Annotated in this window: 205 protein-coding genes, 4 tRNA genes and 3 pseudogenes (2 of these 212 only partly in view); 68 read left to right on the top strand and 144 right to left on the bottom strand. The window is 71.2% G+C overall.

What is annotated here, in order from left to right:
- The 5 genes from BJY18_RS03730 to BJY18_RS03710 all read left to right on the top strand — a co-directional run.
- On the top strand, nt 1-709 hold the 3' portion of the coding sequence (locus BJY18_RS03730) for a SigB/SigF/SigG family RNA polymerase sigma factor (RefSeq protein ID WP_184777670.1). It extends 77 nt beyond the left edge of the window; only the last 709 of its 786 coding nucleotides appear in the window; its start codon lies beyond the left edge, outside the window; the stop codon is at nt 707-709.
- Nucleotides 710-854: 145 nt separating this feature from the next.
- On the top strand, nt 855-1,271 hold the full coding sequence (locus tag BJY18_RS03725; protein WP_184777669.1) for a VOC family protein: 417 nt from the start codon (nt 855-857) through the stop codon (nt 1,269-1,271).
- Between the two features lie 27 nt (nt 1,272-1,298).
- Nucleotides 1,299-2,594, top strand: coding sequence for an NAD(P)/FAD-dependent oxidoreductase (locus BJY18_RS03720; protein WP_184777667.1), 1,296 nt, complete (start codon nt 1,299-1,301; stop codon nt 2,592-2,594).
- A 32-nt stretch (nt 2,595-2,626) separates the two neighbouring features.
- Nucleotides 2,627-3,175 (top strand): hypothetical protein, encoded by a 549-nt coding sequence (locus BJY18_RS03715; protein ID WP_184777665.1) that lies wholly within the window; start codon nt 2,627-2,629, stop codon nt 3,173-3,175.
- Nucleotides 3,176-3,226: 51 nt separating this feature from the next.
- Entirely contained in the window at nt 3,227-4,312 is a 1,086-nt protein-coding gene (locus BJY18_RS03710; RefSeq protein ID WP_184777663.1) for an Rv2629 family ribosome hibernation factor, read from the top strand.
- A gap of 201 nt (nt 4,313-4,513) precedes the next feature.
- Here BJY18_RS03710 and BJY18_RS03705 read toward each other — a convergent pair whose 3' ends face one another.
- The 7 genes from BJY18_RS03705 to BJY18_RS03675 all read right to left on the bottom strand — a co-directional run bounded on the left by BJY18_RS03705 (nt 4,514) and on the right by BJY18_RS03675 (nt 10,515).
- Entirely contained in the window at nt 4,514-5,209 is a 696-nt protein-coding gene (locus tag BJY18_RS03705; RefSeq protein ID WP_246458761.1) for a L,D-transpeptidase, read from the bottom strand.
- 243 nt (nt 5,210-5,452) lie between these two features.
- Nucleotides 5,453-6,187 (bottom strand): SDR family NAD(P)-dependent oxidoreductase, encoded by a 735-nt coding sequence (locus BJY18_RS03700; RefSeq protein ID WP_184777661.1) that lies wholly within the window; start codon nt 6,185-6,187, stop codon nt 5,453-5,455.
- Between the two features lie 3 nt (nt 6,188-6,190).
- Nucleotides 6,191-7,114, bottom strand: coding sequence for a 3,5-dioxohexanoate:acetyl-CoA acetone transferase (gene kce / locus BJY18_RS03695; RefSeq protein ID WP_184777659.1), 924 nt, complete (start codon nt 7,112-7,114; stop codon nt 6,191-6,193).
- Nucleotides 7,114-7,965 carry an LLM class flavin-dependent oxidoreductase gene (locus BJY18_RS03690; protein WP_184777657.1) on the bottom strand — a complete coding sequence of 284 codons (852 nt, stop codon included), beginning with the start codon at nt 7,963-7,965 and terminating at the stop codon, nt 7,114-7,116. The genes kce and BJY18_RS03690 overlap by 1 nt, the downstream gene beginning before the upstream one ends.
- Entirely contained in the window at nt 7,962-8,738 is a 777-nt protein-coding gene (locus tag BJY18_RS03685) for an HpcH/HpaI aldolase family protein (protein ID WP_184777655.1), read from the bottom strand. Before BJY18_RS03685 ends, BJY18_RS03690 begins: the two co-directional genes overlap by 4 nt.
- Nucleotides 8,735-9,607 (bottom strand): cupin domain-containing protein, encoded by an 873-nt coding sequence (locus BJY18_RS03680; RefSeq protein ID WP_184777653.1) that lies wholly within the window; start codon nt 9,605-9,607, stop codon nt 8,735-8,737. Before BJY18_RS03680 ends, BJY18_RS03685 begins: the two co-directional genes overlap by 4 nt.
- Before the next feature lie 17 nt (nt 9,608-9,624).
- The gene (locus BJY18_RS03675) at nt 9,625-10,515 is read right to left on the bottom strand and encodes a DUF6282 family protein (protein WP_184777651.1); all 891 of its coding nucleotides are present in this window, start codon (nt 10,513-10,515) and stop codon (nt 9,625-9,627) included.
- Nucleotides 10,516-10,712: 197 nt separating this feature from the next.
- On the opposite strand from BJY18_RS03675, the gene BJY18_RS03670 reads away from it, so the two are divergent.
- Both BJY18_RS03670 and BJY18_RS03665 read left to right on the top strand, forming a co-directional pair.
- Entirely contained in the window at nt 10,713-12,086 is a 1,374-nt protein-coding gene (locus tag BJY18_RS03670; protein ID WP_184777649.1) for an MFS transporter, read from the top strand.
- Nucleotides 12,087-13,118 (top strand): dihydroorotate dehydrogenase, encoded by a 1,032-nt coding sequence (locus BJY18_RS03665; RefSeq protein WP_184777647.1) that lies wholly within the window; start codon nt 12,087-12,089, stop codon nt 13,116-13,118. It abuts the gene before it with no gap.
- Here the strand turns inward: BJY18_RS03665 and BJY18_RS03660 are convergent.
- Nucleotides 13,094-13,873 (bottom strand): IclR family transcriptional regulator, encoded by a 780-nt coding sequence (locus BJY18_RS03660; RefSeq protein ID WP_184777645.1) that lies wholly within the window; start codon nt 13,871-13,873, stop codon nt 13,094-13,096. The two genes, BJY18_RS03665 and BJY18_RS03660, sit on opposite strands and share 25 nt — an antisense overlap.
- 344 nt (nt 13,874-14,217) lie before the next feature.
- Complete coding sequence (locus tag BJY18_RS03655; RefSeq protein WP_184777643.1) at nt 14,218-14,706, bottom strand: MarR family winged helix-turn-helix transcriptional regulator; 489 nt, start codon at nt 14,704-14,706, stop codon at nt 14,218-14,220.
- A gap of 97 nt (nt 14,707-14,803) precedes the next feature.
- On the opposite strand from BJY18_RS03655, the gene BJY18_RS03650 reads away from it, so the two are divergent.
- Nucleotides 14,804-15,256: a DUF6069 family protein gene (locus BJY18_RS03650; protein ID WP_221457541.1), complete on the top strand. Its 453-nt coding sequence runs from the start codon at nt 14,804-14,806 to the stop codon at nt 15,254-15,256.
- A 14-nt stretch (nt 15,257-15,270) separates the two neighbouring features.
- Here the strand turns inward: BJY18_RS03650 and BJY18_RS03645 are convergent, their stop codons facing one another.
- The 4 genes from BJY18_RS03645 to BJY18_RS03630 form a co-directional block, all read right to left on the bottom strand.
- The gene (locus BJY18_RS03645; protein WP_312873720.1) at nt 15,271-15,747 is read right to left on the bottom strand and encodes a (2Fe-2S)-binding protein; all 477 of its coding nucleotides are present in this window, start codon (nt 15,745-15,747) and stop codon (nt 15,271-15,273) included.
- Nucleotides 15,748-15,755: 8 nt separating this feature from the next.
- The gene (locus tag BJY18_RS03640) at nt 15,756-18,083 is read right to left on the bottom strand and encodes a molybdopterin cofactor-binding domain-containing protein (protein ID WP_184777641.1); all 2,328 of its coding nucleotides are present in this window, start codon (nt 18,081-18,083) and stop codon (nt 15,756-15,758) included.
- A 211-nt stretch (nt 18,084-18,294) separates the two neighbouring features.
- Entirely contained in the window at nt 18,295-19,548 is a 1,254-nt protein-coding gene (locus BJY18_RS03635) for a PucR family transcriptional regulator (protein ID WP_184777639.1), read from the bottom strand.
- An 82-nt stretch (nt 19,549-19,630) separates the two neighbouring features.
- Nucleotides 19,631-21,181, bottom strand: coding sequence for a S53 family peptidase (locus BJY18_RS03630; RefSeq protein ID WP_184777637.1), 1,551 nt, complete (start codon nt 21,179-21,181; stop codon nt 19,631-19,633).
- Nucleotides 21,182-21,344: 163 nt separating this feature from the next.
- Between BJY18_RS03630 and BJY18_RS03625 the strand changes: the two genes are divergently transcribed.
- Nucleotides 21,345-22,547, top strand: coding sequence for an SGNH/GDSL hydrolase family protein (locus tag BJY18_RS03625; RefSeq protein ID WP_184777636.1), 1,203 nt, complete (start codon nt 21,345-21,347; stop codon nt 22,545-22,547).
- Here BJY18_RS03625 and BJY18_RS03620 read toward each other — a convergent pair.
- The 3 genes from BJY18_RS03620 to ligD all read right to left on the bottom strand — a co-directional run bounded on the left by BJY18_RS03620 (nt 22,534) and on the right by ligD (nt 29,881).
- On the bottom strand, nt 22,534-23,841 hold the full coding sequence (locus tag BJY18_RS03620; protein WP_184777634.1) for an MFS transporter: 1,308 nt from the start codon (nt 23,839-23,841) through the stop codon (nt 22,534-22,536). The genes BJY18_RS03625 and BJY18_RS03620 overlap by 14 nt on opposite strands.
- Before the next feature lie 91 nt (nt 23,842-23,932).
- Complete coding sequence (locus tag BJY18_RS03615) at nt 23,933-28,753, bottom strand: RHS repeat-associated core domain-containing protein (protein ID WP_184777632.1); 4,821 nt, start codon at nt 28,751-28,753, stop codon at nt 23,933-23,935.
- A 120-nt stretch (nt 28,754-28,873) separates the two neighbouring features.
- Nucleotides 28,874-29,881 (bottom strand): non-homologous end-joining DNA ligase, encoded by a 1,008-nt coding sequence (ligD, locus tag BJY18_RS03610; protein ID WP_184777630.1) that lies wholly within the window; start codon nt 29,879-29,881, stop codon nt 28,874-28,876.
- Nucleotides 29,882-29,992: 111 nt separating this feature from the next.
- Here ligD and BJY18_RS03605 point away from each other — a divergent pair, with 111 nt between their 5' ends.
- Together BJY18_RS03605 and BJY18_RS03600 are read left to right on the top strand one after the other, a co-directional pair.
- Nucleotides 29,993-31,276 (top strand): ABC transporter substrate-binding protein, encoded by a 1,284-nt coding sequence (locus BJY18_RS03605; protein ID WP_246458760.1) that lies wholly within the window; start codon nt 29,993-29,995, stop codon nt 31,274-31,276.
- A gap of 21 nt (nt 31,277-31,297) precedes the next feature.
- Nucleotides 31,298-31,645, top strand: coding sequence for an MmcQ/YjbR family DNA-binding protein (locus tag BJY18_RS03600; protein ID WP_184777628.1), 348 nt, complete (start codon nt 31,298-31,300; stop codon nt 31,643-31,645).
- A 584-nt stretch (nt 31,646-32,229) separates the two neighbouring features.
- On the opposite strand, the gene BJY18_RS03595 is transcribed toward BJY18_RS03600, so the two are convergent.
- The 6 genes from BJY18_RS03595 to BJY18_RS03570 form a co-directional block, all read right to left on the bottom strand.
- Nucleotides 32,230-32,805, bottom strand: a complete 576-nt coding sequence (locus tag BJY18_RS03595; protein ID WP_184777626.1) for a YbaB/EbfC family nucleoid-associated protein — start codon at nt 32,803-32,805, stop codon at nt 32,230-32,232.
- 49 nt (nt 32,806-32,854) lie between these two features.
- Nucleotides 32,855-33,223: a type VII secretion target gene (locus tag BJY18_RS03590; RefSeq protein ID WP_184777624.1), complete on the bottom strand. Its 369-nt coding sequence runs from the start codon at nt 33,221-33,223 to the stop codon at nt 32,855-32,857.
- A gap of 7 nt (nt 33,224-33,230) precedes the next feature.
- Complete coding sequence (locus BJY18_RS03585) at nt 33,231-35,228, bottom strand: hypothetical protein (protein WP_184777623.1); 1,998 nt, start codon at nt 35,226-35,228, stop codon at nt 33,231-33,233.
- A 13-nt stretch (nt 35,229-35,241) separates the two neighbouring features.
- Nucleotides 35,242-35,709, bottom strand: coding sequence for a hypothetical protein (locus tag BJY18_RS03580; protein WP_246458758.1), 468 nt, complete (start codon nt 35,707-35,709; stop codon nt 35,242-35,244).
- Between the two features lie 39 nt (nt 35,710-35,748).
- Nucleotides 35,749-36,600 (bottom strand): ESX secretion-associated protein EspG, encoded by an 852-nt coding sequence (locus BJY18_RS03575; protein ID WP_184777621.1) that lies wholly within the window; start codon nt 36,598-36,600, stop codon nt 35,749-35,751.
- A 176-nt stretch (nt 36,601-36,776) separates the two neighbouring features.
- Nucleotides 36,777-37,706, bottom strand: a complete 930-nt coding sequence (locus BJY18_RS03570; RefSeq protein WP_184777620.1) for a ketopantoate reductase family protein — start codon at nt 37,704-37,706, stop codon at nt 36,777-36,779.
- Between the two features lie 165 nt (nt 37,707-37,871).
- Here BJY18_RS03570 and BJY18_RS03565 point away from each other — a divergent pair, with 165 nt between their 5' ends.
- Nucleotides 37,872-38,798: a serine hydrolase gene (locus tag BJY18_RS03565; RefSeq protein ID WP_184777618.1), complete on the top strand. Its 927-nt coding sequence runs from the start codon at nt 37,872-37,874 to the stop codon at nt 38,796-38,798.
- 111 nt (nt 38,799-38,909) lie between these two features.
- On the opposite strand, the gene BJY18_RS03560 is transcribed toward BJY18_RS03565, so the two are convergent.
- The 9 genes from BJY18_RS03560 to BJY18_RS03520 all read right to left on the bottom strand — a co-directional run bounded on the left by BJY18_RS03560 (nt 38,910) and on the right by BJY18_RS03520 (nt 48,454).
- Nucleotides 38,910-39,617: a flavin reductase family protein gene (locus BJY18_RS03560; RefSeq protein ID WP_184777616.1), complete on the bottom strand. Its 708-nt coding sequence runs from the start codon at nt 39,615-39,617 to the stop codon at nt 38,910-38,912.
- A gap of 123 nt (nt 39,618-39,740) precedes the next feature.
- Complete coding sequence (locus BJY18_RS03555) at nt 39,741-40,556, bottom strand: FAD binding domain-containing protein (protein WP_184777614.1); 816 nt, start codon at nt 40,554-40,556, stop codon at nt 39,741-39,743.
- Nucleotides 40,553-41,029 carry a (2Fe-2S)-binding protein gene (locus BJY18_RS03550; protein ID WP_184777612.1) on the bottom strand — a complete coding sequence of 159 codons (477 nt, stop codon included), beginning with the start codon at nt 41,027-41,029 and terminating at the stop codon, nt 40,553-40,555. The genes BJY18_RS03555 and BJY18_RS03550 overlap by 4 nt, the downstream gene beginning before the upstream one ends.
- A gap of 1 nt (nt 41,030) precedes the next feature.
- Nucleotides 41,031-43,289 carry a xanthine dehydrogenase family protein molybdopterin-binding subunit gene (locus BJY18_RS03545; RefSeq protein WP_184777610.1) on the bottom strand — a complete coding sequence of 753 codons (2,259 nt, stop codon included), beginning with the start codon at nt 43,287-43,289 and terminating at the stop codon, nt 41,031-41,033.
- 52 nt (nt 43,290-43,341) lie between these two features.
- Nucleotides 43,342-44,106, bottom strand: a complete 765-nt coding sequence (locus tag BJY18_RS03540) for a sulfite exporter TauE/SafE family protein (RefSeq protein ID WP_184784394.1) — start codon at nt 44,104-44,106, stop codon at nt 43,342-43,344.
- Between the two features lie 139 nt (nt 44,107-44,245).
- Nucleotides 44,246-44,902, bottom strand: coding sequence for a GTP cyclohydrolase II (locus tag BJY18_RS03535; protein ID WP_184777608.1), 657 nt, complete (start codon nt 44,900-44,902; stop codon nt 44,246-44,248).
- A gap of 106 nt (nt 44,903-45,008) precedes the next feature.
- Complete coding sequence (locus tag BJY18_RS03530) at nt 45,009-45,758, bottom strand: FHA domain-containing protein (RefSeq protein ID WP_184777606.1); 750 nt, start codon at nt 45,756-45,758, stop codon at nt 45,009-45,011.
- 54 nt (nt 45,759-45,812) lie between these two features.
- A complete protein-coding gene (locus tag BJY18_RS03525; protein ID WP_184777604.1) occupies nt 45,813-46,643 on the bottom strand; it encodes an FHA domain-containing protein in 831 nt (276 codons plus the stop codon).
- Nucleotides 46,643-48,454, bottom strand: coding sequence for a serine/threonine-protein kinase (locus BJY18_RS03520; RefSeq protein ID WP_184777603.1), 1,812 nt, complete (start codon nt 48,452-48,454; stop codon nt 46,643-46,645). Before BJY18_RS03520 ends, BJY18_RS03525 begins: the two co-directional genes overlap by 1 nt.
- A gap of 337 nt (nt 48,455-48,791) precedes the next feature.
- On the opposite strand from BJY18_RS03520, the gene BJY18_RS03515 reads away from it, so the two are divergent.
- The 3 genes from BJY18_RS03515 to ahcY all read left to right on the top strand — a co-directional run bounded on the left by BJY18_RS03515 (nt 48,792) and on the right by ahcY (nt 51,888).
- Nucleotides 48,792-49,061 carry a DUF3040 domain-containing protein gene (locus tag BJY18_RS03515; protein ID WP_184777601.1) on the top strand — a complete coding sequence of 90 codons (270 nt, stop codon included), beginning with the start codon at nt 48,792-48,794 and terminating at the stop codon, nt 49,059-49,061.
- 99 nt (nt 49,062-49,160) lie between these two features.
- Complete coding sequence (locus tag BJY18_RS03510; protein ID WP_184777599.1) at nt 49,161-50,195, top strand: DNA polymerase IV; 1,035 nt, start codon at nt 49,161-49,163, stop codon at nt 50,193-50,195.
- 232 nt (nt 50,196-50,427) lie between these two features.
- Entirely contained in the window at nt 50,428-51,888 is a 1,461-nt protein-coding gene (gene ahcY, locus BJY18_RS03505; protein ID WP_184777597.1) for an adenosylhomocysteinase, read from the top strand.
- Between the two features lie 375 nt (nt 51,889-52,263).
- Here the strand turns inward: ahcY and BJY18_RS03500 are convergent, their stop codons facing one another.
- The gene (locus BJY18_RS03500; protein ID WP_184784393.1) at nt 52,264-52,476 is read right to left on the bottom strand and encodes a hypothetical protein; all 213 of its coding nucleotides are present in this window, start codon (nt 52,474-52,476) and stop codon (nt 52,264-52,266) included.
- Between the two features lie 254 nt (nt 52,477-52,730).
- Nucleotides 52,731-53,687: a non-homologous end joining protein Ku gene (gene ku / locus BJY18_RS03495; RefSeq protein ID WP_184777594.1), complete on the bottom strand. Its 957-nt coding sequence runs from the start codon at nt 53,685-53,687 to the stop codon at nt 52,731-52,733.
- A 211-nt stretch (nt 53,688-53,898) separates the two neighbouring features.
- On the opposite strand from ku, the gene BJY18_RS03490 reads away from it, so the two are divergent.
- The 3 genes from BJY18_RS03490 (at nt 53,899) to BJY18_RS03480 (ending at nt 58,326) form a co-directional block, all read left to right on the top strand.
- Nucleotides 53,899-54,537 (top strand): TetR/AcrR family transcriptional regulator, encoded by a 639-nt coding sequence (locus tag BJY18_RS03490; protein ID WP_184777593.1) that lies wholly within the window; start codon nt 53,899-53,901, stop codon nt 54,535-54,537.
- Nucleotides 54,538-54,583: 46 nt separating this feature from the next.
- The gene (locus tag BJY18_RS03485; protein WP_184777591.1) at nt 54,584-56,317 is read left to right on the top strand and encodes an ABC transporter ATP-binding protein; all 1,734 of its coding nucleotides are present in this window, start codon (nt 54,584-54,586) and stop codon (nt 56,315-56,317) included.
- Between the two features lie 119 nt (nt 56,318-56,436).
- Nucleotides 56,437-58,326 carry an ABC transporter ATP-binding protein gene (locus tag BJY18_RS03480; RefSeq protein WP_184784392.1) on the top strand — a complete coding sequence of 630 codons (1,890 nt, stop codon included), beginning with the start codon at nt 56,437-56,439 and terminating at the stop codon, nt 58,324-58,326.
- Between the two features lie 83 nt (nt 58,327-58,409).
- On the opposite strand, the gene BJY18_RS03475 is transcribed toward BJY18_RS03480, so the two are convergent.
- The gene (locus tag BJY18_RS03475) at nt 58,410-60,158 is read right to left on the bottom strand and encodes a pyruvate dehydrogenase (RefSeq protein ID WP_184777589.1); all 1,749 of its coding nucleotides are present in this window, start codon (nt 60,156-60,158) and stop codon (nt 58,410-58,412) included.
- A 98-nt stretch (nt 60,159-60,256) separates the two neighbouring features.
- Between BJY18_RS03475 and BJY18_RS03470 the strand changes: the two genes are divergently transcribed.
- Nucleotides 60,257-61,006, top strand: coding sequence for an SRPBCC family protein (locus BJY18_RS03470; protein WP_184777587.1), 750 nt, complete (start codon nt 60,257-60,259; stop codon nt 61,004-61,006).
- 4 nt (nt 61,007-61,010) lie between these two features.
- Here BJY18_RS03470 and BJY18_RS03465 read toward each other — a convergent pair whose 3' ends face one another.
- The 3 genes from BJY18_RS03465 to BJY18_RS03455 all read right to left on the bottom strand — a co-directional run bounded on the left by BJY18_RS03465 (nt 61,011) and on the right by BJY18_RS03455 (nt 62,908).
- On the bottom strand, nt 61,011-61,376 hold the full coding sequence (locus tag BJY18_RS03465) for an SPW repeat domain-containing protein (RefSeq protein ID WP_184777585.1): 366 nt from the start codon (nt 61,374-61,376) through the stop codon (nt 61,011-61,013).
- Between the two features lie 333 nt (nt 61,377-61,709).
- The gene (locus tag BJY18_RS03460; RefSeq protein WP_184777583.1) at nt 61,710-62,063 is read right to left on the bottom strand and encodes an STAS domain-containing protein; all 354 of its coding nucleotides are present in this window, start codon (nt 62,061-62,063) and stop codon (nt 61,710-61,712) included.
- A 146-nt stretch (nt 62,064-62,209) separates the two neighbouring features.
- Complete coding sequence (locus BJY18_RS03455) at nt 62,210-62,908, bottom strand: DJ-1/PfpI family protein (RefSeq protein ID WP_184777581.1); 699 nt, start codon at nt 62,906-62,908, stop codon at nt 62,210-62,212.
- A gap of 98 nt (nt 62,909-63,006) precedes the next feature.
- On the opposite strand from BJY18_RS03455, the gene BJY18_RS03450 reads away from it, so the two are divergent.
- From BJY18_RS03450 to BJY18_RS03440, 3 genes are all read left to right on the top strand, one after another.
- Complete coding sequence (locus tag BJY18_RS03450) at nt 63,007-63,984, top strand: GlxA family transcriptional regulator (RefSeq protein ID WP_184777579.1); 978 nt, start codon at nt 63,007-63,009, stop codon at nt 63,982-63,984.
- Nucleotides 63,985-64,940: 956 nt separating this feature from the next.
- Nucleotides 64,941-66,215 carry a YibE/F family protein gene (locus BJY18_RS03445; RefSeq protein ID WP_312874088.1) on the top strand — a complete coding sequence of 425 codons (1,275 nt, stop codon included), beginning with the start codon at nt 64,941-64,943 and terminating at the stop codon, nt 66,213-66,215.
- Nucleotides 66,216-66,291: 76 nt separating this feature from the next.
- Entirely contained in the window at nt 66,292-66,576 is a 285-nt protein-coding gene (locus BJY18_RS03440) for a hypothetical protein (protein WP_184777577.1), read from the top strand.
- A 36-nt stretch (nt 66,577-66,612) separates the two neighbouring features.
- Here BJY18_RS03440 and BJY18_RS03435 read toward each other — a convergent pair whose 3' ends face one another.
- Nucleotides 66,613-67,254 carry a hypothetical protein gene (locus tag BJY18_RS03435; protein ID WP_184777575.1) on the bottom strand — a complete coding sequence of 214 codons (642 nt, stop codon included), beginning with the start codon at nt 67,252-67,254 and terminating at the stop codon, nt 66,613-66,615.
- A complete protein-coding gene (locus BJY18_RS03430) occupies nt 67,251-67,835 on the bottom strand; it encodes an MBL fold metallo-hydrolase (protein ID WP_184777573.1) in 585 nt (194 codons plus the stop codon). Before BJY18_RS03430 ends, BJY18_RS03435 begins: the two co-directional genes overlap by 4 nt.
- Nucleotides 67,836-67,970: 135 nt before the next feature.
- Here BJY18_RS03430 and BJY18_RS03425 point away from each other — a divergent pair, with 135 nt between their 5' ends.
- Together BJY18_RS03425 and BJY18_RS36615 are read left to right on the top strand one after the other, a co-directional pair.
- Nucleotides 67,971-68,849, top strand: a complete 879-nt coding sequence (locus BJY18_RS03425) for a peptidylprolyl isomerase (RefSeq protein ID WP_184777571.1) — start codon at nt 67,971-67,973, stop codon at nt 68,847-68,849.
- Nucleotides 68,850-68,869: 20 nt separating this feature from the next.
- On the top strand, nt 68,870-69,031 hold the full coding sequence (locus BJY18_RS36615; protein WP_184785065.1) for a hypothetical protein: 162 nt from the start codon (nt 68,870-68,872) through the stop codon (nt 69,029-69,031).
- On the opposite strand, the pseudogene BJY18_RS03415 reads toward BJY18_RS36615, so the two are convergent.
- From BJY18_RS03415 to ruvC, 10 genes and pseudogenes are all read right to left on the bottom strand, one after another.
- Nucleotides 68,968-69,141: pseudogene (locus BJY18_RS03415) on the bottom strand (helix-turn-helix domain-containing protein); the annotation flags it as partial. The gene BJY18_RS36615 and the pseudogene BJY18_RS03415 overlap by 64 nt on opposite strands.
- A gap of 104 nt (nt 69,142-69,245) precedes the next feature.
- Nucleotides 69,246-70,022: an enoyl-CoA hydratase/isomerase family protein gene (locus tag BJY18_RS03410; RefSeq protein ID WP_184777569.1), complete on the bottom strand. Its 777-nt coding sequence runs from the start codon at nt 70,020-70,022 to the stop codon at nt 69,246-69,248.
- A 40-nt stretch (nt 70,023-70,062) separates the two neighbouring features.
- Nucleotides 70,063-72,390: a RelA/SpoT family protein gene (locus tag BJY18_RS03405; RefSeq protein WP_184777567.1), complete on the bottom strand. Its 2,328-nt coding sequence runs from the start codon at nt 72,388-72,390 to the stop codon at nt 70,063-70,065.
- 180 nt (nt 72,391-72,570) lie between these two features.
- A complete protein-coding gene (locus tag BJY18_RS03400) occupies nt 72,571-73,089 on the bottom strand; it encodes an adenine phosphoribosyltransferase (protein ID WP_184777565.1) in 519 nt (172 codons plus the stop codon).
- A gap of 4 nt (nt 73,090-73,093) precedes the next feature.
- Entirely contained in the window at nt 73,094-74,245 is a 1,152-nt protein-coding gene (gene secF / locus BJY18_RS03395) for a protein translocase subunit SecF (protein ID WP_221458458.1), read from the bottom strand.
- A gap of 136 nt (nt 74,246-74,381) precedes the next feature.
- Complete coding sequence (gene secD, locus BJY18_RS03390) at nt 74,382-76,067, bottom strand: protein translocase subunit SecD (protein ID WP_184777563.1); 1,686 nt, start codon at nt 76,065-76,067, stop codon at nt 74,382-74,384.
- A gap of 205 nt (nt 76,068-76,272) precedes the next feature.
- A complete protein-coding gene (gene yajC, locus BJY18_RS03385) occupies nt 76,273-76,698 on the bottom strand; it encodes a preprotein translocase subunit YajC (RefSeq protein ID WP_184777562.1) in 426 nt (141 codons plus the stop codon).
- 120 nt (nt 76,699-76,818) lie between these two features.
- Nucleotides 76,819-77,907, bottom strand: coding sequence for a Holliday junction branch migration DNA helicase RuvB (gene ruvB, locus BJY18_RS03380; RefSeq protein WP_184777560.1), 1,089 nt, complete (start codon nt 77,905-77,907; stop codon nt 76,819-76,821).
- Between the two features lie 3 nt (nt 77,908-77,910).
- Nucleotides 77,911-78,507 carry a Holliday junction branch migration protein RuvA gene (gene ruvA, locus BJY18_RS03375; RefSeq protein WP_184777558.1) on the bottom strand — a complete coding sequence of 199 codons (597 nt, stop codon included), beginning with the start codon at nt 78,505-78,507 and terminating at the stop codon, nt 77,911-77,913.
- Nucleotides 78,504-79,169 carry a crossover junction endodeoxyribonuclease RuvC gene (gene ruvC / locus BJY18_RS03370; protein ID WP_184777556.1) on the bottom strand — a complete coding sequence of 222 codons (666 nt, stop codon included), beginning with the start codon at nt 79,167-79,169 and terminating at the stop codon, nt 78,504-78,506. The genes ruvA and ruvC overlap by 4 nt, the downstream gene beginning before the upstream one ends.
- Before the next feature lie 100 nt (nt 79,170-79,269).
- Here ruvC and BJY18_RS03365 point away from each other — a divergent pair, with 100 nt between their 5' ends.
- The gene (locus BJY18_RS03365) at nt 79,270-79,728 is read left to right on the top strand and encodes a cupin domain-containing protein (RefSeq protein ID WP_184777554.1); all 459 of its coding nucleotides are present in this window, start codon (nt 79,270-79,272) and stop codon (nt 79,726-79,728) included.
- Here the strand turns inward: BJY18_RS03365 and BJY18_RS03360 are convergent, their stop codons facing one another.
- From BJY18_RS03360 to pdxT, 3 genes are all read right to left on the bottom strand, one after another.
- Nucleotides 79,729-80,250, bottom strand: coding sequence for a DUF4262 domain-containing protein (locus BJY18_RS03360; protein ID WP_184777552.1), 522 nt, complete (start codon nt 80,248-80,250; stop codon nt 79,729-79,731).
- 162 nt (nt 80,251-80,412) lie between these two features.
- Complete coding sequence (locus tag BJY18_RS03355) at nt 80,413-81,162, bottom strand: YebC/PmpR family DNA-binding transcriptional regulator (protein ID WP_184777550.1); 750 nt, start codon at nt 81,160-81,162, stop codon at nt 80,413-80,415.
- A 62-nt stretch (nt 81,163-81,224) separates the two neighbouring features.
- Nucleotides 81,225-81,869, bottom strand: a complete 645-nt coding sequence (pdxT, locus tag BJY18_RS03350; protein ID WP_312873719.1) for a pyridoxal 5'-phosphate synthase glutaminase subunit PdxT — start codon at nt 81,867-81,869, stop codon at nt 81,225-81,227.
- Between the two features lie 397 nt (nt 81,870-82,266).
- Here pdxT and pdxS point away from each other — a divergent pair, with 397 nt between their 5' ends.
- The gene (gene pdxS, locus BJY18_RS03345) at nt 82,267-83,178 is read left to right on the top strand and encodes a pyridoxal 5'-phosphate synthase lyase subunit PdxS (protein ID WP_184777547.1); all 912 of its coding nucleotides are present in this window, start codon (nt 82,267-82,269) and stop codon (nt 83,176-83,178) included.
- 243 nt (nt 83,179-83,421) lie between these two features.
- On the opposite strand, the gene BJY18_RS03340 is transcribed toward pdxS, so the two are convergent.
- Nucleotides 83,422-83,985 (bottom strand): helix-turn-helix domain-containing protein, encoded by a 564-nt coding sequence (locus tag BJY18_RS03340; protein ID WP_184777545.1) that lies wholly within the window; start codon nt 83,983-83,985, stop codon nt 83,422-83,424.
- 70 nt (nt 83,986-84,055) lie between these two features.
- On the opposite strand from BJY18_RS03340, the gene BJY18_RS03335 reads away from it, so the two are divergent.
- From BJY18_RS03335 to BJY18_RS03325, 3 genes are all read left to right on the top strand, one after another.
- Nucleotides 84,056-84,751, top strand: coding sequence for an AzlC family ABC transporter permease (locus BJY18_RS03335; protein WP_184777543.1), 696 nt, complete (start codon nt 84,056-84,058; stop codon nt 84,749-84,751).
- Nucleotides 84,751-85,071, top strand: a complete 321-nt coding sequence (locus BJY18_RS03330; protein WP_184777542.1) for a branched-chain amino acid transport AzlD family protein — start codon at nt 84,751-84,753, stop codon at nt 85,069-85,071. The genes BJY18_RS03335 and BJY18_RS03330 overlap by 1 nt, the downstream gene beginning before the upstream one ends.
- Nucleotides 85,072-85,278: 207 nt before the next feature.
- Nucleotides 85,279-87,390 (top strand): elongation factor G-like protein EF-G2, encoded by a 2,112-nt coding sequence (locus BJY18_RS03325; protein ID WP_184777540.1) that lies wholly within the window; start codon nt 85,279-85,281, stop codon nt 87,388-87,390.
- A gap of 44 nt (nt 87,391-87,434) precedes the next feature.
- Here BJY18_RS03325 and BJY18_RS03320 read toward each other — a convergent pair whose 3' ends face one another.
- The 11 genes from BJY18_RS03320 to BJY18_RS03270 all read right to left on the bottom strand — a co-directional run bounded on the left by BJY18_RS03320 (nt 87,435) and on the right by BJY18_RS03270 (nt 97,769).
- The gene (locus BJY18_RS03320) at nt 87,435-87,947 is read right to left on the bottom strand and encodes an XdhC family protein (RefSeq protein WP_184777538.1); all 513 of its coding nucleotides are present in this window, start codon (nt 87,945-87,947) and stop codon (nt 87,435-87,437) included.
- Nucleotides 87,948-87,961: 14 nt separating this feature from the next.
- Entirely contained in the window at nt 87,962-88,444 is a 483-nt protein-coding gene (locus tag BJY18_RS03315) for an NUDIX hydrolase (RefSeq protein ID WP_184777536.1), read from the bottom strand.
- The gene (locus tag BJY18_RS03310) at nt 88,441-89,598 is read right to left on the bottom strand and encodes a glycosyltransferase family 4 protein (protein WP_184777534.1); all 1,158 of its coding nucleotides are present in this window, start codon (nt 89,596-89,598) and stop codon (nt 88,441-88,443) included. Before BJY18_RS03310 ends, BJY18_RS03315 begins: the two co-directional genes overlap by 4 nt.
- A gap of 3 nt (nt 89,599-89,601) precedes the next feature.
- On the bottom strand, nt 89,602-90,507 hold the full coding sequence (locus BJY18_RS03305; protein WP_184777532.1) for a phosphatidylinositol mannoside acyltransferase: 906 nt from the start codon (nt 90,505-90,507) through the stop codon (nt 89,602-89,604).
- Complete coding sequence (pgsA, locus tag BJY18_RS03300; protein ID WP_184777530.1) at nt 90,504-91,148, bottom strand: phosphatidylinositol phosphate synthase; 645 nt, start codon at nt 91,146-91,148, stop codon at nt 90,504-90,506. The genes BJY18_RS03305 and pgsA overlap by 4 nt, the downstream gene beginning before the upstream one ends.
- Nucleotides 91,149-91,247: 99 nt before the next feature.
- On the bottom strand, nt 91,248-91,826 hold the full coding sequence (locus tag BJY18_RS03295; RefSeq protein ID WP_184777528.1) for a MarR family winged helix-turn-helix transcriptional regulator: 579 nt from the start codon (nt 91,824-91,826) through the stop codon (nt 91,248-91,250).
- Between the two features lie 26 nt (nt 91,827-91,852).
- Nucleotides 91,853-92,425: an HIT family protein gene (locus BJY18_RS03290; protein ID WP_184777526.1), complete on the bottom strand. Its 573-nt coding sequence runs from the start codon at nt 92,423-92,425 to the stop codon at nt 91,853-91,855.
- The gene (gene thrS / locus BJY18_RS03285; RefSeq protein WP_184777524.1) at nt 92,422-94,449 is read right to left on the bottom strand and encodes a threonine--tRNA ligase; all 2,028 of its coding nucleotides are present in this window, start codon (nt 94,447-94,449) and stop codon (nt 92,422-92,424) included. The genes BJY18_RS03290 and thrS overlap by 4 nt, the downstream gene beginning before the upstream one ends.
- Nucleotides 94,450-94,618: 169 nt before the next feature.
- Nucleotides 94,619-95,233 carry a malonic semialdehyde reductase gene (locus BJY18_RS03280; RefSeq protein ID WP_184777523.1) on the bottom strand — a complete coding sequence of 205 codons (615 nt, stop codon included), beginning with the start codon at nt 95,231-95,233 and terminating at the stop codon, nt 94,619-94,621.
- A 162-nt stretch (nt 95,234-95,395) separates the two neighbouring features.
- On the bottom strand, nt 95,396-95,632 hold the full coding sequence (locus tag BJY18_RS03275) for a hypothetical protein (RefSeq protein WP_184777521.1): 237 nt from the start codon (nt 95,630-95,632) through the stop codon (nt 95,396-95,398).
- 2,065 nt (nt 95,633-97,697) lie between these two features.
- Nucleotides 97,698-97,769, bottom strand: a tRNA-Val gene (locus tag BJY18_RS03270).
- Nucleotides 97,770-98,153: 384 nt separating this feature from the next.
- Here BJY18_RS03270 and BJY18_RS03265 point away from each other — a divergent pair.
- From BJY18_RS03265 to BJY18_RS03250, 4 genes are all read left to right on the top strand, one after another.
- The gene (locus tag BJY18_RS03265; protein ID WP_184777519.1) at nt 98,154-98,579 is read left to right on the top strand and encodes an SsgA family sporulation/cell division regulator; all 426 of its coding nucleotides are present in this window, start codon (nt 98,154-98,156) and stop codon (nt 98,577-98,579) included.
- Nucleotides 98,580-98,719: 140 nt separating this feature from the next.
- Nucleotides 98,720-98,792: transfer RNA gene (locus BJY18_RS03260), tRNA-Gly, on the top strand.
- A gap of 23 nt (nt 98,793-98,815) precedes the next feature.
- A tRNA-Cys gene (locus tag BJY18_RS03255) sits at nt 98,816-98,886 on the top strand.
- Between the two features lies 1 nt (nt 98,887).
- Nucleotides 98,888-98,962 (top strand) — tRNA-Val (locus BJY18_RS03250).
- A gap of 799 nt (nt 98,963-99,761) precedes the next feature.
- Here the strand turns inward: BJY18_RS03250 and BJY18_RS03245 are convergent.
- The 4 genes and pseudogenes from BJY18_RS03245 to BJY18_RS36610 all read right to left on the bottom strand — a co-directional run bounded on the left by BJY18_RS03245 (nt 99,762) and on the right by BJY18_RS36610 (nt 102,289).
- Nucleotides 99,762-100,247, bottom strand: coding sequence for an MFS transporter (locus BJY18_RS03245; protein WP_184777517.1), 486 nt, complete (start codon nt 100,245-100,247; stop codon nt 99,762-99,764).
- 191 nt (nt 100,248-100,438) lie between these two features.
- A pseudogene (locus tag BJY18_RS37945) lies at nt 100,439-100,753 on the bottom strand (VOC family protein); the annotation flags it as partial.
- 428 nt (nt 100,754-101,181) lie between these two features.
- Nucleotides 101,182-101,742: a Chromate resistance protein ChrB gene (locus tag BJY18_RS03235; RefSeq protein WP_221457535.1), complete on the bottom strand. Its 561-nt coding sequence runs from the start codon at nt 101,740-101,742 to the stop codon at nt 101,182-101,184.
- 256 nt (nt 101,743-101,998) lie between these two features.
- Complete coding sequence (locus BJY18_RS36610) at nt 101,999-102,289, bottom strand: hypothetical protein (RefSeq protein WP_246458755.1); 291 nt, start codon at nt 102,287-102,289, stop codon at nt 101,999-102,001.
- A gap of 110 nt (nt 102,290-102,399) precedes the next feature.
- On the opposite strand from BJY18_RS36610, the gene BJY18_RS36605 reads away from it, so the two are divergent.
- A complete protein-coding gene (locus BJY18_RS36605; RefSeq protein ID WP_246458753.1) occupies nt 102,400-102,918 on the top strand; it encodes a sodium:calcium antiporter in 519 nt (172 codons plus the stop codon).
- Here the strand turns inward: BJY18_RS36605 and BJY18_RS03225 are convergent.
- The 15 genes from BJY18_RS03225 to BJY18_RS03155 form a co-directional block, all read right to left on the bottom strand.
- Nucleotides 102,875-104,131 carry an MFS transporter gene (locus tag BJY18_RS03225; RefSeq protein ID WP_221457533.1) on the bottom strand — a complete coding sequence of 419 codons (1,257 nt, stop codon included), beginning with the start codon at nt 104,129-104,131 and terminating at the stop codon, nt 102,875-102,877. The two genes, BJY18_RS36605 and BJY18_RS03225, sit on opposite strands and share 44 nt — an antisense overlap.
- Nucleotides 104,132-104,237: 106 nt before the next feature.
- Entirely contained in the window at nt 104,238-105,458 is a 1,221-nt protein-coding gene (locus BJY18_RS03220) for an acyl-CoA dehydrogenase family protein (RefSeq protein WP_221457532.1), read from the bottom strand.
- A gap of 30 nt (nt 105,459-105,488) precedes the next feature.
- Nucleotides 105,489-106,979, bottom strand: coding sequence for a type I 3-dehydroquinate dehydratase (locus BJY18_RS03215; RefSeq protein WP_184777513.1), 1,491 nt, complete (start codon nt 106,977-106,979; stop codon nt 105,489-105,491).
- Nucleotides 106,980-107,165: 186 nt separating this feature from the next.
- Nucleotides 107,166-108,425 (bottom strand): IS701 family transposase, encoded by a 1,260-nt coding sequence (locus tag BJY18_RS03210; RefSeq protein WP_446680338.1) that lies wholly within the window; start codon nt 108,423-108,425, stop codon nt 107,166-107,168.
- 41 nt (nt 108,426-108,466) lie between these two features.
- Nucleotides 108,467-109,906 (bottom strand): PepSY-associated TM helix domain-containing protein, encoded by a 1,440-nt coding sequence (locus tag BJY18_RS03205; protein WP_184777511.1) that lies wholly within the window; start codon nt 109,904-109,906, stop codon nt 108,467-108,469.
- Nucleotides 109,907-110,263: 357 nt separating this feature from the next.
- Entirely contained in the window at nt 110,264-111,166 is a 903-nt protein-coding gene (locus BJY18_RS03200; RefSeq protein ID WP_184777510.1) for a carbohydrate kinase family protein, read from the bottom strand.
- A 32-nt stretch (nt 111,167-111,198) separates the two neighbouring features.
- A complete protein-coding gene (locus BJY18_RS03195) occupies nt 111,199-111,936 on the bottom strand; it encodes a GntR family transcriptional regulator (RefSeq protein WP_184777508.1) in 738 nt (245 codons plus the stop codon).
- 71 nt (nt 111,937-112,007) lie between these two features.
- Entirely contained in the window at nt 112,008-113,315 is a 1,308-nt protein-coding gene (locus tag BJY18_RS03190) for an MFS transporter (RefSeq protein WP_184777507.1), read from the bottom strand.
- A gap of 63 nt (nt 113,316-113,378) precedes the next feature.
- On the bottom strand, nt 113,379-113,669 hold the full coding sequence (locus BJY18_RS03185; RefSeq protein WP_184777505.1) for a hypothetical protein: 291 nt from the start codon (nt 113,667-113,669) through the stop codon (nt 113,379-113,381).
- Nucleotides 113,669-114,325, bottom strand: coding sequence for a hypothetical protein (locus BJY18_RS03180; RefSeq protein ID WP_184777503.1), 657 nt, complete (start codon nt 114,323-114,325; stop codon nt 113,669-113,671). The genes BJY18_RS03185 and BJY18_RS03180 overlap by 1 nt, the downstream gene beginning before the upstream one ends.
- A gap of 68 nt (nt 114,326-114,393) precedes the next feature.
- Nucleotides 114,394-115,248: a BtpA/SgcQ family protein gene (locus BJY18_RS03175; protein WP_184777501.1), complete on the bottom strand. Its 855-nt coding sequence runs from the start codon at nt 115,246-115,248 to the stop codon at nt 114,394-114,396.
- Nucleotides 115,249-115,396: 148 nt separating this feature from the next.
- Complete coding sequence (locus tag BJY18_RS03170) at nt 115,397-115,648, bottom strand: hypothetical protein (protein ID WP_184777499.1); 252 nt, start codon at nt 115,646-115,648, stop codon at nt 115,397-115,399.
- A 197-nt stretch (nt 115,649-115,845) separates the two neighbouring features.
- Nucleotides 115,846-116,724, bottom strand: a complete 879-nt coding sequence (locus BJY18_RS03165) for an alpha/beta fold hydrolase (RefSeq protein WP_184777497.1) — start codon at nt 116,722-116,724, stop codon at nt 115,846-115,848.
- Nucleotides 116,725-116,795: 71 nt separating this feature from the next.
- Nucleotides 116,796-117,575, bottom strand: a complete 780-nt coding sequence (locus BJY18_RS03160) for an SDR family NAD(P)-dependent oxidoreductase (RefSeq protein ID WP_221457530.1) — start codon at nt 117,573-117,575, stop codon at nt 116,796-116,798.
- Entirely contained in the window at nt 117,572-118,510 is a 939-nt protein-coding gene (locus BJY18_RS03155) for an NADP-dependent oxidoreductase (protein WP_184777495.1), read from the bottom strand. Before BJY18_RS03155 ends, BJY18_RS03160 begins: the two co-directional genes overlap by 4 nt.
- A 124-nt stretch (nt 118,511-118,634) precedes the next feature.
- Here BJY18_RS03155 and BJY18_RS03150 point away from each other — a divergent pair, with 124 nt between their 5' ends.
- A complete protein-coding gene (locus tag BJY18_RS03150) occupies nt 118,635-119,303 on the top strand; it encodes a TetR/AcrR family transcriptional regulator (protein ID WP_184777493.1) in 669 nt (222 codons plus the stop codon).
- Nucleotides 119,304-119,339: 36 nt separating this feature from the next.
- Here BJY18_RS03150 and BJY18_RS03145 read toward each other — a convergent pair whose 3' ends face one another.
- The 5 genes from BJY18_RS03145 to BJY18_RS03125 all read right to left on the bottom strand — a co-directional run bounded on the left by BJY18_RS03145 (nt 119,340) and on the right by BJY18_RS03125 (nt 123,973).
- Entirely contained in the window at nt 119,340-119,999 is a 660-nt protein-coding gene (locus tag BJY18_RS03145) for a TetR/AcrR family transcriptional regulator (RefSeq protein ID WP_246459261.1), read from the bottom strand.
- A 50-nt stretch (nt 120,000-120,049) separates the two neighbouring features.
- Nucleotides 120,050-120,820, bottom strand: coding sequence for an ABC transporter ATP-binding protein (locus BJY18_RS03140; protein WP_184777489.1), 771 nt, complete (start codon nt 120,818-120,820; stop codon nt 120,050-120,052).
- On the bottom strand, nt 120,817-121,890 hold the full coding sequence (locus BJY18_RS03135; protein ID WP_184777487.1) for a FecCD family ABC transporter permease: 1,074 nt from the start codon (nt 121,888-121,890) through the stop codon (nt 120,817-120,819). Before BJY18_RS03135 ends, BJY18_RS03140 begins: the two co-directional genes overlap by 4 nt.
- Nucleotides 121,887-122,858 carry an ABC transporter substrate-binding protein gene (locus tag BJY18_RS03130; RefSeq protein WP_312873718.1) on the bottom strand — a complete coding sequence of 324 codons (972 nt, stop codon included), beginning with the start codon at nt 122,856-122,858 and terminating at the stop codon, nt 121,887-121,889. The genes BJY18_RS03135 and BJY18_RS03130 overlap by 4 nt, the downstream gene beginning before the upstream one ends.
- A 170-nt stretch (nt 122,859-123,028) precedes the next feature.
- Nucleotides 123,029-123,973 (bottom strand): fumarylacetoacetate hydrolase family protein, encoded by a 945-nt coding sequence (locus BJY18_RS03125; protein ID WP_184777485.1) that lies wholly within the window; start codon nt 123,971-123,973, stop codon nt 123,029-123,031.
- 133 nt (nt 123,974-124,106) lie between these two features.
- Here BJY18_RS03125 and BJY18_RS03120 point away from each other — a divergent pair, with 133 nt between their 5' ends.
- The 10 genes from BJY18_RS03120 (at nt 124,107) to BJY18_RS03075 (ending at nt 140,349) form a co-directional block, all read left to right on the top strand.
- The gene (locus BJY18_RS03120) at nt 124,107-125,012 is read left to right on the top strand and encodes a LysR family transcriptional regulator (protein WP_184777484.1); all 906 of its coding nucleotides are present in this window, start codon (nt 124,107-124,109) and stop codon (nt 125,010-125,012) included.
- 73 nt (nt 125,013-125,085) lie between these two features.
- Nucleotides 125,086-126,042, top strand: coding sequence for a fumarylacetoacetate hydrolase family protein (locus BJY18_RS03115; protein WP_184777482.1), 957 nt, complete (start codon nt 125,086-125,088; stop codon nt 126,040-126,042).
- Nucleotides 126,039-126,947 (top strand): MBL fold metallo-hydrolase, encoded by a 909-nt coding sequence (locus BJY18_RS03110; protein ID WP_312873717.1) that lies wholly within the window; start codon nt 126,039-126,041, stop codon nt 126,945-126,947. Before BJY18_RS03115 ends, BJY18_RS03110 begins: the two co-directional genes overlap by 4 nt.
- 35 nt (nt 126,948-126,982) lie before the next feature.
- Nucleotides 126,983-128,020, top strand: a complete 1,038-nt coding sequence (locus BJY18_RS03105) for a VOC family protein (protein ID WP_184777479.1) — start codon at nt 126,983-126,985, stop codon at nt 128,018-128,020.
- Nucleotides 128,017-129,144, top strand: coding sequence for an FAD-dependent monooxygenase (locus BJY18_RS03100; protein ID WP_184777478.1), 1,128 nt, complete (start codon nt 128,017-128,019; stop codon nt 129,142-129,144). The genes BJY18_RS03105 and BJY18_RS03100 overlap by 4 nt, the downstream gene beginning before the upstream one ends.
- A gap of 44 nt (nt 129,145-129,188) precedes the next feature.
- On the top strand, nt 129,189-130,175 hold the full coding sequence (locus BJY18_RS03095; protein WP_184777477.1) for an amidohydrolase family protein: 987 nt from the start codon (nt 129,189-129,191) through the stop codon (nt 130,173-130,175).
- Between the two features lie 415 nt (nt 130,176-130,590).
- Nucleotides 130,591-131,664 (top strand): LacI family DNA-binding transcriptional regulator, encoded by a 1,074-nt coding sequence (locus BJY18_RS03090; protein WP_184777476.1) that lies wholly within the window; start codon nt 130,591-130,593, stop codon nt 131,662-131,664.
- A 171-nt stretch (nt 131,665-131,835) separates the two neighbouring features.
- Nucleotides 131,836-135,630, top strand: a complete 3,795-nt coding sequence (locus BJY18_RS03085; protein ID WP_312873716.1) for a GH92 family glycosyl hydrolase — start codon at nt 131,836-131,838, stop codon at nt 135,628-135,630.
- 20 nt (nt 135,631-135,650) lie between these two features.
- Complete coding sequence (locus tag BJY18_RS03080) at nt 135,651-136,751, top strand: DUF5005 domain-containing protein (protein WP_184777475.1); 1,101 nt, start codon at nt 135,651-135,653, stop codon at nt 136,749-136,751.
- Between the two features lie 19 nt (nt 136,752-136,770).
- Entirely contained in the window at nt 136,771-140,349 is a 3,579-nt protein-coding gene (locus BJY18_RS03075; protein WP_221457526.1) for a discoidin domain-containing protein, read from the top strand.
- Nucleotides 140,350-140,362: 13 nt separating this feature from the next.
- Here the strand turns inward: BJY18_RS03075 and BJY18_RS03070 are convergent, their stop codons facing one another.
- From BJY18_RS03070 to BJY18_RS03040, 7 genes are all read right to left on the bottom strand, one after another.
- Nucleotides 140,363-141,532, bottom strand: coding sequence for a 4-hydroxybenzoate 3-monooxygenase (locus tag BJY18_RS03070; RefSeq protein WP_184777474.1), 1,170 nt, complete (start codon nt 141,530-141,532; stop codon nt 140,363-140,365).
- Between the two features lie 38 nt (nt 141,533-141,570).
- The gene (locus BJY18_RS03065; RefSeq protein ID WP_184777472.1) at nt 141,571-142,428 is read right to left on the bottom strand and encodes an amidohydrolase family protein; all 858 of its coding nucleotides are present in this window, start codon (nt 142,426-142,428) and stop codon (nt 141,571-141,573) included.
- A complete protein-coding gene (locus BJY18_RS03060; RefSeq protein ID WP_246458751.1) occupies nt 142,425-142,853 on the bottom strand; it encodes a MarR family winged helix-turn-helix transcriptional regulator in 429 nt (142 codons plus the stop codon). The genes BJY18_RS03065 and BJY18_RS03060 overlap by 4 nt, the downstream gene beginning before the upstream one ends.
- Before the next feature lie 20 nt (nt 142,854-142,873).
- Nucleotides 142,874-144,343, bottom strand: coding sequence for an acyl-CoA synthetase (locus tag BJY18_RS03055; RefSeq protein ID WP_184777468.1), 1,470 nt, complete (start codon nt 144,341-144,343; stop codon nt 142,874-142,876).
- Entirely contained in the window at nt 144,336-145,193 is an 858-nt protein-coding gene (locus BJY18_RS03050) for a p-hydroxycinnamoyl CoA hydratase/lyase (RefSeq protein WP_184777466.1), read from the bottom strand. The genes BJY18_RS03055 and BJY18_RS03050 overlap by 8 nt, the downstream gene beginning before the upstream one ends.
- A 12-nt stretch (nt 145,194-145,205) precedes the next feature.
- Nucleotides 145,206-146,660 (bottom strand): benzaldehyde dehydrogenase, encoded by a 1,455-nt coding sequence (locus BJY18_RS03045; RefSeq protein ID WP_184777465.1) that lies wholly within the window; start codon nt 146,658-146,660, stop codon nt 145,206-145,208.
- Nucleotides 146,661-146,785: 125 nt separating this feature from the next.
- Nucleotides 146,786-147,757, bottom strand: a complete 972-nt coding sequence (locus BJY18_RS03040; protein WP_184777463.1) for a PaaX family transcriptional regulator — start codon at nt 147,755-147,757, stop codon at nt 146,786-146,788.
- 288 nt (nt 147,758-148,045) lie between these two features.
- Between BJY18_RS03040 and BJY18_RS03035 the strand changes: the two genes are divergently transcribed.
- Genes BJY18_RS03035 through BJY18_RS03000 form a run of 8 tightly spaced genes read left to right on the top strand, consistent with a single transcriptional unit; the run spans nt 148,046 to nt 157,042 of the window.
- Nucleotides 148,046-148,921, top strand: coding sequence for a transporter substrate-binding domain-containing protein (locus tag BJY18_RS03035; RefSeq protein ID WP_246458749.1), 876 nt, complete (start codon nt 148,046-148,048; stop codon nt 148,919-148,921).
- Nucleotides 148,918-149,811, top strand: coding sequence for an amino acid ABC transporter permease (locus tag BJY18_RS03030; RefSeq protein WP_184777461.1), 894 nt, complete (start codon nt 148,918-148,920; stop codon nt 149,809-149,811). Before BJY18_RS03035 ends, BJY18_RS03030 begins: the two co-directional genes overlap by 4 nt.
- A complete protein-coding gene (locus tag BJY18_RS03025) occupies nt 149,808-150,581 on the top strand; it encodes an amino acid ABC transporter ATP-binding protein (RefSeq protein ID WP_376774638.1) in 774 nt (257 codons plus the stop codon). The genes BJY18_RS03030 and BJY18_RS03025 overlap by 4 nt, the downstream gene beginning before the upstream one ends.
- Nucleotides 150,578-151,723, top strand: coding sequence for a CapA family protein (locus tag BJY18_RS03020; protein ID WP_184777459.1), 1,146 nt, complete (start codon nt 150,578-150,580; stop codon nt 151,721-151,723). The genes BJY18_RS03025 and BJY18_RS03020 overlap by 4 nt, the downstream gene beginning before the upstream one ends.
- Nucleotides 151,720-152,958 carry a CaiB/BaiF CoA transferase family protein gene (locus tag BJY18_RS03015; RefSeq protein WP_184777457.1) on the top strand — a complete coding sequence of 413 codons (1,239 nt, stop codon included), beginning with the start codon at nt 151,720-151,722 and terminating at the stop codon, nt 152,956-152,958. The genes BJY18_RS03020 and BJY18_RS03015 overlap by 4 nt, the downstream gene beginning before the upstream one ends.
- Nucleotides 152,959-152,973: 15 nt before the next feature.
- Nucleotides 152,974-154,026 carry a 2-hydroxyacyl-CoA dehydratase family protein gene (locus BJY18_RS03010; RefSeq protein ID WP_184777455.1) on the top strand — a complete coding sequence of 351 codons (1,053 nt, stop codon included), beginning with the start codon at nt 152,974-152,976 and terminating at the stop codon, nt 154,024-154,026.
- Complete coding sequence (locus BJY18_RS03005; RefSeq protein ID WP_184777454.1) at nt 154,023-155,264, top strand: 2-hydroxyacyl-CoA dehydratase family protein; 1,242 nt, start codon at nt 154,023-154,025, stop codon at nt 155,262-155,264. Before BJY18_RS03010 ends, BJY18_RS03005 begins: the two co-directional genes overlap by 4 nt.
- A gap of 47 nt (nt 155,265-155,311) precedes the next feature.
- Entirely contained in the window at nt 155,312-157,042 is a 1,731-nt protein-coding gene (locus tag BJY18_RS03000) for a CocE/NonD family hydrolase (protein WP_184777453.1), read from the top strand.
- Between the two features lie 99 nt (nt 157,043-157,141).
- Here BJY18_RS03000 and BJY18_RS02995 read toward each other — a convergent pair whose 3' ends face one another.
- The 5 genes from BJY18_RS02995 to BJY18_RS02975 are packed head-to-tail and all read right to left on the bottom strand — an operon-like array spanning nt 157,142 to nt 162,702.
- Nucleotides 157,142-158,221 carry an acyl-CoA dehydrogenase family protein gene (locus BJY18_RS02995; protein WP_246458748.1) on the bottom strand — a complete coding sequence of 360 codons (1,080 nt, stop codon included), beginning with the start codon at nt 158,219-158,221 and terminating at the stop codon, nt 157,142-157,144.
- A complete protein-coding gene (locus BJY18_RS02990) occupies nt 158,218-159,192 on the bottom strand; it encodes an acyl-CoA dehydrogenase family protein (RefSeq protein ID WP_184777452.1) in 975 nt (324 codons plus the stop codon). The genes BJY18_RS02995 and BJY18_RS02990 overlap by 4 nt, the downstream gene beginning before the upstream one ends.
- On the bottom strand, nt 159,189-160,325 hold the full coding sequence (locus tag BJY18_RS02985) for an acyl-CoA dehydrogenase family protein (RefSeq protein WP_184777451.1): 1,137 nt from the start codon (nt 160,323-160,325) through the stop codon (nt 159,189-159,191). The genes BJY18_RS02990 and BJY18_RS02985 overlap by 4 nt, the downstream gene beginning before the upstream one ends.
- Nucleotides 160,325-161,170: an enoyl-CoA hydratase gene (locus BJY18_RS02980; RefSeq protein ID WP_184777450.1), complete on the bottom strand. Its 846-nt coding sequence runs from the start codon at nt 161,168-161,170 to the stop codon at nt 160,325-160,327. The genes BJY18_RS02985 and BJY18_RS02980 overlap by 1 nt, the downstream gene beginning before the upstream one ends.
- Nucleotides 161,167-162,702, bottom strand: a complete 1,536-nt coding sequence (locus BJY18_RS02975; RefSeq protein ID WP_184777449.1) for a FadD3 family acyl-CoA ligase — start codon at nt 162,700-162,702, stop codon at nt 161,167-161,169. The genes BJY18_RS02980 and BJY18_RS02975 overlap by 4 nt, the downstream gene beginning before the upstream one ends.
- Nucleotides 162,703-162,744: 42 nt before the next feature.
- Between BJY18_RS02975 and BJY18_RS02970 the strand changes: the two genes are divergently transcribed.
- Genes BJY18_RS02970 through BJY18_RS02960 form a run of 3 tightly spaced genes read left to right on the top strand, consistent with a single transcriptional unit; the run spans nt 162,745 to nt 165,859 of the window.
- Complete coding sequence (locus BJY18_RS02970) at nt 162,745-163,932, top strand: acyl-CoA dehydrogenase family protein (RefSeq protein WP_184777448.1); 1,188 nt, start codon at nt 162,745-162,747, stop codon at nt 163,930-163,932.
- Nucleotides 163,929-164,699, top strand: coding sequence for an SDR family oxidoreductase (locus tag BJY18_RS02965; RefSeq protein WP_184777447.1), 771 nt, complete (start codon nt 163,929-163,931; stop codon nt 164,697-164,699). Before BJY18_RS02970 ends, BJY18_RS02965 begins: the two co-directional genes overlap by 4 nt.
- Nucleotides 164,700-164,707: 8 nt before the next feature.
- Complete coding sequence (locus BJY18_RS02960; RefSeq protein WP_184777446.1) at nt 164,708-165,859, top strand: acetyl-CoA C-acetyltransferase; 1,152 nt, start codon at nt 164,708-164,710, stop codon at nt 165,857-165,859.
- A gap of 59 nt (nt 165,860-165,918) precedes the next feature.
- Here BJY18_RS02960 and fgd read toward each other — a convergent pair whose 3' ends face one another.
- From fgd to BJY18_RS02900, 12 genes are all read right to left on the bottom strand, one after another.
- A complete protein-coding gene (gene fgd / locus BJY18_RS02955) occupies nt 165,919-166,923 on the bottom strand; it encodes a glucose-6-phosphate dehydrogenase (coenzyme-F420) (protein ID WP_184777445.1) in 1,005 nt (334 codons plus the stop codon).
- Nucleotides 166,914-167,981 carry an NAD(P)H-dependent flavin oxidoreductase gene (locus BJY18_RS02950; RefSeq protein WP_184784379.1) on the bottom strand — a complete coding sequence of 356 codons (1,068 nt, stop codon included), beginning with the start codon at nt 167,979-167,981 and terminating at the stop codon, nt 166,914-166,916. Before BJY18_RS02950 ends, fgd begins: the two co-directional genes overlap by 10 nt.
- A 2-nt stretch (nt 167,982-167,983) precedes the next feature.
- Complete coding sequence (locus BJY18_RS02945; RefSeq protein ID WP_184777444.1) at nt 167,984-168,706, bottom strand: CoA-transferase subunit beta; 723 nt, start codon at nt 168,704-168,706, stop codon at nt 167,984-167,986.
- Entirely contained in the window at nt 168,703-169,563 is an 861-nt protein-coding gene (locus BJY18_RS02940) for a CoA transferase subunit A (protein WP_184777442.1), read from the bottom strand. Before BJY18_RS02940 ends, BJY18_RS02945 begins: the two co-directional genes overlap by 4 nt.
- The gene (locus tag BJY18_RS02935; protein WP_184777440.1) at nt 169,553-170,293 is read right to left on the bottom strand and encodes an enoyl-CoA hydratase family protein; all 741 of its coding nucleotides are present in this window, start codon (nt 170,291-170,293) and stop codon (nt 169,553-169,555) included. The genes BJY18_RS02940 and BJY18_RS02935 overlap by 11 nt, the downstream gene beginning before the upstream one ends.
- Entirely contained in the window at nt 170,293-171,201 is a 909-nt protein-coding gene (locus tag BJY18_RS02930; protein WP_184777439.1) for an SDR family oxidoreductase, read from the bottom strand. The genes BJY18_RS02935 and BJY18_RS02930 overlap by 1 nt, the downstream gene beginning before the upstream one ends.
- On the bottom strand, nt 171,198-171,971 hold the full coding sequence (locus BJY18_RS02925; RefSeq protein WP_184777437.1) for an SDR family oxidoreductase: 774 nt from the start codon (nt 171,969-171,971) through the stop codon (nt 171,198-171,200). The genes BJY18_RS02930 and BJY18_RS02925 overlap by 4 nt, the downstream gene beginning before the upstream one ends.
- A gap of 90 nt (nt 171,972-172,061) precedes the next feature.
- On the bottom strand, nt 172,062-172,733 hold the full coding sequence (locus tag BJY18_RS02920; protein WP_184777435.1) for a TetR/AcrR family transcriptional regulator: 672 nt from the start codon (nt 172,731-172,733) through the stop codon (nt 172,062-172,064).
- A gap of 10 nt (nt 172,734-172,743) precedes the next feature.
- Complete coding sequence (locus BJY18_RS02915; protein ID WP_184777434.1) at nt 172,744-174,297, bottom strand: outer membrane protein assembly factor BamB family protein; 1,554 nt, start codon at nt 174,295-174,297, stop codon at nt 172,744-172,746.
- A complete protein-coding gene (locus BJY18_RS02910) occupies nt 174,294-176,072 on the bottom strand; it encodes a flavin-containing monooxygenase (RefSeq protein WP_184777432.1) in 1,779 nt (592 codons plus the stop codon). Before BJY18_RS02910 ends, BJY18_RS02915 begins: the two co-directional genes overlap by 4 nt.
- Nucleotides 176,073-176,267: 195 nt before the next feature.
- On the bottom strand, nt 176,268-176,549 hold the full coding sequence (locus BJY18_RS02905; protein ID WP_184777430.1) for a hypothetical protein: 282 nt from the start codon (nt 176,547-176,549) through the stop codon (nt 176,268-176,270).
- A 48-nt stretch (nt 176,550-176,597) separates the two neighbouring features.
- On the bottom strand, nt 176,598-176,993 hold the full coding sequence (locus BJY18_RS02900; RefSeq protein ID WP_184777429.1) for a hypothetical protein: 396 nt from the start codon (nt 176,991-176,993) through the stop codon (nt 176,598-176,600).
- 627 nt (nt 176,994-177,620) lie between these two features.
- Here BJY18_RS02900 and BJY18_RS02895 point away from each other — a divergent pair.
- The 3 genes from BJY18_RS02895 (at nt 177,621) to BJY18_RS02885 (ending at nt 180,953) form a co-directional block, all read left to right on the top strand.
- Nucleotides 177,621-178,424, top strand: coding sequence for a siderophore-interacting protein (locus BJY18_RS02895; protein WP_184777427.1), 804 nt, complete (start codon nt 177,621-177,623; stop codon nt 178,422-178,424).
- 317 nt (nt 178,425-178,741) lie between these two features.
- Nucleotides 178,742-179,017, top strand: coding sequence for a hypothetical protein (locus BJY18_RS02890; protein ID WP_184777425.1), 276 nt, complete (start codon nt 178,742-178,744; stop codon nt 179,015-179,017).
- Between the two features lie 703 nt (nt 179,018-179,720).
- A complete protein-coding gene (locus tag BJY18_RS02885) occupies nt 179,721-180,953 on the top strand; it encodes an alpha/beta fold hydrolase (RefSeq protein ID WP_184777424.1) in 1,233 nt (410 codons plus the stop codon).
- A 48-nt stretch (nt 180,954-181,001) separates the two neighbouring features.
- Here the strand turns inward: BJY18_RS02885 and crcB are convergent, their stop codons facing one another.
- From crcB to BJY18_RS02850, 7 genes are all read right to left on the bottom strand, one after another.
- On the bottom strand, nt 181,002-181,370 hold the full coding sequence (crcB, locus tag BJY18_RS02880; RefSeq protein ID WP_184777423.1) for a fluoride efflux transporter CrcB: 369 nt from the start codon (nt 181,368-181,370) through the stop codon (nt 181,002-181,004).
- Complete coding sequence (locus tag BJY18_RS02875; RefSeq protein WP_312873714.1) at nt 181,367-181,903, bottom strand: fluoride efflux transporter FluC; 537 nt, start codon at nt 181,901-181,903, stop codon at nt 181,367-181,369. The genes crcB and BJY18_RS02875 overlap by 4 nt, the downstream gene beginning before the upstream one ends.
- A 170-nt stretch (nt 181,904-182,073) precedes the next feature.
- The gene (locus BJY18_RS02870) at nt 182,074-182,736 is read right to left on the bottom strand and encodes an enoyl-CoA hydratase-related protein (protein ID WP_184777421.1); all 663 of its coding nucleotides are present in this window, start codon (nt 182,734-182,736) and stop codon (nt 182,074-182,076) included.
- A gap of 2 nt (nt 182,737-182,738) precedes the next feature.
- The gene (locus tag BJY18_RS02865) at nt 182,739-183,380 is read right to left on the bottom strand and encodes a TetR/AcrR family transcriptional regulator (RefSeq protein ID WP_184777420.1); all 642 of its coding nucleotides are present in this window, start codon (nt 183,378-183,380) and stop codon (nt 182,739-182,741) included.
- A gap of 244 nt (nt 183,381-183,624) precedes the next feature.
- Nucleotides 183,625-183,918, bottom strand: coding sequence for an isoamylase early set domain-containing protein (locus tag BJY18_RS02860; protein WP_221457525.1), 294 nt, complete (start codon nt 183,916-183,918; stop codon nt 183,625-183,627).
- Nucleotides 183,919-184,032: 114 nt separating this feature from the next.
- On the bottom strand, nt 184,033-184,875 hold the full coding sequence (locus BJY18_RS02855) for a fumarylacetoacetate hydrolase family protein (RefSeq protein WP_184777417.1): 843 nt from the start codon (nt 184,873-184,875) through the stop codon (nt 184,033-184,035).
- Nucleotides 184,875-186,596 carry an IlvD/Edd family dehydratase gene (locus BJY18_RS02850; protein WP_184777416.1) on the bottom strand — a complete coding sequence of 574 codons (1,722 nt, stop codon included), beginning with the start codon at nt 186,594-186,596 and terminating at the stop codon, nt 184,875-184,877. Before BJY18_RS02850 ends, BJY18_RS02855 begins: the two co-directional genes overlap by 1 nt.
- A gap of 186 nt (nt 186,597-186,782) precedes the next feature.
- Here BJY18_RS02850 and BJY18_RS02845 point away from each other — a divergent pair, with 186 nt between their 5' ends.
- Nucleotides 186,783-187,058, top strand: coding sequence for a YggT family protein (locus BJY18_RS02845; RefSeq protein ID WP_184777414.1), 276 nt, complete (start codon nt 186,783-186,785; stop codon nt 187,056-187,058).
- A gap of 691 nt (nt 187,059-187,749) precedes the next feature.
- Nucleotides 187,750-188,622, top strand: a complete 873-nt coding sequence (locus BJY18_RS02840; RefSeq protein ID WP_184777412.1) for a prolyl oligopeptidase family serine peptidase — start codon at nt 187,750-187,752, stop codon at nt 188,620-188,622.
- A gap of 600 nt (nt 188,623-189,222) precedes the next feature.
- Here BJY18_RS02840 and BJY18_RS02835 read toward each other — a convergent pair.
- Nucleotides 189,223-189,783, bottom strand: coding sequence for a cysteine hydrolase family protein (locus BJY18_RS02835; RefSeq protein WP_184777411.1), 561 nt, complete (start codon nt 189,781-189,783; stop codon nt 189,223-189,225).
- Between the two features lie 61 nt (nt 189,784-189,844).
- Entirely contained in the window at nt 189,845-190,228 is a 384-nt protein-coding gene (locus tag BJY18_RS02830; RefSeq protein ID WP_184777410.1) for a MerR family transcriptional regulator, read from the bottom strand.
- A gap of 93 nt (nt 190,229-190,321) precedes the next feature.
- Here BJY18_RS02830 and BJY18_RS02825 point away from each other — a divergent pair, with 93 nt between their 5' ends.
- Nucleotides 190,322-191,320 (top strand): aldo/keto reductase, encoded by a 999-nt coding sequence (locus tag BJY18_RS02825; protein WP_184777408.1) that lies wholly within the window; start codon nt 190,322-190,324, stop codon nt 191,318-191,320.
- Here BJY18_RS02825 and BJY18_RS02820 read toward each other — a convergent pair whose 3' ends face one another.
- The 16 genes and pseudogenes from BJY18_RS02820 to BJY18_RS02745 all read right to left on the bottom strand — a co-directional run bounded on the left by BJY18_RS02820 (nt 191,321) and on the right by BJY18_RS02745 (nt 219,857).
- Nucleotides 191,321-192,436 (bottom strand): chitinase, encoded by a 1,116-nt coding sequence (locus BJY18_RS02820; RefSeq protein ID WP_184777406.1) that lies wholly within the window; start codon nt 192,434-192,436, stop codon nt 191,321-191,323.
- A gap of 217 nt (nt 192,437-192,653) precedes the next feature.
- On the bottom strand, nt 192,654-194,288 hold the full coding sequence (locus tag BJY18_RS02815) for a S1C family serine protease (RefSeq protein WP_221457524.1): 1,635 nt from the start codon (nt 194,286-194,288) through the stop codon (nt 192,654-192,656).
- A gap of 144 nt (nt 194,289-194,432) precedes the next feature.
- Nucleotides 194,433-196,157 carry an ABC transporter ATP-binding protein gene (locus tag BJY18_RS02810; protein WP_184777405.1) on the bottom strand — a complete coding sequence of 575 codons (1,725 nt, stop codon included), beginning with the start codon at nt 196,155-196,157 and terminating at the stop codon, nt 194,433-194,435.
- Entirely contained in the window at nt 196,154-197,866 is a 1,713-nt protein-coding gene (locus BJY18_RS02805; protein WP_221457523.1) for an ABC transporter ATP-binding protein, read from the bottom strand. The genes BJY18_RS02810 and BJY18_RS02805 overlap by 4 nt, the downstream gene beginning before the upstream one ends.
- Before the next feature lie 8 nt (nt 197,867-197,874).
- Nucleotides 197,875-198,864 (bottom strand): ABC transporter substrate-binding protein, encoded by a 990-nt coding sequence (locus BJY18_RS02800; protein ID WP_184777401.1) that lies wholly within the window; start codon nt 198,862-198,864, stop codon nt 197,875-197,877.
- Between the two features lie 249 nt (nt 198,865-199,113).
- Nucleotides 199,114-199,935, bottom strand: a pseudogene (locus BJY18_RS02795) (glycoside hydrolase family 16 protein); the annotation flags it as partial.
- A 127-nt stretch (nt 199,936-200,062) separates the two neighbouring features.
- Nucleotides 200,063-202,357 carry a 1,4-alpha-glucan branching protein GlgB gene (gene glgB, locus BJY18_RS02790; protein ID WP_221457522.1) on the bottom strand — a complete coding sequence of 765 codons (2,295 nt, stop codon included), beginning with the start codon at nt 202,355-202,357 and terminating at the stop codon, nt 200,063-200,065.
- Nucleotides 202,344-203,720: a maltokinase N-terminal cap-like domain-containing protein gene (locus tag BJY18_RS02785; RefSeq protein ID WP_376774637.1), complete on the bottom strand. Its 1,377-nt coding sequence runs from the start codon at nt 203,718-203,720 to the stop codon at nt 202,344-202,346. The genes glgB and BJY18_RS02785 overlap by 14 nt, the downstream gene beginning before the upstream one ends.
- A 10-nt stretch (nt 203,721-203,730) precedes the next feature.
- A complete protein-coding gene (gene treS, locus BJY18_RS02780) occupies nt 203,731-205,524 on the bottom strand; it encodes a maltose alpha-D-glucosyltransferase (protein WP_184777395.1) in 1,794 nt (597 codons plus the stop codon).
- A gap of 88 nt (nt 205,525-205,612) precedes the next feature.
- Nucleotides 205,613-207,592, bottom strand: a complete 1,980-nt coding sequence (locus BJY18_RS02775) for an alpha-1,4-glucan--maltose-1-phosphate maltosyltransferase (protein ID WP_184777394.1) — start codon at nt 207,590-207,592, stop codon at nt 205,613-205,615.
- Between the two features lie 204 nt (nt 207,593-207,796).
- The gene (gene glgX, locus BJY18_RS02770; RefSeq protein ID WP_184777392.1) at nt 207,797-209,953 is read right to left on the bottom strand and encodes a glycogen debranching protein GlgX; all 2,157 of its coding nucleotides are present in this window, start codon (nt 209,951-209,953) and stop codon (nt 207,797-207,799) included.
- An 83-nt stretch (nt 209,954-210,036) separates the two neighbouring features.
- The gene (gene treZ, locus BJY18_RS02765) at nt 210,037-211,755 is read right to left on the bottom strand and encodes a malto-oligosyltrehalose trehalohydrolase (RefSeq protein WP_184784376.1); all 1,719 of its coding nucleotides are present in this window, start codon (nt 211,753-211,755) and stop codon (nt 210,037-210,039) included.
- Complete coding sequence (gene treY / locus BJY18_RS02760) at nt 211,752-214,040, bottom strand: malto-oligosyltrehalose synthase (protein ID WP_184777390.1); 2,289 nt, start codon at nt 214,038-214,040, stop codon at nt 211,752-211,754. The genes treZ and treY overlap by 4 nt, the downstream gene beginning before the upstream one ends.
- Nucleotides 214,041-214,090: 50 nt before the next feature.
- Nucleotides 214,091-216,220, bottom strand: coding sequence for a glycogen debranching protein GlgX (gene glgX, locus BJY18_RS02755; RefSeq protein WP_184777388.1), 2,130 nt, complete (start codon nt 216,218-216,220; stop codon nt 214,091-214,093).
- A gap of 30 nt (nt 216,221-216,250) precedes the next feature.
- Entirely contained in the window at nt 216,251-218,191 is a 1,941-nt protein-coding gene (gene malQ, locus BJY18_RS02750) for a 4-alpha-glucanotransferase (protein WP_184784375.1), read from the bottom strand.
- 808 nt (nt 218,192-218,999) lie between these two features.
- A complete protein-coding gene (locus tag BJY18_RS02745; protein ID WP_184777386.1) occupies nt 219,000-219,857 on the bottom strand; it encodes an LLM class F420-dependent oxidoreductase in 858 nt (285 codons plus the stop codon).
- A gap of 152 nt (nt 219,858-220,009) precedes the next feature.
- Between BJY18_RS02745 and BJY18_RS02740 the strand changes: the two genes are divergently transcribed.
- A complete protein-coding gene (locus tag BJY18_RS02740) occupies nt 220,010-220,312 on the top strand; it encodes a DUF3040 domain-containing protein (RefSeq protein WP_184777384.1) in 303 nt (100 codons plus the stop codon).
- Between the two features lie 3 nt (nt 220,313-220,315).
- Here BJY18_RS02740 and BJY18_RS02735 read toward each other — a convergent pair whose 3' ends face one another.
- A complete protein-coding gene (locus BJY18_RS02735; protein WP_184777383.1) occupies nt 220,316-220,795 on the bottom strand; it encodes an Lrp/AsnC family transcriptional regulator in 480 nt (159 codons plus the stop codon).
- Nucleotides 220,796-220,970: 175 nt separating this feature from the next.
- On the opposite strand from BJY18_RS02735, the gene BJY18_RS02730 reads away from it, so the two are divergent.
- Together BJY18_RS02730 and BJY18_RS02725 are read left to right on the top strand one after the other, a co-directional pair.
- Nucleotides 220,971-223,244, top strand: coding sequence for a transketolase-like TK C-terminal-containing protein (locus BJY18_RS02730; protein WP_446680358.1), 2,274 nt, complete (start codon nt 220,971-220,973; stop codon nt 223,242-223,244).
- Nucleotides 223,245-223,378: 134 nt separating this feature from the next.
- On the top strand, nt 223,379-223,810 hold the full coding sequence (locus tag BJY18_RS02725) for a hypothetical protein (RefSeq protein ID WP_184777381.1): 432 nt from the start codon (nt 223,379-223,381) through the stop codon (nt 223,808-223,810).
- Between the two features lie 187 nt (nt 223,811-223,997).
- On the opposite strand, the gene BJY18_RS02720 is transcribed toward BJY18_RS02725, so the two are convergent.
- The 3 genes from BJY18_RS02720 to BJY18_RS02710 form a co-directional block, all read right to left on the bottom strand.
- The gene (locus BJY18_RS02720; RefSeq protein ID WP_184777380.1) at nt 223,998-224,831 is read right to left on the bottom strand and encodes a hypothetical protein; all 834 of its coding nucleotides are present in this window, start codon (nt 224,829-224,831) and stop codon (nt 223,998-224,000) included.
- Between the two features lie 91 nt (nt 224,832-224,922).
- Entirely contained in the window at nt 224,923-226,437 is a 1,515-nt protein-coding gene (locus BJY18_RS02715) for a CehA/McbA family metallohydrolase (protein WP_184777379.1), read from the bottom strand.
- A gap of 102 nt (nt 226,438-226,539) precedes the next feature.
- On the bottom strand, nt 226,540-226,701 hold the full coding sequence (locus BJY18_RS02710) for a hypothetical protein (RefSeq protein WP_184785064.1): 162 nt from the start codon (nt 226,699-226,701) through the stop codon (nt 226,540-226,542).
- Between the two features lie 194 nt (nt 226,702-226,895).
- Between BJY18_RS02710 and BJY18_RS02705 the strand changes: the two genes are divergently transcribed.
- Nucleotides 226,896-227,417, top strand: a complete 522-nt coding sequence (locus BJY18_RS02705; RefSeq protein WP_312873712.1) for a 2'-5' RNA ligase family protein — start codon at nt 226,896-226,898, stop codon at nt 227,415-227,417.
- On the opposite strand, the gene BJY18_RS02700 is transcribed toward BJY18_RS02705, so the two are convergent.
- Genes BJY18_RS02700 through BJY18_RS02690 form a run of 3 tightly spaced genes read right to left on the bottom strand, consistent with a single transcriptional unit; the run spans nt 227,359 to nt 229,487 of the window.
- Nucleotides 227,359-228,435, bottom strand: a complete 1,077-nt coding sequence (locus BJY18_RS02700; RefSeq protein ID WP_184777377.1) for a hypothetical protein — start codon at nt 228,433-228,435, stop codon at nt 227,359-227,361. The genes BJY18_RS02705 and BJY18_RS02700 overlap by 59 nt on opposite strands.
- Nucleotides 228,436-228,438: 3 nt before the next feature.
- Nucleotides 228,439-229,047, bottom strand: a complete 609-nt coding sequence (locus tag BJY18_RS02695; RefSeq protein ID WP_312873711.1) for a hypothetical protein — start codon at nt 229,045-229,047, stop codon at nt 228,439-228,441.
- The gene (locus BJY18_RS02690; protein WP_184777376.1) at nt 229,044-229,487 is read right to left on the bottom strand and encodes a helix-turn-helix transcriptional regulator; all 444 of its coding nucleotides are present in this window, start codon (nt 229,485-229,487) and stop codon (nt 229,044-229,046) included. The genes BJY18_RS02695 and BJY18_RS02690 overlap by 4 nt, the downstream gene beginning before the upstream one ends.
- 249 nt (nt 229,488-229,736) lie before the next feature.
- On the opposite strand from BJY18_RS02690, the gene BJY18_RS02685 reads away from it, so the two are divergent.
- Together BJY18_RS02685 and BJY18_RS02680 are read left to right on the top strand one after the other, a co-directional pair.
- Nucleotides 229,737-230,678 (top strand): NAD-dependent epimerase/dehydratase family protein, encoded by a 942-nt coding sequence (locus BJY18_RS02685; protein ID WP_184777375.1) that lies wholly within the window; start codon nt 229,737-229,739, stop codon nt 230,676-230,678.
- On the top strand, nt 230,675-230,686 hold the start of the coding sequence (locus BJY18_RS02680) for a glycosyltransferase (protein WP_184777374.1). It continues 2,163 nt past the right edge of the window; 12 of the gene's 2,175 nt are visible here — the first part of the coding sequence; its start codon is at nt 230,675-230,677; its stop codon lies off the right edge, out of view. Before BJY18_RS02685 ends, BJY18_RS02680 begins: the two co-directional genes overlap by 4 nt.

Below are 230,686 nucleotides of genomic sequence, written 5' to 3'. Positions count from 1 at the left end.
GGACGAGGACGACCCCGGCCGGGGTGGCCTGCGCGACCGGCTGGTGACGGAGTTCCTGCCGGTGGCCGAGCACATCGCCACCCGGTTCACCGGGCGCGGGGAACCCCGCGAGGACCTGGTGCAGGTGGCGCGGATCGGCCTGATCAACGCGATCGACCGGTTCACCCCGGATCGCGGGCCGGACTTCCTGTCGTTCGCGGTCCCGACCATCATGGGGGAGATCCGCCGCTACTTCCGGGACACCGGCTGGTCGGTGCGGGTGCCCCGCCGGCTCAAGGAGCTGCACCTGTCACTCAGCCAGGGCTCCGGCACGCTGTCGCAGTCCCTCGGCCGCGCGCCGACGCCCAGCGAACTGGCCGAGCACCTCGGACTGGCGCTGGCCGAGGTCCACGAAGGACTGATCGCGGGCAACGCCTACCAGACGCTGTCGGTGGACAAGCCGGTGCACGACGACGCGGAACCGCTTTCCCTGGCCGACACCCTCGGCGAGGAGGACACCGAACTCGAGCACATCGAGGCGCACGAGGCCCTGCAGCCGCTGCTTCGGGAACTGCCGCGGCGCGAGCGCGCGATCCTGGTGATGCGCTTTTTCGGCGGACTCACCCAGACCCAGATCGCCGACCGCGTCGGCATCTCGCAGATGCACGTTTCCCGGCTGTTGTCGCAGACCCTGGACCAGCTGCGCGGGAAACTCACCGACGAAAGCTGATCCACCGGGCGCGGTTACCGCCGCCGGCACCGGGTACCCGAATCGGAAAAGAGGTCCCCGCGGTCGCCGGAACGCCCGCGAATTCGTTGTCGCACCCCGGTTGATCTGCGAGGATTCGGACCTGTCCCGAACCGAGGAGGGCCCGATGACGGCGAAACTCAACCCCTACGTCAGCTTCCGCGACAACGCCCGTGAGGCGCTGGAGTTCTACCACGGCGTCTTCGGCGGGGACCTCTCGCTGAACACCTTCGGCGAGTCCGGAGCACCGGCCGGCAGCGATCTCGCGGACAAGATCATGCACGGATTCCTGGTGACCGGGCAGGGATTCATCTTGATGGCCGCGGACACCCCGCCGGGAATGGAACACCGGCCCGGCACGAACGTTTCGATCAGTCTCAGCGGCGACGAGGCGGAACTGCTGCGTGGTTACTGGGCGAAACTCGCCGAGGGCGGCACAGTCGGAGTGCCGCTGGAAAAGCAGATGTGGGGTGACGAGTTCGGTGCCTGCACCGACCGGTTCGGCATTTCCTGGATGGTGAACATCGGGCAGCCAGAAGGCTGAACCCGGCTACGCGGAAGGAGGATCCGGATGCGGGTCGTGATCGTCGGCGGCGGGTTCGCCGGCTACCACGCGGCGAAGGAACTGCTGCGCACCGTGCGCGGCGAGACCGAGGTGGTGGTGGTCAACCCCACCGACTACTTCCTGTACCTGCCGCTGCTGCCCGAGGTCGCGGCCGGCATCCTCGATCCGCGGAGCATCACCGTGTCCATTCCGGACACCCTGCCCGGCGTGCGGCTGGCGCTCGGCACGGTGACCTCGGTGGACCTCGAAGGCCGGGTCGTGCGCTACACCGACCCGGAGGACGGCGAACAGGAGCTGTCCTACGACCGGCTCGTGCTCGCCGCGGGCAGTGTGAACAAGCTGCTGCCGATTCCCGGCGTCGCCGAATGCGCGCACGGTTTCCGCGGCGTGCCCGAGGCGCTGTACCTGCGTGACCACATCACCCGGCAGATCGAGCTCGCCGCGGCGGCCACCGATCCGGCCGAGCGCGCGGCCCGCTGCACCTTCGTCGTGGTCGGCGCCGGGTACACCGGCACCGAGGTCGCCGCGCAGGGGCCCGGGTTCACCGCGGCGCTGGCCGCCCGGCACCCGGAGCTGGCCGGGCAGCCGATCCGGTGGCTGCTGCTGGACGTCAAGAAGCGGGTGCTGCCCGAACTCGACGCCCGGCTGGGCCGCACCGCCGACCGGGTGCTGCGCGAACGCGGCGTCGAGGTGCTCATGGGCGACTCGGTCGAGGAGGCCGGCGCCGAGAGCGTCAAGCTCACCTCCGGGGACCACGTGCCGACCCGCACGCTGGTGTGGTGCGTCGGCGTCCGGCCCGATCCGCTCGTCTCGGACGTGGGGCTGGAGACCGACCACGGCCGCATCGTGGTGACCGCGCAGTTGGGTGTGCCGGGCAGGCCGGAGGTGTTCGCCTGCGGCGACGCGGCCGCGGTGCCCGATCTGACCAACCCCGGCTCGCCCACCGCGATGACCGCGCAACACGCGCAGCGGCAGGGGAAACTCGCCGGCCGCAACGTGGCCGCGTCGCTCGGCCACGGCACCCCGGGCACCTACCGTCACCACGATCTCGGCTTCGTGGTGGACCTCGGGGGCCGCCGGGCCGCGGCGAACCCCCTGCACATCCCGCTGTCCGGTCTCCCGGCGAAGGCGGTCACCCGCGCGTACCACCTGCTGGCCATGCCCGGCAACCGGATGCGTACCGCGGCGGGATGGCTGCTGGCGCTGGTGACCCGGCGTCCGACCGTCCAACTGGGACTCGTCCGCGGGCCGTCGGTGCCGCTCGACACCGGCAGCCCGGAACTCCCGCACCTGCGTCACTGACGGAAGAATCCCGTCCGGAGAGGAGAAGTCCGGTGTCCGATCCGACCGATCCGCGCCGCGCCGAAGGGCCCACGGTGGTCACCGCGGGCGAGGGCGGCCCACAGCTGATCGTGCTCGACCCGGCCGGCCTGAGCAAACACGGTGAGCTGCCGGCGACCTGGCGTCCACTGGCCGAGGACCACCGCATCGTGTGGTGCAGGGAGCCAAGCGAGGGTGCGCTGAGCCAGGCCGACGACCTGCTGGGTGACGCCGATCCCGGCGCACCACCGATCAGCGTGGTCGCGAGCGGCCCGCTGGCCGGCGACGCGCTCGCGCTCGCCGAACGCCATCCGGGTGCCGCCCGGCGGGTCCTGCTCGTCGACCCGGCCGCCGAAGGCTTCCTCGAAGCGGACGACGCCACCGACGCGGACGCGGACTGGATGGCCGAGCACCGCGACCGGGTGACCGCACTGCGCGAGGCCGGCACCGAGGTCCGGGTCATCGCGCACAGCAGGGACGACGAACGCGACCGGGTGCCCGCCCCGCTGCCGCTCGGCCATCCCGACGTGGCGGCCGCGGTGGCCGCCGCAGTCCGCGATTGAGCCGCGCCGACACAGGGTATCCGCCGCGGCAACGGGAAGGAGAAGTCCACTATGGACGCACGAGCGTTCGGGGAACTGGTCTCCGCGCAGGGGCCGTTCGTTTCGGTCCACTTCGACGATTCACACCGCACCGAGGACGCCGGCAAGCAGCTCCGGTTGCGGGTGAAGGACATCACCACCGCGCTGGAGGAGCAGAAGGCGGACGCGGAGACCGTCGACGCGGTCGTGCGGGCGATCGAGGACGCGCCGCCGCCAGTCGGCGAAAGCGGCCGCAGCCTGATCGCGGCCGGCGGCGAAGTACTGGTCGACCACCGGCTGGCCGGGCCACCGCCCGCGCTGGAAGCGCGCCACTCCGCGCTGCCGTACCTGGTTCCTCTCGCCAGTCACGAAGCGCAGCGTCCACCGCACGTGGTCGTCGTCGCCGACGCTGTCGGCGCGGACATCACGCGGTACGGCCGCGACGGCGCCCACTCCGAGACCGTGACCGGCCAGAACCACCCGGTGCACACCGTGCGCGGCGGCGGCACCGCGCACAAGGATCTGCAGAATCGCTCGGAAGAGACGGTCAAACAGAACCTCGAGGAAGTCGCCGGCGCGGTGGCACGTGCCGCCGACCACGTCGGCGCAGAGGTCGTCGTGCTCGCGGGTGAGGTGCAGGCGCGGTCGGCGCTGCACGAGCTGTTGCCGGAGTCGGTCCGCCGCATCACCGAGACGGTGGAAGGCGCGAGCCGTGCGGAGCCTTCCGGCGAGCTGGACGGCCAGGTCGCCGAACTGCTGCTCAACCGCCGGGCCACCGAGCTGGACGACCTCGCCGAACGCTTCCGCGCGGAAACCGGACGGGAATCGGGGCTCGCGGTGTCCGGTCTCGCCGGCGTCACCGCGGCGTTGTCGGAGGCGAGCGTGGAAACCCTGCTCGTCGGCGATCCCGGGGACGCCATGGTGTTCACCGGCCCGGAGCCGGCGCAAGTGGGCGCCGACGGCACCCGGCTGGACGCACTCGGGGTACCCGAGCCCAGCCGAAACCGGGCAGACGAAGCACTCCCCTACGCCGCAGTCGCAACCGGCGCGAACATCGTGGCAATGGACGAGCGGCTCCCTCTCCAGGACGGCTTCGGCGCACTGCTACGACATTCCTGACCACCGCGGCAGCTCCCGGGGCTGCGCTCCCGCCCCGGTTGCCGCGTCGGGCTTCGGCGCGCTGATGCAAGGATCCTGACCGACGCGGCGGCGCACAGCTGCACCTTCTACCGCAGCCGCCCCGCGCAACTTCGCCGCCCTGCCGCGGCAACGCCCCGACCGCCGCCGCGACGCACACGCACGCCTCTACCGCCGCGAGGCTCAGGCGCGCACTTCCACCTGAGCGCCGACCGGGAGAGCGTCGAAGAACGCCGTGGCGTCCTTCGGGGCCAGGTGGATGCAGCCGTGGGACGGATGGTTCAGCGGGCCGGCGTGGAAGGCGATGCCGCCGGGGGCGAAGAAGACCGCGTCGGGCATGTCGTCGCCGTACTCGCTGCTGCGGTGGACTTTGTCCTTCCACACCACCCGGAAACCACCGACCGGGGTCGGCTGGCCGGCGTCACCGGGTTCCATCTCGACCGGTCCGCGCACGACCGCACCACCGCGGACGAGCCACGCCAGCCGCAACGACAGGCTCGCGCACGCCCCGGTGACCACCGTGCACGGCGGTTCGGGCCGCAGCGGCACGACCGGGGCGGTGATCATCGGCGCCGGTGGCCGGCCGGATGCGCCGCCCATCCCCGGCCGGCCGCCCCGCCCTGACATCCGTGGATCGCCGGCCCACCCTGACATTTCCGGTTCACCGCCCCGCCCTGGCGCTCCTGGTTCACCGGCCTGCCCTGCCACGGTCGGTGAGTCGGCCTGCCCTGCCATGGTCGGCGAACCGGCCCGCCCTGGCACGGCCGGCAGCCCGGATTTCCCGGCCACCGGCACCGGAGCGCCCTCCGGCGCCGGCGCGGCACACGCCGTCGCCACCGTCCCGGCCACGGCCAGCACGGCGCAGAACCTCGCGCGCATTGGTGCTCCCTCCTCGGGTCCCATCCTGCTCGACGAGCGGGGCTCCGGAAAGGTTGTCCGCGATCGGGATTTCCCGGTGACCGGATGGGCTGCTACCCAGCGTTCAAGACATACCCCGCTTCGGGACCGCCGGAACCTCCGGCCGCGCACCTGCTGACGACGCTTGAACGTCGTGAAGGCCTCGCCCGGGGAATCCAGTTCCCCCGAAAGAGGCCTTCACGACGTCGCGGGCGGAATGCCGGGTTAGGCGAGGAAGCCCCCGTCCACCGGGAGGATCACTCCGCTGAGGTGGCTGGCGTGGTCGCTGAGCAGGAACGACGCGGTCGCGCCCACTTCGGCGCCGGTGCCCGCCTTGCGCAGTGGTGTCGCCGCGATGCGGGCCTCCACGCCGCCCGGGATCGCGCGGCGGGTCTCCTCCAGCATCGGCGTCTCGGTGGGGCCGGGCGCGACCGCGTTCACCCGGATCCCGGATGGTCCCGCGTCGTGCGCCGCGGTCCGGGTCAGGCCGATCACGGCGTGCTTCGTCGCCTGGTACGCGCCCATCCCGGAGCTGCCGCGAAGACCGCCGATGCTGCTGACGTTCACAATGGACCCGCCCCCGCCCAGCACCCGGATCTCCTCGCGCAGGCACAGCCACGTGCCTTTCACGTTGACCGCCATGATCCGGTCGAAGTCCTCTTCGGACACTTCGGCCAGCGGCCCGCCCTGGGTCATCGCGGCGTTGTTGAACGCGCCGTCCAGCCGGCCGAACCGAGCCACGGTCGCGTCGATGAACGACCGCACCGAGGCCGCGTCGGACACGTCTCCGGTGACGTACGCGGCGTCCAGCTCCTTCGCCACCGCGGCGAGCGGCTCCTCGTGGCGGGCCACGAGCATCAGCGAGGCACCGTCGCCGGCGAACACCCTGGCGGCATCCGCGCCGATCCCGGTGCTCGCCCCGACCACGACAATCACCTTGCCGGACAACGGCAATGCCATGCTTCAGCCCTCCTCGTTCCCGCGCAGCGCGAGGATCGCGCGCGCGTCGGCCGGGGTCGCGATCGGCTTCCCCAGGTCTTCCACCACGGCGCGGATCTTCCGCACCTGCTGGGCGTTGCTCTCCGCGAGCCGGCCCTTGCCCAGCCACAGGCTGTCCTCGAGCCCGACGCGTACGTGCCCGCCGAGCCACGCGCTGTGCGTCCCGAACGCCATCTGGTCGCGGCCGGCGGCGAACGCGGAGAACGAGTAGTCGTCGCCGAACAGCTTGTCGGCGATGCGCACCATGTGTTCCAGGTTCGCGTGGTCCGCCCCGATCCCGCCGAGGACACCGAACACGCCCTGGATCAGCAGCGGCGGCTTGGCGAGCCCTTGGCGCACGAAGTACGCCAGCGAGTACAGGTGCCCGATGTCGTAGCACTCGTACTCGAACCGGGTGCCGTGCGCGCCGAGCGTGCGCAGGGTGTGCTCGATGGAGTCGAAGGTGTTGACGAACGGATGCGAATAGGTGTTGAGCACGTACGGCTTTTCCCAGTCGTGCTTCCACTCGGTCACCTTGTCGGCGATGCCCGAGTAGACGAAGTTCATCGTGCCCATGTTCATCGAGGCCAGTTCCGGCCGCAGGGCCACCGCCGCCGCGAGCCGCTGCTCCATCGTCATCGACGACGCGCCGCCGGTGGTGATGTTGATGACCGCGTCCGTCTGCGCGGTGATCCGCCCGACGATGTCCTCGAACACCTCCGGTTCGTAGGTGGGCCGCCCGTCGGGCTGCCGGGCGTGCAGATGCACCACGGCCGAGCCCGCCTCGATCGCTTCCAGAGCGGCGTCGGCGACCTCGCCCGCCGACAGCGGCAGGTAGGGGCTCTGCGAGGGGATGTTGACCGATCCGGTGATCGCGGTGGTGATGACGACTCTCTCCGCTGTCCGCATCACTGCTCCTGTTCACCCAGCGCCCGGTAGGCGTCCAGTTTGGTTTCGTCGAGGGGCCCGGGCAGGGTCAGCGCCACCTGGGTGGCCCCCGCGTCGTACTGCTGCCGCACCTGTTCGCGTACCTCGTCCGCGGTGCCGGTGGCGACGAGCGCGTCGACCAGCCGGTCCGAACCGGGTGGCGCGAGGTCGGCTTCGGTGAACCCGAGCCGGGTCAGCTTCGCGATCTGGTGCGGCAGCCGGAGGTAGTAGGCCAGCCGCTCCCGGGCCACTTCCCGCGCCTGTGACCGGGAGCGGCCCACGACCGCCCACTGGACCACCGAAAGGAACAGCTCCGGCCCGACCGTCTCGCGGGCCCACCGCGTGTGCTCCGGCGTGACGAGGAAGGTGATGAGCCCGTCGGCGCGACCGGCGGCGAGCCGCGTGATCCCTTCCGAATAGGCCCCGAGCACTCGGGGCACCCGGACCGGACCCCGCCGTGCCACGGTCTCGTCCACCCCGTCGAGGTACTCGCGCAGGAACGGCAGCGGCCCGGTTCCCCGCTTCCGCACCGCGCCGCTGACGCCCAGCCCGAGCACGTACCGTCCGGGGTGCCCGGCCGCCAGGTCGTAAGCCGCCGACCCCGCGGACTTCGGCACCCGTTCCAGCGCACGGGCCACGCCGTTGCCGACGATCAGCCGTCCGGTCGCTCCGAGCACCAGCGCCGCCGTGGTGAAGGCCTCCCGGCCGAGGACCTCCGGGAGCCACACCATCCGGTGCCCGGACTCCTCGAGCATGCGCACGAAGCGCACCGCACCGTCGTGGTCGAGCTCGTCCAGCTCGGCGATCGACAGCGCGGTGCGCGGCAGCTTCACTGGGCCGCGGCCCGGAACTGGCGGACCAGGTCCCGCGCTGCCTCGGCCAGCATCGTCGTGTCGTTGCTGAGCAACAGGAAGTCGCACCCCTCCCGCACCGCCTGCGCGGCCCGGTCCGGTACACCGCCGAACGCCAGCCCGCACTTCTTGCCGGCAGCGTGCGCCGCCGCGATCGCCGAGGCGATCAGCTCCGCCACCTCCGGGTCGGCCGGCGTGGTGCCCATCGACATCGACAGGTCCGCCGCCCCGACGAACACCGCGTCCACTGTGTCCAGTGCGAGCATGTCCGGCGCGGCCTTGATCGCCTCGACGCTTTCCAGCTGCGGGATGCACAGCACCTCGTCGTTGCCTGCGGCCAGGTAGTCCGCGGTGGCCCGCAGTCCCCACGCACCGGCACGGCTGGTACCGCCCGCGCCGCGGACGCCATGCGGCGGAAAGCGGCACGCCGCGCCCACCGCCTCGGCCTGTTCGAGCGTGTCCACGTGCGGGACCAGAATGCCGGCCGCACCCGCGTCGAGGATCTTCTGGATCGTCGACGGCGTCTTGTCCGGCACCCGCACCAGCGGTGCCATGCCGAGCGCGGCCGCGGAGCTGATCAGCCGGTACGCGGTCTGCAGGTCCAGCGGTGCATGTTCCAGGTCGACGACGACGAAGTCGAAGCCGGCGTAGGCCATGATCTCGACCGGTTCGCCCGAGGCGATCTTCAGCCAGGTGCCGATCGGCGTGGTCGTGCGGCCGGCGGCGAAGAGCCCGTTGCCCGTGCGCGCGCTCACGGCATCGGGTAATCGTCGGCGTTGAGGACCCACCCCGGTTTTTCCGAGAAGTCCGTCCGCGGCGGGCTGAAGATGTCGATCAGCTGGTTCACACCCGGATCGCTCGCCTCGGACGTGTGCACCGTCGGCGGCGGGATGACGGTGACCGACGGGCTGCCGATCCGCACGTGCTCGTCCTCGCGCCAGACCGCGCTGTCGTTCAGCCACGGCGTGCGGATGTGGTGCACGTACTCCCCTTGCACGGCGAGGGAAAGCTGTTCGAAGTCGTCGTGCGAATGCGGGGAGAGCTTGTGCGGGTCGCGCGGACCGTCCTGTTCGGGCAGGAAGTTCACCATGAACGAGCGGGTGCGGAAGATCCGTCCGAACCGCTTCGGGTCCTGCGGCACCTTCGAGAGCGGGTAGAAGCGCACGCCCGGCTCCCCCGCCGGCTGCGGCCACCGCTCCAGCAGTGCGACGCGCGGGTGGTCTTCGGCGTAGGCAGCGGCGTTGGCGGGGCGGTCCCGCCACGCCGGTTCGGTGGCTTCGACGAGCCGAACCAACGGCCCGTCGCCCTCGACGCTGATCCGTGAGGGGCCGGGTGGCACGACGACCAGCCCGGGCTCGGCCACCCGGAGGGCTTCGCCGCCGGTGCGCACGGTGAACGCGGGCGAAGCGCCGGTCACGATGACGGCCAGCTCGCCTTCGAGCGTGCCGTTGTCGAGCTCGTCGCCCGCGCGTGCCTCGGTGTGCACCAGGATCACGTTCTGGGCTCGCACGACACCGGCCGTACGCAGATCGAGGTACTGGGCCGCGGCGATCGCGGCGCCACTGTCGGGCCGGGGCGCGGTCGCCGTGGCCAGCGCTGACCGTGGATCGTCCTTTTCGTACACAGCAGGTCCTTCCGGGCTCAGGCGTCGAGGTTGAGCAGGAACGCCGGGTTGTCGCGGACCATGCGGCGCAGGTCCTTCTCCGGCAGGCCGAGATCGAGCAGTGCCTCGCTCACCCGCAACCACGCGTCGACCGGCTTCGGGTTCGCCTTCTGCCCGAAGTCCGACGCGAGCACGGTGTGCTCCGGCCCCAGCTCCTCGATCCAGGTCAGCAGCTTCTTCGGGTCCCATTTCTGGGTGCCCTCGGGGTCGTACATGCCGACCTCGTGTTCCACGAACGCGCCGAGTCCGGTCAGTTCGCGGCAGAGCGCCGGATCCGCCCCGATGACGAAGTCCGGGTGGCTGACCACCATCCGCTTCATCCCGCGTTCCCGTGCCGATTCGAACAGCGTGCGGATGTACTCCGGGTACATGTGGCCGCCGTTGACCACGGCCTCCTGTTCCTTGATCTCGTCGAGGATCTCGCCTGCCTCGGGCTTGAGCACGCCCGCCTCGTCGACGATGTCGATGCGGTCAAGGGTGAGCGGCACCGTCGTGGTGGGGAACGCTCCGTCCTCGGGATGGCATTCGATGTGCCGGCCCGAGGAGATGGTCGGGAACCACACCACCTTGCCGCCCATGCGCAGGCACATCCGCACCGCGTGCGGGTTGAGGCCGCCGACGGTGCTGTTGAGCGCGATCCCGCCGAAGGCCTGCGCCTTGACGTTCGCCAGGCGCCCCTTCATCGCGAGGATGTCCATTTGGGTGTTGTGGTGGTGAGACTTCGCGACCATCGCGCGCAGTCCGATGCGCGCGCCGTCCTCGGCGGCCTCGACGTGGTCGAACCGGCGGGGGAACGGGCTCGGTCCGGAGTGGACGTGCATGTCGACGAGGCCGTCGAGGACGTCGGCGATGGCGGGCCGCTGGCTCATGGAGATCGCCCTTCGTTCGTATTGTGAATTCTCAGTTCACTATAGGACCGGTTGTCAACCCATACTCGCCCCTTGTGGCGAGCTGCGTCCAGGATTACGGTGTATCTCGTTCACTTCGTGAACACGCGGTTCAATTTGCACTGGCAGTCGCGGTGCACGAGCCGTGGGTAGCCGGTAGCCGACCCCGGAGGACGACGATGTCCGCACCGCATCCCGCCGCAGAGACCGGAAAAGTGGCTTCCGGCCGCCCCGGATCCGCGCACGGCCCGGACCGCGCGAAGGTGCGCGCGGCCGTGCGCGGCGGAACTCTGGCCTACTTCGTCGACCAGTTCGACATCTACCTGCCGATCGTGGTCCTCGCGCCCGCGACGGCGTACTTCCAGGCCGCGAACCTGAGCGCATCGACCACCGCGTTGCTCTCTTCGCTGGTCTTCGCCTCGACGCTCATCGGCCGCCCGCTCGGCGCGGTCATCTTCGGCCACTTCGCCGACACAGTCGGGCGCAAGCGGACAACGCTGGTCGCAGTCGGCGGCTTCGGCGTGCTCACGCTCGCCACTGCCTGCCTACCGGGGCACGAGACGATCGGGATGTGGTCGGTCGGCCTGTTGATCGCCCTGCGGTTCGTGGACGGCATCTTCCTCGGTGGCGAGTACACCACCGCGGTGCCGCTGGCGATGGAGTGGAGTCCGAAGCACAAACGCGGCTTGTACGCGTCGGTGATCACCTCGACCTCGCCGGCCGCCTACGCGGTGATCGCCGCGGTCACGCTGCTGATGCTGGAACTCATGCCGTCGGCGGGACTGCACAGCGCCTACGTGCAGTGGGGCTGGCGCGTGCCGTTCCTCATCGGCGCGCTGCTCGCGGCCGTGCTGTTCCGCTACTACCTCAAGCAGGTGCACGAACCGCCGACCGAGCTGACCGGCGAGAAGCACAAGCTGCCGCTGGTCCAGCTGCTGGTGAAGTACCCGCGGGTGCTGGCGCAGGTGTTCGTGCTGATGACCGGCACCTGGCTGGCGACCAACATGGAGGCCGCTGTCACGCCCGCGCAGCTGAAGGAGCACCTGCTGCTGTCCAGCAAGCAGGTCACGCTCACCATGCTCGTGATCAACGCGGCCGCCGCGCTGTCGTACCCGCTGTTCGGCCTGCTGTCCCAGCGGATCGGGCGACGGCCGTTCTACATCGGCTACGGGATCTCGGTCATCGTCCTCGGCGCGGGCTCGTACACGCTGCTGATGGTTTCGCACGGCGGATTCGGCGCGGCACTGGGCTGGGGCGTGCTGATCGGCGTGTTCACCGTGGGCACGTTCGGCCCGATCGCGGCGTACCTCACCGAACGGTTCCCGGCGAGCATCCGCTCCACGGCCTACGGGGTGGGCTACAGCCTCGCGCTGATCGCCCCGGCGTTCTACCAGTTCTACCTGCAGCGGCTGGACGGCGTGCTGCCTTCACACCTCGCGCCTGCGGTGCTGATCGTGCTCGCGGGTGCGCTGATCTCCGTCGGCGGGCTCCTCGGCCCGGAGACCAAGGACGTGGACATGGCCGACGACAGCACCATCCCGAAGCTGTCCTGAATGGACTGGACGACCGGCGGCCTGGTCACCGCCAACCCGGTGTGGGTGGGCTCCTCGGAGCTGACCATGACGCCCGGCGGGCTGCGTGCCTGCGTCGACGCGGGTGCCGGGGCGGTGGTGGCCAAGTCGGTGAACGAGAGCGCGGCCGCCCGGCGGCAGCTGGACATCGCGGACTACGCCTTCGTCTCCCCCGATCGCGAGGTGCGGCAGCCCGGCGTCGCGCACCGCGAAGACGGCCTGCTCAACCGCTCGGGTCTCGCGCAGGTGGCGCTGGACGAGTGGCTGGGCATCCTCGCCGAAGCGGTTTCCCACGGCGCCGGCCGCGGCTGTCCGGTCCTCGGCAGCATCACCCTCGGCGACCCGCCCGCGGCCGCGCGGATCGGGCGCGCGATGGCGAAGGTCGTGCCCGGCGTCGAACTCAACATCGGCGCTCCACACGGCCGTGAAGCAACGGCCGTCCGGCAGCTGACCGAAGTGGACGCAGTCGCCGAGGCAGTGCGCGCGGTCCGGGCCACTGTGGACGTTCCACTGTTCGTGAAGCTGCCCGGCCAGGCCTCCGACGTCGTCGCGTTGGCGCGCGCCGCCCGGTCGGCCGGCGCGGACGGGATCGGTCTCGTCGGCCGCTACCCGGGTTTCCTGCCGGACCTCGACGGGGGTGCGGTGCTCGGCTCGTGGGGCGCCTGGGGCTCACCGGCCTGCCTGCCGATGAGCTTGTACTGGGTCAGCAAAACCCGCCTGGCACTCGGCCCGGACGTACCGCTGGTCGGCACGAACGGCGCGCGCACCACCGCGGACGTGCTGCGGTTCCTCGCCTCCGGCGCCGGCGCGGTGGAAATCGTCACGGCACTGTGGACGGACGGGCCACCCGTGCTCGCCGAACTGGCCGAGGGCGTGCAGTCCTTTCTGGAGGCTCGGGACCTGACCCCGGCCGCCTTCGTCGGCAGTGCGCTGGAGGGGGCCCGCGATTACGCGGACGTGGCGCCGGTGCGGCCGCCCGCCTGGCTGCGCTACGCCGGGCCGTCCGGGCGGTAGTGCCCGCCCAGCTCCTTCGTCAGCTCTCGCGCGGTGCTCACCACGGCCCGCAGCTCGGGCGCGTCGTCCGACATGGACAGCGTGTTGTCCGGGCCGACGATCGCGATCGTGGCGCAGATCCCGTACTCGTCGAACACCGGCGCGGCCACGGCGACCACCCCCGGCGTGCTCATCGCGGAACAGTGCCCGACCCCGTGCACCCGCTCCACCTCCGCGCGCAGCTCTTCCAGCGCGGGGCCGGACAGCGTGGCCATCAGCCGGTCCATCGACAGCTGGTCGAAGTGGTAGGCCAGGAAGACCTTGCTCTGCGCGGTGTCGAGCGGCAGGTGGCTGCCGACGCGCACGGACACCACGACGATGGTGCCCGGGTTCTCCTCCACCCTGGACACCACCGGCCCGGTCAGGCCCCACAGGCTCAGCACCGCGCTGGCCTGCGTGTCCCGCGACAACGCCTGCATGTGCCGCGGCGCCAGGTTCATCACGCGCCGGTGCCCGATCGCGAACGCGCCCAGCTGCAGCAGCAGACCGCCCGGCACGTAGCCACCCTCGGCGTGGCGCTCCAGCAGCCCCGCGGCCACCAGCGACGTGCAGTAGCGGTACGCCGTGGTCCGGTTGAGCCCGAGCCGCTCGGCGACCTGCGCGGCGGTGACCTCCGGGGTGGCGGGGTCGAACAGCGACAGGATCTGGCTGACCCGGCTGACCGCCTGGATGTCGGCCTGATCCCCGCGGTCCGCCACCCGCTTCGAAGTGGTCACGGAAGCCTCCGGCAGGCAGTGGTCGGGACACGGCGGGCATGTTCACGAAGTGAACATCGTGACCAGCCTACCCGACCCGGCCCGGCCCCGCCGACCTCCCTTGTGCCACAACGGCTTTTCGGCCGCCCGCCCGCGCAAGGGCAGCGGAGCAACGCAACGGCTGCACGAGGATGGGCGAGGACGGCAGTGCGACGATGCGCGAGGGGCCTGCACGAGGGCACGAGGACTAGCAAGGACGTGCCACGGCAGCGCAGGGATGCGCGAGGACAGGCGAGGCGGTGCAACGGCAGCGCAGTGAAGTCCGAGAGGCTGAAGCTGCGGGGCAGGCAAGGACGTGCGAGGCGCTAGGACTGCGGGGTGACGTGCGCCGTCGACACCCCCAGCGCCTCCACCACGCGCTCGATCGCGGTGCCGACCGCGAGGAAGTCCTCCCCCAGCGGCTCGACGACCAGCCGCCGCACGGTCTTCACGTGGTCCGGCGCGGCCGCTTCCAGGTGGTGACGGCCCCGGTCGGTCAGCGTCGCGACGGTGAACCGCCGCCCCTGCCCGGTGCGCACGGTGCGGGTGACCCAGCCGCGGTCCTCGAGCCGCTTGACCGCGTGCGAGATCCGCGGCAGCGATCCGTTGGCCATCGCGGCGATCTCACTCATCCGCAGCGTCCGCTCCGGCACCACGGACAGCCGCGCGAGGATCATGTAGCCGAGCAGCGTGAGATCGGCGTCCTTGAGCAACTGGCTCTCCAACGCCCCCGGCAGCGTGAGCAGCACCTTGACCAGGTTGATCCACGCACCGTGCTCGGCGTCGTCCGGCCACTCGGGCCCTCTCCCGGCCACTGTCTCAGCCCCTTCTCAGTCGTCAGTTGACTTTAACACGCAACCCAACTTACTTTCTGGGTTGCGTGTTAAACCCACGAGGATCGAGGAGCTTCCGATGAGCATCCCTTCCAGCACGGGCACCACGACGACCACCGGCGTCCCAGACGATCGCGACCTCACCGCCACCCAGCACAGCCCGGCCGTCCGCGGTACCACCGCGCTCCGCCTGGGCGTGGCCGCTCTGGTCGTGCTCGGGGTCAACACCGTGCTCGGGCTCGTCGCCGGCGCGCTGGATCACGGGGGAACCGGGACCGGCCTCTCCCCCACGATGTTCCTGCCGGCCACGCTTGTGGGGTTGCTGGCCGGCGCCGGCGGCTGGACGTTGCTCGCGCGGTGGGTTCCGCGTGCGCTGCGCGTCGTGGTGCCGGTGGTGCTCGTGCTGACGTGGATCCCCGACCTGCTTCTGTTCACCACGGGGGCGACGGCGGTCAACGTGGCCGGGCTGATGCTGATGCACCTGGCCGTCGCCGCGACGGTCGTGCTCGCGATGCGCACGCCGCGCGGCTGACGGCCGGGCCCGGCTCACATGTTCTTCGCACCCACCACGATCGCCTCGCGGATGCGGGCGTAGGTACCGCAGCGGCAGATGTTGCGGATCTCGTCCAGGTCGGCGTCGGTCACGTCGTGGCCGGCCGCGCGAGCCTGGCGAACCTTCGCCACCGCGGCCATGATCTGCCCCGGCTGGCAGTAGCCGCACTGCGCGACGTCGAGGTCCAGCCAGGCCTCCTGCATCGGGTGCAGGTCCTTGCCGACGGTGGCCGGAAGACCCTCGATCGTGGTGACCTCGTCGTCGGCCTCGATCTTCGAGACCGGCACCGAGCACGGGTTGAACGCCTTGCCGTTGATGTGGCTCGTGCAGGCCTTGCACACGTCGAGGCCGCAGCCGTACTTCGGGCCGGTCACGCCGAGGCGGTCGCGCAGCACCCACAGCAGTCGTTCCTCGTCCTCCGCCTCGACCGTGACGCGGGTGCCGTTGAGCATGAAGGTGTGTTGTGGCACGAGGACTCCTAGTACGCGTAGTCGAGGCCGTCGGTGGGCGAGGCCGGAGTGGAAGGCTCCAGCGGCAGCGGCTCGAAGCTGAGCGTGCCGTGGTTGATCGGGAAACTCGTCGGCATCGAACCGGTGGCACGGGCGTACGCGCAGGCGACCGCGGCGAAAGCGGGGGCCACCGCGAGCTCCCCGGCACCGCACGGGGTGTCCGAGCTGTTCGGCAGGATGACGACCTTCGTCTCGAGCGGAGTGTTCCACTCCCGCGTGTAGAAGTAGTTGTCCCAGCTGCCTTCCAGCGGGATGCCGTCCTTCATGTGCAGGCTGGAGGTCAGGCACATGGCGATCCCGTCGTTGAGGCCGCCGATCATCTGTGCCTCGAGACCACGCGGGTTGATCGCGAAGCCCGGATCGACCACCACCGTCGCCTTCGTGACGCGGGGACCGGTCACCGCCTCGCGGATCTTGCGGTTCACCGTCTCCGGACGGCAGTCGATCTCGGCCAGCACCGCCACCGCGCCGCGGTATTCCGAATGCAGCGCGATGCCCTGGGCGACGCCGTCCGGCAGCTCCCGGCCCCAATTGCCGGCCTCGGCCGCCTTGTCCAGCACAGCACGCAGCTTCGCGTCGCGCAGGAACTCCCGGCGGAAGGTCAGCGGGTCCTTGCCCATCTCCTTCGCCAGCTGGTCGACCACCAGTTCCTCGGCGGTGACCACGTTCGGCGAGTAGATGTTGCGCATGCTGCCCGTGCTGAACTGCAGCGGGATCTCGTTGAGCAGCTGGGTCGTCACGCCGAAGTTGTACGGCGAGGACTGGGTCAGCTCGAAGATGGTCTCGGCGAAGCTCAGGTTCCCGGCGACCGGCAGCTTCGCCGCGAAGTTCGTGATCATCTCGCCGAGCCCGTGGCTGAACTCGGTCTGCACACTCGTGTGCCGCTGTTCGAAGCTCACCACGTTGCCGAGCGTGTGGGTGGCGCGGACCCGGGTGACGCACATCGGGTGCGTGCGGCCTGCCCGGAAGTCGTCGGTACGCGACCACATCAGCTTGACCGGCTTGCCCATGTTCTTCGACGCCTCGGCCGCTTCGAGCGCCGCGTCGTGGAACAGGTGCCGGCCGAACGAGCCGCCACCCTGGGTCACGTGCACGGTCACCGCGTTCACCGGCAGGCCGATCGCCTTGGCGATGTCGCCCTGCGCGACGATCGGCACCTTCAGGCACGACCAGATCTCCGCGCGGCCGTCCCGCACGTCGGCGATCGCGGAGCCGGTCTCCAGCGGACTGTTGCTGGCGAAGGCGAAGGTGAACTCCGCGTCCACCGACTTCGTCAGCGCACCCGGTACCGCGAGCGGCAGCTGCGCCGCCTTGAGCTTCTTCAGGACCGTCTCGTCGGACTCGCCGGCGACCGGGCCCGGTGCCCAGGTGACCTTGAGCGCGCGGATCGCGTCGATGCACAGGCTGAAGGTCTCCGCGCGCACCGCGACGCCGTGCGAGATCGCGGCCACGTCGGTGACGCCCGGCATCGCCAGCACCTCCGCCGCGTTGTCCACCGAACGCGGGGTGCCGCCGATCGTGGGCGGCCGCGCGACCATGGTGGGCAGTGCGCCGGGCACCTTCAGGTCGAGGGTGTACTCCTTGCGCCCGGTCACCGCGGCCAGCGCGTCGATCCGGTTCTGCGGAGTGCCGAGGACCTTGAAGTCCGCACGCTTCTTCAGCTCGGTGGTCACGCTGAGCGTCTTGGCCGACGCCGCGGCCTTCGCGAGTTCGCCGTAGCCCGCGGTCTTCCCACTGCGGTGGCGGACCACGCCGCCGGAGGTGCTGAGGTCGGACGCGGACACTCCCCACTTCGCGGCCGCGGCGGCCATCAGCCGGGAGCGCGCGACCGCGGAGGCCGTGCGCACCGGAAGATAGATGCTGCGCATCGAGTTGGATCCGCCGGTGAGCTGGTTCATCAGCAGCTCCGGCCGGGCGTCCGCAAGCGTGACGTCCACTTGGGACAGTGGCAGGTCCAGTTCTTCCGCGATCATCATCGCGACCGCGGTGGTCATGCCCTGGCCGACCTCGCAGCGCGGCACCGCGAAGGTGGCGCGCCCGTCCTCGCCGATTCCCACGGCGACCAGCCCGGCCGTGGGAGCGGCGGCCAGGTTCTGCAGGTCGCCGAGGTCGAAGATCTCCTCGGGCAGGGGCAGGGTCGGAATCGCCGCGGACGCCTCCTGCGGGGCGAACACGGCGTCACCGAGCTGGGCGGCGACCGCGAGAGTCGGGGCGGCGAGCACGAAACCGAGGAAGCGGCGGCGGTCCATGGACCGCGGCGCCTCGTCCGGGCGCGAAGCGTGGTGGGGCTGTGCCATCGACGGCAGGTCCTCTCGAACGACGGTGTCAGAGAAGCACGGAGGTGCGGCAGTTCGGGGTGGCTCTGGCGAACCGGTACGGAAAGTGCGGAAACGGGGACAACGGGTGAGCCGCGCCGCAGTGTTACACAGCTCGTCCCGGTGCCACCATGCCCCGGTTGCCTACGTTTGGCCTAACGCGGCTGTGCACCGCGCACAACCGTTCACACGATCAGGGGACACGGCGGGGCGGCAGGAACGGCAGCGCACGCACGACGAGGGCCAGCTCCAGCGGGATGTCCCCACCCGCGACCGGATGCCCGGTGAGGGTTTCGATCCGGCGCATCCGGTTGAGCACCGTGTTGCGGTGGCAGTGCAGCTGCCGGGCCGAGCGGGTCGCGGATCCCCCGGTCCCGACCCAGACCGCGAGCGTTTCGAGCAGCAGCCTGCGCTCGTCGGCGGGCAGTTCGAGCAGGATGCCCAGCCACTTGGCGACGAGGGAACCGGTCAGCTCGGGCGAACTCAGCAGCAGCGCCTCGGGCAGCCGGTCGGCGAGCCGGACGACGGCGGACTCGCCGTCCGGCACGGTGCGCATGGCGAGCACCGACTGCCGGTGCGCGGTGTGCACCTCGGCGAGCCCGTCGACGACCAGCGACACGCCGACCGGCCCGGGAATCAGCGCGGCCACCGCGTCGGCCAGCCCGGCGAGATCGCGTGAGGGTACCGAAACCAGCCCCGCGAGCACGTCGGCGCGCACCTGCCAGGCCGAGGCGAAGCCGAGCGGGTCGAGCCGGTTCCCGAGTGCTTCGGTGAGATCTCCGGTGAACACGTGGCCGGCCGCCGCGACCGCCACGTACGGGCCGTCGACCGGCAGCCGGATCGTCCGGCTCGCCTCGTAGGCGAACGCCGCGTCGCTGCCGCGGCCCTGCAGCAGGCCTTCCCACAACGCGGCCCGGCGCTGCTCGTCCGCACGCACCAGCGCCCGTTCCGCCGCGTGGTAGGCGGCGGCGACCTGCGCCGAACTGGCGTCCACGACCTCCCAGACGCGGGTCGCGACGTCGAGCAGGTCCCCGGTGGCGGCCGCGCCCTCCGCGCGCGCCTGGTCGATCAGTGCCTGCCACACCAGCCGTCCGCCGAGCCGGAACGACCGCAGCACATCGTCCAGCGGCAGCCGCTGCCGGGCGCGACGCTCCCCCGTCGCCCGCGCCGCGTCGTAGTACCGCGCGACCTTCTCCGGTTCGAGCCCGCCGCCGTGGCCGACCAGCTGGAGCACGCGTTCGATGTTGTCGTGGCAGGAGGTGCGCAGATCCTGGCCGGGCACCACGTTCAGCAGCCGGTAGCCGGGATTCTGCTCGTTGATGACCGCGACCAGAGTGTCGGCCAGCTCGTCGACGCGGGTGAGCAGGCCGCGGGCCAGTGCCTCGGCGGGGGCCGCGTCGTGCCCGCTCCCGCCCCGCCCGGCGCCACCACCGCCCAACTCCACCACCGCCTCGCCTCCGCCGGCGTCCCGGTGCGCCGCTGGACCGCAGCGAGTATCCCTCCCGGCACGGCGTCCACTTCGGACGGGGTCAGTCCTGCCCGCCGCCGAGGATCCGGCTCAGCGCGGCGCCGTCGGGCACGCCCAGCCCGGTGCAGGCGTCCCAGCCGGCGGCCGCCGAGTAGGCGCCGTTGCCGCCTTCGGTGATGTCGCGCAGACCCGGCTGCGGCTTGCCCGCGCCCGCCCCGGTGTAGAGCTTGGTGTGCACGAGGCCGAACCCGTGCCCCGCCTGCTGCGCGAACCGGCTGAGCAGCGCCGCCCACAGCGGCGCGACCGCGCTCGTGCCACCGACCACGGTCTGCTGCCCGGCCACGAGGACCTGGTAGCCGGTCGCCGGATCGGCGTTGCCGGCCACGTCGGGCACCCCGCGGCCGGCGGCGCCGCCCCCGGCGCGGGCCGGTACGCCGGCTGCCTTCTGGAAGTCCGGCAGGCCGAACGCGTCGCTCACCCCGCCGCCGGTCGACCCGCCGCCGGAGGTGTTCCACACCGTTTCGGCGGTGACCGTCGAGGGCGGGGTCCCCTCCAGCCGGGTGCCGCCGCAGGCGAGCGCGTGCGGGCTCGACGCCGGGAAGTCCACGTGCTGGGCGCCGTCGTTCTGCCCGTCGGTGCTGCCGTTGTCACCGGAGGCGGTGCACACCGTCACGCCGAGCGCGACCGCGTCGGCGAAGGCCTGGTCCATCGCGGTGCGGGCCTGCTCGGTCCACTGGTCCTCGGACTGGCCCCAGCTGATGCTCACCGCGACCGGCGCCGGGCTGGCGTGCACCGCCGTGCTCACCGCGTCGAGAAAGCCCTGGTCGGTGTTCGGCGCGAAGTAGACGATCTGGGCGGCGCCGGGGGCGAGCGCGCCGACCACCTCGATGTCGAGCGCCACTTCCCCGTCCGCGGAGTTCGGGTCGCCGGTCGGCGCGTTCTTGGCGCCGTCGACCTCGGCCGCGGTCACCTTCGGCTCCGGGATCTTCAACCCGGCGAAGTAGTTCTTCAGGTCCTCCGGCCGGTAGCCGCCGCCGAGCTCGATGATCGCTACGGTCTGGCCGCTGCCGTCCGTACCGGCCGGGAACCCGTACAGCGCACCGACTTCGTCGGGCCGGTAGCCCTTCGCGTCGGCTTCGGCGTGGAGCCGGAACTGCGCCCGCGTCTGCGGACGTTCGTCGAGTCCGAGCACCGCGACCACGACGTCGGAGAGTTCACCGGGCACCTGCAGTTCGCCGGTCCGCGCGGCGAACTCCCCGGACTGCTCGCCCCGCACCCGGTTCAGCTCGGTGCCGAAGATCGCGGCCATCGCACGGGACGGCCCGCGCACCGATACCCGCCGGGAACCGGCGTGCGTGCCGGTGACGGTGAGCCCGGCGTCGGTCAGCACGGTGCGCACGAGGTCGAGGTCGTCGGTGCTCGCACCGTACTGGTCCGCGAAGTCCCCGGCGCTCAGCGGAGCTTCGAGCGAAGTCACGTCGAGCTCCGCTCGCCGCCGCAGGACGAGGGTCGCGGTGATCGTGGCGTCCGGATCGACCGGGCCGAGCACTTCGACCCCGGAAAGTTCCGGACGGTGGCTGCCGGAGAGGGAAAAGCGCTGCGGTTCGGTCATACCTGGTCAAGTACCCCCGGCGGGCACCGGCGACACCGGCCGTCCGGGCGACTCGCCGATCACCCGGACGCCGCGCTCCGGCACCGGCTGTCCAGCGTTTTGTCCGCCACGCTCACCTGGACAGCGGTCACCGTGCGGCATCGGGTGGACGCACAGTGTCGGGATGAGACGGATACTGGCCCTCGGGGCGGCGGTCGTGGCCACCCTCGGCGCGCTCACCACGGCGAGCACCGCGCAGGTGCCGCGCACCCCGGACGGCTGGGTCGGCACCTGGGCGGCGGCCCCGGCGACCGGCGTCGCGGACACCCCGCAGGGCTATCCGAACTACTCGATCCGCAACGTCGTGCACACCAGTACCGCCGGCGCCAAGGCACGAATCCGGTTGTCGAACGCCTTCGGCACCACGCCGCTGGTCTTCGGGCACGTGACGATCGCGCTGGCGGCCGGTCCCGGCACCCCGCGGGCAGCGGCCGGGACGATGCGCCCGCTGACCTTCGGCGGGCAGCCGTCGGTGGTCGTGCCCGCCGGCGCCGAGGTGCAGAGCGATCCGGCTCAGCTGCGCGTGCCCGCGGACGCGGACCTGCTCGTCACCACCTTCGTGCCCAGCCCGTCCGGGCCGGTGACCTACCACCCGTCGGCGGCGCAGACGTCGTTCTTCACCCGCAACGGCGATTTCGCCGCCGAGGAGTCCGGGACGTCGTTCACCGAGCAGACCACCTCCTGGCACTACCTGACCGAGGTCGACGTCGAGGGCACCGCGCCGGGCGCCATCGTCGCGTTCGGCGACTCCATCACCGACGGCACCGGCTCCACCCTCGGCGCGAACCACCGCTGGCCCGACCTGCTCAGCGACCGGCTGCACGGCACGTACGGGGTGCTCAACGCCGGCATCGGCGGCAACCGGCTGCTGCTCGACGTGCCCGGTTCTCCCTACGGCCGCAACGCGCTGGCCCGGTTCGCCGACGACGTGCTGAGCGTCGGCGGGGTGCGCACCCTGATCGTGTTCGAGGGCATCAACGACATCCAGCAGGATCCGCACCAGACCGATCCGGCGTTGCTGATCTCCGCGCAGCGCCAACTCATCGCCCAGGCCAAGGCGCACGGGATCCGCGTGCTGGGCGGCACCGTCACGCCCTTCAAGGGCTGGCGGGCCTACACCGAACCGCTCGAACAGACCCGGCAGGCGCTGAACCAGTTCATCCGCACCGGCGGTGCCTACGACGGCGTGATCGACTTCGACGCGGCGATCCGCGATCCCGCCGACCCGCACGCCATGCTCCCCGCCTACGACTCGGGCGACCACTTGCACCCGAACGACGCCGGCTACCAGAAGATGGCCGCGGCGGTGGACCTCAGCCGGCTGTGACGTCGCTTGCCACGCCGGCCTGAGGCCGGCGTGGCAGCGCCAGCACGGCCAGCAGGCTGAGCACGCCCACGCCGACCATGTAGAGCGACACCGACATCGAAGTCCCGGTGGCGCCCTGCAGCGCGGTTGCGATCAGCGGCGCGAAACCACCGCCCAGCACCGCGCCGATGGCGTAGGCGAAGGACGCGCCGCTGTAGCGGAACCGCGGTTCGAACAGCTCCGCGAACAACGCCGACTGCGGTCCGTAGGTCGCACCGAGGCCGAGGTTCAGCACCACCACCGCGACCAGCAGCAGCCACGCCTGTTTCGTGTCCACCAGCAGGAAGAACGGAATGGACCAGACCACCAGCAGCACGGATCCGGCGAGGTAGACGGGTTTGCGCCCGGCCGCGTCGGACCAGATCGCCGAGCCGACGATGCTCGCCAGCCACACCACACTGCCCACGATCACCACGACGAGCATGGTGGTGCTGGACAGCTTGAGCACCGACGTGCCGTAGGAAAGCAGGTAGGCGAAGAAGATATAGCCCATCGCGGTGTTCGCGATGAAGCTGACCGAGGCGATCACCACCTGCCACGGCCGCGACCGCAGCACCTCGACGATCGGCAGCCTGCTGCGCGTGTCCTGGCTCCGCAGCTGTGCGAACACCGGGCTTTCCTCGACCCGCAGCCGGATCACCAGCCCGACCACGACGAGCACCAGGCTGACCAGGAACGGCACCCGCCAGCCCCAGGACCGGAACTCCTCCGGCGTGAGCGCGGAGTTCACCGCGAAGAACACCAGCTGCGCCAGGATCAGCCCGGCCGGCACGCCGATCTGCGAGAACGAACCGAACCGGCCGCGACGGCCGGGCGGCGCGTGTTCGACCGCCATCAGCGCCGCCCCGCCCCATTCGCCGCCGGCGGAAACCCCTTGCAACACACGGAGAACGACGAGCAGCACCGGAGCGGTGACCCCGGCCTGCGCGTAGGTCGGCAGCACGCCGACCCCCGCGGTCGCGATGCCCATCAGCAGCAACGAGGCGACCAGCATCGCCTTGCGCCCGACCCGGTCGCCGAAATGCCCCCAGACGATCCCGCCGAGCGGCCGCGCGACGAACCCGACCCCGAGCGTCGCGAACGCCGCGAGCGTGCCCGAGGCCGGGGAAAGGTCGGGGAAGAACGCCTTGTTGAACACCAACGCGGTGGCCGTGCTGAACGCGAAGTAGTCGTACCACTCGATGGTCGTGCCGACCGCGCTCGCCAGCGCCACCCGCCGGACCCGGCCCCTGGTGTCCTGCTCCTGGTCGAGCACGCCTGCCTCCCCCACGTCCGCGAACCGGCGGTCGATGATGGCACGCCGGCCCGCCGCCGTCGAGAGCCGGACGGCGGGCTCGGCGGCGGCGTCAGCTCGGCCGGTCGTTCGGCCGGTTCAGCAGGGCCAGCTCGTTGTCCGGATTGTCGCCGGTGGTGCGGTAGGTATTGCTCTTGGTTCCCCAGTTCTTCGCCAGTCCCTCCCGGTCCGTGCCGACCGTGACGTCCCGGTCGTGCAGGAGATCCTGACCCACGGACTTGCCGTAATGGTTGGAACGGCCGCCTTCGGCGACGGTCGCGGCGAGCGTCTTCATGGCGCCCACCTCGCCCTTGCTGCTCTCCATCATGGTGCTCACCGCACCACTGAGGTCCTTGGGATGGATCTTCATGTTCGGCAGGTCCTTGTAGGTCAGCGTTTCGTCCGGATGGAACGGTTTCGACACCGCGCCCGGCGCGACCTGGCTCGGGTTCACCTCGGCCACGTGGTGGATCTCGTCCGGGGTACCGTCGCTGCCCTTCTTGACATAGCCCACGATATAGCCGTTGGCCTTGTCCACGACCAGCTTCAGATCGTCCTTTTCCCCGTAGGCCAGCTTGCCCACCCCGACCGTGGTCCAGCTCTCGTTCAGGTTGCCGCCCAGCTGATGCGGACTGTTTTCCTTGGTCCAGCCCAGTGCGGCCCGGTAGTCCCCGACCGCCTCGGCGTAGGCCTTGGCGTCGCACAGGGCCAGTCCGAGCGGGTCGGTCCACGCGGTGGGGTTGGGCACGTAGTTCCGGGAGTTCGGCCCGGGCACCAGGCCCAGCCGGTCGTGCGTCGCGTAGCGACCGGTCGCCGGGTCGTAGTACCGGTGGAAGTTCTGGTACAGCCCGGTTTCCGGATCGTGGTACTGCCCGGGGAAGCGCAGCGGGGTGGACGTCTCGCCCGCACTCGCCGGCGTGGTGCCCCACAGCGTCGAGCGGACCTGGTGGCCGAGCACGCCGTCGGCGTCCACGAGTTCGGCCGGCGCGCCGACCAGATCGGTCACGATCGCGTGGAACCGCTGGTCCACCCACCCCGGTGAGCCGGGCGCGGCGGTGCGCTCGGTCTGCCCGAGCACCCGCATCCCGTCCGGCGACCAGTCCCACACGAGCGCGTGCCACCGATCGCTGATCTGCTCGACGAGATCGGTCCCGTCCCAGCAGAACCACACCTCCTCGACGACCCGGTCGTTCCCCCCGAGCCGCTGCTTGGCCACCCGGCGGCCGAGGCCGTCGTGCAGGTAGCGCCAGGACGCGCCGTCCGGGGTCAGCACGCCGGTCAGCCGGTCCTCGGCATCCCAGGTGTAAGCCCACACGTCGAACACCCCCGGCGCCCGTTCCACCCTCCGCCGCACGATCCGGCCCTCGCCGTCGTGCCGGTACCGCACGTTCCCGGCCCGCTCCAGCAGCGTGCCGGAGTACTCGCGAGTGCCCTGCGACTGCTGCGTGGCCCAGGTTTCCGCGTTCGTCGCGAGGACCCGCGGCCAGAAGGCCTGCAGGAGATCCCCGGTCGGCGCGTAGGCGTACTGCTCGGACCAGCCGGGTCCGCGCACCGCGGTGACCCGCCCGGTGACGTCCAGGTCGAACTGCCGGGGCCCGTTCAGCCGGTCCTGTACACCGGTGAGGAACCCGTCCTCGCGGTATTCGTAGCCGCGCTGCTGCAGCACCCGGCCCGGGCCGGCCTCGAGAGTCTGCCCGCGCAGCTGGTGCGTCTCGTCCCAGACCTGGGTCAGCCGGACCGACTGCCCCAGCTGGCGCTGGACTTCGCGGCCCGCGGCGTCGTAGCCGAACCGGAGCAACCCGCTGCCGGTGCGCAGGGAAAGCGGCCGCCCGCGCTGGTCGTACTGCCAGGTGCTTTCCGCACCGGACGGGGTACGCCGCCAGATCCGGTTGCCCGCCGCGTCATAGCGCGAGGCGAGTACCCGGCCGTTCACCGATTCCGACAGCACCCGGCCGGCCGCGTCGTAGCCGATCCGGAGATCGGTGTGCGGGGTGACCGCGCGGACGACGCGGCCCGCCCGGTCGTACTCATAGCCGGTGCGCACCCCGTCGCTGTCCCGCTCCACGATCCGGCCGAGCACGTCCCGCACCAGCCGGACGGTCTGGCCCGCGCCGTTGGTGTAGCCGGCCAGGTCGCCGGCGGCGTCGTAGCGGAAAGTGGTGGTCCGGCCGTCGTAGTCGGTCTCCTCAGCCAGTCTGCCCGCCGGGTCGAAGACGTAGCGCCAGACCCGTCCCTGCTCGTTGGTCACGGAGGTGAGCCGCAGTTCGGTGTCGTAGCCGAAAGTGAGCGTGGCACCGTCCGGCCCGGTGCGCGACACCGGCAGGTCGAAGTGCGCGATCTCGGTACGAGTCGTCGCCTCCCCGTCCTCGGCCCGGCGGAGGTTGCCCTCGCCGTCGTACGAGCGAAGCTGCCTGCTGCCGTCCGGCAGCACCCGCTCGACCAGCGTGCCCTCGACGCTCCAGGCCAGCTGCGTGTGCCCACCGAGCGGATCGATGATCTCCTCAGGGCGGCCGAGCGGGTCGTAGCGGTAGCGGGTCACCGCGCCGAGCGGATCGGTCACCGCGACCGGCAGCCCGGCCGCGTCGTGCTCGAACCGGGTGGTGCGGCCGAGCGCATCGGTCACCGAGGTGGTGCGGCCCCGCTCGTCCCGCGCGTAGCCGGTGCGCGATCCGGCCGGGTCGATCTCCGCGGTGCGCACGCCGGCGGGCGAGTACTCCCACCGCCACACACCGCCGTCGTAATCCACCCTGGTGACGGGAGCGCCGAAGTCGTTGTACTCGGTGACCGACCGGTTTCCGTCCGGCCGGACCGTCTCGACGAGCCGGCCCGCCTCGTCGTAGGTGTGCCGGGTGGTCCGCCCGAGCGGGTCGGTGCGGGAGAGCAGCAGGCCGGTCTCATCCCAGCTGGACCGGACCGTGTTGCCGAGCGGATCGGTGTGCCGGAGCACCCGAAAGTCCTCCCCCAGCTCGAAAATGCTGACGTGGCCGAGGGAATCGGTGACCCGGGTGACGAGGTTCTCCCGGTCGTAGTCGAAGTGGTAGCTGAGGTAACCGCCCGCGCCCTCGGTCTGCACGCACCGGCCCTCGGCGTCGTAGCGGTAGCGGTAGGACATGCCGTTGCGATCTTCCCAGCCGAGGAGGTACCCGTCGGCGTCGTAGCGGAACCGCTGCGCCAGGCCCGAGGAGTTGACCACCTCGGTGAGCCGGCGCCGCCCGTCGTAGCCGAAGGTCACCAGCGGCGGCTCGACCTCACCGGTGCGCAGGCGGAACTGCCGGATCAGGCCGTCCTCGGTGTCGATCGCCAGCTGGTAGCCGGCCGAGTGCACGATGCCCACCGGGGTGCCGTCCTCGGCACGCTGGAAATCGATCTGGTGCCCGTCGCCGTCGGTCACGCCGCTGATCGGCAGCCGGCCGGAACCGTCGTCCACGAAGTGCAGCATCCGGCCGGAGTCGCTCCGGCTGATCGCGAAGCCCCGGTCGGTCCGCCGCAGCGGCCACCGCGGCCCGGACACCGGCTGCACCGCGGCTCCCGCTTCCGGCAGCACCGGATAACGGAGCAGGATGCCGTCCTCACCGGCGAAGTGCACCCCGTCCGGCGCGATCTCGATCCGCTGGTCCACGGTGCACGCCCAGCCGGTGCCGAACGACCGGCCGAGCCGATAGGTGGACAGGTGGGTGCGGGAGAGCACCAGCGGGAGCACACCGGCCAGCTCGACGTCGACCTGGCCGAGGATCATCTGCCCGGTGGCGATGTCGATCGGATCGCCGCAGCCGTCCCGCTCGACCGCCTCCTTGTCGTCGGCGCGCGGGCGGTCGTTCTCGGTGTCGATCGAGCGATCCTGGTCCGCCGGGTCCTTCCCGGCACCGGCGCCCCCGCCCTCCCGCTCCGGAGGCGGCGATCCGGCCGGCTTGTCCGCGGGAGGATCGGACTTGCCGGACGGATCGGCCGGCTCGTCCTTCGGCTTCTCCTTCGGCGGCCCGTCGGCGCCCGCGGTGCCGGTCGAGTCGTCCTTGTCTTTGTCCTTCGGCGGCTCTCCCTTGTCCTTCGGCGGCGAGCCGCCGTCCCCGGACGGCTTGGTGGAGTCCCCGCCCGGCTTGCCCTTCGGCGTCTCGACCTCGGGCTTGGGTGACGGCTTCGCCTTGCCGCCCTTGATGCCCTTCAACGCCTTCCCGGCGTCCTCGAACAGCCCGCCGACCTTCTTCAGCAGCGGCATCAACGCCTTGAGCGCCTTGACCAGCTTCGTGGTGACCTGGGTGATCTTCGACGCGGTCTTGGCCACCGCCGACACCACCTGCGGCACCACCCACGTCATCCCGATCCCCAGCGTGAACACCACCTGCAACGCCCAGGAAATCAAGTGCCCGACCAAGTCGGCGATCGTGTCCCGCACCAGCGACCGCACCGCGGCCACGATCTCACCGGCGGTCTGCACGCCACTGGCCGCGCCTTCGGAACCCTTCTGGGCGCTGGCGATCAGCTTCCCGGTGTCATCGGCCTGCTTGCGATACGCGTCGGCGGCATCGCCTTTCCAGTCCTGCAGATCCTTCTTGACCAACTCGGTCAACTCGGCCGAAACACTCTCCAGCTCCTTCGCGACGTTGGTCCAGGTCTCCGCCTGCGCCTGGATCTCGTCCGCGTTGCCGGTCAGTGCGTCGAGTGCTTCCTTGAGCGGACCGACATGCTCCATCAACCAGCCGACCCCGGCCGCGAAAATCGCGCCGAACGGATCCATCACCGCCGTCAGCACATCCAGCGCGGTACCCACCGCGCCGATCGCGACCGCCGCCCAGTTCTTGCTCTCGATCGCGTCCTTCAGCCCCGTCGCATCCTCCAGCAACGGAACCCCGGCCACCGCTGAGGTCTCCTTCGGCTGGGCAATCAACGGATTGGACATTCGGCGAACTGCTCCCCACACCTACCACCCGGACCGGACACCGGAAAGCTAGCAGCCGCCGCCGGACCGCGGGCCCGAGCGCGGAAACGGTGCGCACCAGAGCCATCAGGCCTGCCTGATTCACCAGGACGGAGCAAGCACCTCGGCCGGACGGCGATCCGGGCGCAGGCCGCGCCAGGCGGTGTGCCGGAGCCGCCCGTCGCCCGGGGTCAGGCGGCGGTAGACGACCTCGCCGACGGTCTCCGGGGACAGCCAGTGGGCGTCGCGGGCCCGGTCGCGCGGGACCTCGCCGGCGAACGGGCTTGTGCGCTGTTCCAGCGGGGCCAGCTGGGTGCGCAGATCGTGCAGCACCGCGTCGGTGAAGCCGGTGCCGACGTCACCGAGGTAGCGCAGGTCGCCGGTCTCCCGGTCGTACGCGCCGAGCAGCAGGGCGCCGATGGTGCCCTGCCGGCGGCCGCGGCCCGGGCGCCAGCCGCCGACGATCACCTCGGTGGTCTGGATCAACGGATGTTTCAGCCACTCCGGACTGCGCCGGCCGGGGTGGTACTTCGAGGTGCGGGCCTTCACCACCAGGCCTTCCAGCATCATCTTCCGGGCCACGTCGAGCAGCCCGGCCGGGGTCAGGTCCTGCTCGGCGAGGTCGGCGTGGCGGTAGGACGGGGTGATCGCCACCAGCCGCGGGTCCGGCGGCTCGATCTCCGCGAGGATGTCCCGGCGTTCGTCGAAGCCGGCGCCGAGCAGGTTCCGGCGGCCGAGCTTCAGCACGTCGAACGCGAAGTACGCGATCGCGCGCCGGTGGCGTCCGACGTTCTGCAGCAGGCCGAAGTCCGGGCGGCCGTGCTCGTCGAGGGCGACGATCTCGCCGTCCAACACCGCCGCGCGCCCGCCGAGCGCGTCGCCGAGCGCGCCGGACAGCTCCGGGAACCTGGCGGTGAAGTCGTTGGCGTTCCGGCTGGTCAGCACCGTTTCGCCGGAGGGCGCGATCCGCATGATCGCGCGATAGCCGTCCCATTTGAACTCGTAGGCGTAAGACGGGTCGTCGCGCAGCGTGCCCCCGTCCGGGCTCGCGAGCATCGGCTCGATCGCGGCCGGCACCCCGGACCGGCCGCCACGCGCTTCTCCGGGCATCGGCCACCTCCGGGGCCCACGGTAGGCCGTGCGGGCGCGTTCCGCTCCGGACGCTTGACGATGGCGGCACCGAGGGCGACCATGTGCGCCACCCGGCCCGCGGGAGGAACGATGAAGACACGGTCGCTGCTCCCCGCCCTCGTTCTCGCCGCGGCGGCGCTGACCGGCTGCTCCGCGCAGCAGGGCACCACGATCAACCTGTACATCTCCCCGGAGGATCACCTCCAGACGGTGGTGGACCGCTGCACCGAGCAGGCCCACGGGCGTTACCGGATCGTGTACCACAAGCTGCCGCGCGGCGCGGACGGCCAACGCGAGCAGATGGCGCGCCGGCTCGCCGCCGGCGACGGCGCGATGGACGTGCTCGGACTCGATGTGACGTGGGTGCCCGAGTTCGCCGAGGCGGGCTGGATCGAACCGTGGACCGGCGCGGACGAGGCCGCCGCGACCAGGGATGTGCTTCCCGCGCCGTTGGCGACCGCCCGCTGGCAGGGGAAGCTCTACGGCGCCACGAAGAACACCAACGTCCAGCTGCTCTGGTACGACGACCGCGTGACGCCCCGGCCACCGCGGTCGTTCGACGAGATGATGGACCGGGCCCGGCAGCTGAAGGCGGGCGGCGAACCGTACGAGATCGTCTTCACCGGGGCGCAGTACGAGGGACTGGTGGTCTTCTACAACACCCTGGTCGCCTCGGCCGGCGGGCACATCCTGTCCGACGACGGGAAATCCGTCGTCCTGGACGACGGCGCGGTCCGGGCGCTGGCGCTGCTGAAGACGCTGACCTCGTCCGGGATCACCGATCCTTCCCTGACGAACCAGAAAGAGGACGAGGTGAGCCGGGCGTTCCAGCGCGGGCAGGCGGCGTTCGAGCTGAACTGGCCGTTCGTCTACGCCGCCTACGCGCAGGAGCGCCCGCGGGATCTGGCGCATCTGCGGTGGGCGCCGTATCCGTCGGTGGTGCCCGGACGCCCGAGCCGGGTCACCATCGGCGGGTACCACCTGGCGGTCAGCAGCTATTCCCCGCATCGGCGGGAGGCCTTCGAGGCCGCGCTGTGCCTGCGTTCCCCGGCGAGCCAGAAGTACCAGGCACTCGTGGACGGTCTCCCGCCGAGCCTCGCGCCGGTGTACCGCGACCCGGCACCGCTCGACCCGGCGCGCCCGGCGGATCCGGCCGGGAATCCCACCATGGCTCAGCGCTATCCGATGCGGGACGACATCCTGGCCGCGCTGCGCGACGCCGCGGTCCGGCCGCTCACCCCGGCCTACCAGAATCTGTCCACTGTGGTCTCGAAGGTGCTTTCGCCGCCCGATGGGATCGATCCCGCGGCCACCGCCGCCGAACTGCGCGAACGGCTCACCGACGCGCTGAACTCGCGGGGCGTCATCCCCTGAGCGCCGCCGTAGGATGGGCGGGTGCCGAGCACGAGCACCGATTTCGAACGGATCATCACCGCACTGCGCGAGGTCGAGCGCGGCAGCGGCCGGGACTACACCTCGTTCAGCGTGCGGGGCAAGCGGTTCGGCTACCACTGGCCGCGCACCGACACGGTCGGGCTGAAGCAGACGATCACCGAACAGCAGGCGCTGGTGGCCGAGCGCCCGGAGGTGTTCGAGGAACAGTTCACCGCGGGCGGTTTCGGCTGGGTGGTGGTCCACCTGCCCGGCGTCGACGCGGACGAACTGGCCGAACTGGTCTACGAGGCCTGGCGGCTGTCGGCGCCCGAGGACCTGGCGACCGAGGTTTCGCTGCCACGGCTGTGATACCGGCCGAGTCCACTGTGGACCGGCAGGTTCTCGCCGGTTGAAAGGTCTTCTTCGCGGAGCCTGACCCGCGCGGGCGGCTTCCCCAGCGCACCCGGGTCAGCGCGGACGCCGGTGCACTTCCCGGCTGGGCCGAGGTGCACCGGCTGGCCGAAGCGAGCCGCTGGGCCCGGGTGGGCCAGCCAGGGCCACAGCGCACCCACCCGGCCCAGTCGCACACGGTTGGGCCGAGGTGGGCGGGCCAGGGCCGAGGTACACCGGCTGCGCCGTGGTGGGCCCACTGGGCCAAGGCACACCGTTGAGCCAAAGCACACCCGACGGGCCGGAGCACACCCGCTGGGCCCGAGGTGGGCCAGCCAGGGCCACAGCGCACCCACCCGGCCGAGGCACACATGGCTGGTCCGCGGTGAGCCCGCTGGGCCGCAGCGCACACCGCTAGGCCAAGGCACACCAGTTGAGCCGAAGCGCACTCGACGGGCCGCGGTGCGCCCGCCGGACCGAGGTGGACCAGCCAGCGCCAGCGCGCACCAGCCGGACCGAGGCGGACCGGCCAGTGCCGCAGTGCGTCCGGCTGGTACCGACGGTCACCAGGGGTTGTTGTCCTGCTCCTCCGGGTCGACGCCACCGGGCCGTCGCGGCGGGGGGCCGCCGGCGGGCGGCGGGCTCGGCGGTGGGGTCGCCGCGGCGCCACCCGAGAGGGGCGGGGTCGGGGCGGGTGGTTCCGGCGAGGTGTCGTCGTCCTCGTCCTGCGGCTCTTCCGGATCGGGGAAGCGGCCGCGCAGCGAGTCGAGCAGGACGGTGCGGGTCTCCTCGTCCTCGTCGCCCAGTTGCTCGCTCATCACCTCGGCGACCTGCTCGGTGATGCCCGCCTGGGCCCGGCGCATCGTGGCGAGCACCATCCGGGCCAGCTCCTCGGGCGGGATCGTCCGGGTCCGGGAGCTGAAGACCAGGTCCGACACCACCCCGTCGGCCCCGACGGTGACCGACACCGTGCCGTCCGGGCTGGACGCGGTGAGCCGCAGCCGTTCGGTCTCCTCCTGGGCCGCCGCGTACCGCTCCGCCTTGCGCGCGAACCCGGCCGCCCACTCGTCCATCCGCCGGATCGCCTCGTCGGGGTCGCTCATCAGGTCACCCAGGCCGCCGCCGCCCGCTCCGGTCATGCTTGTCGTTCTCCTCGATTGCTCCTGACTCCCGTGCCGGAGCCGGGGGTCATGCGTTTTCCTGCTGCGCCCGGCCGGCCTTCTGGAAGCCTTCCAGCGGGCCGTCCGAGGCGAGCACCTTCTGGAAGGGCTGGGCCTGCGCGTCGTCACCGTCCTGATAGGACTTCGCCGCGGTACGCACGTTGTCCGCCGTCGACTGCACGCCCTCGGCCGCCGAGTCGATGGCCTCCTTCGCCTTCTCGCCGGTCGGGTTGATGATCGGCGGAAGGAACGCGCACAACAACCCGTACGCGTCGTCGGACATCGCGTAGTCGGCCGCCTGCTGCGCGTTGTGCAGGCGATCGACCAGCGCCTCGACGTGACTCGCGTGGGCCGTCAGCTCGTCCGCATGGACCTCGAACTGTCCCTGTCCGGCCATAGTCCACTCACTTCCAGTCCGTGTTCTTCCAGTCGCCGATCACCGGCGGTGCGACGACCTCGTCCGCGGAGAAGAACGACGGATCGTCCGACTCGACGTAATCGGCGATCTTGTGCTCCTTGTCCTCCGGCCCCTTGCCGCCCTTGTTGCCGGCGCCCATACCGCCCATGCCCGGGCTGCCGGCCGCGCCCTTGGCGCCCGCGCCAGCGCCGGCACCGCGGCCACCCAGCTGCTCCTCGGGAGTGCCCTGCCCGCCGGCACCGGTCGCCGGACCGCCGCCGAGCGAACCGCCCTTGCCGCCACCGAGACCGCCGCCACCGCCGAGGGAACCCCCGCCGGCGCCGCCGAGACCGCCACTGCCTCCGCCGCCGAGCCGGCTGCCGATGCTTTCGCCGTTGATCCCGCCACCCTTGCCGATGGTCGGGGTCTTGCCATTCGGGCCGCCGAGCGAGTCACCGGGCGGGAGCTTGATCGGCGGGATCTTCGGCGGGTTGCTGCTGTAGGGGTTCTTGATCGAGGGGTTGCCGCCCGGGTTGGTGCCGATCGGGCTGCCCGGCGGGAGGTTGATGTTGCCGGGGTTGTACGGCTGGCCGCTGGGGCCGTTACTGCCGGGCCCCGGAGGCAGGTTGACGTTGCCCGGGTTGTACGGCTGGCCCGTGCCCGGGATGTCCGGGATCGGTGGCGGTGTGTAGCCCGAGGTCTTGGTCGTGCCCGGGTCGCTGCCCGGAGGCAGGTTGATGTTGCCGGGGTTGTACGGCTGGCCGCCACCGCCCGGACCGCCACCGCTACTGCCCGGGGGCAGGTCGATGCCGCCCGGGTTGTACGGCTGGCCGCCGCCACCCGGACCGCCACCGCTGCCCGGGGGCAGGTCCAGCCCCTCCGGGTTGACGGCCTGGCCGTCACCGGGACCACCGGTGCTGCCCGGCGGCAGGTCCGACCCACCCGGGCCACCACCCGTGCCGCCGGGGCCGCCACCCGGGACGCTGCCGTCCGGCGAGCCGCCGGAGCCCGGACTCCCCTGCGAGAACGGGGTCAAGCCGGTCGGGTCCATGCCCTTGTGCGCCTTGGTGAGCACATCGCCGCGCCCCCCGGTGGCGCCGCCGCCGGACGCGCCGCCACCGGACTGGCTGGCCAGCTTCGGCGGGGCCGCGAACCGCGGGGTCTGCACCGCGGACCCGACCGTATCGTCGTAGCGCGACATGATCTGGGCCGCCTGGCCCTGCGCGGCCTGCTGCTCCCGGTAGCTGCTGATCGCCTGCGTCGCCTGCTTGGCGTACTCGATCGGGTCGGTGATCGTCTGCAGGTGGGCGTTCGCCTGCTGCACGGAGAAGTTCACCGGCGGGTTCGCCGCCATGGCCTTCTGCGTCTCGTTCAGGGACTGGGAGTGGATCTCCTGCTGACGGCCGGACAGGGTCGCGCCCTGGGCGGTGGTGCCGAGCCACTTGCCGACGTTCGCGAGGTGCTCACGGGCCGCGTCGCCGCCGCCGCCCTTCCAGTTGGCACTGCTGGCGTTGATCGCGTCGGCGAGGTTCTGCTGGTGCCCGGCCAGCTCGTTGCCGACCTTCACCCACTCCTCGGACGATTCGGCGACCGTGGCCGGGTCCGCGTCCTCGGTGATGACCTTGACCATCTGCTCGTGCGTGGCGTTGTCCCACTGGGTCTTCGGCGCGGTACCCGGGTCCCGCATGTCCAGGCCGTCCTGCAGGCCGTCCTTGGACTCCTCGAGCTTGCGCTCGTACATCTTCTGGCCGAGGGCCTCCTTCACCGAAGGCGGGAGGTTGACCCCGAACCAGCCGAGCATGAGCGACTGGATGTCGACCGTCTGGTTCGCCTGTTCGCGGATGTCGTCGCCGGAGAGCACGTCGTCCGACGTGATCGGGCCGACGTAGTACTTCGACGACGAGTCCGCCGTCATCTCGTAGTACGGGCTCTGCGGGTCGTAGTCCGGCGAGGACGGGTCGGACACGTCCTCCGTCGACGGCTTCTTGTCGGTGTCTGCAGCCACGGAAAGCCCTTCCTCAGTGCGCTTCAGGGGCGTCCGGCAGGCGGCGGAACGTGTCCTGCGCGTCCTGCTCCCGCTCGTGGTAGTTCTTCTTGGCGAGCTTGATCGCCTCGACGTAGGTCGGGAACTCGTCCCGCGCCGCCTGCAGCTGGGTGAGCAGCCCGTGCGAATCGCTCGCGGTGGCCAGCATGTGCCCGCCCACCCAGCGCCCGGCCGCGGACTGCGACATCGCCGGCAGGGTGCCGAGCTTCTGCAGCGCGTCCCAGCGCGCCTGCAGCGAGTCGACCACGCCCTCGAGCGCGGCGATCATCTTGTCGCCGGTGGAGTCGTCCACCGCGAAGGAGCCCGTCTTGGCCATGTCCCTGAGCTTCGTGCCCGACAGCATCGGCTGCAGCCGCTGCTTCACCGCCTCCGCCGGGTGCTCCTCGGTCACCACCGGCTCGCGGGGCTCGGTCACCCGCTTCGCCGGCACCTCGTCCGTCATCGGACCTTTCCTCCTCGTGCGTCCGCAACCCTCGGTAGATCAGTAAACGGCGGAAACCGCTTGTTGCACAGCCTTGGCGACGTCGGATCGCCCGGCGGGCAGGTAATCTGCACTGAGTTCCCCGGAATCGGCGCCGGTCGTCTTGACCAGGTACCGGCCGTCCGCGGTGTCGAGCCAGCTCAGCGGGTCCGCGGCGAGCCGCTCGTCGCGGCGTCCCCATCCGGTGACGATGAGATGACCGCCGCCGAGCCGGGGCTGCGCGAGCACGCGCTCGAGCACCTCGACCCCGCCCCGCTCGCGGCGGGCGGCGCGCGGGGTGGGCTGGCTGGGCCGCACCCGGCCGCTCACCTCGATCGTGCCGAACGCGTCGGTCTCCTCCTCGTCCTCGGCGGCCTCCGCGAGCCGCCGGGCGGTCATCGCCGACATCGCCCGCGAGGCCTCCTGGTGCACGGTGTGCGCGCCGGTGGTGGCCGCGCGGGCCGGCGGCAGCACCCCGGTGACGACTTCCACCAGGTCCTCGTCGTCGAAGAGAGAGAAGAGCAGGTCGTCGGTGCGGGCGTCCTGAGTGATCCCGAGCGCCTGCCTGCCGTCGGTGAGCGCCAGCACCGCGATGTCCGCGCCGAGGCCGTCCACCCCGCTCACCGCGACCGAGACCCGGGGCTTCGCCAGCAGCTCGAAGGCCGTGCGCACACCGGGATGCAGCTCACCGTGCACGGACAGCCGCCGGTCCTCCACCTCGCGGTAGACCTGGGCGGCGACCCGGACGTAGCGCACCGGGTCCGAGGGCACCGTGCCGATGCGCAACGGGTACTGGCGGATGTTTCCGCCGGTAGCCTGGCCGATGACCAGGGATTCGACCACGTCGAGAACGAACTCGAACCTGTCCGCCATACCCGAAAGTATCCCTTCCCCGCGGAGGGTCTTGCACGGCCGCAGCCGCGTACGGGACACGCTCATTCGCGGCGTGCCCCGGCGTGATCGAGACTAGCAGTCCTGGTGCAGCCACGTTTTACGACACCGGCGCCTGCCCGAAAATGCGTCCTTCCGTGGTTCGCCGGGGCACCGGGTCAGCGCAGCCGCGCCTGGTGCACACGCAGGTTCAGCCGGACCAGCTCCAGCAGCGGCACCGCGACCCCCAGCCGGCGCCCGCGATCGACCAGGTCACCGAAGATCTGCTCGTCCTCCACCCCGAGCCCGGCGATCAGATCGCGGTAGAGCGAGGTCGCGCGCGGGGTACCGGGTTCGCTCGCGTCCGCGCGGATGCTCTCGAGCCGCTGTCGCGGCACCGGATGCCCGGCCGCCGCCGCGACCGCCGCGCATTCGGCCACCACCGCTTCGGCGAACGCGATCCCGCCAGGCTGGTCGGCCACCTCGCCGATCGTCCCGCGCATGAGCACGGTCACCGCACCCAGTGCGGCGATGAACACCCATTTCGCCCACATCTCACCGGCGATGTCCGGGGACAGCGCGGTGTCGAATCCCGCGCCGGACAACGCTTCGTGCACTGCCGGGAGACCGTCCGGTTCCGGGCCGGACCGCGCGCCGTAGGTGAGCGACTGGAGATCGGCCAGGCGTCGGATGTCGCCTTCGCTGTCCACAGTGGTCATCACGAACGCCACCCCGCCGAGCACCCGCCGCTCGCCGAACCGCGCCACGAGCGTGTCGAGGTGGCGCATCCCGTTGAGCACCGGCAGCACCAGCGTCCGCGGGCCGACTGCGGGTGCCAGGTCCTCGATCGCCGCGTCGAGACCGGCCGCCTTGACCGTGCACAGCACCAGGTCGTAGGGATCACTCAGGTCCCCGGCCCGCACCAGCTGCGGGGTGAGCACGGTCTGCTCGCCGAGGCCGGTGATCCGCAGTCCCCGTTCGGCCAGTACCCGGGCGCGCCCCGGCCGGACCAGAAAGGTCACGTCCCGGCCGGCGCTGGCCAGGCGCCCGCCGAAGAACCCGCCGGTCGCGCCGGCACCCACCACGAGAATCCGCGTTCCACTCGTCACGCCGCCGACCGTAGGCTGCTGGCTTGCATTCGGCAAGTCAGTAGTCGCGCGCGTCCACAGTGGAGTACCCGCCGCACCGCCGTGCACAGGAGGAACACAGCGACTCACAGGGAACCGACAGGTCTATCCGGGTGCTGCCGGACGGCCGGCGGACGTTCTGTGGACATGGCAGCCGGACTGAGACGGACCCTGGCCGCCGCCGGCCTGACGGCGGCGGTCCTCACCGCGGGCACGACGATCGCCGCGAGCGCGCGGCACGGCACCACGGTCGCGGCGTCCAGGTCGGCCGGCGTGGCTGTGCCGATGTCCCGTTCACCGGAGTCTTCCCCGGCCACGAGCAGTCCGGCGGCAGTGCCGGACGCCGCCGAGGTCGCGGACGCGGTCGCCGCGGCGGTCACCGCGCAGTCGCCGGGCACACGGGTCGGCCTGACCGTCTTCGACCGGACGAGCGGCCGCACGGTGACCTCGGCGGACGCGGACTCGCCGTACTACACCGCGTCGGTGGTGAAACTGCTCATCGCGCTGGATTCCCTCTACGACGACGGTTCGTGGTCCGTGCCCGAGGGGGACGACGCGGACGCGCTCACCGACCTGCTCGCCGGCAGCGACGACGCGGTGGCATCCCGGCTGTGGGAAGCGGACGGTGGCAGCGAGATCGTGCGGCGGATGACCGACCTGCTCGGGCTCGTCGCCACCGCGTCACCGGCGGATCCCGGGCAGTGGGGAATGACCGAGATGAGCCCGGACGACGTCGTCACGACCTACCGCTACCTCGAGGACACCGTTCCGGAAGCGACCGCCGCGCCGCTGCTGAGCGCGCTCGCCGGCGCGCGCGATCCCGCCGACGACGGCTACCCGCAATACTTCGGCATCCCGGACGGACTTCCCGGTTCGGCGTGGCAGATCAAGCAAGGCTGGATGGTGCTGCGCTCGGCGCTCGTGCTCAACACCACCGGTGTCGTGGACTCGCGCTACGTCGTGGTGCTCTGCACGCGGCAGCCGGCGGGCACCCCGGCGGTGACCGGACGTGCCGCGGTCACCGCCGGGATCCGCGCACTCGCGCCCGCGCTCGCCGCGTGGACCGCCTCCTGAGGCGGTGATCCACCCGCGCCGGAAACGGGAAAGCCCGGCCGAGGACGGTGCGGCACTGTCCGAAGACACGGTGCAGCGCACTACCGAGCGCTGATTTCCGGGCGGGCGCGGTCAGCGCATCTTCCGTGCGTGCCCGGCGGCCGCCGCGGCCCGCTCCACGTCCGGCGAGCGGTAGAGCCGTTCCGGAATCGTGGCCAGCGCCGATTCGTGCACCTGCGGGCCGAGGCCGTAGAACTTCTGGAAGCTCATGATCAGCGGCCGCCAGGCGTCCGGGTCGATCCGGTCGGTGCTGCCCGGCAGCCGGATGTCGTCGTGCACGAACACCCGCTGCACGCGGACCTCCAGTCCGAGCACGCTCCCGCGCTGCGCCTCGTCGTCACCGGCGAACGGGTGCACCGCCGCCAGCACCGCCTCCATGGCGACCGGGCATTCGGCGACCCGCGGCGGCGCCACGGTTTCCGAAGGCACCGGGGTCAGCCCGGCGCGGGCGAACTTGCCGGCCACGTGGAAGTAGCCGCGCTCCCGCTTGCGCGGCGGCACCGGATCGGAGCCGGTGGTCAGCGCCAGCCGGTCCACCGCGCCGGCGAGCGCCGCCGAGGGCAGGTTCAGCACGCATTCGCGCGTGCGCCGTAGGTTCGCCGCGGTCTTCGAGCGGGCGCCCAGGCCGAGCATCGCCCGCCAGCCGAGCCAGAAAGCCGAGGACATCGGCGCCAGATTCGCCGAACCGTCCTCATTGGACGTGGAGAGCAGCACCACCGGGGTGCCGAAGTACAGGATGCCCGGCTCGATCGCCGTATGGGCGGGAAACGTCGGATTCACGGCGCCGAGTCTGTCCGGCTCGCCGCGGCCTAGCTGGCGGGAATCGGCACCGGCAATCCCGCATTCCCCTGCCGCGCCGTGAGGACTCCCTCAAGGAATCCTCACGGACGGGCAAGCGGCGAGTCAGGCGACCCCGGCACGCAGCAGCGCGCGGCCGGTCAGCACACGCGCGAGGTGACGGCGGTAGTCGGCACTCGCGTGCGGTTCCTCGGGAGGCGAGGTGCCCTCGTCGGCCAGCCGGGCCGCGTCGGCGGCGGTGGCGCCCTCGGCAAGAGCACGTTCGGTGGCGCCCGCGCGCAGTGGAGTGCCGCCCATGTTGACCAGGCCGACCGCGTGCCCGGTGACCGCGACGCCGACGATCGCCCAGTCCATGGCCCGACGGGTGAACTTCTCGAACGCCCAGCCCAGGCCCGCCTGGCTGGGCAGCCGGATCTCGGTCAGCAGCTCGTCCGGTTCCAGCGGGGTGGTGAACGGGCCGAGGAAGAACTCCGCCGCCGGGATGCGCCGCTGTCCGGACGGGCCGCGGGCCACCAGCGTCCCGCCTGCGGCCAGCACCACCGCGGGCAGGTCCGCGGCGGCGTCGGCGTGTGCCAGCGAACCGCCGATGGTGCCGCGGTGGCGGACCTGCGGATCGCCGACCGTGCCGGCGGCGTGCGCCAGCAGCGGCGCGTGCTCGGCCAGCACGGGATCCTGCTGCAGGTCGTGGTGCCGCGACAGCGCCCCGATCACCACCTCGTCGCCCTCCAGCCGGACGAACTTCAGCTCGGTGAGCGCGGCGATGTCCACCACCACCTCGGGGGCGGCGAAGCGCAGCTTCATCAGCGGCAACAGCGAATGCCCGCCGGCGATCAGCTTGGCCTCGTCGCCGTGCTCGGCCAGCACCGCGAGTGCTTCGTCCACAGTGGCCGCGCGGCGATAGGCGAACTCGGCCGGAATCACCGCGCCACCTCCTGCCCGGACGCGTCCATCACGGCGTTCACGATGTTGTGGTAGCCGGTGCACCGGCAGAGGTTGCCCTCCAGCGCGGTGCGCACCTCGTCCCGGCTCGGCTTCGGGTTCTCCCGCAGCAGCGAGACCGTGGCCAGCATCATGCCCGGCGTGCAGAATCCGCACTGCAGCCCGTGCTGCTCGCGGAACGCCCGCTGCACCGGATGCAGCCTGTCGTCCGCGGAACCGCCGGCCAGACCCTCCACAGTGGTCACTTCGTGGCCGTCCGCCTGCGCGGCCAGCACCGTGCACGATTTCACCGACTCGCCGTCGAGCAGCACCGTGCACGCCCCGCACGACGTCGTATCGCAGCCGATGTTCGTGCCGGTCAGCCCCGCGGTGTCCCGCAGGTAGTGCACCAGCAGCGTGCGATCCGGCACTTCACCGGCCACGGCCGTGCCGTTCACCTCGATCGAGACCCGCACGTCAGTCCGCCTTCCTCGCCTCGTTCAGCGCCGACCAGACCCGCATCGGCGTGGCCGGCATGTCCAGGTGCGTCACTCCGAGGTGCGCGAGCGCGTCGACCACCGCGTTGTGCACCGCCGGGGTCGAGCCGATCGTCGCCGCCTCACCGATCCCCTTGACCCCCAGCAGGTTCCGGGTGGTCGGGGTGGCCATGTCCACGAGCTCGAAGTCGGGCAGCTCGGCCGCGGACACGAAGGAGTAGTCCGCGAGCGTGGCAGTGGTCGGGTTGCCGTCCGGGTCGTAGCTCATGACCTCCAGCAGCGCCTGCGCGATGCCCTGGCCGAGCCCGCCGTGCCGCTGCCCGTCGAAGGCCAGCGGGTTCACCACCGGACCGGCGTCGTCGACCGCGACGATCCGGCGCACCACGACCTTGCCGGTCTCGGTGTCCACCTCGACCACGGCCAGGTGCGCACCGAAGGGAAAGGTCGGCTTGCAGTCGTCGAACCAGACGTCGGCCGACAGCACGCCGCCCTCAGCCTCGGACGCGAGCCGGCCCCAGTCGAGCGTGGTGCTCCCCGGCGCGCCACGTACCTGCCAGACCCCGCTGCCGGTGTCCAGCTCCAGGTCCTCGGGTGCCGCTTCGAGCAGTTCGGCCGCCAGTTCGCGGGCACGAGCCACCACCTCGTCGGCGGCCTGCCGCACGGCCGAACCACCGAGCTGCAGGGAGCGCGAACCGAAAGTGCCCACCGCGCGCGGGATTTCGTCGGTGTCGCCGTGCCGCACGGTGATCCGCTCCAGCGGGACGCCGAGCTGATCGGACAGCAGCATCGCGAACGTGGTCGCCAGCCCCTGCCCGTGCGGGGAACTGCCGGTGTAGGCGGTGACCGAACCGTCCGGATGCACGTCCACCCGGCCGCTCTCGCCGTTGGCGTCGCCGCCGGTGATCTCGACGTAGGCCGCGATGCCCAGCCCGAGCGCGACCGGATCGCCCGCGGCCCGCCGCTGTGCCTGCTCCCGGCGCAGCTCGGCATAGCCGGCGGCGTCGAGCGCCTTGTCGAGCGCGGCCGCGTACTCGCCGGTGTCGTAGTCGCCCCCGGTGGGCGTGGTGTGCGGGAACTGATCGGGGCGGATGAAGTTGACCCGCCGGACCTCGGCCGGGTCCATCCCGATCTTCGCGGAGAACAGGTCCATCGCCCGCTCCACCGCGGCGGTCGCCTCCGGCCGTCCGGCACCGCGGTAGGCCGCGATCGGCGTCGTCGTGGTGACCACGCCGCGGCTGACCGTCTGCACCACCGGGAACCGGTAGACGCCCGGCGCCATCATCTCGGTGAGGGTGGGCAGGAACAACGTCCGCGGGTAGGCACCGGCGTCCTGCACGACTTCCAGCCGGTAGGCGAGCACGGTGCCGTCCCGCTTCCCGCCGATGGTGACGGTGTTCTGCTGCGCCCGCCCGTGCGTCATCGCGGTGAGGTTCTCACTGCGGGATTCGGTCCACCGCACCGGCCTGCCCACCCGGCGGGCCGCCCAGCCGAGCACGATCGCCTCCGCGGGGGCGCCGATCTTCGCGCCGAATCCGCCGCCGACGTCCGGCGCGATCACCCGCACGCGCTCCTCGTCCAGGCCCAGTCCCCCGGCGATGGCGCTGCGCGCCAGCTGGGCGTTCTGGCTGGACAGCCACACCGTGACCCGGCCGTCCTCGCCCCAGGCAACCGACGCTCCCCGGCCCTCGAGCGGCGCGGGGGCCACGCGCTGGTTCAGGATCTGCTCGGTGACCACGACCTCGCACTCGTCGAACACCGAGTCGTCGAAGTCCTCGTCGCCGTGCACCTGCATCACGTTGCTGCCGTGTTCGGGGAACAGCAGGGTGTCCCCGGACAGCGCGGCGTCCACACTGGCCACTGCGTCGAGCGGGTCGTAGTCCACATCGACCAGTTCGGCCGCGTCGGCCAGCTGGTAGCGCTGCTCGGTGACCACCAGCGCGACCGGTTCGCCGACGTACCGCACGACTTCCCCGGCGAGGTAGGGCTCCCGGACCGGGCCGGCCGCGGCCGGCTCGAGGTCCAGATCGGCCGCGGTGAACACGGCCACCACACCAGGCGCGTTTCGCGCTTCCTCGACGTCGATGCCCGCGATCCGCGCATGTGCGACCGGACTGCGCACGAAGACCGCGTGCGCGGCGCCGGTGAGCGCTTCGTCGCGGAGATCGTCGACGTAGGTGCCGCCGCGGGTGATCAGTTTCTCGTCCTCGACGCGCACCACTCGGGTGCCGACAATGCTCATCTGGCCTCCAGCTCGGCTACCCCGCAGACTATGCCCGCGTTTCCGCTCCGCGTCACGTCGCATACGCCTGCCATCCCAGCACCGCCGCCAGACCGAGCCCGCCGAGCCCGATGGCGATCCGCAGCGGTGTCGCGGGAAGGTACCGCACGAGCACCGAACCCAGCCACGAGCCGGCCACCGAACCGAGACCCACCGCGATCGCCGCCGGCCAGAACACCGTGCCGGTGCAGGCGAAGACCACCGCGGCGACGAGGTTCGCGGCACCGGTGGCGATGTTCTTCGCGGCGTTCGTGCGGGCCAGCGGCTGGCTCCACACCGTGGTCAGCAGCGCGAGCATGAGCACACCGGCGGCCGCACCGAAGTACCCGCCGTAGGCCCCGGCCAGGAACGCCGCGATCCCGGTCAGCGGGCCGATCCCCCGGTGCTCGCGGTGCTCGGCCATCCGGCGCAGCCGCGGCCCGGCCATCAGCACCACCGACGCGCCGGCGATCAGCCACGGCACCACCACGGTGAACGCGTTCGCAGGGCTGAGCAGCAGCACGAGCCCGCCACAGCCACCACCGACGGTGGTGATCGCGCACAACGGCAGGAGCCGGCGACCCTGCCCGGCGAGTTCGGGACGCGCCCCGCCTGCGGCACCCGCCGTCGTGCCCATCATCGCGACGGTGTTGGTCATGTTCGCGACCACCGGCGGGAGGCCCGCGGCCAGCAGCGCCGGATACGACACCAGCGACGCGAGCCCGGCGGTCGCCCCGACCAGCCCTGCGCCCGTCCCCGCCAGGAGGAGCAAGGCGAACCGGCCCACGTCGATGATCACCACGAAATCAGAGCACGAACGCGCGATCGTATAGGCCGTTATACAGGTGGGTGGCCGGTTCTTCGAGATCGCCGGGAGCGAGGTTCGCCCGTGCACGCTGCCGCAGCGGGCAGCCCCGCTGAGTACGGATCGTCCGAGTTCAGCCGGCCAGGCCCGCGGTGCCGAGATCGCCGGGCAGCGTCAGGTTGTGCCCGGTGTGCTCCACCTTCGCCCGCAGATAGCGGACGTTCGTCTCGGTGGCGAAAACGCCGGTGGGAACGCGCTCGCGTACCTCGAGCCCGTGCCCGGTGAGCTGCGCGGCCTTGTCCGGGTTGTTCGACAGCAGATCGAGCCGGCGCACGCCCAGCGCGGTGAGCATCTCCGCCGCGGCGGTGTAGTCGCGGGCGTCTTCGGGCAGCCCGAGCGCCTGGTTGGCCGCGTAGGTGTCGAGGCCGCCGTCCTGCAGGGCGTACGCGTCGAGTTTGTTGTACAGCCCGATTCCCCGCCCCTCCTGACGCAGGTACACGAGGTAGCCGCCGGCCGCGGAGATCCGGTCGACCGCTTCCCTCAGCTGGGGGCCGCAGTCGCAGCGCGCGGAGCCGAACACGTCCCCGGTCAGGCATTCCGAATGCAGCCGTACCAACGGAACCGGGCCCGGATCACCGAGGACGAAGACGAGGTGTTCGAGCCCGTCGGACAGCCCGGTGAAGGTGACCGCCTCCGCCTGCGCCACGCCTGTCCCGGCAGCCTCCCCGCCGAACCGCAGCGGAATCCGCACCCGGGTGCGCACCTGCGCCGCGGCCGGACCTGTGCTCATCGATCGCTCCCTTCCCCCCGGATGATCTCGACCCTACCCGCGCGGCCCGGGACCGTTCGCATGCTGCACCACACCGAACCGCAGACCGCCGCGGTCGAGCTCGCCGTCAGCTGCCCCACGTCGGCGGCATCCACTCCACCTCGTTCGGTTCCCGCGCCGGTGGAGACGCCAGCAGTGCCAGGTCCGGCGGCACCAGCGCGCCCGCGGAGATCAGGGCGGACAGCAGTTCCCCGTCCGTGCCGCCGGGGTGGTGGCGAGCGCGGACCGCGTCCAGCACGGTGTTCACCGCGTCCGGGGTCCAGCCACCCCCCGGGTCCAGTGCCCCGATGCGCGGGGCGGCGAGCGTGGACGGCATCGGCCGCGGGCATTCCTCCCAGCGCAGGAATCCCTGGCCCACCACGGCCAGCACCAGCCGTTCGCGGCCGGCGAGCACCGGCACCCGTCCGGTGGCCGGCGCACCGTCGGCGATCCGGACCTCCAGTACGTGGTCCCGCCCGCCGGAACCGCGCACGAACACCGGCAGGTACCCGGCCGGCACCGGAACCGGTTCGGCGCCGGTGAACAGCAACCGGGACCGGGGCAGCCGCAGCGGGACCTTGCCGGTGGCGCGCACCCACCACCGGCCGCCGTGGTGTTCCAGGACGCCGTGGCGCCGGCTCACCCGCCGGTCGTCCTCGCCCAGCGGCACGGTCACCTCGGCGCTGTTGCGCCCGAACGTCACCGGTTCCCGGGTGGCCGGCGGGACCAGGACTCCCCCTGCGAGCCCGAGCACCCCCAGCGTCCCGGCAGGCGACCCGAATCCGTGCGCCAGGCTCGGGTGCCCGGCGGGCAGCAGCCCGATCGCCTCGCCTGCCACCGGCGCACCCCCCGCCCCCGTCCGCGCGGGCCCGGTGCGCCGCGCGGTCCCGAGTCAATCAGGGGGTGCCGGGACCCCTCCCGGATCGTCGCGGCCGGCGGGTTCGAGCAACGCCAGGTCCGGCGGCACCAACGAGGTGGACAGCAGCAGTTCCCGGATCAGGTTGTCGTTGAGCGCGTTGCCCACCGGCTCCCCGACCTCCTCGCGGGTCAGCCCGGCGACCCCGGCCCTGGCGAGCCGGTTGCGGACCGCGGAGACGAGGTGCTCGACCCGTTTGGCACTCCACGGCCGGTCCGGCCGCAACTCGGTCAGCTGCTGCGCCACCTGCCGCCAGGCCAGCGGCTGCGGATACGGGTCCTGCAGGAGATACCGCTGCGCGAGTGAGACGAGCACGAGCCGTTCGTCCGGGGTGAGCCGCCACATCCGGGGCGGTTCGGTGAGGTCCTGCGGCCGCGAATCCGGGCGCCGCCCGTCCGCGCCGGCCACGTACAGCTCCAGCAGATGCTCCCGGCCGGCCGTCCCGCGCACGAACGCCGCGGTGTAGCCCTCCCCGAGCGGTACCGGCTCCTCGTCCGGGAACAGCAGCCGCGAACCCGGCAGCCGGATCGGCAGCCGCCCGGTGTTGCGCATCCACCACAGGTCCGCGCGCCGCACCAGAATCCCCTGCTGCCGGCTGACCTTCCGGTCGTCCTCACCCACGCAGACGTGCACGTCGTCCCGGTTGCGTCCGAAAAGGACTTCCCGGCCGTCGCGCGGGGGCATCCGCACACCACCGGTCACGGCGAGCGCGAAGATGGTGCCCGGCACCGAGGGCGGCACGCCGTGCGCGAGGCTGCCGTATCCGGGGCCCAGCGGCTCGGGCGGATCGCCGGCGCGGGAGGCCATCACGTCGTGGGCAGTTTCGCGACGACGTCACCGGCCAGCGTCGTGACCGGGGCGCAGAGCCCGTCCGAGGGCGGATCACCGTGGACGACGACCTTGATCTGTTCCACCGCGGTCTCCCCGTGCGCGTCGGTGTAGTCGCGGAACACCAGTACCGCCTGGCAGGTGTCGTCCGCGAACTCGTCGGTCTTGAGGTAGGCGTCGTGCCCGCCCACCCGCACCAGCTGGCCGGTCCGCCCGTCCGGCGGCTGGTCGCGGTCGAACAGCACGGTGACCGCGCGGCCGGACACCGCACTGTCCCAGTCGCACCCCCAGTCCCCGAAACCGGGCTGGATCTTCACCGGTTCGGCGACCCCGCCCGCCCCGCTCACCGACGCGGGAGCCAGCAGCGAACAGGCGTCGAGCCGGCCGAGCGAGCCCTCCGGCAGCGGTGTGCTGCGTGCCGGAACACCGGCAATGGCAAGCACTTTCACCGCGGATCCGACCGCGGTGTCGGCCACCCGGCAGGGATCGAGGGAGTAGCCCTCGTCGGAATCGACCGACACCCGCACGAGATACCGGTCCTGCAGCTGGATCAGCCGGACGCAGCCGCCGTCCTGTTCCGGCTCACCGAACACCGCGAACGGCCCGGACCGCGTCCGCGTGCCCTCCGGTGCCGCACCACCCGCCGGCGGGTCCTCGAGTTCGACCTTGACGTCGGCCTGCAGATCGCCGCCCTGTTGATCCCCACCCTGCTGATCCCCGTGCAGGATCACGTCGCAGCGGTCGAAATTGCCGTAGTCCGCGTCGACCTCGGGACTGCCGAACGGGCGCAGCGGACCGGCGTCCACCAGCCGGCACGGGTCGGCCGCACGCGGGTCGACGCCGATACCGAGCACCGGCGCCGGTGCACCGTCCCCGCTGCCGGGCCGGACCACCAGGAAGGCCGCGCCGAACACCACCACCGCCGCGACCACCACCGCGGCCACGACCAGCCGGCGACGGCGACCGCGACGCGGGGCGGGCACCGGCACGGGCATCGTGCCGATCCCCTCGGCCAGCAGCTCACCGGCGACCGCCGCGGTCGGCCGCTGCGCCGGATCCCGGCTCATCAGCCGGTCCAGCACCGGCGCGAGCGCGTCGGCGTGCGGTGCCGGCGGGACGACCCCTTCCGCGGCCCGGCGGATGGTGGCGAACTCGTTGCCGCCCGCGAACGGCGGCGCCCCCTCCACCGCGGCGAACAGCGTGGCACCGAGGGAGAAGACGTCGGAGGCCGAGGACGGCGGATGGCCCTGCGCGACCTCCGGGGCGAGGTAGTCCGGCGTACCGCCGATCAGCGGGGAGTCGGTGACCGTCTGGTCCCCGCGCACCGACCGGGAGATGCCGAAGTCGGTGAGTTTCGCCTGCCCGGACGGGGTGATCAGCACGTTGCCCGGCTTCACGTCGCGGTGCTCGACGCCGTGCGCGTGCACCGCGGCCAGCCCCGCCGCGATCTGCACGCCGATCTCCGCGACCGTGCGGACCGGCTGCCGTCCCTCGGCGGAGAGGACGTCGGCGAGGCTGCGCGAGGCTACGTACTCCATCACCAGCCACAGTTCGTCACCCTCGGCCGCGACGTCGAAGAAGGTCACCACGTTCGGGTGCAGCACACTGGCCGCCAGCTGGGCTTCGCGGCGCAGCTTCCGGCCGCTCACCGCGTCGGACAGCCGAGCCTGTTTCAGCGCGACCTCGCGGCCGAGCCGCTCGTCCCGCGCCCGCCAGACCACGCCCATCCCGCCGCTGCCCACCCGCTCGAGCAGCCGGTAACGGCCCGCGATCCGCTGGTCCCCGTGCACCGACGCTCCCCTCGGCGTGACCCGACCTCTGTGAGGTGACTCGCAGTAACGATACTGCATCACGCCGTGTGGCAGTATTCGCCCTGGCAGCCTTAGGCCACGCGGAACCGGCGCCCGCCACAGTGGACTGCCTGGGACTGTCTGCTGTGGACGGTACGGGTAAGCCGCACTCCGGGAACCCGGCCGAGCGTCGACACCTGGGCACCCAGCGTCACCGGAAGTTCCCCCGGCCGCGCCGGACTGGGGCAGCCGGGTGAATCCCGAATGGAACGATTGGCGCAACCCGGGCAGGGGTATTTCTCCGGCGACGGCGGGCCGGCCGCCGAAGGAGACTTCCATGCTCAGTCACCACGAACGCGCCGAGCTGGACAAGATCGAGCACTGGTTCGAGACCAGCGATCCCGACCTGGCCGCCGCCCTGCAACGGGGCGTGCCCGCGCGTTCGGCCGGCCTGCTCCTCGTGCTCACCGTGCTGCTCGACATCACCGCCGCCGGGCTGCTGGTGACCGGCCTGCTGACTGCGAGCCCGGCGCTGACGCTATGTGCCCTGCTGGCAGCGGCCGGCGGCGTCGCCGCGCACGTCGCCCGCTGCCACGACCACCGCTGAACTCCCGCCGTGCGGAGGCTTCCGGCGGCGCACGATCGCACCCGGCCGCCGCGAAGTTCCGGGGTGCGGACACCACCGCAGGCGCCGCACACTGGTGGGGTGTCCGCCTGGATCCTGCACGTCGATCTCGATCAGTTCATCGCGGCGGTCGAAGTGGCCCGGCATCCGCGGCTGCGGGGACTGCCGGTGATCGTCGGCGGCAACGGGGATCCGGCCGAACGCGCAGTCGTGGCGACCGCGTCCTACGAGGCACGCGCGTTCGGCGTCGACTCCGGGATGCCGTTGCGGCTGGCCGTGAAGCGGTGTCCGGAGGCGGTGCTGCTCCCGGTCGACGCGCCCGCCTACCAAGAGGTTTCAGACCGGGTGATGACGCGGGTGCGGGAATTCCCGGTCGTGGTCGAGGTCCTCGGCTGGGACGAGGCGTTCCTCGGCGCCGACACCGCTGATCCGGAGGCGCTGGCCGACCAGGTCCGGCGCGGGATCGCCGAGGAGACCGGCCTGTCCGCGTCGGTCGGGATCGGGGACAACAAGCTGCGCGCCAAGCTCGCCACCGGATTCGCCAAACCCGCCGGGGTCTTCCGGCTGACCCGCGAGAACTGGTGGGACGTGATGGCCGCGCGGACCCCGGACGCGTTGCAGGGCATCGGCCGCAAGACCGCGAAGAAGCTGCGCGAAGCCGGCTGTCCCACCGTCCTCGACCTCGCCGCGGCCGATCCGGAGGCGCTCGCCGCGCGGTTCGGGCCGCGGCTGGGCCCGTGGTACCGGCTGCTCGCCGGCGGCATCGGCGACACCGAGGTGAGCGCGACACCGTACGTCGCGCGATCTCGCGGCCGGGAGACGACCTATCAGCAGGACCTCACCGAGCCGGATCGGATCGCGGCCGAGATCGGCGTGCTCGCCGCCCGGGTCGCCCAGGACGTCGCCGAGGAGGCGCGCCCGGTGGCGCGGGTGGCGGTGAAGGTCCGGTTCGCCCCGTTCTTCACCCAGACGCACAGCGTCACGCTGTCCGAACCGTCCTCGGATCCGGCGGTACTCGAGCGTGCCGCGCGAGACCTGCTCGGCCGCTTCCCGCTCGGCAGACCGGTGCGGCTGCTCGGGGTGCGGGCCGAGTTCCGCCGCGACCCGGACGCTTGACAGCTCCGCCCGCCGGTTGCCAAGGTGACTCGACGCGTCCGATGCGGCGCGACCGCGAGCCGAGAGGCGCTGCGACGGGACGCGTTCCCGCCACGCTCGGCCCGCGGGCTTCCGAGCCAAGGGCGCCTCCTGCCAAGGAGGCGCTTTTCTTGTGCCGCTCGTGGTTTTCCGCGATTCCACCTGGCCTCCTGCCCTCCTGTGCACCCTGATGGAACCGGAAAGGACCACTTCGATGAGCCCGAAACCGCAGACCGCAGGCGAGCTCGAATTCGCCGTCGCCGATCTGTCGCTGGCCGCGGCCGGACGCACCCAGCTGCGCCTGGCCGAACACGAGATGCCCGGACTGATGGCGATCCGCCGGGAATTCGCCGAGGCGAAACCGTTGCGCGGCGCCCGGATCGCCGGCTCCCTGCACATGACGGTGCAGACCGCCGTGCTGATCGAAACGCTGGTGGCCCTCGGCGCCGAGGTGCGCTGGGTGTCCTGCAACATCTTCTCCACCCAGGACGAGGCGGCGGCCGCGGTGGTGGCCGGCCCGGACGGGACCGCCGCGCACCCGGCCGGTTCCGCCGTCTTCGCCTGGAAAGGCGAAACACTGGACGACTACTGGTGGTGCACCGATCACCTGTTCCGCTTCCCCGGCGGCCGGGGGCCGAACATGATCCTCGACGACGGCGGCGACGCCACTCTGCTCGTCCACAAAGGAGCGGAGTACGAGGCGGCGGGAGCGGTTCCGCAGCCGGGAGAAGACGATCCGGAGGAGCACCGGATCCTCCTGCGTACGCTCGCGGCGAGCCTGGCCGAAGATCCGCAGCGGTTCACCCGCATCGCCGAAGAGATCCGGGGGGTCACCGAGGAAACCACCAACGGCGGCAAACGGCTCTACCAGCTCGCCCGGCAGGGTGCGTTGCGCTTCCCCGCGATGAACGTGAACGACTCGGTCACGAAGTCCAAATTCGACAACCGCTACGGCATCCGGCATTCCATGGTGGACGGGATCAACCGCGCCACGGACGTGATGATCGGCGGCAAACTCGCGGTCGTGTGCGGCTACGGCGACGTCGGGAAGGGCGCGGTGGCGGCACTGCGCGGACAGGGCGCGCGCGTGGTGGTCACCGAGATCGATCCGATCTGCGCGCTGCAGGCCGCGATGGACGGGCTCGACGTGGTGGAACTCGACGACGTCGTCGACCGCGGCGACCTGTTCCTCACCACGACCGGCGGTTTCGGCATCGTGTCGGCCGCACAGATGGCCCGCATGAAGCACAACGCGATCGTCGCCAACGTCGGGCACTTCGACAACGAGATCGACATGGCAGGGCTCGCGAAGGTGCCCGGCGTGCGGAAGTCAACGATCAAACCGCAGGTGCACGAATGGCTCTTCCCGGACGGGCACGCGGTCATCGTGCTGTCCGAGGGAAGGCTGATGAACCTCGGCAACGCCACCGGACATCCGTCGTTCGTGATGTCCGCTTCGTTCGCCAACCAGGTGCTGGCGCAGATCGAGCTGTTCACCAAACCCGGACAGTACCCGGTCGACGTGCACCGACTGCCCAAGCACCTGGACGAGAAGGTCGCGCGGCTGCACCTGGCCGCGGTCGGCGCCCGGCTGACCCGGCTGAGCAAGCCGCAGGCGGAGTACCTGGGGGTGGACGTGGACGGCCCGTACAAACTGGACCACTACCGCTACTGAACCACCCCGGTCATGGTCGCGCCGGGGCGGCTTTGCCGGCGTGACACGTAAAGGGTCCTCCGGCTCCGAGGGGGAGGGAGAGCCGAAGGACCCCGTTAGTGTTAGCACATTGCCAAGGCCGTTGTACACGGCGGCACACACGATCGGGTAAGGATCACGGACTCGCGGGGCGGCTTCGCCACGGAACCCGTAACCGGGGCCGCCTCGCGGTCACGAAGCCGGCCGCGGCGGCGGCTTGGGCCAGGAGGTCCGCGGCACGAGCCTCGCCGCGACAACGCCTCTCGTCAAGAGGCTTGCCACGCAGCGCCTCTCGTCACGAGCCCCGCCGCTGCAGCGCCTCTCGTCACGAAGCCGGTCACGACAGCACCCTGGCCGTCACGAGGCCTGCCGCAGCACCGCCTCGGTCACCACGGCCGCCCCGCAGGCGCACGCCGGGTCCACGGTCTGGCAGTCGATGATCAGGCCGTGGCGGACGCGGGCGAGATCCGCGCAGTCCGGATCGGTGCATTCGGCGAACCCGCCGTCCGGGTGGACGACCAGGGTTCCGTGACAGTGGTCGATGCCGTCGGTGCAGAACGCGCATTCCATGCTCAAGCCGCCTTCCGCGTTCGGGCGTTGCCCGGTGCGCCACCAGGCACGCCCGGGCCGGACCGCTCCTTGGTACCACCGCCACCCGGCGAAGCAAGGCCCGGCCCCGGCGTGTCGGACCTGTCCCGGAAACGTGCAGGCCAGGCCCTCACCCCGCCGAGTGATGGACCTCGCGGGCGACTGTCGGTGACGGTCTCCTCCACGGATCCACTGCCGTGGTTCACGGACCAGACGGTGCGGCGAGAAGCTGTGCGTCAGGCGCTCTTCGCGCGCCGGGTCCGAGCAGACGGCTTCTTCGCGGCCGGTTCGCCCTCGTCGTCGTTCTCCCCCGAACGGCCGGACGTCTTTCCCGCACGGTCGGAGGTGTTCCCTCCGCGGCCGGAGGTCTTTCCCCCACGGCCGGTGGCCGAAGTGCCACCCTTGGCCGGCGTACGGGACTTCTGCGCCGCCGACACGCTGGCCTCCAGGGCTGCCATCAGATCGACCACCTCAGCCTTCTCCCCCTGCCGCGGCGGCTGGGCCGTTTCGCCACCACCCGCCTTGGCCTCGATCATCGCCTCCAGAGCCTCGCGGTAGCTGTCGGAGTACTTCTCCGGCTCGAAGACCGGCTCGGACAACGAGTCGATCAGCGAGCCGGCCATGGTCAGCTCCTGGGGGCGCACCTGCGGCGGATCCTCGCGCAGGAAAGCGAAATCGGGCGTGCGCACCTCGTCCGGCCACAGCATGGTGGTCATCACCAGGACGTCGTCCACCACCCGCAGCAGCGCCAGGCTCTCCCGCTGACGCACAGCCACCTTCGCGATCGCCACGTGACTCGCCTTCTGCAACGCGTCGCGCAGCACCACGTACGGCTTCAACGCGTTCTTCTGCGGCTCCAGGTAGTACGTGCGGTCGAAGCGGATCGGATCGAGGGAGTCCAGCGGCACGAACTCGAGCACGTCGATGGTGTGCTGGGTGGGCAGCGGCAGCTCGGCGAGGTCGGCGTCGGTGAGCACGACCATCTCGCCGTCGGGCAGCTCGTAGCCCTTGGCGATCTCGGAGTAGGCCACCTCCTCGCCGTCGACCGAGCAGAACCGCTTGTACTGGATCCGCCCGCCGTCCTCGGCGTGCACCTGGCGCAGGGAAACGTTCTTGTTCTCGGTGGCCGCGTACAGCTGGATCGGAATGCTGACCAGCCCGAACGAGACCGAGCCCTTCCACATCGACCGCATGCCGCGCACCTCCGCCGGTCGCCGGTACTTACGCTCGGTGACAACCGTAGCCCGGATCGTCCGAGTACGACAGTCCGCGCGGGACCCGACCCAGCACGGACCCCCGGAGAACTGCCCGTTCGGTGACCTACGGTAGCTTCAGGCGGATACAAACTTTCGCGGAGCGCATATTTCTTCGCGCCCCGCACTTTTTCTTGCTACCCTCGCCGCCGTGACCGATCCATCCCCCGGCCTGCGCGAGCGCAAGAAGCAGGCAGCCCGCCTCGCGCTCGCCCAGGCGGCGCTGCGGCTCGCCCTCGAGCGCGGCGCCGACCAGCTGCGTGTGGAGGACATCGCCAACGAGGTCGGCGTGTCCCCGCGCACCTTCAACAACTACTTCTCGAGCAAGGAGGAAGCAGTCTGCTCGTTCATCGTCGAGCAGCAGCAGCGCGTGCGGGAGGCGCTGCTCGCCCGGCCGGCGCGGGAACCGCTGTGGGAGGCGGTGATCAACGCGTCAGTGGAACGGCAGGAGACCGAAGGCGCCCCCCGGCGCGAGGACGTGTGGCGGCTGCGCGAGATGATGCACCACGCCGGGCTCTTCGGCGAGATGCTGCGCTCGCACGCGAAAGTAGAGCTCGTGCTCGCCGAGGCGATCGCCGAACGCGCCGGAGAGGGCGCAAATCCGTTGCACGCGCGGATGATGGCGGGCATCGTGCAGACTGCGTCCCGCATCGCGTTCCACACCTGGCTGACCTCGGACTCCGACCGGGGGTACCTGACGGCGTTCGTGGAGCTCCTGCGGGAGGCGCGGGCCGGCATGCCGGCGCTCACCGCCGCGGCAGCGGACGCCACCCCGGCCGAGGCGTCCTGAGCACCACCCGGACCGAACCACCACCACTTTGGGGGAGAAAACGACCGTGCTGGTCAGATTGCTGCGCAGTCATCTGCGCCCTTATCGCGCCACTCTGTGGCTCGTCGTCGCACTGCAGCTGGTACAGACCATTGCCGCGCTGTACCTGCCGACGCTCAACGCCGACATCGTCGACAACGGCCTGGTCAAGGGCGACACCGGGTACATCGTGCGGATCGGCGGCGTGATGCTGCTGGTCACCCTCGTGCAGATCGCCGGGTCGATCGGCGCGGTGTACTTCGGTGCCCGCACCGCGATGGCGCTCGGACGCGACGTGCGTGCCTCGGTGTTCCACCGCGTGCAGGACTTCTCCGCAAGGGAGATCGGCCAGTTCGGCACGCCGTCGCTGATCACCCGCACCACCAACGATGTCCAGCAGATCCAGATGCTGGTGCTGATGACCCTGACACTGATGGTGTCCGCGCCGATCATGTGCGTCGGCGGCATCATCCTGGCGATCGACCAGGACGGCCCGCTGTCGCTGCTGCTGCTGGTCATCGTGCCGGTACTGGCGGTCGCGGTGGGCTTCATCGTGGCCCGGATGCGTCCGGCGTTCCGGCTCATGCAGACCCGCATCGACAAGATCAACCAGGTCATGCGCGAGCAGATCATGGGCATCCGGGTGATCCGCGCGTTCGTGCGCGACCGGCACGAGCGTGAGCGGTTCGGCCGGGCCAACGACGACCTGCTCCGGGTGTCGCTGCGGGTCGGCAGGCTGATGGCGCTGATGTTCCCCACCGTGATGCTGGTGATGAACGTGTCCAGCGTGGCGGTGCTGTGGTTCGGCGGGCACCGGATCGACAGCGGTCACATGCAGATCGGGGCGCTCACCGCGTTCCTGGCCTACCTGCTGCAGATCCTGATGTCGGTCATGATGGCCACGTTCATGTTCATGATGGTGCCGCGCGCGGAGGTGAGCGCGGAGCGGATCAGCGAGGTGCTCGACACCGAGCCGAGCGTGGTCCCGCCGGCCGAACCGGTCTCGCCGGGGACCGTGCACGGGCACTTGGAGCTGACCGGGGTCGAGTTCCGCTACCCCGGTGCGGAGAAACCGGTCCTGCAGGACGTGTCGCTGCTCGCCCGTCCCGGCGAGACCACGGCGGTGATCGGCAGCACCGGCAGCGGGAAGACCACGCTGCTCAACCTCATCCCGCGGCTGATGGACGCGACCGCGGGCGCGGTACGGGTGGACGGCGTGGACGTGCGCGGGCTCGACCCCGCGGTGCTCTCCTCGACGGTGGGCATGGTGCCGCAGAAGCCGTACCTGTTCGCCGGCACGATCGCCAGCAACCTGCGCTACGGCAATCCGGACGCCACCGACGAGCAGCTGTGGCACGCACTGGACGTCGCGCAGGGCAAGGACTTCGTGACGAAGATGGCCGACGGCCTCGAATCCCGGATCGCGCAGGGCGGCACGAACGTCTCCGGCGGCCAGCGCCAGCGGCTCGCGATCGCGCGGATGCTGGTGCACCGCCCGGAGATCTACCTGTTCGACGACTCGTTCAGCGCACTGGACTACGCCACCGACGCGGCCCTGCGCCGCGCGCTCGCGGACGAGACCCGCGAGGCGACGGTCGTCATCGTGGCGCAGCGGGTCAGCACGATCCGCGGCGCCGACCGGATCATCGTGCTCGACGACGGCCGCGTCGTCGGCACCGGCACCCATCACGAACTCATGGACGGCAACGAAACCTACCGGGAGATCGTGCTGTCCCAGCTGACCGAGCAGGAGGCTGCGTGAGCGACGAGAACGCCTCCGGGGCGACCGTGGCGACCGAGACCGGCGAGCGGTCCACCGCGGAGCGCAACGAGCACCGCGAGGCCGCGGGTGGCGGTCCCGGCAGGTTCATGTCGGGCGGGATGCCGCCGGAGAAGGCACTCGACTTCCGCAATTCCCTGGCACGGCTGCTGCGCCTGCTGAAGCCCCAGTGCACCGAGCTGATCGGGGTCCTCGTGCTGGGTGCGGCCAGCGTCGCGCTGACCGTGCTCGGACCGAAGGTCCTCGCGCAGGCCACCGACCTGATCTTCGCCGGGGTCCTCGGGCGGTCGCTGCCACTGGGCGCCTCGAAGGAGCAGGTGGTGGCCGGGCTGCGCGAGCGCGGCGACGACACGCTGGCCGACATCGTCGGCCGGGTCGACCTCACACCCGGGCTCGGCATCGACTTCACCGCGGTGGGCCGGGTGCTGATGCTCGTGCTGGCGCTGTACGTGATCGCCTCGTTCTTCGGACTCATCCAGGCCCGGCTGACCACGAGCCTGGTGCAGGGCGCGGTGTACCGGCTGCGACGCGACGTGGAGGAGAAGTTCGCGCGGCTGCCGTTGCGGTACTTCGACCGGCAGCCGCGCGGCGAGGTGCTGAGCCGGGTCACCAACGACATCGACAACCTGGCGCAGTCGCTCCAGCAGACGCTGTCGCAGATCGTCACGTCGCTGTTCACCGTGGTCGGCGTGCTGGTGATGATGCTGCTCATCTCCCCGCTGCTCGCGCTGATCGCGATCCTGACGGTGCCGGCCTCGGTGTTCGTGGCGGCCAAGATCGGCAAACGGGCGCAGCCGCAGTTCATCCGGCAGTGGTCCACCACCGGCAGGCTCAACGCGCACATCGAGGAGATGTACACCGGCCACTCGCTGGTCAAGATCTTCGGCAGGCGCGCGGAGTCCGAGGAGACGTTCGCCGAGCAGAACGAGACCCTCTACGGCGCCAGCTTCCGTGCGCAGTTCATCTCCGGCACGATCCAGCCGGCGATGATGTTCATCGGCAACCTGAACTACGCGCTGGTCGCGGTGATCGGTGCGCTGCGGGTCGCCTCGGGCAGCCTGTCGCTGGGTGACGTGCAGGCGTTCATCCAGTACTCGCGCCAGTTCAGTCAGCCGGTCACGCAGATCGCCAGCATGGCGAACCTGCTGCAGTCCGGCGTCGCGTCGGCCGAGCGGGTGTTCGCGCTGCTCGACGCGCAGGAGCAGGAACCCGAGCCGGCCCGGCCGGTGCGGCCGGAGGTGGTGCGCGGCCGGGTCGAGTTCGAGCAGGTGTCGTTCCGCTATCTGGCGGACACGCCGCTGATCGAGGACCTGTCGCTCACCGTGGAACCGGGCCAGACGGTCGCCATCGTCGGGCCGACCGGCGCCGGCAAGACCACGCTGGTCAACCTGCTCATGCGGTTCTACGAGATCGACGGCGGCCGGATCACCCTCGACGGCGTGGACATCGCCGGAATGGACCGCGAGGAGCTGCGCGACAAGACCGGCATGGTGCTGCAGGACGCGTGGCTGTTCGGCGGCACCATCGCGGAGAACATCGCCTACGGCGCCGACGAGGTGACCCGCGAGCAGGTGGTCGAGGCGGCCACCGCGACGTACGTGGACCGGTTCGTGCGCATGCTGCCGGACGGCTACGACACGGTGCTCGACGACGAGGGCGACACGGTCAGCGCCGGCGAGAAGCAGCTGATCACGGTCGCGCGGGCGTTCCTGGCCAAGCCGGTGATCCTGATCCTCGACGAGGCGACCAGCTCGGTGGACACCCGCACCGAGGTGCTCATCCAGCAGGCGATGAACTCGCTGCGCAGCGGACGCACGAGCTTCGTCATCGCGCACCGGCTGTCCACGATCCGCGACGCGGACGTGATCCTGGTGATGGAGGACGGCCACATCGTGGAGCAGGGCGACCACGAAACCCTGCTGCACTCGGACGGCGCCTACTCCCGCCTGTACGCGGCCCAGTTCGCCGAGGCCATGGCCGAGACCGACTGACCCCGACCCCCTCGTGAGTGGCGAGGCCGGTTCTCACCGGCCTCGCCACTCACGACGGTTCAGGGGCGGGTTCAGGGGCGGGTTCAGGGGCGCGGAAGGTTGCGCAGGTTGGACTTCGCCAGGTTCAGCATCTTTCCCACGCCGCCGCCGAGGACCGTTTTGCTCGCTGCCAGCGCGAACCCGCGGACCTGGGCGGCGGTGATGTTCGGCGGGATGGACAGCGCGCTCGGGTCGGTGACCACGTCGAGCAGCGCCGGACCGTCGTGGGCGAGGATCTCGCGGATCCCGTCCCGTACCTCGGCCGGCTGCTCCACCCGGCGGGCGTGCAGGCCGGCCGCGCGGGCGAGCGCGGCGAAGTCCACCTGGTCGTGGTCGGTGCCGAACTCCGGCAGCCCGTCCACCAGCATCTCCAGCTTCACCATGCCGAGCGAGGAGTTGTTGAACACCACCGCTTTCACCGGCAGCGCATGGGTTTTCAGGGTGAGCAGCTCACCCAGCAACATGGCGAGGCCGCCGTCCCCACACATCGCCACCACCTGACGGCCGGGTGCGGCCGACTGCGCGCCGATCGCGTGCGGCAGCGCGTTGGCCATGCTGCCGTGCACGAACGAACCGAGGATCCGGCGGTGCCCGTTCGGGGTGACGTAGCGGGCCGCCCAGACGTTGCACATCCCGGTGTCCACAGTGAACACCGCATCCTCGGCGGCCTCCTCGTCGAGGACGTCGGCGACGTACTCGGGATGCAGGGGAACGCGCTGCGAGACCTCTTCGGTGTAGGCGTCCACGACCCGCTGCAGGCCACGCTCGTGCTTGCGCAGCATGTCGTGCAGGAAGGAGCGATCCGCACGCCGCCGCAGTTCCGGCAGCACCGCGCGGATCGTGGCGCCGACGTCGCCCTGCACGCCGAACTCCAGCACCGAGCGGCGACCGATCCGCGCCGGGTCGAGGTCGACCTGCACGGTGTTGCGCTGCGGCAGGAACGTGTCGTACGGGAAGTCGGTGCCCAGCAGCAGCACCAGATCGGCCTCGTGCATCGCCTGGTAGCAGGCGCCGTACCCGAGCAGGCCGCTCATCCCCACGTCGAACGGATTGTCGTACTGCACGAACTCCTTGCCCCGCAACGAATGCCCGACCGGAGCACCGACCAGGTCGGCGAGCGCGAGCACGTCGGCGTGCGCGTCCCGGCAGCCCGCGCCCGCCATGATCATCACCTTTTCCGCACGGTTGATCCGCTCGGCGAGGCGCACGAGGTCGTCCTCGGCGGGCAGCACCGCGGGCGGACCGCCGAGCGACGCGGACTCGCCGGTGGCGTGCACGGCGGGTTCGTGGGAAAGATCGCCCGGCAGCACGAGTACCGCCGCGCCCCGGCGGCCCACCGCGTTCTGCACCGCGATCCGCGCCAGCCGCGGCATCTGCTCCGGCGTGCTGACCAGCTCGCAGTAGTGCGAACATTCGGCGAACAGGTGCTGCGGGCGGGTCTCCTGGAAGAAGCCGGTGCCGATCTGTGCGGCCGGGATGTGCGAGGCGATCGCAAGCACCGGCGCACCCGAGCGGTGCGCGTCGTAGACCCCCTGCAGCAGGTGCAGATTGCCCGGGCCGCAGCTGCCGGCGCACACCGCGAGCCGGCCGGTGAGCTGCGCCTCGGCCGCCGCGGCGAACGCACCGGCCTCCTCGTTGCGCACGTGCATCCAGTCGATCCCGCCGCGGGCCGAGCCACCGGAGCGCCGCACCGCGTCCACCACCGGGTTGAGGCTGTCGCCCACGACGCCGTAGATCCGGCGCACGCCGCACTGCACGAGAACGTCGACCAGCTGATCGGCCACCGTCGCCATACCGGCTCCTTGTCTCGGGAATCCTCGCAGTCTGGCACCGATCCCGCGGACGCGCCGTACCATTGACAACTATTATTGTCAATGGCACTGTGCAGGGTATGGGACACGAGTTCGAGATCGCCAAAGAGGTTCGGCTGCCCGCCGGGCCGGAGGCGGTGTGGGAAGCGGTGGCGACCGGACCGGGCATCGACTCGTGGTTCATGGGCCGGCACGAGGTCGACGCCGCGGCGAGGCGGATCCGGTTCCGGCTCGGCGAGATGCGCAGCGACGCCGAGATCACCGGATGGCAGCCGCCGCGCCGGTTGAGTTACCGAAGTGAGCCCGACGAGAGTGGTTCGTTCGAAGCGTTCGAATACCTCGTCGAGGCCGCCGGGGACGGCACGTCGGTGCTGCGGTTCGTGCACCGTGGATTCACCTCCGACGACTGGAACGACGAGTACCATGAGGCGTTCTCCCTCGGCTGGGACATGTACCTGCACACGCTCGGAGAGCTGCTGCGGCACTTCCCGGGACGCTTCGCGACCTACGTGACGGCGGACGGTCCGCCGTCCTCCGCCGTTCCCGAAGCGTGGCCGAAGCTGCTGGCTGCACTCGGGTTGCCGGAGGAACCCGTTGCCGGGCAAGAGGTTCGGATTCCCCGGGAAGGTCAGGCGCCGATCGAGGGCGTGCTCGACTACTCGACCCGGCACTACGCGGGCGTCCGCACGCCGGAGGCGCTGTACCGGTTCCACGAACGTTCCGGGCTGGGCCTGCCGATCGCGGCCGGCCACCATCTGTTCGCGCCGGACGTCGACGCCACCGTGGAGACCGCGGCGTGGCAGGAGTGGCTCGCCGGCGCGCTGTCCTGACCGGTCAGCGGCGGCGGACCAGCAAGGTGACCCCGGCGGCGACCACCACGATCCCGGCGATCAGGTTGCCCGTCACCGCGGCATCCGAGGGCGCTGTTTCGTCGCCGTAGCGCAGAATCAGCGGCGAGACCGCCGCCCAGGCCCCGAGCACCGGCACCACCCAGGTCAGTGCGGGCAACCGCAGCGCGGCGAAGACCACGATGGCCAGCCCGGCCACGGTGTTGCTCACGGCCAGTTCCGCCGCGCCGCCGTACCGGGCCAGCCACGGGCCGACGATCAGATACAGCCCGGCCAGCACCGCGAGCCCGGCCGCACCGCCGGTGAGCGGGCCGACCGCGGCCCGGGGTGCGGTGTCATGTCCGCTGGACATCTCACATCACCTCAGCAGAATTGCCTTCCTCCCGAGGAGTACCCGCGTCAGCACCGGCTCACGCCCGGGCGGCCGCTCACGCCCCGAGGCTCCACTCATGCGTACGTCGAACCGCTGCACACACTCACGCTCGAACCGGCGCGCACGCATACACCCGAGCCGCCGCACACACTGACCGAACCGCTGCACCCGCGTACGCCCAGCCGTCGCCCACACTCACGCCCGAGCCGCCGCTGATGCATGTACCCGAGCGGCCGCACTCTCCTACGGCCGAGCGCAACGCACACTCACGCCCCGAGCCCGCCACTCCCGGCCGAGCCGCCGGGCGCTGGCTCACGCCCGAGCGGCAGCGCACGCCTCTCGCAGCCGCGGGCGCACCGGGACGGCCGCGCCGACTCCGGACACCGCGAACGCGCGCAGCACGACCGAGCCGGTCGCGACCACCGACAGCGCCGGACGGGCCCGGCTCGTCTCTTCCAGCGCGCGCAGCCCGGCACAGCTGAGGTAGCCGACCCTGGTCAGGTCGACGACCAGCTTCTCCCCCGCCCCGCAGGCGTTCGAGAGCACCGCGCGGAAATCCCCCACCGACGCCACGTCGATCTCCCCGGCGGCGGTCACCAGCACGAGATCACCGTCACGGACGGTGGTGAGGAGGGTGAGGCCGTTGCGCCCCCGGCGTGGAGCCATCCATCCGACGGTACGCGCCCGGCCAGGCCGGTCAAGGTCTTCGGTGGGGCAGGTCACCGAGATGGCGGCGTGACGTGACCCGCACGTGATCACCTCGCACGTGCAGCTGCAATTTCGCCGCGCCGCTCCCGCGGCCCGGCCGGGCCTCAGGCGTGCGCGAGCAGCTTCTCCCGGAGCTCCGGCGCGTCGGCCAGACCGTCACGCAGCGCCCGTTCCCGGATCGACCGGAGATCGTCGGCGGGCGCCGCGTCCCAGTCCAGCGGGCCGTGCGGTGGTTGCGGATCGTATTCGATGCCGAACTGCACACGCCGCGCCACGTCCGGCCCGGCCAGCCGGTCGACGACGTGCAGGGCGAGGTCGATCCCCGCGGACACTCCGGCGGCGGTGATGACCGGACCGTCCTCGACCCACCGCCGCGCCACCGGCGTCGCGCCGAAGGCACGCAGCAGATCGCGGAACATCCAGTGCGTGGTGGCGTCCCGCCCATCGAGCAAGCCGGCCTCGCCGAGCAGCAGCGATCCCGTGCACACCGACATCATCAGCTCGGCACCGGCGGCGGCGTGGCGGAGGTAGCCGATGAGAGTGGCATCCGACAGCGCGCGCAGCGTCGGCCCGCCTCCGCCGGGCACGAGCACCCAGTCCGGCCCCGGGATCTCGGCGAAGGTGTGGCTCGGCGCGATCCGCAGCGGGGAATCCGTCCCGACCGTGTCCCGGTTCTCCCCCACCACCGCGATCCGCACCGCCGGATCGGCCTGCGCGTAGGCGTTCAGCACCTGCAACGGCCCGACCAGGTCCAGCGCGGTGAGCCCGGGGTACACGACGAAAGCGAACGTCTTCTCGGTCATCGGCCCAGCCTCCCGGACGGCGGCGACGCCCGGGCCAGCGATGTCCGGAATCCTGCGAACCCTGTCTTCCGGCCTGGCCGGCTGCTACCGTGCCGTACATGCCGGGAGCCCCGCGCCGCGTCGTGATCCTCGGGTACGCCGATGCCGAGCTGCTGGACATCGCCTGCGTCTCGGACGTGCTCGACGCGGCCAACCGCCTCGGCGCCCGCCGGCCGTACGAAGTACGGCTGGCCACTGTGGACGGACAGCCGTTCGCCTGCCAGTCCGGGCTCACGCTCACCCCGCACGGACGGCTCGACCAGCTCCGCGGCGAACTCGACACGGTCGTCGTCGCGGGCGGGATCGGGCACCGCGCGGCGTCGGCCGACCAGCGGCTGCTCGAGCACGTGCGGCGGCTTTCGCAGCTGAGCCGGCGTACCGCGTCGGTCTGCACCGGGTCCAGCGTGCTCGCCGCGGCCGGTCTGCTGAGCGGCCGCCGCGCGACCACGCACTGGTCCTACGCCTCCCGGCTGGCCGAGCAGTACCCCTCGGTGTCGGTCGACCCGGTCCCGCTGTTCGTGCGGCACGGCGACGTCTACACCTCGGCGGGCGTCACCAGCGGACTCGACCTCACGCTCGCCTTCGTCGAGGACGACCACGGCGCGGCGCTGGCCAGGGAGGCCGCCCGCACCCTGGTGACCTACCTGCAACGGCCGGGAAACCAGGCCCAGGTGAGCATGTTCCTGTCCGGACCGCCGCCGGAGCACCGGCAGGTCCGCGACCTCACCGCCTACGTCGCCGGGCACCTCGCCGAGGACCTCGGCACCCCGGTGCTCGCCCGGCAGGTCGGCGTCAGCGCCCGGCAGCTGACCCGGCTGTTCGACGCGCATCTCGGGACCACGCCGGGAAAGTACGTCCGGACCGTGCGCGCCGAGCACGCGGCCCGCCTGCTCTCGGGCAGCGACCTGCCGCTGACCGCCATCGCCCGCCGCTGCGGCTTCGGCTCCACCGAAACCCTGCGGCAGGCGTTCCTGGACCACTTCGACACGCCGCCGTCGGCCTACCGGCGAGTGCATCTGCGCACCACGCACGCCTGAACGAAACGCCGGATACGCCCGTCTGCTCCCCCACCCGGTACGGGCGAACCCCGCGCCGGGAGGGCAGGATGTGCGCCGTGGCACCGCGCGACTACCCCGACGACCACCCCGGCCGCCCGCGCCGGGACCCCGGCGAACCGTCGACGCCACCCCCGTCCCGCGGCGACCGCCCGGTGCCCCCGTCCGACCCGCGCCGGATCCGCCGTCCCCGCCCGGACGGCACCGGCGCACCGCACCGGCCCGAGGCCGCCGAGCAGCCCGGTACGCCACGACGGCGCGGGCCCGCCGACCTGCCCGGTACACCGCAGCGGCGCGGATCCGCCGATCAGCCCAGTACATCGCAGCAGCGCGGACCCGCTGACCAATCCGGGGCACCGCAGCCGTCACGGGCCGCGGGCCAGCCCGCCGCGCCACGCTCCGGGGCCGCAGACCAGCCCGGAACCCCGCCGTGGCCCGGAGAGGAGCCACCGCCGCGCCGCGCCCGGCCCACGGAGTCCCCGCGATGGTCCCGGTCCGCCGAGCAGTCCGGTGCGCCGCGGCGGCCGCGGTCCTCGGAGCAGGCCGGTGTGCCGCGACGAGCACGGCCCGCCGACGACTCCGGTGCCGCACCCCACCAGCATCCGGCCGACCCCTCCGCGAATCCCGGCCACCCGCCGCGAACCCGCCGTCCCCGCGCCGCCGGGCCGCGCGAGGATCCCGGATCATCCGAAGGCGTGCCGCGGCGGGCACCCCGCCGCACCGGCGACACTCCTCCCCCGGCCGGGCGCCGCCGGTCCACCGGCGAAACCCCGGTGCCCGGCCGTCGCCGTGTCCCGGATGACCCGTCCCGGCAACCCACCGGCGGGATCTCCACACCCGGGAGCCACCCGAACGCACCGGAGCACACCACCCGGCCCGAAGCGGACACGCCACCGGAATCACTGGTGCGCAAGGGTTTCCGCCGCGCATTCGCCGGCGTGAACCGGCATCGTGACCACGGCGGTGACCACGGCGACGGGCACGGGCACGGGCACGGGCACGGCCCGGCGGCCCCCGCGTCGAAACGGGTCCGCACTCTGCTCGTCTGGCTGCTCGCGCCGCTGGCGGTGGCGACGGTGGCCGCGATGATCGTGCTCTACCCGTGGGGCAAGGCCCTACCCGACAGCGCCGTCCCGCAGGGCACGCCGGTGCAGGCGTCGATCACCACCGCCACGTCCGGGCCGTGCCTGCAGCCGGGTCAGGTCCAGGTGGGCACGCAACCGGGGCCGGACGACAAACCGTGCCTCACCGTGGACCTGCGGATGACCGACGGACCGGCGGCCGGGAAGCCGCTACGGCTGACCGTGCCCATCGAACCGGGTACGCCACGGTTCTCCGCCGGCGACGACGTCGTGCTCACCTACAACGGGGGCGACGCGCTGGACCCGCAGTCGTTCCAGCTCGTCGACTTCCAGCGCGGGACGCCGCTGGTGCTGCTGGCCGCGCTGTTCGCCGCGGCGGTGCTCGTGCTGGGCCGCTGGCAGGGGCTGGCCGCGCTGGTCGCGCTGGCGCTGAGCTTCGTGGTCATCGTGCTGTTCGTGCTGCCCGCGATCCTCGCCGGGGAGAGTCCGCTGCTGGTCGCGATCGCCGGGGCGGGCGCGATCATGTTCCTGGCCCTGTACCTGACGCACGGGTTGTCCGCGAGAACATCGGTCGCGGTGCTGGGCACGCTGGTCAGCCTCGCCCTCATCGGCGTCCTGTCGGCGATCTTCTCCGCGGCCGCGTCGCTCACCGGGCTCGGCGACAGCACCACCACGCTGATCGGCTCGCTCGGCCACGGCATCGACGCGCGCGGCCTGCTGCTGGCCGGCGTGGTGATCGGCGCGCTGGGGGTGCTCGACGACGTGACCGTCACGCAGACGAGCGCGGTGTGGGAACTGCGGCGCGCCAACCCGTCGCTCGGCTGGCGCGAACTGTACGGCTCGGGCCTGCGCATCGGCCGCGACCACGTCGGCTCGGCGGTCAACACCCTGGTGATGGCCTACGCCGGCGCCGCACTGCCGGTGATGCTGTACTCCGCGATCTCCGGCGTCGGGCTCGGCGCGCTGCTGGGCAGCGAGGACATCGCGTCGGAGATCATCCGCACGCTGGCGGGCTCGGTGGGCATCGTCGCCGCGGTCCCGGTGACGACGGTCCTGGCCGCGCTGATCGCCTCCCGCGAGCCCGTCGACCACCTCGTCAGTACCACGAATCCCCCTGAGTCACACCAGTAACACACCCCGGCCCCGGTCCCGCCGCAGGCCCGCGGATGCGGTACGAAGTCCGCGACGCCGCACTCGAGGAGGGGCCGTGTTCGCAGCCGTCCTGGCCGGACCCCGGGTCACCGTGCACCTCGTCCGCCGCCTGTTCGCGGCAGGGCTGGAGGCAGCCGAGTCGGTGCCCCGGATCGCCACCACCCTCGACGAGGTCCGCGCCACGCTGCGACATTTGGAGCGGCTGCTCACCTACGTCGCCCAGGAGCTTCCGGAACTGTCCGACCAGCTGGACCGCATCCGCGCCCGCGTGGACGGCCTGGACGAGCACGCCCGCACCGCCACCCCGCGACGCGCGGTGGAGCAACCCGCGCAGCGGTGAAGCCAGGTGTGGCGGATCAAGCCGGACCGGTCCGGGTCAGTCCAAGGTGGCCACGAACCGGCTCACTGCCTCCATCGCGAAGCGTTGCAGGTACCGGCCGGCCGGGGCCGCGGACGCGAGGCGGTACAGGGGACGTTCCGCGACCGCGTCGCCGCGGGCTTCCGCGCGGAGTTCGGCCACCAGCAGTTCCGAGAACACCAGCCCGTTGGCTTCGGTGTTGTTCAGCAGGGCGTCCGCCAGGCGGCGGAGCTCCAGGGGGCCGAGTTCGCGCCCGCCGGTGCCGGCGAAGGCGGCCAGGTCCAGTTTCACCGCCCGGCGGCGCTGGCCGGCGTTCACCAGCAGGCCGACCGTACGGGTGCCGCGCACGTCGGTGATCACCACGTCCAGCCGTGGCGCGGTGACCAGATCCACCCGCCGCACTCCCCAGGTCCGGACCACCAGCTCGGTGCCTTCCAGCCAGATCCGGCGGCGGAAGGCGAACAGCACCACGTACAGCAGCGGCAGCCCCACCACCGCGGCCGTCACGAGCCCGGGCAGCTGGCCGCCGATCAGGCCGGCGATCCCGCCGAAGGCCGCGGCGACGATGGCCACCCCGATGATCCCCGACCACAACCGGCGCCGACGTGGTTTCGGATCCTCCGCGAACAGCGGCGTGCGCTCGCCCTCCACGCCGCTCACCGCACCGCGCCGGGCAGGTGCGGGTTGCCGGCGCGTTCGCGCTCGATCGTGGTGGCCGGGCCGTGGCCGGGAAGCACGACGGTGTCCCCGGCCAGGGTGAGCAAAGTGCGCAACGATCTCTCCAGGTCGGCGCCGGAGCCGCGGGCACGCCCGATCGACCCGGCGAACAGCGTGTCCCCCGTGAGCACCAGCCTGCCACCCTCGCCCGTTTCGACGGTGAAGGCCACCGACCCCGGGGTGTGTCCTGGCAGCGGCAGCACCCCGACGGTCAGGCCGGCCACCGTCAGCGGCCCCTCGGCAAGCGGTTCCCACGGTCCCGCGTAGCCCTCGGCGTCCGCCGGGTGCAGCCGCAGCGGCACGCCGTACCGGCGCGTCGCCTCCGCCGCGCCTCCGACGTGATCCGGGTGCCCGTGCGTGGCCAGCAGCGCGGCCGGCGTCAGCTCGTGCTCGGCCAGCGCGGCGGCGAGCGGCTCCGCGGCCCCCTCCCCCGGGTCCACGACCAGGCAGGGCCCGCCCGACACGCGCGCCAGCAGATAACAGTTCGAACGCAGCGGACCGGCGGCGAATCCGGCGACGAGCACGAAAAATCCTCCCGCGGAGCGGTCTCGATCACGATCAGCAGGAGACTAGCCGCCCCTGTACAGAGTTCTCACAGGCCGTGCCCATACACTGCCGCTACCTCAGACGTGTGACTCCGAGCCGAAACTGGAGGGCGGGTGGCGACCAACCAGCAGCGCCGCGAAGCCGCGAAGCGCAAACTCGAGCGGCAGCTCGTGCGCCGGGCCGAGCAGGCGAAGCGACGCAAGATCGTGGGCGCTGGAGTGGTCGGCGGTGTGGTGCTCATCGTCGCCGGTCTGGTGGTGTGGATCGTGAACAGCGGGGGCGGTGACGACCAGGCCACGGCGGCCCCGCCGTCGAGCTCGACCCCGCCGGCGCCGACGGCCTCGAACATCCCGACCGAGCGCACCGCGCTGCCGAAGCGGACGAAGGCCCTGCCGAACCCGACCACGTGCTCGTATCCGGAGGACAAGACGAGCGAGCCGCCGGCGAAGAAGCCGGCCGTGCCGGACGGCAAGAACGTGTCCTCGAGCGGCACCGTGCACATCACGATGAAGTCCACCCAGGGTGACATCCCGATCACGCTCGACCGTTCGCTCGCGCCGTGCACCGTGCAGAGCTTCGAGAGCCTCGCCAAGAGCGGCTTCTACACCGACACCATCTGCCACCGGCTCGGCGTGACCGAGCTGCAGATGCTGCAGTGCGGTGACCCGAACGCGAAGGGCGACGTCACCGCCGACGGCCGCGGCGGCCCCGGCTACGCGGTCCCGGACGAGTTCATCGACGGCATGAAGTACGGCCGTGGCCTCCTCGCGATGGCCAACACCGGCCAGCCGAACACCGGCGGCAGCCAGTTCTTCATGGTCTACGGCAAGGCGGAGCTGCAGCCGCAGTACACGATCTTCGGCAGCATCTCCGACGAGGGGCTCAAGGTCCTGGACAAGATCGCGAAGACCGGCATCGGCGCGGTCGGCCAGGACGGTGTCACCGGCGAGCCCAAGGAGCCGGTGAAGTTCACCGCGGTCACCGTCGCCTGACCGGCGGCGTGCGGTAGGAGATGCAGTACGAGATCAACGGTGCCCCGGCCGGCCCGGACGACCTCGTCGCGGCGATGACCGGCTACGGTCACTTCACCGCGATGCAGGTGTCCGGCGGCCGGGTGCGCAAACGTGCTTCCCCTTCAGCTGCACAGCGGTCGATCCAGGTCTTCACACACTGACGGGACACCCCCATCGCGGCGGCGATGTGGGCCTGTTCCCAGCCGGCCTCATAGCGCTGAACGATCAGTCGACGACCATGAACGGTCAGCCGGGCGCTACCGTGGCGCACGAGAACCTCCGGGTTGGAGTGGGCCTTGGACAAGCCACATCCCAACCGCAGGTTCTCGCCCGTTCAACCAGACTCGCCGCTACCAACACCCTGACCGGGTACAGCTAGTCGGTGAACTGCGGTGCCCGGCGGGTGAGGAACGCATCCACGCCCTCCGCGTAGTCCGCGCCGTGCAGGACGGCCAGCCGGATGTCCTCCACCTCCTGATCGGCCTCCTCCTGGCCGGCGACGATCTTCTCGATCATCCGGTTCATCCCGCGGATCGAGGCCTGCGAACGCGAGCACAGCGTCTCGACGAACCGGCTCGTCGCGGCCGCCAGCTCGGCGGCCGGGAAGACGTCGTGAACGAGGCCGATCTCGCGGGCCCGCGGCGCGGCCAGCAGTTCGCCGGACAGCAGCAGGTACTTCGCGTGCGCCGGGCCGACCAGCGAAACCAGCGCACGGGTGGACGGGTACTGGTAGACGATGCCCAGCCGGGCCGGGGTGATGCCGAACCGGGCGTCGTCGGCGGCGAAGCGGAAGTCGCAGGCCACCGAGAGCTGGCAGCCGCCGCCGATGCAGTTGCCCTGGATCATCGCGACCGACGGCTTCCGCATCCCGGTCAGAGCCGCCACCGCGGCGTCCACTGCCTTGTCGTAGGCGGCGGCCCCTTCGGCCGTGGCGCGCAGCGTCCGGAACTCACCGATGTCCGCGCCTGCCGAGAAATGCGGCCCGGCACCGGTCAGCACCAGCACCTTCAGCTCCGGGTCCGCTTCCACCCGATCGGCCACGTCCGGGATCGCCGACCACATTTCGTGGTTGATCGCGTTCATCTTCTCCGGGCGGGTGAAGGTGAGCCGGGCGACGGCACCGTCGCGGGTGAAGGAGAATCCGTCGGTCATGCTCGTGAGTGTCTACGCCGGTGAGAACCGGCGGCAACACTCACGAGGCGGAAGTGACCCGGTACACGTCGTAGACTCCTTCCACGCCGCGCACCACCTTCAGCACGTGCCCGAGGTGCTTCGGATCGCCCATCTCGAAGGAGAACCGGCTCACCGCGACCCGGTCGCGCGAGGTGGTGACCGACGCGGACAGGATGTTGACCTTCTCGTCCGCGAGCACCTTCGTGACGTCCGAGAGCAGCCGGTGCCGGTCCAGCGCCTCCACCTGGATGGCGACCAGGAACACCGAGGACGACGACGGCGCCCACTCCACCTCGACCAGCCGCTCCGGCTGGGCCCGCAGATCGTCGGCGTTGGTGCAGTCGGTGCGGTGCACGCTCACCCCGCCGCCGCGCGTGACGAAGCCGAGGATCTCGTCGCCCGGAACCGGCGTACAGCACCGCGCGAGCTTCGCCCACACGTCACCGGCGCCCTTGACGATCACGCCCACGTCGTTCGAACCGCGGCGGCGCGTGACGGTGGACGGCGTGGCCCGCTCGGCCAGCTCCTCCTCGGCCTCGTCCACGCCGCCGATCAGCGCGACCAGCCGCTGCACCACGTGCTTGGCGCTGGTGTGGCCCTCGCCGACGGCCGCGTACAGCGAGGAGATGTCGCCGTGGCGCAGCTCCTTGGCGACCGACCCCATCGACTCGGCCGACACGAGCCGCTGGATCGGCAGGCCGACCTTGCGGATCTCCTTGGTGATCGCCTCCTTGCCGGATTCGATCGCCTCGTCGCGGCGTTCCTTCGCGAACCACTGGCGGATCTTCGCCCGCGCCTTCGGCGAACCGGCGAACTGCAGCCAGTCGCGGCTCGGTCCGGCGTTGTCGGCCTTGGAGGTGAAGATCTCCACGACCTCGCCGTTCTCCAGCTTCCGCTCGAGCGCGACGAGCCTGCCGTTCACCCGGGCCCCGATGCAGCGGTGCCCGACCTCGGTGTGCACGGCGTAGGCGAAGTCGACCGGCGTGGAGTCCGCGGGCAGCGTGATCACGTCGCCCTTGGGAGTGAACACGAAGATCTCGCGCGCGCCGAGCTCGTAGCGCAGCGATTCGAGGAAGTCACCCGGATCGGCGGCCTCCCGCTGCCAGTCGAGCAGCTGGCGCATCCACGCGATCTCGTCCAGCTCCATGCCGTTGGCGCTGCCGTTGTGCGTGCCCTTGGTTTCCTTGTACCGCCAGTGCGCGGCGATGCCGTACTCCGCGGTGCGGTGCATGTCGTAGGTCCGGATCTGCACCTCGAGCGGCTTGCCGTCCGGGCCGATCACGGTGGTGTGCAACGACTGGTACACCCCGAAACGCGGCTGCGCGATGTAGTCCTTGAACCGGCCGGGCACCGGCTGCCACAGCGCGTGCACGACCCCCATCGCGGCATAGCAGTCCCGCACGTCCTCGACCAGGATCCGCACGCCGACCAGGTCGTGGATGTCGTCCAGATCGCGGCCGCGGACGATCATCTTCTGGTGGATCGAGTAGTAGTGCTTGGGCCGTCCCTCGACCTTCGCGGTGACCCGGGAGGACACCAGGTTCGCGGTGAGGTCCGCGATCACCTTGCGCAGGTAGGTGTCCCGCGACGGCGCGCGGTCGGCGACCAGGCGCACGATCTCGTCGTACTTCTTCGGCTGCAGGATCGCGAACGCGAGGTCCTCCAGCTCCCACTTCACCGTGGCCATGCCGAGCCGGTGCGCGAGCGGGGCCAGCACCTCCAGCGTCTCGCGGGCCTTGCGGGCCTGCTTCTCCGGCGGGAGGAACCGCATGGTGCGCATGTTGTGCAGCCGGTCGGAGAGCTTGATGACGAGCACCCGCGGGTCCTTCGCCATCGCGATCACCATCTTGCGGATGGTCTCCGCTTCGGCCGAGGTGCCGAGCTTGACCTTGTCCAGCTTGGTGACGCCGTCGACCAGCTCGCCGACCTTGTCGCCGAAATCGGCCTTCAGCTCCGCCAGCGAGTAGCCGGTGTCCTCCACGGTGTCGTGCAGCAGCGCGGCCACCAGCGTGGTGGTGTCCATGCCCAGCTCGGCGAGGATGGTGGCCACCGCGAGTGGATGCGTGATGTACGGGTCGCCGGATTTGCGCCGCTGGTCGCGGTGCAGCTCCTCGGCCACGTCGTAGGCGCGCTGCAGCAACCCGAGGTCGGCGTTGGGGTGCAGCTCGCGGTGGATCACCGCCAGCGGCTCGAGCACCTGCTTGACCGGGGCGGCACGCTGCGCGGTGATGCGCCGCGCCAGCCGCGCGCGCACCCGCCGGGTGGCCGACGGGTTCGGCGCCGCGCCGTTCGCCCTCGACAACCCGCCGTCCTTCGCGGGCACGTCGGCGTCGAGCTCCTGGCTCACCCGCACCTCCTGCTGCTCGTGCGGCTTCTGAACCCCCAGGGTAACCGCTGGGCCGCCGGGACTCCCCGGCAGCGCCCGCTCCCGGGCGAGTCCGCCGCGCTCACGGGCGCCTCGAGCCGTCCGCACGGGCGCGACGGCCGGGACACCGCGATGAGCACGGCACGACGGCGGGCAGGCCGGTCAGACCGACCGCAGTGCGTGCACGGTCCGGCCGCCGAGGACGGCGCGGCCACCGAGGGCGGCGAGCTCGAGGACGACCGACACGCCGGTCACCACGGCTCCGGCGTCCTCGAGGAGCTTTCCGGTGGCCGCGACGGTGCCGCCGGTGGCGAGCACGTCGTCGAACACCGCGATCCGCCGGCCGGCGCGCACCACCCCGGCCGGCAGCTCGACGCTCGCGGTGCCGTACTCCAGCGCGTAGTCCACCCGCCCGGCGACCGACGGCAGTTTGCCGGGCTTGCGCACGAGCACCACGCCGAGGCCACGCGAGTAGCCCACCGCGGCGGCGAGCAGGAACCCGCGGGCCTCCACACCGGCGACCAGTTCGGCTTCCGGCGTCAGCGTGGCGGCCAGGCCGTCGACGACCGCGGCGAACCCCGGCCCGTCCGCGAACAGCGAGCTGAGGTCCCGGAACAGCACCCCCGGCTCGGGGAAGTCCGGCACCTCGGCGATCAGGTCGAGGGCCTCGTCGAGCCGCATCCCCTCAGCGCTTCTTCTTCGCCGACGGGCGCGGCTTGGCCGACGGACGCGGCCTGGCCTTCGGCGTGCGGGCCGGCACCCCGGCCGCCGCCGCGTACGCCTTTTCCTTGCGCAGCTCGGCGGCCAGCTGGTCGTCGTCGTTGGCGTCGAAGTCGCCGCCGGTCTCCCGGGAGGCGGCCTTCGCGCGGCGGGCTCGCACGCGCTCGGCCTGCTGCCGGTACTTCGGATCACGCATCTTGAAGTCGACCAGCAGCGGGGTGGCCAGCGCGACCGAGGACAGCACGCCGACCAGGGTGCCGATGAGCTGCACCAGCGCCAGGTCCTGCAGGGTGCCCGAGCCGAGCAGGATGGACCCGACGATGAGCAGGCCGAGGATCGGCAGCAGCGCGATGAACGCGGTGTTGAACGACCGCATCAGCGTCTGGTTCAGCGCCAGGTTCGCCGCCTCGCCGTAGGTGCGGCGGCTCAGGCCGAGCAGGCCGCGGGTGTTCTCCCGGACCTTGTCGAACACCACCACCGTGTCGTACAGCGAGAAGCCGAGAATGGTCAGCAGGCCGATCACCGTCGCCGGCGTGACCTCGAAACCGACCAGCGAGTACAGGCCCGCGGTCACCAGGATGTCGTGCAGCAGCGAGATGAGTGCCGCCGCGGCCATCCGGGTGTCGAAGTAGATCGCCAGGAAGATCACCACGGCGACCAGGAACACCCCGAGCGCGATCAGCGCCTGCCGGGAGATCTCGCCGCCCCAGGACGCGCTCACCGCGCTGTCACTGATCGCCCGTTCGCTCGGCTGTCCGTTGCTGCCGATCGGGGCGAGGTCGGTGAACAGCTGCTTCTTGACCTTCTCCACCGACGCCGCGTCGAGGGCCTCCGACCGCAGCTGGAAGGTCGCGGACGCACCGGCACCGACCTGCTGGGTCTCGGCCGGCTGCTCGCCCAGCGCCTTCTGGAAGGAGCCGATCACCTGCGACTGGGTGATCTCACCCTGCGCGCCGCGGGCGGGCAGCTGGATCTGCGTACCGCCCTCGAACTCGATGCCGAGGTGGAAGCCGCGGAAGATCATCGACCCGAGGCACACCAGCACCAGCAGCGCGAAGGCGAGGTACCAGCGTTTGCGGACGCCGATGATGTCCAGCGCACCGGTGCCCACGTACAGCCGGTGGAAGAAGCTCTCCTTCTTCCCGGTGGCCGCGCTCGCGCCGCCGGCGTCCGGTTCCGCGGACCCGCCTTCCTTCTTGCTGGTCACGCCTGCCGGGGTGCCGGCGTCCGGGGTTTCGTCTTCGGCAGCCACGTCAGGCCTCCTTCACGTTCGTGCGACGGGCCGCCGAGCGGGCGGCCTTCCGCTGCGCGCCCATCCGCTGGACGGAACCGAGGCCGAGGTTCCGCGGATTCGACAGGAACTTGGACCTCGCGGTGGACACCATCGCCACCAGCGGATGCGTGACCAGGTAGACCACCACGAGGTCGAGCAGCGTCGACATGCCCAGGGTGAACGCGAAGCCCTGCACGTCGCCGACCGCGATGATGTAGAGGATCGCCGCGGCCAGGAAGCTCACCGCGTCCGAGGCGAGGATCGTGCGCCGGGCACGGGTCCAGCCTCGCGGCACCGCGGACCGGAACGTGCGGCCCTCGCGGATCTCGTCCTTGAGCCGTTCGAAGTAGATGACGAACGAGTCCGCGGTGATGCCGATCGCGATGATCAGGCCGGCCACGCCGGCGAGGTCCAGCGTGTAGCCGATCCACCGTCCCAGCAGCACCAGCACCGCGTACACGAGCAGCTCGGCCATGGCCAGTGACCAGATGGTGAGGATGCCCAGCAGCCGGTAGTAGAACAGGCAGTAGATGAACACCACGATCAGGCCGACCGCGCCGGCGATGAGGCCGGCTTCCAGCGAGGCGAGCCCGAGCGTCGCGGACACCGTGGTGGCGTCCGAGGAGTCGAACGACAGCGGCAGCGAACCGTACTTGAGGATGTCCGCCAGGTTCTTCGCGTCGCCCTGGGTGAACTGCCCGGTGATCTGGGTGTTGCCGCCGAGGATCGCGCCCTGGATGGTCGGCGCCGAGACCACGTCGGTGTCCAGCACGAACGCGGCCTGCTTGCCCACGTGCGACGAGGTGAAGTCGCCCCAGGTCTTGCCGCCGGCGCCCTTGAAGGTCAGGTCGACGACCCACTGGCCGCGCTGCTGGTCGTAGCCGGAGTTGGCGTCGGAGATCTCCGTGCCGGGCAGGAACTCCGGTCCGAGCACGTACTTGGTCGCGTCCTTGTCGCCGCAGGTGACCAGCGGCTGGTTGGGCAGATCGTTGCCCTCGAGCGGGTCGGCGGCGTTCGGCGCACAGGTGAGCGCGGCCAGCGCGGCCTGCTGCGCGGCCTGGGCCTTGGCCTGGTCGCTGCCGGTCAGGTCGGGGTTCTGCCGCACCTTCCTGGCCTGCTCGACCGGGGTCTGCCCGTCGCCGGCCGAGGACGAGGGCGGCGCGCTGCCCGGGGGCTGCTGCGCCGGGGCGCCTTCGGCACCTCCGCCGCCGCCCGGCTGTCCCGTCGCGGGCGGCGCGGACGGCGAGGGCGAGGTGCCCGGCTGGCCCTGCGGTCCCGCCGGGGTGTTCGGCTGCGAGGTGATCACCTCGCGGAAGCCGAGTTTCGCGGTCCGGCCGAGGTTCTTCGCCTGGTCGCCCTGCTCGCCCGGCACCGTGATGACGACGTTGTTGCCGTCGAGCACCACGTTCGTGCCGCCCACGCCGATGCCGTTGACCCGGGTCTCGATGATCTGCCGGGCCTGGTTCAGCTGGTCGCGGGTGGGCTGGCCGCCGTCCGGGGTGCGCGCGGTGAGCGTGACCCGGGTGCCGCCCTGCAGGTCGATGCCGAGCTTGGGCGTGGGCTTGCCGTCGCCGGTGAAGAACACCAGCGCGTACAGCGCGACCACGAGCAGGGCGAAGAAGGCGAGATAGCGTCCCGGGCGGAGATGCCCGGCCGATGGTGCCACGGTGCTTCGGTCTCCTCGGACTGGGTGGACCCCAACAGGTTCGGTGAGCGAGCCGGGAAGGGGGTCCTCCCGGACGCTGCTGGGCATGACCGGGGCGGCGGACACGCACGCAGCACCGAGACACTACTCGGTGCTGCGTGAGCCCGGCGCTCGCCCGTACCGCGCGTCCGGCGGCGGGCTGATCAGTACCCCGGGAAGCGGGAAGTCACTTCTTCCCGTGCTCCAGCGGCGGCGCGATCTCCGCAGTCGGCTTCTCGCCCTCCGGCTCGGAGATGGTCTCCTGCGCCGGGGCGTCCGAGGGGGTCGACGCGACGCCGGACACGGTCTCGTCCGCGTCGGACAGCTCCGCGGTCTCCTCGGTCTCGGTGACCGGCTCGACCTTCTCGCGCACCGCCAGGCGCAGCCAGGTGGTGACGACACCCGGGGCGATCTCGAGGTCGATCGTGGTGTCACCGGACGTGTCGGCCACCGTGGCGTAGAGGCCCGAGGTGGTCATCACGCGGTCGCCGGGGTTCAGGTTGTCCTGCAGGTCCTTCTGGGCCGCCTGCTGCTTCTTCTGCTTGCGGGTGCCCATGATGAGCGGCACGGCCACCACGAGCAGCAGCAGCAACGGCAGCAGTAACTGATTCATGACTCTCCATTCGACGGACGCCGCCGGCCGACGCCCGCGTCCGGTTGTGACGGATGTGCTGTGTTCGAGTGTGCCAGGTGCCCGCGCAAACGCCAGCACCCACCGTCGGTTCGCACCCCGTCAGCCCTGGTCGAACAGCGTCGGACCGCCCGGACCGGACCGCCCCGGCTCGGGCGGCGGCACCAGGCCGAGGTGCTCCCACGCCGCCGGAGTGGCGACCCGGCCCCGGGGAGTGCGCGCGAGCATACCCGCGCGCACCAGGTAGGGTTCGCACACCTCTTCCACGGTCGTCGTTTCCTCGCCCACGGCCACCGCGAGCGTGGAGATGCCGACCGGTCCCCCGCCGAACGAGCGGGTCAGCGCGCCGAGCACCGCCCGGTCCAGCCGGTCCAGGCCCAGTTCGTCCACGTCGTAGACCTTCAGCGCGGCCCGCGCGACCTCGCAGGTGATCCGGCCGTCCGCGCGGACCTCGGCGTAGTCGCGGACCCGGCGCAGCAGCCGGTTGGCGATCCGGGGTGTTCCGCGCGAGCGGCCGGCGATCTCCGCGCAGCCGTCCCGGTCGATCTCGATGCCGAGGATCGTCGCCGCCCGGCGCACCACCAGCTCCAGCTCGGAATCGGAGTAGAACTCCAGCTGGCCGGTGAAGCCGAACCGGTCCCGCAGCGGGCCGGTCAGCGATCCGGACCGGGTGGTGGCCCCGACCAGGGTGAACGGCGCGATCTCCAGCGGGATGCTGGTGGCTCCGGGGCCCTTGCCGACGACCACGTCGACCCGGAAGTCCTCCATCGCGAGGTAGAGCATCTCCTCGGCGGGCCGGGCGATGCGGTGGATCTCGTCGATGAACAGCACGTCACCGGCCGCCAGGTTGGACAGCATCGCGGCCAGGTCGCCCGCGCGTTCGAGGGCGGGCCCGGAGGTGATCCGGATGGCCGCGCCCAGTTCGGCGGCCACGATCATGGCCATGCTCGTCTTGCCGAGCCCGGGCGGGCCGGACAGCAGCACGTGGTCCGGCGGCACCCCCCGCCTGCGCGCGCTTTCCAGCACCAGCTCCAGCTGCTCGCGCACGCGCGGCTGGCCGACGAACTCGTCCAGCTTGCGCGGGCGGAGAGTGGTCTCCAGATCGCCCTCACCGGTCTGCGCGAGCGCGGACAGCGTTTCCTCGCCGGCCTCGTCCCCGCCGGTCCCGAACTCGGTCACCTCGTGGTTCATCGGCTACTGCTTGCGGCCGAGGGTCGCGAGCGCGGAGCGCAGCACCGACGAGGTGGTGTGCCCCTCGCCCTCGCCGAGCACGCGGTCCACCGCCTGTTCGGCCTGTTTGGCCGGGAAGCCGAGACCGGCCAGCGCCTCCACGACCTCACCGCGCAGCGCACCGGGCGCCGCCACCGCCGGCGCTTCACCGGCGCCGCCGAGCGCGGTGACCTTGTCGCGCAACTCGAGGCTGAGCCGCTCGGCGCCCTTGCGGCCGATGCCGGGCACCTGGGTGAGCACGGTGAGGTTGCCTTCGACCAGCGCGGCGCGCAGCTTGTCCGGCTCCAGCACGGCCAGGGTGGCCAGCGCGAGCCGCGGTCCGATGCCGGACACGGTCTGCAGCAGGCCGAACAGCTCGCGCGCGTCCTCGCCGGCGAATCCGAAGAGGGTCAGCGAATCCTCACGCACGACCAGCGCGGTGTGCAGCCGGGTCTGCTCGCCGCGGCGCAGCGTGGCCAGCGTCGCCGGGGTGGCCTGCACGGCGAGGCCGACTCCGCCGACCTCGACCACCACGTGGTCGAGGCCGACGGAGAGCACTTCACCGCGTACCGAGGAGATCATCGTCGTGCTCCTGATTCGTCCTGCGTTTTCGTGGGCCCGGCCTGCTCTCTCGCAAGCCCGGCCGGTGTTTTCGAAGGCCCCGCCGGGGTCTTCGGCGGCCCGGCCTGTTTCGCCGCGGCGGCGAGCCGGGCTCGGTGCGATCGCGCCAGCTCGGCGGCCCGGGCCTCGGCCTCGGCGAGCCGGACCCGCATCGGCTCCCGCCAGAGGTGGCAGATGGCCAGCGCCAGCGCGTCCGCCGCGTCGGCGGGCTTCGGCCGTTCCTCGAGGCCGAGCAGGCGCATCACCATACCGGTGACCTGAGCCTTGTCCGCGCGGCCGGAGCCGGTGACGGCGGCCTTCACCTCGCTGGGGGTGTGGAACACGACCGGCAGCCCGCGCCGGGCCGCGGCCAGCGCCACCACCCCACCGGCCTGCGCGGTGCCCATCGCGGTGCGCACGTTGTGCTGGGCGAACACCCGCTCCACCGCGACCGCCTCCGGCCGGTACCGGTCGAGCCAACGCTCCACCTCGTCGGCGACCGACAGCAGCCGCTGCGCCAGGTCCGTGTCCGCCGGTGTCCGCACCACCCCGACCGCGACCGGGCGCACGGACCGGCCCTTGCCGCCGTCGACGACACCGAGGCCGCACCTGGTCAGACCGGGATCGACCCCGAGCACCCGCACCCGTTCTCCTCCGCCCGCGCGAACATCCGTTCGACATGCAGGCTAGCGGTCGCCCCGGCGGGTCCTGCGGACGGACACGCCCGGCGGGCACCATGGGGGGATGCCCGTCCCGGAGGATCCCGCACCGTTCATCACGCACCTGGGCCTGACGCCGCTGCCGGGTGAAGGCGGGCAGTACGCGGAGAGCTGGCGTGGCGAGGAGGGCTCGTCGATCTACTACCTGCTGCGGGCACCGGAGTTCTCCGCGCCGCACCGGCTGGACCGGGTCGAGGTGTTCGTGCACCACGCCGGCGCGCCGGCCCGGATGCTGCTGCTGCATCCCGGCGGGGAGGTGACCCGGCCGGTGCTCGGCGGCGACGTGGCCGCGGGCGAGCGCCCGCAGGTCGTGGTGCCGGCCGGGGTCTGGCAGGCGACGGTCACGCTGGGCGCGTGGAGCCTGCTCGGCACCGTGGTGGTGCCGCCCTACACCGGCGACTGCGTGGAGTTCACGGAACCGGCCGCGCTCGCCGCGCGGTTCCCCGCCGCGGCGGCGGAGCTGGCGGCACTGCCGCAGCGGTGATCAGGGCCCGTCGACGCCCGGCGTCCAGCTTTCCGGCTGCCCGCTTTCGGTGAGCACCAGCTGCCACTGCGCGAACCCGTCGGGCGCAGTGTCCTGCCACGGGAAATGCCCGTCCGGTGTGGCGACGATCAGTTGCAGGGCCGGGAAATCGCCGTCCGGGTACACCAGGAACGCGGACCCGAAGTACTCCGGGTAGTGGCCTTTCGCCACGCGTTCGAACACCACCGGCGCGCCGTCGAAGAAATCGTCGTACCGCTTGCCGACCTCGAAGATCTCACCGTTGGCCGCACGGTCCACGTAGGCGTCCAGCAGCACCGGGCCCATCTGCGCGGGCAGCCCGAGCACGACCGCTTCGGGCACGTTGTGCAGCGCCCACGCGCACGCGGTGAAACAGTAGCCCGCTCCCTGGTCGTCCTGGGCCACCGAGATCACCGCATTGCCCCGATCCCTGGCCTGGGACTCGATCCACGCGATGAGGCGCTGTTCTTCGGCGTTGAGGGCTGGGCTCGTCACGGCGGCCATTCTGCCGTACCGGGGCCGCCGAACCCAGACCCCGTGCCGGAGATTTTCGGTCCGGAGCAAGGATTTCCGCGATTTCCGTTGCCACACAGGGAAAATCGACCGAAAAAAACGGCCGCGGCCCCCCAGGCGTTCCGGGGGCCGCGGCCGTCGCTGCGTGGTGACTCAGTCCACCGCCGCCATGACTTCGTCCGAGACGTCGAAGTTCGCGTAGACGTTCTGCACGTCGTCGCAGTCCTCGAGGGCGTCGATCAGCTTGAAAATCTTCTTCGCCCCGTCCACGTCGAGCGGCACGCTCACCGACGGCAGGAAGGTCAGGTCGGCCGATTCGTACTCGAACCCGGCCTCCTGCAGGGCCTTGCGCACCGGGACCAGGTCGCCGCCCTCGGAGACGATCTCGAAGCTCTCGTCGAGGTCGTTGACCTCCTCGGCGCCCGCGTCGAGAACAGCCAGGAGCACGTCGTCCTCGGTCGCCTCCGCCTTGGGCATGATCACCACGCCCTTGCGGTTGAACATGTAGGCGACCGAGCCCGGGTCGGCGAGCGAACCGTTGTTGCGGGTGAGCGCGGTGCGCACCTCCATCGCGGCCCGGTTCTTGTTGTCGGTGAGGCATTCGATGAGCACCGCGACCCCGTTGGGCCCGTACCCCTCGTAGGTGATGTTCTGCCAGTCGGCGCCGCCGGCCTCTTCCCCGGCGCCGCGCTTGCGCGCGCGCTCGATGTTGTCCTGCGGGACCGAGTTGCGTTTGGCCTTCTGGATGGCGTCGTACAGCGTGGGGTTGCCGTCCGGGTCACCCCCGCCGGTCCGGGCGGCCACCTCGATGTTCTTGATCAGCCGCGCGAAGAGCTTGCCCCGCTTGGCGTCGAGGTTGGCCTTCTTGTGCTTCGTCGTGGCCCACTTGGAGTGGCCGCTCATCTCTCCTCCATTTGTTCCGCGCCCGGCGCGCCTCGCGGCCGGCCGGACGCCGCAATCCCTGCTCAGGCTTCCCGTACGACCTCGACGAACAGCCGGTGGCACCGTTCGTCCCCGGTGATCTCCGGGTGGAACGCCGTGGCCAGCACCGCCCCCTGCCGGACGGCGACGATCCTATCCACCCGCGGCCCGTCCGGCTCGCCGTCCGGATCGGCCGGGCCCGCCACGGTGGCCAGCACCGCGACCCCGTCCGCCGCCTTCTCCACCCACGGCGCCCGGATGAACACCGCGTGCACCGGCCCGCCGGACACGCCCGCGAAGGGCAGGTCGGCCTCGAACGAATCGACCTGCCTTCCGAACGCGTTGCGCCGCACGACCACGTCGAGCCCGCCGAGCTGACGCTGGTCCGGGCGCCCGTCGAGCACCTGGCGGGCCAGCAGGATCATCCCGGCGCAGGAGCCGAACGCCGGCAGCCCGCCCGCGATCCGTTCCCGCAGCGGCTCGAGCAGCCCGAAGTTCTCCAGCAGCCGCGACATCGTGGTGGACTCGCCACCCGGCAGCACCAGGCCGTCCACTTCGGACAGCTCGGCCGGACGGCGCACCGGGACCGCCCGGGCACCCGCGCGCTCCAGCATCGCGACGTGCTCGCGCACGGCACCCTGCAGGGCGAGCACACCGACCACCGGCCGTGCTCGGAAAGCTGTCGCCACCCGACCTCCCGAAAGACGTTCGCCCCAGCTTAGGGGGGCCGTCCGCGGGCCAACCCGGCAGGTCAGCGGGCACCTGCGCGGGCCGCCCACCCGGCCGCGTCCCGCCGCCGACGTGAAGTGGACTGCTGAAACCATTCGAAAGTGGATACCCGAAAGGTGATCTCCGCCGCGCATTCCCGCCGTCGGCGAGCCGGGCCACTTCCGCAGTCCCCAGCGTACTCGTCCTCGATTCCGCAGGTCAGAAACCTGCCGATGAGCTGCACCACCGTGAGCCGTCGCGGCACCGGCGTGAAAGTGGCCTTCCGAGATACCCCAGTACTGGCCTGCCTTACCGGTCCACCCTGCACCTACGCTGAGGAGTGACCAGCAGCGTCCCCCTCCGAGAAAGGTCCGCAAGGTGTCGCAGCAGCAGAGCGCCGAACCCCAGTCCGTCACCGGTACCGCCAAGGTCAAACGCGGGATGGCGGAGATGCTCAAGGGTGGCGTGATCATGGACGTGGTCACCGCCGAGCAGGCCAAGATCGCCGAGGACGCCGGCGCGGTCGCGGTGATGGCGCTCGAACGCGTGCCCGCCGACATCCGCGCGCAGGGCGGCGTGGCGCGGATGAGCGACCCGGACCTGATCGACGGCATCATCGGGAAGGTGTCGATCCCGGTCATGGCTAAGGCCCGGATCGGCCATTTCGTCGAGGCCCAGGTGCTGCAGTCGCTCGGCGTCGACTACGTCGACGAGTCCGAGGTGCTCACCCCCGCCGACTACGCCAACCACATCGACAAGTGGGCGTTCACCGTGCCGTTCGTGTGCGGGGCGACCAACCTCGGCGAGGCGCTGCGCCGGATCACCGAGGGCGCGGCGATGATCCGCTCGAAGGGCGAGGCCGGCACCGGCGACGTCTCCAACGCGACCACGCACATGCGCAAGATCCGCGGGGAGATCCGCAGGCTGCAGTCGCTGCCCGAGGACGAGCTGTACGTCGCCGCCAAGGAGCTGCAGGCGCCGTACGAGCTGGTGCGCGAGGTGGCCGAGGCGGGCAAGCTGCCGGTGGTGCTGTTCACCGCGGGCGGCATCGCCACCCCGGCCGACGCGGCGATGATGATGCAGCTGGGCGCGGAAGGCGTGTTCGTCGGCTCGGGCATCTTCAAGTCGGGCAACCCCGCGCAGCGCGCCGAGGCGATCGTCAAGGCCACCACCTTCCACGACGACCCGGACATGCTGGCCAAGGTCTCCCGCGGCCTGGGCGAGGCGATGGTCGGCATCAACGTGGACGACCTGCCCGAGCCACACCGCCTCGCCGAACGCGGCTGGTGACAAGCTCGGCGTCCGCCCGGCGGCCACGGCATGCACAGCCCCCCGGCGCTGGGCGGCACGTCACACGCTGTGCGGGTCCCCGACCAGTCACTGGACGGGCATCAGCGGCGAGCGGCGGAAAAGGGCCGCGGATCCTGAACGCGGCACACGGATCGCCCGCCGGGATCCGCGGGCACTCCTGCACCGACCCGGAAGCCCGCGTCCGGACGTTGCGCAGCCACACCGGCGAATGACCCGGCCGGCTCACGTGTATTCCGAGATCTCCACTCCGAATGTGCCCGGTTCGAGTGCTTCGAACACGTGCCGGACGTCGCCGGGGTAGGCGATGTAGTCGCCGGGGAGGAGTTCGGCCGGGTCGTCGGCCACGCCGATGCGGGCGCGGCCTGCGCAGAGCACGATGTGCTCGACCACGCCGTTCATGTGCGGGTCCGAGCGGCGCGGCGTGCCCGGCTCGCCGCGGACCAGGTACATGTCCCGCCGCGCCGCGCTCGGGCACGCGGACAGCAGGGTGCACGCGTAGTCGGCGTGTTCGGCGAACACCGTCGGCCCGCTGCCCGCGCGGATCACCCGGACCTGGGGGCGGTCCGGTTCGACCAGCCGGGAGAACGGCACGTCGAGCGCCACGCCGAGCGCCCACAGCGTCTCCACGCTCGGGTTGCCGGAACCCGATTCCAGCTGCGACAGGGTGGATTTCGCGAGGCCGGCGCGGCGGGCCACTTCGGTCAGCGACAGCCCGGCGCGGGCCCGCTCCCGGCGCAGCGACGTCGCGATGATGTCCAGCGGCGCGGCCGTGGTGTCCTGGGACATGTGTGTTCGCTCCATCAGTCTTCGCGTTCGCCTTGACGAACTGGTCGTGCAGTGTTCAGCATAGGGCACTATGCGTTCGATCTGGCGAACACTCGATCGCGGCCTCGCCCGCGACATCGGCCTCGTCTGCCTGGCCGACACCCTCGTCGGCGTCTCCTACGGCGCCATCTCGGTGGGTTCCGGCTTCCCGCTGTGGGCGCCGATGCTGTTGTCGCTGCTGGTTTTCGCCGGCGCTTCGCAGTTCATGTTCGTCGGCATCGTGGCCTCCGGCGGCAATCCGCTCGCCGCCGTCGCGGCCGGGTTGCTGGTCAACGCGCGCCACGTGCCGTTCGGGTTCGCGATCGGCGACGTGTTCGGCCGCGGCCGGCTCGGCCGGTTACTGGGCAGTCACCTGATGATCGACGAGTCAGTGGCGTTCGCGCTGGCCCAGCGGGACGCCGACCGCAGGCGGGCGGCGTACTGGGCGTGCGGGATCGGCCTGTTCGCCTGCTGGAACGTCGGCGTCGTGCTCGGCGCCTTCGCCGGCACCGCGATCGGGGACACCGACGCGTTCGGCCTGGACGCGGCGTTCCCGGCCGTACTGCTGGCGCTCGTGCTGCCGTCGCTGAAGGACAAAACCTCCCGGTTGCCGGTGCTGATCGGCGTGGTGATCGCCCTCGCCGCGACGCCGGTGCTCCCCGCGGGCCTGCCGGTGCTGCTCGCGCTGGCCGGCGTGGTCGCGGGGGCCGCGGCCAAGGAACCGGAACAGCTGGAGAAGACCCGCTGATGGACACTGCCGAATTGCTGATCGCCACCGCGGTGCTGGGTGCGGGCACGTTCGCGTTCCGCTTCGCCGGACCGGTCCTGCGCGACCGGGTCAAGCTGTCCCCCCGCGCCGAGCGGCTGATGACGCTCGCCGCGGTCGTGCTGCTGGCCGCACTGGTGGCCACGAGCGCACTCACCGAGGGGCACGGCTTCGCCGGCGTCGCCCGTCCGGCCGGAGTGCTCGTCGGCGGCGTGCTCGCCTGGCGGAAGGCGCCGTTCGTGGTGGTGGTGATCGCGGCCGCGGCGACCGCGGCACTGCTGCGCCTCGCCGGAGTGCCCTGACCCTCCGACAGTCCACAGTAGACGATCGAGCACGGACGGTCAGTCGCCCGCCGTGAGGAGCTCGCCGCCCGCCCTGAGTCCGGGATCCGGCCACAGCCCGTCGGGTGGCACGCGGCGGTCAGATCCCTCCCGCGCCTTGCCTCACCAGGACAACAGGTGTGTGATCGAGGACACAGGTGTTCGCCGTCGTCCGCTGAGGAGGCCGCCATGGCCGACAAGCAGAACAGGAGTACCGGCACCGGGGCCGCCGTCGCTGTGTCCGACCCCGCCAAGGTGCGCAACGTCGTCCTCGTCGGGCCTTCGGGGTCCGGCAAGACCACCCTCACCGAGGCGCTGCTCGCCGCGTCCGGGACGGTGCCTCGTGCCGGTTCGGTCGTGGAGGGCACCACGGTGTGCGACCACGATCCGGCGGCGGTCCGGCAGCAGCGCTCGGTCGGGCTTTCCGTGGCTCCGGTCCTGCACGCCGGGCACAAGATCAACCTCATCGACACCCCGGGGTACGCCGATTTCGTCGGTGAACTGCGGGCCGGGCTGCGGGCCGCGGACGCCGCGCTGTTCGTGGTCTGCGCGGCCGAGGGCGTGGACGCCGCGACGGTGGCGGTCTGGGAAGAGTGCGCGGCCGTCGGGATGCCGCGTGCGGTCGTCGTCTCCCGTCTCGACCACCACCGCGCCGATCCGCTCGCGGAGATCTCCGCCTGCCAGGCCGCGTTCGGCGCCGGTGTGCTGCCGCTCTACCTGCCCGCCGGCGACGGGCTGACCGGCCTGGTGACCCGGCGCCGCTACGACTACTCCGGCGGGTACCCGCCCCACGTGGGGGAACCCGATCCGGGGGCGTTGGACGGGCTGGCCGAGGCCCGGGACGCGCTGATCGAGGGCATCATCGCCGAGAGCGAGGACGAGACGCTGATGGACCGCTACCTCACCGGCGAGGAGATCTCCGAGGAGGTGCTGATCTCCGATCTGGAGACCGCGGTCGCGCGCGGTGCGTTCCACCCGGTCATTCCGGTGTGCGCGACGAGCGGCGTCGGGCTGGCGGAGGTCCTGGACGGGATCGTGCGCGCCTTCCCGTCGCCGTTGGAACACCGGCTGCCCGGCGTGACCAGCCCGGACGGCGCCCCGCACGAGGCACTGGCCGCCGATCCGGACGGTCCGCTCGCCGCGGAGGTGGTGCGCACCGCGGTCGACTCCTACGTCGGCCGCGTCTCGCTGGTGCGGGTGTTCTCCGGGACGCTGCGGCCGGAGCATCCGGTGCACGTGTCCGGGCACGGGCTCGCCGAACGCGGGCACGCGGACCACGACGCCGACGAACGCGTGGCCCACCTGTACTCACCGCTCGGCTCGAACCTGCGAGAGGTGCCCTACTGCGTGGCCGGCGATCTGTGCGCGCTCACGAAAGTCGGCACCGCGGAGACCGGCGACACCGTGTCGTCCCCGGACGATCCACTCGTGATGAAGCCGTGGCGGATGCCCGAACCGCTGCTGCCGGTCGCCGTGGTGGCCAAGACCCGCAGCGACGAGGACACGTTGTCCCGCAACCTTTCCCGGCTCGTCGCGGGCGATCCGACGCTGCGTCTGGAGCGCAATGCCGAGACCGGCCAGCTCGTGCTGTGGTGCATGGGCGAGGCGCATGCCGACGTGGTGCTTTCGCGGCTGCGCGCGGGCGGTGCGGAGGTGGACACCGAACCGGTGCGGATCAGCCTGCGTGCCACGTTCGCGAAACCGGCGCGCGGGCACGGCAGGCACGTCAAGCAGTCCGGCGGGCACGGGCAGTTCGCCGTGTGCGACGTCGAGGTGCAGCCGCTGCCGCGCGGTGGCGGGTTCGAGTTCGTGGACAAGGTGGTGGGCGGCGCGGTGCCGCACCAGTTCATCCCGAGTGTGGAGAAGGGCGTCCGCGCGCAGCTGGCCCGCGGACTCCAGGACGGCCACCCGGTGGTCGACGTGCGGGTGAGCCTGGTCGACGGCAAGGCGCACAGCGTCGACTCGTCCGACGCGGCGTTCCAGACCGCCGGGGCGCTCGCGCTGCGCGAGGCGGCCGCGGCCGGCCGGGTCACCCTGCTGGAACCGCTGGACGAGGTCGAAGTGACCCTGCCCGACGAACACCTGGGCACCGTGCTCGGCGACCTGTCGTCCCGCCGGGGCCGGGTCCTGGGCACCGAGTCCGGCGAAGGCGGCCACACGCTGGTCCACGCCGAGGTCCCGGCTGCGGAACTGCTTCGCTACGCGGTCGACCTGCGCTCGCTGACCTCCGGCACCGCGACGTTCACCCGCCGGCACGCCCGCTTCGAACCGATGCCGGAAGGAGCCGCAGTCCCCTCGTGAGTGGCTACGCCGGTCAGAAACCGGACTGGACCACTCATGAGGGTTCAGAACGCGAAGCCGCCCGGGCGGCCGTTGCGGTCGGCCAGCAGGCCCGCCAGCGTCGCGACGGCGATTTCCGGCGGTGTGCGTGAGCCGATGTTCAGCCCGACCGGACGGTGCACGCGGGCGATGTCGGGCTCGGGCACGTCCAGCGCTCGCAGCGCCTCGACGTGCGGGCCGGGATGGCGCGGGTTGCCCAGCACGCCGATCCACCGGGCTTCGGCCGTCAGCGCCGACTGGAGCACGGCGCCGAGCTCGGTACGGTGGTGGTCGGTGACCACGACGTCGGCGTCCGGACCGGGATCCGGCGGCGTGGTGCGGACTTCGACGCCTTCGGGCGCGTCTGTGGCCCGAGCCGCGTCGGGTTCGAACAGCACCGGGTGGTAGCCCAGGTCCGCGGCGTACCGCAGCAGGTAACGGGCGACCGGCGAGGCGAACACGGCCACCAGCGTCCGTTCGGCGGGCACACTCTCGGCTTCGCCGTGGGCGACGGCGCACGCATCCGGTTCAGTGGGCACCCGGCGATTCTGCCTCACAACTCCGGTTCCGCGAACTCGAAGTACTCCGGCAGCGGCGCGGTCCCGGCCAGCTTGAAGTACCGCACCTTACGGCGGCGACGCAGGGCGCGGGTGTCCCGCACGGCGTCGTTGTGCACCCGGCGGGCGATCACCACGCGGTGTTCGGCGTCGGTCAGCTCACCGGCCAGCGCCGGCGGCAGGCGGGCACGGTCGACCCGCGACAGCAGCAGCGTCAGTTCGTTCTCCTCGGCTTCCCGGTCCACGCGGGCGGCCGCCTCGGCGCGTTCGGCGGTGACACGGAGCCCGTCGCCTTCGAGAACCGCCGCGACCGCGCGGGCGACCACCGCGCGCCGGGCGAGCGCGGCGTCCAGCGCCGCCCAGCCCGCGTCCGTGCGCACGTGCAGCCGGTCCAGCCGGTTCGCCGTCGCGACGAGGAACAGGCCGCCGAGCACCACCACGACCGCGATCGCGGCGAGCAGCCACATCAGCCAGCTCACCGGGCGTACTCCCGTTCACCCGCCACGACCAGCCGCGGATCGGCGGCGATCGCCGTCTCGTACACCCGCAGCACCTGGGTGACCACCATCGGCCAGTCGTAGCCGGTCACCCGCTCGCCGGCCGCCGCGGCCAGCGACGCCCGGCGGGCCGGATCGCCCAGCAGCTCCCGCAACCCGTCGGCGAGCGCGCCCGGATCACCGGTCGCGGTGAGCATGCCGGCCTTGCCGTCGTCGAGCACCCGGCGGAACGAGTCGAGCCCGCTGGCCAGCACCGGCGTCCCCGCGGCCATGGCCTCGGTGAGGATCATGCCGAAGCTCTCGCCCCCGGTGTTGGGCGCGCAGTACACGTCCACGCTGCGCAGCGCACGGGCCTTCGTGGCGTCGTCCACCTGGCCGAGCAGCTCGATGTGCGGCCACAGCCGCGGCCCGGCCATCCGGCGCAGCTGGTCGGGATCCCCCCGCCCGACCACGAGCAACCGCAGGTCCTCGAACTCCGGCAGCAACTGCCGCGCCGCCTCGAGCAGCACGCCCATTCCCTTGCGCGGTTCGGTGAACCGGCCGACGAAGCCGACCGTGCCGCCCGCTCGTGGATAGCCGTCCAGCGGCGTGGCCCGGGAGAAGAAGTCGACGTCGACGCCGTTGGGGATTTCCACCGCGTCGCCACCGGCGTGCTCCACCTGCACCCGCCGGGCCAGCGCGGACACCGCGATGCGCGCGGTGATCTTCTCCAGCAACGGCCGCAGCACCGGCTGGAACGCCGAAAGCGTGCGCGAGCGGGTGGTCGCGGTGTGGAAAGTGGCCACGATCGGGCCGTCGGCCACCTTCAGTGCGAGCAGCGACAGGCTGGGCGCGGCCGGTTCGTGCAGATGCAGCACGTCGAAGCCGTTGTCCCGGATCCAGCGGCGCACCCGGGCATACGACACCGGGCCGAACTGCAGCCGGGCGACCGAGCCGTTGTACCGGATGCCGAGTGCCTTGCCCGCGGGGTGCACGAAGTCCGGCAGCCGCGCGTCCTCGTCGGCGGGGGCGAGCACGGACACCCGGTGCCCGCGCTCCTGCAGCGCCCGCGCCAGGTCGAGCACGTGCCCCTGCACCCCGCCGGGCACGTCGAAGGAGTACGGGCACACGATGCCGATCTTCCACCCCCCGGCCACGGCTCAGCTCGCTTCTTCGAGACCAGCGCGCCCGTCGAGATCGGCGGGCCAGAACGGCTGCAGCATGTGCCAGTCGGCCGGGTGGGCGGCGACGTCGCCGGCGAACGCGTCCGCGAGCGCCTGGGTGGCGGCGGGCACCTCGGCCCGCGCGGTGACCCGGATCCGCGGGTGCACGCGGATCTGCCAGCCGTCCTCGGAGTACCAGCTGCCGACCGGCAGCAGCGCGGCGCCGGTGGTCGCGGCCAGCCGCGCGGGACCGGCCGGCATCCGGGTGCGCTCGCCGAAGAACCGCACCGGCACCCCCGACGTGGTCAGGTCCCTGTCCCCCACCAGGCACACCACCTTGTTCTCCCGCAGCCGTTTCAGCAGCAGCCGCATCGCCGAACTGTCCCCGGTGTGCGGCACGATCTCGAACCCGAGCGATTCCCGGAAGGCGACGAACCGGCGGAACAACGACTCCGGCTCGAGCCGCTCCACCACCGTGGTGAACCCGCCGAGCCGGTCGCAGAGCCAGACCCCGGCGATGTCCCAGTTGCCGCTGTGCGGCAGCACGATCACCGCGCCGTTGCCCTCGGCGAGCGCGGCCTCGATGTTCTCGAATCCGGTGAGCACGACCCGGCGGACCACTTCGGCGGGGTCCATCGAGGGCAGCCGGAACGTCTCGTACCAGTAGCGCGCGTACGACCGCATCGCCCGGCGGACCAGCTCGTCGAGCTCCGCCTCCCCGGCCTGGGGCACCACCCGGGTCAGATTGGCGCGCAGCTGCCGCACCCCACCCCCGCCGCGGCGGGTGGCCATGTCCGCGCCGAGCGCGAAGGCCGCCGAACCGAACCGCCGCGGCACCCGCCGGACCAGCTGCCAGCCGGCCGCGTATCCCAGCTCGCCGAGTTTCCGCGACAGCGCGCTCACGGCTGCTGCCCGCCCGCCGGGAGATCGGCCCGCTTCGCCGCCGTGCGGGCCGCACCGGCCACCGCTGCCATCCGCTGCAGCAGCGTGACCACCGACAGCACGGCGAGCAGCCACAGCGTGATCTCGACGGTGTAGGGCACGCCGAGGCCGTGCAGCCCGGTGCCGACGAGCGCGATGATCAGCCGCTCGGCCCGTTCCACGAGCCCGCCGTCGGCTTCCAGCCCGGACGCCTCCGCCCGCGCCTTCACATACGAGATGACCTGGGCCAGCACGAGGCAGATCAGCGCGGCCGCCGCGGCCCGGGTGTTGTGCGCCTGGACGAAGCACCACCAGGCGATGGCCGCGAACAGCGCCCCGTCGACCAGCCGGTCGCAGGTCGCGTCGAGGACCGCGCCGAACGGGGTCCCGTAGCCGCGGGCCCGGGCCATCGCGCCGTCGAGCAGGTCCAGCATCGCGAAGCCCCACACGGTGAACGTGCCCCACAGCAGCATGCCCTGCGGGAAGAACGCGAGCGCGCACGCCATCGCGCCGACGGTGCCGAGCACCGTCATCACGTTCGGCGTCAGCCCGGCTCGGACCAGTGCGCGGCCGATCGGGTCCGTGACACGGGAGACCGAGGCGCGGGCGAAAATGTTGAGCATCTTCCTCGTTTGTGCACCTGGTTCGGGGGCGGGTGGGCGAGGGAAGCCTATCGACCCGGTCCACGACCCCGGACGTGCCCGCCCGCGACCGGCCGGGAGTCAGCCGGATCGGGGCAGTTCAGCGTCGCCGGCGGGGCAGCCGGCGTCCGGCCCGGAACCGTCTCCGGCGCCCCAGCCCACCTCCTCCTCGGCCGTCTCCTCGGCCGCCACGGCGGCCGCGCACCGCGGCTGGAGCGCGCCCAGGATCGCCGTGGAGATCTCCCCCAGCTGCCGTACCTGCTCCGGCGTCAGCGGGTCGAGCAGGCCCTCGCGGACCGCCGCCACGTGGCCGGGCGCGGCCGCCTCCAGCGCGGCCAGGCCCTCGCCGGTGAGCACCGCCCAGGAGCCGCGTTTGTCGGTAGGGCAGGACTCGCGGGTCACCCAGCCCTTGGCCTCCAGCCGGGCCACCGCGTGCGAGAGCCGGCTGCGCGAGGATCCGCGCGCGGCGGCCAGCTCGCTCATCCGCAGCCGGCGGCCCGGAGCCTCGGACAGCGAGACGAGGACCTCGTAGTACGTGTGCGGCATGCCCGACTCGTGTTGCAGCTGCCCTTCGAGATGCGCCTGCAGCATCGCCGTGGCGTTCGCGTACGCACGCCACACCTGCTGTTCCTGGTCGGTGAGCCAGCGCGGTCCGGACATACCGCCATGGTACGCGAGTTGAGCACTCAACCAGCTGTGCTGCGCGGCTCGTTCCAGGCGCCGGCCAGCAGCTGCCGGGTTTCCCCCAGCAGCTGCGGGAGGACCTTCGTGTGCCCGATCACGGGCATGAAGTTCGCGTCCCCGCCCCAGCGCGGCACGAGGTGCTGATGCAGGTGCGCGGCGATGCCGGCACCGGCGATCACGCCCTGGTTCATGCCGATGTTGAACCCGTGCGCCGCGGACACCGCCCGCACCACGCCCATCGCGTGCTGGGTGAACCCGGCCAGCTCCCGCGTCTCGGCCTCGGTGAGGTCCGGGTAGTCCGCCACGTGCCGGTAGGGCACCACCATCAGGTGCCCGGGGTTGTACGGGTAGAGGTTCAGCACCGCGTACACCGTCTCGCCGCGCGCCACGATGAGCGCCTGCTCGTCGTCGAGGCCGGGCAGCCGGCAGAACGGGCAGCCGGGCGGCTCGTCGCCGTCCGGCTTGTCCTGGCCCCGGATGTAGGCCATCCGGTGCGGGGTCCACAGCCGCTGCAACGCGTCCGGGACCCCGATGCCGTCCTGCTCGACGAGGTCGGGTCCGTCCGCGGTGCTCACTTGAGGATCTTCTCCACGGCTTCGGCGGTCGGCGACGAGTTCTCGCGCCGGGCGACCCATTCGGCGATGGCTTCGACGGCCGCGTCCACCGTGACGCCGTTGATCTGGCCGCCGTCGCGGAACCGGAACGACACCGCGCCCGCGTCGGCGTCCTTGCCGCCGGCCAGCAGCAGGAACGGCACCTTCTGCGTGGTGTGCGTGCGGATCTTCTTCTGCATACGGTCGTCGCTCGCGTCCACCTCGACGCGAATCCCCTTGGCGCGCAACGCCTTCTCCACACCGTGCAGATACTCGACCTGGTCGGCGGTGATCGGGATGCCGACCACCTGCACCGGCGAGAGCCACGCCGGGAACGCGCCCGCGTAGTGCTCGGTCAGCACGCCGAAGAACCGCTCGATCGAGCCGAACAGCGCGCGGTGGATCACCAGCGGCTGCTGCCTCGAGCCGTCCGCCGCGGTGTAGGCCAGCTCGAACCGCCGCGGGTGGTTGAAGTCCAGCTGGATGGTCGACATCTGCCAGGACCGGCCGATGGCGTCCTTGGCCTGCACGGAGATCTTCGGCCCGTAGTACGCCGCGCCGCCCGGGTCCGGCACCAGGTCGAGGCCGGAGTCGACGGCCGCCTGTCGCAGCGTTTCGGTGGCCTGCGCCCATTCCTCGTCCGAGCCGATGAACTTGTCCGAGTCCCCGCGGGTGGACAGCTCCAGGTAGAAGTCCGAGAGCCCGTAGTCGGCCAGCAGGTCCAGGACGAACTTCAGCAGCGAGCGCAGCTCACCGGGCATCTGTTCCGGGGTGCAGTAGATGTGCGAGTCGTCCATGGTCAGCCCGCGCACCCGGGTCAGCCCGTGCACCACACCCGACTTCTCGTAGCGGTACACGGTGCCGAACTCGAACAGCCGCAGCGGCAGTTCGCGGTAGGACCGGCCGCGCGAGCGGAAGATCAGGTGGTGCATCGGGCAGTTCATCGCCTTGAGGTAGTAGTTCTCCTCGTCGAACTGCACCGGCGGGAACATGGTGTCGGCGTAGTAGGGCAGATGTCCCGAGGTGAGGAACAACTGCTCCTTGCTGATGTGCGGGGTGTTCACGAACTCGTAGCCGGCCTCCTCGTGCCGGCGGCGCGAGTAGTTCTCCAGCTCCCGGCGGATGATGCCGCCCTTGGGGTGGAACACCGGCAGCCCGGAGCCGATCTCCTCGGGGAAGGAGAACAGGTCCAGTTCGGCGCCGAGGCGGCGGTGGTCGCGGCGTTCGGCTTCGGCGATCCGCTCGAGGTAGGCCTCCTGCGCCTCGGCGGATTCCCACGCGGTGCCGTAGATCCTTTGCAGCTGCGGGTTCTTGTCGTCCCCGCGCCAGTAGGCCGCGGCGACCCGGGTGAGCTTGAACGCGGGGATGAATTTCGTGGTCGGCACGTGCGGACCACGGCAGAGGTCACCCCACACGCGCTCCTTGGTGCGCGGGTCGAGGTTGTCGTAGACGGTCAGCTCGCCGCCGCCGATTTCCATCACCTCCGAGGTGTCCACTTCGGACTTGAGGTCGACCAGCTCAAGCTTGAACGGCTCGTCCTCGAGCTCGGCCCTCGCCTCCTCCCGGGAAGCGAACACGCGACGGGAGAACTGCTGCGCGCCCTTCACGATCTGCTTCATGCGCTTCTCCAGCGCCTGCAGGTCCTCGGGCGTGAACGGCTTGTCCACGGCGAAGTCGTAGTAGAAGCCGTCGCGCACCGGCGGGCCGATGCCGAGCTTCGCCTCGGGAAACTGCTGCTGCACGGCCTGCGCGAGGACGTGCGCCGCGGAGTGCCGGATCACGCTACGGCCGTCCTCGGTGTTCGCGGCAACGGCTTCGACCTGCGCGTCGGCGTCCGGGGTCCACGCGAGATCGCGCAGCTTCCCGTCGACGTCGCGCACGACCACGATCGTGTCCGGCCCCTTGGTGGCCAGGCCGGCCTCCCGCACCGCGGCGCCCGCCGTAGTGCCCGCCGGCACCACCACGCGCGGGGCGGATACGGCGGCGGCTGACGGCGGATGGGACACGATCGTGCTCCTCTGTGTCTGGGTGACTGGTCACGAAGTGACGGGGATGACTCCGCCGATGCTAGCCGGGCCGAGCGGTGCCCTGACGGTGACCACCGTTAAGGCACCGCCAGCGCGCGAGAAGGCCGCCCCGCGCGTCGGCGAGGCGGCCTTCCGGGCCGAGCTGTGCTCAGAGAGTCTCGACGACCTGCTCGAAGTCGAGGCGCGGCAGCCGGTCGAACCACGGGTTGTCGCCGGGCTTGCCGACGTTCACCACGACCAGCGAGCGCCAGTTGTTCCCGCCGAAGAACTCCTTGTCCACCCCGGCCGCGTCGAAGCCGGTCATCGGGCCGGCGGCCAGCCCGGCCGCGCGCACGCCGATGATGAAGTAGCCGACCTGCAGCAGGGAGTTGAGCTTCGAGAACTCGACCCGGCCGCTCTCCTGCGCGAAGAGCTCCTTGGCCTCCGGCTTGTGCGGGAAGGTCTGCGGGATGTTTTCGTGGAAGTCGACGTCCGCGGCCAGGATCACGGTGATCGGCGCGGTCTCGGTCTTCGCGCGGTTGCCCTCGGCCATGAGCGGCAGCAGGCGCTGCTTCGCCTCGTCCGAGCGGATGACCAGCGCACGCAGCGGCTGGGTGTTCATCGAGGTCGGTGCCCACTTGACCAGGTCGTAGATCGCACGGACCTGCTCGTCGGTCACCGGGTCGTCGCTGAAGGTGTTGGCCGTGCGCGCCTCGCGGAAGAGCAGGTTCTGCACGTCGGCGGGCACCTGCAGCTCTTCGCCTGACTCAACGGATGTCGTCATCGGATTCCGGGTTCCTTCCCGTACGGTCGCCTTTCCCGCTGACAACATAGTTGAGCGCTTGACTATTTCCCGCACCGGGAGAATGTGATCCGGCGCACGAAGTCCGGTGAGCGGCGCCGGTGACAGTCTTCCAGACGGCGTCCGGGCCCCGACCGCTGCCGTTCAGTAGGCGCCCTGCCCGGCGAGCACCGCGCGTAGCGCCCCGAACAGCAACCCGCCGAGCGCCACGAGCACCGCCGCGCTGATCAGGCCACGTCCGAGCGTGCGGTACTCCTCCGCTCCTTCGCTGAGCACCCGGACACTCCAAGCCCGGCTGGCCGGAAGCGACAGCAGGACGGCCAGCGCCGTGCCCGAGTGCATGCAGATCGTGCGGCGCCCGACCGTCGAGAACGAGCGCACCGGCCACGACGACAACACAGGACGCGCCCACCTCCGCGGCGACAACCGTGGCCCGGTACCGCCCTTTCCCACCCGGCCGGATGCGCCTTCAGCGCGGCAGACACACGGCCGGGCACCGCGGAACGGGCTCGGTGCCGCCCTCCGGCACCGGGCCGGGCGGCTGCGACGTCCGCGACTGGCGCGGGATGAGGCAGGGGTGGGGCACGGGCCGAGGGGGCACGGGTTGGGGCTTCGGTACCGGGCGGGGCACGGACTGGGGTCGGGGCACCGCCCTCTGCACGGGCTTGGACACCGGGCGGGCCACGGACTTGGCAGTGGACTCGGTAGTGGACCTGGACACCGGCTGGGGCTCAGGCTCGCGCACCGGCTGGGGCTTGGACATCGGCTGGGACACGGTGTGGGGCTGGGGCACCGGCTTGGACTTGCGAACCGGCCGGGGCTGGGCCTCGAGTTCGGGCATCGGCCGTGGCCCGAGCAAGGCGGCGAGCATCGGCCGGGATACGAGCATGGGCTCGGACCCGGGCTTGCGTTCCGGCGCGGGCGGCAAAACGGCTTCAGGCTCCGACTTCTGTCCGAACACTGGCCGCAACACCGCTTCGGGTCCCGCATCAGACTCGGGCTTGCGTCCCAGCACCGGCGCCAACACGGCTTCGAGCTGAGACTCGGGTACGGGCCCGACGGCGAGCTTGGCCACGGCGGCTGCGTTCCTGTCCGCGGGCTCGGCTGGGTTCCTGTCCGCGGATTCAGCTGCGTTCCCGTCCTCGGGTTCAGCTGCATTCCCGTCCTCGGGTTCAGCTGCATTCCCGTCCTCGGATTCTGCTACATTCCTGTCCACAGGTTCAGCCGCATTCCCGCCCGCGGATTCCGCTGCGACCACGGAATCCGCCGGAACCCGCGCCGCAGCAACGGGATCCGCGCTTGCCGGAGACGGAACGGGCATCGCCTCTCTTCCGGCGGCGTGCTGCCCGGTGTGATGGAGCGCGATCCGCGGCAGGTCGGCGAATTCCTCGGCCGGACGAGACGTGACCGCTGGCGGTTTTCCACTCATCGTGGCGACTTTCGCGACCGAACGCTCGTTCTCGGTGCGGGCGCGGTTCCCACTGCGATGGGCCTTCGCGGGCGGATCCGCCGGTGCGAGCACTTCAGCGTGCGCCGTAACACCACCGGCTGTCCGCGACGGCCGCACCGGCTCTTCCATCAGACCTCCCGCGCTGCCCGAGTTCCCGAGAAACCACCGCCGGCACGCTGGGACCCGGTCCGGCGACCGCGCTCCGTGATTACCACGCGACCCCGTTTCAGTCACAGAGAGATGACACATGCCCGGGTATCGGCCCTATTGCCGTTGACGTCGCACGGATTACCAGCCACATCCCGCCCCCTTCCCGGCAAATGGGCACCATCAAGGAGCTCGATAGGTAACTACACAAAGTGATCAGCAATCCGGGTACCCACCATTCCCGCGACTGCGCCACACGCAGCCGTGACCCTCCATTGCAGACAGAATACTGTGTACCGTCCACAAAGGAGCGACCGATCTCGGCGCACTTTGACGGCAGGACTTGCCGAATCCCCGACGGAATCCGGCAGAAACCCCGCCTCACTACTCGCATTCGGCGTCGCGCAGGCGGTACCCACTACCGCGTCACGGCTGCGTCAACACGTCGTTCCGCCGACGCGCTCCCCGCCCGCCTCCGGAGAAGCCCGGCTGTCAGCCACGCCGAGGCGGGATCCGGTGAACCACAACCTTCGTTGTCACCGCGCAGCCTTCACCGCAAACCACCGCAACTTCCATCCGCCGCCAGCTACCCCGCCGCCTTCGCTGCGGCCGATCAGGTGATTCGCGAGTATCCAAGCGACCGGCCAGTGCCCAGGATCACACTTCTGCCGTCGAAGCCGGAACCGTCACCACCTGACGGCCGCGCCACGGCAGGACGAAAGCCTCGGCGGATCCCGCGCAATCCCGGCGTCTCCCACCCGGACCCGCGCCCCCACCGCAGGCCTGACCACGCGAAACGTCCAGAACACAACCAAGGCCCCGGACGGATGTCCGGGGCCTTGGTGGGGGTGGGCGATACTGGGATCGAACCAGTGACCTCTTCGGTGTGAACGAAGCGCTCTCCCGCTGAGCTAATCGCCCCCTCGCGGTGTGAACAGAACTCTACAACACGACTTTCGAGGGCCTGCAAACGGGTGGTTGGAACCAACCACAGAGCGTCTACCAGCGGATACGGAACGAACAACCCCGAGCTAGTCCAGGGTGGCCGGCACCGGGCCCGCGCGCGGGCCGGTTCGACATCCGTGCGACGGTGCTATCGCACGGCGCTCGAACCGCGCAGTATGTACGTGTGGTGCCCACCGGGCGCCCGCGGCAGGCTGCGCGGCGCGGACGGCGGAGGATCAGCGGGACCGCCGGGTCTCGAACGGGTGATCTCGAGCGCACTCGCGTCGGAACCGGCGCTCCGGTGCGTCTCACCGTCGTCCTCGGTCGTCCGGGCCGGGAAGGGAGACGAAGGGTAGGACGATGCGCAACGATCACGTGACGCTCCGCTCGACAGCGGTCTTCGACCTGCTGGCACCGCGCACGCCGGCGGTTCCGGTCAAAGTGGAGCTGCGCTACGACACGCGGGACCCGTACGCGGTCGTCGCCGCCTTCCGCACCGGTCGCGCGGGGTGGGTCGAATGGGTCTACGCCCGCGATCTGCTCGCCGACGGCCTGCTCGCCGACGCCGGCGACGGGGACGTCCGCATCCGCCCCTCGGTCGAGGAGCCGGAGTCGGTGCTGATCGAGCTGAACTCGCCGTCCGGGCACGCCATGTTCGAGGCGTCCGCCCAGGAGCTGGCCGACTTCCTGGACCGCACCTACGACGTGGTGCTGCCGGGCAACGAACACCTGTGGGTCGACGTGGACGACGCGCTCACCCACCTGATCCCGAACGATCTGGCCTGATCACGGGCCCGTCACCGGCGGGAGGCCCCCCGGTGACGGAGTGGTTTCCGGGGTCCGATATGGTTCTCTCACACCACGGCGACGGGGTGCGGAACACCGGCCGAAAGGCCAGGTAGAACCGTCCCGGCACCGCGGATAGTGCGGACGTAGCGCAGCTGGTAGCGCATCACCTTGCCAAGGTGAGGGTCGCGGGTTCGAATCCCGTCGTCCGCTCGGAAGGCTCTCGGGCCTGTCACGGTGGAGTGGCCGAGAGGCGAGGCAACGGCCTGCAAAGCCGTGTACACGGGTTCGAATCCCGTCTCCACCTCGCGCGATTAGCTCAGCGGGAGAGCGCTTCCCTGACACGGAAGAGGTCACTGGTTCAATCCCAGTATCGCGCACCATCTGAAACCGCAGGTCAGAAGCCCTGCTCCTCCTCGGAGGGGCGGGGCTTCAGTCGGTGAGATGGCGAGTCGCCGCCGCGGCTGTCTCACGAGGCGTCGCGCGCACGTGTGGGAACCGCTCCCCCGGCTCGGCACGATCGGCACCAAGGCTGCTGCGGGTCAGCCGGCATGATCGTCGAGCGGTTCGCCAAGCCAGGCCGGGCGACGGTTACCTTGACTTGCCAGTGAGCAAACGGATCGAGGTCTCGCAGGGTCGGGAGACCTTCCGCGCACCGGTACCGTTGCCTGACGCAGACCCGGCCGTCTGCCGAGCGCCGGGCCGTGTGCAGTCGCCGTGCCACTGCCCGATGATCTGATCACGCGCTCGTGTTCGCCTCGCCGAGTGCAACAGTGAGAAGCGGACGCGACAAAGGACTGGAAAGCGCTGACGCAGCCCGCTTCGCGCCCGGAAACAGCCGGGCCGGCGATGCGCGATCACGTCGGCAGCGTCATCGAAGCGATGGCCTACGTCGGCAAGGCCGGCGCCAGCACCTCCGCTCGCCGAGCCGGCGCGACTCGGCCCGGTCCATTTCGGTGGCACGCATGGCGGCTCGCGCCGCACACAAACCCCCCGACCGCCGCGCGGCTGGCGCCGAAGTGCGCGGCGAGCTCCGCCCTATCGGACGCGAAGCGGCCCGTGGCGATGGCCTCGCGAATGACGTCCACCGCCGCGGCGGCCGGGTGGTCGGAGGGATTACGTCTGCCTGTACCGGAAAAGCCGGCAAAGGGAAAGGTACCGAGCGACGAGGGCAACCGGTGTTCACGCGACGGCGTGCACGCGGCGGATCCTGATCGTGGCGGTGGCCAACGCCATCATCACTGCCCCGAAAACGCCGGCGGCCGCGAACGCGGCGAAACCGTAGCCGGCTTGGCCCGCGGCCAGAAGTGTTCCCCCGAGCCAGGGGCCGAAGACGGCGCCGAAGCGGCCCATCCCGGCGACCCAGCCCAGTGCGGTGTCCCGGTCGCTCGCGTCGTGGTGGGCACCGACGGTCGCGTAGACCATGGTCTGCCCGCTGAACAGCAACAGTCCGGCGAAGAACACCACGACGTAGAGCACCGCCACGGGCAGGTGCGCGCCCATCAGGTAGACGAAGACCGCGGTCAGCGTGAACCACAGTACGACGATCTTCCGCGGCCCGACCGCGTCGGACAGCCGGCCCGCCACCAGCATCCCGACGATGCCCCCGAGGTTGAGCGCGGTCGAGAACAGCAGCGAGTCGCCGGTCTCGTAGCCGAGGTCGCCCATGATCTTGGGCAGCCACTGCTGACGTGGTCGAGGCGGCGGACGCCGACACCCCGCCCGGGTTTGGCCTGCGGCTGGTTCTTCAGCTCCGGCGCGAGCTCGGCCGGTGCCTCGTACCAGGCGGTCTCGTGGTAGAGCGCGATCTCGTGACCGTCGGGATCGGCGGTCACCCACAGCGGGCCGACGCCGGGCTCGTCGCGGACCCAGTTCCCAGTCCCGCCGGCCGCTTCGACGGCCGCCGTCCGGCGCTTCAGCGCCTCGGCGGAGGAGCAGCGCAGCGCGGTCCGGCCGAGCCCGGGACGATCGCGGCGCGTGACGATCAGGCTGTGATGTTCGTAGTCGTCCCAGGTACGCAGGTAGACGTGGTCGCCGTCGCGCTCGGCGACGGTCAGGCCGAGAAAGTCGGTGAAGAACGCGACGGTGTCCTCGAGGCACGGCGTGAACAGCTGTGCGTGCCCGAGATGGGCGATGTCGCCGAGCGGCGGACGCGTGGGCGTGTCGGCGACCATGCGCTTGAGGGTGGCGAGGTTCCCGGGAACCGGGGTGCGGGACAAGAGCTTCTCCTAGGGACGAAATCCGGTGACCGGCTCGCCTGGCAATGTAGATGACATACAAGATTGTTGACAAGATTAGCGACGAAACTCGGCCGACTGTGCGCGCACGCGTGCGAACGGGCCGACGACCTGGGTGATCATCCGTGGCCACACGGCCGCTACGTGCGGCCGTCGCAGACTGATGCGCCCGGGCTCGTTGACAGACCGCGAGACCTGCCCGGGACCGGGATCGCAGAACGGACGGTCGGGTTGTGCTCAATCAGCCTCTACGGAGGAAAGCCTCCACCCACGAGAAACGTCGATGCCGGATGCGACCTACACCCAGCCGGAAAATGTTCGAATGCAGGTGCGGCCGGCGACACGGAGCCGGCCGGCGTTGGTGCTCATGGGCCGTCTTCGGCGAGATAAACCTTGGTGGCGAAGACATCGAGTGCCGCGACGCAGTCCTGCAGGGCTTCCTTGGCCACGGTCCGGCGGGCCGCGCCGAGTGAGTCCCGGAGGCGGACCTTGTCCGACCAGCCGCGGAGCTTGGCGAGGTCTTCATCGTTTTCTTCCAGCTCCGCATAGGTGAACTTCCCGGCAGCCGTCTCCTTCTCGATTTCGGCCAGGAAGCCGCGGCACCGGTCGATGATTTCCTCGTACTCCTCGTCCCGTGCGGAGTTGTAGGTCGCGACCACATCACTTGCGCCGGCGAGGACGTCGCAGCGCATCAGCTGGGCAGAACCGCCCAGCTCCTCGACGTGCTTGCGCAGCGAGCGCAGTGCCCGTTCATGCGCGCTCGACGCCGGCAGCACGGCGACCGAGTTCTGCAGGTAGACCGCTCCGGTGCTCTTCAGCTTCCGCCACACGCTCGCGCGCAACCGCGTGGGTTCGCGCGGAACCCGGTAGACCAGGAGCAGCCACCCCGGCGGGGCGGACTCGTGATCGGAGAAGTCCTTGGGCACACACGTAAGCGTGCCAGCACGCAGCTGAACACGTCCACACCGGCGACCCGTCCGCGCCGGGAAGGCGCGGCCATCCGCGTGCCCCTTCGCCGTTTTTCCTTGACCCGATGGGCGCATTGCCCGACCGGGTGAAATCTGACAACATCCTGTGCACGGTCGACGAAGCTGTAGACTCTGGGGAGTTGCCGATGACACCGATCCTCGAGTTCGTCCTGGGCATCGCGGTTCTCGTCTACAGCGCCGAAAAGCTGATCGGCTACCTGGTCGGAGTCGCCAGCCGGTGGGCCGTCTCGCTGTTCCTCATCGCGGTCGTGTTCACCGGGATCGAGTTCGACGATCTCGTGTTCGGCCTCGTGCTGAACCTCGAGGATCTCAGCAGCGTCGCGCTCGGCACGGTGATCGGGACCACGATCGCCATGACCGGGATCGTGCTCGCGCTCGCGGCCGTCATCGCCCCGTGCCGGGTGGACGTGCCCCGCGGATACCTGGTCTTGTTCGTGGCCGCGCCGGTGGTGATGTTCGTGCTGGCGCTGACCGGCGGGCTCACGCAGGGTACCGGGATCCTGTTCGTGGCCTTCGTGGGCTGGATCGGCTATCGCGAATACGTCGCGCGGCGGCCCGTGTGGCGCAACGCCGAACTCTACGAGCAGCTCGAGAATGCCGGCGTGGGCGGGGGCGGCACGGCGACCCTCGCCGCCGGAGACCCGCACGCGCGCGGTGCCGGTGGGAGCGGCGGTTTCCACCTGCCCCCGGACCTGCGGGTCGACCAGGGTTTTCTCGCGGCACGAAGGCATTCCGCCGGCCGGAACGTGGCATTCGGGCTCCTCGCGCTGGCCGGCGACGCTGGCACTGTCCCTCGAGGACGTCTTCCTCACCGTGGAGCCCGCCCGCAGGGGCGCGCCGGAGATCGGAGTCGCCAACGTCATCGGCAGCGTGGTGTTCTCGGTCACCGGCAAGATCGGGATCATCCTGCTGTTCGGCGGAGTGATCACTGTCGATTACGAGGTCGTGAGCTGGCACCTGCCGGTGCTGCTACTGATGACGGTGCCCGCCGCGGTCTTCCTGGGCACCGGGCGGCTGCGCCGTTGGCACGGCATCGTCCTGCTCGCCTGCTACGTCGCCTACTTCGTCATCAGCCTGGTGGCCTTCGGCGAGGTTCCCGTCGACGACGACTGATCTGCTCCGCCGGGCTGTCCACATCGGACCGTGGTGGTCTGGTCAGGCACGCTGCCACGACGACCAGTACCGGCAGTGCGCAGAGCGCGACCAGTGCGTCCCGATAGGAATCCGACCACGCGCGTCCCAGCGCGAGGACGACGGGGCCGAGCGCGGAGGTGCCGATGATGACCGAATGCACCACACCGCGCAGGGTCCCCAGATGTCCCTGGCCGAAGCAGTCGCTGAAGACCACCGCCCGCAGCGTGCGCACTCCGGCGGTGGAGGCGCCGAGCGCCAAGCCGTAGGCGACGGCCGGCCAGCCGGGCCGCACCCAGCCGGCGGTGAGCGTGGTGAGCGCGAGGACCGCCATGACGGCGATGATCAGTGTCCGATCGCCGATGTGATCGGCCAGCCAGCCGACGAGGAAGCTGGCGAGCAGTCCGGCGAACAGCTGCGGTACGAAGTTCGCCGCCGCCTCGGCGAGGCCGAGACCGCGTTCCCCCAGCAGGGAGACTTGGTGGAACGTCAGCGCCGTGGTGATCAGGCTGCATACGCCCGCACCGCTGACGACGACCCAGAACACCGCCGTGCGGCTGGCGTCCCGTAGCGTCCAGCCGGCCGGGGGTTCCCGTGCCGATGCCGCGGATCCGGCATCGGCTTCGGTCGTGCGCGCTCCCCCGTCGGCAAGCACGCGGCGCGGGAGCACGAACAATGCCGCGGGCACGGCCAGCACGAGAACTGCCCAGCCCTCCAGCTGCCAGACGGCGCGCCAGCCGAGTCCGCCGATCAGCCGCTCGAGTGCCAACGGCGCGAGCGAGATCGCGGAGGTGCCGATCGCCGAGACGACACCCATCGCCAGTCCCCGGTGCCGCTGTACATACACCGCCACGACGGTGGTCGCCACGAGGCTCAGCGCGCCCTGTCCGCCGATGCGAATGCCGACGAAGGCAGTGCTCAGCCCCACGAACCCGGTGACCGTGCCGGCCGCCACCAGAACCGCACCGAAGCAGAGCGCGACGGCGACCATGCCGCGGCGTGGTCCGTGGCGATCGAGCAGCCTGCCGAGCAGCGGCATCACCAGCACACCGGCCAGCGAGCCGATCGAATAGGCCATGGCCACCGACGATCGCGACACGTGCAGCGAGGTGCTCAGCGGGTCGACGAACACCGAGATGGCCGGCGTCTGCCCGGGAGCGGTCATGGCCATCGCCACCGAGGCCGAAACGAGCACCCGTCCCCGGTGGCCGGTGGCACCTCGGAGCCGTCCTTCCGCCCGTGCCGGACTGGACCGGGTGGCGCCGATCGACACGAGATCTCCCGCGCGTATTTGTGGTCGGTCAGGGCTTGAAGAACGAGGAATCGTGGGTTTCGCCGAGCGTCGCGCGTCCGATGGTGGCGAGAACGTGATCGTCGTTGTCGTGACGGGCGTAGAAGGTGAGGTCGCGCAGGATCCGTTCCACCGGGCTGGGCCGGACGAGACTGCGTGCCCCGCAGGCGCGAACGCAGTGCTCTACCGTCTCCAGGGCGAGATGTTCGACCAGGTGGCGGGCGCAGTTTCCGGCGCGCTGCGCTTCCGCACGCCGCCCGCGGTCCCAGAACTGCGCGACGTGGGCGAGCCAGAGGTGCGAGGTCTGGAGGTTGACCGCCATGGAGCCGGCGCGGTGGTGGACGTAGGGATCGGCGGTCTTGTTCTGGCGGGTCAGGTATTCGAGCGCGTAGTCGAAGGCGCCTTCGGCGGCACCGAGGAAACTCGCCGCATAGTGCGGGGTGAACGCACTTTGCCAACCCTCGTGCAGGTAGGCGCCGGGTTCCCCGACGAGGTTTTCCTGAGGCAGGAAGGTCTGGTCGAACTCGACCACGTGACTTGCGGTGGCCCGCATGCCGATCGGGTCCCACCACGACTCGTCGACGGTGACGGTGGGGTCGGACAGGTCGCACGCGAGCAGGAGCAGCCCTTCCGCCGGAGCGTCCGCGTGCCGGGCGCCTCCCGGTCCCGCGGTGTTGACGAGCAGCAGGGCCCAGTCCGCGCCGGTCGCACTCGTCGCGAACGCCTTGGTTCCCTCCAGCACCCATCCGCCGTCGACGGCGGTGATGCCGGTGCCGAACCTGGTGCCTTCACCGGGCTTCCGCGCTTGCGGTTCGCCGCTCCACGCCACCCATTTCTGGCCGCCGCGCACGATTCCGTCGAACCAGCGCTCCTGCTGCTGCTCGGAAGCCAGCGCATGGAGGAGCACCAGCGAATTGGTGTGCCCCTCCCAGCATCGGCCGAGTGAGAGGTCGGCCTTGGCCAGTTCCTTGGTCATCAGCCACAGGGTGAGCGTGTCACCGTTCAGCGGGCCGAGCCCCAGTCCGCCGTGCTCGCGGGGCACGGTGGCCGCGTTCAGCCCTGCCGCGGCCAGGTCGTCGAAGTCCTCGCCGGGAAACGTCGCCGCCCGGTCGTGTTCGTCCGCACGCTTGGCGCACGCCTCGGCGACCTCCCCGACGCGTCCGATCAGGTCACGGCCTTGCGGGCGGAGTTCGTGCAGCCACGGCGTTTCGGAGATCTTGTCGAGGGTCACGGGGGATCCTTCCGGTCGGTTTCGGCGGCTTCAGCAGCGCCGGGAACGGTCGCGCCGGGCGATACGCGCGGCGTGCAGCAGCGCCCGGGTCTGCTCGGTCGGGATGTGGTGGCCGGTCATCAGGTGGAACTGGCAGCCGGCGTCGGCAAGCAGCACGTCCCATCCGTCCACGACGGCGAGCCCGCGATCACGAGCGGCGGTGACGACCGCGGTCTCTCCGGACGTGTAAACCATGTCGACGACGACCGCGTCGTCCGGGAGCCCGCACAACCGGAACGGCACCCGGTCGGTCACCGGCGTCGCGTGCACGAGCACCGAATACCCGTCCGCGCGGAACGAGTCCAGTGGGGTGAAGCCGAAACCGAGCTGCTCGGCGACGGCTCGGCCGCGGCGCGGATCACGGTTGACGAGCACCGGGTCGGCACCGCAGTCGGCGAGCGCGAGTGCTGCGGCGCGTCCGGCACCGCCGCAGCCGATCACCGCGGCCTTGCGACCGGAGACGGGTACCTCGAAACCGTCCAGTGCCCTGCTGACCGCGGGACTGTTGGACGTGTCGGCGCACCAGGACTTTTCCCGCCGGACGAGCGAATTCGCCGATCCCGACCGGCGTGCCGCGGGACTGGTCGTCCGTGCCGAGCCGAGCGCCGCCTCCTTGTGCGGTGACACGACAGTGGCCGCGCGCAGGGGAAAGCCGAGTTCGGCGAGCCCGGACTCGGCGACTTCACTCCAGAAGGAACCGAAGTCCGTCACCTGGAACGGCAGGTAGAGCGCCGGGATGTCGAGCGTGCGGTAGCCGGTGTTGTGCACGCGCGGCGACACCGATTTCAGGACCGAACCACCGATGATGCCGTACACCGTGTCCAGGGGCCGAAGCCGCGGGAACCCGTAGTCCCCCACCAGTTGCCCGACAGTCGGCAGGTCGGTGCTGGTGCCGTCCACCCCGCCGAAGACGACGGGCGCGCCGAGCCGGGGGGCCAGCAGACGGCTCCAGAACCCGGCGGCTCCGGTGCCGAACGCGGTGACATCCGGCCGCCCGAGGTCGTGGAGAAACCGCAGTGGTGCCAACGCCTGTTCGGCTCGCGACACTTCGGTCGTGAAGAGGTACAGGCCGGCGCCGGCGGCCGCCATGCGGTCGAAGCGCTCGTGCAACACGCCGTGTCCGGCGGCGGTTCCGTGCCAGGAGATCCGGCGCTGCGCGACCGGAATGCGCTCCAGCAGCTCTGGGACCAGATCGTGGTCGGCTTCCAGATCGACCACGTCGTAGTGCTCGGCCGCGGCGAGCAGCCGGGTGCGCCGCGCCTCGGCCGAGCCGTCGAACTCGCCACCGTGGGCACGGCTGCGCAGGCAGTACCCGAGACGACCGTCGAAACGCGCCCGCAACCAGGCCGGGTCCACCTCACCGACGAGATCGGCCCGGACCTCGACCAGCTCCGCCCGGTGCCGGAGCTGGTCCAGCTCGGCTCTCCCGCGCGGCAGCGGATCGGTCATCACAGCGTTGATCGCAGCGCTGTCCCACTTCACCTCTGAACCATCGACGCGGATCACCGTCGCCTCCCAGTTGTGCGAATAGTGGAATCGGTCAGGTTACGGCGAATTCCTGTTTTACATTTTCGCTCGCAGTCTGCGCTGCACGGCAGCGCTTGCCGCGTCAAGGACGATGAACCCGACCAGGGTGACGCCTAGTACTCCAGCCGTAGATCGTGATGTTCATGGTTCTCGGGTGGCTTGTCGCTGGTAGTGGGCCTGCCGTGCTCGGTATTGGTGTTGTCTGCGCCAGATCGAGCAGCGTAGTCGGTGCGCGATGTCGGTGATCGGTGTGATGGCGAGTGTGGCGAATAGGTGCTGGACTTCGTTGCAGGTCAAGGAAATCCAGTCGGTCGAGGTCGCTTGCCGGGTGCGCTCGGTGGCGGCAACGATGGTGAGGAAGGCGTGGGCGAGCATCGCCAGGATGGTCCAGCGGTGCCAGGAGGTCCAGCGGCGGACTTGGTGCTGGTCAAGTCCGGTGAGTCCTTTGCTGGTTTGGAAGGATTCCTCGACGCGCCATCGGGTTCCGGCCACCCGCACCAGAACGGGCAGCGCGGTGGCAGTGGCTGCGAAGCAGCGGTAGAACGCGAGTTCTTTCGTGCGGCGGTTGCGCCGGATCAGCAGCCACCGGTGTCCCGCCGGTGTGGTGTCAGGGTCGATGTCGATCAGGGCCCAGTCGTAGTAGCGGTGTCCTTTCGCGCCCGCACCGGCGGAGAAGCGTTGCCACACGTGTTTCGGCAGCCGTCCCGCGAGGTCGTCGGGGCGGAAGGTGCCGACTCCGGTCGCGACGCGGCGGTCGCGTCCGATGGCCAGCACGTAGCCGGCACCACGGTGTTCCAGTTCCGTGCGCAGGTGCGGGTCGGCGCCATACACTTCGTCGCCGGTCACCCAGGACGCCGTGATTCCGGCGTCGAGGGTGCGGGCGATCATCTCGGTGGCCAGCGCCGGTTTGGTCGCGAACGCGATGTTCTCGTCGATTCCGGCCGCGTGGCAGCGTTCGGGGTCGCTGGTCCAGGACTTCGGCAGATACAGGGCCCGGTCCACGAAGGCGTGTCCCGCGGTGGTGGCGTAGGTCAGATAGACCGCGACCTGGGAGTTCTCGATCCGCCCAGCAGTGCCCGTGTACTGGCGCTGCGTCCCGACCGTGTGGCTGCCTTTCTTCACATCCCCGGTCTCGTCCACGATCAGGACCGCGTCAGTCTCACCGAGGTGCTCGACCACGTAGTCACGCAGGTCGTCGCGTACCGCGTCGGCGTCCCACACCGCCCGCGCCAGCACATGCTGCAACCTGTCCGGGCTCGGGTCCCCGACATACTCGGCGATGGTCCAGCAATTCTTCCGCGGCAACTCAGACATCAACCCCAGCAACAACTTCTCCGCCCCACGACGCGGTTCGACCCGCCCGAACCGGCCCGCGATCCGCCCCATGAGCTCATCGAACATCGCCCGCCACCGGACAGGGTCTATGCTCACACCTGCGGCCGTCAGGCGATCTTGGGAAGTCCACACAACCAACCATGATCAACTGTCGGCCGCACCCATCTCCAGGCACCCCCCCCACCAGCCCCGATCACGAAGTCCGGCTGGAGTACTAGTATCGGAATGGCCCAGACCAGAATTCCATTGATGAGCACCACTGCAAGCGATTCCGTTCTCGAAAGAGAACGCCAGACCGGCGGTGGCGCGGGTGGCCACAACGCAGCGCGGGGACGCCTGACCCACCACATCCGATAAGCGACGGCGATCAGCACCAGTGCGCCGACGGCGAGCAGGGACACGACGATCTGATTGGCGATGCCGAACAACGTGCCGCCATGCGCTTGGACACCGAGAAAATCGAGTTTGGCCGGCAGCGGGTAGTCGTCGAACGCGACGCGTTCGGTCACTTCGGCGGTGTAGGGATCGACCGCGATGCTGTCGTGCCGGACCGGCCAGCCGGTGCCGGTCTCGGCTACCTTCCACACCTCACCCTGTCCTCCGGGCGGGGTCATGGTCAGCTCCCCACGCAGTCCGGTGGCGCCGGCGGTCGCCAGTACCTGCTCGACGGTGATCTGCTCCGCCCCTTGCGGTACGGCGACTTTCCCGGCTTCGAGATGCGGTTCGGCGGAGCTGAGGGTCTCGAGCAGCTGGTCCACCCGATCACCCACGTAATCGGACTGGGAGAAGCCGGTGATCGCGAGCGCCACGAGGCCGACGCCGAGGAACACACCCAGCCGACCATGCAGACTCCGCAACCGAGCCTGCCGGGACGACGACCGCCGCGACCCGGCAGGGCCACCGCGCTCCCCTCGGGAGCGTCGCTGGACGACCCACAAGACGAAGCCGAACAGGACGATCACCGGGAGCCAGCTGGTCGCGAATTCGGAGTAGAGCCTGCCCGGCGAGCCGAGACCCAGGTTGCCGTGCAGGTTTCGCAGCCACACCTGTGCCGGCGGGCGATCCTTGACCGTGACGAGCTCCCCTTGCACGTGGTTGGTGTAGGGGTTGACGTAGACGGTGAGGTCTTCGCCGGAGAATGTGTCGAGGTCCGGCAGTCCGGGCACCGACAGCACGATCCTGGTGGTGCGATCCCGATCGGCTGGTGGGATGACCTCCTTGACCGTCCCGTCCGGATGGGCTGCCATCGCCGCGGCGACCTGGCCCGAAGCAGGCCGCGGCGCTCCGGTGACGCTGTCGGCGAACAGCTGCGGCCCGTACAGTGCGTCGACGATCTGCGGAGTGCACGCGTTGGCCAATCCGGTAAGACACATGACCACCAGGAACGGCGCAACTGCCAAACCCGCCAGGAAGTGCACCCGCCGCGCGAGAAGTCCCAGTCCCGAACGCGACTTCGCCGCGCTCGGGAGGTCGGCGGAGGCACGCTTCGAGGCAAGCGGCGATTCCTCCGGCGGATCCGGTGACCGGCCGGTGGTGGGCGTGGCCATGCAACTCCTGAGAGAAGTGACTTGACGGCGGAAAAAATCGGCGGCGACGCGGCCTTCTGGCATTTCTCTCTGAATACGGGGTCGACTTTTCACGTCCCCATCGCCTGCCGCGAATAATGCTGGTTCACCGCATCCGCGGCATCAAGCTCCGGGTGACCAAAGGTTCTCCGGCCGTGACGGCCGGATGGCATCGGTCAACGGGCGGGCTTCGCGGACGGGCACCGGGACACCGGAAGTCCACTGGCACAATGAATACAGCCCAATAGTAACCGTGGTTAGCTATTCAGCGAGCCGTTGCGTTCTTTTCGCTGCTCGACAGGTTTTGCGATCGGCGCCGGGGCGGAGACCACAGTGGACTCAGCCGGCCGCGTTCTCCGTGGTCTGAATCAGCTCGACGGTCGGCGCGCCGGGATGGGCGAGGTGTGAGCGCCCGCCGATATGGCCGACGCAGCGGCTGGCCGCGCGGACTCCTTCGGCGAGTGCGTCCGCCAGGTTCCGTCCGGAGGCGAGGGCGCCGAGCATCGTGCCGGCGAGTGCGTCGCCGGCGCCGGTGGTGTCGACGACGTCGACCGGGGCCGCGGCTTTCGCATGAAGCACGACGTCGTCGTTCGTGCGGACCGTCGCGCCGGCGGCGCCTGCGGAGATCACCAGCACGGATACGCCGCGCGCGAGTAGCTCACGCGCCGCAGCGTGTTCCCCGCCCAGAAGCGTGGCTGCCGCGTGGTTCATGAACACGATGTCGACCGCGCCGATCAGCCGTTCGTAGTCGGTGTCGCCCGGGCGCACGGCGTCGGGCTCGAGGTCGATCGCGACGCGGTGGCCTTCCGCACGAGCCGCGACCGCGATCTCGCCGGCCCACTGCGCGTCGTCCGCGAGCAGCGCGACGAGCTCGCTCGAACCGGTCGGGACGGCGGCGTCGGCGACCGCGGGGAACTTGAGTCCCGTGTCGGCACCGACCAGCGCCTTCTCGCCGGTGCCATCGAGCTGCACGAAGCACAGCCAGGTCCGCCCCGCACGTTCGACGAGCGACTGCGAAACGTCGACCCCGAGCGCGGCGAGCTCGGCGAGCGCGTTACGGCCGTCCTCGTCGGCGCCGACTCGCGTCACCAGACGGACGGCTGCCCCCGCCGACGCCGCGGAGGCAGCGAGGTTGGCACTCATGCCACCCCCGTGCACACCCACCAGCCGTCCGATCGCCTTCCCGTCGGCGGTGGCCAGGTGTGGCACGCGGACGAAATAATCGACGCTCGCGTCCCCCACGACGTGAAGCGTGCTGGGCCAGGACGGGGCCGTCACGGGGTCGCCTGCAGATTGATCTCGAGCTGGTAGCCGTCGTCCGCGCTGCTGCGGAGCACGTAATGCGTGTGCTCGACCGCGACGCCCGATCCGTCGAACGCGGTGCGTTCCCGCACAAGCGCCGCAGTGCCCGGCGCCAGAGCCAGGAGTTCCGCTTCGCGGGCGTCGAGATTCGTGGCGAACACACGCTCTTGCGCATGATGCGGCGCGGCGTCGCGAGCAAGCAGGAACGCGTAGAGGGAGTCACCGCCGAAGTCCTGCAGGCCCTGGACAAGGTCCGTGCGCAGATGGTGTTCGAGCAGCACGAGCGGCGTGCCCTCCGCGCTGTAACGCCGCCGAAGGCGCCGGACGTGCTCGCGCGGGCCCAGCCCGAGCCGGGCCCCGATCGTCTCGCCGGCCTCGACGATCTCGTTCTCGAGGACCTCGGCGAGGATCGAGAACCCGCGCTGGCGCAGTTCCTGCCCCAGCCCCAGCATCGGGCTCACGGCACGGACCTCGTTCGCGGCGATGACCGTGCCGCGGCCCTGCAGACGCTCGACGAGCCCGAGCCGCTCGAGTTCCAGCAGGGATCGACGCACCGAGGTCTGCGAGGCACCGTACGTGCGCTGCAGCTGTGCCTCGGACGGCAGCCACGACCCTCGGGGGAGGTCACCGGCGAGAATCTTCCGTTGCAAGTCAAGCTGGATCATCCGGTACAGGGGGGTCTTCGACCGCCGGTTCGCCGCGTCACGCATACCACTCAGTGTACTGAGTGCGGGCGCGTTCCCGGATCGGCGGCATTCGCTGTGCATCCGGCCGGCCCCGCTCAGTAGGCCGGCCGCGGCCGCCAGAGCAGCGCGATCGCGGAACTGAGGACCAGGAACCCGACCAGGATGAAGGCGGTGACGTCGATGCCCATCTCCTCGAACAGCGGCAGCACGAAGTACCAGGCCGCCAGGACGAACCGGGTCGCGGCGACCACGATCCCCTGCGCCGTCGCCCGGACCTCGGTCGGGAACTGCTCCTGGAACAGGGTCTTGACCAACGGGTCGTGCGACATCCCCACCCCCACGCCGAACAGGATCACGTTCGCGAGCGCGATCCCGGTCGTGATCCCGGTGACTCCCAGCAGGAAGAAGGCGACGATCTGCGCGAGCGCGCCGAACCCGAAAATGATCCACCGCGGGTTGACCGTGCCGATGCCGGGCCGGACCGTGACCTTGCGATCCACCAGGGGCATGAACACCAGCGCACAGCTGATGGCCTGGCAGAGGAATCCCAGTGCCTGGATCAGCACGCTGGCGCCCTGAGACTGCGCACCGAAGGTCTGCAGAATGGTCGGCAGGAAGATCCCGTTCGTTCCGGCGGTCAGCTGCCAGAGGACGTAGACCATCAGCAGCCCGAACAGGGTGCGCCCGGTGCGGCCGGTGAACGAGGCGCGCAGCAGCGAACCGGACAGCAGGTTCGCCGGACGCCGCCCGTCCGGCCGGGCTTGCCGGGCCCGATGGTCCTGCCACACCGCGGATTCCGTCATGCCCCGCCGGAGCAGCCAGGTCACCAGCGCGACCACCAGCAGATGCGCGAAGACGATCCGGATACCGAGCATCCCGAGCGGCGCCAGCAGGCCGGCCAGCGACAGCGTGACCACCGGCCCGATCGCCCAGAAGACGTTGGTCAGCCCCATGAATCTGCCGCGCCGGGACTTCGGCACCGATTCGCCGATGAGTGCCCAGGACGCGGGCAGGTCGATGCCGATCGCCAGCCCGGTGATGATCGACCCGATGATCAGGGTCGTGGTGTCCACCGCGCACACGAGCCACAGCACGCCGAAGGCGAACAGCAGCAAATCGTATTTGTAGACGAACTTCCGGCCGACCTTGTCCGCGATCCAGCCGCCGAACAGCGCTCCGATGCCGGCCGAAAGGGCGTTCGGCCCCAAGGTGGCCAGCAGCCCCTGGGAAAAGCTGCCGAGGCCGAAGGCGGTGGCCCAGAGCGGCATCGCGGCACCGGTGGCCAAGATGACCCCGGCGTCGAAGTAGTCCGCCATCGAGCCGAGGACGGAAACCTTCCACTGCGCCCGGCGCTCCTCCCGGCCCGTGCGCACCTCGGCCTGCGTTCCGCTTGGCTCCGGCATGTCCACCACCTCTATTCCTCGTCGAATACGGCACCGGCGAAACCCGGGTGCGGGGCAGGACGCTCAGCGCGTGCCGAAAAGGTTCTCGAAAGCGAACCACCGGGTATAGCCGGCCGATACACGGTTTTCCCAGAAGGCGAAGACATCCTCCACGGACGCGAACGACCACACCTCGACCGTGGAGAAATCGCTCTGGCCGCGCACGGAGTAGCGCCCGATCAGTTCGGCACCGGCACCGGCACCGCGCCGGTCGGCCGCGTGCCACGTTTCCGCGAATTCGGCCCGCTGCCGCTCGTCGAGTCCGTACCAGGCGTGCCGGGCGCGGGACTTGTGGATCCAGATGACGTCGTTCATCACTCATCTCCAAGAATGCTCGACAGCGGCGCGCGGCGTCCGAGGTAGTGCCGGGAAGTGGTGAATTTGAAGTCCGCCACCCGCTCGTGCTCGGCCATGGCGCTCGTCAGGGTCCGCACGCCGGGAAGCTCCCAGACGGCGAGATGGTGCCACTGGCTGCCGGCATCCATCCGGTACCGGCCGGCAATGCCGATTCCCGCATCGACGTCGGCTTGAAAAGCGACGTCACATTCGGCGTCGTACTCGACGACCTCTCGCGGGGTCGCGGCCTGCCAGTGGTCGTTCCATTCCCAGAACGCGAACATCGCCCAGTCGCCACCGGCCGGATCGCGTCCGGCACCCGGCACCGGCCGGAATTCCCGGGGCCCGATCAGCCAGCTCGACTCGTGCAGGAGCTCCCATCCGGCGTCGCGCAACCGGTCCACCGCCGACGCCGCCGAAAACGGATCGGGTGCTTCCCAGGCGGTGACGAAGTCGACGTGATGCGCGAAGCCGGTCTGGTACATCTCGGCATCGCGGGAGACACCGTCGAACATCGACGCGACCGACAGGTGCCAGCCCTCGCGCCGGAACTGTTCGACGGTCTCGCCGACGTTCCGCCGCGCCGCGCGCTCCCGGCCCGGGGACAGGGCGGTCGTGGAAGTTCGCCGGGTCAAGGAAAACAGGATGGCGCTACTGCCTTCCGCCTTGCGGAAAACGTCGGTTTCCGCCGAGAGGGCGTCCATCACGCGGCCTGCCGCAGGGTCCGGACGGCCGCCATGAGCGTGGCGACCCGGTGGACGTCCACGGGTTCCCACCACCGGCCGTCCTGTTTCAGGGATTGCCCGACGATCGCCCCGTCGGCGGCCGCGACCAGCGCTTCGGCATTGCCGACCGCGAATCCGGAGCCCACGAACACCGGCAGGCTGGTCCCGGCACGCACCTGCTCGACCTCACTCGGGTCGGTCGGTGATCCGGTGCGGGTACCGGTCGCGATCAAGACGTCCGCCATATGCCATTCGGCGTCACCGGCCTGTTCCGTGGTACTGCGGTCCATGGTGATGGCATGTGCGCCGAACTTGACGTGCACGTCGGCGAACACGCCGACGTCGTGTGCGTCGATGGCCTTCCGGTAGCGCAGTGCGCGGGCGGCGTCGTTGCTCAAGATGCCCTCGTTGGCGACGTACCCGTTCGCCCACTGGTTGGCCCGGATCCACCGCGCACCCGTCGCCTTCGCGACGGCGAAGGCCGGGATGGCGCCGTTGGCGACACAGGTGATCCCCAGCGGCTGCTCAACGGCTTCGCGGACCGCGAGGCAAGCCGCGGTCATCCCGCTGACGGTCTCCGGCCCGATGTCGTCGGGGCGGAGGAACGGGTGATCGCTGGCGTTCTCGATCATGATCCCGTCGATCCCGCCGTCGGCCAGTGCGCGTGCATCCCGCACCGCGGCCGCGCAGATCTCCCGCATCGGCATCCCGGCATAGGCCGGAGCACCCGGCAGCGGCGGCAGATGCACGACGCCGATCACCGGGAACGGCACGGAGAACTCGGCAAGGGCACTGGCACGCGGCGGCATGAGCAGGGGTTTCTCGGCGGCCATCGGGCGTCTTCACCAGCTTTCGGAAGTCGGCGGTTAAGGTAGAGCACTTAGTGTACTAAGTGCTATCACATCCTCGGCACGACCGCGAGAGCGCGCGAGCTTCAGCTCACTAATGCAGCAGGACGTTGCACTAAGCCCCTGAGGTTCCTTAGGCTGCATGGTCCGACGGCTCGAAGACGGGACGTGAGTGGCCGGGCTGACGACGGAGGGCGCGGGCTTCGCCGAGCGGGTCGCCGTCCGGCGCCGGGACGTGTTCCAGCTGCGCGACGAGGTCACCGATTTGCAGGCGATGACGATGGTCATCCAGGGGAACACCGCGTGGCAGGCCCTGCACACGATCGGCTGGCTGCAGGCGGGCGAAACTGGCGCGGATCACCGGCGCCGGCCAGATCCTCGCCATCGACGACCTCGACGGATACTGGGAGTACCTGATCCATCCCGCGCACCTGCACAGTGACCGCATCGGGCTGCCCCATACCTGCACCAGCGGCGCTTCGACGAGATGCCCTGGGTCGCCGAACTGGTCAGCGGCCTGGACGACTACGCGGGAAGCTCGGCTCCGGGAAAGCACGGCGCCCCGCAGTAGCCGCCGGCGGTTCAGTCCGCGGCCACCAGGTGTGCGACCACTTCGCCGAGGCGGACGAGTTCGGCCAGGTGGCCGGCGCCGGGCCAGACGGTGAAGGTGCTTCGCGGTACCCGGCTCGCCTGCTCCTCGACCATGCGCACCGGCACGTTCCGGTCTTCGTCGCCGGCGTAGAAATCGACCGGGATCCGTATTCCGCCCAGGTCAAAACCCCACGGCTGGGTCGCGAGCCACAGGTCGTGGGCGAGCCCTTCCGGCCCGTGGGCGACCACAGCGCGCAGATCGACCAGTTCCGCGAGCATTCCCGGGTGCTCGCGCACGATCGCCTGATCTCCGGGCGGCATGGTGGCGATCATGGCCGCCATCGAGGCGCCGCCCGAGGTCAGGGCTCGCGCGATCGCCACCGCGGCCTCGGCTCCGGACGCGGCCGCGAGGAAGATCGAGCGGTTGGTGTCGGTGAGCCGGTCACGGGCTTCCGGGGTGTCCAGGGGGCCGATGCCGCTGGTGACCGCGGCCCGCACCAGCCGGGGATCGCCGCCGGAGGCACAGGCCAGCGCGTACGGTCCGCCTCCGGAGGCGCCGAGCACCCAGTAGCGGCTCAGCCGCAGATGATCCGCGAGGGCGCCGACGTCGTCCGGCCAGCCGGTGATGCGCCGCCCGGGCTGGAAATCCGACGCGCCGCATCCGGGCCGGTCCGCCATGATCAGCCGGACCCCGGCTTCGGTGGCCATGCGCGGGATTTCGCTCCACAGGATGCGGCATCCCGGGGTGCCGTGCAGGTAGAGCACGGCGGGGCCGCGCACGTCGCCGTGCTCGTCCCAGGCCAGGACACGGCCGTCGGCGAGCGTGAGCCGTCCGGACGGCTCGGGGATGTCGCGGGTCTCTGGGGGCACTGGGGGCTCTGAGGGCTCTGGGGGCGCTGCGGGCACTGGGTGGTCTCCCGGGTTCGGATCGGTGGGCAGGCTCAGCCGTTGCCGGTGCCGCCGTCGACCGGAAGGACGACCCCGGTGACCAGCGACGCTTCCTCGGAGAGAAGCCACGCGACGACGTTGGCGATTTCCTCGGGGCGTCCGATCCGGCCCTGTGGCTGGGTTTCCGCGACGGCACCGAGCACCTCGGCGGGCAGCTGCCGGGTCATCGGCGTGTCGACGAAGCCCGGGGCGACCGCGTTGATGCGCAGATTGTGCCGGACGTAGTCGATGGCGGCGGTCTTGGTCAGACCGGTCACGCCGGCCTTCGAGGTGACATACGCGGCGAGCGAGCCGAGGGCTTTGACTCCGCCGGCGACGGCGGTGATGTTCACGACGGCGCTCGCCGGACGCTCGAGGAGTGCGGGAATTTCGGCGCGCATACTGAGAAACGTGCCGCGCTGGTTGACCCGCGAGACGCGGTCCCAGAGCTCGATCGGTGTCTCGTGGGTGGGCATCGGGTCGAGGGCGATCGCAGCGCAGTTGGCCGCGAGGTCGAGCTTGCCGAACTCGCGCAGCGCGGCGGCCACCATCTCCTCGGCGGACGCGGGGTCGGTGACGTCGGTCCGGACGAAAACAGCGTGTCCGCCGGAATCGTGGATCTCCTCGGCCACTCGTGCGCCCCCTCCCTCGTCGAGGTCGGCCACGACCACGGCGGCGCCCTCGCGCGCCAGCCGGCGGGCGACCGCGGCGCCGATGCCGGACGCGGCACCGGTCACGACCGCGCTTTTCCCTTCCAGCAGCATTTTCGCGGTGTCCTCTCGTCCGGCGTTCACGGGATGATGACGGCCTTGCCCCGAACGCGGGTTTCCTGCGCGGTCGCAACCTCATCGAGTCCGTAAGACGCGGTGACGGCGACGGTCAGCTGGTTGCCGGCGACCAGCTTCGCCAGGGCAGCCAACCGCGGCCGCACCGGCCCGTCGGCAATGGCGGCGGTCGCGACGAGCTGGGCACGGATGCCCGCGGGAGGCGGCAGGGGTGGGTCGAAAAGGGACAGTGCGAGCCCGTCTCGCCGGATCTTTGGATAGAACGCGGCCAGGCCGGCCGCGCTCACGCCGTCGATGACGAGGTCGAGATCCGCGAGCAGGCCGGGCAGATCCGGGGAACGGTAGTCGAGCACCTCGTCGGCGCCGAGGTCGCGGATGAAATCGTGGTTGGCCGCCGACGCGGTGCCGATGACGTACGCACCGCGCTGCTTGGCGAGCTGCACCGCGATGTGGCCGACGCCGCCGGCGGCGCCTTGGACCAGCACTCGCTGACCCGGCCGCACCTGCCCATCGTCGACGACCGCGACCCAGGCGGTGATGCCGGCGACCGGCAAGGCCGCGGCCTGCTCGAAGCTGACGCCGTCGGGTTTCACCGCGAGAAGAGCGGCGTCGACGACCGCGTACTCGGCGTACGCCCCGCTGGTCGGCCAGAGCGCGCCGAAGACCGGCGCCCCCACTGGCAGGTCCGCTCCCTCGCCCACTGCCTCGACAACGCCGGAGAAATCACTGCCCGCCGTGTAGGGCAACGGAAACTGTGCGCTGAGGTAGCCCTCCCGCACCCGGCGGTCCACTGCGTTGGCCGATGCCGCCTCCACGCGCACCCGCACCTGTCCAGGCCCGGGCACCGGACGTGCGACGTCCCGTACCACCAGCCGTTCCGGGCCGCCCCAGACATCGAGCTGGACGGCTCGCATCGTCGTTCCGGTGCTCGCGGTAGCAGACATGGCGGGGTCCTTGTCGTTCTCGGCAGGCGGGCGCCCGCAGGTTACAGACCATCGGTCTCTTACGGTCGAGAATAAGAGACCGATGGTCTGCTGTCAAAGGACCGGCGGTCGGTAAAATGTGCGCGTGGTGACCTTCCAGCGAGCCCGAAGCGACGAACAGCGCGAGATCCGGCGCCAGGCGATCCTGGACACGACCGCGGCGATGATCGCCGAGATGCCGGTCAAGCAGGTCAGCCTCAACGAACTGAGCCGGCGCGTCGGCCTGGCCAAGTCGAACGTGCTGCGCTACTTCGAATCCCGCGAGGAGATCCTGCTCGAGCTGCTGGACCGGGCGTGGCGGCGCTGGACGGCCGACCTCCGCGGCCAGCCGGCGGACCGGCCCGCACCCGGCACCCCGGCACGGCGACGCGCCGACGACCTCGCCGCGCTGCTCACCCAGTCGCTCGTCGAACGCCCCCTGCTGTGCGAACTGCTCAGCGCCCAGGTCGGCGTCCTCGAGTACAACGTCTCCCCCGCGGTGGTCGCCCACTACAAGAAGTCCTCGCTGGGCAACCTCCGCGAACTGGCCACCCTGGTGCGCGAACGCCTGCCCGAACTCGGCGAGGACGCCGAGGGCTTCTGCGGACAGACGATCATCGTGATCGGCGCGATCTGGACCCACGCCCACCCGTCGGAATCCATGCGCGCCGCCTACCAGGCCGACGACACCCTCACCGCGCACTGCGTCACCTTCGGCCGCGACCTGCAGGACCTGCTCACCACCCTCCTGACCGGCGCACTGGCGCGGAAGTGACCGTGCGAGGTGGCGGCTGCGGAGCGCGCCTGCCGGTCAGTCCGCCTTGGCCGCGCCCGCACCGGCGAGGACGAGGTCGGCCGTCCGTGCCAGGAATTCGTCGTCGAGTTCGCGGCCGAGCAGGAGCCAGCGGAAGTACAGCGGTCCGGACGTCGCCTCGATCAGGAAGCCGGGATCGGCGCCGGCCGGCAGCTCCCCGCGCTCGATGCCGCGGACGAAGATCATCCGGGAAAGCTCGAGCCGCACCGACCAGATCTGGTCGAGCACCTCGCGGACGTCGCTGCGTTCCTCGGTGCGCGGCCCCAGCTCCTGGACGAGCCGGGTGAGCCACGGGGTCTGGAACGTGTCGCGGATCTCGCGGAGATGGATCAGCAGGTCCCCGCGCAGGCTGCCGGTGTCCGGCGGCGGCGCGAACTCGTCGCGACGGTCGATGAACGCCGTCGCCACCAGGCCGGCTTTGTCGCCCCACCGCCGGTAGATCGTCGTCTTGTTCACCCCGGCGCGCTCGGCCACCGACTCGATCCGCAGCGCCGCGTACCCGACCTCGCTCAGCTCGGCGATGGTCGCGTCCAGCACCGCCTGGCCGACCCGCGCCGTCCGGCCGCCGGGCCGCGAGGTGCGGCTGTCCGCCCGCAGGTGCTCGACCTGGTGTGCAGAGCCGATCGCCGGCTCGCCGGCACTGCTCCCGGTATCCATCCCCACCGTCCCACGATAGGTGACGCGCGAGACGCCGTTGCCTGAAGCGATCACCGGTCAAGTTCGCGCAACAGTACGCGGGGCCGTCCGTCGACCGGGTCGGGAATGAGCCTGCCGTCCACTTCGAACACTTCGCGGAAGAGGGCCGGGGTCAGCACCTCGGCGGGCGGTCCGGCGGCGGCGACGATGCCCGCGTTGAGTGCCACGATCGTGGTGGCGTGCCGGGCGGCGAGGTCGAGGGTGTGCAGCGCGGCCACCACCGTCACGCCCGAAGAGGCGACCAGGTTCAGCGCGGAGAGCTGGTGCGCCGGGTCGAGGTGGTTGGTCGGCTCGTCCAGGAGCAGCACTCCGGGCTGCTGCGCCAGCGCCCTCGCCAGCAGCACGCGCTGGCGTTCCCCATCGGACAATGTGGACAGTGGGCGGTCGGCGAGGCCGGTGGCGCCGGTGCGGGTCAGCGCCTCGGTCACGACCGTCTCGTCGGATCCGGTGAGCCGGTCGAACGCGCCGAGGTGCGGGTACCGGCCGAGCCGGACCGCCTCGCGCACGGTGAAATCGTAGCCGCCGTCCTGGTCCTGGCCGAGCACCCCGACCCGCCTCGCCACCTCCCGGTGCCCGGCCTTCCAGACGTCTGTATCCCCCAGCCGTACCGTCCCGGCGTGCGGACGCAACGCGCGATAGACGGTCTTGAGCAAAGTGGACTTCCCGCTGCCGTTCGGCCCGACCACGGCGACGAACTCGCCCGCGGCGATGGTCAGCGTGACGTCCCGGACCGCGGGCACCACGGTGTACCCGGCGGTGACGCCGTCGAAGGCCAGCTTCACGACAGACCCCCCTTTGCCGCCGTGCCGCGGCGAAGGAGGACCAGGAACAGCGGGACCCCGATCGCGGCGGTGAGGATACCGATCGGCAACTCGGTCGGGGCGAGCACCAGCCGGGCGGCGGTGTCGGCCCAGACGATCAGCACCGCACCGAGCAGCGCCGCCACCGGCAGCACACGACGGTGATCGGCGCCGACCAGCAACCGGCTCAGGTTCGGCACGATCAGGCCGATGAACCCGATGCTGCCCGACACCGCGACGACCGTCCCGGTCAGCAACGCGACGATCGCGAGCAGCACGGCGCGAGCACGCGCGGCATCCAGTCCGAGAGATGCGGCACCGTCGCTTCCGAGCACCAGCAAGTTCAGCCGGCCCGCGCCCACCGCCGACACGAGCACCAGCGCGGCGACCACCGCGGCGCAGGTCAGCGCCAGCGGCCACTGCGCGCCCGCGAGACTGCCGAGGAGCCAGAACAAGATTTGCTGCTGCGCGTCGATGTCGTGCGTGCGCAGCACCAGGAACGAGATCACCCCGGAAAGCAGCTGACCGACAGCGACCCCGGTCAGCACCATCCGGCCGGCCTGGATCCGGCCCGCCGTACGGGAAAACCCGAACACCACCACCGCGGTGACGACCGCGCCGCCGAACGCGGCCAGCGGCAGGGTGAGCAAACCGGCGACGCCGGAACCGAGGGTGGACAGCACGAGCACCGCACCGGCACCCGCTCCCGAGGTGAGCCCGATGATGGAGGGCTCACCCAGCGGATTTCCGACCATGGCCTGGGACAGCAGCCCGGCGACGGCCAGCCCAGCGCCGACGAAGACGCCCTGCAGCACCCGCGGTACCCGCAGATTCCACACGATGAAGTCGAACGCGCCGGGTGTGCCGCGTCCGGTGACGTGCGCGCCCACAATGGACGTCACCTCGCCGGGCGGGATGGCCACCGGGCCGAGACCGACGGCGATCAGAGCCGACACACCCAGCAGCGCCCCGAGCACGACGAGAACCACCACGATCGGGACAGCGCCGAGCAGGCCGCTTCGCCGGGGCCCGAACCGCGAACGCAGGGTCATGGGTGAAGCGCGCCGGCGATCTTCGCCACGGCGTCTCCGTTCAGCACGCTCGGGGAAAGCAGAATGCTCTGCGGCACCACCACGAACCGGTTCTCCTTCACCGCGGTGGTCCCGGCGAGCACCGGGCTGCGGCGGACGGAACGGAGCAGGTCCTCGTCGCTGACCGGGGAGAACCCGGAGATCACGACGATCGCCTGCGGATCGCGCCTCACGATCTCTTCGGCGCTGAGGGTCGCGAAATCCTGCAGTGCGTCTTCGGCGACGTTCTTCCCTCCGGCCAACGTGATGACGCCGTTGGCCAGTCCGGTACCACCCTGGACCCGCACGGGGCGGCCGGCCGCGGGAGGAGCCGAGAGCGCCAGTACTCGCACCGGCGTGCCCGAGGCGTGCCCCGCCCGGTCGATCTCCGAGATCAGGTCGGCGCCGCGTTGTTCGACGCCGAAAACCTCGGCGAGCTGCCGGATGAACGTGGTCGTGGAGGACAGGTCCTCGACCGCCGCACCCTGCCCGGTGTCGCACGCGACAAGCGATTTCGCGCCGGCTGCTGCCAACTGGTCCACGGTCGGGGTGCCGTCGAAACCACCGAAGCTGTAACTCGAGACACCGACGACGAGGTCGGGCCGTGCCGCGATGACCGCCTCGGCGTTGCCCTGTCCCGGGTCGATCACCGCGATCCGCACCAGCTTCGCCGCCTCGTCGCCGGAGAAGGCCGTGAAGAAGTCCGGCGCCGCGGTGCCGACGATCCTGTCGGCGACGCCCAGCCGTTCGAGGATCGCAGCGGCACCGCCGTCCATCGTGACCACCCGCTGCGGCGGACGCGGCAGCCGCGGCGGCGCGGGGCAGGCCGCGGCGCGCGTGGTCGCCGAACTGGCCGGGGCCGCGGCGGGCCGGACCGGATCAACGCTGCCACACGCGGCCAGTCCGAAAAGGAGGGCCATGGCGGCGGCCGTCCGACGCAGTGCTCTCACCGGCTGCTCCCTCGACGTCATCGACGTTTCCGAGAACAGTGGTCGAAGGAACCGCGGACCCGGTTCCCGCGCGCCGCCGGGAACCTCTGGTGAGTCAGCTCACTACGAAGTCGCTGCGCCGGAAGGGCGGTGCGCCGAAGGGGGCACGCCGCATCAGGTCGGCACGCGCGTCATGAGCTGACCCCGGGGCGGATCGGGTGCGGTGCGGCGCCGGTCACGATGCGGTTGCGGGTACCGCCGAGCAGCTCCACCTCGGTGGTGACGACGTCACCCGGCTGCAGCGACGGGTGAAAGCCGGGCCCGTGGCGGCCCCACAGTTCGGCCAGGCAGCCGTTACGGCAGGTTCCGGAGCCGAGCAGGTCGCCCGGGCGGATCTCGGTGCCCCGCGAGGCGTACGCAGCGAGGGACGGGAAGCTCCAGGCCATGTTGTCGAGCCGGTCGGTACCGATCTCCTCGTCGTTGACCAGCACGCGCATGGTCAGGTCGTAGGAGGTTCCCGACGCCCGGTGCCGCAGTTCGTCGGCGGTCACGAACACGGTGCCCAGCGAGGTGGCGGTGTCCTTTCCCTTGGCAGGCCCGAGCCGCAGTCGCATCTCGTGGAACTGGATGTCGCGCGCGGAGAAGTCGTTGAACACCACGAACCCGGCGATGTGCTCGGCGGCCTGCTCGACGGTGAGGTCTCCTCCCGCACGGCCGACCACGGCCGCCACCTCCAGCTCGAAATCGAACCGCTCGCATCCCGGTGGAACGGGAACGTCGTCGTGCGGGCCGATGGTGGCATAGGGGTTGGAGAAGTAGAACGCGGGAATCTGCCAGAACTCCTCCGGGACACCGGCGTTCGGATCGAGGTTCCTGGCGATGCCCGCGGTGTGCTCGGGGAAGGTGGAGAAGTCCCGCACGGTGGGCGGATCCAGCGGAGTCATCAGCTCGGCCTCGTTGAGCGGCACGCCTCGCGAGGCCGTCCGCCTGGCGGTGTGGGCGGTTGCGGCGAGCCTGCCGTCGTCGGCGAGCAGCGTCGGCAGGTCGAGCCCTGCCGGCAGGTCGATCAGGACGTCCTCGTCGTCGAGCACGGCGAGTCTCGGGCCCTGATCCGTGCGGTGCCGGACGATTCGCATGACGCCTCCTCGTGGTCCGTGGCGATGCTAAGAAGGCGCGCGCGGACGGCGGAAATGCGCAGATCGGCTGGCTGGTATCCGCGCGGTGGATGCCTCGTAAGATCGCGGCGACGGCGCTGAAGGAGTGAGCAGGGTGAACCTGGGACAGCTGGACCTGAACCTGCTGGTGGTGCTCGACGCGCTGCTGCGCGAGCAGAACGTCACCCGCGCGGCCGCGCGACTGCACCTGTCGCAGCCGGCGACGAGCACCGCGCTGGCCCGGCTGCGCCGGATCCTCGACGATCCGCTGCTGGTCAAGCAGGGGCGCTACCTGCGGCTGACCCCGCGCGGGGAAGCGCTGATCGAACCGGTGCGGGAGGTGCTGGCCACGATCGAGCAGCAGATCGTCGCGCCCCCGGGCTTCGACCCCGCGCACGACGAGCGGACCTTCACCGTGATGGCCAGCGACTACGCGGGGGTCGTGCTCATGCGGCCGTTGCTGGAACGCGTCAACGGTGCGGTGCCCAACATCCGGCTGGAGCTGGGTGCGCTGTCCGCCGATGCCGCACGCATGATCGAACGCGACGAGATCGACCTGGTCATCCTCCCCGAAGTGCTGGCCGATGACCTGGTGTGGAGCTCGTGTTCGCACGCCTCGGTGCTCCGGGACCGCTACGTGGGCGCGGTGTGGTCGCAGCACCCGCTGGCCGACGGGTCGCTTTCCTTGCAGGCGCTGGCCGAGTACCCGTACCTGGCGTTCGCACCGCCGAGTGGCTGCAGCCTGATGGACGAGGATCTGGAGCGGGCAGGCGTGACACCGAGGGTGGAGGCGACCTCGGTCACCTTCATCACCATGCCGTTTCTGCTGGCCGGAACGGACCTGGTCACGATCATTCCGGAAAGCCTCGGTCAGAAGCTCACGCCGGCCGCCGACATCACCCTGCTGGAACCGGAGTTCCCCCTGCGTCCGGTGCGCGAATCCGTGTACTGGCACAGCAGGCGCGAGGGCGATCCAGGGCACCGCTGGCTGCGGGAGCAGCTGCTCGCCGTCGCGGGATAGCTGGTATCCATACCGCGTATTTCCGCACTCGCCCCCGCTGCTCGTAGCGTCGGACGCGTCGAAGGAGGACGCGATGACGCGATGGGTCGACGGCTACGCGCTGGGGACCTTTTCGGACGGCAGCGGTGAGTTCCCCGGTCTCGTCTCCGGCGAGCGAGTGCTGCCGCTGCAGGAATGGGAGACGGTCCGGGACCTGCTGGAGGACTGGGAGGCGGCGAGCACACGGCTGCCGGAGCTCGCCTCGACGCTCGCCGCCGGTGACGGCAGGTCGCTGGCGGCGCTGTCGGTGCGCGCGCCCCTGAGGCCGCGCCAGATCCTCCAGGCCGGCGCCAACTACCGCAGCCACGTCGCCGAAATCGTGCTCTCCGGCCGGGAACCGGACGACACCCGCAGCGACGACGAGGTGCGCCGCGACGCCGAGAAGATGATGGACGACAAGGTCCGCACCGGCAGTCCGTTCCTGTTCAGCGGCCTGCCCGCCGCGATCTGCGGACCGGACGACGACGTGCTGCTGCCCGCCGAGTCCGCCCAGGTGGACTGGGAGGCCGAGCTGACCGCGGTGATCGGCAGGACCGCGCACCGGGTGCCGCGCGAACGCGCCCTGCAGCACGTCGCGGGATTCACCGTGTGCAACGACATCAGTGCCCGCGACCTCCAGTTCCCCGCGGAACACCGGCCGCTGGGCGGTGACTGGGTCCGGGCGAAGAACCGCCCCACCTTCTTGCCGACCGGGCCGTTCATCACCCCGATCACGGTGCTGCCGGACTACCGGCAGCTGGCGATCACACTCGACCTCAACGGGGAACGCAAGCAGTCCGACGTCGCCGCGAACCTGCTCTTCGACGTCGAAGCGCTCGTCGCGGCCGCCTCGGCGGCGACCACGCTGTACCCGGGCGACCTGGTCCTCACCGGCAGCCCGGCGGGCAACGGCGGCAAGTGGCGGCGCTGGCTCGAGCCCGGTGATGTGCTGGAGGCCGGGATCTCCGGCATCGGCGTGCAGCGCAACACATGCGTGGAGGAGCCCCGGTGAACCGGCCTGAGCCGGGCCGCGCCGAGGAGGTCTCCGACGGTGTCTACGCGTTCGTGCAGCCCGACGGCAGCTGGATGATCAACAACAGCGGCTTCGTCACGGGCTCCACGGGAGTGCTGTGCATCGACGCGTGCGCGACCGAACGCCGCACTCGCGACCTGCTCGCGGCCGTCGCGGAGGTGAGCACCGCACCGGTGCGGACACTGGTCAACACCCACCACCACCCCGACCACACCGCAGGCAACGGCTACTTCCCGACCGCCACGATCGTCGCGCACGAGCAGGCCCGGCCCGAGATGCGCACTCTCGGCCTGCCCGCCAACGGCGGACCCTGGTCCGATGTGGACTACGGTGTGCTGGACCTCCAGCTTCCGTTCCTGACCTTCACCGATCGGATCACGGTGTGGGTCGAGGACCTGCGCTGCGAGCTGATCCATCCCGGGCAGCCCGCGCACACCACCAACGACGTCGTGGTCTGGATTCCCGAACGCGCCGTGCTGTTCGCCGGCGACCTCCTGTTCAACGGAGGCACACCGTTCCTGCTGTCCGGATCGGTGCGGGGATCCGTCGAGGTTCTCGAGGGGTTCCTGAGGCCACTCGGCGCCACCACGATCGTTCCCGGCCACGGCCCGGTGTGCGGACCCGAGGTGATCGGCGAAGTGCTGGACTATCTGCGCTTCGTCCTCGACGTCGCCCGGCGCGGCCAGGAGGCCGGGCTCAGCCCGCTGGAACTGGCGAGGCACACCGACCTCGGCAGGTTCGCGGCCTGGACCGACGGTGAACGCATCGTCGGCAACCTGCACAGCGTCTACGCCGAGGACTCCGGCCGGCCGCTCGACCACGGTGCCGCGCTGCGCGACATGGTCGCCTTCACCGGTGGCCGCCCCCTGACCTGCCTCGCCTGAGGCCACCATCGTCCCGCCTGACCCAGGAGGCCCTGATGTCCGAGATCCTGCTGTCGCAGCTGGCACACGTGGAGCTGATCAGCCCGAAGCCCGATAAGACCGTCGAGTGGATGAAGGAGGTTTTCGGCCTCGAGGAGACCACCCGCGAGGGCCAGTCGGTCTACCTGCGCGGCTGGGCCGAGTGGCTGCACTCGAGCCTGATCGTCACCGAGGGCCCGGAGCCCGGGGTCGGCCGGATCGGGTGGCGCACCTACGGGCCGGAGGACCCGGAGATCGTCGCCAAGCGGCTGGCCGGCACCGAGGAAGCCGTGGGCTGGGTCGACGCGTGGACCGGGCACGGCGCCACCTACCGCTACCGTGCCCCGCACGGTCGCCACCTGCACGAGGTGTTCTGGGACGTGGAGCGCTACCAGGCCCCACCGGAGAAGCGGGACCCGGTACTCGAGAACCGGCCGCAGCGCTTCTCCGGCAGGGGAATCGGAGCCCGCTACCTCGACCACGTCACCATGCCGACCCGCAACATGCGCGGCGACATCGACTTCTACCGGCGGCTCGGCGCCCGGCACACCGCGCAGACCGAGGTGGAACCGGGATTCGAGGTGTTCTCCACGTTGACGTGCAACGGAATCCGGTCCACGCACGACCTCGCGCTGGTTCCGGACTTCAGCGGCATGACCGGACGTGCCCACCACGTCGCCTTCCGCGTCGACCAGCGCCAGGACGTGGAGCGAGCGGCCGAGATCTTCCTGGCCAACGACACCCCGATCGAGTTCGGGCCGGGCATCCACGGCATCGACGAGATCACCTACCTCTACGTCCGCGAGCCCGGCGGGTTCCGGATGGAGATCAACGCCGGCGGGTGGGTCAACACCATGCCGGACTGGGAGACCACGACCTACCAGGCCGCCGACGGCAACCCCGGCCAGAACCTCTGGCGCAACGTCGACGCCCCCGACGGCTTCCACGACGCCTGGCCGCTACCGGCGGGGCAGGCCGCCGACCGGCAGCACGCGGCGGTCACCGACGAGAGAATGCGCGGTTTCTTCGGCGACCAGGCGGGTGGCCCGCGATGAGCGTGCGGCGGGTGCTCGTTGTCGGCGGCGGCATCGGTGGACTGTCGGCGACCATCGCACTGCGACGCGCCGGGGTCGAGGTCGACCTGATCGAGAAGAACAGCGAGTGGACGGGCTACGGCGTCGGGATCATCCAGCCCGGCAATGCGCTGCGGGCGCTGGACGGGCTCGGCCTCGCCCAGGAATGCGCGGCGCAGGGACACCCGATCCTCGGCACGCGCAGCTGGACCGCCGACGGCGCAACACTGTTGCAGGACAACGATTTTCCCGCCGCGGTGCCGGGACTGCCGCCCAGCAACGGCATCACCCGCCGCCGGCTGCACGACATTCTCGTCGCTGCCGCCGAGGACAGCGGCGCGGACATCCGGACCGGCGTCACCGCATCCGCGGTGGAACAGTCCGCGGCAGAGGTGCGGGTCGGCTTCAGCGACGGCCGCCGGCGCGGCTACGACCTCGTGGTGGGGGCCGATGGGCTGTACTCCCGGCTGCGCGACGAGATCTTCGGAACACATCACCGGGCGAAGTTCACCGGCCAGGTCGCCTGGCGGGTCAACCTCCCGCGGATTCCCGGACTCGACCGTTTGTGGATGTACCGGGGTTCGCGGGGTACTGCCGGCTTCGTCCCGCTGGCACCGGATCTGATGTACCTGCTCACCATCGAAAAGGTGCCCGACAGCGCACCGGTACGCCTCCCGCGCAAGGGACTGGCCGCCGTGTACCGCGAGCGGCTGGCCGAATACGGCGGTCCGGTCGCCCACCACCGCGAACTGGTGCGCGACGACGCCGAAGTGCTCTACCGCCCGGTGGACAATGTCCTGCTGCCCGCGCCCTGGTACCGCGGACGCGTCCTGCTGATCGGCGACGCGGCCCACGGCACCTCACCGCACTGCGGCCAGGGCGGTGCCCAGGCCATCGAAGACGGCGTCGTGCTCGCCGAGGAGATCGCCAAGCAACTCCCCGTCGAGCAAGTTCTCGACGGCTTCATGCGGCGGCGCTTCGAACGCTGCAAGACCGTCGTCGAAGGTTCCGAGCGCATCGGCCGCTGGGAACAGGATCACAGCCTCGACATCGACCCCGACGCCGCGGCCTTCGAAGTCACCATGGCAGCCATGGCGCCGCTGTGAACCCGGCCCACCGAGCCCCAGCACGTCCGGAGTCGGAGGACCTGATGCCCACCACCGCCCCGGCGGTCGACGTGCACGCCCATCTCGGGATTCCGGCCGTCGATGAGCTGATCGCTGACGAGCCGGGGTGGGCGAGGCGGCGCGCCGTGGACGCCGCCTCGCTCGGGCCGGAATCGGCGGCCGTGAACGTCAGACAGATCGGCGAACTCACCGTCAAGCTGACCGACGTGGAGGTGCGGCTCGCGGCGATGGATCGCGCGGGGGTGAACGTGCAGGCGGTCAGCCCGGTGCCGTTCCCGCATGCCTGGGCATCGCGTGCTCTCGCCGAACGCATCACCACGCTCACCAACGACGCGGTCGCTGAGTTCTGCGCCCGGCAACCGGGCCGTTTCCTCGGCATCGGCGCGGTTTCGCTGCAGCATCCGGATCTGGCGGTGCGGCAGCTGCGGAGCGCCGTGCGGGACCTGGGGATGCGCGGTGTGCAGATCTCCACGGCCGCCGCACCCGGCGTCGAGCTCGACGACCCTTCGCTGGCCGAGTTCTGGGCAGCCGCCGAGGAACTCGGCGCCGCAGTCCTGACCCACCCGTGGGGCTGCACTCTCGGCGAACGGCTCAACGCCTACTACCTGTTCAACACCGTCGGCAACCCCACCGAGACCGCGTTGGCGTTGTCGCGGATCGCCTTCTCCGGGCTGCTGGAACGCCATCCGGGGCTGCGGATCTGGTCGGCGCACGGCGGAGGCTGTCTCGCCAGCTACCTCGTGCGTGCCGACCACGCCTGGTCAGTCCGCGCGGACGCCCACACCACGCGGCGGCCACCCAGCGAGCTGCTGAAACGGACGTTCGTGGACTCGCTGGTCTACACACCCGAGCAGCTGCGCCATCTCGTCACGATCATGGGCCCGGGCCAGATCACATCCCGGGATTCGAGGGGCGCGAGGGCGACGCCATCCCGTACAGCCGCGGGATACGGCCGTTGTTCTGGATCATGCTGGTACTCAACCCGGTCGAGATCGTTTTCGTCGAGCTGATCATCCCGTGGGACCCGGTCGCGGTCGTTGAAACGCAGCGTGGCCGTCGTCGACGACGGCGTCTTGGCCGTCGAGATCGCGACGTCGACCAACGTGTCGATCTCGTTGCGCGAGCCACACGTGGTCGACCTCGGCCGGTGAGGAGTCGCCGAGGTCACCCGGATCGACTTCTGGGCCGACGATCGCACGGTCGCGGCAGCCGCCATCCGCTCACCGATCGCTTCCTGACGCCGGTACGTGGGGCCGCACGAAGTCCGGAACACCACCGCGCGGTTCTGCCGGAGCGCACACCGGCCGGTCGTTCCCCAGCAAACGTCCCGCGCCGGGTATCGCGCTTCACGCCTTCGCCGCCCGCAGGCACGCGCCGGGAATTCGGCGCCCCACCGTCGAAGCCGGTCTGCGATAGGGTCCCGCGGTGGCTCGTGGCTCGGACGAAAACCCTCCGGTGACCGGCCGGCGGGGCCCGGCTCCCACCGGCCGGCCCACGATGCGCGACGTGGCGTCGGCGGCCTCGGTGAGCGTCAAGACCGTTTCGCGCGTGGTGCACAACTACCCGTTCATCAGCGACGACGTGCGCGGGCGGGTCCAGGCGGAGATCCGGCGGCTCGGCTTCCGGCCCAACGGCCACGCCGTCGGGCTGCGGCGGGCCGACCGGGCCGCGGGCGGGATCGGCGTGCTCACCGCGGACGTGGCCGACCCGTTCTACGCGGGCATGCTCAGCGCCATCGAACAGGTCAGCACCGCCCGCTCGTTCACCACGCTCGTCGCCAGTTCCGGGGAGGACCCCGCCCGCGAACGCGCCCTGCTGTCCACGTTCGTCGAACGCCGGCTCGACGGGCTGATCGTGGTGTCGGCCGACCGGGCGCACGACCACCTTCGCCCGGATCTCGACGTCGGCACGCGGATCGTGTTCGCCGACCGGCCGCCGCGGCGGCTGCCGGTGGACTATGTGCTGGCCGCGCACGCCGAGGGCGCCCGGCAGGCCGTGGCGCATCTGCTGGCGCAGGGGCACACCTCGATCGCCCACGTCGGCCACTCCCCCGCGGTCCACACGGCACGCGAACGGCTGCGTGGTTTCCGCGCCGCACTGACCGACGCGGGTCTGACCCCGCGTGCGGTCCGCACCGACGCCACCGACGCGGAGGCGGCGTACCGGGCGACCGCGGAGCTGCTGTCCCTCGATGACGCACCGACCGCGCTGTTCACCGACAATCCGCCGCTCGTCGCCGGGGTGGCGCGGGCGATCGCGGAGTCGCGTGCACCGCGAACCGCGCTGGTCGCGTTCGACGACTCGGAACTCGCCCGGGTGCTCGGCGTGACCGTGGTCGCGCAGGATCCGCGCGAACTCGGGAAAAGGGCGGCGGAACTGCTGTTCGCCCGGCTCGACGGAGCCCGTTCCCGGCCGCGCCGGGTGGTGTTGCCGACCACCCTCGTGCCCCGTGGCTCCGGCGAAGGCCACGGCGTCGCCCTCCGCTCCACCCGCCGCTGACCCCTTCGGCCGGGTGATCGGAAACCCGGCCGCCGCACGGTTTTTGTCCAGTTCTGGCCATTGACAACGCTGACAACGCACCTCGACACTGAGCCGCGTTGCCAACGTTGTCAGTCCGGGCGCGGCACGCCCCGGGACGGGCATTGTCCGCCGATCCCCGAGGAGCTCGCCGTGGCCGTTCTCCCCCGCCGCCTGATCCCGTTCGCCGCGGTCGCGGTGATCGCCGCCGCGGCAGTGGTGGCGACGCCCGCCGCGGCGGCACCGGGCTCGTTCCGGACGTCCTTCGAAGCGGCTGATCCGGCACCGGACTGGGAAAACACTCCGGAACCGGGGGCGCACGGAGTCCTGCCCGGCGCCACGCTACCGGGCGAGCTGACCCCGGCCGTGCTCGGCGGGACCGGCACCGAACCCGCCGGCCACGGACCGGAAACTGCGGCCGACCACGATCCCGCCACCAGCTGGCAGGTCCCCGCCGCCGGCGGCTCGCTCACCGCCGGGCTCGCGGCCGCGAAGCGGGTCACCACCTACGCACTGACCTCGGCCACCGACAGCCCTGCTCGTGACCCACGCACCTGGTCCCTGCAGGGCTCGGCCGACGGGACGCACTGGCGGACCGTCGACGAGCGTCGCGACCAGGACCTCACCCAGCGCGGGCAGACCCGGTTGTTCGCCGTCGCGCATCCGGGCGAGTACCGGCACTACCGGCTCACCGTCCGCGCGAACCACGGCGACGCCGCCCTCCAACTCGCGGAGTTCGCGCTGGGCACGGGTTCCGACGACCGGCCCGGCCTGACCGCGGAGGTCGGTGACGGCCCCGCGTCCGGCCCGACCGTCAAGCCGCACCTGGGGTTCAACGGCACTCATTCCCTGCACTACGAGGGCTGGCAGACCGGTGCCCGCGGCGCGGCCACCGACCGGCTCTACGACGTGTCCGTCCCCGTGCGCCGCGGCACCCGGCTGTCCTATGTGGTCTTTCCCGAGTTCACCGGGAACGACACCGCCTACCCGAGCACCTACCTCGCGCTGGATCTGCTCTTCACCGACGGTTCGAAGCTGAGCGACCTGCCGGTGACCGACCAGAACGGCGTGCGGCTCACCGCCGGCGAGCAAGGCGCGGCGAAGATCCTCCACACCGGACAGTGGAACCAGGTCACCGCCGACCTCGGCGCGGCCGCGGCCGGGAAGACCGTCCGCCGCGTCCTGCTCAGCTGGACCGGGCCCGGCGCGCCCGCGCACTTCTCCGGATGGGTCGACGACATCGCGATCGCCGACGGCCCTGCCGGAACGTGTGCCGCGCCGCATCCGACCGAATGCGCGGTGACCACCCGCGGCACCAACTCCTCCGGCGACTACTCACGCGGCGCCACCATCCCGGCCACCGCGCTGCCGCACGGGTTCAACTTCTGGACGCCGGTCACCGACGCGTCGTCCACCGACACGCTGTATGAGTACCTGCGGGACAACACTCCGGCCGGACGGCCCGCCCTCCAGGCGTTCTCGACCAGCCACGAGCCGAGCCCCTGGGTCGGCGACCATCAGACGTTCCAGGTGATGCCGTCCACTTCGGACACGCCAGAGTCGGCGGACCGGGCGAAGCGGGCGATGACGTTCGGCCACGACCACGAGTCCGCACGCCCGGACCGGTACGCGGTCACCTTCGACAACGGCCTGCGCACCGAGATGACGCCCACCGAGCACGCCGCGGTGTTCCGGTTCCGCTTCCCCGAAGGCGGCTCCAGCCTGATCTTCGACAACGTCGACGGCCGCTCGGACGTGACGGTCGACCGCGAAACCGGCGTTGTCACCGGGTACTCGGACGTCAGCGGGTTCTGGGGCGCGCCACGGATGTTCGTCTACGCGACGTTCGACCGCCCGGTGACCGGCTCCGGTGAGCTGACCGGCGGTGGCGGCCCGGCGGCGTACGCGGGTTTCCAGCTCGGCGCCGGGCGCACCCTGACCATGCGCATCGCCACTTCGTTCCTCAGCGTGGACCAGGCGAAGCACAATCTGGATCTGGAGGTCGGCGGCCGCGGTTTCGACCAGGTCCGCGCCGAGGCGCAGCGGGTGTGGGACGAGCAGCTGGGCGTGATCACCGTGGACGGCGCGACCGAGGACCAGCTCACCTCGCTCTACTCCAGCCTGTACCGGCTCAACCTGTACCCCAACGAACTCGCCGAGAACACCGGCAGCGCACAGCGTCCGGACTACCGCTACGCCAGCCCCTACTCCCCGAATGCCGGGGAGAACACCCCGACCACCACCGGCTCCGCGGTCAAGAGCGGCCGGCCGTATGCCAACGAAGGATTCTGGGACACCTACCGCAGCGCGTGGTCACTGAACTCCCTGCTCTACCCCGCCCTGACGGGGCAGATGATCGACGGGTTCGTGCAGCAGTACCGCGACGGCGGCTGGCTCGGGCAGTGGACCGCGCCCGGATACCTCGGCTTCAGCGGCACCAGCTCGGACGCCGCGATCGCCGACGCCTACCTGCGCGGAGTCACGAACTTCGACGTCGCCTCCGCCTACGAGGCCGCGGTGAAGAACGCGATGGTGCCCTCGTCCGGGCTGACCGGGCGGCCCGACGTCCAGCACACCACGTTCCTCGGCTACACGCCGTCGGAAACCGGCTCGGGCACGTCGGCCTCGCTGGAGGACTGGATCGCCGACTACGGCATCGCGCAGATGTCGCTGAAGCTCTACCGCACGGCGAAACCGGACGACCCGAGACGCGGCGAGTACCTGACCAACTACCACTACTTCCTCGACCGCTCCTCGGGGTACGAGAAGCTGTTCGAACCGAAGACCGGCTTCTTCCAGCCGAAGACCGCCACCGGTGCCTGGGCACACGCTCCCGGGACCTACGACCCGCTGGAGTGGAATTCCTCCGACTACACCGAGGGAAACGGCTGGACCTACGCCTTCTCCGTGCCCCAGGACGGCAACGGGCTGGCCTCCCTCCACGGTGGCCGCGCCGGGCTGGCCCGCAAGCTGGACCGGTTCTTCGCCACACCGGAGACCGCGCAGTACGGCGGCGGCTTCGGCGGGCCCTACCACGAGATGTTCGAGGGCCGCGACGACCGGTTCGGCCAGTGGGCGTTCAACGACCAGCCCGCGATGCACGTGCCCTATCTCTACGACTACGTGGGGCAGCCGGGGAAGACCGCCGGGCTCGTGCGGTCGATGCTGGCGCGGTCGTTCACCGGCAGCGGGATCGGCCAGGGCTATCCTGGTGACGAGGACAACGGGTCCATGTCGGCGTTCTACGTGATGAACGCGCTGGGCTTCTACCCGTTGCAGGTCGGGTCGCCGACGTTCGCGGTCGGTTCCCCGCTGTTCGACCGCGCGACGCTCCACCTGTCCCACGGCCGCACCCTCACCATCACCGCGCACGGCAACTCCGCGCGCAACGTCTACGTGCAGGGCATGCGCGTCAACGGCCGGCCCACCGGGCACACCTGGGTGAACCACGACGACCTCGCCGGCGGCGGACGGATCGACTTCCTGATGGGGCCACGGCCTTCGGCCTGGGGCACCGGAGCCCACGACGCGCCGCCTTCGGTCTCCGGGCCGGCGGGCCCCGATCCGCAGCAGGACTTCGCCGGCCCGGACACGACGACGGCCGCCGCGGTCGCGGACAACACCTCCGCCACGGTCGCCGACCTGCCCGCGAGCGGCAGCGTCAGCTATCACTTCCCGGCCGCGCACCACGTCGAGCAGTACACACTCACTTCCGGTACCGACGCCGCCGCGGACCCGTCTTCGTGGACCCTGCTCGGTTCCGGCGACGGACGGCACTGGACCGTGCTCGACCGTCGGCAAGCGCAGAGTTTCGCGTGGCGCAACGAAACCCGCGTGTACACGCCCGCCAAGTCCGGCACCTACCGGTACTACCGCCTCGATCTCGCCGCCGCGTCGGGCGCGGCGAAAACCTCCGTCGCCGAAGTCGAACTGCTCGGGCACCGCTGATCCACTGGAAGGAGCGCCTCATGTTCCGCCGCACCATGGCGCTGTGCGCCGCTGTCACCGCTTCATTCGCTGTCGCCGGGCCCGCCGCGGCCGCCGACCGGCCACTGCGGATCGTCGGGGCCACCGCGGACACCGCGCTCACCCAGCGCTGGCAGGACTTCGGCCGACGCTCCGGCGTCGGCTGGGCCGCCGCGGACGGCACCTACTCCACCCGGCTGCCCTCCGGGCTGGACGTGTGGCTGTTCAACGACACGTTCTTCGGCCCGGTGCGCCCGGACGACAGCTTGGCCGAGTCGTCGCCGTTCACGCACAACTCGGCCGTACTGTCCACTCCGGACGCGAAGCACCTGCTCACCACGATCGCGCCCGGGCCGCGGGCGCATCCGCGGTCGCTGGTCGGGCCGACGCCGGTAAGCCCCGGTGAACCGAACGACTACTGGTACTGGAACGGCGACGGCATCGTCGACGGCGGGAAACTCCGGGTCATCGAGTTCGAGCAGCAGCCGACCGACGACCCGCCCCCGTTCAACTTCGCCTGGACCGGGACGAAGCTCGCGACGCTGGACCCGTACACCTTCCGGCTGGAGAAGCTCACCGACGTCCCCGCGGCCGGCGGCGTCCAGTGGGGCACCGAGCTGATGCGCGACGGCGGGTGGACCTGGATCTACGGGGTGGAAGGCGACGGGCCGACGAAGTACCTGCACCTGGCCCGCGCCCCGATCGGCAGGCTGGACGGGCCGTGGCAGTTCCGCACCGACCAGGGCTGGTCGGCCGACCCGGCGTCCTCGGCGCGGCTGCTCGGAAACGTCGGCAGCTCGTTCGGCGTGACCCCGGTCGGCGGCGAATACCTGCTGACCACGTTCGATTCGGGCCTGACCGACACCATCCACGCCTATCACGCACACACCCCGGACGGTCCGTTCACCGGCGGCGAGACGGTCTACACCGCGCCGGAGGCGGGGAACGGCCGCTACACCTACAACGTCGCCGCGCATCCCGAGATCAGCCGGCCCGGGGAGCTCGTCATTTCCTACAACACCAACAGCGAGCAGCTGTCCGACCTCTACGCCGACATCGACCGCAACCGGCCCCGGTTCGTCGACCTGAAGCTCGCCCGCTGACCCGAACGGAGCCCAGCCCGTGCCCGATCTGCCCCGTCGCAGGTTTCTGCAGTCCCACGCCGTGCTGCTCGCCGGGGTCGGTGTTCCCTTGGCACTGCCGGAGGTGGCCGAAGCCGGGACCGCGACCGACCTCGCCCGCTACCGCCCGGTGTCGGCGTCCTCCACCGCCTACGCCCCGACCCCGGCCTGGTTCGCCGTGGACGGGCTGGCCGAGCCGGGAGTCCGCGGGTCCGGCTGGCGTGCCGCCGGGGGCGACCCGCAGTGGCTCGCGGTGGACCTGCAGGCGCCGTGCACGGTCACCTCGGTGGCGCTGGTGTTCGAGGCGACCGCGAAGGACCCGGTCTTCACACCGGCGCAGGGAATCAACCCCTTCCTCGACACCACCGGCTGGGAAGTCCTGTCCAGCTGCCCGGTGGCGTTCAGCCTCGACGTCTCCACCGACGGCCGCAGGTGGCGCACCGTGCACGAGGCCACCGGCAGCCCGGGCGGCCGGGTCGAAGTCACCCTGGACGAACCCGTCCCGGCACGGTGGGTGCGGCTCACCGCGAAGCAGCAGGCCACCGCCAACCCGTTGGGAGTCAACGGGTTCGAAGTCCACGGACACACTGCGCATCCGCGTCCGCACGCCACCGGCTGGACCGACTGGGACCACCACCGTGTCCCGGCTCCCGCACTGTCCACAGCGGACGACGGGACCGTCCCGCTGGAATCCGGCTGGGCGCTCACCATGGACTCACGGCTGCCCGATGCCGACGGGAAACAGCTCGCTCGCGCTGGTGCCGACACGTCCGGCTGGCTTCCCGCGACGGTGCCCGGCACCGTGCACACCTCGTTGGTGGAACAGGGAAAACTGCCCGAACCGACGACCGGGTTCGGCAACATGCGCGCGCCGGAGGCACTGTCCCGGCACAGCTGGTGGTACCGCTGTGAATTCACCCTGCCCCGGGGCTTCGACACCGGCCGCCGGATCTGGCTGGAGTTCGACGGGATCGACCACCACGCGCAGGTGTGGGTCGACGGCACCGAAGCCGGCTCGCTCACCCATCCGGTGGCCCGGGCCGCGTTCGACGTCTCGGCGGCGCTGCGTGGGCGCGGCCGGCACGCGGTGGCGGTGCGGATCGACCCGATGCCGCATCCGGGCAACCCCGGGGACAAGGGCCCCGACGGGGTGTCCACCCTCAACTCGAACGCCGAGCAGAAGGATCTGCCCGGGTACATCTCGATCAGCGGCTGGGACTGGATGCCCGCCGTCCGCGACCGCGGTGCCGGAATCTGGAACCACGTGCGGTTCCGTTCCACCGGCGACGTCGTGCTGGGCGAACCCCGGGTGGACACGAAGCTGCCGGGCCTGCCGGACATCTCCGTCGCCGAAGTGACGGTGGTCGTGCCGGTGCGAAACGTCTCCTCGACGACCCGCACGGTGACGGTGTCCGCCGAGGTGGCCGGGGCTCGAGCCACCGGCCGGGTGGCGCTGGCCGCGGGCGCGTCGGAGGACGTGGTGCTGAAGCCGATGCGGGTGCGGAACCCGAAGCTGTGGTGGCCCAACGGATACGGCGAGGCGAAGCTGCACTCGCTGACCACCACGGTCACCGCCGGCGGTCAGGTCAGCGACCGCCGCACGGTGCGGGTCGGGCTGCGGCAGTTCGGGTACGCCTCGTCGCAACCGGTCGTGGTGGATCCGGCGACCGACCACTCCGCGCCGCAGACCGTCCAGTTCGACCGGACGACCGCGCGGTACCTGCGAATCCAGGGTGGGAAACGGGCCACCGGTTACGGGATCTCACTGTGGTCACTGTCCGTCATGGACGGTTCCGGCCCTGACCTGGCTCAGGGGAAGGCGGCAACGGCGTCCTCGGAGGACAATGCGAACGACGCTGCCGCGAACGCGGTGGACGGCCGCGACGACACGCGCTGGTCCTCGGGATACTCAGACGACCAGTGGATCCAGATCGACCTCGGCTCCGCCGCGTCATTCGACCGGGTGGCGCTCACGTGGGAAGCCGCGTACGCGCTGACTTTCACCGTGCAGGTCTCCGACGACGGCGCTACCTGGCGCGGCGTCAAGCAGGTCAGCAACGCCGGCACCCAGCTGCAGATCAGCGTCAACGGCGTGCGGGTGCTGTGCAAGGGCGGAAACTGGGGTTTCGACGAACTGCTGCGGCGGGTGCTCCCGCACCGGATGGACGACGCCGTCGCGCTGCACCGGGACATGAACTTCACGATGATCCGCAACTGGGTCGGCGCCAGCAACCGCGAGGAGTTCTTCGCCGCCTGCGACGAGAACGGCATCCTGGTGTGGAACGACTTCTGGGCAGGCGACGCGATCTTCCCACCGGATACGAAGGTGTTCCTCGGCATCGCCGAGGACACCGTGGTGCGCTACCGGCACCATCCGTGCATCGCGGTGTGGTGCGCCACCAACGAAAGCGACCCGCCAGCCGACATGGACACCGGGCTGCGGGAGCTGCTGGCGGGGAAGCAGCCCGAGCTGTGGTATCAGGGCAACTCGGCGGGCGGAGTCGTCACCGGGCACGGACCGTACTCGTGGATCGACCCCGCGCGCTACTTCGACGGCGACACCTATTCAATCGGCAGCTACGGCTTCCACAGCGAGATCGGCCTGCCGACCGTGCCGGTCGCGGAAAGCATGCGCCGGCTCGCGGGTGATCAGCCGGCCTGGCCGATCGGTCCGGTGTGGTTCCACCACGACTGGTGCGCCCGCGGCGGCCAGAATCCGGACACCTACCGCACCGCGATCGAGGACCGCTTCGGTACGGCCACGTCACTGGACGACTTCTGCGCGAAAGCGCAGCTGGTCAACTACGAAAGCATGCGGGCGATCTTCGAGGCCTACAACGCCGCACTGTGGAACGACGCATCCGGCGTACTGCTGTGGATGTCGCACCCCGCCCACCACAGCACCGTGTGGCAGACCTACGACTACGACCTCGACACCAACGGCAGCTTCCACGGCGCGCGCAAGGGCTGTGAGCCGGTCCACGTCCAGGCAAGGCTGTCCGACTGGCAAGTGCATGCGGTCAACCAGACCGCGCAGTCGCTGGAAGGCGCCACAGTGCACGCCGAACTGTTCGACCTGAAGGGACACTCTCTCGGCACTCCGACAACGAAGCCGGTGTCTGTGCCCGCGTCGTCGGTCTCGGAAGCTTTCGTCGTCCCGTTCACCGCCGGGTTACCCGCTCTGCACCTGCTGCGGCTGCGGCTCACCGCCCCGGACGGCACCGAGCTTTCCCGCAATGTCTACTGGCGTTACCGCAGCCCGGCGGACGCACGGGAGCTGACCAGGATTCCGGCCGAGGTCACCGTGCATGCGGGCCCGGTACGTCGCGACGGGGACCGCGGCACCGCTGTGGTGACGGTGCGCAACACCGGCCGCGTGGTCACCGCGGGCGCCCGCCTTTCGGCACGTCGTCCACGGACCGACGAGCGAATCCTTCCGTTCTACTGCAGCGAAAACTACCTGTGGCTGCTCCCCGGCGAGACGGCGACGGTGACCGTGTCGTGGCCCACGCGCACGCTCCGCTCCGGCCGGCCGAGGTTCGTGGTGGAAGGACTGAACGTGCCGCGCCGCACCAGCTGACCACCGCGGTCGGTCAGAACCCGATCGGCAGGCCCGCGTAGTTCTCCGCGAGACCGGTCGCCCCGGCTTCGCTCGTGGCGAGCCAGCGCAACTGCGACAGCTGCAGCTGCGCGTCGAAGGGATCCTCGGAAGTGTGCAGCATCGTGGTCATCCACCAGGAGAAGTGCGTGCACCGCCAGACGCGCCGCAACGCGGTGTCGGAGTAGGCCTCGGCGGGTGCGGGGTCCTTGTCCCGCAGCAGGCTTGCGAGGGCCGGGGCCAGCAGGGCCACGTCGGCGACCGCCAGGTTCAGCCCCTTGGCGCCGGTCGGCGGCACGATGTGCGCGGCGTCTCCGGCGAGGAAGAGCCGGCCGTGTCGCATCGGCTGCTGCACGAAGCTGCGCATCGGCAGCACGGACTTCTCCGTGATCGGGCCCGGATTCAGCGTCCATCCGTCCTGGCCGTGCCCGAGGCGGGTGGCGAGCGCGGTCCAGATGCGGTCGTCGGACCAGGTGGCGACGTCGGTGCCGTTGGGCACCTGCAGGTACAGCCGCGAGACCGTCGCCGAACGCATGGAGTGCAGGGCGAAACCGTCCGGATGCCAGGCATAGATCAACTCGTCGGTGGAGGGTGCGACGTCGGCGAGGATGCCCAGCCACGAGTACGGGTAGACGCGTTCCCAGGTCTGTGGATCCGGCACGGCCGCGCGGGCGGGACCGAACGAACCGTCGCAGCCCACCACGACGTCCGCCTCGATCCGGCCAGGGCGTCCGTCCGGGCCGGTGTAGGTCACCGACGGCCGTTCGGTCTCCGGATCGTGCACGGCGGTGCCACTGACCTCGTACACGATCTCCTGTCCCGCCGCCGCCCGTGCGCGGCCGAGGTCCTTGGTGACCTCGGTCTGGCCGTACACGGTCACCGTGCGGCCGATCAGCTCGGAGAAGTCGAGATGGTGGCGCTCCCGCGGCCACTGCAGGTGGATCCCGCGGTGCACGTCGCCCTCGGTGTCCAGCCGCTCCCCCAGCCCGCACGAGCGCAGGAGGTCCACAGTGGACTGCTCGAGGATCCCGGCCCGGATCCGCGCCTCCACGTACTCCCGCGACCGCGTCTCCACGATCACCGACTCGACCCCGGCCGCGTCGAGCAGCTGGGACAGCAGCAGACCGGCCGGGCCCGCGCCGATGATGGCGACCTGTGTGCGCACGAAAACCTCCCGAAAAGCCTGATGGACCCCTGTGCCGTTCACGACAGCCCGAGCAGCGCCACGGCGTTGTCCTTGAGGATCAGCGGCCGCACCTCGTCCCGGATCGGCAGCTGCGCGAAGTCCGCGAGCCACCGGTCCGGGGTGACGACCGGGAAGTCCGAGCCGAACAGCACCTTGTCCCGCAGCACCGTGTCCGCGGCCCGCACGAGCTGCGGCGGGAAGTACTTCGGCCGCCAGCCGGACAGGTCGATGAACACGTTGGCCTTGTGCGTGGCGATCGCGATCGCCTCGTCCTGCCACGGCACCGACGGATGCGCCAGCACGATGTTCAGCCGCGGGAAGTCCGCGGCGACGTCGTCGAGCAGCATCGGCGCGGACAGCCGCAGCCGGATCCCGCGTCCGCCGGGCAGGCCGGCGCCGATCCCGGTCTGGCCGGTGTGGAACAGCGCGGGCACGCCCGCTTCGGCGATCGCCTCGTACAGCGGATAGTACGCCCGGTCGTCCGGGGAGAAGGCCTGCAGCGACGGGTGGAACTTGAACCCGCGGGCACCGCGGGCGACCAGTTCGCGGATCCGCTCCGGACCGGCGGTGTGCGGGTCGACCGAACCGAACGGGATCAGCGTGTCCGGGAACCGCGCGGCGGCGTCGAGGACCTCCTCGCTCGACAGCGCGGGATGGCCCAAGCCGGTCGACGCGTCGACGGTGAACACGACCGCGGCCATGTCCCGCGCGCGGTAGTGCTCCGCGATGGCCACGACCGTGGGCGTGCGGTCCTGCCCGGCGCGGAAGTACGCGGCCGAGGCGTCCAGCAGCTCTTCGTCCAGCGAGAACGACCCGTGGCCGTCCTGTTCGACGTGCGTGTGGACGTCGATGGCGGTGAGCCGGTCCACGTTCACGGTGCCTCCTCGGCGAGTGCGTCGTAGCCCAGCTCCAGGCTCTGGCGGAACAACGCGTGCTGCACGGACGGGATGGCACCGAGGATCGACTGCTCGATCGCCTCGATCAGCGGGTCGCAGCGTTCGAGCAGCGCGCGGCCCGGATCGGTCAGCCGGAGCAGCAGCACGCGGCGGTTGTCCGGATCGCGTTCGCGCGCGACGTGGCCCTGGTTCTCGAGCGTGCGCACCATCTCGTTCATCGTCTGCGGGGTGACGAACGACCGCCGCGCCAGCTGCGCGGAGGACAGGTCGCCGCGCCGGCGCAGCGCGGTCAGGGCGGTGAACTGCAGCGTGGTCAGCCCGACCGGGCGCAGTGCCTCGTCCATCCGGGCCCTGATCGCCAGTTCGAGGCGCTTGACCAGGTACAGCGTCAGCGGTTCGTCCATGCGCCGATCGTCTCGCACGGTCATCGCAGCCGCTCCCGGACCTCGGTCTTGCGGACCTTGCCCGAGCCGGTACGCGGCAGCTCCGGCCAGAACTCGACCCGCCGCGGCACCTTGTACCCGGCGAGCCGGGTGCGGGCGAAGCCGCGCAGGCCGTCCTCGGTCACCTCGGCACCGGGCCGGGCGACGACGACCGCGTGCGGCACCTCGCCCCACTTCTCGTCGGGCACTCCGACCACCGCGCACAGCTCGACGTCCGGATGTTCGCACAGCGCGGCCTCCACCTCGGCCGGGTACACGTTCTCGCCGCCGGAGATGATCAGCTCCTTGAGCCGGTCGACGATCGTGTAGCAGCCGTCACCGTCCACTGTGGCCACGTCACCGGAATGCAGCCACCCACCGGCCAGCGCGGTCTCGGTCGCCTCGGGGCGGTTCCAGTAGCCCAGCATCACGTTCGGGCCGCGTACCAGGATCTCGCCACGGCCGTCCGGTTCACCTTCCAGCGCGGCGAGGCGGACGTCGGTGAAGAACGACGGCACGCCCGCCGACCCGGCCTTGGTGCGCACCGCTTCCCGGTCGAGCAGCAGCACCCCCGGTGCGGCCTCGGTCATTCCGTAGCCCTGCACGAAGACCAGGCCACGGTCGAGGTAGCGCCGGATGGTCGGCGACGGCACCGGCGACCCGCCGCACAGCAGCGTCCGCACGCTCGACAGGTCCGCGGTCTCCCACGCCGGCTGCGCCGCGACCGCCTCGTACATCGCCGGAACGCCGAACAGCGTGGTGACCCGATGGCGGGCGATCAGCTCCAGCGTCTCCGCCGGGTCGAACGACTCCACCAGCACACAAGCGCCGCCCTTGAGCAGCGCCGGCAGGCACGACATGCCCAGGGCCGCCGCGTGGAACAGCGGGGCGGCCACCAGCACCACCTCGTCCCCGGCCAGATCGGACTCGACGAGGACGTTGACGCAGTTCCAGGTGAGGTTGCCGTGCGAGAGCACCGCGCCCTTGGGCCGGCCGGTGGAGCCTGAGGTGTACATGATCAGGCACGGGTCGTCGAGCCCGACGGGCTCGTCCGGGAGCTGCCCGGACCCGGCCTCGCGCAGCTCCTCGTAACTGCCGCCCAGCACCAGGTGCTCGCGGACCACCGGACCGGTGCCGGCGCGGTCCCCGGCGTGGACCAGCACCGACACCCCGGCGTCGGACAGGACGAACTCGACCTCCGGCGCCGCGAGCCGCGTGTTGACCGGGACGAACACCGCACCGAGTGCCGCGGTCGCGAAGAGGGTTTCCAGGTAGGCCGGGTGGTTCGGCCCGAGGTACCCGACGCGGTCACCGCGGCGCACGCCGAGGCGCCGCAGCCCGGCCGCGACGGCCGCCGTGCGCGCGGCCAGCTCCGCGTAAGTGATCCGCTCTTCGCCGTGCACGAGCGCGATCCGGTCCGGTGTCATCCGGGCCCGGCGGGCGGGCCACGAACCAAGTCCCTCGTCACGCATCGCTGGAGTATGCGCCGAGTCCGGGCCGGTAGGTCTTGTCGTCGAGGAACTGGGTCATGCCCTTTTCCCGGCCGTGCGAGGCGTCGAGGAACTGCGACTGCTCGAGCTTGGCGTACAGGTAGTCCTCGGCCTGTTCCCAGGGCATTTCCTGGGCGAGCTTGTAGCCGACCTTCGCCGCCCGCAGTACGGCCGGGTTCATCGCCGCCAGTTTCGCGGCCAGCTCGCGGGTGCGTTCGCGCAGCCGCTCGGCCGGCACCGCTTCGTTGACCAGCCGCATCTCCGCGGCGCGGCGGCCGTCGAACGGTTCGCCGGTCATGATGAAGTACAGCGCGTCGCGCTGCGGCACGGTCGCCGCCAGTGCCCGGCTGACGACCCCGCCCGGCGGGATGCCCCAGTTGATCTCGGACAGCCCGTACTGCGCGTCTTCCGCGCTGATGGCGAGATCGCAGGCGACGAGCGGGGTGAACGCCCCGCCGAAGCACCAGCCGTTGACCATCGCGATCGTCGGCTTGGACCAGTTCGCCAGTCGCTTCCACTGCCATTCGGCACTCGCGCGGCGGACCCGGATCTGCACGGCGGGATCACCGGACTCGTCGACCTCTCGGAAGTACTCCTTGAGGTCCATCCCGGCGGAGAACGCCTCACCGGCGCCGGTGAGCACGAGGGCCCGGCAGCGCGGATCGGCTTCGAGCGCGTCGAGGGTGGCGACCATCTCGTCGTTGAGCGCGGGGTTCATCGCGTTGCGCTTGGCGGGACGGTTGAGCGAAACCCAGGCGATGCCCTCGTCGAACTCGACGAGAACGGTGTCGCCCCAAGGGGTATCGGTGCGCTCGGTGACAGGTGCGGCCATCGCGGGGTCCTTTCAGAACGGGTAGCGCGCGGTCTGCGCGCGAACGGTGACCCACTGGGTCTCGGTGAAGGCTTCGAGGTTGGCGCGGGCGCCGCCGACGCGACCGGTGCCCGAAGCACCGACGCCGCCGAACGGCGCGGCCGGATCGTCGTTCACGGTCTGGTCGTTGATGTGCACCAGCCCGGAAGGGATGCGCTCGGCCAGTGCCAGTCCCGCGGCGGGATCGGCGGTGAGCACGCCGAGGCTGAGCCCGTATTCGGTGTCGGCGGCCAGTTCGGCGGCCTCGTCGAGGGTGTCGAACGGCCGGACGCAGGCGACCGGGCCGAAGACTTCCTCCGCGTAGGCGGGAATCCCGGAGTGGCAGTCGGCGAGCACGGTGGGACGGAAGAACGGGCCGTCGGTCCTGCCGCCCGCGACGAGCCGGGCACCGGCGGCGACGCTGCGGGAAACCAGGTCCTCGACGTGCGCCAGCTGGTGCCCGTCGATGATCGGGCCGAGTGCGGCGTCGGTGGTGAACGGATCGCCGACGGCGAGCGCGTCCGCCTTGCGCGCCAGCAGCTCCACGTAACGCTCGTAGAGCGAGCGGTGCACCAGATGCCGTCCGGTGGCCATGCAGATCTGGCCCTGGTGCAGGAAACTCCCGAAAGCGCCGCACGAGGCGGCCGCGTCGAGGTCCGCGTCCTCGCACACGATCAGGGCGCTGTTGCCACCCAGCTCCAAGTGTGCGCGCTTGAGCAGTTCGCCGGCGCGGGCGCCGATCGCGCGTCCGGCGCGGGTCGAACCGGTGAAGGACACGACCGGGACGCGGGGGTCCTCGACCAGCGCGGAACCTGCGTCCGGACCACCGGGCAGCACCTGCAGCACACCGGGTGGCAGCCCGGCCTCCTCGAAGATCCGGGCGATCGCCACACCCCCGCACACCGCGGTGCGCGGATCCGGCTTGACGAGCACGGCGTTGCCGAGGGCCAGCGCCGGTGCGACCGAACGCATCGACAGCAGCAGCGGAAAGTTGAACGGCGAAATCACCGCGACGACCCCAGCCGGCGTCCGCCGCTGAAAACTCACCCGGCCCTCGCTGGGCAGCAGTTCCCCGTACGGTGCCGTGGCCAGCGCCGCCGACTGGGTGCACTCGCCCGCCGAACCGTCGATCTCGATGCCCGCCTTGACCCGCGCCGAACCGGATTCGCGGACGAGCCAGTCGCCGATCTCCTCGGCGTGCGCGGCGAAGAGGCCGGCCGCGCGCAGCAGCACCGCAGCCCGTTCCGTCGCCGGGCGGGCCGCCCATTCCCGTTGCGCCGCAACGGCTTTTCCGACGGCAGCGGTCACGTCCGCCGCATCGGCCAGCCCGACCGACCCGAGAGCCGCACCGGTGGCCGGCTCCCGGACCTCACCGGTCCCGGCCCGACCCGCGGTCCACTCACCGGTGAAGACCCGGCCCTGCCACGTCGCGGGATCGAGGAGTGTCACGCGTTCCTCCTGCACCGAAGCACATCTCAGGTTTCCTGATGATTACCTACCTATGATGACCACGTCTGCGTAAAAAACACAAGACTCTCCCGGGAACTATCAACAGGAATCCTGATTGTTACTGGTCAGCTTCGCGGGCGCAGGCCCAGGTCGGCCCGCCGGCGGGCCTCCACGGCCCGCTCGAACGGGGTGTCCCCGCGGGTGCCGCCGGCCTCGGCGAACAGCGCGGCGATCCGCGCGCTGTCGTGGTGGGCGGCGAGCCCGGCCAGCGCCGGGGAGGACTCGGCGAGCACCTCGCGGAACCGCTGTTCGGCCAGCGGCCCGAGCCGGTCGTAAACCTCGAGGAACAGCCGCTGCGCCTCCACCCGCCGCCAGCCCGCCGGCAGCAGCACCGCAGGCAGATCCGGGTCACGCTCGGGAAAACCGCGCCAGGCGACGCGCAGCTCGGTGCGGGCGCGCAGAGCCTCGGCCGGGCCGATCCGTCCCGCGGCCAGGCGCTTCCGCAGCGGAAGGTAGGCCTGCTCGAAATCGGCGTACTGCCGGGCGAGCGCCGACAGGTCGAACGCCGTGGCCGGGTCGCACCCGCCGGGCACCTCCTCGGCACGCAGCACCGTCGCGCGCTCGATGCCGAGTTCTTCGACCAGCTCGCGGGCGGGGCCCGCCATCGGATGCGGCGAGACCCAGCAGCCGTCGTAGAGCGCGGCGAAACCCAGGATCCGCAACCGGGTGCGCAACGCGTTGCGCACGTCCCGGTCCTGCTCCGGCACGGAGAAGACCAGGACCGTCCACCGCCCGTCCCATTCGGGCGCGGTGGCGCCGAAGGTGAGCACGCGGTGCGTGCGGCTCACGATGACGTCGCTCGTGCGCGGCGGAATGCCGTAGGCCGTTGTCCGCCCGGCCCGGGAGGTGGTGAGCAGCCCCTTCGCGGCGAGCCTGCGCATCGCCGCGCGCGCGTTCTCCTGCCCGATCCCGAATTCGGCGAGCAGCCGGACCAGCGCGGCGGACGGGATGTGCTCGTCACGCCAGTACCAGTAGTCCCCCAGCAACGAGGTCAGCAGCAGCTGCGGTTCGGCTCGCGACCGTCCCTCGTCCGGCATGGTGCCCCCTCTCCGCGCGCAGGGTACGCGCTCGCCGGGCCCGGACCGGCGGGCCCGGCCCGGGAATCCGGGTGTTGCCATTGGCGACATCTTCTGCGACGCTCGTCAGCATCGTAGTCGGCAATGATCGCGGAAGCGCTGCCGACGCACCACACGCCTGGCACGACCCAACGCAGGGAGAACCTCGCCATGCGCCTTCACCCGCTCCACAGGCCACGCCCGCAGCCACCCCACCCGCAGCCACCGCGCCCAGCACGGCGGGTACCCCGCGCGGCCACGCTGCCCGGCTTGCTGGCCGCTGCCCTCCTGCTCGCCGGCTGTGGCGCCACTTTCGGTGATCCGTCCGACGACGCCCAGCCCGCCCCCGCGGGGTCGGACGCGTCACTGCACGACGCGCTCCCCGATTCGGTCAAGAGCTCCGGAGTGCTGCGGTTCGCCGGCGACTCGCACCCGCCCTACCGGACAGTGGCCTCCGACGGCTCGATCACCGGGATCGACAAGGACTTCCAGGACGCGCTGGGCAAGGTACTGGGAGTGCGGACCGAGGTCAGCATCGTGGAAAGCCTGCCCGCGGCTCTGCAGGGCATGCTCGCCGACCGCTACGACGCGTTCAACGGACCGGTGAAAGCCACCGCGGAGCGCGAGAAGCAGTTCGACACCGTCACCTGGATGACGACGCGGACCTCCTACGTCGTGCCCGCCAAGGGATCCGCGGCGATCAAGGACGCCGCGGACCTGTGCGGCAAACGCGTCGCGCTCGTCGCCGCCGGCGTCGTGGAACAGCAGGTGAAAAACCTTTCCGCATACTGCCGCAAGAATGGGAAGCCCGCGGTGCAGGCGGTCGGGCTCGCGGACACGAACTCGACCCTGCTGGCCACGCAGTCCGGTCGCGCCGAGGCCGCGGGCATGACGCAGGCCTCGGCGATCGACGTGACCACCCAGCAGAAGGGTGCTTACACCTCGGTCACGCAGACCGAGGAGCAGGGTGCGACCGCCGACAAGCTCGCGCTGTACGTCCCGAAGTCCACCGGACTGGGCCCGGTGATGCAGAAGGCGTGGACCGAGCTGTTCCGCACCGGGAAGTACCGGGAGATCATGAAGAAGTGGGGCCTGACCGAGGTCATGGTGAGCGCGCCGGAGTTCGACGCCGGGACAGCGTCGTGACCGCGACCGCCGCCGGGCCGACCACCGCCGCCGAGGCCCCCGACGTGGCCACCGCCCGCCGCCGCCGGCACCCGTGGCGCTGGGTCGCGTCACTGGTGCTGCTCGTGCTCGCCGCCGAGATCGTCTCGTTCCTGGTGGGCAACAAGCGTTTCCAGTGGGACGTGGTCGCGGCCAACCTCTTCGCGCCGTCAGTGCTGGCCGGCCTCGGCACGACGGTGCTCCTGGCCGTGCTGGCGATGCTGATCGGCTCCGTGGTCGGCGGGTTGCTCGCCGCCGCGCAGCTGTCGGACTTCGGGCCGCTGCGCTGGGCCGCGACGCTGTACGTCGGTGTCTTCCGCGGTATCCCGCCGCTGGTGCAGCTGATCTTCTGGTTCAACCTCGCCTATCTGCTGCCGCGGCTGTCGATCGGCGTGCCGTTCGGGCCGACCATCGTGAGCTGGAACGCCAACGACGTGATCACCCCGCTCACCGCAGGCGTGATCGGGCTGTCGCTGGTCGAATCGGCCTACCTGGCCGAGATCATCCGCGCGGGCGTGCTCGGCGTCGAGCAGGGACAGCGGGAAGCCGCTTCCGCCATGGGGTTCACCCCGCGGCAGACCTTCTTCCGGATCGTGCTGCCGCAGGCGATGCGGGTGATCCTGCCCCCGGCGGGCAGCCAGTTCATCAGCGTGCTCAAGGGAACCGCGCTGGTGTCGGTGATCGCGATGAACGATCTGCTGCACGCCGTGCAGGTGATCTACAACCAGACCTACCAGATCGTGCCGATGCTGATCGTGGCGTGCGTGTGGTACCTCCTCGTGGTCACGTTGCTGACCTTCGGCCAGCGCCGTCTCGAACGGCATTTCTCCCGCGGGCACGTGCGGACTCCGGCGGCCGGAGGTGCGGCGTGAACGTGGTGAGCCTGCGTGGGGTGACGAAGCGCTTCGGCGAGCACACCGCGCTCGATCAGGTCGACCTCGACGTGGCCGAGGGCGAGGTCGTGGTGGTGATCGGCCCGTCCGGTTCCGGGAAGTCCACTCTGGTCCGCTGCGTGCACCAGCTCGAGCCGATCGACGGCGGGGCCATCCACCTCGACGGCGAACTGCTCGGCTACGAGCACCACCGCGGCGGGCTGCGGCCGTTGCCCCCGCGGGCGAGGGCGGCCCAGCGGAGGCGGATCGGGATGGTGTTCCAGCAGTTCAACCTGTTTCCGCACTTCACCGCACTGCGCAACGTCACCGAGGCGCCGGTCCGCGTGCACGGACGCGACCGTGCGGACACGGAGCGGGCCGCGCGGGAACTGCTCGAACGCGTCGGTCTCGGGGACCGCATGGGGCACTATCCACGCCAGCTGTCCGGCGGGCAGCAGCAACGGGTGGCGATCGCCCGTGCGCTGGCGGTGGATCCGCGCGTGCTGCTGTTCGACGAGCCGACCTCCGCGCTCGACCCGGAACTGGTCGAGGAGGTGCTCGGCGTGCTGCGCGGGCTCGCCCGCGACGGGCTGACGATGGTCGTGGTCACCCACGAGATGGCGTTCGCCCGCGAGGTCGCCGACCGGATCGTGTTCATGGAAGCCGGTCGCATCCTGGAAACCGGGCCACCGGACCGGCTTTTCGGCTCTCCGTCCAGCGCGCGGCTGCGCGCGTTCCTCGCCCGCCACACCCGGGAGGTACCGGCATGATCACCGTCGCCGCGGTCGGGGACCTGATCCTCGACGAGCCCGACCCCGCGTCGTTTCTCGCTCCGTCCGCGCGGGTCCTGCGTGCCGCCGACGTGACCGTGGGACACGTCGAGGTCCCGCATTCCACGACCGGCACGCAGGTCAGCACGGACGTGCCGGCCCCGCCGGCGGATCCGGCCGCGCTGGAAGCACTGTCCGAAGCGGGGTTCGACGTGGTCACCCTCGCGGGCAACCACATCTTCGACGCCGGCGAGGTGGGCGTGACCGACACCGTCGCGCACGCCCGTGCCGCGGGGCTGGTGCCGGCCGGTGCCGGGGCCGATCTGGCCGAGGCGCGCACTCCGGCCATCGTGGAGCGTGGCGGCCTGCGGATCGGCGTGCTGTCCTACAACTGCGTGGGTCCGAGAGAATCCTGGGCCACCTCACGCAAGGCCGGCTGCGCCTACCTCCACGTGCTCACCCACTACGAACTCGACCACGCGAGTCCCGGCGGGCCGCCGAAGATCTACACCTTCGCGGACCCGGACTCGCTGGACACGGTCGCCGAAGACGTGGCACGGCTGCGTGCGGAAGCCGATGTGGTCCTCGTGGGACTGCACAAGGGAGTCGGGCACACCCCGGCCGCGGTCGCGATGTACGAATCGCCCGTGGCGCGCGCGGTGGTCGACGCCGGAGCGGACGCTGTGTTCGGGCACCACGCACACATCATGCGGGGCGTCGAGGCGTACCGCGGGAAGCCGATCTTCCACGGCCTCGGCAACTTCGTCACCGTCACCCGTGCGCTGACGCCCGCCGAGGGCGGCGACAGCGCCGAACGCGCGGCCTGGGCCGAGCGGCGCAAGGCGCTGTACGGCTTCGCCCCGGATCCGGCGATGCCGTACTACCCGTTCCATCCGGAAAGCCGCAACACCGCGATCGCCTTCTGCCGCTTCGATTCCGGCGGCCTCGTCGACGCGGGGCTCGTGCCGTGCCGCATCGACGACGGCGGCCGCCCGGTGCCGCTTCCGCCGGGCGAAGACGCCGAAGTCGTGAGCTACCTCGAAGACATCACCGCGCGCGCGAAGCTCAACGGCGCGCTGGTCCGCCGCGGCGGCGAACTGCTGCTCGCCGGTGCGGGCCGCAACCAGGAGAGGACCCCATGACCGACCAGCCACTCGCCGGCCGCACCGTCATCGACCTGACCACGGCGCTGGCCGGCCCGTACGCCACGCTCCTGCTCGCGGGACTCGGCGCCACCGTGATCAAGGTGGAGAACCCGCTCACCGGCGGGGACACCTCGCGCAACAACGCCCCCTACCTCGGCCGCGACGGGCTCGCACTGGCCCGCAGGCACGACGACGACATGTCGGTGTCCATGCTGGTGCGCGGACGGGGCAAGAAGTCCGTGACGCTCAACCTCAAGGACCCCCGCGCCACAGCGGTGTTCCACGATCTGGTGCGCGACGCCGACGTGGTGGTGGAGAACTACTCCCCCGGCGTGACCGAGCGGCTCGGCATCGACTACGCGTCACTCCGGGAGACCAACCCGCGGCTGGTCTACACGTCGATCAGCGGGTTCGGCGCGCAGGGCGGGCCCGGATCGGGCAAGGCCATGGACTCGATCATCCAGGCGCTGTCGGGCGTGATGCTGACCGCGGGCGAACCAGGTGGCGATCCGGTGCGCTTCGGCCTGCCGATCGGCGATCTGCTGGCGCCGCTGTTCGCCGTGGTCGGCACGGTGTCCGCGCTGTTGCAGGCCGAGACGACCGGACAGGGCCAGCACGTGGACGTCTCGATGCTCGGTGCCCTGACGTCACTGGTGGCGTGCGAGCCGTTCGACGCGTTCGACGCCGTCGGCCTGCCCCAGCGCACCGGCTCGATGGTGCCGCGCCTCGCCCCGTTCGGGATCCTGCCCGCCGCGGACGGGCACATCGCGCTGTGCGCGCCGACCGACGCGTTCGCCCGCGGGGTGCTCACCGCGATGGGCCGCGACGACCTGGTGGCCGACGAGCGCTTCCGCACCCGGGACCAGCGCGTCGACCGGGCCGACGAACTGCACGGACTGATCGGCGACTGGTGCGCCGCCCTGCCCGCCGCCGAGATCGTGGCCCGGCTGGCCGAGCACGGGGTGCCCGCCGCCGAGGTGCGGGACCCGCGTCAGGCCGTCCGTGATCCGCTGGTGCGCGAACGCGGTGAGGTCGTGCCGATCGCGCATCCACGGCACGGCGCGGTGGCCGATCTGTCGGCCACCGGCGTGCCGATCGTGTTCTCCGGGGCGACGGTCGGGCTGGACGCGCCCCCGCCCGCGCTCGGCGAGCACAACGACCATGTCTACCACGGGCTGCTCGGCTACAGCACCGACGAGATCGCGGCGCTGACCGCGGCTTCCGTCATCTGATCCGGAGGAGAAGCGATGTCACTGGCCGCACTGACGGCCCCCGCCCCGCCGCCGGCTCGTCCGGTGGCCGGCTACGTCGGCGCCGACGTGCCCGTCGAACTGCTCACCGCGGCCGGCCTGCATCCCGTCCGGCTGGCCGGATCGCCACGCGAGGACGCCGCCGAAGGCCGTCGTTACCTCGGCGGCGGGCTGGACCCGGTCGCGTGCTCGGTGCTCACCCGGCTGCTGAACGGCGGATACGGACCGCTCGACGTGCTCGTCGTGTCGCGTGACTGCGAAGCTTCGCTGCGGTTGTTCTACGTACTGCGGGAACTGCGGCGGGTCGAGCCGTCCATCGCGCTGCCGCCGGTGCATCTCGTCGACGTGTTGCACCTGCCCTACCGCACCACGACGAAGTACGTGCTGGCGAAGGTACGGCAGTTCCGCGGGTGGCTGGCCGGGCAGGGACATCCGGTGACGGATGCGGCGCTGGGCGAGGCGGTGTCCACGCACGACCGGATCCGCGGTCTCCTGCGGGGACTCGGCGAATTCCGGGCACGCCGGGTGCTGAGCGGAACCGAGATGCTCGGTGTGGTGTCGGCCGTGAACACCCGACCGGCCGCGGAAGTGGTGCCGTTGCTGGGAAACCTGCGCCATGAGCTGTCGGGCCGGTCTGCGCTGCCCGGCCGGCCCGTCTACCTGACCGGCAGCAGCCACGACAGTCCCGAGGTCTACGAGGCGGTGGAGGCCGAGGGACTGCTCATCGTCGGGGAAGACCACGACCGGGGCGATCTGCTGGCCCTGGGCGACGTCGGTGCGCCGACAGAGCAAGCGCTGGCCGAGCGGTACCAGTTCGCCGGGCCCGCGGCGGCGCGGGCGTCGATTGCCGCGCGGGCAGCGCATACTGCGTCCGCCGTGCGGGAGCGGGAAGCCGAGCTGCTGATCTCCTACGTGCGCCGCTTCGACGACGCGCCGCCGTGGGATTTCCCCGCCCAACGCCGGGCCGCCGGAGTATCCGCGGTGCTCGTGGACCGGCAGTCCTACGGGAAGATCGAGCTGGACCGCCTGCCCTTGGCGGTGGCGCGATGACCGCCAGGCTGCCCAGCGCGGCCGCCGCGACGGCATACCAACGGCAGTGGTTCGCCGACCTGCACCGTGCAGTCGCCGACGGCGCACCGCTGGCGCTGGTGAACGCCGACGCTCCGCAGGAGATCTTCCGCGCCATGGGGATTCCGTACGTGGTGAACCAATGGTGGGCGTCGATCGTCACGGCGAAGCGGCGGGCGCAGGACCACCTCGCGCGGCTGCGGGACCGCGGCTATCCCGACTACACCGAGCAGTACAGCTCGCTCTCGCTCGGCAGCGCGTTCGACTCGGAGCCCGCGACCGCGCCGTGGGGCGGGCTGCCGAAGCCGTCGATCGTGCTCGCCGAAACCACCGGGGACGCCTCGCGGAAGATCTTCGACGTCTGGGGCGAGCAGGAAGACGTGACGTTCTACCCGTTGGAGAGCGCCGCGGCCGATCGCGTCCCCGAACGGTGGTGGGAGCTGATGCCGCACCGCTGGGAGGAGGCCGTGGGCACCGACCGGATCGACCTGCTCACCGGGGAACTCGAGGGGCTGGTCCGGTTCCTGGAGCAGACCACCGGCCGCCGGTTCTCCGGGCAGCGCTTCGCCGAAGTGATGGCGCTGGTCAACGAGCAGGAGGAGTGGAACCGCCGCACGCGGGACCTGGTCGCCGCGGCCCGGCCCTGCCCCGTGGCCGTCACCGACAGCATCCCGGCGGTGATGATCCCGCAGTGGCATCGCGGTACGGAGTGGGCACGCGACGCCGCGCGCCGGTTGCACGACGAGGTCGCCGAGCGTGTCGCCGAAGGCGCCGCAGTGTGCCCGGGGGAACGTTCGCGGCTCATGTGGGTCGGCCGCGGACTGTGGTTCGACCTGGACTTCTACCGTCGTTTCCAGGAGCGCCACGGTGCGGTTTTCGTGTGGTCGATGTACCTCGCGATCGCCGCGGACGGTTACCTCCGCTACGGCGGCGACCCGATGCGTGCGCTGGCCGCGAGGTTCGCCGCATTCTCCGACCAGCTCTACACGCCGCCGTGGTCGGCGGAATGGTACGTGAAGGAGGCACGGGCGCACGGTGTGGACGGTGTCGTGCACCTCGTCTCCGATGACGCACGCGGCAGCTGGGCCACCACCCGCGCGCTGCGCGCCGCCGGCGTCCCGGTGCTGGAGCTGCACGCGGACAACGTCGACGCCCGCCGTTCCGATCCCGAGCACCTCGACCGCGCTGTCGGCGAATGGCTCGCCGCTGAAGTCGCCTGAGACCACCGGAACCCCTGCACCAACGACCGCTGCACGGAGGCACCGTCATGCCCGCACGTTCCCGAAAGCTGTTGTTCGGCACGCTCGCGATCGTGGTCCTCGCCGTCGCGGTCCTCGCGACGACGCTGGTGGCCACGCAGCCTTCGCAGGCCGCCGGCTCGTTCGGCTCGTACCGGCCGCGGCAGGAGTACACCGAACAGGTCACCGAATCGTTCTACCTGCCGATGCGGGACGGGACGCGGCTCGCCGTCAGGCTGGACCGTCCCGCAGTGGCCGGCCGCGCCGCGGACGGGAAATTTCCGGTTCTGTGGCAGCACAGCCTGTCGATCGACCGTAAGCCCGAGGACGGTGCCGGGCCGAAGACCGGCGGTATCCAGACCATGCCGACTCTCACCGCGTACGGCTACGTCGTCGTCCAAGTCGCGCGGCGTGGCAACGGGCAGTCCTTCGGCGTGCGACGCGGTTACAACGACCGTCTCGAAGCAGGCGACGCGTACGAGGTCACCGAGTGGCTCGCTCAGCAGCCGTGGTCGGACGGAAATGTCGGCATCTACGGCTGTTCCAACACCGGCGACGCGGCGATGCACGCGTTGACCGTGCGGCCGCCGCATCTCAAAGCCGTGCTCGCCGGGTGCTTCTCGTGGGACAAGTACGACGCGTGGCGCGTCGGCGGCATTTCGGCGCAATGGGGTTTCGGGCCGTCGCGGACGGTGGAGCAGGACCTCGAGAACAACCCGGTCGACGGCGACGATGACAAAACCTTGTTGCGCCAGGCCGCGATCGAGCATCAGAAGTCCACTGTGCTCGCCGACATGTGGCGGGAAATGCCGTACCGGGACAGCTATTCACCGCTGGTTTCGTCGAAGTTCTGGTCCGAGGGCAGTGTCGGCAGCTACGCCGACCAGATCCGCGCTTCGCACGTGCCGGTGTACGTGATGGGCGGCTGGCGGGACGAGCTGCGCGGGCAGGGCATCGCGACGCTGCTGAACGTGCCCGGCTCGCGGTTGCTGATCGGGCCGTGGAAGCATTGCGAGAACGCGGGTTTCGCGCTCGTCGAAGAGGCACACCGGTTCTTCGACGAGCACCTCAAGGACGTCGACACCGGAATCGACCACGAACCCCGGATCCGGTACGCCACCCCGGACTCCGACGCCGCCGACGCCACCGGGCTCACCTGGAAGGCCGCGGAGACGTGGCCACCGGCCGGGACCACGTCGTCGGCCATGCCGCTGGACGCTCGTTCCTTCACCGTCCGCACCGGCGTGCAGTGCCCGACCGACCCCGGCAGCGGCTCCACGATCCAGCCGTGCCCCATTCCCGAGGCCGGAGCGAGCTGGGCCGGCAAGCCCCTCGGCGCCGACCGCGAACTGACCGGAACACCGGTGGTGGACCTGACGGTGCGCCTGAACCGGCCCGACGCCCACATCTTCGCGTATCTGGAGGACGTCGGCCCGGATGGGAAGACGACCGTGATCACGGAGGGTCGCCAGCAGGTTTCCCTGCGCGCCAAGCAACCTGCGCCCTACACACTGCCCGCCGGCGTGCCCTGGCACCGTGCGTACACCCAGGACAGCCGTCCCCTCGCCGCGGGCGAGTCGGCGCAGCTGCACTTCGCGATGCTCCCCACGTCGTACCTCGTGCGCGGCGGCCACCACCTGCAGGTCACAGTGACCGGCTACGACCCGCGGGAAACCGGCGTACTGCCGGACGCCGACGGGGCGCGGATCGAGGTGCTGAACGGCTCGGCCGTCGAACTGCCGTCCGCATCCGGGAAGTAGGCCGGCCTCACTCGTGTCCCGTCAGCAACAACGAACCCAGCGGCGTGATCCGGTGGAAGACCGCCGGACCGCGGCGGCTGCTGCGGACGAGACCGGCGCTCAGCCGACCATGGCAGCTCCGTCGCCGAGTACCGCGGGCAGGTAGCGCTCCGGCTCGCCGAAGAGCAGCGCGCTGCTGTACGCACGCTTGAAGTACAGATGCGCGTCGTGTTCCCAGGTGATGGCGATCCCGCCGTGCAGCTGGATCATCTCGGCCGCGGCGAGCCGGAAAGCCTCCGAACAGACCACTTTCGCGGTCGCCGCGGCGGCCGGGAGGTCGTCGCCGGTGAGTGCTGCGGCCACCCCCGCGTACAGCGCGGAACGGGCGGCGGCGACCTGCACGTGGACGTCCGCCATCCGGTGCTGCAGTGCCTGGAACCCGCCGATCGGACGGCCGAACTGACGACGCTGCTTCGTGTACTCGACGGTCAGCTCGAGCGCCCGAGCGGCTGCACCGACCTGTTCCGCGGCCAAGGCGACCACGGCCAGGTCACGCAGCCGGCCGAGGGGGAAGGCGCCGTGGTCCAGCCTTCTCGCGGGGGCCCCGGAGAACTCCGCGGTGCCGAGCCTTCGCGTCGGATCGAGGGTGGGCTGCGGTTCGCGCCGGGCGTGGTCCGGACGCACTTCGAACAGGCCACGACCGTCCGCGGTGTGCGCGACGACCAGCAGGACGTCGGCGAGCACGCTGTCGAGCACGTAGTCCGCCCGGCCGTCGATCCTGCCTCCGGACTCCGTGCAAACCGGCTCCCAGCCGCCGTCCGCGCCGCAGATCGCGAGGGCGGCCAGCCTGCTGCCGTCCGCGATGCCGGGCAGCAGGCGCTCGGCATCGCCGGTCCCGGCCAGCAGCAGTGCTTGTCCACAAAGGACCACCGAACCCAGCATCGGTGCCGGCGTCAGGGTCCGGCCCAGCTCTTCGAGTACCACGCAGGCCTCGGCGACGGTCGCACCGGCGCCACCGTGGTCCTCGGGGATCGCGAGTGCGGCCACACCGATCTGCTCGCAGAGCGTCGACCACAGCTTGTCGTCGTACCCGAGCGGCGAATCCATGGCGGTACGCACGTCGGAGCGCCGGGTCAGCAGGGCTCGCACCGACTCCCGCAGCGCTTGCGCCTCCTCTGTCCACATCGGATCCGCGTTCATCGGGCACCCGCCACGGCACGCAGAACCCGCGCCCGGTGGAACGACGCGCTGCCCCAGGCACCGATCAGCGCACGCACCTTCGTGAGCCGGAGGCCGAGGTCGTGTTCCTCGGTGTAACCGATCGCCCCGTGCACCTGCAACGCTGTCCTCGCGGCCAGGTACGCCGCCTCCCCCGCGAACACCTTCGCCGCCGAAACCTCCCGCGGCAGCAGCGGGTTCCGCTCGGCCGCCGCCACCGCCGCTCCGTGCACCAAGGGGCGGGCGAGCTCGAGCTGGGTGGCGACGTCGGCGAGGAGGTGCTTGACCGCCTGGTACTCCCCGATAAGCCTGCCGTACTGACTGCGCTGCTTGGCATACGCGACCGTCGCGTCCAATAGCCACTGCCCGGCACCGAGCAGCTGCGCGCAGACCGCGAGCACTCCCATCTCGAACGCGCGATCGCCTCCGTCGACCGGCGACGACTGCCCGGCACTGAGCCGGAACAACCTGCGTGCCGGATCGATCGAGCGCACCTGCCGGTCCACCCGGACCGCACCGGCGGATCCCGCCCGCAGGTCGAGCACGACGTCGGCCACGTCCGCGTCCAGCGCCAACGGCACTTCCGGTGCGGCGACGACGGTCGCGAACGCGTCTCCGGTGGCCAGCGCAGGCAGCCACCGGTCCGCGGCCTCGCCGGTGAGCGCGACCGGGGCGACCGCGGCCGATTCGACCACCGGCCCGGGCACCGCGTGGTAGCCGAGCGCTTCGAAGGCCACCACGAGGTCGACTGCATCCCCGCCGAAACCGCCGTGACGATCGTCGGTGAGCAGCGCGCACGCTCCCAGCTCGGCCAGCGCGCGCAGGAGTTTCCGGCCTGGTTCGTGGCGCCCGGCCGCCCAGGCCCGTGCCGCAGCGGGCACCTCCGTACCCCGCAGCATTTCGTCGAGGCCGGCGCGGAACTGCCGTTGCTCCGGGGAAAGCGTGAACTTCACCGGCGTGCCTCCCTCGGCAGTCCCAGCAGCCGTTCGGCGATCGTGTTGCGTTGGATCTGGTCGGTGCCGCCGTAGATCGGGCCCGCCAGCGAGAAAAGGTAACCGTCCACCCAGGACCCGGCGGCTTCACCCTCCGGGCCGAGCAGGTCCAGCGCGGTCTCGTGCAGTGCGACGTCCACATGCGACCAGAAGAGCTTGTTCACACTTGACTCCGGCCCCAGCGAACCACCTTCGGCCAGCCGGCTGGCAGTACCGAAAGTGTAGAGCTGGTAGGCCCGCGCGCCGATCCACGCGTCCGCGACCCGGTCCGCGGCCGAGGCCGGACGGCCGTGCTCACGCCAGAGCGCGGCCAGCCGGCCGGACGCTGCGACGAACCGGCCCGGGCTGCGCAGGGACAGCCCGCGCTCGTTGTTCGCGGTCGTCATCGCCACCCGCCAGCCCTCGCCGGGTTCGCCGAGCACGTCCTCGTCGGGCACGAACACGTGGTCAAGGAAGATCTCCGCGAACCCGGGTTCGCCGTCCAGCTGCGGGATGGGCCGCACGGTGACGCCCTCTGCCCGCAGGTCGAACATGAAGTAGGTCAGCCCGTGGTGCCGGTGCGCGCCGGGGTCCGTGCGGAACAGTCCGAAAGCACGGTCCGCGAACGCCGCGCGCGAGCTCCACGTCTTCTGCCCGGACAGCAACCAGCCACCATCGGTGCGCACCGCGCTGCTTCGCAAGGCCGCGATGTCGCTGCCTGCTTCGGGTTCGGACCAGGCCTGCGCCCACACCTGCTCGCCGGTCGCCATCGGCGGCAGGATGCGGTCCCGCTGCCGCGGGGTGCCGTGCGCGAACAACGTGGGCGCCAGCATGAAGATGCCGTTCTGCCCGACTCGCCCCGGTGCACCCGCCGCGTAGTACTCCTCCTCGAACAGCAGCCACTGCAGCGGCGAGCAGTCGCGCCCGTGGTAGGCCTCCGGCCACGACACCACCGACCACCGCGCCTCGGCGAGCAGCGCCTCCCACTCGCGGTGCCGGGCGAACCCCTCCGCGGTGTCCATCGAGGGCAGCGGCTTCGCCGGCACGTGCTCGGCCAGCCATGCCCGTGCCTCGTCACGCAGCGCCGCGGAACCGGCGTCGATGTCCAGATCCATCACGCCTCCCCGTTCGCGTCCCGCATGGACCGCGCCGACTGCCCACCGAGCGAATCCTGCGAGGTCTCCGCGTTGTGCGCGTGGGCGAAGTGGTGCAGCCCGAACACCGAGTCCATTCCGGACCGCAGGCCCATCAGATCCTCCGCCTGGTTCACCGCCTTCTTCGCCAGCGCGAGGCCGAACTGCGGCATCGCCGCGATCTTCCCGGCGAGGGCGGACACGTGCTCTTCCAGCTGCTCGCGCGGGACGATCCGGCTGACCATCCCCCATTCCTTCGCCTGCTGCGCGGAGAACCGCTCCCCGGTGAACAGCACCTCCTTCGCCGCCCGCGGACCGAGCACCCAGGGATGCGCGAAGTACTCCACCCCCGGAATTCCCATCCGCACCACGGGATCGGCGAAGAACGCGTCCTCACTTGCGACGATCAGATCACACACCCAGGCCAGCATCAGCCCGCCCGCGATACAGGCGCCCTGCACCGAAGCGATCATCGGCTTCGGAATCTCCCGCCACCGCCGGCACATCCCCAAGTACACTTCGGACTCCCGCGCGAACCGCTGGTCCCCGCCCGTGCGGTCGGTGTGATCCCACCACTGCACCGCACGGCGGTCGAAGCGGACGTCCGCGTCCCGGCCCGGCGAGCCGATGTCGTGCCCGGCGGAGAAGTGCTTGCCCTCGCCGCCGAGCACGATGACCTTGACCGCCGCGTCGTCGACCGCGCGGGTGAAGGCGTCGTCCAGCGCGTAGGTCATCGCCGAGTTCTGCGCGTTGCGGTAGTCCGGGCGGTTCATCGTCACCAGCGCGACCGGCCCGCGGCGTTCGTAGCGGACCACCGGTTCACTCATGCCTTCTCCTCACTCAGCAGCCGCTTCAGCACCTTGCCGGAAGCGTTGCGCGGCAGTTCGGTCACGAACTCCACCGACCGCGGGACCTTGTAGTTGGCCAGCCGTCCCCGGCAGAACCCGAGCACCGTTTCGGTGCTCAGCCCGTCCGCGGGCACCACGAAAGCCTTGCCGACCTCACCGAGGCGCGCGTCGGCCACGCCGATCACCGCCACGTCGCGCACCCCGTCCAACTCGGTCAGCGCGTGCTCGATCTCGGCCGGGTAGACGTTGAACCCGCCGCAGATGTACATGTCCTTGACCCGGCCGGTGATCGCCAGGTTCCCCGCCTTGTCCAGCACGCCGACGTCGCCGGTGCGCAGCCAGCCCTGCTGGTCGAGGGCCTTCGCGGTCGCCTCCGGGTCATCGAGGTAGCCGAGCATGACGTTCGGCCCGCGCACCACCACCTCCCCCGCCGGTGGCCGGGTCGCCACCTCGAATCCCGCCGTCGCCCGCCCCGACGTCGCGGCCACGAGTTCGACTTCGTCGCCGGGACGGCACATCGTGACCACCACCGCCTCGGTGAGCCCGTAGGCGGTGAGCACGGTGTCGAAGCCGAGCTCCGAACGCATCCGCCGGACCAGCGAGGCCGGCACCGAAGCCGCACCGGTCACGGCGAGCCGCAGCGACGACAGGTCCCGCCCGGCCCGTTCGGGCAGCAGTGACTGGAAAATCGTCGGCGCACCGGGTAGCGCGGAAATCCGTTCCCGTTCGATCAGCTCCAGCGTCTCCGGCACGCTGAACACCGCCTGCGGCACGATGGCCGCACCGGTCAGCAGGCAGACCACGATCCCCGCCTTGTAGCCGAAGCTGTGGAAGAACGGGTTCACCACCAGGTACCGGTCCCCGGCCGTCACCTCCCCGCAGCGAGCCCACGCCGCGGCCACGTCCACCACCTGGCGATGCGCGGACAGCACCCCTTTCGAACGGCCGGTCGTGCCGGAGGTGAACAGGATGTCGCTCACGTCGTCCGGCCGCACCGCCTCCGCCCTGGCCTCCACCTCGGCAGCGGACACGGTTTCGGCCCTGGCCAGGAATTCCTCCCAGCCGAGTGTGCCCGGCACGCAAGCGTGCGGCTGGTCCAGCGGAACGCGCACCACAGTGGTCAGCTCCGGCAGTTCGACACCGGTGGCCCGGATCGCCGCGTACCGGTCGGTGCCCAGGAAATCCGCGGCGACCACCAGTGCGCGCGCCCGGCTGCGCACGAGCAGGTCGGTGGTTTCCACACCGGTGAACCGGGTGTTGACCGGGACGAGCACCGCGCCGCTGTAGAGCGCGCCCAGCGCCGCGAGCACCCACTCCGCGGTGTTCGGCAGGACGATCGCGATCCGGTCACCGGGGCGCACCCCGCTCGCGGCGAACGCCCGTGCCACGCGCTGAACATGTTCCAGAAGTTGCCGGAAATCCAGCCGGAAACCGCCGTCGGCCAGCGCCTCGGCGGCGCCGAACTCCGCTGCCGCCGCCCGCAGCACGGCGGGGATCGTCGTCGGCGGCATCGCACCCTCCCCTGGACCAAGGAACTAGAACGTGTTCTCATTATGCCAGTGCGCACCGGCGCGGGGAAGGAGTGGCGCGTGAACGACGAGGATCCGCCGCGGGTGCGCCGCGAGATCGCCGCCTGGCTGGCGGACAACCTGACCGGCGAGTTCGCACGTCTGCGTGGACTGGGCGGCCCCGGACGGGAGCACGAGGAGTTCGACCTGCGGCTGGCGTGGGAACGCCGTCTCGCGGCCGCCGGGTGGACCTGTGTGGGATGGCCTGCCGAGTTCGGCGGACGTGGGCTGTCGCTGGCCGAGCAGGTCGCCTTCCACGAGGAGTACGCCGCGTCCGGGGCACCGGCCAGGGTCAACCACATCGGGGAGCAACTGCTCGGGCCGACGTTGATCGCGTTCGGCACGCCGGAGCAGCGGGCCCGGTTCCTGCCGCGGATCGCCGCGGTCGAACAGCTGTGGTGCCAGGGCTACTCCGAACCCGGCGCGGGCTCGGATCTGGCGGCGGTCGCCACGTCGGCGGAGCTGCGCGACGGCGAGTGGGTCGTGAACGGGCAGAAGGTCTGGACGTCGCTGGCCCACGTCGCGGACTGGTGTTTCGTCCTGGCCCGGACCGAATCCGGCTCCCGGCGCCACCACGGGCTGTCCTACCTGCTGGTGCCGTTGCGCCAGGACGGCGTCACGGTGCGCCCGATCCGGCAGCTGACCGGCACCAGCGAGTTCAACGAGGTGTTCTTCGACGACGCCCGCACCGGCGCGGGCCACCTCGTCGGCGAACCCGGCGAGGGCTGGCGGATCGCGATGGCCACCCTCGGCTTCGAACGCGGCGTGTCCACGCTCGGTCAGCAGATCGGCTTCCGCCGCGAACTCGACAGCATCATCGCCGAGGCGCGGCGCACCGGCACCTGGGACGACCCGCTACTGCGGGCCGACCTCGCCCGCGCCCGGATCGGGCTGCGGGTGCTGCGGGCGCACGCCCTGCGCACGCTGGGCCGCCCGGCCGGCCCGGAGGTCGCCGTCGGCAAGCTGCTTTGGGCGGGATGGCACCGCGGGCTCGGTGAACTCGCGCTGCGCGCCCGCGGCGCCCGCTCCCTCGTCCACGACGGCGACCTCGACGAAGGGCAGCGGCTGTTCCTGTTCACCCGCGCCGACACCCTCTACGGCGGCTCGGACGAGATCGAACGCACCATCATCGCCGAGCGCGTGCTCGGCCTGCCCAGGGAGGCCCGCACATGATCCCCGACTACCCGCCGGGACACGACCTGCTGGCCGGGAAAGTCGTCGTGGTCACCGCCGCCGCGGGCACCGGAATCGGCTCCGCGGTGGCGAAACGCTGCCTCGAAGAAGGCGCGGAAGTGATCGTCTCCGACTGGCACGAACGCCGCCTCACGGAGAAGGCCACCGAACTCGAAGCGCTGGGGAAAGTACACGCCATCCCGTGCGACGTCACCAGCGAGGACCAGGTCCAGGCGCTGGTCGACGGCGCCGTGGAGCGCTGCGGCCGGATCGACGTGCTCGTCAACAACGCGGGTCTCGGCGGCACCGCCTCCGTGCTCGACATGACCGACGACGAATGGTCACGGGTCCTCGACATCACCCTGACCGGCACGTTCCGCTGTACTCGCGCCGCCCTGCGCCGGTTCGTCGCCCAGGGTGGCGGCGGGGCGATCGTCAACAACGCCTCGGTGATCGGCTGGCGGGCGCAGGCAGGACAGGCGCACTACGCGGCCGCCAAGGCCGGCGTGATGGCGCTGACCCGCTGTTCAGCTCTCGACGCCGCCGAGCACCACGTACGGGTCAACGCGGTCGCCCCCAGCCTGGCGATGCATCCGTTCCTGGCCAAGGTCACCAGCGACGAACTGCTGCGTGAACTCGAACAGCGGGAGGCGTTCGGCCGCGCCGCGCAACCGTGGGAAGTGGCCAACGTGATGGTTTTCCTCGCCAGCGACTACGCGAGCTACCTGACCGGTGAGGTCGTGTCCGTCTCCAGCCAGCATCCCTAGGAGTTCTTGTGCCCGAAGCCTTTCTGCTCGACGCCGTGCGCACTCCGGTCGGCAGGCGGGGCGGCGCGCTGTCCGGATGGCACTCCGCCGACCTCGGCGCGCACGTGCTCGCCGCGCTCGTCGACCGCACCGGCATCGACCCGGCGCTGGTCGACGACGTCATCCTGGGCTGCGTCGACACGCTCGGCCCGCAGTCCGGCAACCTCGCGCGCACCGCGTGGCTCGCCGCCGGACTGCCCGACCACGTGCCCGGGGTGACCATCGACCGCCAGTGCGGATCGAGCCAGCAGGCCGTGCACTTCGCCGCGCAGGCCGTGCTGTCCGGCACCCAGGATCTGGTGGTGGCCGGCGGGGTGCAGAACATGAGCCGGATCCCGATCAGCGCCGCGATGCTCGCCGGGCGCGACTACGGGTTCGACGATCCGTTTTCCGGGTCGAAAGGCTGGCAGGACCGCTACGGCGGCGCGGAGATCTCGCAGTTCCGCAGCGCGGACATGATCGCCGCGCACTGGGACATCACCCGATCGGCCATGGAGGAGTACGCGCTGCGCAGCCATCGGCGTGCGCTCGCGGCCATCGACGCCGGCTGGTTCGACGCCGAGACCGTGCCGGTCGACGATCTGCGCCACGACGAAGGTCCCCGCCGCGACACCAGTCCGGAACGGATGCGCCAGCTGAAGCCGCTCGCCGAGGGATCCCGCCTCACCGCGGCCGTGGCCAGCCAGATCTCCGACGGGGCCAGCGCCGCCCTGCTGGCCTCGGAGAGCTTCGCGCGGGCGCACGGGCTGACCCCCCGTGCCCGCATCCATCACCTGTCCGTGCGCGCGGCGGATCCGGTGTGGATGCTCACCGGACCGATCCCGGCCACCGCCCAAGCCCTGCGCAAGACCGGCCTGACAGTCGACGACATCGACCTGTTCGAGGTCAATGAGGCCTTCGCGAGCGTCGCACTCGCCTGGCTGGACGAGACCGGCGCCGACCCCGCGCGCGTGAACGTGAACGGCGGCGGTATCGCCCTCGGTCACCCGATCGGCGCGACCGGGACCAAACTGCTCGCCACCCTGCTGCACGAGCTGGAACGCCGCGGCGGCCGCTACGGCCTCCAGACGATGTGCGAGGGCGGCGGCACGGCCAACGTCACCATCATCGAACGCCTGTGAACCCGGCCGCCGGTGTCCGTGCGAGACCCGCACGGACACCGGAAATCCGGACCTCGGGCTCAGGCGAGGGCACGCAGCTTCGGCAGCACGTCCTCGGCGAACTGGGTCAGGTAGCGCTCCTGGTCGTGGCCGGGGCCGTGGAAGACCAGGTGGTTCAGGCCCGCGTCGAGGTAGGGCCTGATCTGGGCGACCGCCTCGTCCGGGTCCGAGGCCACGATCCAGCGCTTCGAGACCTGCTCGAGCGGCAGTTCGTCGGCCAGGCGCTCCATCTCCTCGGCCGAGGAGACGCTGTGCTTCTGCTCCGCGGTCAGCGACAGCGGGGCCCAGAACCGGGTGTTCTCCAGCGCCTGCTTCGGATCACGGTCGTAGGACATCTTGATCTCGATCGTCCGGTCCACCCCGGCGGCGTCGCGGTCCGCGGCGGCCGCACCCTCGCCCATGGCCGGCATCAGCTTCTCGGTGTAGAGGTCCATGCCCTTGCCCGAGGTGCAGATCATCCCGTCGCCGGCCCGGCCGGCGTACTTGGCGACCACCGGGCCGCCTGCGGCGACGTACACCGGCACCGGGCGCTCCGGGCGGTCGTAGATCCGCGCGTTGACCAGCTGGTAGTAGTCGCCCTCGAAGTCCACGGTGTCCTTGGTCCACAGCTCGCGCATCAGCCGGACCGACTCCCGCAGCCGCGCGAAGCGCTCCTTGAACTCCGGCCATTCCCGACCGGACACCGCGATCTCGTTCAGCGCCTCGCCGGTCCCCACGCCGAGGATCACCCGGTCGCCGGACAGCAGGGCCATGGTCGCGAACGCCTGCGCGATCACCGCCGGGTTGTAGCGGAACGTGGGCGTGAGCACACTGGTGCCGATCTGCACCCGGCTGGTCCGCTCGGCCACCGCCGGCATCCAGGCGAGCGCCCACGGCGCGTGCCCGCCCTCGTGCCGCCAGGGCAGGAAATGGTCCGAGACCCACACCGAGTCCAGCCCCAGCTCCTCGGCCCGGACCGCGAACTCCACCAGCTCACGAGGTCCGAACTGCTCCGCCGACGCCTTGTACCCGACCTTCAGCTCCACGATCCTTGCTCTCCGTCCGCACCGAGTCCCCGCAGGATTTCCGTCGCCTGACCAACGGTACTCCGGACGATCTCCTCGACGCTGGGCAGATCGTGGATCATGCCGACGACCTGACCGGACGCGAGCACCCCGGCGTCGGTGCGGCCCTCCACCAGCCCGGCCCGCAGCAGCATCGGGGTGTTCGCGGCCATCACCAGCTGGCTCCAGCTCAGTGCGTTCCCGTGCTTCATCGCCAGTCCTTCGCGGACCATCGCGGCCGGGGACAGGCCGGTCAGCCTGCGGAACCGCAGCGCGTTGCGGGCGGCCTGGACCAGGCCGCGCACCCGGCCGGTGCGTTCGAGCTGCTCGACCAGTTCGGTGCGCAGGACGCGGTGCGGGAGGCCGTCGACGCGGCGCGTGACCACCGTGCCGGCCAGTCCCTGGTCCAGGTAGACCTGCTTGACCTCGTCCGGGACGGTGCTTTCCTTGCTGAGCAGGAACCGGGTGCCCATCGCGACCCCGGCCGCACCGTAGGCGAGCGCGGCGGCCAGCCCGCGTCCGTCGAAGAACCCGCCGGCCGCGACCACGGGGATGTCGACCACGTCGAGCACCGACGGCAGCAGCAGCGTGGTCGCGACGCCGCCGGTGTGCCCGCCGCCTTCCCCGCCCTGGACGATGACCGCGTCCGCGCCCCACGCCGCGACCTTCTCCGCGTGCCGGGCCGCACCGACCGACGGGATCACCAGCACCCCGTGGTCGTGCAGTTTGGCGATCATGTCCTTGCGCGGGGCGAGGGCGAACGACGCCACCCGTACGCCTTCGCGGATCAGCAGGTCCACGCGGTCGGCCGCGTCCACGGCGTCGGCACGCAGGTTCACCCCGAACGGCCGTCCGGTGCGCTGCCTGACCTCCGCGATCGCCTTCTCCAGTTCGGCGAACGTCATGGTCGCCGAGGCCAGGATGCCCAGCCCGCCGGCCTGCGCGGTCGCCGAGACCAGCCGCGGGCCGGCGACCCAGCCCATCCCGGTCTGCACCACCGGATGCTCGATCCCGGCCAGCCGGGTCAGCGCGGTCGGCAGCGTCACGACGGGACTTCCTTCTCCCGCGATCCCTGCGGGTCGAGCACTTCGCGGATCAACCGCAGCTCGTCGCCGGTGGGCTCACGCGAAATTCCGGCGCCGGACAGCTCGATCTCGAACGACGTCGCCTCCGCCACCTCGTCGCGGGTGACGCCGGGATGCAGCGACACCGCCCGCATCCGGTGGTCCGCGGTGGCGAAGTCGAACACCCCCAGGTTCGTCACCACGCGGTGCACGTCGTGGAACCGCAGCCCGGCCTTGGCCGCGTTGTCGTAGCCGACCCCGGAAACGACGTCGACAGCGTCGACGAAGACCCGCTTGCTGTGCCGGGGAACCCAGTAACTGGTGCGGTGGTTGGCCGTGTTGCCCGGCGCGCCACGCACGCCGAGGAGCTGTTTGACCGGCCGCTCGTGGTCACCGATCGCGGAGATGTTCTGGTTGCCGTACCGGTCGACCTGGTTCGCGCCCATCACCACGTGCCGGCGCCCGTGCGGCACCACGGTGTCGAGCATCTTGCGAAACGGCTGCCATCCTTCGACGACGTCCTCGGTGTCGACGAGATACGCCTCCCCGTCGGACAGCAGCAGATCGGGTTCGAAGGTCAGCCGGGCCAGCCGCGCACCGAGCGAAGGGATCGTCCCCATCGGACTGGCCACGATCTCCCCGTCTCCACGGAACAGCTCGGCGACCGCCACCACCGCGATCTCGGCCCTGCTCGCGTTCATGCCACCGCCCCGAACTTGTCCACTTCGGACAGATATTGTGCTTCGCCGCCGGAGAGGAACCGGTCGGCGAAGCCGGGCCACGCGTCCGGATCCTTCGCGCAGGCCGCGTAATGCCGCTGGAACCGCTCGTCCCGGCCGTAATCCGGCACCGCGGTGGTGAAATGTGCCCCGCGCGGGGACTCCGCGACCCCGTCCACGCTGCCGCGGTTGAGCAGCAGCGACTGCACCGGCCCCCCGGCGATCAGGTCCGCGGTCTCCACGACCTTCTCCACGGACACGAATCGCTTTTTCGCGGCCAGGCAGAACAGGTCGTCGAAGTACGGGTCCGGGCCGAGGTACTGCGCGTTGCCGCGGGCATCCGCACGGTTGAGATGCACCAAAGCCACGTCGAGTTCCTGCGCAGGCACCGCCACCAGCTCTTCCCCGTCCGCGTACGGGGAGCGGACCGTCCGCAGCCCGGGATTGGTACGCAGCACCGAGGACCCCAGCCCGGCCCTCGTCGGCAGGAACGGCAGCCGTTGCGCGGCCGCCGACAGCGCGGCACCGAACATGCCCTCGTCGTACTCGGTGACGCTGATCGCCCCGGTCTCCCGCGCCCGGCCGAACCACGGGTCGAACGGCACCGAATCCAGTGTCACGAAGCCGAACACGACCCGGGACACCTTCCCCGTGGCACACAACAAGCCCACGTCCGGACCGCCGTAGGACACCACCGTGAGGTCCTTCACCGGTGTGCGCAGCAGGGCCCGCACGAGCGCCATCGGCTTGCGCCGTGACCCCCAGCCGCCGATCCCGACGGTCATTCCGTCCCGGACCTCGGCGGCCACCTCGTCCACCGTCATCCGCTTATCGGCCATTCAGGAACTCCTCCCGGGCTTCGCCGGACGCGCCGAGCAGGTTCAGCTCGAAGGTGAAACCCTGCTCGAACCGGTAACTGCGGTGCACCTGCTGGGGGTCGATACCGTTCAACGCTTCCTTCGCGGCCCGGATCACGCGCGGATCCTTGGCCGCGATGTCCCGCGCGAGGCCGAGCGCTGCCTCGTCCAGCTCGGCACGCGGCACGACCTGGTAGACCGAACCGTGCGCGTGCAGCTCCGCCGCGGTGATCGTCCGCGCGGTGAAGTACAGGGTGCGCATCAGATGCTGCGGAACCAGCCGGGCCAGGTGCGTGGCCGCACCCAGCGCGCCCCGCTCGACCTCCGGCACGCCGAAGGTGGCGTCCTCGGAGGCCAGCACCACGTCCGCGTTGCCGGCCAGCCCGATCCCGCCGCCGAGGCAGAATCCGTGCACCGCGGCGACCACCGGCACCGCGCAGTCGTACACCGCACCGAAAGCCGCGTAACAGCCCCGGTTCGCGCCGACGATCGCCTGGAAATCCGCGCTGCGCTGGATTTCCTTGATGTCCACTCCCGCGTTGAACCCGCGGCCCTCGGCCCGGAGCACGACCACGTGCACCTCCGGATCCTGCCCCGCCGCGGCGACCGCGTCGGCCAGCTCGAACCAGCCCCGCACCGGAAGCGCGTTCACCGGCGGGAAATCCACGGTGACGATCTCCACGTGCCCGTCGCGTTTCGTGCCGACGCCCATCAGCTCGCCCCGTACACGGGTTCGGGCTCCGGCCCTTCGGCGAGCAGCTTCTCCACCACCGGCCCCAGCTCGCCCGCGTCCCAACGGCCGCCCTTGTCCACCTCGGGCCCGTGCCGCCACGCTTGCGCGAGCGACACCTTCCCGCCCTCGACCTCGAAGACCCGGCCGGTCACGCCGGCCGATTCGGCACTGCCCAGCCACACCACCAGCGGCGACACGTTCTCCGGCGCCATCGCGTCGAACCCGTCCGCCGGACGGGCCATGGCCGCGGAGAACACTTCCTCGGTCATCCGCGTCCGCGCCGACGGTGCGATCGCGTTCACCCGCACCCCGTACCGGCCCAGTTCGGCCGCCGCGACCACGGTCAGCCCGGCGATCCCGGCCTTCGCCGCCGAGTAGTTGGCCTGCCCCACACTGCCGAGCAAACCCGCCCCGGAGCTGGTGTTGATCACCCGCGCGTCCGGCGTCCGGCCGGCCTTCGCCTCGCCCCGCCAGTACCCGGCGGCATGGCGCAGGGAGGCGAAGTGGCCCTTGAGGTGGACGCGGATCACCGCGTCCCATTCGTCCTCGCCGAGGTTCACCAACATCCGGTCGCGGACGAACCCCGCGTTGTTGACCAGCACGTCCAGCCCGCCGAAGCTCTCCACCGCGGTCCGCACCAGGTTCTCCGCGCCGGCGAAATCGGCGACGTCGTCGGTGCTGGGCACCGCCTTCCCGCCCGCCTGCTCGATCTCCGCGACCACCCGGGCGGCCGGGCCCTCCCCGGTGGCCGAACCGTCCAGCGCGACGCCGACGTCGTTGACCACCACCCGGGCGCCCGCCGCGGCGAACGCCAGCGCGTGCGCCCGCCCGATCCCCCGGCCCGCGCCGGTCACGATGACCACGCGGTCCCGGCACAATTCGCTCACGAACCCTCCCGATTCACGTCCGCCGACGCAAGGAACGCGGGCACCTCGCCACCGCCGTGCACCCGCAACGTCGCACCCGACACGTAAGAAGCCAGCCCCGAAGCCAGGAACGCCGCGCACTGCCCGACTTCCCCCGGCTCGGCAAGCCGGCCCAGCGGCACCGTCCTCCCGACCGCCTCGACCGCGGCCGCGCTCCCGTAGTGCAGCTGCGCCTGTTCGGTGCGCACCATGCCCACGTCCAGCGCGTTCACCCGCACCTTCGGCGCCCACTCCACCGCCAGACTCGCGGTGAGGTTGTCCAGCCCGGCCTTCGCCGCCCCGTACGCCGCGGTCCCCGGAGACGCCCGGGTCCCGCTCACGCTGGAGATCATCAGGATCGCGCCGCCGCCGTCCTGCCGCTGCATCACCGCGTTCGCCTGCTGCGCCACCAGCAACGGAGCCAGCAGATTCAGGCCGACGACCTTTTCGTGAAAGCGCGGCGAGCCCTCCGCGGCCGGGGAGAACGGACTTCCGCCCGCGTTGTTCACGACCACGTCCAGCCGGCCGAACTCACCGGTCAACCCGGCCACCAGCTCCGCGACCTGGCCGGCGTCCCGCACGTCGCACGGCCGGAACGCCACCCCGTCGACCGGCGCCGCCGGCTCCCGGCGCGCACAGGCCACCACCCGCGCGCCGTGCGCCGCGAACACCTGGCTGATGCCCCGGCCCACCCCGCGGACGCCTCCGGTCACCAGTACTACCGCACCGGTCAGACCCAGGTCCGTCTCCATACGTGCAAAACTAGAACACGTTCTTGATTTGGACAAGCCGACGGGACGTCGAACCACGCATCCGAGGCAGGAACCCGTTCCCGTCTCGGGTCAGTCCCGTGCTGCCGGGCCACCGCTCGCCGGGGTGACCGGCGCCAGCCACATCGCGGCGATCGCGTCGATCAGGCCGTCCGCCGCGTCCTGCCAGGTGGCCCGCGGGGTCGGCGTGCCCTCGGCGAGCGCGCGCTCGCGTTCGGCGGGCAGGTGGATCATCAGGTGCCGCGAGATGTCGCCGCGCTCGGCGCGGACCTCGGGCGGCAACGCGGGCAGACAGCCGTTCAGACCGTCCACGACGCGGACCATCACGTCGGAGTTCATCGACTCCTCGACGATGATCTCACGCAGCGCCGGATCGGTGCTCACCTGCGCGATGAACCGCGCGTACCAGGTGGGGCTGCCGAGCTGGTCGAGGTGGATGGTGGACGGGCGCACCATGCAGGCGACCCAGTCGCGGATCTCGCGCGAACCGGTGGTCCGCGCCAGCAGGTCGGCACGCAGCCGTTCCATCGGCGCGAAGTGCTTCCCGACGATGGCGCGCACCAGGTCCGTCTTGGTGCCGAAGTGGTAGCCGACCGCGGTGTTGTTGCCCTGACCGGCGGCATCGCTGATGTGCCGGTTCGAGATCGCGTGCACGCCGTGCTCGGCGTACAGCCGCTCCGCGGTGACGAGAATGGCCTCCCGGGTCGCGCTCGCCCGGTCCGCCCGCACGATCTTCCCGGCCATGGCCGCCACCTCACTCTCCCGCCGCACCGGGCGGCGCGGCTTCCTCCTCGACGAGCCCGACGGACCCTTCCCCGACCGCGGAAATGTACAGCGCGCCGCCCGGACCCACTGCCACCCCGGCGAACCGGCGCGGCACGCCGGGCAGCCCGTGGGTGAACAGCGCGGGCACTTCCCGGTCGCTGCCGACCGCGAGGTCCCCGGCGACCAACCGAGTGTCACCTGTGCCCGGATCGGCCGCGAGCAGCCGCCGCCTGCCGGTCTCGAGCACGATCAGCTCACCGTCTCGCACGGCGAGGCCCTGCGGCGCGGCCAGCCCGGTCAGCACCGGAACGCCGCGCCCGTCCTCGATCCGCAGCACCGCACCAGCCGCCTCGTCGCTCACGTAACACCGCGCGCCGTCGAACGCCACGTCGACCGGGGCAGCGAAACCCTCGGCGAGCACCGTCACCGCGTCCGTGTCGTCGATGGCCACGATCCGCCCGGCACCGGCCTCGGCGACGACCAGCACGCCGTCCTCCCGCGTCGCGACCCCGACCGGACGGTCCAGGCCCTGGGCCCGCACCCGGCTCCGCCCGTCCGCCGGATGGTAGGTGCGCACCTCGCCGTACTGGGACGTGACGTGCAGCACCTCGCCGTCGGCGGCGATGCCGTGACTGAAGATCAGGAAGTCCGTGGTGGACACCCGTCCTTCGGACGGCGAAGTGACGCGGTAGTGGTCGGCGGCGTGCACCTTCCCCGCGCTGTCGACGGCGACCCCGAACGGACCGGCGAACCCCGGCCGCACGAGCTCCCGTCGCCGTCCGTCCGGGTGCAGTTCGGCGATGCCGCCGGCGGCGTAGCTGGACACGAACATCCGGTTCTCGTCGTCGAACGCCGCGTTGTCCAGTCCGCCGATCCCGCACGGGGCCGCACTTCGCGCACCACTGCCGAACAGGTCGATTCGCGTCACCATCCCGGCCGGGCCGTGTGAAAGAACCACCAGCAGCCCGCCCCGGTCGAACCGCACCGCGACCGGCGACAGCACGTCGCCGGCCACCAGTTCTGGCGCACCACCGTCCGGCGGTACGCGGAACACCTGTCCGGTCAGCATGTGCGGGTAGTAGAGGCAGCCGTCCGGGCCGAGCTGCATCGCGTTGCCCATGGCGAGCCCGCCGGCGACCACGACCGGTTCCCCGCCGTCCGGGAACACCTCCAGCAGCCGGCCGCCGGGCCGCATCTCGTTGACGAACAGGCGATCGCCGGCGAAGGCGATGCCGTTCGGCACCGCGACGCGATCGGTGACCATGCTCCAGCGACCGTCCGGGACCCGCCGCCACACCCGTCCGGGCACCAGATCGGTCAGGTACAGCGAACCGTCCGGGCCGAACGCCAGATCGTCCGGCGACTGCACCGGATCGCCGGCTCCGGTGACCACCTCGACGTCGCCGGTGGCCGGGTCGACCGCACTGACCCGTCCGGCCAGGTACTCCGCGACGTGCAGCCGTCCGTCCGGGCCGAACACGATGCCGTTCGAACCGGCCATCCGCTGCGGCGGGACCAGCCGGCGCACCGTCGCGCCGCTCATTCCGGCAGCACCTCCGCCATGTCACCGGACCGCCACTCGCGCAGCAGCTCGTGGAAGGCCACCGCGCCGCCGCCGAAGGAATGGGCCCGCGCCCGCGGGCGGCCCTCGTTGTTGTAGTAGCCGGGAGTGCACTCCTCCTGGAAGCGTTGCCGGTCCGGCGAGGTTTCGCGGATCGTGTCCGCCCACCGCTGCTCGGCGTCCGCACTCGGCTCCACTCGCTTGCCCCCGGCCTTCGCGACGACCTGCGCGACGTGCACTGCCTGCTCGTCCAGCACGTGTACGAAGTTCACCGAACTGGCGTTCTGCGCCGGCCCGAGATGGAACAGGTTGGGGAAGCCGTTGCTGTAGAAGCCGTGCAGGGTGCGTGGCCCCTCGCTCCAGTGCTCCAGCAGGGACACCCCGTCCCGGCCGTGCACCGGCAGCCGTCCGGTGAACACATCGGACGCGCCGACCGAGAACCCCGTGGCGAAAATGATGCAGTCCACTTCGTACTCGCGGGAACCGGCGACCACGGCTGTCTCGGTGATCCGCTCGACGCCGCCGTGGTCGGCAGTGTCCACCAAGGACACGTTGGGCCGGTTGAACGTCTGCAGGTAGCTGTCGCTGAACGTGGGCCGCTTGCACATGTAGCGGTACCAGGGTTTGAGCAGCTCGGCCGTGGCCGGGTCGGTGACCAGCTCGTCCACCCTGGCGCGGAGTTCGTTCATCTTGCGGAAGTCCGCCAGCTCGTCGACCTCCTCGCGTTCCTCCCGGGAGAGCCCGGCGTAGGCGGTGCTCGGCACGAGGTTGCGCAGCAGCTGTGCGCTGCCGGTCCAGCCGTCGGCGACCAGGTCTTCCTCGACCTGTGCGCCGCTGACGATCTCGAGGAAGTTGTCGCGCCGCTCGCGCTGCCACCCCGGCTCGAGCGAAGCCGCCCAGCCGGGATCGGTGCGCCGGTTCCCGCGCACGTCGACCGAGGAAGGCGTGCGCTGGAACACGTACAGCTGCCCGGCGTCACGCCCGAGGTGCGGCACGACCTGCACGGCCGTGGCGCCGGTACCGATCAGCGCGACCCGCTTGCCCGCCAGCCCGGTGAGCCCGCCGTCCGCGGTGCCGCCGGTGTACCCGTAGTCCCAGCGGCTGGTGTGGAAGGTGTGTCCGGCGAAATTCTCGATGCCAGGAATTCCCGGCAGCTTCGGACGATCGAGGGTGCCGTTGGAGACGACCACGTAGCGGGAGCGGATCTCGTCACCCCGGTCGGTGCGCACGATCCAGGCGTCGCCCGACCAGTCCAGGCCGGTCACCGAAGTGCCGAAGCAGGCGTCGCGGTAGAGCCCGAAGTGCCGCCCGATCGACTGCGCGTACCGGCGGATCTCCTCGCCCGGCGAGTACTTCCACTCGGGGACGTAGCCCAGCTCTTCCAGCAGCGGGAGGTACACATAGGACTCGATGTCGCAGTGGATGCCCGGATAGCGGTTCCAGTACCAGGTCCCGCCGAAGTCGCCGCCCTTCTCGATCACGCGGATCCGATCGGCGCCCGCCTGCCGCAGCCGGGCGCCGGCCAGCAGCCCGCCGAACCCCCCGCCCACCACGACGACCTCGACCTCGTCCCGCAGGGGCGCGCGCTCGGGATCACCGGCACGGTAGGGATCCTCGGCGTAGTACCCGAACTCCCCCACCGCGCCCCGGTACTGCGCGGCCCCGTCCGGACGAACCCGGCGATCCCGCTCGGCCCGGTAACGCGCCCGCAGCTCCTCCGGATCGAACCCCAGCCCCGCGCGGCCGACCGCGACCATCACACCTCCCCTTCGCCCCGGCTCGTAGCGTGCCGGCGCAGTGTTCGTTCGATGGTCTTCAGGTAAGCAAGTTCGAGGCGTTAAGTCAAGTGGCTGACTTAATGGGTGCGCGCCTTCGCGGAACTCCTGTGAACATCTGTAGATCACGCTGACCCGACACCGGAAGACGAGATCGTGCGTACACCGTCGGACTGACTACTCCTGACCCACCGGGAAGTCGATGATCCTGTGCGCTGCCAGCAGGATGCCGTCGGTCATGAGCTCGACCAAGGTGTCCTGGCCGCACTGGTCGGTGAAGCGGACCTTGCAGCCACCGCCAACCAGGCGGTCGGCGGCTTGATCGAGGGGCCCGAGCCCACGCCGTAGCGCCGGCTGCTCGAAATCATCCTGCACACCGTGGCGAGTCGCTCGGCGCGCGAATGAGTCATCCTGCACACCCTGGCAAGTCACCCGGCGCGCGAACGAGCCATCCGGCACGCCACAAGGCTCGGCGACCGATTTCGCTCCCGGGACCGGATCGGCCGCTCAGCACCGGTGCGAGGGGGCCCGTCGCGGTCGGAGGGCGGCCGCGCCCACCAGGCTGGCGATGCCCACGAACGTGCCGATCGCCGCGCCGACCTCGGGGCTCGCCATGAGCACCACGCCGGCGAGGACCACCGCGCCGGCGATCAGCAGCAGGCACACGCGCAGTGCCGGCAACCAGGCCGAGAACGTTTCGGCCAACAGGTGCAGCCAGTTTTTCCGGGTCTCCGGCTTGCGGTGCCGGCCCTGGCCGTGGCGGGCCAGCACCCGGGCACCGGCCGCGATCATCTCTTCGCGGGTCGCGATGCGCCGTTCGCGTTCGGCGGGCAGCCAGTCCACGGCCACCCGGACGCGACGGACACGGTCCGGCTCTCCGAGGATGTCCGACGATCCGGTCACGAGGTCCTTTTCCTTGTCTCCCAAGCAGGTACACGGACTCCGCGTGGCCCGTGCGTCCGCAGGGGCCACCTTTTCCACGCCCGGCAATGCCGGCCACCTCATCGTGACCGGAACCCTCCGTCACCGCCCGCTGGTACCCGGAGTGTCGCGCCGAACGGTATTTCACGGTCGCCCAGCGGTTCGAGTGATGCCTTCCACTACGGAGCGCAAGCACTCGAAACAGGCGCCGCTCGCCCTTCCGCCGACGGTCGCCGGCGCCCACGGTCGTACCGAATCTTGCACATCACTCCTGAGCAGTTCCGAGGGATCGCACGTCATCCGCACATCCGGCCGGTCCCGAGCCGACGCAGGCCGCACCCGTCAGAGGCGCGCACACTCTGCGTCACCGGATCCGCGCGAAACCCGGACGAACCTTCACTCGACCAGTGGGACACGAAGAGTGAGCATCACTTCCCGGACGCCCCAAGCAGCCTTGACCCCGGCCTACCGGCGGCGGGCAGCCGGCCGGCCGACCGACCGTCCGCACGCCACGAGCCGCCCGGCCGACCATCACTCATTGCCGGACGCCCGCGGTCGGAGTAGCTTCAACTAAGGCAACCCTAACCTAATCAACTCTCAGGACGTCCCATGCCCACCATTCCCCAGCGGCGCGCGCCCGCGGTGCGCCGGCTTCTCCGGGCTCCGGTCGTGCGGACCGAGCGGACATCGGAGCACTTCGTCACCCTCACGCTCGGCGGAGAGGCGCTCGCGGAGTTCGTCCCGCTCGGATTTGACCAGTGCGTCCGGCTGTTCTTCCCGCGCGAGGGGCAGTCCGGACTGCGCCTGCCCACCGCGTCGAGCAACCGGTGGTTCGCCCAGTACCTGCTGATGAGCCAAACCTCAAGGCCGTGGGTGCGCAACTACACCGTCCGCGCTTTCCGGCCCGAGGCCGCGGAGCTCGACGTCCAGTTCGCCGTGCACGAGGACGGTGGGCCCGCCACGAGATTCGCGCTCGCCGCCAAGGCGGGCGACGAGGTGGGGCTCCTCGACGAAGGCATCACCTTTCTACCGCCGGACAGCGGCACCCAGCTGATCATCGCCGACGAGAGCGCCGTGCCCGCCGCGCTGGCCGTGCTCGAAGCTTCACCCGTCGACCTGAAGGCCACAGTGCTACTCGAGGTCGGCGCGCCCGGCGATATCCAGCCGGTCGCCGCGCCGGCCGGGGCTGAGGTGCGGTGGCTCGTGCGCGAGGACGACCGGCTACCCGGCCGGCTCGCGCTCGACGTGCTGACCGGGCTCGATCCCGCCGATCCACCGGACTACACCTGGGTGGCCGGGGAAAGCGGCCTTGCCACCGGCGCACGCCGGTTTCTCACACGGGAACGCGGTGTGCCGAAGGGAAACATCGCGTTCTTCGGTTATTGGAAGCACGGGCGCGCCGCCGCCGGCTGACCGGGACAGTCCGAAGAGGACAGTCTACTCCGGACCTGGTTCGGAATCCGGGGGCACTGGTTCGGGCTCGGGCAGTGGCCGGTCGGGCCCGGGCGAGGGCGGCACCGGATCGGGTTCGACCGGGGCCGGTGGGACGGGCTCCGGCGGGGCGGGTGGCGCGGTGAGGCGGACGCTGGGCATCGGGCACTCCTTTCCGGTCACCGGACGGCCGGCGATCGGCCGTCCCATCCGGGCTACCGCGGATCCGGACCGGTGAAACGTCCCGCAGGCCGGGCGTGGTCGCGTAGGGTGGACCTGACGAGGGACGGAGCGAGACGATGACCACGGACAACCCCGGCGAGCAGCCGTTCGACCCCGCGCTCGGGCAGGGCCCGGCAGTGCCGGAAGCGGACTACAGCGAGGGCGGCGTCCCGTCCTACGATTACGTGCGCGACCGCATCGAAAAGCGCTACACCACGTCGATCGGCTCCCAGGACGTCGCCGGGATCGGCGGCCCGGAGACGATCGAGTCGCTGGACAAGAAGATCGCCGACCGCGACAAGGCGGCGAAGGACAAGCTGGCCGAGATCCGGCGTTCCCTGGGCAAGGAGTAACCCGCCCCGGCCGTCTGCTGTGGACGGACGAGCACGCGTTATGCCCCGGCTCGCCGGCCATCAGGCAGCATTGTGCCCGGCAAGGCACCGTGCCCGGCAGGCGACGAGCATCGGCGAACAGCCGGAGCAGCGCACCAGCCGGCCACAGCGAAGCAACGAGCGCCAGCGACCCGCCCACACCGCGAGGCAGCGAGTAACCCGCAAGCAACACTCGATGCCATGCAAGAAACGCCCGGTGAACGGCACGGCGATGCCGCCTGTGCCAGTGACGCAGCCACACGGCGAAGCGACGAGCACCGGCAGGCAGCCGCCAAGCAGTGAGCACGGCCGCACATCCGGCACGGCGAAGCAGCAAGTCCCCGCAACCCCACCACGCCGCCCTGCAACGAGCCCCCATCGAACGCCCCCAGCAACGAACAACCGTCAGCAGCACCCCGACGCATCGAGCACCCACCAGCGGCGACCTCAAGGAGCGAGCACCGGCGAACAGCCGGAGCAGCGCACCAGCCGGCCACGGCGAAGCAACGAGTGCCAGTGACCCAGCCACACCGCGAAGCAACACACGCTGCCGAGCACCGGCGCAGCAGCAAAAACCGGCACAGCAGCACGCAATCCGATCCATCCCGGCACGTTCGCCGGAACTGCACTGCCGTCCCGGGGAAAGCGGTGGCCTCCCCGCCGGGCGGCTGGTTGGATCGAGGGCATGAGCAACCGCGTGCACGTCCCCGGTCTGGTCCTCACCGAGCACGAGTTCTCCGTGCCGCTGGATCACTCGCGGCCAGGGGACCGGGAGATCACCGTGTTCGCCCGGGAAGTCGCCGCCCCGGACGGGCTCGACCGGCCGTTCCTGGTGTACCTGCAGGGCGGTCCCGGGCAGGAGGCGCCCCGGCCGTCCGCGTCCGCGCCCGGGTGGCTGCCGCGGGCGCTGCGCGAGTACCGCGTGCTCATGCTCGACCAGCGCGGCACCGGCCGGTCCACCCCGGTGGGCACGCTGCCCGGCAGGTCACCCGAGGAGCAGGCCGAATACCTCACGCACTTCCGCGCGGACTCGATCGTCGCCGACGCCGAGCTGATCCGCGAGAGGCTGGGTGTGCCGCAGTGGAGCGTGCTGGGCCAGTCGTTCGGCGGCTTCTGCACGCTCGCTTACCTTTCCCAGGCGCCGGAAGGGCTGCGCGAAGCGTTCTTCACCGGCGGCCTGCCGCCGCTGCACCGTGATCCGGACGAGGTCTACGCCGCCACGTTCGCCGCCATGCTGGAGCGCAACCGCCGCTACTACGAACGTTACCCGGCCGACCGCGACCGTGTCCGCGCGCTGCTGCCCCGTCTGGACGCCGGCGAGATCACGCTGCCCGACGGGAGTCCGCTCACCGCGCGCCTGTTCCGCCAGCTCGGCTACGTCCTCGGCGCGAGCGGTGGTCCGGAGACGCTGCACTACCTGCTCGAACGCGAGCCGGCGTCGCCTGCCTTCGCCCACGACGTGATGACGATGCTCCCCTTCACCGCGCGCAATCCGCTCTACTCCGTGGTCCACGAATCCTCGTACGCCGACGGCTTCGCCACCCGCTGGTCCGCGGAGCGCGTGCTGCCCGCGGACTTCACCGAGGACCCCACGCTGCTCACCGGCGAACACGTCTTCCCGTGGCTGTTCGAGGACGTCCGTGGCCTCCGTCCGCTGCGCGAAGCCGCCGAGCTGCTGGCTGCGCACGAATGGCCCCGGCTTTACGACGCGGACAGGCTGCGCGCGTGCACCGTGCCGGCCGCGGCCGCCATCTACGCCGAAGACGTCTACGTCGAGCGGGCCTTCTCCGAGGAGACCGCCCGGCTGATGCCCACTCTGCGGACCTGGCTGACCAGCGAGTACGAGCACAACGGGCTCCGCGCGTCCGGGGAGCACGTGCTGGGCCGGCTGATCGACCTGGTCCGCGGCCGGGTGTGAACCCCGGTCACCGGATCGCCGCGCGGCGGCCAGGTGCGACCACCGCGGTCAGCTGACCAGGGCCTGCACGACCTCGTAGCCGAACACCGCGCCGCCGAAACCCGCGGCGAGACTGACCACCACGTTCGCGACCGCGGCGAGGTAGGCCCGTCGCTCGGCGAGCCGGACCGTCTCGTATCCGAACGTGCTGTACGTGGTGAGCGCACCGCAGAATCCCGTGCCGAGCAGGGCGAACAACGGTGCGGGCAACGCAGCCCCCGCCCCGGTCAGCCCGCCGAGGACGAGGCAGCCGGCGAGGTTGACGGTGAGCGTGCCCCACGGAAACAGCGACTGGTGCCGGGACTGGACTGCCCGGTCGGTCAGGTACCGCAGCGGTGCCCCCACCGCGCCGCCGAGGAAAACGAGCAGCACCGTCATCGGCCGGCCACCTCCGTCCGTCCGAGCACTGCCCTGCGGGTGACGGCGTGGCCGAGCACCACCGCGAGCAGTGCCGCGGCCAGCGTGCCGGCCAGGTAACCGAAGGCGAGCGGGACACTGCCCGGCCCGAGCAACCCGCGGGTTTCCACGACGTAGGTGGAGAACGTGGTGAACCCGCCGAGGATGCCGACGCCCAGAAAGGGGCGCACCAGCCGGTGCGCCTGCCACGCCTCGGTGACGAGCACCATCAGCACGCCGATCAGGAAGCAGCCGGCGACGTTCGTCAACAAGGTCGCCCAGGGGAAACCGCCGGGGGCAGCCGGCACCGCCCGCGCGAGCCCGTAGCGGGCCACTGCGCCGAGCCCGCCACCGAGCGCGATCGCCCCGAGCACCGGCCCGTGCCGGCGGACCAGTTCGGTGCGCTGAACCGGATCCCGGAGGTCGACGTCGGGGTCGATGGGCTCCCCGGACGACTGCCCGGCCTCCGGCAGCGGATCGGGCACGGGGTTGCCGGGCCCGAATTCGTCAGGCACAGGCTTGTCGGGCAGTGGATTACCGGGCACAGGCTGGTCGGGCACAGACTTCTCCTACTCCACCGGACACCGGGTCACACGTCGAGTAGGGACTGTTGGCGGCCGGAACCGCGGTTGTCCGGATGTCCCGGAGCGGCGAGCCCCACCGCCGCACACCCGAGCTTACCGGATCAGTTCCCGTGCTCCCGCAAGGTGGCCAGCGCCGGGGCGAACATCGTGGACTTGATCGCGGCGAGCGTCCCCCTGTCCTTTCCGGCCAGCGCCGCAACGCTCTCGGTCGCGGCGGTGACGAGTGCGTCCTGCGTGACGGTGCCGTCGACCAGGCCCAGCTCAGCCGCCTGCGGGCCGCCGAACCGGCGTCCGGTGGTCATCGACGCGACGGCCGCGGCGGGGGTCAGCTTGCTCTGCAGCAGCGCGGCCATCCCGGGGGTGAACGGAATGCCGATGTCCACCTCGGGGAAGCAGAAGTAGCCGCGGTCCGCGCGCATCAGACGGAAGTCGTGCGCCATCGCGAGCATCGCGCCGGCGCCGAACGCGTGGCCGTTGACCGCGGCGATCGTCGGCACCGGCAGGGACAGCATGCGGGCCAGCAGCTCGTGCACCGCAGCGACGTACCGGTCCCCTTCGTCGCCGTGCCCGGCCAGCCACTCGAGGTCGAGGCCGTTCGAGTAGAACTTGCCGCCACCGACGGTGACCAGCGCGGCCGGTTCGGCACCGGCGACGACGGTGTCGAGGTGCGCGGTGACCGCCTCCAGCCAGGCGGGGGCGAACCGGTTCTCGTCGTCGCCGAGGTCGAGCACGAAAACCGCGTCGGTGCGGGTGAGTTCGGGCACGGTCAGTCCTTTCCGGACACTGCAGGCCGCCCCGGACGGTCCGGGGGCGGGAGGGAGAGCACCGCGCGCACGGCCGCGGACAGCCGCCGGCGGCTGTCCGCCGTGGCCGGTCCGGTCGCCAGTTCACGGCGCAGCAGAGCGGTCGGCAGGTCGACCACGCAGGTGGTGATCACCTCGACCGCCGCTCCGTCGCCGCGGCCCCACTGCTCCCGGGCAAGTCGGACGAGCAGCCGCACCAGGCGTTTGTCCAAGGCGTGCAAGGCATCCACCAGGTCCTCGGGCAGCTGCGGGCCGAGCACGCGATCGGCCGGCACGGAGATCATCAGCCGCGCCGCCTCCGGCCGGACCGCCGCGACGACGGCGGGCGTGTCCGCCGCGGCGACCACCGCACCCACCCGGTCCCCGGCCGCGAGCGCTTCGCCGACGAGCCGCTCCTGCTCATCGAGGAAGAAGGTGGCAGCACGCAGCCAGGTTCTTCCGACGAGCGCCGGCAGTGAACCGAACGCGTGGTACAGCACGCTGTTCGGCACCCCGGCCTCCTGCGCCAGCCGCCGTACGGTCAGCTCCCCCGGCCCGAGAACGGCCACCAGCCGTTCAGCGGCGTCGAGTATCCGCTCGGGGTCGTGGATACGGGGACGGGCCATGTCCGGGACAGTAACGGAACATCCGCTCCACAACCATCCCGATGTGGTCCGAGCCACGGCGAGCCGGCCGCGCCGTCGAGGCAACTCGTTCAGCCAGGGGGAAATCAGCACCTCTGGCCGAACCGGTTGGTCTTTCGCCGCCGGCCGAGGACAGCAATCGTCCGGCGAGCGGGGAACTGTGCTCACGTGCGCTCAGAACAGGTGCTCCACAACTCGCCGGGCACGCCGGAGTCGCCTGGCTGGTTCAGTCCGCGACGAAGAGGCAGTCCCGGCCGTCCCGGGCGGGCACGTCCGGATCGTCGAGCCAGCAGCCGCCTTCGGCCAGGTAACGGAAGCGCAGCCGCGCGCCGGGGGGCACGTCGACCGCGGCCGAACGGGTGCCGTTGGATCGTTTCCGGAGTACGTGCCGTCCGGGCTGCCAGTCGTTGAAATCGCCGACGACGCTCACCGGACCGGGCGGGGCATCCGCCGGCAGGATGAACGTCACGCGCCACGCCGGCCTGCCCGCCCGGCCCCGGCTGGTCTTGATCACGCGCATTCCCTCCGTCGCGGCCGAATCCTGTGGTCTGAATCGTTCCACGACGACCGGCGGGCGCCCACGCACGAAGGCCGCCACGTCCGGGTGAACCCACAGGGACTCCCCCGGCTCCGTTCAGCAAAACGGGGATCGGCCGCGCTGTACCGGGTTGCGCAGAGTCCCGATGCCTTCGATCGAGATGGTGACCTCGTCGCCCTCTTCGAGGGTGAACTCCGCGCCCGGTACCGCCGAAGTCCCGGTCGCCAGTACGGCTCCACGCGGGTAGCAGTCGCCGCGGTAGAGCCACGACACCAGGTCGGCGAGCCTGCGGTGCAGCCGGGCGGTGCTCGTCTCACCGGACCACCGGAGCGCCCCACCGCGGTGGATGGTCACGGATATCGCCAGCGCGTACGGATCCGGCACCTCGGCGGCGGGCACGATCCACGGTCCGGCCGCGCACGACCCGTGGTAGGTCTTCGCCTGCGGCAGGTACAGCGGGTTCTCCCCCTCGATGCTGCGGGAACTCACGTCGTCGACGATCGTGTACCCGGCGATCTCGCCGCCGGCGGTGCACACCACGGCCAGCTCCGGCTCGGGAACGTCCCAAGTGGAATCTTCCCGGACGCCGATCGGCTGCGCCGGCCCGCGTACCCGGTGCCCGATGCTCTTGAAGAACAGTTCCGGCCGATCCGCTTCGTACACCCGCGCGTAGACGTCGGCGTCGTCACTCTCCTCCATCCGGGCCTCGCGCGAGACCTCGTAGGTGACACCGGCCGCCCACACCTCGGTGTCGTCGTCCACCGGCGCCAGCAGGGATTCCGGGACGCCGGACGAAAGATCCACGGCGGCGAGAGCCGCCCCGAACTCCTCGGCGGATCCACCGAGCAGGCCGCCCAGGGTCGTACCGGTGGGCAGCGCCCCGGTGCCGGTGCCATCGGAAACGCTCCAGCCCGAAGGGGTCCTGAGCAGCCGGCGCATCAGTGCGAATCCCTCGGCACGGCGGAACCCCTTCTGCCACGCAGGAAATCGAAATCCGCACCCTCGTGGGCCTGCAGTACGTGCGCTCGGTACAGCCAGGTGTAGCCGCTCTCGTACGGGGTTTCGGGCGCCGTCCACTCCGCGCGGCGGACGGCCAGCTCCTCGTCCGGCACGTGCAGGGTCAGCGACCGCGCGGGCGTGTCCAGCGTGATCCGGTCGCCGGTGCGCACGAGGGCGAGCGGGCCGCCGGTCGCGGACTCCGGGCTGACGTGCAGGACGACCGTGCCGTACCCGGTGCCGGACATCCGGCCGTCGCAGACGCGGACCAGGTCGGTGATCCCCTCCTTCAGCAGCTTCGCCGGCACCGGCACGTTCGCCACCTCGGGCATCCCCGGGTAGCCCTTCGGGCCCGCGCCGCGGATGACCAGCACGGTGGCGGGCGTGACAGCCAGGTCCGGGTCGTCGGCCACCCGGTGGTAGTCCTCGGCGGTGTCGAACACCAGCGCCGGGCCGGTGTGCGTGAGCAGGTCCGGCGAGGCGGCGGACTGCTTGAGCACCGCGCCTTCGGGAGCCAGGTTGCCGGTGAGCACGGCGGTCCCGGAACCGGCCGGCTGGAACGGCTCGCCGACCTCGGTGATCACCTCGTCGTTCCAGCACTGCGCCTCGGCGGACTCGTGCGCCACGCTCCGGCCGGTCACCGTGATGGCGTCACCGTGCAGCAGACCGGATTCGAGGAGCCGGCGCAGCACCACCGGAACGCCACCGGCGTAACAGAAGTCCTCCATCAGGAACCGGCCCGAGGGCATCAGGTCCAGCAGGGTCGGCACGGCGCGGGCCAGTTCGTCGAAGTCGGCCATCGCCAGCGGTACCCGGGCGCGGCCGGCGAGCGCGAGCAGGTGCACGATCGCGTTCGTCGAGCCGCCGATCGCGGCGTTGACACGGATGGCGTTCTCGAACGCGGTCCGGGTCAGGATCGCCGAGGGCCGCAGGTCCTCCTCGACCATCGCGACCACGCGCCGGCCCGCCGCCTGCGCGGTCTCGAAGCGCCGCGCGTCGACCGCGGGCCAGGTGGCCGAACCGGGCAGCTGCATGCCGAGTGCCTCGGCGAGACAGGCCATCGTGGAGGCGGTCCCCATGGTCATGCAGTGCCCGTTGGACCGCGCCATGCAGCCCTCGGCGAAGAAGCACTCCTCCTCGGTCATCCGGCCGGCCTTCAGCTCTTCTTCGAACTTCCAGACGTGCGTGCCGGAGCCGACATCCTGACCGCGGAACTTCCCGTTGAGCATCGGGCCGCCGGTCACCATCACCGCGGGCAGGTCCACGCTCGCCGCACCCATCAGCATCGCCGGGGTCGTCTTGTCGCATCCGGAGAGCAGCACGACACCGTCGAGCGGGTTGGCGCGGATCAGTTCCTCGACCTCCATCGCCATCAGGTTGCGGTAGAGCATCGCGGTCGGGCGCATCAGCGTCTCGCCGGTCGCCATGGTCGGGAACGCCAGCGGCAGGCCACCCGCCTGCCAGACGCCGCGTTTGACCGCCTCGGCGACCCGGTCCAGGTGCACGTTGCACGGGGCCAGTTCGGACGCGCTGGTCGCGATCCCGATCACCGGACGCCCGTCGAACACCTCCGGCCCGAAGCCCTGCGAACGCATCCAGGACCGGTGGATCATCCCCGCCCGCCCGGACGCGCCGAACCACGCCGCGCTGCGCCGTTCACCCATGTGCATCCCCTTCCCGCTCGTGCCCGTGCCCACCCCACCGCAGAGCGCGCGGCGAGGCAAGGCCCGCCGGTGCGGCGTGCTTCGCTGAAAAGTCGCTGAGAAAACGGGCAAGCCGGACACTGAATGCAGGGCCCGGACGTTGGACCGGGTGAGTGGAACCGTCCCCGGAACGTGGCGAGGTGTGCGATGAGCCTGATCGGAGCGCTGGTCGGGTGGGTGCTGACCCTGTTCATCCTGGTGCTGGTGGTCCGCATGGTGCTGGACTGGACCCGGCTGGTGACCACCGGACCGGCGTGGCTGGGACAGGCGCGGCAGTTCAGCCACCGGGTCACCGAACCGGTGATCGCCCCGGTCCGCCGGGTGTTACGCCCGGTACGGGCCGGCGGAGTGGCCATCGACCTGGCGTTCACGGTGGTGTTCTTCGGCGCGGTGATCGTGCGCTCGATCTTTTTCGCACTCTGAGCCGGGCCTCCGCCTGGCATTGGGGGCCGGCCTGACGGAGTGCCTTCTCGGTGAGGCCTGCGACAACCGCGTGGGGCGGTTCCGGCCTTGCCGCCTGGGGGGTGAGCGAGGTCGAGGTGCTCGCGCGATCGATGGGCCCGCACCGAGGTGCGGGGGCTGCGGGCGCAGTCTCAGTTCCGCACTGCATGGCATTCGGAGGCTCGATCGGGCGCCGGGTGCGCTGTCTCGGGCGTGCGGTGTCCCGAGGTGATCGCGTGATCGATCAACCCGCGCGCAGATGCCGGGCCTGCGGAGCGTGGTCTCATGCCAACACCGCGCGCCACTCGACCGGACACAGTCAACGCACTCGCCGTGACGCAGCGCCCCAAAGGCGATCGCACGATCAATCAACCCGCACCCAACCGTCGAGGCCGCAGCGCGCGGTCCCATGCCAACACCGCGCACCACTCGAAGCTCGACCGGGCACCCTGCGCACTGTCGCGGGGGCACGGCGTCCACAGGTGATCGCGATCCGACCACCCCGCAACCAGATACCGGAAGCTGCGGGCTGTCGTTTCCGCACGGCGCGGCACTCGAAGCTCGACCGGGCGCCGTGAACGCTCTCGCGGTGGTGCGGCGTCCGGGATGCCGGGCTTGTCCCGCTTCGTGGTACGGCTTCGCGGTTGCGTGGTGAACAAACGATAGTCGCGGGGTGACCCACGTACTGCTGCCCCGGATCGCACCGCCCGAGCCCGAGCCCGGGGCGGGCTGCCTGCGGTACCGCGACGCAGTGGTCGCGCAGCTGACCGGGTACCGGCCGCTGCTGCTCGACCTCACGGTGCCGGACGGCTCCCCGCCGGAGACGGGCTGGCCGGTGGTCGTGTTCGTGCACAGCGAGACGTCCGCAGCGCGGCAGGGGCCGTTGGGCCGGTACCTCGGTGCACGGCTGCTGGAGGCCGGCTTCGCCATGGCGACCGTCCACTTCAGACACGGGCGCGAGGCCGGTTACCCGGCGCAGCTGCACGACGTGAAGGCGGCCGTCCGCTGGCTGCGCCACCACAGCCGGACCCTCGCACTGGATCCGGTCCGGCTCGCCGCCTGGGGCCACGGCGCGGGCGGCTACCTCGCGGTCCTGCTCGCGGTGACCGGCGGCCATCCCGAGCTGGAAGGCGAGGTCGGCGTGAGCGGCCCGGACAGCTCCGTGCAGGCGGCCGTGGCGTGGAGCCCGCCCTCGGACTTCACGCGGCTGCCCGCTCCCCCGCCCGGTTCACTGCACGCCGTGACCGGGGCCGACCCGCACACCTGGCTGTTCGGCACCTCCCCGACGAACGATCCGGCCCTGGCGGCCGCGACGAACCCGCTCACCCACCTCACCGAAACGGCCGCCCCGCTGCTGGTCACGCACGGCACCGCCGACGCGACGGTCCCGTTGGCCCACAGCGAATCCCTGGTAGCCGCCTACTGGCGCGCGGGCGCGGACGCCGACTTCCGCTGGCTCCCCGACACCGGCCACGCCTACGGCCACCCCGTCCGCAGCGAAATGACCACCACGGGAATCTCCTTCCTGCGCAAGCACTTCGGGTAAGGGTCTCGAATCCACACAGCGAGCATCCGTTACCGGACCCGCGATGCAGCCGGGTTCTCGTGTATCGGTCCTCGGGTTGGTTTTCGTGCGCTGACTCCCGCCGAGGCCTGGCGCGCTGCCTCCCGGCAGGTGCTGGTGCGCCGATTTCCGGCGGTTTCCGAGGTACTGTTCTCGGGCAGGTTCTCGTGTGTGGGTCCTTCGTACGCGGTTGTCGGGTCCGTGATCGCGGCCCGCCGGTTGTGGTGTGCCAGTCGTCTTGACGGTTTCCGCCGCGCGGGTCGTCGGTCACCGGTCGTGGTGCACTGGGCTGGCGGTGCACTGGGCTGGCGACAGTTCAGGCCGACAGTGGGCGGTGCTGACAGTGCGCAGTGCTATTAGGCGCGGTGCCGGCAGCGTCGTGATTCCGCGACATCGGCAGCGCCGGGACTCCGCGGCACCGGCAGCGCCGGGACACCGCGCCGCCAGGACACCGCAGCGCCAGGACACCGCGCCGCCAGGACACCGCAGCGCCAGGACACCGCGCCGCCAGGACACCGCAGCGCCAGGACTCCCCGCCGCCGGAGCGCCGCCGGAACTCCGCGCCGCCGGGTCGCCGCGCGGTCACGATCCCGTGCCGAAATCGACCTCCTCTGTGGTCACCGTGCCGGCGGTGCGGCCCGGGGCGGTGTGGAAACGCCAGTACAGGTTCGTGTGCGCGATGACCTGCGGCGGGGGTGGGGCGCCCCATTCGGTGAGGTCCTCGGTGGTGTGCGCGTCACTCACCAGGGTGGCGTCGTAGCCGCGGGCCAGTGCGCCGTGCAGGGTCGAGCGGATGCAGACGTCCGTCTGGGCTCCGCTCACCACCAGGCGGCCCACGCCCAGTCCGGCGAGCACCTGCTCCAGCGTGGTGTCCTCGAACGAATCCGGGAAACTCTTCTCCACCAGCGGCTCGGTCTCCGCCCGGGTCAGCTCGGGAACGTACTGCCAGCCGTCGCTGCCCCTGGCCATGCCCTCGTCCGAGTGCTGGATCCACACCACGGGCACCCCGGCCCGCCGGGCCTTCGTCACGAGCACACCGACGTTCGCCACCACGGTGCCCGCCTCGTGCGACACCGCCATGACGCCTTTCTGCACGTCCACGACCAGCAACGCGGTGTTCGGACGGTCTTCCAGCGTGGTCATCACGCCTCCCCTCGGTCAGGTGGCGTTCACGCTAGCCGGGACCTCCGACAAAAACGACGCGTCAGACGGCCGCGACGTTCTGCTGTTCGGACTCGGCGCGATAGTAGGTGATCTTCATCCGGATGTGTTCCTGGTGCCCGTGCAGCCGTTCGATCTGCTCGGTCACGCGCTTCTCGTGCTCGCGCAGCACCTCGAGCCGCTGTGCCGCGGTGTGCTCGCCGTCGCGCAGCAGCCCGACGAAACGCAGCATCTCGGCGATGGGCATGTCGGTGTCGCGCAGGCACCGCAACAGCTGCAGGAACCGCAGGTCCTCCTCGGTGAAGCGACGGCGGCCACCGGCGGTGCGGCCCACCTCGTGCAGCAGCCCGATGCGCTCGTAGTAGCGGATGGTGTCGATGCTGAATCCGGTCCGGGCGGTGACCTCGGCCGGCGAATAGGAATCCACCCACCCAGAGTCGCACCTGGAGCACGCTCCAGGTCAAGCACCGGGTTCGCCGGGATTGACCCGGAGCGGACTCCGGGTGCTTCACTCGCAGGCATGACGGACTTGAGTGAACTGCGGCCACTGGGCCGTTCCGGTCTGCTGGTCTCGCCGATCGCACTGGGGGCGATGACCTTCGGCACGGCCGGGCTGTGTTCCGGCGACGAGGCCTCGCGCGCGGTGTTCCGCGACTATCTGGCGGCCGGGGGCAACTTCGTCGACACCGCGAACAACTACAGCGACGGACGCAGCGAGGAGCTGGTCGGCGAGTTCCTGCGTGAGCTGCCCGACCGCGACCGCGTCGTGCTGGCCACGAAGTACTCCGGCCCGCGCGTCGCCGAGGGCGGCCGGGAGGTCCCCGACCTCGCCAACCGCAGCAACGGGCGCAAGAACATGATCGCGTCGCTGGAGCGTTCGCTGCGACGGCTCCGGGTGGACCACGTCGACCTGTATTGGCTGCACGTCTGGGACGGTTTCACCCCGGCCGAGGAGGTCGTCGCGGCGTTCGACGAGCTGGTGCGCGCGGGCAAGGTGCGCGCGGTCGGGCTGAGCGACGTCCCGGCGTGGTACGCGACCAAGGCGGCCATGCTCGGCGGCCCGCCGATCACCTCGCTGCAGCTGGAGTACTCGCTCGTCGAACGGGCCATCGAGAACGAGTTCGTCCCGCTGGCCGGGGAGTTCGGCATCGCGGTGCAGCCGTGGAGCCCGCTGGCCGGCGGATTCCTCACCGGCAAGTACAGCCGGACCGGCGCGGCCGAGGGCCGGCTCGCCGGAGCCGAGCACTCCGCGCACCGCTGGGCCGTGCTCGACGTGCTCCGTGAGCTGGCCGGGGAAAACGGTGCCACGCCGGCCCAGCTCGCACTGCACTGGGTCCTGCGCCGGCCGGGCGTCGTGAGCCCGATCGTGGGCGCCCGGTCGACGGAGCAGCTGCGTGACACGCTCGGCGCGCTGGCCCTGGACGTGCCGCAGGACCTCGTGGACCGGCTCACCGAGGGCAGCCGGACCGAGCTGCCCTTTCCGTACCACGTCTTCGAGCGGCTGCGGCCCTTCCGCTGATCAGGAAAGGGAGTCCAGGAACGGCCGGTGTGCGTCCTGGAACGCCCAGCCGGAGAAGTGGTCCCAGTTGATCGACCAGGTCATCAGGCCGGCCAGACCGGGGATCGGCCCGCCGCGCAGGGTGTAGCTTCCGCAGCCGGTGCCCTTGGCCAGGCAGGTCAGCGCGGTCTGGACGTCGGCGGGCGGGGTGTAGCCGTTGCCCGCCTCGCCGGTCGCCGGAACGCCGAAGCCGATCTGGTCGTCGCGCAGCGCGGGGAACGTCTGCCCGGTGTCGGCGACGGTGAAGCCGGCCTTGAGCATGTCGGTCATCGCGATGTGGAAGTCGGCGCCGCCCATCGTGTGGTACTGCTCGTCGAGGCCCATCACCGGGCCGGAGTTGTAGTCCTGGACGTGCAGCACGGTCAGCGCGTCACGCAGTGCGTAGATCACCGGCAGGTACGCGCCGGTGCGCGCGTCGCCGCCACCGGAGCCGCCGTAGAACTGGTGGCCGACCTGGACGAAGAACGTCTCCGGCGCCATCGTGAGCACGAACTTGTCGCCGTAGCGGGACTTCAGCGACTGGAGCGCGGAGATGAGGTTGACCACGACCGGCGTGGTCGGCTTGTGGAAGTCGGTGTCGCCGGAGTCCAGCGACAGCGAATGCCCTTCGAAGTCGACGTCCAGACCGTCCAGGCCGTACTTGTCGATGATCGCCGAGACGGAACTGACGAACGCGTCACGCGCGGCGGTCGTGGTGAGCTGGACCTGCCCGTTCGCGCCGCCGATCGAGATCAGCACCTTTTTGCCCTGCGCCTGCTTGGCCCGGATCGCGGCGATGAAGTCGGCGTCGCTCTCCACCCCGGCGCACTCCTCGGCGGGGCACCGGTTGAACTGGACCTCGCCGGACGTCGGCGAGGTCGGCTCGGCGAACGCGAGATCGATGATGTCCCAGGCATCCGGGACGTCGGCGAGCTTCACGTAACCGGACCCGTTCGCGAAACTCGCGTGCAGGTAACCGATCAGGGAATGCTTGGGCAACGCGGCCGAGGCGGCACCTGCGGTTCCGGGACCGGCGAGGAACCCGCCGGTCACCATCGCCAGCACGGCCATCAGCACACACAGTCGGGAACGCCTCATCGCGACCTCCGGTGTCGGCAGGGAGGGCTCCTATTGTCTGGACCACTGGAGGATTTGTCCAGACCACTTCCGTAGGGTCGTCATGCGGCGGGGTTCGCGGGCGACGGCTCACCTGCACACACAACCCCGACTCACCCCCGAGGAAGACGACGACGCCCGCGTACGCAAGCCCGTCCTGGGCTGTGACCGCGGCGGCCGGGTGTGCGCAGGTCCGCCGTCAGCCGACCGGGCCTTCGGCCGGGGTGACGGTGACGTCGTGCTGCCCGCCGGCGTCGTCCAGCACGGTCAGGGTCAGGTTGTCGCCCGGATGATGCTGGTCCATCAGCGTGGTGAGGGTCGTGGCCGAGTCCACTGGCTTGCCGTCCAGCGCCGTGATCACATCGCCCGCGGCGAGGCCTGCCGTCCCGGCGGGGCCGCCGGCCACCAGGTCCTGGATGGCCGCACCCTGGCCGGACGATGGGATCTGCCCCTGCCCCTGCTCACCCTGTCCCTGGCCGCCCGGGCCCTGCTCGTTCGGGGCTCGCCCGCCGCCGGCGTCGGAGACGGTCACGCCGAGGAACGCGCTCTTTCCGATGTGGACGGTGTCGGACGCGGTACCGCCGACGATCTGGTGGGCGATCGTGACCGCCTGGTTGATCGGGATCGCGAATCCCTGCTGGCTGCCGGAACCGTTCCGGCCGCCCTGGCTCTCGCCCGGCATGCCCTGCCCCGGACCGCCTTCACCGAGACCGCCCTGCCCCTGTCCGAAACCCCCGTCACCCTGGCCAAGGCCCCCGTCACCCTGGCCAAGGCCACCCTGACCGGGACCGCCCTGGCCGTTGAACTGGTAGCCCGCCGAAGCGGCGGTGTCGACGCCGATCACTTCGCCGTCCGCGTTGGCGAGCGGGCCACCGGAATCGCCGGACTGGATGTTCGCGTCGACCTGGATCAGGCCGGTCAGCTTCTCCGACGAACCGCTGGATTCGTCGGACGCGGTGATCGACTGGTTCAGCGCCCGGACCCGGCCCGGCGCCACAGCCGGTTCACCGCCCGTGCCGCCGGCGTTGCCGATGCCCACGACCGCGTCGCCGGACGCGACCTTCGACGAATCTCCGATCTTCTCGGTGGCCAGGCCGGAGGCACCGGCGAGTTTGAGCACCGCGACGTCGTGACTGCGGTCGTAGCCGAGCACGGACGCGGTGTACGTGCGGCCGTCGCCGATGTCGGTGACCTGGATGCTGGTCGCACCTTCGACGACGTGATTGTTGGTGAGCACCTCGCCGTCCCCGGTGAGTACGATTCCCGTCCCGGCCGCGGCCGCGCCCTGGTAACCGAGTTCGGTGTTCACGTCGACGATGCCCGGATCCACCTTGTCCGCGATCGCCTTCGGGTCGATCGCCGTGTTCGAGGCTCCCCCGGGCGTGCCCAAGGAGCCGAGGTCCCGGTCCGACGCCACGTCGTGCGGCTGCCACACGTAGTGCCCGACGCCGAGCCCCACCGCGACGGACAACCCGATCGTGCCCACGGCGATCGCGGCGGCCCGCACCGGATGGCTGCGCTTCGGCCGCGGAGCCTGCTGAGCCCAGTACGGTTCCCACACCGGATAGCCCGGCTGCGCCGCCGGATGGGCAGCGGCCCCCGGGTACGCGGGACCAGGCTGCCCCGCCGCCGGATACGACGAACCCGGCCCGGCACCCGCCTGACCCACGCCCGGGTGAGCGCCGGCCGGCCCGGGATACCCGTTCCCCGGAGCCGAGGCCCCGGCCGGCGGAGGACCGGGCGGGGCCACCCACGGACGACCCAGCACGTTGTACCCGCCCGAGGCGGGGTGACCGTGCGGATCACGGCCCGGGGTCGGTTCCTGCTCGCTCATCTGCCGCTCCAGCGTCGCTCGTGGCCTTCGCCCGTTCAGGACACACCACGTACCTGAGAGTTTCCTGGTCGTGGTCCAAGCGAAACCTGTGGAGCCACCGGGGAAACCGGGCGAACACCGGCAAACCAGGCGTACCCGGCAGGGTCAGTGGCTGGTGATACGCCAGCCCCGCGCCCGTTCGTGGTCCGCCCACAACGCGGCGTAGCGGCCGCCGGCCGCCAGCAGGTCGCGATGCTTGCCCTCCTCCACGACGCGGCCACCGTCGAGCACCGCGATCCGGTCGGCGTGCGTGACGGTGGACAGCCGGTGCGCGATCACCAGCAGGGTGCGTCCGTGGGCCAGTTCCCCGAGTGCCTGGTGGATCGCGACCTCGTTTTCGGCGTCCAGTGCGGACGTCGCCTCGTCCAGCAGCACGATCGGGGTGTCCTTCAGCAGAGTGCGCGCGATGGCGACCCGCTGCCGTTCGCCGCCGGACAGCAGGCGGCCGCCCTCCCCGACGCGGGAGCGCCAGCCGTCCGGAAGCCGCTGCGCGATCGGCTCCACGCGCGCCCGTCGCGCCGCTTCGAGCACCTGCTCGCGGGTCGCGTCCGGGCGGCCGAGCCGGATGTTGTCCTCGATCGTGCCGTCGAACAAGTGGACGTCCTGGAACACCAGGGAAACCGTATCCATGAGATCCACAGTGGACAGTTGCCGCACGTCGCGGCCGCCGACGAGGACGGTGCCCGCCTCGGCGTCGAAGAACCGCGCGACGAGTTTCGTCACGGTCGTCTTGCCGGCTCCGGACGGCCCCACCAGCGCGGTGACCGACCCGGCCGGGACCCGCAGCGAGAACCCGTCGAGTACCGGGCTGCCGTGGTAGCCGAACCGGGCATCCCGCAGTTCCACCGAGGCGTCGGCGACCCGAGCCGGTTCGTCGGGTTCGGGTAACGGCGGCACCCGAAGCACCGAGTCGATGCGTTCCAGGGCGGCGCGGCAGGCGCGTACCGAGTTCGCCACCGCCGCGACGACCGCGAACGGCTGCAGGAAATGCAATCCCAGCACCATGATTGCGACGATCCGCGCGGCAGGTACCGCGGCGCCGGTCGCCAGCAGGAGCCCGACGACGACCACCGTGGTGAAGGCGAGCTGGATCGCCAGCTGCCCCAGGTTTTCCCCCGGCATCGCACCCAGCACGGCACGTCGCGCGGCGCGGTGCTGCCCCTCCAGTGCGTCGTCCAGCAGCTGACGGCCACCCCGCGACCGGCCGTTGGCACGCAGCACCGGTTGCGCACCGGCGAACTCGACCAGCCGGGCGCCGGCCTCGGCTTCCGCGGCGTGGTGCGCTGCCTCGGTACGCGCGGTGAGCCGGCCGGCGATCACGAACACCAGCACCACCACCGGAACGGTGACCAGCACCGCGAGCGCGACCCGCCAGTCCGCCACGAGCAGAAAGACGAAAATGGTGGCCGGGGTGAGCACCACGCCGACGAGCGCCTGCACCAGGGAGACCGTGCGCACCGCGGTCCCGATCCCGGTGCCGAGGATCTGCTGCAGCTGCGCGGTGCGGGCGCCGGTGAACCACCCCAGCGGCAGCCGGGCCACGTGCGTGCCCAGCCGCTCGTACAGCGTCCGCCGCCACGCCGAAGTCAGCTCGAGCGCCCGGCTTTCCTTGTCGTAATGGGCGAACCAGCCGACCACCACCGCCGCGGCCAGCGGCAGCAGCCACCACGCGGCCGCCGCCGTCCGGCCACCCAGCAGCTCGGTCAGCAGCGGCACGAGAAGGCCGAACGCTGCGCCCTCGGCCAGTGAATAGACCACTGTGGACACGAAGAACCGCACGAACAGCCGCCGGTGCGGACGGCCGATGAGGCGCAGCAGCACGCCGATCATTGCGCACCTCCATGCTGGGCACGCCACATCCGGGCATAGCGGCCGTCGAGTGCCAGCAGCTCTTCGTGCCGGCCCTGTTCGGCCACCCGGCCCTCGTCGAGCACCAGAATCCGGTCGGCTTCGGCGATCGTGCGCAACCGGTGCGCGATCACCAGCACCGTACGGCCTCCGGCGAGCGCGGCGAGCCCGTCCTGCACCGCGGCCTCGGACTCCGGATCCGCGAACGCGGTGGCCTCGTCCAGCACGAGGACCGGCGTGTCCGCGAGCAAGGTACGCGCGATGCTCACCCGCTGGGCCTCGCCACCGGACAGCAGCGCGTCCTCCCCTGCCACCGAGTCATAGCCACGGGGAAGCGCGAGGATCCGCTCGTGGATCGCCGCGGCTTTCGCGGCGGCGACGACGGCTCCGTCCCCGGCTTCCGGGTCGGCCAGCGCGATGTTGTCGCGGATCGAGGTCCGCAACAGGGTCACGTCCTGGAAGAGGAACCCCACGTGCCGGTACAGTTCGGCGCGCGTCAGGCGGCGGAGGTCGTGCCCGCCCAGGCGGATCGACCCACCGGTGACGTCGTGGAACCGGGCGAGCAGCAGTCCGAGCGTCGACTTCCCGGCGCCGGACGGCCCGACGAGCGCGGTGACGGTGCCCGGTTCGAGCACCGCGCTCACGCCGTGCAGCACTTCCTGACCGCCGGGGTATCCGAACCGCACTCCGTCGAGTTCCACGGCAAGCGGGCCCGGCGGCAGCGTCTCCGGGTGCTCGGCCACCGCTTCGGCAGGTTCGGCCAGCAGCGCGCCGACCCGCTCCGCCGCGGAGCTCGCGGTGCGGCGCTGGTCCCGCGCCGAGTAGATCGGGGTGAGCAGCTCGAACAACCCCAGCCCCAGCAGCGCGAAAGCGACCACGTCGACCGGCTGCGTCCAGCCGGCGGCGGTGAATCCGACACCGCACCCGGTGACCAGCAACAGGATCGTGGCCGGCGCGACGGTCGCCCGGGTCAGGCTGCGTTGCACCAGGAATCCGCGCTGCGCCTCGTCGTTCGCCCGGACGAGCTCGTCGGCGGCGGCGCCGAACCGGCGTGGCACCCCGGCCCCGCCGAAAGCCTTCACCACCGCGATCCCCTGCACCAGCTCCACCGAGGCCGCGGTCAGCTCCACACTGGCCGCGGAAATCCGCCGCACGGGTTCCTCGGCACCGCGCGCCAGCCTCATCCGGACAGCCTGCGCCGCGGCCACGAGGGCCACCGTGAGCAGCGCGAGCCGCCACTCCGTCGCGAACAGGTAGCCGACGATCACCACCGGGCCGGTCACCGCGGCGGCCAGTTCACCGCGGGCGTGCGCGACGGCGTGGTGCAGCGCGGACACGTCGTCCTGCACAGTGGTCCGGACCTTCGCGGAAACTCCGCCGGCGAACCAGCTCAGCGGCAGCAACGCCAGATGCCCGGCGAGCCGGCGGCGCAGCAGGATCGCCAGCTCCGCGTCCGCGAGGTGGCCGACGAGCCCGGCGGCAAGGTGGAGCACGACGCGCAGGGCGAGCAAGCCGACCGCGAGCCAGGCGATCGGCCACCCCTCGTCAGCCCGTCCGGCCAGCAGCCGCCGGCCGATTTCGACGACCGCCACCATGGGGACCACGGACAACGCCGCGGCCAGCCCCTGGCACACCGCGGCGGCGGTGATCCGGCCACGGACCGGACGTTCCAGCTCGGAGACAGCGGACACGCCGCCGATCATGCTCCTTTCTTCAGCGCGGTGGCCAGCTTGGGCGCCACCACATCGAGGGCGTACGGGATGCTCAGCACGGACGGGAACGCCATGGCGATCCCGATGGTCTGGTCCAGCGGCACGTACGCGCCACGCTTGACCGCGGGCAGCGACTCGAACAGTGGATTGGCCTCGAACGTGGCCCGCGACGCCGGGCTGTCGTAGCTGATGATGAGCACATCCGCGTCGAGCAGGTCGAGACGTTCGGGTGAGATCTGGGCCCGGCCAGGGGTGGTGGACGAGGGCAGTACAGCGGCTTTCGGGGACAGCTTCAGACCCAGTTGCGAGAAGAAGGTCGCGGCGGCGTCGGCCGTGCTGTTGATGGTGTAGACGCTGTTGGTGGAGACCGGACCGAAGGTGAAGGTCTTCCCGGCGAACTCCGGATGCGCCTTGCCGACACCGTCGATCTTGTCCCGTACCTGCTTCACCAGCGCCGCCGCCTGGTCGGGCTTGCCGAGCGCCGCACCGGTCCGCCGGGTCATCTCCGGCCAGCCGTCCTTGCCCGGGCCGGCCTGGTACCCCAGCGTGGGCGCGATCGAGCTCAGGTTGGACCAGTCGCCGGCCAGGCTGTAGTCGTCGGCGGCGAGGATCAGATCCGGCTTCGCCGCGGCGATCTTCTCCAGCGGCAAACCGCCGTCGGTGACGTAGGCGGTCTCCGTGCCGGAGCGCAGCTTCGCCCAGGGCGCGAGGCCTTTCGCAAACGACTGGTTGCGCACCGACAACACCAGTTCCGCGCCGAGTGCCAGGGCGAGGTCGGTGTCCCGCAGGTATCCGGCCGCCACCACGCGCCGCGGCGGCGCGGCGACCGTGGTGCTGCCCAGCTGCCCCGGCACGGTGACCGGGAAGCCGGGCGTGGACGTCTGTTTCGCCGGGGAAGCGCCGCCGGAACCGCAACCGGCGAGCAGCAGGGACGCGCCGGCGGTACCGGACAGAAAACCGCGGCGGGACAGGCTCATGGGGACTCCTCGGGGTCGGCAGGCAACGCTGACGCGCCGGTTAGCTTAGCCTAACCACGCCTGCCGCCCCGTCAGCCGGACCACGACTTCGCACCACGACCCCGGACGAAGACCCCGGACCACGGGCCCGGAGCCGGCGCCCGGCTCACCGGAGAAGCCGGACGCCGGCCGCGGAGATCCGCGCCCGGGAATCTCCGCTCGCCGCCGGGAGGATCACCGTCCACCCGGCGCCGGTGCGCGGGGAGCTCAGCTCACGTGCACGTAGTCGACCACGAGCTGCTGCGGGAACTGGGTGTTGCCGTCCGGGTCACCCGGCCAGTCACCGCCCACCGCGAGGTTGAGGATCAGGAAGAACGGGTGGTCGTACACCCACTGGTTGCCGTTCAGGTCCGCCGGAGTGCGGGTCTGGTAGGCGTTGCCGTCGACCGACCAGACGATCTTGCCGTCCGTCCAGTCCACCGCGTAGGTGTGGAAGTCGTCGGAGAAGTTCGGGCCGTCGTACGGCGCGCCGATCCCGCCGGCGCCGGAGTAGCCGGGGCCGTGGATGGTGCCGTGCACGGTGTTCGGCTCCTTGCCGATGTTCTCCACCACGTCGATCTCGCCGTCGCCGGGCCAGTTGGCGCCGCCGAGCATCCAGAACGCGGGCCACATGCCCTGCCCGCGCGGCAGCTTCATGCGGACCTCGATGTGCCCGCCGTTCGTGGAGAACTTGCCCGAGGTGTTGAGCCGCGCGGAGGTGTACTCGCACGGGCCGTACCAGCAGGTGTTGCCCGACGATTCCTTCTTCGCGGTGATCACGAGGTGGCCCTCGCCGTCCAGCGCCGCGTTCGCCGCGCCGTCGGTGTACCACTGCCGTTCGTGGTTGTTGCCGCTGTTGTCGCCGGTTTCGTAGGTCCACTTCGAGCCGTCGGCGGGCGATCCGGCCGCGCCGTCGAAATCATCGGAGAACGCGGCCGCGGGCGCGGCGGAGGCGGAGGTGGACAGCGGCGCGAAAGCGAGCGCGCTGACCACCGACAGGGCGGCGGGGATCGCGAGCAGCCGCCACCGGGCAGGGGACTGGGGAGACTTCATTGTCGGCATCCCTCATCACTCGAGGGGCGGCCTGGCGGCGCCACCCCGGGTTTTGTTGTGGATGGCAACAAAGTATGCCCGCGCGCCCGCCCACCGGCAAGCCGGAACGTGAGATAATTTCCGACGCTCAGCCTTCCGCGGCCGGGTGCTCCGCCCACCGGCCATCGGCGACCGATCGACCCTGCACCGCCGCGGCTTCCGCGGTCAGCCCGCCCGCCGGAGCCTCCTCGGCCAGCCACAGCACCCCGCTCGGCGGGAGTTGCAGCACCGCCGACGCGGGGAGACCGTGCCAAGCGTCCGTGGTGGCCTCGACCGCGCCCAGGTTGCCGACGCCGGATCCGCCGAACGCCTCGGAGTCGGTGTTGAGCACCTCGCTCCAGCGACCGGCCGAGGGCAGGCCCACCCGGTAGTCGTGGTGCGGGACGCCGGCGAAGTTCGCGATGCAGGCGAGCCGCGAACCGTCCGCGCCGATCCGCAGGAAGCTCAGCACGTTGCCGCCCGAATCGTTCGCGTCGATCCAGCGGAAGCCCTCGGAGTCCACGTCCGCGCTGAACAACGCCGCTGTGCCGCGGTAGACCCGGTTCAGCTGCCGGGTCAGGTCCCGCACCCCGCGATGCACCGGCGACTCCAGGAGATGCCAGTCCAGGGAACGGGATTCCGACCATTCGCGCGGCTGGCCGAACTCGCCGCCCATGAACAGCAGCTGCTTTCCCGGATGCGCCCACATGAAGGCCAGCAGCGCGCGCAGCCCTGCCGCCTTGTTCCAGTCGTCGCCCGGCATCCGTTCCCACAGCGAACCCTTGCCGTGCACCACTTCGTCGTGCGAAAGCGGCAGCACGAAGTTCTCGGTCCAGGCGTACACCAGCGAGAAGGTCATCTCGTTGTGGTGGTAGGCCCGGTGGATGGGTTCGTGGCCCAGGTACCGGAGCGTGTCGTGCATCCAGCCCATGTTCCACTTGAAGCCGAACCCGAGCCCGCCCAGATGCGTCGGCCGGGTCACCCCGGGCCACGCGGTGGACTCCTCGGCCACCATCACCACGCCCGGGTGTCGCTTGTAGACGGTCGCGTTCAGTTCCTGCAGGAACCGCACCGCGTCGAGGTTTTCCCGGCCGCCGTACTCGTTCGGCAGCCACTCCCCCTCGTTGCGGGAGTAGTCCAGGTACAGCATCGAGGCGACGGCGTCCACGCGCAGACCGTCGAGGTGGAACTCCTCCAGCCAGAACAACGCGTTCGCGACGAGGAAGTTGCGCACCTCGTTACGGCCGAAGTTGAACACCAGCGTGCCCCAGTCCGGCTGCTCCCCGCGGCGCGGATCCTCGTGTTCGTACAGCGGGCTGCCGTCGAACCGGGCCAGTGCCCAGGCGTCGCGCGGGAAGTGCGCGGGCACCCAGTCCACCAGCACGCCGATCCCCCGCCGGTGCAGGCGGTCGACCAGGTACCGGAAGTCGTCCGGCGACCCGAACCGCGCGGTCGGCGCGTAGTACGAGGTCACCTGGTAGCCCCAGGATCCACCGAACGGATGCTCGGACACCGGCAGGAACTCCACGTGCGTGAAGCCGGTTTCCTCGACGTAGTCCGCGAGCTGGTCGGCCAGCTCGCGATAGCCGAGCCCGGGCCGCCACGAGCCGAGATGCACCTCGTAGACGCTCATCGGCGCGTCCGCCCACTGGGTCGCCTCGCGCCGCGCGACCCACTCGTCGTCGCCCCAGGTGTAGGCCGACTCGGTCACCCTGGACGCGGTCGCGGGCGGCACCTCGGTGGCGAACGCCATCGGATCGGCCTTCTCGTGCCACTGCCCGTCCGCGCCGAGGATGCGGAACTTGTAGCACGCGCCGGTTTCCACCTCCGGCACGAACAGCTCCCACACCCCGGACGATCCGAGCGACCGCATCGGATGCCCGCGGCCCTCCCAGGCGTTGAAGTCGCCGATCACCCGTACCCCGCGCGCGGTCGGCGCCCACACCGCGAACGAGACGCCGCGGACGGTGCCCCCGGGGGTGTCGTAGCTGCGCACGCGGGCGCCCAGGACGTCCCACAGCCGCTCGTGCCGGCCTTCGCCGATCAGGTGCAGGTCGAGCTCACCGACCGTGGGCAGCCAGCGGTACGGATCGTCGGTCACCACCGTCTGCCCGTGGTGCTCGGCCTCGATCCGGTAGTCGCCGGGGTGCTCGGGCAGCGTGGCGGCGAACAGCGCGTCGGCCACCCGCTCCAGCGGGTACCGGTGCCCGCCGGCGAGCACCGCGACGGACTCCGCACCCGGCCGCAGCACGCGCGCGACCACGCCCCCGTCCACCGCGTGCACACCCAGCACCATGTGCGGATCGTGATGCGAACCGGACAGCAGCCGGTCGATGTCCTGGGGGGACGGTGCCGCTGCGGGCAGATCCCGGGGAACCGTGTTCACGGGGTCATTCACCTCCATCGGTACTGCGGGCGATCGCCGCCAGCGGCACGGCGAGCCAGTCCGGCCGGTTCGCGTGCTCGTAGGCGACCTCGTACACCGCTTTGTCGAGTTCGAAGGCACGCAGCAGCGTCGCGTGCGCCAGCGGATCGCCGACCGGACCCTCGGCCCCGGCGTACCCGGTGCGGAAGGCGGCGCGGTTGCGCCGTGCCCATTCCAGCGCGCGGGCGACCTGCTCCGGTTCCTGTTCGACCGCACCGACGAGCAGCTGCTGCGCGGCGTAGTCGAAGGAGCGCAGCATGCCCGCGACATCACGCAGCGGCGAGCGCAACGCGTGTCGCTCGTGGACCGGAGCGGCCGGTTCGCCCTCGAAGTCCAGCAGCAGCCAGCCACCGACAGTGCGCAGCACCTGGCCGAGATGCAGATCGCCGTGCACGTACTGCATCGACACCGGCGGCAGCTGCGCCGACCGCACCGCTTCGAACGCCGCGCGCAACGCCGGCACGTGCGGGACCAGCTGCGGCACCGTCGCGGCCACCCGGTCCAGCCGCTCGTTCATCGCGCGCACCGTGCGGTCCAGCTCGTCCCGGTCCACCGGCGTGGTGCCGAGCGCCCCGGCCAGATCCGCGTGCACCTCGGCGACGGCGGCGCCGAGGCGCTCGGCTTCCCCGGCGAAGTCACCGCCGGCCTCGTCCGGATGCCGGTCCGCATCGGCCAGCAGATCCCGCACGCTCGTGGTCGCCATGGCCCAGCCGTCCACCGCGTCCGGCAGGTACTCCTGCAGCATCCCGATCGTGGCCGGCTTTCCGGCCAGCTCGCCGGTGATCGAGCCGACCACCCGCGCGACGTGCGCGCAGCCGGCGGACTGCAGCGCCCGGTGCAGCAGCAGATCCTTGTTCGTGCCCGGGCTGAGCTTGCGGAACAGCTTGAGGATGTACTGCCCGCCGTAGACGAGCGAGGTGTTGCTCTGCTCGGCGGTGATCGGCCGCGCCCGCAGCCCCGCGGTGAGCGTCTCCCCCGGTTCGGGCTCGAACGTCACCGCGCCGATCCGCGTTCCCGAGGCGATCGCCTCGAGCAGCATCGCGGTGAGGTCCGCGTCGCCACTCGCCTCGTACAGCCCGGTGTCCTCGCCCAGCCACGCCGTGGACGGGACTTCCGGCGGCTGCGACCGGCGACCGAGCAACAGCTGGTAGGCCTCGGTGCGATCGCCCTGGACCACGTCCACGACCACGTGCAGCAGCAGGGGATCGCCCTCGACCAGCACGGTGGGCTCGTGCGGGCGGACGGCGTCGATCGGCCGGTCCTTGCCCGCGAACCAGCGCTGCCCCGGCAGCCACGCCGCCAGCGGTCCGGCCAGACCGTCCGGGAGCCCGTGCTCGGTCACTGCGACCACCTCACTCCTCCGGTTCGAGCAGCTGGAACCAGTAGAACCCGTGCCCGGGCAGGGTGAGCAGGTAGGGCAGCTCGCCGATGTCCGGGAACCGCACGCCGCCGGTCAGCTCCACCGGCGTGGCCCCGCGGTGCCCGGACAGGTCGAGCTCCACCGGCTGCGGGAAACGCGACAGGTTGTTCACGCACACCACCACGTCCTCGCGTCCGTCCGGGCGACGCCAGTGCCGCTGGTAGGCCAGCACACTCGGGTTCGATCCGCCGAGGTCGACGAACTCGCCGTGGGCGAACGCCTGGTGCTGCTTGCGCACCTCGATCATCCGCCGCGTCCAGTTCAGCAGCGAGGACGCGTTCTCGGCCTGCGCCTCGACGTTCAGCGCCTGGTAGCCGTAGACCGGATCCATGATCACCGGCAGGTAGATCCGGCCGGGATCGCACGAGGAGAAGCCGGCGTTGCGGTCCGGTGTCCACTGCATCGGCGTCCGCACCGCGTCGCGGTCGCCGAGCCAGATGTTGTCGCCCATGCCGATCTCGTCGCCGTAGTACAGCACCGGCGACCCCGGCAGCGACAGCAGCATCGCGGTGAACAGCTCCTGCTGGTTGCGGTCGTTGTCCAGCAGCGGCGCCAGCCGGCGGCGGATGCCGATGTTCGCCTTCATCCGCGGGTCCTTGGCGTACTCGGAGTACATGTAGTCCCGCTCTTCGTCGGTGACCATCTCCAAGGTGAGCTCGTCGTGGTTGCGCAGGAAGATGCCCCACTGCGTACCGGACGGGATCCGCGGTGTCTGCAGCAGGATCTCCGAGATCGGGAACCGCGATTCGCGGCGCACCGCCATGAAGATCCGCGGCATCAGCGGAAAGTGGAACGCCATGTGGCACTCGTCCCCGCCGACCTCGGCGTCACCGAAGTACTCCACCACGTCCGAGGGCCACTGGTTCGCCTCGGCCAGCAGGATCCGGCCAGGGAACTCGTCGTCGACCACCTTGCGGCAGCGTTTGAGGAACTCGTGCGTGCGCGGCAGGTTCTCGCAGTTGGTGCCCTCCTGCTCGAACAGGTAGGGCACCGCGTCCAGCCGGAACCCGTCGATGCCCAGATCGAGCCAGAACCGCAGCACGTCCAGCATGGCTTCCTGGACGGTCTCGTTCTCGTAGTTCAGGTCCGGCTGGTGGGTGAAGAACCGGTGCCAGTAGAACTGCCCGCGCACCGGATCGTAGGTCCAGTTCGAGGTTTCGGTGTCCACGAAGATGATCCGCGCGTCCGCGTAGCGGGAATCGTCGTCACTCCACACGTAGTAGTCGCCGTACGGGCCGTCCGGGTCCGAACGCGACTGCTGGAACCACGGGTGCTGGTCCGAGGTGTGGTTGAGCACCAGGTCGGTGATCACCCGGATGCCGCGGCGGTGCGCCTCGTCGAGCAGGTAGACGAAGTCCTCCACGGTGCCGAACTCCGGCAGCACCGCACGGAAGTCACTGATGTCGTACCCACCGTCGCGCAGCGGCGAAGCGTAGAACGGCGGCAGCCACAGGCAGTCCACGCCGAGCCATTCGAGATAGTCCAGCCGGCCGGCCAGCCCGCGCAGGTCCCCGGTCCCGTCCCCGTTCGAATCGGTGAACGCGCGGACCAGGACCTCGTAGAACACCGCACCCTTGAACCATTCCGGGTTCCGCGGCGCCGCGTGCGCGTGCCCGAAGTCGTCGGCCTGCGGTTCCACCAGCATGCCGTCCGAGGTCACCGCCTCGCCGGTGTGCGGTACGTCCGCCAGTCCCGGAACCGCTCCGGGCCGGCTCTGTTCGTCCATCTCCGTTCCACCTCGTCCTGCTCACCGGGTACGTTCGATCGTCCCTGCCGCGCCGCGCGCCTGCAGGGTGGCCGGCGGGATCCGCCGTTCAGTCCGCCAGCCGGCGGCGCAGCGACACCACGTGGGCCACGACCCGCCACGGCTCGAGCCGCACGAAGTTCGCCTGGCCCCAGTCCCAGGTGTCGCCGGTGACCTCGTCGTGCGCGATCAGCCGCTCCGGCCAGTCGAAGCCGAGGGCGGGCAGGTCGAGCCAGAGGGTGCCCTCCCGCGCGCCGTGCGGATCGAGGTTCACGACCGTGACCACGGTGTCGCCGGTCGCCGGGTCCTGCTTCGAGTAGGCGATCAGCGCGTCGTTGTCGACGTGGTGGAACCGCAGCGACCGCATGCCCTGCAGCGCCGGATGCGCGCGGCGGATCGCGTTGAGCCGGGCGAGCCACGGCTCCAGCGACCGGCCCTGCGCGAGCGCGCCGGCGAAGTCCCGCGGGCGCAGCTGGTACTTCTCCGAGTCGAGGTACTCCTCGCTGCCGGGGCGGACCGGCTCGCTCTCGAACAGCTCGTAGCCGGAGTAGACACCCCAGGTCGGCGACATCGTGGCGGCCAGCGCGGCCCGCAGCGCGAACATGCCCGGCCCGCCGTGCTGCAGGGATTCGTGCAGGATGTCCGGGGTGTTGACGAACAGGTTCGGCCGGCCCTCGTCGACGTGCTCGAGCAGGTCGACGCCGAACTCGACCAGCTCCTCCTTGGTGGTCCGCCAGGTGAAGTAGGTGTAGCTCTGGGTGAAGCCGAGTTTCGCCAGTCCCCACAGCCGCGCGGGGCGGGTGAACGCCTCGGCCAGGAACAGCACGTCCGGATGCGCGTCCTTGACCGACTGGATCAGCCAGGTCCAGAAGTCCGGCGGTTTGGTGTGCGGATTGTCCACCCGGAAGATGCGCACCCCGTGCGACACCCAGTGCAGCACCACGCGCAGGACCTCGTCGTAGATCCCGCGCGGGTCGTTGTCGAAGTTGACCGGGTAGATGTCCTGGTACTTCTTCGGCGGGTTCTCCGCGTAGGCGATGCTGCCGTCCGGGCGCGTGGTGAAGAACTCCGGGTACTTGAGCACCCACGGGTGGTCCGGCGCGGCCTGCAGGGCGAGATCGAGCGCGACCTCCATGCCGAGCTCACCGGCCCGCGCGACGAACGCGTCGAAGTCCTCGATCGTGCCCAGCCGCGGATGCACCGCGTCGTGCCCGCCCTCGTCGGCGCCGATCGCCCACGGCGAGCCGACGTCGTCCGGGGTCGCGTGCAGAGTGTTGTTGGGCCCCTTGCGGTTCACCCGGCCGATCGGGTGCACCGGGGGCAGGTAGACCACGTCGAAGCCCATGCCGGCGATCCGGTCCAGCTCCCGCGTGGCGGTGCCGAACGTGCCGTGCACCGCACGGGCATCGGCGTCCACCCCGCCGGTGGAGCGCGGGAAGAACTCGTACCAGGATCCGAACGCGGCACGGCGGCGGTCGACCCACAGCTTGAGCGTGCGTCCCTTGGTGATCAGCTCGCGCACCGGGAACTCGTGCATGATCTGCCGGACCTCCGGCGACAGCGCCGGCCCGACCCGCTCGGCCAGTGCGCGGTCCTGCGCACGCAGCGCGGCGGCGGCACCGGCCAGCAACGCGCGTTCGGCGCGGCGGTCCGGACGGCGGGAAACGCGGTCCAGCAGCCGGGCGCCGGTCTCCAGGTCGTTGGCGAGCTCGTCCGGCCCCTGCCCGGCGCCGATCTTCACCTCGGCCGTGTGCTCCCAGGTGGTCCACGGGTCACTCCACGCGTCGACCCGGTAGGTCCACATCCCCTCGGCGTCGGGCACCAGCACCGCGCCGAACCGGTCGAGGCCGTGGCCCTGTTCGGTCATCCGCGTCTGCCGGGAGACCCGGTCGCCGGGACCACGCCAGGACACCGTGGCGGCGACCGCGTCGTGGCCCTCCCGCCAGACCGTGGCCGTGACCGGGAAGTGTTCTCCCACAACGGCTTTGGCCGGGTAACGGGCGCAGCTGACGGTGGGCCTGACATCGTCGATCCCGAGCCGGCCGGACATGGCAACGCCCCTTTTTTTCCCTTGATCGGACTGTGCGGACGCGAGCACGCTCAGTGTGCCTGATTCCCGGAAAGCCCTTGACAGCGGGGCCTTTCCCGTTCCCGGGTACCACCCGGTCGGGCGAACGAAACCACGTCCGGGCGACAACCAGGCGAATTTTCGGGCGACGCGGGGCTTTCCGTGCCTTTTCGCGCCTGTCCGGGGCTAGCCCGGCGGCGGGGCTTCCGGGGTCTCGAGCAGATCCCGCGGCGCGCGCAGAAGCTGCAGTGACCGGGCTTCCACGCGAATGGTCGCCTTCGGCTCCAGCACGCCCGGGGTCGCCGGGCTGCCGTCCGCGGTCCCGGTGTCCAGCGTCGGCTTGAACGTCTCGCCGTATTCCGGCCCGGGCAGCACCACGTCCACCGGCTCGTCACCCGCATGGAGGACCAGCAGCCACGAATGATCGGTCACCAGCGCGCCGTCGCGGTTGCGGGCCTGGCTGTTCGACCCGTCGATCCACATGCACAGCGTGCGCCGCTCCTCGTCGAACCAGTCGAGGCCGTCGAACTCCTCACCGTCCGGGCGGAACCAGACGAGATCGGGTTTGCCGGTGGGCGTGGTGCGGCCCTCGAAGAACTCCGGCTGGCGCAGCGCGGGACTCTCCGCACGCAGCCGCACCACCCGCCGGGTGAAGGCGAGGATCGGCACCGACGCCTCCGGCGGGGTCCAGTCGAGCCAGGACGTCTCGTCGTCGAGGCAGTAGGCGTTGTTGTTGCCGTGCTGGGTGCGCCACATCTCGTCGCCCGCGGTGAGCATCGGCGTGCCGGTGGACAGCAGGAGGGTGGCGAGCAGGTTGCGGGCCTGGCGGGCACGCAGCGTGGCGATCGCCTCGTCCTCGGTCTCCCCCTCCGCGCCGTGGTTCCAGGAGCGGTTGTCGGTGGTCCCGTCGCGGTTGTCCTCGCCGTTGGCCTCGTTGTGCTTTTCGTTGTACGACACCAGATCCCGCAGGGTGAACCCGTCGTGCGCGGTCACGAAGTTGATCGACTGCCACGGACGGCGCAGGTTGTGGTCGTACAGGTCGGACGAGCCTGAGAGCCGGTAGGCGAGGTCGCGCACGCCGGTGGCCCCGCGCCAGAAGTCGCGCACGGTGTCGCGGTAACGGCCGTTCCATTCCGCCCACTGCGGGCCGAAGCCGCCGACCTGGTAACCCTCCGCGGTCGCGTCCCACGGCTCGGCGATCAGCTTGCACCGCGACAGCACCGGGTCGGTGGTGATGGCGGTGACCATCGCGGACTCGCGGTCGAACCCGCCTCCGCCCGGCCGGCCCAGCGTGCTGGCCAGGTCGAACCGGAAACCGTCCACGCCCAGCTCGTGGGTCCAGTACCGCAGGGAGTCGGTGACCAGCCGGATCACCGCGGGCGAACCGGCGTCGAGGGTGTTGCCGCAGCCGGTCAGGTCGGCCATCTGCCCCCGGCGGCTGTGCAGGTAGTAGGCGGGCGCGTCGAGCCCGCGCAGGGACAGCGTGGGCCCGTCCGGGCCGCCCTCGCAGGTGTGGTTGAACACCACGTCGAGGATCACCTCGATCCCGGCCGTGTGCAGGGCGGCCACCATCGTGCGGAACTCCTCGACCTCCCGGCCGGGCTCACTGGCGTAGGCCGGATGCGGGGCGAAGTAGCCCAGCGGCGAGTAGCCCCAGTAGTTGTGCCGCCCGGCGTGGATCAGCGCGGGCTCGTCGGCGTAGGCGTGCACCGGCAGCAGCTCCACCCCGGTCACGCCGAGCCTGCTCAGGTGCTCGATCGCCACCGGGTGGGCAAGGCCGAGGTAGGTGCCGCGCAGCTGTTCCGGGATGAACGGGTGCTGCGCGGTGAACCCCTTGACGTGCACCTCGTAGAGCACCGACTCCTCGAACGGGATCTCCGGTTTGGTCCCGGTCTCCGGGCCACCGGGCGAGGTGACCACCGACAGCGGCACGCTGCCGAGCGAGTCCACAGTGGACGCCGGGCCGCGGTCGGGGTCGCCGGTGAAGCCCTGCGCGGCGGCCAGGTCGGTGAGCCCTCCGGTGATCCGGTGCGCGTAGGGATCCACGAGCAGCTTCGCCGGATTGCAGCGCAGGCCGCGGGCCGGCTCGTACGGACCGTGCACCCGGTAGCCGTAGCGCTGGCCGACGGTGACGCCGGGGACCAGCCCGTGCCACACGCCGAAGGTGCGCTCGGTCAGCTCGATCCGCCGCTCCGCGCCGTCCTCGCCGATCAGGCAGACCTCGACCGCGTCGGCCACCGCCGAGGTGACCGCGAAGCGGACGCCGCCGGCCTCCGGGTGGGCGCCGAGCGGGAACGGGCGGCCGGCGAGGACCTGGGTGTCGGATGCGGGTCGGGTAGCCATGGCCCGATCCTTCCAAATCCGGCGCCGCACCGGCTCCGGCGCACGGTGGAACTTTCCCTCGCCGGCCTCCGGTTCTGCCCCGTTCAGCCCGTACTGACCAGCACGAACGAGTGCGCGGGCAGCCGGGCCGAAGATCCTTCCGGGCCGGGCGCGCCCCAGGCCGCCAGCAGCTCGCCCGCCGTCCCGGCCAGTGGGACGGTGACCGGCTCCGCGCCGAAGTTGCAGGCCAGCCGCAACGCATCGCGGTGCAGCACCAGCCACGACCCGTCCGGCGCCGTCTCCACCACCACCTCCGACAGCCGCGGATCGGCCAGCTCGGGCCGCTCCCTGCGGAGCCGGATCAGCGTCCGGTACAGCTCGAGGATCTCCCGATGGCCGTCGGCGCCCGGTTCGGACCAGTCGAGCCGGGAACGGACGACGGTCGCCGGATCCATCGGGTCCGGCACGTCCTCGGCGGCCCAGCCGTGCCGCGAGAACTCGCGGCGGCGTCCGGTGCGGACCGCCTCGGCCAGCTCGGGGTCCGGGAACGAGGCGAAGAACTGCCAGGGCGTGCTCGCCGCCCACTCCTCCCCCATGAACACCATCGGCGTGTACGGCGAGCAGAAGACCACCGCAGCGCCACAGGCAAGCAGGCCGGCGGGCACGGTCGCGGACAGCCGATCGCCGGCCGCGCGGTTGCCGATCTGGTCGTGGTCCTGCAGGTAGGCCAGGAACCGGTGGCCCGGCAGCACGCGGGTGTCCACCGGACGGCCGTGTGTGCGCTCGCGGAACGACGACCAGGTCCCGGTGTGGAAGAACACCTCGCGCAGGGTTTTCGCCAGTGCGTCCGGCGCGGCGAAATCCGGGTAGTAGCCCGTGGTTTCGCCGGTGAGCCGCACGTGCAGAGCGTGGTGCAGGTCGTCGGACCACTGCGCGTGCAGTCCGTAGCCGCCGCCGTCGCGGCTGGTGACCAGCTTCGGGTCGTTCAGGTCGGACTCGGCGATCAGCGTGAGCGGACGGCCGAGTGTCGTGGACAGGGCCTCGACCTCGACCGACAACTCCTCCAGCAGATGCGTGGCGCACTTGTCCACGAGTGCGTGCACCGCGTCGAGCCGCAGCCCGTCCACGTGGAAATCCCGCAGCCAGCCCAGCGCGTTGTCCAGCACGTACCGGCGTACCTCGTCCGATCCGGGACCGTCGAGGTTCAGTCCGGCACCCCAGTCGGTGCGGCCGGCGAAGTACGGGCCGAACCGGTCCAGGTACGCACCCGACGGACCGAGGTGGTTGTACACGACGTCGAGCAGCACGGCGAGACCGCGCCCGTGGCAGGCGTCGACGAACCGCTTGAGCCCGTCCGGGCCGCCGTAGGGCTCGTGCACCGCACCCCACAGGACACCGTCGTAGCCCCAGCCGGCGACACCGTCGAAGGAGTTCACCGGAAGCAGCTCGACATGCGTCACGCCGAGGTCGGCGAGGTGGTCCAGCCGTTCGATCGCCGTGTCGAACGTGCCGCCCGCGGTGAAGGTGCCCAGATGCAGTTCGTAGATGACGCCGCCGGGCAGCTGCCGCCCGGTCCAGGAGCGGTCGGTCCAGCCGAACTCGCCGTGGTCGTACACCCGGGACTGCTCGTGCACTCCGTGCGGCTGGCGCAGTGACCGCGGATCCGGTAGCGGACGGTCGTCGTCGCCGAGCAGGAACGCGTACTCGGTCCCGGTGACCTCCGCCTGCCACCACCCGCCCGCACCCGCGGCCATCTCGTGCTCGGTGCCGTCCACCCGCACCCGCACCCGGTCGGCTTCGGGGGCCCATACGGTGAACATCAGGAGTCCTCCCGGACCAGCAGGGCCACCGGGTACCGGTCGAACAACGCCGCCGCACGCGGCGCGTCGCCGACCGCGCGGCCGGTGAGCACGTCGGTCCACCCGCCGTCCCGCAGCGGCAGCACGGTGTCGCGCCAGCCACCCGAGCGCTCCAGGCCGAGCGGCAACCGGGTCACCGCCACGGTCAGCCGTTCGCCTCGTTCGAACGCGAGCAGGTGATCGGCGGCAGCGCCCTCGGCGTGCAGCGGGCGGTACCCGGTGAACAACTCCGGCCGGTCCCGGCGCAAGGTCAGGGCCCGGTGCACGACGAGGAGTTTCGCCGCGCCGGACTCGTCGATCCCGGGCTGTTCCCCGGCCCGCACGCGGGCCAGGATCTCCCGCCGCACCGAATAGTCGACCGCACGCCGGTTGTCCGGATCGACCAGCGAGTGGTCCCACAGCTCGGTGCCCTGGTAGACGTCCGGCACCCCGGGCCCGGCCAGCTGCACCAGCTTCTGGCCGAGCGAGTTCGACCAGCCCGCGCCGCGAACCCGCGCGACGAAGGCTTCGACGTCGGCGGCCAGCTCCGCGTCGCCCAGCACCTCGTCCGGCCACGCCGCCACGGCCCGTTCGAACTCCTCGTCGTGGTCGGTCCAGGTGGTGCGGAGCTTCGACTCCTTGGCCGCTTTGTCGAGGTAGTCACGCAGCCGCGCGGGAGAGATCGGCCAGGCACCGACCAGGGTCTGCCAGGCCAGCAGGTTCAGCGCCGGCTCGTCGATCCCGCGGCGCGCGGTCCACCGGCGCACCGCGGCGGCGAACTCTTCGGCCACTTCGGACAGCGCGACGAGCCGGGCACGGGTGTCCTCGGACCGTTTCGTGTCGTGCGTGGTCAACGTGGTCATCGTGGCCGGCTGCGCAGCGGCCCGCCCGGTGGCCAGGGTGTGGAAGCCGGCCACGCCCAGGCCGAACCGGTCCGGGCTGCCGCCGACCTCGTTCAGCGCGGCGAAGCGGGTGAACCGGTAGAAGGTGGTGTCCTCGGTGCCCTTCGCGACGACCATGCCGGAGGTCTGCTGGATCCGGGTGGCCAGCTCGCCGTCCGGCGCGCCCCGCACCTGGCTGTCGAGCGCGTCGAACGCCGGGGCCAGCTCCGGGCGCCGCTCGCGGGCACGCGCCACCGCCTCGTCCCAGTGTGCCGCGCCCTCGGGCAGGTACGAGCGGTACGCCGGGAAGGCGATCATCACCTCGGCCACCGCGGCACGGGCCGCGCCGGAGTCGACGCCGCTGCACAGCGCCGCGATCCGGTGCACCTCGGCGACCAGGATCTCGTCGGTCACCAGCCGCCGTGCGCGCTGCTCGACCTCGGCGAAGCCGGTGCGTACACCCTGCTCCGCGGCCAGCCGCGTGAACACCGGCTCCGCGGCCGGATCGGCGAACACACCGGTGATCTCGCGCAGCGCGTCGTATCCGGTGGTCCCGTCCACCGGCCAGCTCTGCGGCACCGCCTCGCCCGGGTGCAGGATCTTCTCGACGACCAGCCACGCCCCCGGCGCGCCGGCCCGCAGCCGGCGCAGGTAGCCGCCGGGATCGGCGAGCCCGTCCGGATGGTCCACGCGCAGGCCGGTCACGTCGCCGTCGGACACCCAGCGCAGCACCTCGCCGTGCGTCTCGGCGAACACCTCGGGCCGTTCCACCGACACCGCCGCGAGGTTCGTGATGTCGAAGAACCGCCGGTAGTTCAGCTCGCGGTTGCCGCGCCGCCAGCCGACGAGCTCGTAATGCTGGCGCGCGTGCACCTCCTGCGGGCTGCCCCCCTCGGTGCCAGGCGCGATCGGGAACCGGTGCTCGTAGTAGCCGAGTTCAGCGCCTTCGGGGCCATCCTCCACGCTCAGCTCGGCCACCGCGGCGTCCTCGCCGAGCACCGGCAGCAACACCCGCCCGCGGCTCCAGTCGATGTCGAAGAAGTTCGCGTACGCCGAGTCACGTCCGTGGCGGAGCACGTCCCACCACCAGCGGTTGGCCTTGGGCACCTCGACGGACATGTGGTTGGGCACGATGTCGACGACGAAGCCCAGCCCGGCCTCTTTCAGCCGCGCGGACAACGCTTTCCGGGCCTGCTCACCGCCCAGCTCGGGACGCGCTTTCGTCGGGTCGGTGACGTCGTACCCGTGCGTGGACCCGGGCGTCGCGTCGAGCACCGGCGACGCGTAGAGCGCGCCGGCACCCAGCTCCCTCAGGTAGTCCACGATCCCGCCGGCGGCCGGAAATCCGAACTCCGGCCGCAACTGCACCCGGTAGGTCGAGGACGGCACACCGGCTGCTTCTCGTGAGTGGCTGCGCCGGTGAGAACCGGCGTCGCCACTCACGCGTCCTCCTCTTTCGCGGTCCGCTGCAGCACGACGAGTGACCGCGCGGGCAGGGTGAACTCGCCCCCGCCTTCGACCGGTTCGGTGCCCTCCCCGCCGACGTCGCCGGTCGCGGTGTCCAGCACGACCGTCCACTCGCGACCGTAACCGTTGCCCGGCAGGGTCACCGGGAGGTCTTCCCAGTAGGCGTTGAAGGCGAGCAGGAACGAGTCGTCGGACACCGGGATGCCGCGGGGATCGAGGTCCGGGATGCCTTCGCCGTTGAGGAAGATCACCAGCGATTTGCCGGCGTCGTCGTCCCAGTTCTGCTCGGTCATCACTTCCCCGGCCGGGGTGAACCAGGCGATGTCGCCCAGTTCCGCGCCCTTGCGCACCGGCTTGCCCTGGAAGAACCGGCGACGCCGGAACACCGGGTGCGCCTTGCGGAACGCGGTCAGCGCGGCGGTGAACTCGACGAGATCGGCATTGTCGGTGACCTGCTCCCAGTCCATCCAGGACAGTTCGGTGTCCTGGCAGTAGGCATTGTTGTTGCCCTGCTGGGTACGGCCCATCTCGTCGCCGTGCAGCAGCATCGGTACGCCTTGGGACAGCAGCACGGTGGCGAGCAGGTTGCGGCGCTGGCGGGCGCGCAGCGTACGCACCTCGGCATCCTCGGTCGGACCCTCGACCCCGCAGTTCCAGGAGCGGTTGTCGTCCGCACCGTCGCGGTTGTCCTCGCCGTTGGCCTCGTTGTGCTTGTCGTTGTAGGACACCAGATCGGTGAGGGTGAAGCCGTCGTGCGCGGTGACGAAGTTGATCGAGGCGAACGGACGGCGCCCGTCGTCCTGGTAGAGGTCCGAGGAACCGCTGATCCGGGACGCGAACTCGCCCAGCGTGGCCGGTTCGCCACGCCAGAAGTCCCGCACCGTGTCGCGGTACTGCCCGTTCCACTCGGTCCAACCGGGCGGGAAGTTGCCCACCTGGTAGCCGCCGGGACCGACGTCCCACGGCTCGGCGATCAGCTTCACCTGGCTCACGATCGGGTCCTGCTGCACCAGGTCGAAAAAGGTGGACAGCCGGTCCACGTCGTAGAACTCGCGGGCCAGCGCGGAGGCGAGGTCGAACCGGAAGCCGTCCACGTGCATTTCGGTGACCCAGTACCGCAGCGAGTCCATGATCAGCTGCAGGGTGTGCGGGTTGCGCACGTTGAGCGAGTTCCCGGTGCCGGTGTAGTCCATGTAGTACTGCGGATCGTCCTCGACCAGCCGGTAGTAGGCCTCGTTGTCGATCCCGCGCATGGACAGCGTCGGGCCGAGATGGTTGCCCTCGGCGGTGTGGTTGTAGACCACGTCGAGGATCACCTCGATGCCGGCCTCGTGCAGGGCCCGGACCATGCCTTTGAACTCGGTCACCTGCCCGCCCTGGCCCGGCATCGCGGCGTACCGGTCGTGCGGGGCGAAGTAGCCGATCGTGTTGTAGCCCCAGTAGTTGCGCAGGCCGCGCTGGTCCAGGGCGTGGTCGGTGACGAACTGGTGCACCGGCATCAGCTCCACCGCGGTGACGCCGAGCTTCTGCAGGTGTTCGACCACTGCCGGATGCGCCAGCCCGGCGTACGTGCCACGCAGCCGTTCGGGCACGAACGGATGCGTCATCGTCATCCCGCGCACATGCGTTTCGTAGATGACCGTCTCGTGATAGGGCGTGCGCGGCGCACGGTCGTCGCCCCAGTCGAAGAACGGGCTGACCACCAGCGAGTACGGCACGTGGCCGGCGGAATCCTCGTCGTTGCGCTGTTCCGGGTCGTCGAAGTGGTAGCCGAACAGCGCCTCGCTCCAGTCGACGCCCCGCGAGAGCGCCTTGGCGTACGGGTCGATCAGCAGCTTGTTCGGGTTGCAACGCAGCCCGCGCTCCGGCTCGTACGGTCCGTGCACGCGGAACCCGTAGCGCTGCCCGTGCCCGATGCCGAGCAGATAGCCGTGGTGCACGAACCCGTCGACCTCCTCCAGCCGGGACCGGGTCTCGGTGCCGTCCTCGTCGTAGAGGCACAGGTCCACGTGCTCGGCGACCTCGGAGAACAACGCGAAGTTGGTCCCCACGCCGTCATAGGTGGCGCCGAGGGGATAGGGCGTTCCTGGCCAGGGCCGCACGGGCTCTCCTTCGGGGCTTCGGTTCGGGCTTCAGCTGCGGGGCAACGGGCGCGCCGCGGCGAGCGGGGCGACCGCGGCTCGCACTCGCGGATCGGCGAAGAATCCGTCGACGGTGACGGGAAGCGGAATCCGCCAGTTAGGGTACTCATCGACGGTGCCCGGCAGGTTCGGCTGGCGCCGCTCGCCGATCACGTCGGCCGGTGAGGTGAGCACCAGCCGCGACGCGGCCGAGGCCAGCAGTGTGTGCAGCGCGGCCACCGGGTCGTCGTCCGGGACGCCTTCGCGCGCGACGAGCTCCAGCAGCGCCCGGCGTTCCCCGGCCGCCTCGGCGTACTCCTCCTCCACGGACCGGGTCAGCAGGCCCAGCTCCGAACGCACCCGCACGTGCTCCGCGCCGAGCCAGCCGGAGACGGTCGGCAGATCGTGCGTGGAGATGCTGGCCATCGCGTCCGGATCCCAGTCCGCCGGCCGCGTGAACGGCTGGCCCGTGGCGTCCCAGTCACGCTGGAACCACAGCACCGCGGAGCTGAGCAGCCCGCGCTCGTGCATGGTCTCGGTGACGGTGTCCTCGACCGTGCCCAGGTCCTCCCCCACCACCACGGCACCAGCGCGGTGCGCCTCCAGCGCGAGCACGCCGAGCATCGCCTCCGCGTCGTAGTGCACGTAGGTGCCGCGGCCGGCCGGCTCGCCGGGCGGGATCCACCACAGCCGCCACATCCCGGCGACGTGGTCGACGCGGATCCCGTCCGCGTGCCGGAGCACGCCGCGCACGACGTCGCGGAACGGCCGGTACCCGGCTTCGGCGAGCCGGTCCGGTCGCCAAGGGGGCAGATTCCAGTCCTGGCCCTGCTGGTTGAAGGCATCCGGCGGCGCACCGACCCGGACCCGGGGCGCGAACGCCTCGCGTGCCGCCCAGGTGTCCGCACCGCCGGGATGGACCCCGACCGGCAGATCGTGCACCACCCCCACGGGCATTCCGGCCGCCCGCGCGGACCGCCGGGCTTCCTCGAGCTGCTCGTGGCACAGCTGCTGGAGCCAGCCGTGGAACTCGATCCGTTCGGCGAGCTCCGTGCGGGCGGCGGCCACTTCGGCACTGCCCGGATCGCGCAGCCGCTCCGGCCAGGTGCGCCAGTCGCTGCCGTGCACTTCGGCGAGCGCGCAGAACGTGGCGAAGTCACGCAGGTCGTCGTCCAGGACGATCGGGTGCGGGTGGAACGGGCGCAGCAGCTCGAGGGCGTCCCGTTTGGCGGTCCAGACCGCGTCGTAGTCGATCAGGTCGCCGCCGGCCGCGGGCCCGTGCAGCTTCGCGCGGGTTTCGGCGTCGGCCAGCCGGAACGCCTCGGTATCGGAAACGCGCAGGTAGAGCGGGTTCGCGAACCGGCGGCTGGAGGGCGAGTACGGCGACCGCTCGACCGGATGCGCCGGTGCGACCGCCTGTACCGGGTTGACCAGCAGCACCCCGGCGCCCAGTTCGGCGGCGGAACGGGACGCCAGCACGGCGAGGTCGCCGAAGTCGCCCATCCCCCAGGACTCGTCCGAGTGCAGGGCGTAGAGCTGCAGCATCCAGCCCCACGCCGGGGGCACCGCGGGCAGCCGGTCCGGGACCACCGCCAGCGGGATCCTCCTGTCCGCGGTCACCACCTCGTGCCAGCCGAGCGGGAGGCCGGCCGGGAGCTTCGTGCCGACCTCGCGGGTGGTCCCGTCCTCCAGCTCCACCGTCGCCGGGACACCCAGCTCGCGCTCCTGCCCGTACCGGACGATCAGCGCGGGCGGCAGCCCACCGGAAGCGCGGGCCTCGCGCACCGCGGCCAGCGCATGCCGGACGGCTTCCGGCGTCGACGCGTCGACGTCCAGCTGGGCGAGCACGGCGACGACCACGTCCGCGTCGACGGCGACCTCGACCTGGTCGGAGTTCTCGTACCGGGTGGCCACCCCGTGCGCGGCGGCGAGTTCGGCCAGTTCGGGGGACACATCGGGGTTCGGGGATCCGGGAGCGGGGCTCTGCACCGGTCCAGTCTCGCGGGCGGGGCCCGGCCCCGCCATTCGCCCCGCCGCACCCCTGATGAAACCCCGCACGAACGAAGCGGTGACCGGCCGGTCGGGGGGCGTGCCGGCCGGTCACCGCCACACAGACACAGAGGACCCCCCGCCCCGGAAATGACGCCCGAGGACGTAGTTCACCCGTTCGAGTGGGCGCGGGACACGGAACGTCTGGCGGAGGCCCGCGGACGGCCTGTCCGGGCCGGAGCGTCCGCCTGGCACCTCGCGGCCGGTGGGCCGCCGGACTGCCCGGGCCACCGGCCGCAGAGCCGCCGACTCCCGCAGCCGAGTCACGCTCCGCCTGCAGGACGCACCACTTCGACGGTAAGCACGCCCCTCACCGCAAGCACGCCCCTCGCCTCAACCACGCCCCTCACCGCAAGCACGCGCCTCGTCCCAAGCACGCCCTGCGCGCGACCACGCCCCTCGCGCGACCACGGCCCCCCGCGGCAAGCGCGCCCTCGCTACAAGCACGTCGCTCACCCAAGCTCGCCCTCGCCACAAACACGTCACTCGCCGAAGCACGCTCCGCGCGCGAGCACGCCCCGCGCCCCGAGCACCACGCCTGCGACCACGACCTCGCTCTAAGCACCCCACGTGCGAGCACGCCTCTCGGCGCAAGCGCGCCCTCGTCACAAGCGCGCCGCCGACCGCTGCAGGACGCCTGCACGACCGGCCTCACTCAAGAGCCGAAGGCACGGGTCCGAAGGAGAAGACGTTCCCAGAGGAGCAAGTCAGGTCACGAACGGGCCGGTGCCGACTCGAGTTTTCCCGCCAGCCGCCCCAGCCAGGCCTCGACCTCCGCGGGCTCGCGGTCGGGCAGGCCGAACACCACCTCGGTCACGCCCGCGTCGGCCAGCCGGGTCAGCCCGGCGGGGTCCGGGCGCGGGCCGAGCGCCACCACCTCCGGGACGCCACTTCGCCCCACGCCGTGCCAGATTCGGTGCAGCTGCGCGATCTTCTCCTCGGTGTCCTCTTCGGACGGTGTGGTGAGCCAGCCGTCCGCGTGGCGGGCGATCCAGCCGAACGTGCGCTCCGTGCCGCCCGCACCGACCACGACCGGAATCCGCGGCTGCGCCGGTTTCGGCCACGCCCAGCTCGGACCGAACTCCACGAACTCCCCCGTGTGGCTTGCCTCTTCCTCGGTCCACAGCGCCCGCATCGCGGTGAGGTACTCCTGCAGCGCAGTCCGCCTGCGGGCACCGGGCACGCCGTGGTCGGCCAGTTCGTCGGTGTTCCAGCCGAAGCCGACACCGAGGGTGACCCGGCCGCCGGACAGGTGATCCAGTGACGCGATCGTCTTCGCCAGCGTGATCGGATCGCTTTCCACCGGCAGGGCGACCGCGGTCGCCAGCCGGATCCGCGACGTCACCGGCACCGCCGTGGCCAGCGCCACCCACGGGTCGAGCGTGCGCAGGTACCGGTCGTCGGGCAGGGTCGCGTCGCCGGTGCGGGGATGCGGCGCGGACCGCCGGACCGGGATGTGGGTGTGCTCGGGCACGTAGAACGTGTCGAAGCCGGCCGCCTCCGCCGCCTGGGCCGCGGCGGCCGGGCTGATCCCGCGGTCACTGGTGAACAGCACGATCCCGTATCTCACCGCGCCGACGGTATTAGAACATGTTTCAGTTTGCAACCGAGCGGCGCCGGATTCGCGATTATTCCGGCAAAACCGATGCTTGACGGCACCCCGGCCCGGGTACTCCACTGAAGAAGTGCGATCACCGGCCCGTCCTGCCCGAGGAGGGGGTCATGCTGCCCCATCACGACCGCAGCGCACTGCGGAAGATCGAAGAGGAACTGGCCGCGAGCGACCCCGAGTTCGCCGCCGCGTTGAGCCACGGCGCGCCACCCGCGCGTTCGCGGCTGTGGTTCGTCACCCTGATCCTGGCGGATCTCGCCGCCCTGCTGATGATCGTCTTCGGTCTCACCACCGGGGACACCGGACTGTTCCTGTGGGGTTTCGTCGCCACCCCGGCACTGGTGTGGGCCCACCGGATCGTGCGGCAGCACACCCAGGAGGACACCCAGGAGGACGCGGCCGGGGAATCCTGACCCTCAGCGCCCGGCAGCGCGTCCGAGCAGCGGGGTGAGGCGGTAGGGCACCAGTTCGCGCATCACCAGCGCGTTGCTGGTGCGCTCCACCCCGGGTATCTCCAGCATCTGCCCGGCGATCCGGTACAGGTCCTCGGCATCGGCGGCCACCACGTGCACCAGCAGATCCTGCGGCCCGGTCAGCCCGTGCACCTGCAGCACCTCGGGCACCGCGGCGAGGGATTCGCCCACCTCGCCCAGCATCCGCTGGGTGACCTGCACGGTGACGAACGCCGTCAGCGGATAGCCGAGCGCGGCCGGATCGATCCGGTGTTCCGGCGAACGCAACCCGCCGCCCTGTTCCAGCCGGGCGAGCCTGCTCTGCACGGTGTTGCGCGAGAGCCCCAGCTCGTCGGCGAGCGCGACGGCGGTGGCCCGCGGATCGCGTCCGAGCGCGAGCAGGATGCGGGCGTCGGTGGCATCGAGCCGAGGGCCACTGGGCATGGTGCGCAGTCCCTTCCGCGCCGACCGGCGCCGTCCTGTGCGTTCTGCTCAATTCTTCCGGTGTCGGTTGAGCAGCCTAACCAACTCTGTTGGACTGGGCCGAACGTTGCGCCCAAGAGAGGTTTCCGCCGCTGTGACCAGCACCGCCCCCGGCCGGGTCCGGGAGAACGACACCGTGGACGTCCTGCGCGAGGTGGCCGACCGCGTGCTGTGGCTCTCCACCGCGATCATCGACCACGCCAACCGCGTCCGGCCGAACCCGACCGGGCTGAAGGTCGGCGGGCACCAGGCCTCGAGTGCCTCGATGGTCTCGATCATGACCGCGCTGTGGTTCGCCCGGCTGCGCGAGCAGGACCGGGTTTCGGTGAAGCCGCACGCCTCCCCGGTGCTGCACGCGATCAACTACCTGCTCGGCGACCTCGACGAGAAGTACCTGACGTCGTTGCGGGAATTCGGCGGCCTGCAGAGCTATCCGTCGCGGTCGAAGGATCCGGACCGCGTCGACTACTCCACCGGTTCGGTCGGCATCGGCGCCACCGCACCGCTGTGGGGCGCGCTGGCCCGCCGCTACGTCGAAGCGCACGGCGGAGGCGCGGGCACCGGACGGCAGTACTCGCTCATCGGGGACGCCGAACTCGACGAGGGCGCCTGCTGGGAGGCGGTTCTCGACCCGACGGTGGCGGAGCTGGGCGAGGTCGTGTGGATCGTCGACCTCAACCGGCAGTCGCTGGACCGGGTGGTCCCCAACATCGGCGCGACCCGGCTGCAGGGCATGTTCACCGCGGCCGGCTGGCAGGTGCTCACCGTCAAGTACGGGCGGCTGCTGCAGGACCTGTTCGCCCGGCCGGGCGGCGAGGCGCTGCGGCGGCGGATCGACGAGATGTCCAACCCGGAGTACCAGCGGCTGCTCCGCTGCACCCCGGCGCAACTGCGGGAACGTCTCACCACCCCGGAGTCGGCACCGCTGCTGGACACGCTCGACGACGAAACCCTGTACGCGGCCATCCGCAACCTCGGCGGGCACGACCTGCCCGCGCTGCTGGACGCGTTCGACGCCATCGACGACACCCGTCCGACCGTCGTTTTCGCTTACACTGTCAAGGGATTCGGGCTCGCGAGCGAGGGACATCCGCAGAACCACTCGTCGCTGCTCACCGCCGGCCAGCTCGGCGAGCTCGCCGCCCGGGTCGGCACCTCGGTCGACGCTCCGTGGCAGACGTTCGCCGACGGGACCGCGGCGGCCCGCCTGTGCGCCGAGACCGCGACCCGCCTCCGGCGCGAAACCGTGGTGCCGCAGGCGATCCCGGCAATTCCGGCGGACATCGGCCGGACCCCGTCCGGCCGGACCACCACGCAGGCCGCACTCGGCCGGACGCTGCTCGACCTCACTCGTGAGGCCCCCGAAGCCGCGGAACTCGTGGTGACGCTGTGCCCGGACGTCTCGTCCACCACGAACCTCGGCGGCTGGGTCAACAAGGTCGGCGTGTGGTCGCCGCAGGAGCGCACGGACTGGTTCGCCGACGATCCGGAGACCATCCTGCACTGGCGGGAGCAGCCCACCGGCCAGCACCTGGAACTGGGCATCGCCGAGGTGAACCTGGTGAGCGCGCTCGGGGAACTGGGTACCACCTGGTCACGCTGGGGCCGTCCGCTGCTGCCGATCGGGGTGCTCTACGACCCGTTCGTGGAGCGCGCGCTGGAACCGTGGTCGTTCGGCATCTACGGCGGGGGCCAGTCGATTCTCGTCGGTACCCCGTCCGGCGTCACGCTGGCGCCGGAGGGTGGCGCGCACCAGTCGGTGACCACCCCGTCGGTGGGCCTGGAGCAGCCGGGATGTGTCACCTACGAGCCCGCGTTCGCCATCGACGTGGAGTGGACACTGCTCGCGTCGCTGTCCCGGCTGGGCCGGCCCGACGGCACCTCGGCGTACCTGCGGCTTTCCACCCGGCCGGTGGAGCAGCGCCTCGCCGCGGTGCCGGAGGACCGGGCGGCCAGGGAACGCCGCCGTCGCCAGGTCGTGGCCGGCGCTTATCCGATCCGCACCGCCCCGGTCGCCCGGCCGGACGTCACGCTGGTGGCCATGGGCGCGATGGTCACCGAGGCACTGACCGCGGCCGATCGGCTGGACGCGCTCGGCACACACGCCGACGTGGTCTGTGTGACCAGCCCCGGCTTGCTTTTCCGCGCCGTGCAGGCCCGCGCTGGCCACGACACCGCCGAAACGTGGATTCTCGATTCGGCGCTGCCCACGGAACGCTCCGCGCCGATGGTGACCGTGCTCGACGGGCATCCGCACACGCTCGCGTTCCTCGCCACCGTGCACCGCGTCCGCGCCACGCACCTGGGTGTGACGCGGTTCGGGCAGTCCGGCGACCTGGACAGCGTGTACCACCACCATGGCATCGACACCGACAGCATCATCCGGGCGGCGCTCGACGTCACCGACTGACGTTTCGTGACCCCGGTCACAATCGTGTCCGGAGAGAACCTCACCCACCCGTGCCGGCGACTACCCCGATGAGCCCCGCGATGCGGGGCGGACCGGTAAGTGTCCGAATCGGACACTCAAGGGAGGGAGATGCGATGTCCGTGGTGTCACGCAAGGGGAAAATCGTGATCGGCGCGGCCGCGGTGGCGGCGGTGGCGGTCACCACGACCGGGTTCACCGTCGCGTCGGCGGTCCCGGAGCAGGGAACGGGGAACACCGTGGGAGTTCAGCAGCAGCAACCGCCGAAGGGCGCGCGGGCGACCGTGGAGGTCACGCCCAATCCGGCCGCCCCCGGCGAGGAGATCACCATCACCGGCACCTGCGCCGACGGCACCGGCCTGAAGCGCGTCGTCGGCAACTCGCCGGAACGCCCGAGCCTGGAAGACGTCACGATCGTCGACCCGGGCCCGGAGAAGTTCACCGCGACCGCCAAGGTGAGCGACAAGCTCGGCTACGGAGTAGGCCCGGTCCTGGTCGACTGCGGCGGCGAAGCCGGCGTCACCCTGCTGGTGACCCGCGGTCACTAGCAGAGGTCGGCCTTCCCTGGCCCGGCCGTATGGTCGGCCAGGGAGGGCAGCCTGGGTGCCTGCGGTCTCGTGAGTACTCAGACCGGTTCTGCAATAGCCGGCGCGAACACTCACGAGGCCGCCACACGAGGCCAGCGGTGCCTGCAGCGCCGGCCGAAGCGAACACCGTCGCCCGCTGGTAAGTCGGTCAGCCGGAGCTGGTCGCTCCCGCGGGGACCTGGTGCAGGGAAAGGTTCTGCCCGGCTTCCGGGTCGGCCGCCCACGCCCCGGACTCGGAGGTCCAGGTCTGTCCGGCGAAGCTGACCTTGTCCACGCCGAGCGCGGCGGAGCGCGCCACGAGCCAGCTGCCGATCCGCCAGCCCTCGTCGGCCGGGTGGGCGCCGCTGAGCCGGGCGGTGCCGAGTTCGGCGTTCGCGGTGTCCACCAGATCCACCTCCGGCTGCCCGACGGCGATGTTGCGGCAGGTCAGCGCCGCCGGGTACTGGCCGGTCAACGCGGCCGCGGCGGCGGCGGCCACGGTTTCCCACTGTGCGTACGCGTCCGGCGCGCCGGAGCGCTGCACTTCCTGTGCCGCCTCGGTGATCGGCATGCTCTGCCAGCCGGGGAGCTTCGCGAGCCTGCGGTAGAACGCCGTCGCCGCGTAGACCGGGTCCTGCAACTGGGCCGGGGTGCCCCAGCCCTGGCTCGGGCGCTGCTGGAACAGGCCGACCGAATCACGGTCGCCGCCGGACAGGTTGCGGAGCTTGGATTCCTGCAACGCGGTGGCGAGCGCGACGGTCACCGCGTGCGCCGGCAATCCCTCCTTGCCGGCGACCGCGGCGATCACCGCGGCGTTGTCCATCTGCTGGGGCTGCAGGGTGTACTGCGGGGCCTCCTGGTCTGCGGCCGGCGGGGGCAGGCTCACCGTGCAGCCCGGCGTCCGTACCTCACCGCCCCGGGAAAAGACGACCACCACCACGACGACCGCGGCGAGCACCACCACGACAGCCGCGATCGCCAGCCGTACGCCACACCCGCGCACCCGCTCCCCTGCCCTTCCACCACACCTGCACCGGTGTCCAGTCTGCCCGGACGCCGGTACGCGCGGCTGCGCGGGTCGGTCAGCGGGTCGGTCAGGTGCCGAGGAAGATCGGGTTGGACAGGGCGACCATCGCGTTCGGTGTCGTGGTGTCCGGGCCGCCGGCGGGCCGGCGCACCTCGGCCCGCACCCATCGGCTGTACCGCGGGTAGGTCGTCCAGCGCACCGTTGCGCTGCCGGATTCCGGCACCGTCGCGGTGTGTTCCGGCCCCAGCTGGTCGAGCAGCGTCACGGTGGTGCCGGGCACGCCTTCGACGCTCGCCCGCACGGTGACCGGCGTCCCGGTGCCCACCGTCAGCCGCTCCCCGATGCCCGCCGTGCGACCGTCGCCGGACACCGAGAAGTCCAGCCGCACCGCCTCCGACTCGGCCAGCCACGAGTGGCCGGCCTTGATCCCGGCGAGCAGTTCCGCCCGGGCGAGCCGGTCGGCCAGTACGACGGTGTGCGGCAGTCCGACGCGCTGCTCCGGGTTGTGCGCGTCGGAGTCGCCGATCGCCGGGATCCAGCGGCCACCGCGGAGCAGGCCGTCCCAGTGCGTCACGCTCGCCTCGTCGTCCGCGGTCCACGGACCGTTCCACACCTCGACGACGTCGGCGATCTCGTAGCCGAACTCGTAGGTGCAGCCGAAACAGTTCGCGAACGGATGCGCCGCGGTGACCAGCCCGCCCGCACGGTGCACCTGGTCGGCGAACCGGCGGAACTCGCGGGCATCGGCGGCGCGGTAACGCCAGTCGACCCAGGTCCCGGCGGGCAGGCCGATCGCAGGCCAGTGCCCGGATCGGGTGGTGACCTCTTCGCCGTTGAGGATCAGCAGGTCCTCGGTCGCGTGGTCGCCCCAGATCAGCTGCGAGCTCGAGGTGTTGTGGTCGGTCGAGACGATGAAGTCCAGCCCGGCCGCGCGCGAGTCGGCGACCAGCTCCTCCGGAGTGCGCTTGCCGTCGGAGTACACCGTGTGCAGGTGGCAGTCCCCGCGGTACCACGCCCGCCCGCGCTCCCGCGCCGGCGCACGATCCGGCGCGGGATTCGGCCGGAACGGCTCCCGGTCGTCGTGGCCGAAGGTGAGCGTGATGTCCACGCGGTAGTCCATGCCCTGCGGCGCGACCGTGTACGGGCCCAGGACCACGTGCCAGCGGCCGGGCGTGACCGGGCCGGCGAGGTAACCGGGGGTGGCCTCCGCGGCGCTGATCGAGAACCGGTCACGGAAGCCGCCGGACCAGCCGCGAAACCCACGGCGGGTACCGAGTTCGTGGCCCTCCGGCCCGAACATGCCGATGTCGCAGGCGTTCCCGCGGACGCCGGCCGGCACGGACGGCTTGTCGTAGGAGTAGGCGACGTCGATCTGCCGTGCCCCGGGCGGCACGTCGACCGGCACGTAGTACCAGTCCGGTACGTCCGGCCGGAAAGTGCCGGTGACGGTCCTGGTCTGCGTCGCGGTGCCGGCCGCGGGCGCGGCGAACGCCACCCCCGGCAGGATGCTCATCGCGGCACCGGCGGCGGCCACCCCGCCCGCCCGCAGCACAGCGCGCCGATTCGGTTCCCCAGCTGTCATTCCCGCACCTCCCTCGCCGACGCTATGCGGGAGTCCGGGCACCCGCAACGACGCGCACGTGAACACTCGGCGACCGGCCGGCGGGCATTTTCGGGAAAAAGATCAGCCGCGGCTGCCGGTCAATTCTCTTTCCGGCTCCGGCGCACCGGCCGCGGGAGCAGCCGGAACACAAGCCAGGAGCAGAAAAGCCGCCACGACGCCCAGGAGCACGTGGCCGGCGAGGGCACACAATCCGCATAATGCGGTCCACAGGACGATCTTCATTCGCCGAGTGTAGAACCGTACCGAATCGGCGGCGCCGGACTTGGGAAAGACTTAGGGTTCCCCACCCGCTATTCGCCGAGCTGAATAGTCACCCGGAAAGGGAAAGGGCCGCCTTGCCGAACTCGCCGGAAGCGAGTCCCGTCCGCGGCGAGGCCGCCGTCCCACCGGGCCGCGCGTTCGGGCAGGATCGTGGGGTGCCCACTCCCGGAACCAGTGCGCTCGTCGTCGAACTGCCCGCCGCCGCCGGACTGCTCGCCCTCGCCGCGGAGGTCGATCCCGGCCTCGTCCGGCCGGGGCTCCCGCCGCACGTCACGGCGCTGTACCCGTTCCTGCCCGCCGCACAGCTCACCGAGCGGACCGACGAGGCCGTGCTCGCGCTCGCCCGTGCGCACGAGCCGGTCGAGGTCCGGCTGGCCGATCTGGTGACCGCGCCCGGGTTCGTCGCCGCCGCCGCGCCGGCGCTGCAGCCGCTGGCCGACGCGGTGTGCGCGCGCTGGCCGGAGGTCCCGCCCTACGGCGGACGGTTCGGAGCGCATCCGCCGGTGCACCTGACCATCGCGATGGGGGGCACCGACGCACAGCGCGCCACGGTGGCCGAACGCGCGGCCGCCGCACTCCCGGTGACCGAACGCGCCGACACGCTGCACCTCGTGGTGCTCACCGAGCAGGGCTGGCAGCTCCGGCTGTCGGCTCCGCTCGGAACTCCCGGGCAATAGCCCGCAGCCGCGTCACATCCGCTTCGAACGCCGTGCCGGCAGCGCTTTCCACCGCGTCGCCGGACGCGGGTCCTTCCCCGGTGCGCAGCGCGCGCACTGCCGCCGGCGGCGACAACCGGGGATCCACTCCGGCAAGCAGGAGGCCGTCGCTGATCTCGCTCATCATGGTCAGCAGTCGTTCCCGGCCGGTGCCGTCCTCGTGGTCGAGGCGCACGACATCGGGATAACGCTCGACCAGATGCGTACGCAGCGGGCGTAATTCCGCGCGAGCCCGCGCGTCACGCAGCGCCCGTCCCGCGGCCGGAAACGCGGGCACGGTCAGCCCGACCACGAGCAGCAGCACCGAAACCGCCGGGAAACCCACTGCGAGCGCACAGTGCGGAGTCGAAAACGCACCCTCGCACACCTCCGCGACCGGGTGCTCAGCCCCGACGTCACGGATCAGGTCGACGATTTTCCCCACCAGGTAGGCGAAAGCGACCAGGCAGGCAACGAACACCACACCGAGTCCGGCCCGGAACGCACCGGTGCCCGCACGGACCGCACCGGCCGACACCACCGCGATCTCCGCGACCGCGTACCCGAGATACGAGGTGTAGACGACGATGTAGGCGATGAGTGTCGGATTCGAGCGGTACAGCTCGCTGAACAGCCCCACCCCGGTGGGCAGCCCGCGGGTCGCGAAGAACGACACCGCCAGCACCACCAGCGCGACCAGCAGCACCGCCGGCCTGATCCGCTTCCGCCGATGCCGCACGCCGCCGATCTCCGCGACGGTGACGGAAACCCCGTACGCGGCCACCATCGTCGCGAGATTCGACAGCAACCGGCCCAGGCTCGGGTAGATCCGGCTCTCCACCGCCTGCGCGCTGTTCGCCAGCAAGCAGAAGGCGATCCCCAGTGCGATCAGGGAGATCGCCAAGCCGCCCCCTGCGCCGGTCCGGCGCGCACGCACCGCACGCCAGATCCCGATGGCGACCGCGAACAGCCCGACCCCGAAGAAGAGCGCGTCGATCATCCGCTATCCGAGCACCGACGCGAACCGCCGCGCACGCTCGGCCGCCGGGCCCGAGGCTTCCGGGCGCACCGGCGCGTCGTCCGAGGTCGCGGCGCTCAGCAGCAGGACGGCCATCAGTTCCGCCTCGTACTCGTCGGCGTCGGTGGTGACCCGGGTGAGCAGATGCGACAGCAGGTGCGCGGACAGGTCCGGGGCGACCCGTGCCGCGTCGGCCTCGGACAGCACGCAGTCGCCGCGGTGTTCGCAGAGCACGTGGGCGATCTCGTGGGCGATGATGTGGTCCTGGTGCAGGCTGGAGGTGCCGTCGGCGTAGGCGACGAGGTCGTAGCTGTCGTGCCGCTGCCAGGCACCGGAAGGCTGCCCCGGCGCGTATCGCACTGCCAGCAGGTCGATGTCGCGGCCGCGGTGGCGTTCCAGCCGGTCGATCCAGGCGTTCATCGACCACGGCCGCGGCGGCGGCACGGCACGCAGCAGGGCCCGCACCCGCCGGCGGGCACGCGTGCGCAGCACCGGGTCGATGACCCCTCCCGAAACGGACGGCGGCAGGACCAGCCGGCCGCACCACGGGGTCCCGGGCACGCCGGCGACCGCCAGCATAGCGGCCCGGCTCACTCCGGTTTGCGTCCGCGCCGGGTCCGCTCGCGCCCGGAGGCGTAGCTGCCCAGCTGGTCCATCAGCGCGGTCACCGTCTCGCGGTCCCGGCCGGACAGCCGCATCGCGCGCTGGGCCAGGTCCCGGGCCTGGGTGTCGCGCCAGGCGACGACCTCGGCGACCTGGCCGTCGACCTGGTCGGCCACCTCGTCGTCGAAGAAGTAGGTGACCGGCACCCCGAAGAACCGGGCCAGCGCCTGGATGTGCGAACGCTTCGGATCACGGCGCGCGCCGACGGCCAGCTGCTGCACGTGCGTCGCCGACATGCTGACCCCGGTCAGGTCCGCGACGCCCTGGGCGATCTCCCGGTAGGAGTAGGGCTTGCGGTCGGGCGGGTGCACCGTCGCGATCAGGTTCGCGAGCCGGTACGCGAAACTGCGTTCCTCGTCCTGCTCGGCCATACCGCCCCCAACCCGTCCTCGTTCCGCGACAGCTCCCAGCATAACCGTCACGTAAACTTGACACCACTTGTACCGTTCCGGATACACTCCTCGTGAGCACTGTTTAGAAAACTAAACACGGGGTCCGCGTGTGGTCGCTGGGGGTGCCCACACGCGGAACCCCTGCCGCCACCCACGCCAGCGCCCCTGCCACGACGCCGGACGCGACCGCACAAGGACCGCACAGGGCGCGGAGGTAGGTTGTCCGCCATGGCACTCCCCCACGGTCCGGAAAGGACACCTGTCGTCGTCACCGGTGGCAGCGGCTTCATCGGCCGAGCCGCCGTCCGCGCGTTCCGGGAACGCGGATATCCGGTCACTGTGGTGGACCGGGTGCCGTTCGAGACCAGCGACGAGGGAATCCGCGTCGTCACGGGCGACCTGCGGGACGCGGCGACCCGCGATGCCGCGGTGACCGCCGGAACCGGCGGCATCGTCCACCTCGCCGCTCTCACGTCCGTGCTCAAGTCGGTCGAGCTGCCGCGCGAAACGTACGCCGAGAACGTCGCGGTGACCCACGAACTGCTGGAGCTCTGCCGCGAACACGAAGTACCCCGGTTCGTGCTCGCGTCGACCAACGCGGTGATCGGCGACGTGGGCACCTCGGCCATCACCGTCGACCTTCCCACTCGCCCGCTCACGCCCTACGGCGCGACGAAGGCGGCGTGCGAGATGCTGATGTCGGGTTACTCCGGCGCGTACGGGCTCACGACCTGCGCGCTGCGCTTCACCAACGTCTACGGACCGGGGATGTCCCACAAGGACAGCTTCGTTCCGCGCATGATGCGCGCGGCGCTCAACGGTGAAGGCGTGCGGGTGTACGGCACCGGCGAGCAGCGCCGCGACCTCGTGCACGTGGACGACGTCGTGCGCGCGATCGTGCTGGCTTACGAGAGCGGGCACAGCGGCCGTGCGATCGTCGGCGCCGGACATTCCGTATCGGTACTGGAAATGGTCCAGACCGTGCGCGAGGTGACCGGCGCGGAGCTGCCGGTGGAGCACGTGCCCGCGCCGGCAGGCGAGATGCCCGCTGTGATCGTCGACGTGTCGGCGAGCGCGGAGACCATCGGCTACCGTCCGGAGATCTCGCTCGCCGACGGGCTGGCCACCGCCTGGAAGTACTTCTCGGAACTGGAGACCGCCCTCCGGTGACCCGGTTC

This window comes from Amycolatopsis jiangsuensis (assembly GCF_014204865.1).
Classification (GTDB): domain Bacteria; phylum Actinomycetota; class Actinomycetes; order Mycobacteriales; family Pseudonocardiaceae; genus Amycolatopsis; species Amycolatopsis jiangsuensis.
Note: the sequence above shows the minus strand (reverse complement) of the source record. Positions and strands in the feature narration are given on the sequence as shown.

What these genes read in the sequence shown, in the direction of transcription:
- BJY18_RS03460 (WP_184777583.1), bottom strand. Translation starts at nt 62,063, where the DNA reads ATGGCTCCACGCCGGGGGCGCAACGGCCTCACCCTCCTCACCACCGTC.
- glgB (WP_221457522.1), bottom strand. Translation starts at nt 202,357, where the DNA reads ATGGAGGTGAATGACCCCGTGAACACGGTTCCCCGGGATCTGCCCGCA.
- BJY18_RS02940 (WP_184777442.1), bottom strand. Translation starts at nt 169,563, where the DNA reads ATGGCCGATAAGCGGATGACGGTGGACGAGGTGGCCGCCGAGGTCCGG.
- BJY18_RS03020 (WP_184777459.1), top strand. Translation starts at nt 150,578, where the DNA reads ATGATCACCGTCGCCGCGGTCGGGGACCTGATCCTCGACGAGCCCGAC.
- BJY18_RS03265 (WP_184777519.1), top strand. Translation starts at nt 98,154, where the DNA reads ATGCGCAACGATCACGTGACGCTCCGCTCGACAGCGGTCTTCGACCTG.
- BJY18_RS03410 (WP_184777569.1), bottom strand. Translation starts at nt 70,022, where the DNA reads ATGACCGACGGATTCTCCTTCACCCGCGACGGTGCCGTCGCCCGGCTC.
- BJY18_RS03640 (WP_184777641.1), bottom strand. Translation starts at nt 18,083, where the DNA reads ATGGCACAGCCCCACCACGCTTCGCGCCCGGACGAGGCGCCGCGGTCC.
- BJY18_RS02945 (WP_184777444.1), bottom strand. Translation starts at nt 168,706, where the DNA reads ATGAACGCGAGCAGGGCCGAGATCGCGGTGGTGGCGGTCGCCGAGCTG.
- BJY18_RS03545 (WP_184777610.1), bottom strand. Translation starts at nt 43,289, where the DNA reads ATGAGCATTGTCGGCACCCGAGTGGTGCGCGTCGAGGACGAGAAACTG.
- BJY18_RS03095 (WP_184777477.1), top strand. Translation starts at nt 129,189, where the DNA reads ATGCCCACCACCGCCCCGGCGGTCGACGTGCACGCCCATCTCGGGATT.
- BJY18_RS02740 (WP_184777384.1), top strand. Translation starts at nt 220,010, where the DNA reads ATGCTGCCCCATCACGACCGCAGCGCACTGCGGAAGATCGAAGAGGAA.
- BJY18_RS03155 (WP_184777495.1), bottom strand. Translation starts at nt 118,510, where the DNA reads ATGTCTGCTACCGCGAGCACCGGAACGACGATGCGAGCCGTCCAGCTC.
- BJY18_RS02920 (WP_184777435.1), bottom strand. Translation starts at nt 172,733, where the DNA reads ATGGCCGGGAAGATCGTGCGGGCGGACCGGGCGAGCGCGACCCGGGAG.
- BJY18_RS02835 (WP_184777411.1), bottom strand. Translation starts at nt 189,783, where the DNA reads ATGACCACGCTGGAAGACCGTCCGAACACCGCGTTGCTGGTCGTGGAC.
- BJY18_RS03195 (WP_184777508.1), bottom strand. Translation starts at nt 111,936, where the DNA reads ATGCGTGACGCGGCGAACCGGCGGTCGAAGACCCCCCTGTACCGGATG.
- BJY18_RS03725 (WP_184777669.1), top strand. Translation starts at nt 855, where the DNA reads ATGACGGCGAAACTCAACCCCTACGTCAGCTTCCGCGACAACGCCCGT.
- BJY18_RS03210 (WP_446680338.1), bottom strand. Translation starts at nt 108,425, where the DNA reads ATGTTCGATGAGCTCATGGGGCGGATCGCGGGCCGGTTCGGGCGGGTC.
- BJY18_RS02725 (WP_184777381.1), top strand. Translation starts at nt 223,379, where the DNA reads ATGTCCGTGGTGTCACGCAAGGGGAAAATCGTGATCGGCGCGGCCGCG.
- BJY18_RS02970 (WP_184777448.1), top strand. Translation starts at nt 162,745, where the DNA reads ATGCCAGTGCGCACCGGCGCGGGGAAGGAGTGGCGCGTGAACGACGAG.
- crcB (WP_184777423.1), bottom strand. Translation starts at nt 181,370, where the DNA reads ATGACGGTGCTGCTCGTTTTCCTCGGCGGCGCGGTGGGGGCACCGCTG.
- BJY18_RS03170 (WP_184777499.1), bottom strand. Translation starts at nt 115,648, where the DNA reads ATGGCGAGGATCTGGCCGGCGCCGGTGATCCGCGCCAGTTTCGCCCGC.
- BJY18_RS03400 (WP_184777565.1), bottom strand. Translation starts at nt 73,089, where the DNA reads ATGCGGCTCGACGAGGCCCTCGACCTGATCGCCGAGGTGCCGGACTTC.
- BJY18_RS03295 (WP_184777528.1), bottom strand. Translation starts at nt 91,826, where the DNA reads ATGTCCGGACCGCGCTGGCTCACCGACCAGGAACAGCAGGTGTGGCGT.
- BJY18_RS03055 (WP_184777468.1), bottom strand. Translation starts at nt 144,343, where the DNA reads ATGCGTGACGAGGGACTTGGTTCGTGGCCCGCCCGCCGGGCCCGGATG.
- BJY18_RS03175 (WP_184777501.1), bottom strand. Translation starts at nt 115,248, where the DNA reads ATGGCCGCCGAGAAACCCCTGCTCATGCCGCCGCGTGCCAGTGCCCTT.
- BJY18_RS03575 (WP_184777621.1), bottom strand. Translation starts at nt 36,600, where the DNA reads ATGGCGGACAGGTTCGAGTTCGTTCTCGACGTGGTCGAATCCCTGGTC.
- BJY18_RS03005 (WP_184777454.1), top strand. Translation starts at nt 154,023, where the DNA reads ATGACCGCCAGGCTGCCCAGCGCGGCCGCCGCGACGGCATACCAACGG.
- BJY18_RS02860 (WP_221457525.1), bottom strand. Translation starts at nt 183,918, where the DNA reads ATGCGCGTGATCAAGACCAGCCGGGGCCGGGCGGGCAGGCCGGCGTGG.
- BJY18_RS03525 (WP_184777604.1), bottom strand. Translation starts at nt 46,643, where the DNA reads ATGGCCTCCCGCGCCGGCGATCCGCCCGAGCCGCTGGGCCCCGGATAC.
- glgX (WP_184777392.1), bottom strand. Translation starts at nt 209,953, where the DNA reads ATGGCTACCCGACCCGCATCCGACACCCAGGTCCTCGCCGGCCGCCCG.
- BJY18_RS03185 (WP_184777505.1), bottom strand. Translation starts at nt 113,669, where the DNA reads ATGAACGACGTCATCTGGATCCACAAGTCCCGCGCCCGGCACGCCTGG.
- BJY18_RS02865 (WP_184777420.1), bottom strand. Translation starts at nt 183,380, where the DNA reads ATGGCCCGTCCCCGTATCCACGACCCCGAGCGGATACTCGACGCCGCT.
- BJY18_RS03700 (WP_184777661.1), bottom strand. Translation starts at nt 6,187, where the DNA reads ATGGCATTGCCGTTGTCCGGCAAGGTGATTGTCGTGGTCGGGGCGAGC.
- BJY18_RS03455 (WP_184777581.1), bottom strand. Translation starts at nt 62,908, where the DNA reads ATGACCGAGAAGACGTTCGCTTTCGTCGTGTACCCCGGGCTCACCGCG.
- BJY18_RS02850 (WP_184777416.1), bottom strand. Translation starts at nt 186,596, where the DNA reads ATGGGTGAACGGCGCAGCGCGGCGTGGTTCGGCGCGTCCGGGCGGGCG.
- BJY18_RS03710 (WP_184777663.1), top strand. Translation starts at nt 3,227, where the DNA reads ATGGACGCACGAGCGTTCGGGGAACTGGTCTCCGCGCAGGGGCCGTTC.
- BJY18_RS02910 (WP_184777432.1), bottom strand. Translation starts at nt 176,072, where the DNA reads ATGGTCGCGGTCGGCCGCGCGGGGCTGGGGTTCGATCCGGAGGAGCTG.
- BJY18_RS02915 (WP_184777434.1), bottom strand. Translation starts at nt 174,297, where the DNA reads ATGAGCGGCGCGACGGTGCGCCGGCTGGTCCCGCCGCAGCGGATGGCC.
- BJY18_RS03480 (WP_184784392.1), top strand. Translation starts at nt 56,437, where the DNA reads ATGCCGCCGGAGAAGGCACTCGACTTCCGCAATTCCCTGGCACGGCTG.
- BJY18_RS03535 (WP_184777608.1), bottom strand. Translation starts at nt 44,902, where the DNA reads ATGAGCACAGGTCCGGCCGCGGCGCAGGTGCGCACCCGGGTGCGGATT.
- BJY18_RS03565 (WP_184777618.1), top strand. Translation starts at nt 37,872, where the DNA reads ATGGCAGCCGGACTGAGACGGACCCTGGCCGCCGCCGGCCTGACGGCG.
- BJY18_RS03100 (WP_184777478.1), top strand. Translation starts at nt 128,017, where the DNA reads ATGAGCGTGCGGCGGGTGCTCGTTGTCGGCGGCGGCATCGGTGGACTG.
- BJY18_RS03325 (WP_184777540.1), top strand. Translation starts at nt 85,279, where the DNA reads ATGGCCGACAAGCAGAACAGGAGTACCGGCACCGGGGCCGCCGTCGCT.
- BJY18_RS02715 (WP_184777379.1), bottom strand. Translation starts at nt 226,437, where the DNA reads ATGACAGCTGGGGAACCGAATCGGCGCGCTGTGCTGCGGGCGGGCGGG.
- BJY18_RS02800 (WP_184777401.1), bottom strand. Translation starts at nt 198,864, where the DNA reads ATGAGCCTGTCCCGCCGCGGTTTTCTGTCCGGTACCGCCGGCGCGTCC.
- BJY18_RS03670 (WP_184777649.1), top strand. Translation starts at nt 10,713, where the DNA reads ATGTCCGCACCGCATCCCGCCGCAGAGACCGGAAAAGTGGCTTCCGGC.
- BJY18_RS02975 (WP_184777449.1), bottom strand. Translation starts at nt 162,702, where the DNA reads ATGCCGCCGACGACGATCCCCGCCGTGCTGCGGGCGGCGGCAGCGGAG.
- ligD (WP_184777630.1), bottom strand. Translation starts at nt 29,881, where the DNA reads ATGCCCGGAGAAGCGCGTGGCGGCCGGTCCGGGGTGCCGGCCGCGATC.
- BJY18_RS03115 (WP_184777482.1), top strand. Translation starts at nt 125,086, where the DNA reads ATGACGCGATGGGTCGACGGCTACGCGCTGGGGACCTTTTCGGACGGC.
- BJY18_RS02700 (WP_184777377.1), bottom strand. Translation starts at nt 228,435, where the DNA reads ATGATCGACGCGCTCTTCTTCGGGGTCGGGCTGTTCGCGGTCGCCATC.
- BJY18_RS02845 (WP_184777414.1), top strand. Translation starts at nt 186,783, where the DNA reads ATGAGCCTGATCGGAGCGCTGGTCGGGTGGGTGCTGACCCTGTTCATC.
- BJY18_RS03465 (WP_184777585.1), bottom strand. Translation starts at nt 61,376, where the DNA reads ATGTCCAGCGGACATGACACCGCACCCCGGGCCGCGGTCGGCCCGCTC.
- BJY18_RS02890 (WP_184777425.1), top strand. Translation starts at nt 178,742, where the DNA reads ATGACCACGGACAACCCCGGCGAGCAGCCGTTCGACCCCGCGCTCGGG.
- BJY18_RS02815 (WP_221457524.1), bottom strand. Translation starts at nt 194,288, where the DNA reads ATGAGCGAGCAGGAACCGACCCCGGGCCGTGATCCGCACGGTCACCCC.
- BJY18_RS02735 (WP_184777383.1), bottom strand. Translation starts at nt 220,795, where the DNA reads ATGCCCAGTGGCCCTCGGCTCGATGCCACCGACGCCCGCATCCTGCTC.
- BJY18_RS03355 (WP_184777550.1), bottom strand. Translation starts at nt 81,162, where the DNA reads ATGAGCGGCCACTCCAAGTGGGCCACGACGAAGCACAAGAAGGCCAAC.
- BJY18_RS03705 (WP_246458761.1), bottom strand. Translation starts at nt 5,209, where the DNA reads ATGCGCGCGAGGTTCTGCGCCGTGCTGGCCGTGGCCGGGACGGTGGCG.
- BJY18_RS02980 (WP_184777450.1), bottom strand. Translation starts at nt 161,170, where the DNA reads ATGAGTGAACCGGTGGTCCGCTACGAACGCCGCGGGCCGGTCGCGCTG.
- BJY18_RS03040 (WP_184777463.1), bottom strand. Translation starts at nt 147,757, where the DNA reads ATGCCGGACGAGGGACGGTCGCGAGCCGAACCGCAGCTGCTGCTGACC.
- BJY18_RS36605 (WP_246458753.1), top strand. Translation starts at nt 102,400, where the DNA reads ATGCCGGCGTGGGCGGGGGCGGCACGGCGACCCTCGCCGCCGGAGACC.
- BJY18_RS03580 (WP_246458758.1), bottom strand. Translation starts at nt 35,709, where the DNA reads ATGACGGACGAGGTGCCGGCGAAGCGGGTGACCGAGCCCCGCGAGCCG.
- BJY18_RS03615 (WP_184777632.1), bottom strand. Translation starts at nt 28,753, where the DNA reads ATGTCCAATCCGTTGATTGCCCAGCCGAAGGAGACCTCAGCGGTGGCC.
- BJY18_RS03050 (WP_184777466.1), bottom strand. Translation starts at nt 145,193, where the DNA reads ATGGCCGCACCTGTCACCGAGCGCACCGATACCCCTTGGGGCGACACC.
- BJY18_RS03330 (WP_184777542.1), top strand. Translation starts at nt 84,751, where the DNA reads ATGGACACTGCCGAATTGCTGATCGCCACCGCGGTGCTGGGTGCGGGC.
- BJY18_RS03205 (WP_184777511.1), bottom strand. Translation starts at nt 109,906, where the DNA reads ATGGCCACGCCCACCACCGGCCGGTCACCGGATCCGCCGGAGGAATCG.
- BJY18_RS03015 (WP_184777457.1), top strand. Translation starts at nt 151,720, where the DNA reads ATGACCGACCAGCCACTCGCCGGCCGCACCGTCATCGACCTGACCACG.
- BJY18_RS03105 (WP_184777479.1), top strand. Translation starts at nt 126,983, where the DNA reads ATGTCCGAGATCCTGCTGTCGCAGCTGGCACACGTGGAGCTGATCAGC.
- BJY18_RS03135 (WP_184777487.1), bottom strand. Translation starts at nt 121,890, where the DNA reads ATGACCCTGCGTTCGCGGTTCGGGCCCCGGCGAAGCGGCCTGCTCGGC.
- BJY18_RS03675 (WP_184777651.1), bottom strand. Translation starts at nt 10,515, where the DNA reads ATGAGCCAGCGGCCCGCCATCGCCGACGTCCTCGACGGCCTCGTCGAC.
- BJY18_RS02885 (WP_184777424.1), top strand. Translation starts at nt 179,721, where the DNA reads ATGAGCAACCGCGTGCACGTCCCCGGTCTGGTCCTCACCGAGCACGAG.
- BJY18_RS03720 (WP_184777667.1), top strand. Translation starts at nt 1,299, where the DNA reads ATGCGGGTCGTGATCGTCGGCGGCGGGTTCGCCGGCTACCACGCGGCG.
- BJY18_RS03340 (WP_184777545.1), bottom strand. Translation starts at nt 83,985, where the DNA reads ATGTCCCAGGACACCACGGCCGCGCCGCTGGACATCATCGCGACGTCG.
- pgsA (WP_184777530.1), bottom strand. Translation starts at nt 91,148, where the DNA reads ATGCTCAACATTTTCGCCCGCGCCTCGGTCTCCCGTGTCACGGACCCG.
- BJY18_RS02820 (WP_184777406.1), bottom strand. Translation starts at nt 192,436, where the DNA reads ATGAGGCGTTCCCGACTGTGTGTGCTGATGGCCGTGCTGGCGATGGTG.
- BJY18_RS03470 (WP_184777587.1), top strand. Translation starts at nt 60,257, where the DNA reads ATGGGACACGAGTTCGAGATCGCCAAAGAGGTTCGGCTGCCCGCCGGG.
- BJY18_RS02810 (WP_184777405.1), bottom strand. Translation starts at nt 196,157, where the DNA reads ATGATCGGCGTGCTGCTGCGCCTCATCGGCCGTCCGCACCGGCGGCTG.
- BJY18_RS02775 (WP_184777394.1), bottom strand. Translation starts at nt 207,592, where the DNA reads ATGTCCGGCCGGCTCGGGATCGACGATGTCAGGCCCACCGTCAGCTGC.
- BJY18_RS03060 (WP_246458751.1), bottom strand. Translation starts at nt 142,853, where the DNA reads ATGGACGAACCGCTGACGCTGTACCTGGTCAAGCGCCTCGAACTGGCG.
- ku (WP_184777594.1), bottom strand. Translation starts at nt 53,687, where the DNA reads ATGCGGTCGATGTGGAAGGGCTCGGTCTCGTTCGGGCTGGTCAGCATT.
- ruvA (WP_184777558.1), bottom strand. Translation starts at nt 78,507, where the DNA reads ATGATCTCCTCGGTACGCGGTGAAGTGCTCTCCGTCGGCCTCGACCAC.
- BJY18_RS03605 (WP_246458760.1), top strand. Translation starts at nt 29,993, where the DNA reads ATGAAGACACGGTCGCTGCTCCCCGCCCTCGTTCTCGCCGCGGCGGCG.
- BJY18_RS03515 (WP_184777601.1), top strand. Translation starts at nt 48,792, where the DNA reads ATGCTCAGTCACCACGAACGCGCCGAGCTGGACAAGATCGAGCACTGG.
- BJY18_RS02965 (WP_184777447.1), top strand. Translation starts at nt 163,929, where the DNA reads ATGATCCCCGACTACCCGCCGGGACACGACCTGCTGGCCGGGAAAGTC.
- BJY18_RS03190 (WP_184777507.1), bottom strand. Translation starts at nt 113,315, where the DNA reads ATGCCGGAGCCAAGCGGAACGCAGGCCGAGGTGCGCACGGGCCGGGAG.
- BJY18_RS03500 (WP_184784393.1), bottom strand. Translation starts at nt 52,476, where the DNA reads ATGGAATGCGCGTTCTGCACCGACGGCATCGACCACTGTCACGGAACC.
- yajC (WP_184777562.1), bottom strand. Translation starts at nt 76,698, where the DNA reads ATGAATCAGTTACTGCTGCCGTTGCTGCTGCTGCTCGTGGTGGCCGTG.
- BJY18_RS02995 (WP_246458748.1), bottom strand. Translation starts at nt 158,221, where the DNA reads ATGAACGCGGATCCGATGTGGACAGAGGAGGCGCAAGCGCTGCGGGAG.
- BJY18_RS36615 (WP_184785065.1), top strand. Translation starts at nt 68,870, where the DNA reads ATGCAGTACGAGATCAACGGTGCCCCGGCCGGCCCGGACGACCTCGTC.
- BJY18_RS03010 (WP_184777455.1), top strand. Translation starts at nt 152,974, where the DNA reads ATGTCACTGGCCGCACTGACGGCCCCCGCCCCGCCGCCGGCTCGTCCG.
- BJY18_RS03625 (WP_184777636.1), top strand. Translation starts at nt 21,345, where the DNA reads ATGAGACGGATACTGGCCCTCGGGGCGGCGGTCGTGGCCACCCTCGGC.
- BJY18_RS03475 (WP_184777589.1), bottom strand. Translation starts at nt 60,158, where the DNA reads ATGGCGACGGTGGCCGATCAGCTGGTCGACGTTCTCGTGCAGTGCGGC.
- BJY18_RS02710 (WP_184785064.1), bottom strand. Translation starts at nt 226,701, where the DNA reads ATGAAGATCGTCCTGTGGACCGCATTATGCGGATTGTGTGCCCTCGCC.
- BJY18_RS03280 (WP_184777523.1), bottom strand. Translation starts at nt 95,233, where the DNA reads ATGACGACATCCGTTGAGTCAGGCGAAGAGCTGCAGGTGCCCGCCGAC.
- kce (WP_184777659.1), bottom strand. Translation starts at nt 7,114, where the DNA reads ATGCGGACAGCGGAGAGAGTCGTCATCACCACCGCGATCACCGGATCG.
- BJY18_RS03595 (WP_184777626.1), bottom strand. Translation starts at nt 32,805, where the DNA reads ATGACCGGAGCGGGCGGCGGCGGCCTGGGTGACCTGATGAGCGACCCC.
- BJY18_RS03450 (WP_184777579.1), top strand. Translation starts at nt 63,007, where the DNA reads ATGCCGGGAGCCCCGCGCCGCGTCGTGATCCTCGGGTACGCCGATGCC.
- BJY18_RS03125 (WP_184777485.1), bottom strand. Translation starts at nt 123,973, where the DNA reads ATGCGAATCGTCCGGCACCGCACGGATCAGGGCCCGAGACTCGCCGTG.
- BJY18_RS03335 (WP_184777543.1), top strand. Translation starts at nt 84,056, where the DNA reads ATGCGTTCGATCTGGCGAACACTCGATCGCGGCCTCGCCCGCGACATC.
- BJY18_RS02895 (WP_184777427.1), top strand. Translation starts at nt 177,621, where the DNA reads ATGCCCACCATTCCCCAGCGGCGCGCGCCCGCGGTGCGCCGGCTTCTC.
- BJY18_RS02855 (WP_184777417.1), bottom strand. Translation starts at nt 184,875, where the DNA reads ATGCGCCGGCTGCTCAGGACCCCTTCGGGCTGGAGCGTTTCCGATGGC.
- BJY18_RS02935 (WP_184777440.1), bottom strand. Translation starts at nt 170,293, where the DNA reads ATGGGCGTCGGCACGAAACGCGACGGGCACGTGGAGATCGTCACCGTG.
- BJY18_RS03360 (WP_184777552.1), bottom strand. Translation starts at nt 80,250, where the DNA reads ATGGCCGCCGTGACGAGCCCAGCCCTCAACGCCGAAGAACAGCGCCTC.
- BJY18_RS02925 (WP_184777437.1), bottom strand. Translation starts at nt 171,971, where the DNA reads ATGGAGACGGACCTGGGTCTGACCGGTGCGGTAGTACTGGTGACCGGA.
- BJY18_RS02685 (WP_184777375.1), top strand. Translation starts at nt 229,737, where the DNA reads ATGGCACTCCCCCACGGTCCGGAAAGGACACCTGTCGTCGTCACCGGT.
- BJY18_RS03630 (WP_184777637.1), bottom strand. Translation starts at nt 21,181, where the DNA reads ATGACCGAACCGCAGCGCTTTTCCCTCTCCGGCAGCCACCGTCCGGAA.
- BJY18_RS03145 (WP_246459261.1), bottom strand. Translation starts at nt 119,999, where the DNA reads ATGGATACCGGGAGCAGTGCCGGCGAGCCGGCGATCGGCTCTGCACAC.
- BJY18_RS03080 (WP_184777475.1), top strand. Translation starts at nt 135,651, where the DNA reads ATGTTCCGCCGCACCATGGCGCTGTGCGCCGCTGTCACCGCTTCATTC.
- BJY18_RS03590 (WP_184777624.1), bottom strand. Translation starts at nt 33,223, where the DNA reads ATGGCCGGACAGGGACAGTTCGAGGTCCATGCGGACGAGCTGACGGCC.
- ahcY (WP_184777597.1), top strand. Translation starts at nt 50,428, where the DNA reads ATGAGCCCGAAACCGCAGACCGCAGGCGAGCTCGAATTCGCCGTCGCC.
- BJY18_RS02690 (WP_184777376.1), bottom strand. Translation starts at nt 229,487, where the DNA reads ATGGCCGAGCAGGACGAGGAACGCAGTTTCGCGTACCGGCTCGCGAAC.
- BJY18_RS02985 (WP_184777451.1), bottom strand. Translation starts at nt 160,325, where the DNA reads ATGGATCTGGACATCGACGCCGGTTCCGCGGCGCTGCGTGACGAGGCA.
- BJY18_RS03650 (WP_221457541.1), top strand. Translation starts at nt 14,804, where the DNA reads ATGAGCATCCCTTCCAGCACGGGCACCACGACGACCACCGGCGTCCCA.
- treS (WP_184777395.1), bottom strand. Translation starts at nt 205,524, where the DNA reads ATGGACGAACAGAGCCGGCCCGGAGCGGTTCCGGGACTGGCGGACGTA.
- BJY18_RS03365 (WP_184777554.1), top strand. Translation starts at nt 79,270, where the DNA reads ATGCCCGTCCCGGAGGATCCCGCACCGTTCATCACGCACCTGGGCCTG.
- BJY18_RS02825 (WP_184777408.1), top strand. Translation starts at nt 190,322, where the DNA reads ATGACGGACTTGAGTGAACTGCGGCCACTGGGCCGTTCCGGTCTGCTG.
- BJY18_RS03665 (WP_184777647.1), top strand. Translation starts at nt 12,087, where the DNA reads ATGGACTGGACGACCGGCGGCCTGGTCACCGCCAACCCGGTGTGGGTG.
- ruvB (WP_184777560.1), bottom strand. Translation starts at nt 77,907, where the DNA reads ATGAACCACGAGGTGACCGAGTTCGGGACCGGCGGGGACGAGGCCGGC.
- BJY18_RS03000 (WP_184777453.1), top strand. Translation starts at nt 155,312, where the DNA reads ATGCCCGCACGTTCCCGAAAGCTGTTGTTCGGCACGCTCGCGATCGTG.
- BJY18_RS03245 (WP_184777517.1), bottom strand. Translation starts at nt 100,247, where the DNA reads ATGGGCGACCTCGGCTACGAGACCGGCGACTCGCTGCTGTTCTCGACC.